The sequence below is a fragment of the Pseudoalteromonas distincta genome (genome assembly GCF_000814675.1).
GTDB classification, from domain to species: Bacteria; Pseudomonadota; Gammaproteobacteria; order Enterobacterales; family Alteromonadaceae; genus Pseudoalteromonas; species Pseudoalteromonas distincta.
The window spans coordinates 115,344-280,432 of record NZ_JWIG01000021.1 but is presented as its reverse complement, the minus strand read 5'-3'; the positions used below and the strand labels follow the sequence as shown (position 1 = coordinate 280,432).

Genomic DNA, 165,089 nt, shown 5'->3' with positions numbered 1-165,089 from the left:
TTAGAACGTCGTGAGACAGTTCGGTCCCTATCTGCCGTGGGCGTTTGAGAATTGAGAGGGGTTGCTCCTAGTACGAGAGGACCGGAGTGAACGAACCGCTGGTGTTCGGGTTGTCATGCCAATGGCATTGCCCGGTAGCTACGTTCGGAACTGATAAGCGCTGAAAGCATCTAAGCGCGAAGCAGGCCTCGAGATGAGTTCTCACTAGACTTTTAAAGTCTCTGAAGGGCCGTTGAAGACTACAACGTTGATAGGCAAGATGTGGAAGTGGTGTGAGCCATTAAGCTAACTTGTACTAATTACCCGTGAGGCTTAACCATACAACGCCAAACGCGTTTTATGCGACAGTTTAGACAGAAGTTAATATAACTAAAGTAGACATTACTTAGAAAGACTTAAAAAATATTATCAGATATTTTCCAAATTCAGTTAGTGCGTAGAAATACGGATTAACGCCCAAATTTGCTTGGTGACAATAGCGTTTTGGACCCACCTGACTCCATGCCGAACTCAGTAGTGAAACGAAACAGCGCCGATGATAGTGTAGCATTTGCTATGTGAAAGTAGGACATTACCAGGCTTCAAATAAGAGAAACCCGTTACAGCAATGTGACGGGTTTTTTGCTGTCTGGGATTTAGTAAATAGCCCATGCCGAACTCAGTAGTGAAACAAAACAGCTCGAAGGCGAGCCCCGGCCGATGATAGTGTAGCATTTGCTATGTGAAAGTAGGACATTACCAGGCTTCAAATTGTAGAAAGCCCGACTAGAAATAGTCGGGCTTTTTTACGTCTGAAGAAAAGTAAAATGTGCGCAATTAACATACACTCATATCGCGACACAAAGAGAGTGTAGCATTTCACTGTGGCTCTCCACCGCTGTGGGCACTACGACACTACCAGGCTTCAAATTGTAGAGAGCCCGACTAGAAATAGTCGGGCTTTTTTACGTCTTCAGAAAAGTAAAATGTGGTGAGTTACTCACATATCGCATTATAATTTAGCTAATTTACACCCTACCAAACACTTATATTAAGCACTCAATCTCGGTGGACGAGATAAATTAAGAATCAGTTTGATCCCCTACTTAGTTGATAAGTATCTATATAAATATATTTAAGCTCTATCTCAATAATACTGAATGGGATTGAGGTGAAAACAGTGTTAACTAGGTACTTAATACTCTTATAGAACACATATATTGTGCCAACATGTAATTCATTGACTATAATCATTAATCCTAGGTCGCGGTAAAGAGCGCTACTTAAAATAATTAAATAATTGATTATCCGAACTGGTGAATTATTTCCTTGTTAGCATAATTAATCTTCATTGTACTTTGCATAATTCAACAAAGGATTTAATTTTCTCTGATGCGATATAAAATATCTTGGTGCTTACTTTTTACCACTATGCTTACTCATTTTTCAGCTTTTTCTGATGAGTTAGAATTTTCTGGTTATGCTCGAGTTATTGGTGGTTACTTAGACGAAAAAAGTGTCGAATTTAAGGGATATGAAGACAGTATTAAATTTTCTCCATCTAGTTTAATTGGATTCCAAGGCGAGTATCAATTTGATGATAAGTGGTCTGCAACAGCCCAAGTTTTGCTAAGAAGCAATAACACAACAGCTTCTGATAACTCAGGGTTAGAGTGGTTATATTTAACATATAGGCCAAATGATAATATTCAGATAAAACTCGGAAAATTACGCACACCTTTTTTTACTATGAGTGACTTTTCGGATGTTGGTTTTGCGTACCCATGGATCAATCCACCTCAACAAGTCTACGATACTTATTTATTTAAAACATTTAATGGCATAGATGCTGTTTATAAATTTGGTGCAGAAAACTTTGATTTGAGCTTTGAAGGTTACTATGGTGAAGAGTCGGGTGATATAGGGATTGGCGCCTTAAGAACGGGCTTTGAAGTTGATAACCTTTTAGGATTCATTGGTAAGATTAATATTGAAAACTTAGAATTTAGAGTGTCCCGTTATAATGGGAATATCAAGCTTGATATTGATGAGATAAGACAGCTAGAAAATGTGCTTAATAGCCTTAATTTTACAAAAAGCGCCAGCTCGGTAAAAACAAAAGGTAGAGCACATGCAGACCAATTTGGCGTAATTTACGACAATTTAGATTATTTTTTTAGAGGTGAATGGGTCCGCATTAAAACTGATTTAGGGATAGTGCCTATAATTCAAAGCTATTATTTAACTGCCGGTGTTAATCATGCTCCTTTTACTTACCACTTAACATTTGCAGATAGCGACGTAGAAACTCGTTCTGCTGAAAATGAAATTCCGTTAGGTATTAATAGCGACTTAGATCAACTTGCATATGGGTACAATCGTATCTTTGATGAATCTACGCCTGATTCAATTAAGAGTTGGACGGTTGGTGTACGCTGGGATGTGTTGCCAAACCTTGCCTTAAAAGCTGAGTTTTCAACCCTAGAAGGCGACGATGTAAAAGACTCGTTTTTCGTTACTCCTGATGACTCTGATTTTGATAAAAAAACTAATCTTTATCTTATTGGTTTGGATTGGGTGTTTTAATGATATTTTTTAAACCTATTAATAACATTAAAAAAATAATGATGCTCTTTGTAGTCGCTAGTAGCCTATTTGGTTTTAGCATTTCAGTTTATGCAGAAAATACAAACCCCTCGAACGTCATTATTGTAGTAAATACCACAGATCAAAACTTATCTTTTAGTAAGCAACAAATTCGCCATATTTATATGGGTGGAGCTATGAGCAGACAATTTAAAGCTGTTAACCTATTTGTCGGCAATCCGCTTAGAATAAACTTTAATACTAGAATGGTAGGTCTTACTGAATCTAGAATACAAGCTTATTGGGCCCAAATGCGATTCACGGGGCGCAGCAAGCCCCCTGTTGAATTTGAGTCTACAGAAGAGGTTATAGAGTACTTACTAACCGTCGAAGACTCAGTAGCTTACCTTCCTGCAGGGATCACTATACCTAAAGAGCTCACCATAATTTCACTAAATTAAAAGTAAGCCGTTTAGTTAGAAAAACATCAATTGCACTGAGTTATTTTGAAGTTATTGTTAGTTCTTTAAATAATATTTTCGCTTGTTCAATTGCGTGTGGTAGTTGGGCAATGCACACTGGTTTTGCAAAGTAATAGCCCTGCATTTCATCACTACCATTTGATACTAGGTAGTTAGCTTGATCGGTTGTTTCAATTCCTTCGCTACATATTTTTAAACCAAGGCGTTGGCCTAAATCGAGTATTGCTTGTAATACTGCAGTGTCTTTTGCTGAGCTTGCATATTGATTTACAAACATTCGATCTATTTTTAATGTATCAATTTCAATTTTAGTAAGGTAACTCAATGAAGAGTAACCTGTGCCAAAGTCATCTAATGCAATTGAGCCTCCCATAACTTTAACTTGATTAAAAAATTGATTGGCGTTTTCAAAATTTTCTAAATAGCTTGATTCTGTTATTTCAAACTGAATATTTGAAATATCGACGCTATGTTCAAGTAGTTTACTTTTTACAGTATGAATGAAGTTATGATCTTTTAAGTCATGGCTTGAAAGATTCATGGAGACGAGTACATTATTCCCCATAAGTTGTTTCAGCATTTGCATATCTTTAAATACTTGTGTGATCACCCATTGAGTAATAGCTTTTATTTTACCAGCTTGTTCCGCTATAGGTATAAACTCACCAGGAGAAACAAAGCCTAGCTCTTTGCTTTGCCATCTTATTAAGGCTTCTAAGCCTTGAGCTTCGCCTGTATTCGACATTTTAAGCTGATAAAATAACTCAAATTCATTTTGCGCTATTGCGTGAGATATTAAGTTAGCGACTTGCGCTTTTCGTTTGTTATCTTCAAGCATTTTATGGTGGAATATTGTATATGCGCCTTTGCCTTTTTCTTTTGATGTGTACATTGCAATATCGGCATTACTGATAAATGTATTTATATCAAATTCAGCTTCTTTGGCACTCGCAATACCAATACTAATACCCGCTGGTACGTCCCACTCATTTATAGTGAATGGCTCTTTCATACCCTCAATGATACTTTCGGCAATATCTATAACAATAGATTGCTCAGTGATATTAGGTAGCATAATTAAAAACTCATCACCGCCTAAGCGTGCAATTATGTCGTTACTACGCAGATAACTTTTCACTTTTTTAGCCACAGCTTGTAAAAGCATATCTCCGGTTTCATGGCCTAGGGTGTCGTTAACGCCTTTAAAACTATCAACATCAAAGAACATAATCGCAACGTCTCGGTCGTTACTTTTACTACTAGCTAGTTCGAGTTTGAGTAGGTCCATAAAAAACATGCGATTAGGTAAACCTGTTAATATATCGTAGTTGGCGAGGCGCTCCATTGAATGCGTTTGTACTAAAAGTTGTGCGGTGTGTTTATGATTGGTTTGAACTTGGGAGTCAATTGTTTGTAGTAATGCATTAATGTCGTTACCAAGTTGAGATACTTCATCATGGCCAGTGACTTGGTATTGAAGCTTATAATTTGTTGATTTTTCAACTTTCTGTGTGAACTTCGAGAGCGCTAAAAGTGGGCTTAATAAACGCTGATATATCCAAAATGAAATAATAATGGTGAGTGCAATAATTAAAACAACAAATGGAGCTGCACTATAAAAAAGGCTAATTTTACTTTCATTCAATGGCTTTTTAAAGTCTTGCACAATGAGCAAATATCCAATAGGAAACTGCTCCTCCCCAATTGCCTTTAAGGCCACTAGCCCTTCATTGGTTATTGTAACCGCATAAGGTAAATCTTTTGGTTGAATACTTATAAGTTCAGGCTTAAAGCTCTCAAGCTCTAAATAGTTGGGGTGGACATACGATTGGATTAATTGCCAGTCAGCGTCAAATACATTAACAAACTTAATGTGTTCGTACCGATCAAAACCGAGCAATTCGGTGGTTATAGAGAACAAATCAACTTGCTCAGACATAACACGTAATAAGCTATCTGAAATATTTGAAGACATTGCATCTAAGTTTTGCTTAACAGATTGGCGATATAAATCTTCGTGTTCATTAATTGCGAGGAAAAAAACTAAATTTGCGCTAAATATAATTAAAACCGTTGTTATTATAATAAATTTATATCGAATACTATGAAGCATCAAATCTAACCCTTAACCATCATTTAATTATGTTTTAGTTATTATTGTGTAATCAGGCAATCCATAATTACAAAAAAGTTACTTATTACGCCCTTTGTAGCACTAAAAGCCTAACATTGAGAATGCTTTTAAATTCATATACTAAATATAGCTGTTTATTTAATTTTGTACTGACTTACTTTGTTGCAATTTCATTCTTGGTTTAATAAGTGACCTGTGTAAAACTACCTAAGTTAATTTAGTAAATCAGGTGACATGAATGTCGAATATTAAAGCTTGGAAACTTATAAGCCTGTTTTGTTTGTTCGCAGTGCTTATGGGTTGTCAATCTAAAGAAGAGCAGCTGCAACAAACAATTCAAGAGTCTATTAAAAAAGCAGATACAGAGCTGTCACAGCTTGGTACTGCGCTTGATAATGGGAATGTGCGCAATGCTGTATTACTTAAAGAATATGGCGAGCTCCTTAAAAAACAACAACCAGAGCTTACAAAAGTTGTTGATGTAATTACCCTTGATGCAACACGCCGAGGCGCACTTTATAGTGGTTTAACACAGCGACTTAAAGATATTAAAGGAACTTACTTAATTCCTCCTTATGAAGATACGTTGCATAGCATTGATTTGTTGCGTGATGCGTCTAAACCTACGCTATTTTCTGATGCGTTAACCGATCCTATTAATATGCTAGCTGATATGTCCAAAGGCACTTTAGCGCGTGTAGGCGCAATTAGTAAGCAAGCTGAAGGTGAGGGTGTTGGTAACCAAATGGTAGGTAACCCTAACTATGGTAACTGGCAAACAAATAGTAATGGTATTAGCTTTTGGCAATGGTACGGCATGTACCGTATTTTAGGCGATGTATTTGACCGTGTTGAATATGGTAGTTGGAGCAAGCGCCGAAAGTATAGTTATTACAATGACTATGGCCGTTCGCGTTATTCAAGCCCTAAACAAATTAAAACCCAAAGCGCGCTAGAAACACGCACGCGCCAAACATACCAACGCCAAGGTAAGCAATTTACAAGCCCTTATGCGAGTAAAAAAACAGGTGCATCCGGTTTAAGCCGTAGTAGTTATACGCCACCAAAAAGCCGCAGTAGTTATTCTCGTTCGAGCAGTTATAGCAATAGCTCAGGATCGGTGCGTGATAGCGGTAGCAGAACCTCTCGTGGCGTGAGCCGTGGTAAGTAAAAGAATAAAGTTGGAGTTAGAATAATATGTATGAATTTAATGGAATAACTATGTGGTCGCTACAAGCATTGGCGATTGATTTTGCAATTATTGTTTTATTATTTGTAAGCCTTAAATATATAAAAGGCTGGGTTTCAAACTTACACGCAAATGATGAAATAACAGAGCGTGATAACTTTGCTTTTGGTATTAGCTTTGCCGCTGGTTTAGTGGCACTGGCGATTGTATTAACAGGTGTAAGTAGTGGTGCTTTTGCTGCAACACTGCAGCAAGAAGCACTGCAAATGTTAGCTTACGGCGCATTAGCAATTGTACTTATTAAGTTAGGTCACTTTTTTCAAGATAAAGTAGCGCTTCGTAAAGTAAGCCTGCACGACGAAATAGTTAAAGGTAACGTTACAGCTTCAATTATTGATTTTGGTCATGTTGTCAGTGTTGCAATAGTTATTCGCTCAGCACTTTTATGGGTGGCTACTGATGGCTGGCATGGTCTTCCAATTGTAATTGCTGCCTTTATTATAGGTAGTGTTGTATTACTACTTGTGAGCCAATACCGAGTTCAGTTATTTAAGCGTACAAACAAAAGTGGCGACTGCCTACAACAAGCAATTGTTGATGGTAACTTAGCTGTGGGTATTCGTTACGCTGGATTTTTAATAGGTAGTGCATTAGCTATTACAGCTGCAACGGGTGTTGCGCCATACGCTGCTGATAACATTAATGCGAGTTTACTATACTGGGCTATTAGCGCTGTTGTGAGCCTTGTCGCATTTATTATTTTGCACTTAGTGACAATTAAAATAATTTTATCTGGTTGCGATATTTCCGATGAAGTTAATCGTCAAAAAAATGTAGGTGTAGCAGCTATTTCTGCAGCAGTATCATTTGCTGTAGGTATCACTATGGCAACCTTACTAGGCGCATAATCAGTGTCATCAACCAACACTCCCCCAAGTAAGTCTCGCTTACTTGGGCACGATATATTACTAATTACTGTTATGGCCGTGCTTGCTGGGTGCGGCCTTATTTATGAATACTTACTGTCTCATTATGCGGGCCGTGTACTTGGCTCAGTAGAAAGCGCTATTTACGCCATGATCGGTACTATGATTGTAGCAATGGGCTTGGGCGCTTTTTTAGCGCGTTGGTTTAAAGATGCATTTACCGCTTTTGCTTGGCTAGAAAGCATTATTGCTTTGGTTGGCATGGGCTGCATTTTAGCGATAGCGGGTGTAATAGCTGTAAGTTATTCTCTTCCTCATTTATTTTCGAGCATTTTTAATTTACCCCCAGATGTTGTACTTAATGGTTACGTATTTCAAAAGCTACAAGAGTGGTCACGTTTTCTACCTTATGTTTTTGGTTTAATACTGGGCTTATTTATTGGGATGGAAATACCGCTTATAGCGCGTATTCGTCAGCATGTTTATGGTCGTTTTTTAGAAAACAACGCAGGGACTATTTATGGTGCCGATTATATTGGTGCTGGTATTGGTGCCGCCATTTGGGTAAGTATCATGCTCTCAATGCCTATAATGCAAGCTGCGGCGTGGACGGCGTTATTTAATATCATCGCAGGACTCGCTTTTTTATGGCGTTACCATGCCCATGTGCGCTTTGCTAAGGCACTTTTAGTTTGCCATATAGCACTGCTGGCATTGTTTGGCTTTATTTTAGTATTTGGCAGTAGCTGGATGAACAATCTAAGTAATGTTTTATACAAAGATAAAGTAATTTATTCGCAAGCAACCAAATACCAGCACGTAGTTTTAACCGAAAGATTAAGCAAAAACCAACCTCAGCCAATCACCGATTTGTATTTAAATGGGCGTTTGCAGTTCTCAAGTATTGATGAACAAATATATCATTCAATGTTGGTTTATCCTGCAATGCTTGCCTCTAACAGACACGACCGTGTATTAATAATTGGTGGTGGTGACGGGCTTGCACTTAGGGATGTTTTAAAATGGCCTGTGAGTGAAGTAACGCTAATAGATTTAGACGCGCAGCTTCTCAATTTATTTGGTCATAAAGACGGTGACTTTACCCCGCCAGAGCACATCAATAAGCGATTACTACAGCTAAACAATAAATCGATGCAAGACTCGCGAGCCAACATAATTGTGGGTGATGCATTTTTAGAAGTTGAAAAGCTGCTTGATCAATCTAAGCAGTTCGACACTATCTTAATTGATTTACCGGACCCAAATCACCCTGATCTAAATAAAATGTACAGTGACTACTTTTATAATCATGTACGTCAGTTATTAGCACCCGATGGCGCAATGGCGGTTCAATCAACTTCACCTTACCACGCTAAAAAAGCGTTTTTAAGCATTGCTAAAACAGTTAAAGCCGCAGGGTTTGAGTATGTTGAGCAGTATCAGCAAAACATACCTTCGTTTGGGCAGTGGGGCTGGACTATAGCCACTAAAATGGGTCAGTCGGCCAGTGGCCGTATTAATGATGCGACGGCTATGCCTGTGCCATCAAGGTGGATCAGTAAAGAATATTTATTGGCAAGTTTTGTATTTCCTAACCACTACTTTGAACAAGTTAAAAGTATTGAGGTCAATAGGTTAGGATCTGGTCAGTTGTATGATTACTACCGAACTGCATGGCAAATAGAAAGCGAATTGTATAAAAACTAATAAAACATGGTTGACATAATATGTCGGCCATGAGAATCTTAACTCAGACATAATATGTCAAACGACAAAAGGCAGAGACATGGAATTAAATGAACTTTCAATAAAATTAGCTTCTTTTGAAACTGAAGGCGCTAACTTTGAGTCTTTCTTGATTGCCAACCCAGGCGAGCAAGATGTTTTACAAGTCATTGTTGATGGAAATGATGAACTTCCAATTTTTGTTACACAAACGCAAGAGCAGTTGTTATGTATTAGCTACTTGTTTGACGAAGATGAAGTTAAGAGTGAATTACGCAACGAGTTAAACGAAACATTACTACGTTTAAACGTGCCAATTCCACTGAGTGCATTTGCTAAAATCGATAACAAATACGCGATTTTTGGTGCACTGTCGGTAAATTCATCATTAGATGACGTTACCCACGAACTAGTGACATTAGCCGATAACGCTATCGATGCACTAGAAGCCGTGACCTTGTATTTAAACGATTAATAGCCAGTTAGTGGAGTTAAGATTATGAGTATTTTAAAAAAATTATTTACAGCAGTACGTGGCGGCGCTCGTGAAGCAGGCGAAGCAATTGTAGACAAAAATGGCATCCGTATTTTTGAGCAAGAAATTGCAGACGCGCAAAATGCACTTCACCGTGCTAAAAAAAGCCTTACTGAAGTAATGGCCAAAGAAATGCAAACTAAGCGTAAAATTAGCGCTGTAGATGCATCAATCGCTGAACATGAAGCGTATGCAGGCCAAGCGCTTGAAAAGGGCAACGAAGCGTTAGCATTAGAGATTGCAGAAAAAATTGGTGACTTTGAAGCTGAAAAAGCCGAAAACGAGCAAGTATTATCTGGCTTTAGTAACCATATTGTTGCGCTTAAGCAGCAAGTTAAAGATGCTGAAAAATCAATTAAAGAGAATCAGCGCCAGCTTACAATGGTTAAAACCACTGAAAGCGTACAGCAAGCAACAATGGCTGTTAACAGCACGCTTAATACAAACAGCTCGTCTATGACATCGGCTCGTCAATCGCTTGAACGCATTAAACAGCGTCAACAAGATCGTAGCGACCAGCTAGGTGCTGCAAAGCAACTTGAGTCAGACGTAAATGGCGATGACTTAAAAGCAAAAATGGCTGAAGCAGGCATTGGCGACACAAGTCCAAAAAGTGCTGATATTTTAGCTCGCATCAAAGCGAAGCAAAATAGCTAACCATTACGTTTATACTTTAAAAAGGTAACCGAGTTTTGCTCAGTTACCTTTTTTGCTTAGAGGGCAGCCTTTCTATGTTTAATTTTTTCAAATCTAAAAAAGAGCCAGAGCGTCAGCTTAATCATCCGAGCGAGCTTAAAAAGGGCGACATGTTTAGTGTTATCGACTCATTTGCTTATCCGTCATGGTTAAAAGGTGAAACGCTACGTGTTACTGATATTCAGACTTACCAATATCAGCACAGTAGCGATACTGAATTTGTACTCGAAACAAATAGCGGGCAAGTTGTATTTTTACAAATTGAGCAAGATGACGGCGAAGAGTGGGCTAACTTCTCTATTAAAATTCAGCGCAACGAAGTTGAAGAGATATTTGGCCTTGATGAGTTTGCGCGTATTTTTGATGAAGAGTCGTTAACCCACATTACAGTGCAAAATACACCAGAGCGCTTTATGCAGTTTTTAGCTAAAAGTTATCAACAAAGCGAGTCGCCTTATGTGTGTTATTTCCATAATAAAGATTACCGCAACCAAACATTGCCTCGCTATGAGCAAGAAGGTGGTGAACCATGCGAAATGATTTGTTTAGCATCAGATAATGAAGGCTTTGGTTTAAATATCGAAATTTGGGATGGCGGCGAAACCGAAGTATCGCTAACGCTCATGCGTCCAATGTCAGACATTATAGACTTGTTTCCTGGAGATGCTAAGTGAGTGATGCTAAAGACAAGTGGTTGCGTCAGGAACAAGCTGTACGTGCCACACAAATGGCATTTGATCTAAGCAGCGAAGTTCAAAAGCTGATAAAAAAGCAGGCAATTGATCAAGAGTTAACGCCGTCAGATATGATCCGTAAAATACTTGGCTTAGATGTAAAATCTAAAAAAACACGTCAACGTTTATCGTTTAATTTAAATGATGATGAGATTGCGCAACTAGCCAGTCGCTTTGATGTCCCAAGTGATGATAAGCGAGCCGTAAAACAACAAGTAGCTGACTTACTAATTGCTCACACTAAAAAAACTAAGTAGTTGCACTAGATTATTATGAATATTACTCTAATTGCTTATCTACTTATTTTTGCGTTGTTTGGTACTGCGGCGAGTTATTTTGTACGCTTTATTTATGCATATTGGGTGCTTAAAGCAATGCCCATGAAGTACATTATAAAAGCGGGTATTTGCGTAGTGCTGGTTGTTGTAATTTCAGCGTTAATTCCGTATTTAGGTTAACGCTGAAATTAGCTTATACGCGACCGTTTTTATTTTATATCAAACGACTGGCATTGGTGATTAATACACAGCGATTGCACTTCAAGTACAGGAGAACAATCGGTTAAGCCTTGTGCTTTATTTTGTATTTTTTCTTGTTTTGTTATTTGTTGAGCAAGCTGTTCTGCTTCTTCTTGAGATGTGTTCAGCGTTGAATAAACAGCATACTTACTCGGTCCGCCACATGCGCGGGCGCCCACTTCAAGTACTTTGCACTGAAAGCTTGCAGTGCAGCTGTTATTACTCACCATGTTATTCAGATCATAGTTTAAGTCAGATAAGTTTTTACTTTGCTCATTTGACGTCACAGTACTAGCACAACCACTTAGTAGTAAAATGCTGCTAGCAATGCTTAAAATTGATAGTTTAATTGCCGATGGTAAACAACTCATAACGTTATCCTTAAAATGCACTTACCGCTGAGCCTTCAAGTTTAACACATTTATTTTCAACACACTGCGTGCTTGGCGTTGTTAAATGCTGACAAATGCTCATCATCCCTTTTTGTGAATTATAACTACTTTCAAGCTTAGTAATTTTATCGCTAAGGGCTGCTACTTGTTTTTCAGACGCTGATTTTGTTGAGTACACAATAAAGCTGCTTGGCCCGCCACACGCGCGACTGCCTACGGCACTTATTCTGCATTGAGTGCTGGTATCACATTGCTTATCTGTAATTAGCGTATTTAATTCGGCTTTAGCTGTTTTTATATCGTCTATTGAAACGTTTTTTAAATCAGCTTTTGGTATTTTTTCAGCAACTACGTTCTTTTTAGTATTTTCTTGTAATTGAGTGTTTTCTTTTAGCTTTTGCAGCTCTTGCTTTGGCGCTTCAGTTTCTGAGGTTATTGTTACTTGCTGCGTTTCAGTTGGCGTTTTATCTAAGCATGCAGTTAAACACAGTGGTAAAAGTATGGCCAATAATGGGGTACGCATAAAAAACCTTGATAGTGATGAAATATTCATCACTATCATACACGGTGCATTTTTTACGGCAATAAAAACTATATTATCAAGTAATTAAAGCCGTGAAAAATATCGTTTATTAAAGTCCACCCTGCGTTAGTTTGGTGGGATTAAGTAGCTTTTCGAGTTCACTGCGTGGTAAATCGGTTTCTTGTTCGGCTACATCAATAATAGGGCGGGCTTCCTTATAAGCCTGCTTTGCTATTTTTGCTGCTTTTTCATAACCGATCACCGGATTGAGCGCAGTCACTAAAATTGGATTTTTAGCGAGTGCTTTATCTATATTAGGCTGATTTACTTTAAAGCTGGCAATGGCTTTATCGCCCAATGCTTGTGCGCTATTGGCAAGTAATTCTATGCTTTGCAAAATATTATAAGCAATGACTGGCAGCATAACGTTTAGCTCAAAATTACCCGCTTGGCCTGCTACTGTAATGGTCGCGTCGTTACCGATTACTTGTGCGCTTACCATGGCCGCGGCTTCTGGTATTACTGGGTTTACTTTACCTGGCATAATAGACGAGCCCGGTTGAAGTGCTTCTAGCTCTATTTCGCCTAAGCCCGCAAGTGGCCCTGAGTTCATCCAACGTAGGTCGTTCGCTATTTTCATTTGTGCTACAGCGAGTACTTTTAATTGCCCCGAAAGCGCTACTATGGCGTCTTGTGAGCCGATGTTATAAAAAAAGTTACTACTAGGCGTAAATCTAATGCCTACATTGGCACTCAGGTTTTCTGCAAATTTGGCTGCAAACTTAGGGTCTGCATTTATTCCTGTTCCAACAGCTGTACCGCCTTGTGCCAGTTCGCATACACGCTCTAGGCTATGTCTAATTCCTACTGCGGCATGATTAACTTGTGACTGCCATGCACTTAGTGTTTGATCAAATGTAACAGGCATTGCATCCATTAAATGCGTACGGCCCGTTTTAACTATATGGCCTACTTCAGCTTTTTTCTTTTCTAGGCTTTGAGATAAGTTTTCAAGCGAAGGAAGTAATTCATACACTACATTTATTGCGCTACTGAGTGCGATAGCAGTAGGGACTACATCGTTAGAGCTTTGCCCCATGTTTACATCATCATTAGGGTGAATGCTTTCACTGCCTAATCGGCTAGCAAGCGTTGCAATAACTTCGTTGGCATTCATATTTGAGCTTGTGCCCGAACCTGTTTGAAAAATATCAACGGGGAAATGCTCAACATGCTCGCCATCAATAATACTTTGACAAGCTTGCTCAATAGCATTTGCTTTGTCTTTACTTAAATGGCCAAGCTCGCAGTTACTTTGCGCAGCAGCTTGTTTTATATAAGCCAGTGCAGTGATAAATTGCTTTGGCATAGATAAGCCACTAATGGCAAAGTTATTAACTGCTCGTTGTGTTTGCGCCTGATAGAGCGCATCAGTAGGTACTTGTAGCTCGCCCATGCTGTCTGATTCTGTTCTAAAGTTGCTCATAAGTGTGCTCCTTAAAAAGGGTTGAATTCGTGACTAAGAATACGAGCTTCACGCTCAAGTATTAAAAATTGTGCAGTATTGTTATGCACCTTATAAAACCGTTTTAATGCTAATAATGGTTTGTATAGCTGCTCTAAACATTGTTTACGAATAGCATTATGTATAAGAGGGTCGCACATTTTGTTCATAATTTCATGGTGTGTGCGCCTAAGATAAAACTCTTGAAGCAAGGGATTACGTTGTTGCTCAAATTTTTTGGCGACGTTAAGGGCGGTTTCTATGTAGTCGGCAACGAGCATGGGTGCATGCATGCCAGGTCTTAAGCAATGACAAGAGAGTTCTTGATGGTAACGATGCTGGGCATAATTTGAAGACATAAAAAAACCGACTCAAGTTAACGATAATAGTTATCATTACATTTAATCGGTTTCAGTGTAAACAGTTATTATAAAAATTATTTGCGATACTAATTTGAGTATTAATTGTAGCCAAGAATAAATATCTGATCTGTTTCATGTTTGCTCATCGCCTGTTGATTATGTTTAGGGTGCGAAAGTAAATCGATTACTGTAGCTCTCATATCAACGGCGTAACTATGATCGTCGGTGGTTTTTTCGGTTATAGCAATGGCCGCGTCTACAGCGGTATAAGGGGGTATATGCATAATTTTATCCTTTGAAATTTAATATAAGTTAAACCCTTTAGTGGGTTAACAATATAAAAGCATATTACGTACCAACCATAATGAGCCAGCTCAACCATATGATAGTTATAGTATTTAAAAATTACCTTTTTTTTCATCACGACAAAATAAGCTAAATTTGCTTTACTGTTGTGCATTAATCTACAATTTTGGTGCACAGTAATGACAAAGCCATTTTCACAAGCCTGTGAAAACAATAAAACCCCTATTTTAGAGCAATTAAAGGACGTATTAAAAAATACTAAAACAGTACTCGAAGTCGGATCAGGAACCGGCCAGCATAGTGTGTTTTTTGCAGAGCAATTACCACATTTACAATGGCATACAAGTGATCGCGCTATAAACCACGAAGGGATTAATTTATGGCACCGCGAAGCTAATTTAACTAATTTACATGCACCACTTGAGCTTGATTTAAATAATGAATGGCCTGTAGATAAGGTTGACGCTATTTATACTGCAAACACATTTCATATTGTAAGTTGGCAATTAGTTGAACGTTTTTTTGACGGTGTTAAGCGTCACTTAAATAGCGACGGTATGTTGTGTATTTACGGACCATTTAAGTACCAAGGTGAATTTACCAGCCCAAGTAATGATGACTTTAGTGCCTTTTTAACAGAGCGCGATCCGTTAAGTGGAATAAGAGATTTTGAAGCAGTTGAACAACTAGCTAAGCAAGCAGGGCTTACGCTTATTAGCGATACTGCCATGCCTGCAAATAATCAGTTACTCGTTTTTAAACGGCAGTAATGAGCTACATTGCTCTTTATATATATCAATATGGCCGCGTTCACGCTTTAAGTAGTCGCTTATTGCATTACTGAAATCGCCATCAACAATATGGTGAGCAGAGTAGGTAAGTACGGGTTCAAATCCGCGTGCTATTTTGTGCTCACCTTGTGCACCCGAATGAAAACAGTTGAGTTTATGCTTTATTGCAAACTCAATACCTTGGTAATAACATAATTCAAAGTGAAGCGAATCTACTTCCTCACTTGCTCCCCAGTAGCGCCCATAAAGCGTATTCTCACCTACTAAACTAAGTGTTGCAGCAATCACGTTGTCGTCTTTTTTGGCCAGCATAATAACGAGGTTATTAGCCATTAATGCATGTAAAAGCGTAAAAAACTCCATATTTAAATAGCCCAAATGGCCAGATCGCTTTAAGTAGGTACGCTGATAAAACTCACAAAACAATTGCATTATCTCGGGCGTAATTTGCGTTCCTTGCAGCCATTCAATATCAATATTTTGTTGCGCTATTTTAGCTCGCTCTTTTTTAAGTGACTTACGTTTTCGTGAGTTAAGTATTTGCAAAAAATCGTCAAAGGTTTCAAAACCTTTATTAAACCACTGAAATTGCACACCCACTCTTAGCATGGCATGTTGCTCAGTTAATAATGTTGCTTGGGCTTGGTCGCAAAAATTAACATGCCAACCCGACCATCCTTGCTCAGCACTGTGTAAGCTAAGTTGCTCTGTAATGTACTGATACACCGCATTTGGGTTAGCGTGCTCGATAGCAATACGCTTGCCTTCAATAGGGCTAAAGGGAATGCCAGATAGCCACTTGGGATAATATTCTAAACCGTGTTTTTCGTATGCCTCAGCCCATGCCCAGTCAAATACGTACTCGCCGTATGAATGACTTTTTAAATACCCAGGTGCAAGCGCAATGAGCGTATCATCTTCAAAAATAGCGAGGTGATGGGGCTGCCAACCGCTTTTTTGTGTTACGCATTGGCTTTGCTCAAGGGCATATAAAAAAGCATGTTGAGTAAATGGTTCATCACCAAATAAACGTTGCCACTGCGCCTGATCAATCTCATTAATACTGCTAAACCATTGGTGCGAAAACGTTCCCATGACTACTTACCTTGTAGTTGTTCTAAGCTGTTCTACGTTTTTAATAAACGTACTAATTTGCTTTTTAAGCTCGGTAAAATGAGGATTATAAGTTAAGCGTTGTAAAGCCGGATAGTGTTTTAAGTTGGCGCTTGTACGCTCTCCTAGTTGTGGATTTTTTGTTGTTTTACATGTTTTATACAGGGGCTCGTCGTTAATAAAGCTGCCACAATTACGATAGGTTGCGTTAATTCCATAATGTGGATTTTGCGGTGAGTTAATAATAGCAATATGCGACATACCATGAATTTTTTTACACTGAGGCGATGTGCATTGCGGGTTATTTACTGTGTAGTCACTAGCAAAGTCTGGCGGTAAAATATCAGTGCTTCCATAAAGTACTAAAGTATCGAGCGGCTTATATTTTACTGAATTATCTTTGTGTAATGCACTTAATAATTTTAGCGTGGCACGCGTATCTATCGTGGTATCAATATCGCTAAGTACACTAAAAATAGGTAATTTAAGTGCAGAGCGTTTGTTTAAGCTACTTACGCTTGCAAGTGACATAGCATAGTACGACGCGGCAGCTGCATTTAAAGGAAATGATTCATACTTAGCAAAGTCTACATCGGCGTCTTTATCTATCCAATTAACAAAGGGTATGGCATCAATCCACTTTGCTATCCAGCCGTACTTATTATGTGGCTCGGAGCCTGGCGAATAAAGCATAAGCGCTTTAATTTTGGGTGAAACAGTGTGCTTGGTTGCGTAATCAATAAGTAACGCTGCACCGGTAGAGTAACCTGCGAGTATCACCTCATCAAAGTCTTGCACCGAGCGTTTAATACCGTATTTTATTGCCTGTTGCCATTGGCTAACCTCTACATTGAGTAATGCACTTGCGGCGCTTCCATGTCCTGGTAATAAAATAGTACGCACAGTATAGCCTTGTTGATAATACACTTGTGCTAAATCGTGATACGTAAAGGGTGAGTCAGTTAGCCCGTGAATTAGTAGTGCAACTTTATTGCTGTTTGGATGCGTAAGCTCAAAAGGGGCAATAATATCTGCAATAGTAGGGTCAGGTTTTCGCGTACCTTGTGTTACTAATTGCTGATACGTTTGTGTAATAACAGGGCATGGCATATCTGCACGTGGATTGGTTTTATTTATATGTTTATATGCAAAATCTAAGTAATCGTTAAATGGTAAAAGGGCGTGGTAATTAAAGTGCTGGTGGTCGTGCTCTTTTTCAAAGCGTAATAAGCCTTGTTGCTTACTTTTTGTTATAAATTTAAGGTCGCTCGCCTGCGATATACAGTTTTGAGCGACAGCAATATGCGAAAAAACACTTAAAACAAAACCAAAAGCGACTCTTAAAACTATTCTTAAAATTAAACCACTATTGTTCATTAACTTCTGCATATTGGACAAGACACTCGGTTAGCTTAATGAGTTCAAGCGGTTTTGCAAGATGCTGGTTAAATCCAACTGCTTGTGCATGTGCTTTATCTTCTGGCATAACGTCGGCAGTTAAAGCAATAATCGGGAGCTCTTGTTCAGTTTTAAACTGGCGGATCAGTGCCGTTGCCCTATAGCCATCCATTACAGGCATTTGGCAATCCATAAGCACTAAGTCAAAGTGCTGCTTTTTAACTATATCAACGGCCAGTTCGCCATTTTCTACTATATACGGCACAATTCCTAACGAGCCAAGCATCGCTTTAATAACCATTTGATTTACCGGGTTGTCTTCTGCGACCAAAATATCTAGCGAAGTAATATTAGTATTATCAAATGTAATAACATGTTCTTTTTTAGGTTCTGTTGTTTCTAATCGCATTGAAAATGTAAAAGTAGAGCCTTTATTTACTTCACTTTTAAGTGTTATGTCAGCCCCCATTAATTGGCTTAACTCTTTCGCTATGGTTAAGCCAAGGCCTGTACCACCAAACTGCCTTGAGGTAGAACTATCCGCTTGGGTAAATGCGTTAAATAATTTTTTATGTTGGCTCGGTTTTATACCTATGCCGGTATCACTAACGGTTATAACTAGCTGTACTTTATTGGCGGCAGTAAACTCTGTTTCTATGTTTAAAGTAACGCTGCCTTGACTTGTAAATTTAATCGCGTTACTACATAAATTAAGTAATATCTGCTCAATTCGCATAGGATCACCAATAAACCAAGTATCTAAAGGTAGCTTTGAGTTAACTTGCCATTTAATACCTTTGTTAACGGCGCTTTGCTCAAACATATTGTTTATGCGTGTTATTAAAGCACCTAAGTCGAATGCAATAGATTCAATAACTAACTTTTGGGATTCTATTTTTGATATATCAAGAATGTCATTAATTAAGTTTAATAAGCTTTTAGATGCTGAGTTTATTTTATCTAAATAGCCAATGAGTGTACTTGCATTGTCTGTTTCTCTAGCAAGTGAAGAAAAACCAATAACGGCGTTTAATGGTGTGCGTATTTCGTGGCTCATATTCGCTAAAAATTGGCTTTTAGCCTGATTAGCTAAATCGGATTGCTTCTTTGCTTGTGCGAGTGAGTGTGTACGCTCTGCAACTTGACGTGTAAGCGCTATTTGTTGCTGATTAAACAGCAGTAAAACCATTAAAATTAAAGAACATACGGCAACTTGAAGTATGAGTAATAATAAAGTTAGTTGACTATTATGTTGTGTTAAAAAGCTTTCTTTAAGGGCTAGTTTTACAATCCATTTTTGCCCTGCAAAGTCCACATCAAACGACATTAAGCGGCTGCCTTTCGCTTGCTGAACATTTTGAGAGTAATTACTATAAAACGGCGGAGTGTTTGTATCTTCGTATATACCAATCGAAAACATATCAGACTGTTCTTTAGAAATTGCCTGCTCAATAATACTACGCACTAAAAACACACCAGTGGCATAGCCTTTAATTGTTTTATCATCACTATGCTGGGAGTACACAGGGGCAAATAATAAATAGGCTGGTTTAGGTTGTTTGGTTTGCACCAACTGAATTATTTTAGTTCCTACTGGCATGTACTTTATAGCGGGGTTAAGCAGAGAGTTTTTTCGATCAGGGTTTGAAAATACATTAAAGCCAATAGCTTTTTGATTACCATTAAAAGGAGCTATGTATTTTACTATCACAAGGGGATCGCTACTTTCAAGAGGTTCGCCAACTACATCAATATCTAAATGATAAATGTTTGATATTTCTTGGGCAAAGACGTCGCGTTGATCTTGAGGTATTTTTGCGTTCCACGATAAGGCGTTAATAAATGCGTGCTGAGTTAGTAACTGGCTAGCATAAGAATAAAAATCTTGCTGGCTTAGCATGGGAGATGACTGTACCTGACTTGCTAGGCTCTGCACTGCAATAATACTACGATTTGTATATCTATAAAGGCTGTTTTCTATAACGTGGACTTCACGTTCAGCAATTTTAATAGTGTTTATACGATTTTCTTGATCGTATAACTGCGTTGTTACCGCGACTGATAAAAATAAAATAGAGCATACTGCAATTGTTGGAAACGCCGATATATTATGTTGATTAGACTTTTGTGGTAATAAAGAAAGTAAAAGCGGAGTCGCAATTAATACTCCTAATGTATCACCAAGCCACCAGTAAGTAACATTCTTCCAATGATTATCAACACTGTAAACCGAGTTGAATTGGCTTAGGGCAAATACGCCAAAGTTAGCCGAAATTAAGCTGACCAATATTGCTATAACAAGGATAAAATAAATTATATTCTTGCGCTTTTTAAAGCGCAGCGGGTGCCCAAGCCAATACTTTAAAAGAGCTGCGCCGACCATTGCCTGTATAACAACACCAAAGGCGATATACATAGCCTCGTTAAATGAGTTACCGACCAAGACTAGTTCATGAGCTGAACTGTCAAAAATATTAAGGTTAAAGGCAATTGCAGCTACAAATAAAGGCGGGATAAAGCGCCACCACCAAATATAACAACCGACTAGAGCTATGCCGGCAGGTAACCAAATTGGAATGATTTGCGAGTTAAAAGCAAGTTTAGTGAGTGCTATGCCGACTAAAAAATATGCTAAAGCAAATATGATGTAAAAAATAATGGAATGATTTTTAGAGTTAAAATTTTTCACATAAGGTCCAAGCAATTATTATTGTCGTTTTGAAATATCAGTATAGCTAACAGTAAGTTATTTTGGTTATTTTTATAATGGTAACTGTTTTTTGCTAAATGACTGCTTTAACACGACTGTTGACTCTATATTTGCAATACAACTTAAGCCACCTAGTTGATGTTTCACAAACGTTTCGTAGCTCTCAAGATCATGTGCAATGATTTTTAGTAAATAATCATAGCTTCCTGATATTACACAACACTCTAATACATGTGGTAATTTTTCTACATGTTGCTCAAATTGCTCTGCAGCACTGACCGAGTTTTGGCTTAATCGTACAAACGCATATACCAATACATTAAGATTAAGTGCTTTGGGATTTATGGCGGCGTGGTAGCCGGTAATAATGTTTTCTTGCTCTAACTTTTTTATACGCCTTAAACAAGGCGTATCCGATAGGTTAATACTGCTGGCCAAATCTGAAACCGACATACGAGCTTGGCTTTGCAGTGCAATGAGTAATTGCTGATCTTTTTTATCTAACATAGTTGTCGGCTTTTATTAATTATTTTTATATTTGTAGTGATTATTGCTAAGTATTGCAGTTTTTACTAATTTTTTTGGCGCTTTACTCTAATTGAACTCTGTTAGCATTTAACTATAAAAATAATAGAGCGCAGCAATGAACACACATACCGCTATTTTCGATCACTGGATACGAACAGAGTTTGTCACTTTAAATAGTGAATTAGAGCAGCTTTATTGGCAGCAAACCGATAAAGCAAATGTAGAAGGAATAGGTGAGGCCTTAAAGCAACAATTAGAAAAGGAAGGCAACGTATTAATTAGCAATTTATTAGCCGAGGGAAACACAGATCAAGGCTTTGATAGCGCTTTTGACTTACTCGGTAACGTAGGATTATTTATGGCAGCGTGCAGGCGCCATGAAATTACTGAGCCAAGCAGAGAAACCACTTCACCGCTAATAGAAGCCTCAGCGCTTGCTATGCATATAGGCGCATCCATTGGCGTAACCCCTCGTTTTGCTACCGCCCACTTAACTACTCATAACAAAGCACTTAACGGTATTTATAAACGATTTACTAATTTACCTGATGAAAAGCTGTTTCTTGATTATAACACTCAAGGCATTTTGGCCTATAAACGTGCAAGTGATGCTTTATTAAAAATATTGCCGTTAGGTATTTCACATCCCTTGTGTGGTGAGTTATTAAAAGTAGCTAAACAAGCGCTTATAGATGTAATTGAGTCAAACAATGCACTTTATTCTGAGCTCGATACAGATCGCTTTTTTAACTGCGTTCGCCCTTATTATAAACCGTACCGTGTAGGTAAAGAGGTTTACAGAGGGGCAAATGCTGGTGACTTTGCAGGTATTAACGTGATTGATATGCTGTTAGGGCTGTGTAGTGCAAATGAGCCTAGTTACTCGCAAATGCTGGTGGATAAATTTTTATATATGATGCCGGAGGATCAACAAATCCTGCGAGAAGCCATGCGTATGCAAAGCTTTATGGATGACTTTTTACAAGCAGAGCAATATAAAAATACAGATTGGTTTAAAAGCCACGCAACGTTATTTATTCAAGTGTGTAAATTACATGGCGACACCGCAGTCGGTCATCATAATCAACTGGTTGAAAAGTTTATTGTTCAACCCTCAAAAAATATGCAACAGCAGCATATGAGCAAGGTAACAGCAAGTGGTCCGCCGCTTAATGTGTTACTTGATTCGCTCGAAAAATTAAGAGATAGGCGAGCCAGTGCCAAACGCGACGATATAAAAACACGTTTTGACGATCTAAACACACTTAAAGAATGGGTTAAATAGCATGCTTAAAAATGATTTTTGTATGGCTGATGGCTGTTATTTACTAAACCACTCGGTAGGGCGTCCTCTTAAAAATACGCAGCAATATTTAGCACAGCACTACTTTTTACCGTGGGAGAGCTCAAATAAAGAACCTTGGCAACAATGGCTGCCCGCAGTTGAGCAATTTACTACCGCGCTTAGTAAGTTATTTAATGCGCCTAGTTCGCAGTTTTGTCCTCAGGTTAATTTATCAAGCGGCTTAACAAAGTTGCTTATGTCGCACCCTCGATTACAGCAAAAAAATTGTAAAGTGCTTATGGCGCAAAGTGATTTTCCGAGCATGGGTTTTGTAATGCAAAAAGCGTTGCCAAAGTGCGCGCAAATCATATTTATACCTGAGCACGAAAACCTAACTGATATTAGTGTTTGGCAGCGTTATATAACTTGTGATATCGATTTAGTTTTTATAAGTCATGTGTATTCAAATACAGGTGTACAGGCGCCTGTGTACGATATTGTAGCTATAAGTAAATTAACCAATAGTTTATCAGTAGTTGATGTTGCTCAGTCAGCGGGTGTTATACCGCTTGATTTAAGCGTGCTCGATGCGGACTTTATGATTGGCTCGAGCGTTAAATGGTTATGTGGTGGCCCAGGTGCAGCTTATTTATGGGTTAACAAAAATCAAATAGAGTATTGTGAGCCTAAAGATGTGGGTTGGTTTTCGCATCAAAATCCATTTGAGTTCGATATTAACCACTTTGAATATAACGCCAGTGCGCTCAAGTTTTGGGGTGGCACCCCTTCTGTAGCGCCTTATATTATTGCCGCAAATAGTATTACCTACTTTGCAGAGCTAACAGCTCACAAGGTAAGGGTGCATAACTTAGCGATGCTTACGCTTATTCATGAGCAACTAGCTGAATATGTTGCATCATCTATGAGTGGTGATAAATGTAGCGGGACTGTTATTTTGTTTTTTAACAAGCAGCAAGACCATGTACTTACAGAGCTTAATAAAGCGAAAGTCAGTGTAGATGCTCGCAAATTTGGAATACGAGTATCGCCACATGTTTATAATACTCAAGAAGACGTTGCGCAGTTTATTTCTATAGTAAAACGAGCGCTTAAGGGTTTTGGCTAAGCTGCTGCTTTCTTTGCTTTAATGACTCTATTTTTTGCTGCGTTTGACTAATTGATGCGTCGTAGGCTTGTTTTAATGAATTTGTTTTAGTTGCGATAGCATCAGCAATAGACGAAGCGCCTAAACGATTGGCCTTATCTTGGGTCATATAATCTATTTGTTGTTTTTTAGCTGCGTATTCTTTTTGGCTTTGTTCAATAGATAGCTCAAGGCGCTTTATTTCACGCTCTATTTGTTGAACCTCTAAGTAGTCATCAACAGAGGTATCGGTTATACCTTTACCGGGCGTAGAGCTTTTATATGCTTCAATTACATTTATATCTTTTAGAGTAATAACTTGTGCATCTTTAGCGCAAGGCGTTTGGCTAAAAGTAGGAACGCCCTTAATTACACACTTATACACTGTTGTATTTTGTGCCAAGGTAAAAAATGGTGCTGCCGCGCAAAATGATAGCAATATGAACCGGATCATAGCTAAACCTAAAAGTGGCTAAAGTTGTGTTAATAATGCCCTAAGTTATTACTAGGCACAATTTGTTTAATTTTTATAAATTTTAGGCACAAAAAAACCACAATTAAGTGGTTTAAATTAAGTATGGTCCAGAGGGAGGGATAGACTTGCTTACATCCATGTAATCAATCGCTACGCGACGCTTGCAGCGGCCTAAAATGTTCCAGACATTTTGTCGAACCCTGTCGAGGGTTCTCACTCTCCCAATTTAGTATCGGTGTTAAATTTTAGGCACAAAAAAACCACAATTAAGTGGTTTAAATTAAGTATGGTGGAGAGGGAGGGATTCGAACCCTCGATAGAGCTACAAACTCTATACTCCCTTAGCAGGGGAGCTCCTTCGGCCACTCGGACACCTCTCCAACGCATAACCGGTTGTATTGATGGAGTAAAAAAAGCCACCAATTAAAATATGGTGGAGAGATAGGGATTTGAACCCTAGATGGGCTATAAACCCATGCCGGTTTTCAAGACCGGTGCATTCGACCACTCTGCCATCTCTCCGTGACGCAGAATAATACTTAGGTGATACCGCTGTGTAAATAGCAAAATGACTGTTTGCCTAAAAAACATACGTAAATGAGGTTTTTTTTGTAAATAAGGGGAAATTAAGGCAATTTTTAATAAAATAAATAGGTTGCAGCAAACAATGGGAGCTAAATAAGTGACTTCATTTAGTGGTTGAGTGTTCGCTGCACCGAAAAATAATCATGGTTGGGTGATTATTTATATTGAGCTGCACCGCTAAGTGCTAGTCTTTTACCAATCGTGTTAAGTTTAGCTAACATTCTTGCTTTACGGTTAGTTGGTTTAACGGCTACTTGCGCTACTGCTGTTTGATTTAATGTATTAATTGGTTTCATTATTTTGCTCCGGTTGTATCTGTTGAAATCGCGTGCATTTTGCACGTTGTTTGATTAAAAATACAACGATAAAAATTGAGCCTGAGGGATTAGTTAAACTAATCTGAATTGATTTTATTAATATGCGATTCAGTAAGTTGCATTACTGTTTTTGCATAGCTATTTATATGACGGTTGGTTTTAACCCCTTTGATGTTGGGGTTTTTGGTTTTTTAATTTATTTTTATGCATTTTATACAATGTTTTTTGATTATTTATTCAGATTAAAAAAATTTAATTAAACGTTTGTTATCTCACTCTAAAATACATTGCTGGAAACAAAAGCTTGTCACTACTTATAATTATTAAACCAAGTATCAAAAAGCAGAGCCAAAAATCATTGGCATGGCTTAAAAATATCTGTAAAAAACGCAGCTTTTCTTATTGTATATTTACTACAACGGGAAGCTTTGACGATGACTGCGCTCAAATAAGGTTGTTGCTGAGTAAATTTACCAAAGTAGTTGCACTAGGTGGTGATGGGACATTGAACTTGGCGGTTAATGCGCTAATAGGGAGCAGTTGTTCGTTAGCATTATTACCTTGCGGTACAGGTAACGATTTCTCCAGAGGGTTTAATTGCAAAGAAGATGATTGGCGAAAGGCATTATTTAATACACCGACAGCCATTGATATAGGGAAAATTAATAGCCGCTATTTTATTAATATTGCAGGGGTAGGATTTGATGCTCATGTGATTAAAACTATTAACGATAAAGCTAATTTTTCATCTTTTGATTACAGTTGGACGAGTATCAAAGAGCTATTTTATTATCAAGCTCAGCAGTTACAAGGTACGTTTAATAACGATGCTCGGCAGTATCAAAATTTAATTACTGTATTTGCTAATCATAAGTACTTTGGTGGCGGGCTAAAAATAGCGCCAAAAGCGGATTTAATTGATGGTCAGCTTGAGTGTTATCAAATGCGATCGGGTGGGCTTTTTTATAATGTAATAAGCTTTATTAAGTTATTTTTTAAGCGCCATGAGTATATAAAAAACCTTAACTACAGTCGCTTAAATACAGCTTCCATAAAAACTGAAGGGTTATTGATTGAAGCAGATGGTGAACTGGTAGGTAAAACTCCTGCAGTTGTTAGTGTGCATGGACAAGCCTTACTTTTTCATATGCCAATAAAAAAGCGCCTACAGTAAAGTAGGCGCTTTTGCGTTAGTTGCGTTAATAACGCGTCTAACTGGGGACGGAGCCACTTTTAGCTATTGCTCTATTAGCTAAAAAGGCGTTAATTCGTTTTGTTGGGGTAAGCACAATGGCGTTACCTAATAGCACTAAGCTAAACCCTGCAAAGGTATTTGCGTGCCATTCAAAGCCTTCAAAAAAGCTACTCAGTGTTACTGCCACTAATGGGAATAAAACAATAACGTAGCTGGCTTTTTCAGGGCCTATATTTTTTAGTAGTGCAAAGTAACAACCAAAAGCGATTACTGTGCCAAATATTGATAAATAAAGTAATGATAACCAGTAGCTAGTTGGGGCGTTTAAACTAAATTGCACATCGTTCATTAATACATATAAAGCTAAGCCTATAGCACTATATAACATGCCCCATGCATTGCCCTGCAATACGCCAATTTGCTTACGAGAATTACGAACGCTTACCATGTTGCCCAATGAAGCCACAAAGGTGCCACCAAGGGCAAGTAGTAACCCGACCAATGCACCGTTACTTAAGTCGAACTGCTGTAACTGTGGCCAAAACAGACACGTAATACCTAATACAGCGAGTGCGGCACCGGTATAAATTCGTTTTGAGATAGGCTTACCAAAAAATAGTCGAGTGTTAACTATGTTCATAACCAGCAACAGTGAAAAGGCGATAGAGGTCATAGCGGAGGTTAAGTAATTTTGTGCCCAGTAAAGCATCAAGTAATTTAAGGCAAAATTACAAATAGCCAACAAAGCAAAAAAGCCATGATCGATTAATGAAAAGCGCATATCCGGTTTTTTGTACGCTACATATAACCACATTAAAAGTGCTGCAATAGCAAAGCGATAAAATAACGATAGCTCTACCGCAATATCACCTAGCTGAAATTCGATGGCTAACCAAGTAGAACCCCAAATTAAAACGGTTGTAATGTATAGCGCTGCACTTTTCATGGTTACTCTCCAAAGCCCGATTGAATGGCTATTTTAAGACCTATCTGTATACTTACCATATACAGAAAAGTAAAAATGTAACCTATACAGATTTGGGTGCGTGATGATAAGACAAAAAAATAGCCAGGGGCATGAGTTTCTATATCAGCAAGTTATTCAGTTGATCAGAGATATGAGCGCCCAGCAGGTTTTACTCCCTGGCGAAAAACTTCCATCACTGCGTAAAATGGCAGATAACTTAAACATTAGTATTCCGACAGTGAAGCAAGCTTATCAAACACTTGAAGATCAGGGGTTAGTAGAGGCACGTGAAAAATCAGGGTATTTTTTAAAAGTCGTTAGCATGGCGCATAATTTACCTAAGCGAGTTAAATTAAGTCGCGAACCTGTTGTGGTAAATAAACAAGCCTTAATAGAGCAGGTATACAGTGCGATTCATCAAGCTAATGTAGTTCCTTTTGGTATCGCTAACCCAATTGCTGCTGCACCTACCGATAAAGCACTGGCCAGAAATATGCGCCGAGTAATGACTACAGCTGGCAGTAAAGCTATTAACTATGGACCAACAGATGGGTTTGTGCCGCTGAAAAAGCAATTGGTGCATCGCTATTTAGATTTTGGCATTGGTATAAATATGGACGAGCTTGTGATCACCAATGGTGCACAAGAAGCCATGGCTATTGCACTTAAGTGTGTAACAAAGCCAGGCGATGTAGTTGCCATTGAGACGCCTTGCTATCACGGGATTATCGAGTTAATAGAAAGCCTAGGGCTTAAAGCGCTCGAAATACCACTGTGCCCAGATAATGGTATTTGGTTAAGCGATTTGGAACGCGCTTTAAATGAGCATGACATAAAAGCGTGTTTATTCTCGACTGCAATTAGTAACCCTGTGGGCAGCTTTATGCCTGATACAAACAGACAGCAGCTGGTGGAGCTACTTGAAAGTCATGACGTAGTGCTTATTGAAGATGACGTATACGGCGATTTATATTTTACGGCAAAACGAGGCACACCTGCTTTAGCGTACTCTAAAAAAGGATTAGTGATTAGTTGCTCATCTTTTTCTAAAACGGCAGCGCCGAGCTATCGTGTAGGTTGGTTAGTTGCGGGTAAATTTGCAACGCAAGCAAGGCGATATAAAAGAGCACTAAGTTGCTCTGCTTCGTTAATAAACCAATGGACGTTATCTGAGTTTATTGCCAGCGGCGAGTACGACCGAAATTTAAAAGTACTTAGGCAACGCCTGCGCGATAACAAAGAGCGTATGCGATGGTGCTTACAACAAGCTATGCCAAAAAATACACGTATAAGCGATCCAAAAGGAGGCTGCGTTATGTGGCTAGATTTAGGTGGCGAGTACGATAGCCAAACATTGTTTTTACTTGCGCTTGAGGTTGGTATTAGTATTACCCCTGGGCTTGTTTTTTCGGCCTCTAATAAATATAAAAGCTGCGTAAGATTAAGTTATGGTGTGCAATGGAACGCGCAAATTGAGCAAGCAATAGTTACATTGGGTAAGCTTACTTTATTAGCTAAAAAGTAATACCAATCTGCTTATATATGGGGTCTATTTAACGTTAAGAAAATTACGCTAGAACTAGGCAAAAGTTTTTGTATCTAGTTGTTCTAAATAAAAATTTTTAACGACGTTATAGTGCAATTTAATTCGTTAAATTGATCAAAGATTTATGCAGGTTGGTATAAGTTTGCGAAACACAAAAAAGCAGCATTTAAGTAAACTTAAGTGCTGCCAAAGGGATGTTAAATAACGTTTGCTGTACTAATTTTGTTTAAAGCTAAATAACTGGTAACCTTCAAGCTCAGGCACTTGCATTACTAATTGCTCTTCTTGTTTTGCAATATCAGCAAAGTTTCCACATAAAGAGTTGGCACGTTCTTCAAGTGCGCTTGCATGTAGCTCTACTTTTTCTTCTATTTGTGCACCCATATTTTCCATGCGTTGTTCAAAGGCATCCATATCGCCGCCTGAACCAAGTAACTCAGAACCTAAAGCCACTAAAATACTGCCCATTGATTGCATTACTGCTGATTCAACCGCTGTTTCTATCTGCTGCTCAAATTGTTGTTCAAAGCTTTCGCCAAATTGATTAAAACTTTGTTGGCCCATCACAAATGTACCTTGCTGGTAAAATGTGTTTTCTACTTCGATTTTAATGTCATCCATAAGCTCAGACATATTATCAAGACCGTCAATATTAAATGCATTGCCTACTTCTTCTAATGCTACTCCGGCAATTTTAACACCCTCAAGCGCTATATTAGCTACTTCAGGTAATTGAGTGCGTAAGCTATCAGAGTACTTGGTTAGCGCGTCGCGCTGCGAATTATTCAGCGCTACAAGTTCGCCATTTACGGTTAAGTCACCATAGGTATTAAACTGCATGGTTTTATTGTTGGCGGTAAAAATTTCCAATTCGTTTGGCTTAATGCGCACATCATTTTTAAATTCGACGTTACATTCATCATTACTAAATGAAATTGCAGAATCGTTATCGTTATGAGCCATAGCGGCTGGTGAACAAATTAATGCGCTAACTAATAGTAATTTTTTCATGTTTTTTCTCTACTTTTTGTTGATGACGATTAATTAATAACAAGTTTGATGCCATTTTTATTTTTTAATATAAAACATATGCTTAACTGTTTTTGTTTGTTTTTTAGTAAATGAAATTAATTAATAAATAACTATTTTTTAGTCAAATTGGCTAACTAATAAAAATTAATAAATTTTATTTATCGATACGATAAAAAACTCTCACTTTCCTCAATTCAAATTTAGCGCTATTTATTCACATTACTGACATGAAGACTATTTACAGTAGTCACGTGGCTTTATTTTGATGTTAATTTGCACAGCATTTTGACGTTAAACATTTTAATTTTACCGACTATTGCGATAATAAAATCCTTGGTTGGTCTCAAACACTTTATGGAGTGGGTTGTGGGTAAGACATTTAGTTACGATGCGCTAGATGACGATTTTGTTGAAGACGAGTACGAAATGCTCGGCCGTAATCAACACGATAAGAACAAGCAAAAGGTTAAAAAGAAGTTGGAAGACTACCTTGAGCAAAAACGCTTGCGTAAAAATCTAGGCGAAGACGATTTAAGCGATTACACCGATTAAATTTCACTAGTATAAATAAAATACCAATTAATATTGAGAGTTTAAATGTGCAGTTATGTGTATGTTTAAGTTTCAATAGTATTGGCAATAAAGAGGCCTTGCGCCTCTTTATTACTTTTTAAAGCGTGCTTTTAGCCTGTGCTAAAGCTTTTTGAATTGTAAGTTCTAGCTTTTCGGGTTTAGTAAAAGGTGCATAACGTTTAATTGGCGTGCCATCTGCGGCAATTAAAAATTTAGTAAAATTCCACTTTATTTTACGTGTTAAAAAACCAGGTAAAGCCGATTTTAAATAACGAAAGACTGGGTGAGCATGCTTACCGTTTACATCTACTTTGGCCGCCATTAAAAAACTCACACCAAAATTAATTAAACATCCTTGCTCTATTTGTGTAGCGTCGCCGGGTTCTTGCTGACCAAATTGATTACACGGAAACCCTAAAATAACTAAACCTTGGCTGGCATATTTATTATGCAAAGCTTGAAGCGACTCGTATTGGTAGGTAAATCCACATTTACTTGCGGTATTAACAATAAGCACAACCTTACCTTCAAAATCACTAAAGTTAATAGGTTGACCCTGCAAGCTTGTTGCGCTTAATTGATGGAATTTGTGCATATTGGCGTCTTTTTTATTATTGTTATCGGTATTTTAACCTGAGTACAGTATTTCATAAAGTATAAAGAGCGCTCTAATTTAAAATCAGAAATAGCCCCATACCGGCAAGCGTTGTGTAATAAATATTATGTGTTTTATAGGCAACAATGATGGCGACTATCGCTGCGCTTAAATAAGGGTTTTGCCAGTTTAAGTTAATGCCATCTTCATTCAAAAACACGATAGGCACCCAAATTGCTGTAAGCACCGCAGGTGCGCTAAAGCTTAAAAATTGCTGCATTTTAGGACCTACTTTAAACGGTAAAGCGCGGTGTAAAAATAAATAACGCGTAAAAAATGTAATGCACGCCATGAGTAAAATAGTTGTCATCATGGCGTTGCTTCCTTTTTAGCGGTTAGCCTTGCTGTGCTATAACCTGCGGCCATTGCCAGCAGCGCTGAGCAAACAAGCCATAACTCAAATCCGGTACTTTTTAAAAGCGTTGCGCTAACGCCTGCTACAATTACCGTAACGAGTGAGGCCAAATTTTTGATTCCCGGAATAACCAATGCGATAAACGTGGCAGCAATCGCAAAGTCGAGCCCTAAATTAGTTAAGTCGGGCAGCATTGTGCCCGCTACAATGCCAATTAACGTCCAAATATTCCATGCAATATAAAAGCTAAAACCAGCGCTCAATGCGTATATTAAGCGTGTTTTTGTTCTGTATGCTTTTCGATGATGAGAAAACGCAAACAGCTCGTCGGTTAAAACAAAGCTCACCGGTAAGCGCCAACGCATAGGTTGATCAATCACCTTATGACGCACAGCTAAACCGTATAAAAAGTGCCGAGAGCTAATAATAAATGTTGTGAATAAAATTGTGAGCAATGGTGTGTTGCCCGCCATAAGTTCAATCGCAACAAGCTGTGCAGAGCCTGCAAAGACTAATAACGACATTGCTTGGGTTTCAAAGGCGCTAAAACCATTTTGAATCGCTAAAGAGCCGCATAAAATACCCCAAGGAACAACGGCTAAACACAGTGGTAGCATATCTAAAAAGCCTTTTAAAATAGCTTTTTTAACTGGTTGCATGATATTTACTCTCACGGCTTGTAGAATGGCTCATAAGGATACCTTAATATTATGATGTTAAAGTAGTTAACAAATTAAATAATACTGTTTTTTTAAGGATAGGCACAATGACGACGTTAAAAGTGTGGGATGGGTTTATTAGATGCTTTCATTGGTTTTTGGTTGTAAGTATTGCAGTGCTTTATTTTAGTATTGAAGAGGGCATGATTGAGCTTCACTTTGTCGCTGGTTTTTTTACTTTAGCACTTATAGTAACACGTTTAATATGGGGTGTTATTGGTAGCAAAACCGCGAGATTAAGTGGGTTACTGCACTCTCCTAGTGCTATTTTAAAGGCGCTAAAAACACCAAGCGACTCGTTAGGCCATTCAGCACCCGGTAGCTGTATGGTGATAGTGTTTTTTATATTAATCATAACGCAACTTGCAAGTGGCTTAATGAGCAGTGATGGTATTTTAACTGACGGGCCGCTTGCTCAATATGTGTCTAGCGATACGATTGATTTTGCCAATTGGCTACATGAGCTGAATTTTGACATTTTACTTTATGCTATTGGCTTGCATGTATTAGCTATTATTGTTTATAGAATAAAAGGCAAACCGCTAGTTAAGGCGATGATCACAGGCTCAAAAGAGTTAAAAGCGGATGACTCTGAGGCTAAAGTAACAAAAGCGTCTTGGCCTGCGTGGTTAATATTTATATCTTTATTGGTGTTGCTGGTATTTACGTGGGCGAAAGAGCCTTTAACTTATTTATTTAGTTAAAAACACATTAAACCAATCTTAAAGGGTTGGTTTTTGTTTTTGGTTACATTCTTTTGTTTGATTGTTATGCGGGGTCGAATTATAATCGCCGCATTGCTGGCAAACTAGCCGAAAGGTTAGGACGCAAAGTTTCCGGTCTAAGGCTTTTTAAAAGCTATGGTAGCGGGACTACTGCATAACGTGTTGTTATGTATCACTTGCCCTCAGTGTATTTTTTGTGTATCCATAGTGTATGGATAAGATTTTGTAACTCTTAAGGTGTTGCCGTGTTTATGCATACGTCGTTGGCCTGTGGAAAGTGGTCAACAATAGGTTGCTTAAATCATCATACCCAATTATTTATTGGTGATGTGGTGAGTGTAACCTTTTACGACATGCAAGGAGAGCTGGTTAGTTTATCATTTGATTACAAGATCACCTCGCTTGAGCAAGGTGAGCCTCACGCATGGCCACGTTTAGTTGCCGAGCATATTAATGTACATGTTCCTCTGGTTAGCGCAGGTAAAATGACCGAACAGGGTTTAATTGTAGCCTATAGAAATAATGAAATTTTTGCTTTGCAAAGCAGTGGTATATGTAAAGCACACGTCGACTTTCATTGTATTGCAAAATGCGATGAGCGTGTTGTTAATAACCTTGATACTTATGATTACGTGTACCCTGAAAATTGTGAAAACTATAATGCGGGTACAAAGGTATTGCAGCCAAAAACTGGGCATGTATATCAATGCAGGCCTTGGCCATTTAATGAGTTTTGCCGCACGAATGACGATAATAATTCTATGTTCGAACCCGGTGTAGGGCAAAGCTGGGCTATGGCTTGGCAGCAAATATAAAGCTTAAATTATCTTCCCAAAGGTATAGCGGTTTTAGTAATGAAGCGTTTACCGTTTTAGCCCATCCAACTATTGGATGGGCTTTTTTATTTTTATGATAAACTGCAAATCACATTATTTTTTTAATTGGTTTTGTTGTGTCTCGTCCTGACTTCTCTTTAAGTTTATTACCTAATTTCCCGATTGCTAAACAGCAAGCCCATACATTAAGTACTCATAATAAGATACGTACCGATAATTACTATTGGATGCGCGATGACGATCGCCAGGATGAGCAAGTACTTGCGCATTTACATGCTGAAAATGCGTACTGCGATGAACAGTTAGCTGCTATGAAGCCACTACAAAATACACTTTTTGAAGAGTTAAAAGCACGCATTGTAAAAGATGATAATTCGGTACCCGTTAAAGACGGGAAATACTGGTATCACTCAGAAGTTCGTGGTGATGATGAATACTCGCGTCATTATAGAAGTACGAGCATAAAGGCCGATAATAAAGAGCTTTTACTCGATGTGAATGTATTAGCTGAAGGATTTGAGTTTTTTGAGCTAGGAGAGGTCGCACTAAGCCCATGCGAGCAGCTTATGGCTTACTCTGAAGATACTGAAGGTCGTCGTATTTATAATGTTCGCTTTAAAAGCTTAGCGACCGGTGAAATGCTACCTGATGTACTTGAAAATACAGAAGGACAAGTTGTTTGGGCTAACGACAATAAAACCGTTTTTTATGTAAAAAAAGATTTAAAAACGCTATTAGGATACCAAGTATTTAGGCATGAGCTTGGCAGCGAGCAAAGCCAAGACGTAATGGTCTACGAAGAGCAAGACAGCAGCTTTTTTATGGGACTTGGTAAAAGCCGCGATGAAAGCTTAATTATTATTGATTTGGCATCGACAGAGACCAACGATACATGGGTGCTTGATGCTAATAAGCCCACTGGCGAATTTAAAGCATTAATGCCGCGTGAAGATGGCCACGAGTTTGACGTAGATAAGCTAGGTGATACATTTTATATTGTGACTAACTGGCAAGCTAAAAACTTTAGATTAATGACGGCAACAAACGAAACAATTGCTGATAAAACACAATGGTTTGAGCATACAGCTCACAGAGAAAATGTACTGCTTGAAGGTGTCGAGTTATTTAATGACTTTTTAGTATTGAGTGAACGCGAGCAAGGGCAAGCTCGATTTGTAGTTGTTAATAGGCAAGGGGATCGTATGGCACTTGAGTTTGCCGATCCTTGTTATTATGCTGCAATAGCAATGAACCCAGAGCCAGACACACGCACTGCGCGTATTTATTACTCAAGTTTAACAACACCAGGCTCTTTATATGATGTTGATTTAGCAACTGGCGAAAAAACACTACTTAAACAGCAAAAAGTACTCGGTAGTTTTAATGCCGATGACTATCAGTCTGAGCGATTAATGGTAACTGCTCGCGACGGAGTTAAAGTACCCGTATCAGTTGTGTATCGAAAAGACAGCTTTAAAAAAGATGGCTCAAATCCGTTATTTCAATACGGCTATGGTGCGTATGGCTATACGATTGATCCAAGTTTTTCAAGTTCATCGCTGAGCTTGCTCGATCGTGGTTTTGTTTATGTAATAGCACATGTTCGAGGCTCTGAAATGCTAGGTCGCGAGTGGTACGAACAAGGTAAAAAAGAGCATAAACAAAATAGCTTTAGTGACTTTATTGATGTGACAAAAGCGCTTGTTGCACAAGGCTATTGTGATAGCAGCAAGGTGTTTGCCTCAGGCGGCAGTGCAGGTGGTTTATTAATGGGGGCGGTTGTAAACCAAGCGCCAGAGTTATATTGCGGTGTTGGCTGTCATGTACCATTTTTAGACGTATTAACCACTATGCTTGATGAAAGTATTCCGCTCACAACAAATGAATATGATGAATGGGGTAATCCAAATGAGCCTCAGTTTTATGATGTAATTGAAGCTTACTCGCCGTATGACAATATTCGCGCCCAAAACTATCCGAACATACTCGTTACTACCGGTCTTCATGACTCACAAGTGCAGTATTGGGAGCCTATGAAGTGGGTTGCAAAAATGCGTGAACTTAAGACTGATAGTAATATTTTAGTATTTAAAACCGATATGGATGCAGGGCACGGCGGTGCATCAGGTCGCTTTAAAAGTTTAGAGGAAAAAGCACTCGAAATGGCCTTTTTTATTGCTTTATTAAATTAACTGCAAAATCGGAAAATTGTATTATCCTATATATAGAAGTTGATATATGTAAGGCGATTTATGTTTGGAGCACATGGTGAATTTCAAATTTGTTCACAGCCCCCTCAGATGTATTTAAAATTGAAAGGGAGCTTTAACAATGAAGGCATTATGCTGTTGACTAATGGCGTTGTTCAGGAGTTGAGCACTCATCCTGAAAATACGATTAAGTTTGTGGTTGTTAATTTAAAAGAATTTGAGCTGTTAACTTTGGATGGCCTTGATTCATTAGAGGCCTATTTTGCCGGTGTAAAAGAACGAGGCTATCAACGAGTTGATTATATAAACATTAATATCATAGCTAAAAATATGTTTGAAAAAGTATGGAAAAATAGCGATGTAGAAGTTAATTTTTATAAAGATACCGAAAGCTATTTATTAGTGCACCCAAATGACAGTTATATAAAACAGAACTGGTAACTAACATGAGTATTATAAACCGCTATTGAAGAGGGCTTATAATACTCTCTAAACACCCTTTATACCGCCGTGAAAGGTTTAAACACATATCGTTTTTCAGCCTTACTCTATAATCGCCACTGTCAGTAGGCATCAGTTCGCAAATAGCTTGTTTTCTTACCAGCGTTGAGCGATGAATACGAACAAACCCTTCTGGTTCTAGTTGTTGTTCAATATTTTTCATGGTTTCGCGATGTAGTACCGGCGTATTACCTTGGGTAAAATGCAGCTCTACATAGTTGCCCGCGCCATTAATCCAAATAATATCATTTATATCAATTAGCCTTACCTTACCTACATCTTTAACCACAATGTGTGATGATGGCTTTTCAGCTTGTGTGCTTTGCTGGTATTGGCGTTCGGCCGCACTTGCAATCGGGCAAAGGTGAATCAGCTTATCAAAGCATTTATCAATACGTGATGCAGTTGAATCTAATATTAAAAAATCTACAGCGCCAACTTCAAAGGCAAAACTCGCAAAATGTCCCGATTGAGCAATAATGACTAACTTCAGCTTTTTAGCAAGCTCAGTTAAATGCACTATTTGCATAGGGTCAGCTAGGTTGGTTAGTTCGTAAAACAGTACGTTGTATTGATCTGTGTCTATTTGATCTAATCTATTTGTTTGAAGAAAAGATTGAGATTCAAAGTGCCGGTGATCTTGCACACGCTTTGTTAAAAATGTTGCAAACTTAGTGTTACTAACAAAAGTTAATGCATGAAAAGAAGCGATCATTATTTTATATCTCTTGCTGTATATAATAATAAAGACCGTGCTTAGCGGAAAAACTGTTATGAAAAGTACAATATATTTATAAAATAATTGTGACGTACTGATTCATCCCATAAAAGCTGCTATTCGTACCAAAGACTACGCCTCATAAATAATGCCCGTAGAGTGTTTAAATAAATCCCCTTACTGTAATCCGCGAAGTAACCATTTAGTTACAAAAATAACAATTCAGGGGAATTATATGACATTAACTAACAAAGGTAGCGCGCGATTATTTAAAAAATCGTCGTTAACAGTTGCGCTAAGCAGCGCGATACTTGCAAGCTTTTCATTTCAAGGTGTTGCAGCAGAAGATGACGAAATAACTAAAATAGAACGCGTACAAGTTACAGGTTCTCGAATTAGCAAAGCGAAGCTTTCTCAACCAGCACCTATTGTAACAATTACAGCTGAAGATATCGCAAAAGGCGGCACCCCTGATTTGGGCAGTATTTTGGCTGAGTTGCCGTCGATAGGCGCAACAGACACATTAGTCGGTAATAATGATAGTAATGCAGCAGCAGGCGTTAGTTCTGCTGATTTAAGGCGTTTAGGTGCTGCAAGAACATTAGTATTAGTAAATGGTAAGCGCCATGTAGCAGGTGCACCCGGCTCATCACAAGTTGATTTAAATACTATACCTTCAGCACTAATAGAAAGAATTGAAATTATCACTGGTGGCGCATCTGCTATTTATGGCTCTGATGCGGTATCTGGGGTAGTTAATGTTATTTTAAAAGATAATTTTGATGGTTTGCAATTTAATGCCTCTGTTGGTAACTCAACGGAAGGGGTTGGTACTGAAAACCATAGCTTTAGTATTGTTGCAGGTACTGATATTGCTGGTGGTAAAGGTAATATAACATTCTTCGCTGGCCAAGATAGAGTACGCCAAGTTTTAGCCAATGATTTACGCCAAACAAATGCTTATGGCACAGTAGATAACCCATTAAATACTGGTGAAAATGATGGTATTCCAGATCGTTTAACAGTGCCTAATGTGCTTTCTGAAAGAATAAGTGAAAATGGCGTAATTAATCCATTTGGCGATAGTGGAAGTATTTATACTTTTAATAATGGTGGTAGAGCTGAGTTAATGCCAGCACGGGAAGCAAGCGGTAGCTTTGCCTTTGGTAATTTCCCTGATGGATGTGAGTTTTGTGCTAATACACAAGATTATGAAAACGTATTACCTGAGCTAGAAAAATTAACTCTTGGTTCTACATTAAATTATAACCTTACAGACAATCATACATTTTATAGTGACTTTAAATTTGTGCGTTCAGAAGTTGAGCAGCAATTTCAACCATCTTTTGAATTTGGCGGTATTTTCATTAACGTTGAAGATAATCCATACTTAGATAGTAATCTACGCCAACAGTTGCTTAGTGAAGGTACTACTAGCGTTGAAATGTCTAAATTTTTTGGTGAATTAGGAAACCGTAGCGCAGATAATAAACGTGAACTATTTCGCGTTGTAACTGGGCTTAAAGGGATCTTTACTTTAAGTGAGACGGACGTTGATTATGATTTTTATTATGTTTACGGCCAAACAGATAATCGCCGAAAAACGCTGAACGATTTAATTCCAGATAATTTGGTTGCTGCACTTGATGCAGTAATTGACCCAGCTACAGGTGAAGCTGCATGTCGTAGTCAAGTACCTAGCTTACAAGGTGAAGGATATACCGATCCTGCTAGTGTAAATGGTGATGCTTGTACACCATATAATGCTTTTGGTTTTGATCAGGCTTCAGCTGCGGCTAAAGATTATGTATCAGCAGATGTAACACGCACAGATACGATCACCCAGGAATTTATTGGAGGCAGCGTAACATTTGATACGGGTGAGTTTTTTGAGCTTCAGGGTGGCGCAATTGGTTTGGCTACCGGTTTTGAATACAGAGAAGAAACTTCAGAAAGCATTACTGATGAATTTACAAAAGCTGGGTTCTTATCAAACGCGGCTACACCTGATGCATACGGTGAATTTGATGTAACAGAAGCATTTATTGAAATCAACTTACCTCTATTAACTGATGTAGCATTTGCAAAAGAGTTAACTATTGATGCCGCTTACAGAACAGCTGATTATTCTCATGCAGGTAACGCTGATGCGTGGAAAGTTGGTTTATTGTATCGTCCTATTGATGATGTTCGTATACGTGGTACCTATGGCCAAGCTGTTCGTGCACCGAATATTACAGAGGCATTTGATCCACAATCACCAGGCTTTGCTAATATAGCAGACCCTTGTGATGCTGATCGCATTAACGATAATCCAAATCGTGTAGCTAACTGTGCAGCACTAAATATAGATTCAGGTTTTCAAGCTAACGACAACGTAAGTGTAGATCTTATTAGTGGTGGTAATCCTAATTTAGAATCTGAAACGTCAACGTCATTAACAGCAGGAATTGTTTGGACACCAAGCTTTTTTGAAAACTTTTCATTAACAGTTGATTACTATGATATTGAAATTGAAGACGCAATTTCTTTTATCGCAGCGCAAAGCGTGATTGATAACTGTGTTGATGCTGCAGGTGGGCCAGATGCTGCATTCTGTTCGCAAGTAGATCGTGATTCAGGTACTAATGATATTGCTCTAGTTCGTTCAGGGTATTTAAATGCAGCATCAATAACAACAAGAGGCATTGAAGCAGATTTTGATTACGATATGAGCCTTAGTGATTATTCATTAGAAGGTGATTTAAAGTTTAACTTATTTGTAAATCACCTGCTTGAGCTTGATGTTTTTGAATTCCAAAATCTTCCAGATACAGTAAATGTTGAAGACGGAGAAGTCGGAGACCCAGAATGGCAGGCTCGTTTTTCGGCTGTGTACAAGTATAACGACCTTACACTTAACTGGACTACTCGCTATACAGACCGCTCTGCGCGCTTTGATTTATCACCAGATGGAGATATCGAAGAGGATTTACAGCCTGGTTACGTCGGCTCTATTATAACGCATGACATTTCAGCAAGTTATAACGTACTTGATAATGCACGTGTAGATTTTGGCCTTCGCAATGTTACTGATAAGTTACCTCCAGCATATATTTCTGCTAGTGGTGGTAATGAAGCTATTTATGATGCTGTCGGTCGACGTTTTTTTGCTAATTTTAGTATTAACTTTTAATTTTAGTGAGCATAGCTCACTAAAATAATTAGCTAGATTTACGTTGTGCATCTTAAGCAAGGAAAGGTGCATAACGTCAAATCTCCCCTGCTTTTGATTATTTTGCCAGGGGCGGTTAATTCGCCCCTATCTATACAAGCTGTCATTCAAAAATGATTATTTTAGTAAGTCAGACTACTAATTGATTGCACCAAAAAAATTACCCATCTAAATAACCGCATGCTACGACCCTACCTTTTAATTAAATTCCTTTATTTAGGCCATAACAGAATATCTAATAGTGTAGCCAAAATTAATTTTTACTCTAAATTTAGAAGAAAAGAAGCCATAAATTAGTATTTATTATGGCTTCTTCTATTCAGAGTAAATAGACTTTCTTGGATAAAAATATGTGGCGAAAATCCTGATAAGATTCTTACTCACGAAGCTACTAGGCTGGAAAGGCTAAAATTGAATAAGAGTATTGCCGTAGTCTATATTACGTTTATTCAATGATATGAAACTAATGTGCTACTTATAGCGGTATATGAGCATTACACCCACTTAAACCCAAAACAACGCCACTGGTAACAGGGGCGTTGTTTAGTATTGGGAGGAGGCTAATATAGTAACCGAATCGCTTGATTATTTAACGATTTATCCCTATTTGTGGCCCTCTTCATTGAGGGCTTTTTTTTGCTGGTTTAGTCTAAGTAAGCCTTTAGCATCCAAACCAGTTTTTCTTGCTCTGAGATGTAATCGCTCATTAGTGAGGCTGTACCTTCATCGTCTGCATCACCAGCTTGGCTTAAAATATCACGCTGCATGTGAATTAATGTGCTGTAACCAGCAAGTAGGTTTTCTACGGCTGTAACACCATCACTAATACCTTTAGCTTCTTTAATTTTACTTACTTCAAGGTAATCAGAAAATGCATGTAGTGGTGCGCCATCTAACGTTAAAATACGTTCTGCAACTTCATCTACTTTGAGAAGTAGTAAGTTATAAATTTCTTCAAACTTAACGTGTAGTTCAAAAAAGTTACGGCCTTTAATATTCCAGTGAAAGCCACGCGCGTTCATGTATTGAATCTGGTAGCTACTCAATAATGTATTGAGTGACTTTATGATGTCTTCGCTTTTTGCGCTGTTTAGACCAATTGCGTTTACATGTGACATAACTTGCTCCTGAATAACCGTTTGTTTGTGAACTTGTGATAAGTATTACTAATTTCGATAAATTAGTAAAATCGTTTAAATGTATCTAGTTAATAGTTTTAACCTATTAGCTGTTTTTGATACCTGTATTCACTTTAGACTATTAATAGAAATGGGACTGATTAATAAAAATACTACCCCTCAAAAATAAATAAAACCCAGAAGTATATAAATCATGATCTAAAACAAACTTTATTTAAGGTAATAACTTAGCTATTTTTTTATTGATGTAGGTCAAAAATCATCCACCCTAACGGCGCATAATAATGTTGTCGAAATAATTAGGAGAGATAACATGCATGCAAAAACAGCGAAACAAAATAAAGCAGAGTTAATCGTGGTAGGAATTGCAGTCATCGCATTTGTGCTTGGGCTAGTAGCGCACTTAGCAGGAGCAAGCTTTGCAAACTCAGATTTTTTTGGTTACATTGCGGCGCCCATTCCGCTGATACTGGCTGTGATATTTTTAATTAGTTATAAAATAGCAGCCAATGCTGAGGATTAATCTTTCTCGTTTAAGCACTTTAAAATGTAATCGAGTACTTGGCGCGAGTAAATCATACTGGTATGGCTTAAATGAAACACTTTGTGTTCGGCCATACCTTTAAGTTTGGTTTCATCTAGTAATACGGTGCCATCTGACTGGCTACCTTTGACTATTAAAGGCATAAGCCCAATAGGTAAATCGCCTGCGATACTATAAAGCTTAGCTTTAAAAGGCCAATTACCATTTTTAGTAAGCAAAAATTCAACACTATTTTTTAAAAATGATTCAAACCCTTTTTGCTTCATTTTTTGCGCTATATGGCTGCCTTTATGTGGAGTACCCAGTGTAATTACCTTCGTAATATTCTGGCTAGCAGGAGAGTTTGCCTCTAGATAAGCACGTGCAATCAGCCCTCCCATTGAGTGGCATACAAGCGCTGCAGGTTCGTTAGAAATACACTCATCAATTTGTGCAAATATGGTATCGCGGTGAGGGTCGAGCGTATTGTAGGTAATGTTTAATACCGTCATACCCGACTCTTCAAGTCGTGAACAAAGTGGGCGCATAACAAAGCCAGACATATACAAGCCATGTAAAACAATAACGTGTTTAACTTTCATATGCTCCCTAATACCAATTTTATTAAAAACATGATCATTCTAGCGTATTAAATAATCCGCTACCTGCGTTAAAAATTATTTATATAGAACAACTATATGTCATAATTTTCGCCTTGTTATCGACTTATTTATTTGTCGCTATAATAGATAACTAATTTAATGCAATTGGTATAACTACCGTAATTACATTAACTGTAGCGGTTTTATTTCAATATTGGTTGTATCGGTATTTACCCATACTTCACCATCTTGAATGGTAATGGCGAGCTTAATTCCACGATCAACCAAAGCAGCAAGTGCTTGTGTTGCTGCGTAATCAAGGCTAAAAATACTTAGATTTTTAAATTCATACAATTTAGGTTGATGTTTTTGCCACCAAATTGCTTGATTGTTTTCACCATAAGTATACAGCACCACTTTTTTAGATTTATTACAGGCTTTTTTAAGGCGTTTTTCATCTGGTAAGCCAAGTTCAACCCATAGTTCTATTTCTTCACTATAGCTTACATGCCAAAGTTCAGGCTCATCATCAGCACTTAATCCTTTAGTAAATTCTAAACCATCACAGCTATTTAGCGCAAAAGCGAGTAAGCGAATCATCAACCGTTGGTCGGTTTCTGATGGGTGTTGAGCCAAGGTTAAATTAAAATCTTGATAAACGTGGCGGTCCATATCGCTAAGCGATAACTGCACTTTCATAATGGTGGATTTAAGAGCCATAACAACTAATCTGAAAAAATTTGCGCCAGTATAGCGCAATTAAATGAATTGCCAGTTAAAATAGCGGTTAATTATACGTTAGGAGTTAAAAATGGCTATCCAGTGGTTCCCTGGACGCTTGAATTAACTTCCGCAGCACTCCGCAGTTATATTAAAAGCCTAATAAAAACATGGTTGCAACCTGTTTTTATTCCGGGTTTGTCCAGTCTTATCTTGTTACTTCTACTATTTTTAGTACCCACGTTAGTACCCATGAGGTTGTATTTTATATATACTAGCCTTAATCATCACTGTGGAGCTTATTATGGCCAGGCCTGTAGTTCGTCTAACGGATAAAAAAATAAAATCAATTACTAGTACAGGCAAAGAGCAAACGCTTTCTGATGGTGGCGGTCTTCAACTGCGGGTTTTACCTAGTGGGACTAAATCTTGGCAGTTTAAGTTTAAAAACCCAGTTAGCGGAAAGTTTAATAGGATGCCTTTAGGTTTATACCCTGCTTTATCACTTGCTAATGCCCGTATTAGAGCACTTGAATGCCAAGAGCAACTGGTGCAAGGCATTAATCCAAAAGCTCAAGAACAGAATAAAAAACAAGCTGAAAAACAAAAGGCTGAAAATACATTAATTGTTGCTGCGCAGCATTGGTTTGAAATCAAGAAAACTAAAGTTACGTCAGCTCATGCACAAAGGGTATGGCGAACTTTGGAGATTTATATATTTCCAAAGATGGGAGATTTACCTTTAGAAGCTATAAATAGACGTAATACATACGATTTGATAAGACCTATAGAGATAGATGGAAAGCTCTCGACTGTAAAGCGTATTTGCGAAAGTTTGGGTCAAATTATGGATCACTATGTAAATATTGTTGTTCTTGATGTCAATCGATTAGCAAAAATCGGAAATATGTTTGCTAAAAAGAAAGAGCAACATATGGCGACGATTAAACCTGAAGAGCTTCCTGATTTTTTAATAGCTTTAAATAGCTCTAAAACCATACAAAACCAAACTAAGTTATTAATTTTGTGGCAACTACACACTATAGCTCGCTCAAAAGAAGCAGCTAGAACCAGGTGGGCTGATATTAATATCGAAGAAGCCGTTTGGGTTATTCCGGCAAAAGAGATGAAACGCAGGAGAATTCACCGAGTCCCCTTAACCCCAAGCACTTTAGCAATACTAGAGCAAATGAAGCCTCTAAGCGGTCACCATGAATATGTATTTCCAAATAAACGTAACATACAAAGCCATGCAAGCACCTATACGGTCAATAATGCTATAAAGAAAAGCTTGGGTTATAAAGATAAGCTGATGGCTCATGGTATGCGCTCCATAGCCTCTACTGCACTACATGAACACGGATATGATTCATTACTTATTGAGGCCTGCTTAGCTCATAATGATGAAAATAAAACAAGAGCTGCATACATGCGCTCAGACTTTTTAGAGCAACGCAGACCAATAATGAATTGGTGGAGTGAGTTGATAGAAAGCTTTAGTTAGTGGGGCAATCAAAGCTTGACTTAAATTGCATCTGCAAATACATTTGATGCGTGATTAGCTTTGCTACCACTTGAGGTAACTCGGTGTGATGTTTCGTCCACTTATTAAGGTAGTTTGAGTAAATGAATACACAGGCCTTCGGCCGAAAAAACGTAATCACAAAGTGAGGGGCTATACAATATAGCCCCCTCTGCTTTTAATTAAGATTTGTGTTGTGAAACCCAAGCCATTAATCCCAAAGAGCTGCCTACATTTGATTGGTGAATAGCTGCACGTAACTTACGTTTAACTTTTCTTGAGACTTGAATATTTTTCTTTCCAAGTGATACACCTGTTATAATTCTATTTCCTTGATAAGCAAAATCGTACTTAGTTTTTTTTGGGTGCAGAGCTAGATTGCTCTGGATAAGTATTTCTTCTACATTTAGTTTTATTCTTTCTAAAATACTCAAATATATTTCTTTTAATTCATAACGTTCTTTTCTGTATAATACAGAACTGGAAAGTCCAGGACGAAAACCATTTACATTCAACCTGTCTTTAGATAAGGAAATACTGATAGTAATATCATCAGCATAGCGAGTATGTGAGTAGCTTTCAATCTCACCTTTAGCTACTAAATTATAAAGCATCCCATTTATTTTTGCGTCAACATAGATCATTGCGATATTTGAAATTATTGGGCTGGTAGGGAGTCCTTGGGGTAAGCGATCTTCAATAAAGCATACATCTAGTATCCTTTCAGGTAAGAAGTTTCTAAGGTGATTTACAGTTATATTAGGAAAAAAATCTTGTATATCTAATTGAATACCTACATTGAATCCTAGATGGCATTTTGAATTTGAAACAGCTCCACGACCTTTCACAAAGCCATGACTTATATCAACAATTTTGGATGATTCGAAAATAGAGTCTAAAGCTGGGATTAATTTCTTAAAATACTTTTTCCCCTCTTCGTTTGGAACAAATATATCCCTTGATTTTACTCCTTTTTTTAAAATAACTTTCTTGGCTTCAAGTCTTGATTTGTTACCATTAAGGTAGTAGCAAAATTTATTGCTACCTTCGCTCACCCATTCTCCCATTAAATTTGCTCCAAATTGATCGCTTGACTAATATGAGTGTAAAAGGAGTAGTTATGAATGGTGCAAAAAGTAGTTGTGGCTGATGAGTAAATTGTTTTCATTCCATCGATAAAGTTTAAACTCACACCCTTTTTAATAAACATACTTAATAAAAGTAAATTTCTCACTATGTTCGAATTTATGTCGTAGGTAAAGATATAGTAGCGTAAGGTTCCATTTCTTAAACGTTGATGGACGATAATCTCACATGTAGCTAAAGGTTTTGTAGCCCCAAATTTGACAACTACCTTATTCCTTAAGTCTTTAGCTCTTACTATTTTTTCGCAATCGCGTTTAATACTGTTCCAATAAGATAAAAATTTGGCATGCGTATTCTGTTTTGGCTTTTGTTTCTCATCATCATAAAGCCAAGAAGCTCCTTCACCACCAAATGTTGTGGTAATGCCAGCCTGCCATGCGTCCCATGCCATTGAACTCATTTATTTGCACCTTTTATATTTAAAGCTTACCAAGTTGAGCCCTAGCTCGAAGGACCCTCTAGCGTATAATCTTAGTAATTCTTTCTATGTTATTGATGCGAAATAAATTTGTAAAGAACAAAGGTTTAAAAGTTTTAACTTGCACATGCTATACACTGAGGTCTTTTTAATATTAGATTACCAGATATGTTAAGTACTTTAATATAAAGGTTTATAATCGCTAATGATTTTATTCAGTGCTTTTTTTTCTGTAGTATTTAGTTTTTTAGCGTAGCTTGCTAGTTTCTTCTGGTTGGCTTTGGTTAAACCAAAGGAGCTATTATTCTTTTGGCGAAGTATTTTTTGTTTGTGTGCGTTGTATAATGAGGTAGTTAATTCATCTGTTGTTGAAAGTTTATCTCTTTTTAAACTAACAAAAACTCTATTTATTTTCAATGTGTTAGAGTGGAGTGGCACGTCCGGGTAAATATTTATACTGCCTATTGTAAATCTTATACCGTTATATTTTCTTTCTACATATCCCATGATTGCGCTATTAGGGTAAGGATTAACTTTGTAATGTGCATATTGATCGTAGTTCAATGATTCTAATGAGGCTTTTTTAAGAGTAGCTTTGCCTTCGTTTTTTAATTCTAGATAATGCGAATATAACTCTAAAAAAGGTGCTTTATTTGTGACCTCAGAGTTGTTTTCTGTGTTCAGGTCGAGGAAGGGCACATTTCTCGTTGTAATATTTACGGTATTATTGTGATTAGGAACTTTCTTTTTAGAAAAGAATTTACTAACTAGAGTAATACTTGTTAGTGGTGCAACGAAACGCTCTAAATAGTGACCGTTTAAAAACTTCCAATTACTTATCAACGCAATAACAGACCAATAAATTGTCTCATTATCAATAGGTTTTATGAAGTTTATAGTATCCTTTTGTTCTATAGCCGTATCTATTTTTTCTGTTAGATAACGCCAAACCCAGCTACATGTTTCTTCATCTTTTATATCTAACCAAGGAAGTCGGCTTTTACCTGTTACAAACTGTGAATAGCTTTGCTTCATAGTCAGTAAGTAGTCTTGTTTAACTCCTTCGCTGCAAAGTGTAGCATCAAAAATTCTAATGATTAGAGGGTAAATCTCTTTAACGTTACAAGCAAAATCTCGAAAGTACTTATTTGGGAGGGCGTAGTAATAGCGTTTAGGAGGGTTAAATTTCAAGTAAAAAAATACCCAGCATAACTGTTTTGGCTCACTATCTGACAGCCAATTGAAACTCTCAATAGGTAGCATATTTGCAAAGTAACTCTTCATTAACTTTCTCAATTCATACTTGAGACGCCACCCTGTTTCATTAATGGATTCATTTTCCCAACACTGAATAATATAGCGAGCTTCTTTAATGTTTTTAGGGGGTTGACTTACCTGAAACAACTCAGTGTGATGAATATATTCAACTAACCAATACAGTGATCTTTCATCATTTTTGAATGTGTCTAGCCATGACATTTTTTGTAATTCCTTATCAAGTGAAGTTCATTTATAGCATAACTAAAGCGTAATTTATAAGTGATTTATTCATAAAGAATAAAGCTATATATAGTAAAAAAAACGTAACTAAAATGCTTTGTATGATCTTATTTTTACTGGGGTAAGAGATGTTTTGGTGTTTATTTTCTTAGTTTTTATTTTATGATCTATCGCATGCTAGTTTTGAAAAAGCAAATATTAAGCTTTGTAGGCAGATGAATTGATCCCACATCGGTACTACTTTTCTCTTTTTTCTTTCTGTTAAATTCAACTCAACAGCCTATGGTTTTTTGATTCATACCACACAAATCTGATGGGTTGTTTTTCTGTATAGGTAATATATACACAGCACTACCTTGTCAAACATATAAAGCAATAATGGATAAATAATTACTAAGGAGACACCTCTTATGTGACTAACTAAAATCAAGAGGAAAATAATGAATATACGTCATCCAGTTAATAGGAACTTAGTGATAAATAAACGGGGTTTCTACAAAAATATTCCTGTATGGAATAAGGGCGATTTGATACAAAATTATTTAATATCTATTGAGCAGGTTCTAACTCAAAGCCTGAATGAGCACCCTAGGACTTTAGCTATTAGGTTCGATTTAAGATTTCCAGTTAGCTTTGGGATTATTGATCAAGTTGCAAGCTTAAAAACATCACATATATCAAGCTTTTTTAAGAATTTTGATCTAGAAATAAAGCGTGACATTAAAGATAAAATTAAAAGAAACGGTAATGCTCACCATAGTAGTTTGAGATACATATGGGTTAAAGAGCAAGATAGCTCTTGCATGCCCCATTATCATGTTGCGATTTTTCTGAATAAAGACACTTATTATGGTTTAGGTAATTATCAAGGTAATGGTGATAATATGGCTTCTCGTATAATAAGGGCCTGGGCCAAGTCTATAGGGATTGAAACCTATGATGCGGGTAAGTGTTTAGAATTTCCTGATAATCATACATACAGGCTTAATAGGAACAGTGAAAACTTTGCAGAGGATTTTGAACAGCTATTCTTTAGAGTTAGTTATTTTGCAAAAGTTGATACAAAAGCTTTTGGTAGTAAAGATAATTACTTTGGTTGCAGCAGAAGGTAATCAACTTCCCATTAAGCTACTTAACAGTGTTTTGAGACCTTCAACTAGCTAAATATGCTTAAACCCTTAGTATATAAGGGGTGGCAAGTTCTCATAATACCATTATGAGAACCTAAAAAATAAATGGTGTTATCACACTTTAAAAGAGTGCTCATATTGAGCACTCGTATTTAACTAATCAAACAAACTAGCAATGCCAGCAACTAATCCACCAGCTACCGCCAAAGGGATTGTAACAGGCGCAGAGGCAACGCCTGCACCAATTACTATTGCGCCAGATGTAAGCGCTCCAGCGGCTGCACCGGAGCCTATAGCCACAGCTGTTCTGCTTACGCTAGCATCAATACTGCCAGTTATCTGTTTAGATAGCTCATTACCAACCAAGCCGCACGAAACAGCTTTATCTAAAGACATAATACCTTCCTTTTAGTTAAGTAAAACAAGCGCCAGAATGACGCTAATAAGGGTTATAGCTCTAGTTCTTCAAAGTCTTTGTCTATTTCCTCCTGTGTTATGCCTATATAACGAAGTGTTGTTGCTTCGGAGCTATGGCGAAGCATTTTCATTACTCGGGCGATGTCGTGGGTTTTCTGATACAAGTGATAACCGCGTGTTTTACGCATTGAGTGAGTACCTAAATGAATATTTAGTTCTTCACCAACTAGCGCAAATGCTTTAGTAACCGCTCTACGCGATAGTGGTTTAGGCTTTGAGTTAATTGCTTGTTGATTTCGGTATGATTGAAATAAGTAGATGTGGTGTGGATGAGTAAGCTTAATTTCGTTGATTAAGGTAAGCGCCTTATCATTTAGCTTTATTTCAGCTAATTTCGAGGTCTTTGACTCGTAAATAATTAACCTATCGTTGTTTATGTCAGTGAACTTCACTGCAAGTAAGTCAGATATTCTAAGCGCGAGATTTAAGCCAATATTCCATATTTGACTCATTTGCCTTGAGCAGCGCTTTTCTAGTAAATAGCTAACGAGCCTTACTGTATCAAGATTTTTAACTGCTTGTACTTCAGCCATAAAAACCTCCCTTTATTCAGTTGTAACCATAACCTGATAACAACCTGTGTTGTAGTACTCAACAAAGTTTGAAATAAACAAGGCTAACAACTCTTCACCTTCCCTAGCATTCAACCAACCAGCTAAAAAGTGATAAACCTGCTTAATGCTAAAGCACACATCAATTTCTTTTATCAGTTCAGGGGTATAACGGCCCTGATACGAAAAGTCAGTAATATAAACAAGCTGCCAGCTGGTGGCCTGCTTTTCTAACTTAACCTCTACAGAGTGAAAGCCTCCAGCTTCAGGGCTGTAATCTGGATCTCTAAAGTTAAGCGTCACCGCCTTGGCTTCCCCTACAAAATCACTTCGATTAGTAATTGCACTTACAATCACACTAATAAAAGAGTCAGGCACTTTTAAGCCTGATACTTGCTCTATTTTTAACGCCATATCTAATCCCTTTTAAATTAATCCATGTTCAGCAAATGAATACGTGCTTTCGCCAATGATGATGTGATCAAGCACAGATACATCAATTAGGTTTAAAGCTTGCTGTAATTTGGTAGTAATCAGCTTGTCCGCTTGAGATGGGGTAGTAATGCCTGAAGGGTGGTTATGCGCCAATATAACGGATGCAGCATTAAGCTCCAGCACCTCTTTAACAACTTCTCTAGGATAAACGCTAGCAGCGTTAATAGTGCCTCTAAATAGCTCTTTAAACTCCAGTATGCGGTTCTGGCTATCTAAAAACAGGACGGCAAATACTTCATGTTCATGTATTGCGAGTTTATGTTTTAAGTACTCTTCGCAATCATTAGGGCTATTTAAAACGCCATCTCTAAACTGCTTCTTAGCGATTATGTATGCAGCAGCTTCAAGTATTTGCTCATCATTTACGGGGTGTTTAAATTCATATAACGACTGTTGACCTTGCATTGTAAATTCCTCTTAAGTGGTTCATGCAAGTTAGTGATGTATATGTGTAAGTTTTTTGTTTGAGGGCATAAAAAAATACTAACCCCGGAAAGGTTATGAACTAATAACCAACCGGAGAAATTTCATGCGTTTAATCAAATTAAAAGAAGTAATCGAAAAAACATCACTTGGCCGCTCAACAATTTATGAGTTTATGACTAAAGGCACATTTCCTAAGCAAGTATCGTTAGGTGCAAAATCTGTAGCCTGGCTTGAATCAGAAGTAGATGATTGGATAATGGACAGAATTGGTGAAAGGGAAGCGTAAGGATAGTAAAACTATTTATAAAGTGAAGCAGCAGATTGATAATATAGAATTTGTGGTAGTATTATTTGGATGATAAGTAAGTGAGATAAAGCCAATACGAGCTTTATCTCACTTACTAGAATATGCGGCTTAATATTAAATAACGTACTTTACGGGAATAAAGAAATGACAAGTAACCAACAACGTGCTGAGCTTCAACGACAAATATGGGCTATTGCTAACGATGTGCGAGGTTCAGTAGATGGTTGGGATTTCAAGCAGTACGTTTTGGGTACTTTATTCTATCGTTTTATCAGTGAAAACTTTGTTAGTTACATCACAGGCGGTGATGAAAGTGTTAATTATGCGGCGATGTCTGATGATGATGAAAACATCAAGTTTGCAAAAGAAGATGCCATTAAAACCAAAGGCTATTTTCTTTACCCTAGCCAGCTGTTTAGCAATGTGGCGGCCAACGCACACAAGAACGAAAATTTAAATACTGATTTGGCCGCTATTTTTGCTGCAATCGAAAACTCAGCCAACGGCTATGATTCAGAAAAAGACATCAAAGGCTTGTTTGCGGATTTTGATACCACCAGTAATCGTCTGGGTAATACGGTAGAGGCAAAAAACAAACGCCTTGCTGCGGTATTAAAAGGCGTAGCTGGACTTAACATCACTCAATTTGAAGACAACGAAAACGATCTGTTTGGTGATGCTTACGAGTTCCTTATTTCAAACTATGCTGCCAATGCGGGTAAATCAGGTGGCGAATTTTTTACGCCTCAGCACGTTTCAAAACTGATCGCGCAGCTCGCCATGCATGGCCAAACCAGTGTGAATAAAATCTATGATCCTGCGGCGGGTTCTGGTTCGTTGCTGCTACAAGCCAAAAAGCATTTTGATGCGCATATCATTGAAGATGGTTTTTTTGGTCAAGAGCTCAACCACACCACCTACAACTTGGCGCGTATGAACATGTTTTTACATAACATTAACTACGACAAGTTTAATATTCAGTTGGGTGACACTTTAACCGAACCGCACTTTTTGGATGACAAACCGTTTGATGCGATTGTCTCTAACCCGCCTTATTCGGTGAAATGGATTGGTAGCGACGACCCAACCTTAATCAACGATGACCGCTTTGCGCCCGCTGGCGTATTAGCGCCTAAATCAAAAGCCGACTTTGCCTTTGTGCTGCATGCGCTCAGTTACCTGTCAAGCAAAGGCCGTGCGGCGATTGTTTGCTTTCCCGGTATTTTTTACCGCGGCGGTGCTGAGCAAAAAATTCGCCAATACTTGGTTGATAACAACTATGTTGAAACCGTTATTTCACTGGCACCTAACCTGTTCTTTGGCACCACCATTGCCGTGAATATTTTGGTGCTGTCTAAGCACAAAACCGACACCACCACCCAGTTCATTGACGCCAGTGGCGAGGCTTACTTTAAAAAAGAAACCAATACCAACGTTATCACTAATCAGCACATTGAAGACATCATGAAAGTGTTTGCCAGCAAAGAGAATGTGGATCACTTTGCTAAATCGGTTGATTTGGATGTTATCGCAGGCAATACCTACAATCTCTCGGTAAGCAGTTATGTGGAAGCGAAAGACAACCGCGAGCTAGTGGACATTACAGAGCTCAATGCCGAACTTAAAACCACCGTCGCTAAAATCGACGCGCTTCGCAGTGATATTGACGCCATTGTTGCAGAGATTGAAGGTGAGGAGCTTGAAGCATGAGTCATTTGAACTATTTAGAAAAGCTACTGGATGGAGAAATCTTAGAGTGGATTGCACTTGGCGACGTGACGTTAATCAAAACAGGGCAAGCAGTAAGCAAACAAGCCATATCAACTAATCCAGGCAAATATCCTGTGATAAATAGTGGCAAGGAGCCTTTAGGATTTATCGATAAATGGAATACTGACAATGACCCTATTGGAATAACTACCCGAGGGGCCGGTGTTGGTTCAATTACATGGCAAGAAGGAAAGTATTTTAGAGGGAATCTAAATTATTCTGTAACTATCAAAGATAGTGCGAACCTTGAAGTAAGATATCTTTATCACCTCTTACATCAAATGCAATCTGCTATTCAATCGCTGTGCACATTTGATGGCATACCCGCACTGAATGCTGGTAGTTTAAAAGGGCTGGAAATACCCATCCCATGCCCAAATAACCAAGAAAAATCGCTGGCAATACAAGCTGAAATAGTGCGCATTCTGGACGCATTTACCGCCATGACCGCCGAGCTGACCGCCGAGCTGACCGCCGAGCTTAACATGCGGAAAAAACAATACAACTACTACCGCGACCAGTTGTTGAGTTTTGAAGAGGGTGAAGTTGAGTGGAAGACGTTAGGTGAAGTCGCTTTAGATTTTGGTCGAGGAAAATCTAAACATCGACCTAGAAATGATCCTAGTTTGTATGGAGGTGATATACCCTTTATTCAAACGGGTGATATCAGAAATGCAACTCATACTATTCAAGAGTACAGCCAAACTTATAATGAACTCGGTTTAAAGCAGAGTAAATTGTGGCCTAAAGGCACACTATGTATCACTATCGCCGCGAATATTGCAGAAACATCTATTTTGGGCTTTGATGCATGTTTTCCTGATAGTGTTATTGGTTTCGTTGCAAATCCTGAGGAAACGAGCTCAAGTTACGTTGAATATTTACTATCCTCAATCAAAACGCAGCTAGAAGAAAAAGGTCAAGGGAGCGCACAAAGCAATATAAACTTGGGTACATTTCAGAACTTAAAGCTTCCGTTCCCTCCAATTACGGAGCAAGAGCGCATTGTCGCTATCCTCGATAAATTCGACGCTCTAACTAACTCAATCACCGAAGGTCTCCCCCGCGAAATCGAGCTACGTCAAAAGCAATACGAGTATTATCGTGACCTGTTGTTGAGCTTCCCGAAATCTTATTCAGATGAGGCCGCTTAATGAGTAAAACGCTAACGGAAATAGCAGAGTTGTTGCAAGCGTCCGACAAAAAGGTGCAGTTGATCTATGCCTTTAACGGCACAGGTAAAACGCGTTTGTCGCGTGAATTTAAAGAGATCATTGCGCCGAAAGACGATGGGCAAGATGCGCTTATTGATGCAGAGCAAGCGCCTCTGTCGCGCCACAAGATTTTATATTACAACGCGTTTACAGAAGACTTGTTTTACTGGGATAACGACTTAGATGCAGATGCAGAACCTAAGTTAAAAATCCAACCCAATACGTTTATCGATTGGATATTAAAAGTACAAGGTCAAGAGGCTAACATCACCAGGTTGTTTCAGCGTTATAGCAACGATAAGTTGACGCCTCACTTTAATGAAGACTTTACTCAAGTAACGTTTTCATTTGAGCGAGGAAATGCTGAAAGGGCACAGAATGTAAAAATATCTAAGGGCGAAGAAAGTAACTTTGTCTGGAGTATTTTTCATGGGCTTCTAGAGCAAGTTGTTAGGGTCATGAATAACCCTGATGAAGAGGATGATGAGAGCTTCAATCAGCTAGAATATGTGTTCATTGATGACCCCGTCAGCTCATTAGATGAAAACCATTTAATTGAACTTGCAGTTAATTTGGCGGAACTAATCAAGTTAAGCAAATCTGAGAAGCTTAAATTTATCATATCGACACATAATCCACTATTTTACAATGTGTTACACAATGAGCTTAATGCGAAAATTTGTTACTTATTGCAACGATTTGAAGATGGGACCTTTGATCTAAAAGAAAAAAAAGGTGGCGCGAATACCAGTTTTTCATATCACTTGTATATCAAGCAATTGATTGAACAAGCTATTACGAACAATGAAATACAGCGTTTCCACTTCAATTTGCTGCGCAACCTTTATGAGAAAGTCGCAGCATTTTTGGGGTACGCAGATTGGACAGCGTTATTACCCGAAAGCCGCGAGCTATACGCCAAACGAGTGATGCACTTTTATAGTCATCGTTCATTATCAAACGAAGAAGTTGCAGAACCTACCGAACCTGAGAAGCAGATTGTTAAGTTTCTACTTGAACATTTATTAAATAACTATGGTTTCAAACTGCAAGGAGAAGCCAATGCCTAACATCAGCCTACAAGATCAAACTTCTGAATTTTTACTTTACACCGCGCCTAACGGTGATGTGAAAGTAGAAGTATTACTCAGTGGCGAAACCATTTGGCTGACCCAAAAGCGTATTGCTGAATTATTTGGTGTGGGTGTGCCTGCTATTTCTAAGCATTTGAAAAATATTTTTGAAAGTGGCGAATTACAAGAAGAACTGGTTATTTCCATTTTGGAAAATACCACTGCACATGGTGCTATTGCTGATAAGACTCAAACAAAGCCAGTGAAGTACTACAACCTAGATGCCGTTATTTCGGTTGGTTATCGGGTTAATTCAGCGCAAGCCACACAGTTTAGAATTTGGGCAACACAGTTGATTAAAGACTACATCATCAAAGGCTTTGCCATGGATGATGAGCGCCTCAAGAATGGCCGTTTATTTGGTAAAGATTATTTTAAAGAACTGCTAGAGCGTGTTCGCTCTATTCGTGCCAGTGAACGACGCATTTATCAGCAGATCACCGATATTTTTGCTGAATGCAGTATTGATTACGATGCAAAATCAGAAACTACGCGTTTATTTTACGCCCACGTGCAAGACAAGTTTCACTTTGCGATTACCGGCCATACTGCGGCTGAAATTATTGCACTTAAAGCCGATGCCAGTCAGCCATTAATGGGTATGACAACTTATAAAAATGCACCTGAGGGGCGGATACTTAAATCAGACACTACGGTTGCGAAAAACTATCTGGCAGAAGATGAAATTAAAAAGCTCGAACGCGCTGTGTCAGCATTTTTTGATTACATAGAAGGTATTATTGAACGCCGTAATACTTTTACCATGGAAGCCTTCGCTGAAAGTGTGAATAAGTTTTTAGCCTTTAATGAGTACCAAGTGTTAGAAGGCTATGGCAATGTAACCCGCAAGGCGGCTGAGCAAAAAGCCCATGAAGCTTATGAGCAATTTAACAAACAACAAAAAATAGAATCTGACTTTGACCGCGAGGTTAAAAAGCTACTTGGGCATGGAAGTAAGAAAAAGGATGTAAACGAATGACGACTTATAAAACAGTGGCAGAATCCAATAATTTTATTGTTTTAGATAAATACACTAAAGACAGGAAAGTAGCAGAAAACTTTCAGAGCGAAGGTGATTTAGAGCGAGAGCTGATTCAGGACCTAAAAAATCAGGGCTATGAGTATTTACCTGCGCTAACCACGCCTGATGCCATGATGGTGAATGTGCGCAAACAGCTACAAGCGCTCAATAAAGTTGAGTTTACTGATGCCGAATGGGTTCGCTTTTGCGATCAGTACCTGAACACACCAAGCGACAATATTCTCGACAAAACCCGCAAGGTACACAGTGACTATATCTTCGATTTTGTCTTTGATGATGGCCATATAGAAAACATCTACTTGTTCGATAAGAAGACGATTGCTCGCAACAGAGTGCAGGTGATTAAGCAGTTTGAACAAACGGGAAGCCATGCCAACCGCTACGATGTGACGATTTTGGTCAATGGTTTGCCTTTGGTGCAAATTGAACTGAAAAAACGGGGTGTGGCGATCCGCGAGGCGTTTAACCAAATACATCGCTACAGTAAAGAAAGTTTTAATGCGGAGAACTCACTGTACAAGTTCTTGCAGCTGTTTGTGATCTCTAATGGCACCGACACGCGCTATTTTGCCAATACCACCAAGCGTGACAAAAACAGCTTCGACTTTACGATGAACTGGGCAAAATCTGACAATACGCTTATTAAGGATTTAAAAGATTTCACGGCTACTTTTTTCCAGAAAGAGACGTTGCTTGAAGTGATCTTGCGTTACTCGGTGTTTGACGTTAGCAATACTTTGTTGGTCATGCGCCCCTACCAGATTGCTGCCACAGAGCGTATTTTATGGAAGATAAAGAGCGCGTTTAACGCTAAAGATTGGGCTAAGCCTGAAAGCGGCGGGTATATTTGGCACACCACGGGTTCAGGCAAAACACTCACCAGTTTTAAAGCGGCACGTTTGGCAACCGATTTAGACTGTATTGATAAAGTCTTTTTTGTGGTAGACAGAAAAGATCTCGATTTTCAAACTATGAAAGAATATCAGCGATTTTCGCCTGATAGTGTGAATGGTTCAGACAGTACCGCAGGGCTAAAAAGCAACCTGGATAAAGACGATAACAAGATTGTTGTTACCACTATTCAAAAGCTCAACAATTTAATAAAGAATGAGAGCGATTTAGCGATATACAACAAGCAAGTGGTGTTTATTTTTGATGAGTGTCATCGAAGCCAGTTCGGTGAGGCGCAAAAAAACCTCAAGAAGAAATTCAAAAAGTACTACCAGTTTGGCTTTACCGGTACGCCAATTTTCCCTGAAAACGCCTTGGGTGCAGAAACCACGGGCGACGTGTTTGGCCAGCAGTTGCATACATATGTTATCACGGATGCCATTCGTGATGAAAAAGTACTTAAATTCAAAGTGGACTATAACGATGTTCGTCCGCAATTTAAGAGCATTGAGACTGAACAAGACGATAAAAAACTCAGTGCCGCCGAGAATAAGAAAGCGTTTTTACATCCCATGCGAATTAGTGAAATCTCGCGGTATATTCTGAGCCATTTTAACCAGAAAACTCATCGAGCCTATTCTGGTGCAAAAGGGTTTAACGCCATGTTTGCGGTCAGTAGTGTTGATGCAGCGAAAGCGTACTATGAAACCTTCAAAACATTGCAGGCCGAGGCAGAAAATAGCCCCACAAGTAAACCTCTGCGCATTGCGACTATCTTCTCATTTGCTGCTAATGAAGAGCAGGACGCCATTGGTGATATTTTAGATGAGAGCTTTGAAGTCAATGCCATGAATAGTAGCGCAAAAGAGTTTTTGAGCGCCGCGATTAACGATTACAACGCCATATTTAAATCTAACTACGGCGTAGACAGTAATGGCTTTCAGAACTACTACCGTGACCTTGCCCAACGAGTTAAGAACCAAGAAATAGACTTGCTCATCGTGGTGGGTATGTTTTTAACGGGCTTTGATGCACCGACGCTCAACACCTTGTTTGTTGATAAAAATTTGCGTTATCACGGTTTGATGCAGGCGTTTTCTCGCACTAACCGCATTTATGATGCGACTAAGACCTTTGGCAATATTGTTACCTTTCGTGACTTGGAACAGGCGACCATTGATGCCATAACCCTGTTTGGTGACAAAAACACCAAAAACGTGGTGCTGGAGAAGAGCTACAAAGAATACATGGAAGGCTTTAACGATATTGCTACTGGCCAAGCGCATCGAGGTTTTGTTGATATTGTAAAAGAGCTGCAAGAACGTTTTCCAAACCCAGAAAATATTGAAAAAGAACAAGATAAAAAAGAGTTTGCCAAGCTGTTTGGTGAATACCTCAAAGCAGAAAATATTTTACAAAACTACGATGAGTTTGCTGGATTAAAAGCACTGCAAAGCTTAGATATCAGTGATGAACAAGCTGTTAAAGAGTTCAAGTCAAAGTACTATCTGGACGATGCTGACATCGAGGCAATGCAAACCATCGATATGCCGAGCGAACGTGCTATTCAAGATTATCGCTCTACTTACAATGATACCCGTGACTGGTTGCGACGCGATAAAGAAGGTCAGGACAAAGATAAATCAACGGTAGACTGGGACGATGTGGTCTTTGAAGTTGATTTGCTTAAATCTCAAGAAATTAACCTTGATTACATTCTTGAACTGATTTTTGATCACAATAAGAAGAACAAGAGCAAAGAAGGCTTGATAGAAGAAGTTCGTCGTATGATTCGCGGTAGCCTTGGTAATAGAGCTAAAGAGAGCTTAGTAGTTGATTTTATTAACCAGACAAACCTAGATGAGATCAATGACAAAGCCAGCATTATCGACGCCTTTTTCAAGTTCGCTCAAGCAGAACAAAAACGCGAAGCCGATGCTATTATTGCCTCTGAAAAGCTCAATATCGATGCTGCCAAACGCTATATTGCGTCATCACTTAAACGTGAGTACGCCTCTGAAAATGGTACTGCGCTGAATGAGGCGCTGCCCAAACTTAGCCCATTAAACCCACAGTACCGAACCCAGAAGCAAACGGTTTTTCAGAAAATTGCCGCTTTTGTTGAAAAATTCAAAGGTGTGGGTGGGCAGGTTTAGGGGCGTAAATATATACAAACCGTACAGCATAAACCTGAGGTCGTAGTTAGACCGCAGTGGTACTACTGAGGTTAAGATGATTACTTATCAAACAGGCAATATTTTACATGATCAAGCTGATGCTATTATCAACACAGTTAATACTGTAGGGGTAATGGGTAAAGGGCTTGCTTTGCAGTTTAAAAAGGCCTTTCCTGATAACTTTAAAGTATACAAAAAGGCCTGTGATGATAAAAAGCTGGTAACAGGTGAAGTGTTAACTGTTGAGCTTAACTCTATTAATGCACCATTTTATATTATTAACTTTCCTACTAAAGCGCACTGGAAAGGTAGTTCTAAGCTTGAATATATAGAGCAAGGGTTGAACAGCCTAAAAGCTGAAGTAAAGCGATTAGGGCTTAAATCTGTCGCTTTACCAGCACTGGGAAGTGGTTTAGGGGGCCTAGATTGGCATGCTGTTGATTCACTTATACACAACTCTTTAAGTGAATTGCCAGATGTTGAATGGCGTGTATACCCGCCACAAAATGCTCCAACGGCCCAGGCGATGCCTAATAAAACTAAAAGACCTGAAATGACACTCGGTAGAGCCGCAGTGCTAGGTTTGATAGAACGTTATACCTCTACAGGGTTTGGTTATCGCTTATCGCTATTAGAAGTACAAAAGCTTGTTTATTTTTTAACAGCGGCAGGTGAGCCTTTAAACAAGGTGATATTTCAAAAACATCATTATGGCCCTTATGCCGATGTACTTCGCCATGTGTTAGATAAAATGGAAGGCCACTTTATTACTGGTTATGCAGATGGTATAAATAAGCCTGATACGCCTATAGAGTTAAAAGATGATGCGGCTATCGAAGCAATTAACTATTTGCAAGAATGCCCAAACACAAAACAACGATTTGATAAAGTAGCCAGGCTAATAGAAGGCTTTGAGTCGCAAAACGGTATGGAGCTGCTTTCAACTGTGCACTGGGTTGCAACGAATGAGCTAGAAGGCAATAGTATTACTGATGAAGAGCTTATAAATACAGTACATAGCTGGAATGCTCGAAAGTCACAAATGAAGCCCGCCCATATTCTTGCTGCTTGGAACAAACTAAAACAAGAGGACTGGTTGAATTTAAAAGCACAAACAGCTTAAAGCTATTTTAAAGGGAAGCGTGATGCTTCCCTTTTATGCAGTATTGCTGAACGATAAGGCCCAATCGGCTCAATATTCCCCAGCTTTATAGCTCTGACCTCTAGAGTTATACAAAAGCAGCTAACTTCACATTGTTACCTTTATAAAATACAATATAATAACGCTAATTATAAAGGACTGCATTGTGCGCATTCAGCATCTAATCATTTTTACTTTTCTTATCTTCATTGCATCTTGTAAATCTACTATGCAAGCGAGTTACTCTTCTCAAGTTGATCCTAACTTTAAGTTTTATACAGATACTTATATCGCTGTTTTTGCAGCACAAGGTGAGAATTTTAACACTCTTGAATCTAAATATTATATCGATCACGTTATTTACTCACTGAAGCAGAGAGGGTTTAAAAATGTATATTCCTATAAAGACCTTCCAGTACCTGGAGTTAACTTTGATGCTGTTGTTTATATTAACGTTAGTAAAAGTAATGGCTCATATCAGTATGAAACATCAAATTATGGTTTAATTGATAGTGGTTACTCTACTATCAATTGTACAGGTACTTTTTGTACTCAAAATAAACAAAAAACATTAGGTATAACAGGTAGTTCAACTAATACGGGATACTTCACTAATTACTACTTTTCTACAAATTGGTTTTCTGTAAATTCAGATGAAAAAATATTATTTAGTTTTTCCTCTTCAAGCCAAGAGGGTTGTTCAGATCGTGGCATGTATGAGTTTTTGATAGCACAGACAATAGATCGTTTAAATTTTAAAGAGCCGAAGGAATATAAATACTCGGTTGATATGCCATCTGAATATAGCTGCAATTACTAAGGAAGGTTGTTTTAATGGACAAGTTATTAGAAAAAATACCTTTTATTATAATGTTTGGTTTTGCCGCTACATTTGCTGTAATAGGCTTTATGGGTGATGGCTTTATAGGAGGTTTCAAAGGATGGTTTGGTGGTGTACTACTTAGTCTACCTATTATGATATTCATTATGATTTTAAGCAGCGATGTTAAATGGTACCTAAAATTTCCAAGTGCAATCATTGGAGCATTGTTATATCTAAACTATATTCTTGGTACGTTTAAAGGAATTTTTTAGCTAAGACTGTGGTTGGTATAGTGCTTTACTAATTTTTTATAGTTGGTATCTAAAGTTTATAAACCACTTTAAGTTTATCGTTTTTATTTTCTATGGGAGTTCAAGGCCGATTTTGTAGTAAACTATTTGCAGAAACGAAAGTACAAAAGCATAGTTTTACTTTTAGTACCCACATTAGTACCCATGGCCTACGGCCTGAAATTAAAGGTCATATAAATCAAATGAGTAGAGCAGGAATACAGTGGTTCCCTGGGCACATGAATAAAGCCCGCAATGAAATTAAAGAAATAATGCCACAAATGGATGTGATCATTGAAGTGCTTGATGCGCGCATTCCCTACAGTAGTGAAAACCCGATGGTGGCAACCTTGCGTGAAGGTAAGCCGGTCATCAAAATTTTGAACAAAGCTGATTTAGCTGATCCTAAAATGACTCAAATCTGGAAAGATTATTTTGAGCAAGAAAACGGTGTTAAAGCGATTTCTTTTGGGCATGATAAAGCAGCTGAAGTACACCGTATTAATGAGCTTTGTAAAAAGCTAGTGCCGCATAAAGTGGGTGCAGATAAGCAAATTAAAGCCATGATCATGGGTATTCCTAACGTGGGTAAATCTACGTTAATTAATGTATTGGCTGGGCGTATAGTTGCAAAAACAGGTAATGAGCCTGCTGTTACTAAAGCACAACAACGCATTAAGCTTGAAGACGGTATTATGCTTTACGATACGCCAGGTATGCTGTGGCCAAAAGTAGAAAACGAAAACTCAGGTTACCGCTTAGGCGCTACCGGTGCCATTCGTGATACAGCACTTGAGTATGAAGAAGTAGCAAGTTACACAGCTGAGTACCTATTGCGTGCATACCCTGAGTTATTAAAAGCGCGTTATAAAATAGATGAATTACCACAAAGTGATTGGGAATTTGTTGAAATGGCGGGTAAAAAACGTGGCTGTATTCGTGGTGGCAATCAAATAGACACATACAAAATGTCTGAAATACTAATCAACGAATTACGCGACGGTATCATTGGCCGTATTACTATGGAAACTCCGCAAATGCGTGAGGAAGAAGAAGTAATGGTTGCTGGTTTACGCGCTGCAGCAGAAGCTAAAAAAGCAGCTAAAGAAGAAGAGAAAAAACAACGCCGAGCACGCGCACGTAAAAACCGTCGTTAATTGATTTAGTTTAATTTAACCAACTAAATTACAGACATAAAAAAAGCCCGTAAGGGCTTTTTTAGTTTCATATCTACCGTCACCGATATGAGCAATGTAGCAAGTAAAATAGTAGGGCGGTTACTCATCATCAACATCAAGGGGCGTTGCGGTTCATAACAAGTAACCATAGCTGTTTACGTGCGCCACACGTTGTTTCAGGGTCGAGAAACAAATCAATTCATTCCTTAACAAGTGGTATGCAATCCGTCTTGTTGATATTGATTATCAGTTAGATCTAACTATCTGTCAATATCTAAATGCAAATAATTCTTATTATTGGTGAGTTTGTTTTTTATTCATATATAAATCGGCTAGTTAGCACTGACATTTAATAAAAATACTTACTTTGGTTGAACAATTAAGAATAAAAAATAGATGCTTAATACTTATTAAATAATTTGATATGGATTTTTATTATAAAAGCATTGCTTGTAAAACCTTAGCCCCTAAAGATCAACAGCCTTTAATTTATGGCTAAAAATATTCGTACTTAACTGGATATTTTAAGCCACTAACGCACTTTATTTGCTGTTATACGTAAATTAATCTGCTCCACTAGTACTTTATCCTGCTTGTTTAGACGCCCTACAATGAGCAAGAAATCACTACCGTCAGTTTTTATTACTTTAATGCTTGTGTTATCAAGTTTGGTTTTACCGTATGTGGTTTCTATTTTTTCTATGTCTTTAAAGTGACTAAGATCTGATTCAAGCTTACCGTCATCGTTTTTGTAGTAACTAAAAATATAGTTCTCGGTTATTCCGTTACCGTCTTCTCGGTAATCAAATACTGCATCGCTATAAAAATAAAGTATTTCTTCGTTTTCAGGTGTTAGGCGATTACGTTTTAAAAAGTGTACTTGGTAAGGCCATAAACTATCGCCTTTTATAATTGCAGCATTGGGTAAAATATTTACTTCTTGAAGTACGCCTAAAAATAATAGAGGTGCAAACGCAAGCGAGATTAAATACTGTCTAATTCGCCAGTATGAGTTGTAATGTAGGGCTTCTTTACTTATATCGGTTTGCTCAATGTAACTAACTAGGGGCAACCATAAAAATGGCATTATACAAATCACTATGGTTGCGTATTCGTCCATACGATAAGCAAAGGCGCTGGCAAGTACCATTAGCCAGAGTGTTAAGGCAGTCCAGTTAGGCATTACTCTATTTTTGTTTAACTGTTGTTGGCTGTGCTGTGCAAGTGCGCGATACAAAGGGTAGTACCATAAAAATGCAAATATACCTCGAGCAATAGGCATAATACTTGAGTTATCGCGCTCTTTAATGGCCTTAAAGTTACGATAACTCCAGTAGTTAACAAATATGCCTAAACTTAAAATACTGTAAATAATAAACTTACTTACAGATACAGCATAAAATGGACTATCTTCAAATTTAACTTTTTTTGCTGACTCTAATCGCCAATCGGCGAAAAAGAATATGAGCACTAAAATATAGCCAGCCAACAGATATTTAAGCCAGCTATAACCAAAGCTATCTAGCACATCAGCTGTTGTTTGAGGCGTTTCGCTCGCCTTTGCATATTTTAGAATAGGGTAATGAGTTGCTGATATTAACTTTTTACGCTGTGCTAAATAATCATCTATTTGATCCGCTTTAATATGATCTTGTTTTGCGTAATAGTTATAGCTCAGTGTTAAAACATTATCATTAAATTCAGTAGTTGTTTTTAGATTGAAGTAGTCGTTGTCAATTTCTTCTTGATCGCTATCAAATCCCCAACCTTTTTCTGCAAAATGTAGTTTTATTGTGGTGTTAATTATATTGGGGTAGTCAAAGTAAAGTGGGTCGGTACGATTTACCTGCTTTGGTTCGTAAACGCTATTTTGTATTTCACTCGCATAAAAACTAGCTTCGTAGCCTTCGTCTGTTTTTTCCCAAAATTCACTAATTAAATACGATTCTTTGGTTATTAGTTTGCCCGTTTTTTCTTGCTCACTAATTGCCATTGCTTCATTGATTGATAAGCCATTTAAAAAGCCTTGGTAATACTCGAAATAAGATTTAGCAACGCTATTTAGACCACTGCTGGCTATATTGTTTCTTCGGTTAATTGCTTCAAATTCAGCATAAGTGTACTGGGTTTCAAAACGTGATGGCTCAGATACTTTTTCAGCAATAAAAAAGTTATCCTCTACCGATACATTTGTATGTACAGGTTTTTGCGCCATTGAAGTTAAAGCGCTTTCACCTTTATCAATAATTAGGGCATAGCCATAATCAGGCTGTGCTAAATATTCGAGAGTACCTCGTTGGTAGCTAACCGTAGGGTCGAGCCAGTAGCGTCTTCCGTTTTGCTTAAGCGTAACAATAACGTGATTAAATACACTTGCTGAAGGTGGAAGTTCTTTTAAACGTTTGGTTTCCTCTGTATCAACTAGCGCAGGGAAGGCTTCTATATCCATCGCTTTTAATAACGAGATAAGCAGTACTGTTTTATCTTTGCAATCGCCGTATCGTAGCGAAAGCGTTTCTGAAGCTGACGTTGGTTGATGCGAGTTAGTGCCCATTTCAAGCCCTAAATATCGAACTTCGTCTTGGCTAAAGCGCAGTGCTGCGGCAATTTTGTCTGATGTTTTTGTGTGTTTTGCTTTTATTTCTTCAGCTACATCCAAAATGCTGTTTGGGGTTTCTATGGCTGATTGATAAAGCGGATATGCCCAGTTAACTACCTGACCCCAATCGTCAAACTCAGAAAAGTAAACTTGTGTATATGGGTCGTACCACGTTGGGGTTTGAGAATTCTGCTCCAGTAAAGGTTCTTCAAAAAGAGTTATAGAATAATCTTTGCCATATTTATTAAGCGTTTCTTGAATATCAGCTGCGCCGTTTATTGTATTTATATGTAGAGGTGTTTGTTTACCCCAAAGTACACGCATATTCTGTTGCACTACGGGTACCGACCAGTTCAGCGTGCGTCTTGTACTGAACTTATTAGCATATATAGGGTTGCTGCCTGTCACTGTGTAGCTGTAATCGAGTATGTCGCCACTGCGCATATCATCAATAATAATATTGAGTGATAAGCTACCATTATAAATACGCTCAGCTAACTCAGATTCACCCTGTATAACCGTCATTCTCGCGCTATCAAGCTTATCAATGTGCTCATTATTTCTGATAATCGTTAAGCTATTTAGCGTTAGCGACTCGTAACTTGGATCAAAATCGAGACTAAGCTGGCTTATATAATCAACACCACTTTGATTTAAAGCTTTCATAACCAAACGTGTATAGCGTTGCTGTTTTTGCCTGCTCGGTATATAGGATTGGTTATCGAGTAACAAATAAAGTGTGCCGTCACGTACCTTGGTTATGTCGGAATGCTTGGGTTGCTCAATAATATGTGTATTAACCCAATTAGCTGGTTTATCTATTTTATATTGCTGCGCAAAAATATTATGAGAGAAAAGTAATAAGGTAAGTGCAATTAGCCAAGAGCTGAGTCGAAGGAAGTTCCATTTCATTGTAGGGTCTTATAGTTGTTTTTATAAATACTATTGAGGGAATAATGTACCAAATTTAGGCTTTTTTGACAATGAGATGTTAACAACTTAAACGGTGAGCAGTTAATTACTGGTATATAAATAAACAGCTATGTAAGTGCAAAACGCTTAACCCGCCCCTCAAGTTTTCCTGAAATGACTTTTTAGTTGTATTGCTAAATCATAATTAGCCAAGTCTACTTTATTGTGGGCTTTGTAGAGCTGCAAAAATCCTATCTATTTATTCGTACGGTAATCATTCAAACCTTTAAAATTGTTTATAAATCAAAATATAACAGTAACTGTTTTTGCTCATTTTGTTCATGAATTTTATGAATAAAAAGCACACAACGATCATCAATGCACCTTACCTTCTAAATATTTAGTTAATTTCACGTTAACAATAAGCTGCGAGTTAGATAGCAGTTTGTCGTCGCTTATCTACCTGACAATAAATACATACACAAGCGTGGAGAAAATAATGAAAGCAAGTAACACACAACTCGCTTTGGCAGTTGCTGCCGCATTAGCAAGTACATCCGTTTTAGCCGATAACGATACGCAAAAACTACAAGAGCAATTAGATGCGCTGCAAAAAGAAGTAAGTGCATTAAAAACAACCAGTGGTTTTAATTTAGAGTTTGGTGGACGAGTTCAGCTCGACTACAACTATTTTGATGGTGCTTACAATGCCGAGAACGAGGGCTCTGGCGGGAGCGACTTTTTCCCTCGCCGTATTCGTACCTATGTAGAGAGTGAACATGGTAACTGGGATCACAAATTACTTTTAGAATTTGGCGAAGGTGACGCTGAAATAGTGATGGCGCGAGTACGTTATGCGTTCGATAACGGACTTAAAGTTAAAGTAGGTAAAATTCGCGAAGATATCTCGCTAAATGCATTAACCAGTTCAAAACATATTAATACTATTGAGCGTAGTTCGCTTGCTAATACCTTCTCGCCCTTTTTTCGTTGGGGCGCTTCTGCCTATCAATATTTTAAAGACTCTGGCTTTCGTTACGCGATAGGCGTTTACAAAAATGATGCATTTGGTGCAACAGGTAGTGATGAAAACGACAAGCTTACTCTTGCTATTACAGGGCGTGCGACGTGGTCGAGTGCAGCCCCTGGTGATGTAATTCATTTAGGTGCATGGCATTCATATCGCGATATGGGCGGCAATGAACTAGGAGATCGTTTTGCGCGTGGTGAAATACGTGAAACCAATGTACGCCTAGTTAATTATGCTGCAGGCGGTACAACAGTATCATTGGATAGCTTATCGCAGTCGGGACTTGAATTTGCTTTTCAGGCTGACTCTTTAACACTAGAGGCTGAGTACGCAAGCCGTGCATTAGATGCGCTTAATAGTAGTGATGATTTAGATGGAGAACGTTTTGACGGTTTTCATATTTCAGCAAGTTACTTTTTAGGGGGGGAGCAACGACAGTACAAAGCCAGCTCAGCTCTATTTGTTCAACCTAAAAATATTAAAAATGCATGGGAGCTTGTTGCGCGTGTTTCACAAATGGATGCAACGAGTAAAACCCAAGGCAGCGAAGTAACCACCTTTACATTAGGAACAAGCTATTACGTTAGTAGTGACATTAAATTTATGGGCAACCTTATCTACAGCGATGTAGAGGGCCCAGGCACCGCTGCGCTTGTAGGTGATGAAGACTCTGGTATGGGCTTTAGTGCACGTATGCAGTATTTATTTTAAGGAGACACACAATGAAATTATTTAAGTCAGTAAAAACAACATTATTAGCGGCATCATTAGTACTAAGTAGCCCCATGGCAATGGCCGATATTCACTTTTTAGTACCAGCAGGCCCTGGTGGCGGATGGGATACAACAGCTCGCGGTGTAGGTGAAGGTTTAGTAAAGGCAGGCATTGATGATAATGCATCTTTTCAAAATATGTCAGGTGGTGGCGGTGGCCGTGCAATTGCCTACTTAATAGAGTCAGGTACTAAAAAAGGCGATATTTTAATGGTTAATTCAACGCCTATAGTATTGCGAGCCTTAACCGGAAAGATTCCTTACAGTTACCGAGATTTAACACCAGTAGCAAGTATGATTGCTGATTTTGGTGCCTTTGTTGTTCGTAACGATTCGCCCTATAAAACCTGGCAGGATGTTATTAAAGCGCTTAAAGAAGACCCAAGCTCAATTAAAGTAGCTGGTGGTTCAGCCCGTGGCAGTATGGACCACTTAGTTGCTGCACAAGCAGCTAAAGCTGGCGGCATTGATGGCCGTAGAATTCGTTATATTCCATATGATGGCGGTGGCAAAGCAAAAGCAGGCCTACTCTCTGGTGAGGTTAACTTACTTTCGACTGGCTTAAGCGAAGCATTAGAAGTTGCAAATGGCGGACAGGCGCGGGTGTTAGCCGTTACATCGCCAGAGGCTTTAACTGATTATCCACAAATACCTACATTAAAGTCGATGGGCTACGATATGGAGTTTGTTAATTGGCGTGGTTTTTTTGCAGCCCCTAATTTGCCTGCCGATAAATTAGCTCAATACACCGAAAAACTTCGAAAATTACAATCAACTCCTGAGTGGGAAACTGTTCGTGCACGAAATGGCTGGTTAAATCTCTTTCAAGAAAAAGATGAATTTATTGAGTCACTCGAAAAACAAGAAGCGCAGCTTAAAGTGGTAATGCAAGAGCTTGGCTTTATTCGTAAAGCGGATTAATCGAGGTTTTTATGATGAATCGCGAACTACTAGGGCCAAGTTTATTCTTGGCGCTATTTACTCTGTACGCTGTAGTGGCGTGGCAAATTCCACTATTACCGTTTGAAGAATACGAAACCGTTACTTCTGCTACGTTACCAAAAGTTTACGCTGTTTTTGGTATTGTGGTGTGCTTGCTCTCAATTGGTTCTACTTTACTTAAGCCAAACGAAAAAGCAGCAGAAAACCAGCCATTAGAAAAGTCACACATTGTGCGTACTTTAGGCTTATTAGTTTTAATGGTTATCTATAGTGCCATGTTGGAACCTGTTGGCTTTTTAATATCAACGAGCGCTTTTTTATTAGTGGGATTTTTTGTAATGGGTGAAAAGCGCAAGAAGATTTTATTATTTGCCTCTATTCCTGTTGCCGTGGTGTTTTGGTTTTTGATGACTCAAGTATTAGGTATTTACTTGGTTCCGGGCGATTTGTGGAGTTAAGTTATGTTTGATGGAATTATGCTTGGTTTGTCGACCGTGCTCGACTTTAATAATTTAATGTACGTGATAGCAGGGTGTTTGGTGGGTACTTTTATTGGTATGCTACCAGGGCTTGGACCTATAACTGCGATTGCTCTGATGATCCCTATTACTTATAGCATAGGTGCTGATTCGGGTATGATTTTAATGGCCGGTGTTTATTACGGCGCTATTTTTGGCGGCTCTACGTCATCTATTTTAATAAATGCGCCAGGGGTGGCGGGTACGGTGGCTTCATCTTTTGACGGCTACCCGTTAGCAAAGCAAGGCCATGCTGGTAAAGCCTTGGCTATTGCTGCTTATTCCTCGTTTATTGGCGGAACAATCGGCGCCATACTACTTATGGTTGCTGCGCCTCTACTAGCAAAGGTGTCGTTGAGCTTTCAATCCCCCGATTATGTAGTACTGATGTTTTTAGGCTTAACAGCTATTGCTGCATTTTCAAATAAAGGCCAATTTTTAAAAGCAATGATGATGACAGTATTTGGTTTAATGCTGGCAACGGTAGGTATAGATCCATCCTCGGGCACCGAGCGATTTACCTTTGGACAAGCCGACTTACTCGATGGTATTAGCTTTTTATTAATTGCAATGGCAACGTTTGCACTTGCTGAGGCATTAATTAATGTTGTTAAGCCAGAGAAGAAAGACGCTAAAAGTCTTAATGATTCAGATACACCACAAATAGGTTCAACTAAATTAACAAAAGACGAAGTTAAAGATATGGCGCCGGTTGTTGGCCGTTCGTCATTTTTAGGATTTATTGTTGGCGTTTTACCTGGAGCTGGAGCTACTATCGCTAGTTTTATGGCTTATGCAACAGAGCGAAATTTAGCACCTAAAGGCCTAAAGGAAAAATTTGGCAAAGGCTCTTTACGTGGTTTAGCTGCTCCTGAGTCTGCAAATAATGCTGCGTGCACAGGCTCGTTTGTTCCTTTACTAACATTGGGTATTCCTGGTTCTGGTACTACGGCAATTATGCTTGGAGCATTAATCGCTTATGGCATTCAGCCTGGCCCGATGCTTATGCAAGAAAACCCTAGCGTGTTTTGGTCTGTAATTGTAAGTATGTATTTTGGCAACATTGTTTTATTAATTTTAAACCTGCCACTCATCCCTTATTTTGCAAAAGTATTGGCAATGCCAAAGTCGGTACTCACCGTGATGATATTGTTCTTTAGCTTAATTGGTGTTTACTTGGTGTCGTTTAACACATTCGACTTATTTATGATGGTTGGCGTTGCTTTGGTTGCGTTAGTATTACGTCTACTGGCCTTTCCAATGGCACCGTTGTTACTTGGCTTTATTTTAGGAGACATGATCGAGCGAAACTTCCGTCGCTCAATGATGATTTCAGATGGTTCTTTAAGCTTTTTATGGGACAGACCACTCACGTTAAGTATTTTTATACTTTCTATTTTAGTGCTGTTGTTTCCTTTAAAGGATTATTTAAAGCAGCGTCGAGCGGATAAAACAGCGTCTAAGTTACAGCAAGAACAAGTTCAATAGAGAGATAAATGATCAACACCAACAAGCTAAACCCATTGCAAAGCATGGTTAAAAAACCTAAACGATTAGAAACACGTTTAATTATTTGGGTAACAGGGCTATGTGTTTTACAAGCAATATTGTTTGGGGCGTTGGTGTATCAGCTTACAGCGCAAAGTTTACACAACCACATAGGTGATAAAGCACTCGCTGTAGCCAATAGTATTGCGACACGTACAGATGTAATAAATGCGTTAGAGATTAAAGTCGACTTAGCAGCGTTGAACTCGCAGATAGAGACTCTCACAGAGCTCACTGGTGCTGACTTTATTGTGGTTGGCGATATTAATGCGCTGCGTATTATTCACCCTGATGAGCATAAAATTGGCAAGCCTATGGTTGGAGGCGATAGCCAAAACGCCCTCAAAGGCGAGCGCTACATATCGGTTGCGCATGGCAGTATGGGGGAGTCTATTCGCGGAAAAGTACCTGTATATAATGTTAATAATGAAATTATAGGCTTAGTGTCTGTTGGCTTTTTGGTACAATCTATTAACCCTCTGATTTTATCACGCAGTGCTGAGATACTTATCTGGGGGCTGCTGCTTGTTGGCTTAAGTATTGTAGCGGCTGTCTATATTGGGCAGCGAGTACGTAATGCGATATTTGGCTTGCAACCTGATGAAATAGCAAGGTTATTTTCAGAGCAAGATGCTATTTTAAATACTGTTCGTAGTGGCATTATTGCCCTGGACCCTGATGGTAAAGTCCGAAAGCTAAATCAGCGTGCATGCGAAATCCTCGATAAACCGACATCTATAGTCCATAACAATCTTTCCTTGGAAGATTTATTACCCAAGCACGCTAAGTTTTTATTGCGTAATCAGCGACGTAAAATAGTAGGATTTGAATTATTTGCCGCTGATAAACGCCTTATTTTATCGAGATTTTCTTTGCAGGTGCAAGGGCAGGCTGATGGCATTTTACTGAGTATGCGCCCCTCTGATGAACTTGAGTATTTAAGCCAACAACTAACTAAAGTTCAGGCTTTTGCAGAGCTTTTAAGAGTACAAACTCATGACTACTCTAATAAGCTCAATCTAATTGGGGCGTTAGTGCAAATGGGGAAAAATGAACAAGCTATAGAAATAATAGGACAAGAAAGCCAAGGCTCTCAGGCACAAATTCATAACTTGTTAGATCGCATACAAGACCCAGTGCTTGCTGGTTTGTTGGTAGGTAAATACCATAAAGCACGAGAATTAAATGTTGCGCTTGAGCTAAACCCTGACAGCTTGCTTGGTGTTATTGCACGTAAAGAAATGCTAGAACGGGTTATATCTATTTTAGGAAATCTTATTGATAATGCGATTGAGGCTGCTGTGAGGGCATCAGGCTCTCGCTCTGCAAAAGTACGCGTAACCGTTGATGAAACCAGTAAAACTCTCTTATTTGATGTAGAAGACACAGGCTTTGGGTTAGGTTCTGACCATGATGTTATTTTTACACCTCAGTACAGTTCTAAATCAGGGGCAGAGCATGGTATTGGTTTGTATTTGGTAAAAACAAATTTAGACTCATGCGGCGGTACGTTGGAAATTGGTGAGTCAGACCTACTTGGTGCAAGACTAAGTGTTTATATTCCAAAATAATAAGAGCATTAAACATGACGTATTCAGTAGTAATAATTGAAGACGAAGTAGAGGTAGCACAGCTATTAGCGCAGTACTTGTTATTACCAAATGGTATTGCAGGCAATCAAACGCCAAAGCAAAGTTTAAGGCAAGCACAGTATCAGGTAGTGGGCATTGCAGGTAATTTAAGCACGGCAACAGCTTTGCTGCATGCAATTGAACCTGATTTAATTTTACTCGATATACACCTGCCTGATGGTAATGGCTTAGATTTGTTAACTGATTTACGACGACGAACAATTAAAAGTGAAGTGATGCTGCTCACGGCTGCAAAAGAGGTTGAAACCCTTGAAAAAGCAATGCAGTTAGGCGCATGCGACTTTTTAGTTAAGCCATTAATGTTAAACCGACTAGATCAAGCACTTGCACGTTTTGAATCACGTCAGCAATGTTTTTCTGATGCAAGTGAAGTAACGCAGTCAATGGTTGATACGTTATTTGGCTCAAAGCAGCAAACCAATATTTCTAATCGTTTACCAAAAGGGGTCGACCAACTTACCCTGCAAAAAATACATGATGCTTTTGTAGAGCACGCAACCACTGCATTTACTGCTCAGCAAATGGGCGATTTGGTCGGTGTTAGTCGCTCTACAGCACGCCGTTACTTAGAGTATTTGCTTGAATCAGGTAAGTTAACAGCGGATCAAAGTTACGGCAGTATTGGCCGCCCTGAACGTTGCTATAAAATAGCGAAGTAACTTGGTGTATCTGAAACTTAAGTATTAAACGCTATTAATTTCAATGTCTTGCGATTTTTTTGTTATGTTTGATATTTAATAGATTCTGACGATAAAAAAAATATGTTGAATTGATTGCATTTTAAGCGGCTTGTATGGTGATGTTCGCATTAAGTGATGTTATACTCCTGCCGAATAATTTATCGACTTTATTAAGAGTAAAATTAATGGCAGATTTATCGAAGTACAGAAACATTGGTATTTTCGCGCACGTTGATGCGGGTAAAACCACGACTACTGAGCGTATCCTAAAGCTTACTGGTCAAATCCATAAAACAGGTGAGGTTCATGATGGTGAATCTACTACTGACTTCATGGAACAAGAAGCTGAGCGCGGTATTACTATCCAGTCTGCGGCTGTAAGCTGTTTCTGGAAAGATCACCGTTTTAACGTTATCGATACTCCTGGACACGTTGACTTCACAGTTGAAGTATACCGTTCACTTAAAGTATTAGATGGCGGTGTTGGTGTATTCTGTGGTTCTGGTGGTGTTGAACCACAATCAGAAACTAACTGGCGCTATGCTAACGAATCAGAAGTTGCACGTATTATCTTTGTAAATAAATTAGACCGTATGGGTGCTGATTTTTACCGTGTAACTGAGCAAGTACGTAAAGTACTTGGCGCAACTCCACTAATCATGACTTTACCAATCGGTATCGAAGATGAGTTTGTTGGTGTTGTAGATGTTTTAACTAAAAAAGCGTACGTATGGGATGACACTGGTCTTCCAGAAAACTACGAAATCACTGACGTTCCTGCAGACATGGTAGAAAAAACTGATGAATACCATGAAATGCTTATCGAAACTGCTGTAGAGCAAGACGATGACCTTATGGAAGCGTACATGGAAGGTGAAGTACCTTCTATCGAAGATATCAAGCGTTGTATCCGTAAAGGTACTCGTGACCTTGCTTTCTTCCCTACGTTCTGTGGTTCTGCTTTCAAAAACAAAGGCATGCAACTAATCCTTGATGCTGTTGTTGACTACTTACCTGCTCCAACAGAAGTTGATCCTCAACCTCTTATGGATGAAGAAGGTAACGAAAATGGCGAATTCGCAATCGTATCTGCTGACGAACCTTTCAAGGCGCTAGCATTTAAGATAATGGATGACCGTTTTGGTGCATTAACTTTCGTACGTATCTACTCAGGTAAGCTTAATAAGGGTGACACTATCCTTAATGCGTTTACTGGTAAAACTGAGCGTGTTGGCCGTATGGTTGAGATGCAAGCAGATGACCGTAACGAATTAACTAGCGCACAAGCTGGTGACATCATTGCTATCGTAGGCATGAAAAATGTGCAAACTGGTCACACTCTATGTGATCCTAAGCACCCAGTAACACTTGAGCCAATGGTATTCCCAACTCCAGTAATCTCGATTGCTGTACAGCCTAAAGATAAAGGCGGTAATGAGAAAATGGGTGTTGCTATCGGTAAAATGGTTGCAGAAGATCCATCTTTCCAAGTTGAGACTGATGAAGATTCAGGCGAAACTATCCTTAAAGGTATGGGTGAGCTTCACTTAGATATCAAAGTTGACATCCTTAAGCGTACTTACGGTGTAGACCTTATCGTTGGTCAACCACAGGTTGCTTACCGTGAAACTATCACTCGTGAAATCGAAGATAGCTACACGCATAAGAAACAATCTGGTGGTTCTGGTCAGTTCGGTAAAATCGACTACCGCATCAAGCCAGGCGAAGTTGCTTCAGGCTTCACGTTTAAATCATCAGTTGTTGGTGGTAACGTACCTAAAGAATTCTGGCCTGCAGTTGAGAAAGGCTTTAAGTCAATGATGGGCGAAGGTGTTCTAGCTGGCTTCCCAGTATTAGACGTTGAAGTTGAACTTTTTGACGGTGGTTTCCATGCCGTGGATTCATCAGCAATCGCGTTCGAAATCGCTGCTAAAGGTGCTTTCCGCCAATCGATCCCTAAAGCGGGCGCACAACTTCTTGAGCCAATCATGAAAGTTGACGTGTTCACTCCAGAAGATCACGTTGGTGATGTAATCGGTGACCTTAACCGTCGTCGTGGTATGCTAAGCGACCAAGAAGCTGGTTTAACTGGCGTTCGCATTAAAGCTGACGTTCCGTTATCAGAAATGTTCGGTTACATTGGTTCACTACGTACAATGACATCTGGTCGTGGTCAGTTCTCTATGGAGTTCTCACACTACGCACCATGTCCACAAAACGTAGCTGACACAGTAATCGCTGCAGAAAAAGAGAAAAAAGCTGCTAAGTAATTAGCTCTTTAACTCTTTAAAAAAACCCGCACATGATGCGGGTTTTTTATTGCCTATAATTTGGTTTTATTTTTTTATAGTTTTTTATAACTGCTCTTTATTATTAATTAGTCCTATATTTTTAATTAATAAAAAGGTACTAGAGAGCAATTTATTTATATTGTTACAAAGCAGGGATTTGCTATACACGTATATGCACAGAGCGTTATATCAATAGTGAGGAAATTACTGTTGTATCATTTAGCTCGTTTTTTCTTTTCACTATTTTAAAGTAGAACTGGAGAATGGTAAGGTTTTTCATTTTTATAACTGGCAACTCGGTGATGAAACGCAATCAGCTATTTCTAAAATGTACTGTAATAAGTTAGCTAGAAAAATAGAAAAAATTAGCGGTAAATGCAGCGCGTGATTTTTAATTTAGATAAAAAAAGGAGCAATTAATTGCTCCTTTTTTGTTTTTATTTTATAACGCGCTAATTAAACTTTTTTATAGCCTTAGCTTTTAGCGCTTTCATCTTTAGCCTGCGTGGCTTTTTAAAAGATTGTATAGGCATTGATACCATATGCTCTTGTGGCAGTGCCGGAATTGTTTGTGGGTAAGTTCCTTCCTCTGGCACGGAAATCTCTTTTAGATGTACTTTAAGCGCCTCTAGAGTTGAGTCGTTATCAACTTCACTAGGGCAAATAAATATACCTAACTTTCTTAGCTGTACGCCGAGTTTGATACTACTGGTATAACGGATAATTGGAGCACCTAATACTAAGCCTAATAATATAGGTGATAGCCACCAAAAGAATACAGGTGTGAAGTAGTAGGCTGTGCTACCCCATGCTATAGCCACAATAGTAGAGAATAACGTATAACCAAACGCTTCTTTCCACGGAACCATACGACCTTCGCGCGGTTGTGCATCCCACTTCACTTTTTTACCTAAAAATACGCAAAGTACAAAGTAAGCATGAAATACCATCATTAATGGCGCAACAATAATAGCAAATACGGTTTCAATGATTGAACCTAGTATGAGCTTAATTGAACCACCAAAGCGTTTGTTTCTATGTATTAGGGTGACTATTACGCCCATTAATTTAGGCATTAATAAAATAACAATAGTTAAATACAAGAGTGAATCAATAAGATCGGTTTTAGCTATTTGCCATGTAGGAAATAATTGATAAACACGATTAAAGTACACATCACTATTTAATGCGCGCGTTACTGCATCAATAGTACTTAGCGCTAGCATTGAGAGCCAAATTAGTGATGAAATATAGGCTGTTGCACCTAATAGAAAGTGCAGCTTACTCATTAATTTTAATTTAGATGACGATAGTAAACCTAAGTGCTGAATATTACCCTGTACCCAGCGTCTATCGCGTACAGCATAATCGAGAATATTACTTGGTACTTCTTCGTAGCTGCCTTCAATATCTGATAGTAATAGTACATCCCAACCTGCACTATGAAGTAGTGATGCTTCTACAAAGTCATGACTTAAAATCTCACCGCCAAAGGGTGCGTTACCTTTGAGTGTTGGCAAGCCACAGCACGTTATAAATGCTTCAACTCTAATGATTGCATTATGACCCCAGTAGTTGGCTTTATCTGTTTGCCAAAATGCTGAGCCAGTAGCGAGCATTGGGCTATATAGCACTGATGCAAACTGTAAAAAACGACCAAAAAAGGTATCTTGACGAACAGGGATTGGAATCGTTTGGATCAGGCCTGCTTGTGGGTTGTTTAGCATGCTTGTAGTAAGTTCTAACATACATTTACCGGTCATTACGCTATCTGCATCAAGCACAATCATATGGTCATAATTACTTCCCCAGCGCTCACAAAAGTCGGTTAGGTTACCTACTTTGCGGTGTTTGTTATCTTCGCGACGACGATAAAAAACATGCTTTGCTGTATCCCCTAAACGTTCGCACAATGCATGCCATGCACTTAGCTCGTTTTTAACTATTTGAGGGTCTTGTGTATCGCTTAATAAATAAAAATCAAAATTATCAAGCTGACCAGTTTCTTTTAACGATTGTAGACTTACTTCAAAGCCCGCGATAACACGGTGGGTATCTTCGTTATAAATAGGCATTACAACGGCGGTTTTCTGAGCGTTAATTGCCTCGTTATTGAACTTAATTGGTTTAATACGTTTTAACGTAAGCGGGTCAATTCGAAACAACTGTAGTACAAAGCCGATTGTGCCACTACAAAAAGCCGTTACAATCCAAGCAAATGTGATTGAGAATAATACTAAAAGGGCATACTCAAGTAATGTCATACCGTTTGAGCTTAAAATCTCAAACATAATAGATATGCCGTAGCCAGATGTGCCAAGTGCCGCAATGGCAAATAGCCATACTCTTAGTGTTTTGAATGGCATTGGAGTGCCCCTACCTTTATTACTTGATGTCATTTGGGTACCAAACATAGCTCCATACCTCGCTAATTTCTTTGTCACGTAGTTTTAACGATAAACGCATATCAACGGGTTGATCGTCCTGTGGTGCAATTTTAAAGGCTACACGCCATCCACGTGAATCCGGAAGTTTTTGTACATTCACGTCGGTTACTTCGCCTGTTGTAAGTTGAATGTCGGCATCTAGTTTTAACTGTTTAGACAGTTGATTTATTTCTGATCCAGTAAAATCAACAGTAAATTGGCGGTGGCTTTTTGGTGGTGGGTTGTCCTCACCTGGTAAAGCGGCGCTACCAATTCTTGTACGTAGTACACGTGCTTTCTCGTGCTGAGTTAAAACTGAATTAAAGGTGGTCATTTTGTAGCTTAATTTTAATGAATCTCCGGCCTTCATTGGTTTTTCTGGTACCCAGTAACTTACGATATTGTCGTTAGTTTCTGTATCAGTCGGTATTTCTACAAGCTCTACACGACCATTCCCCCACTCACCTTGTGGTTCAATCCATAGGCTAGGGCGGTCGTGGTAATGTGCTTCTGTGTCTAGATAGTTATTAAAGTCTCGGTCTCGTTGAGCTAACCCAAAACCTTTTGGGTTATTGTACGAAAATGAAGTAACGCTGAGTTGTGATGGGTTGTTAAGAGGACGCCATACCCACTTGTCATCAGCAGATTGAGTTAATAGGCCATCCGAGTCATGAACTTCAGGGCGATAGTCATCAAAAAATTTGGTGCTGTTTTCGCCGTGATAAAACATACTCGTTAATGGTGCTACACCTAGTTTTTTAATATCTTTACGCGCAAAAATCTGCATATCAACATCAACTAGCATATTAGTTGTAGGGTCGACGCTAAATTTGTACGCACCAGAAATAGATGGACTATCCAACATTGCAAAAATGGTGATTTGTGTTTGCTCTGGCTTTGGTTTAACTAACCAAAACTCTTTGAACATTGGAAATTCTTCACCCGAATTCTCAGCAGTATCAATGGCAAGGCCTCTTGCTGATAAGCCATAAACTTGTTGAGGGCCAACGACTCTAAAATACGATGCTCCCTGAAATACCATTACTTCGTCTTTATACTCGTTAGTATTTAATGGGTAATGTAAGCGAAATCCAGCATGGCCTAGTTGAGTGCCCGCCACACTTTTAGCTATTTCTTCTTGTAGTGGTGCAGCAGTGCCATCGTATTGGTAAAATTCGGTGCTGAAAGGTAAGCGGCTACGTTTAGAGTCGCTATCAACAGTATTTATTGTTACGGGTGTTTTATATAAAAAACCAGGGTGGAATAATTGCAGCTCGTACAGGCCTTCATCTTTCCACACCGCTTTGTCTTTTTTAAATCGAATTGAACGGTAGTCTTGATAATCAATATTATTTAGCGCTTCAAGCTCGATGTTTTTAGGTGCCACATATTCTTCGCTTGCTAACTTTTTAGCGCGAGCGCTAATTACATCAAATAAGCTACTTTGTGGAATTGCTACATCAACAGTTGCAGCAATCGCTTGGTTGCTATTGCCCCAAGTCGAAAAAATAATAAGTAGACCCAGTAGTGGTGCTGACTTTTTTTGCCATTTAGGCAAGTTTTGGGTTAGTTGTTTCATTCTCATTCCTTTATAAAAACACGACTTATTTTTACGTTTAGGGTAAATATTGATTTGTTTTGTAAGTATCTTCTAATTTACTTAAAGCAAAATGTGAACCTTTATAAAAGTTCATATTTTTCAATAGGAAAAACCAATATACGTAACTCACTGAGGTTTTTGCTGTGTAAAATTCACTCAATCTTATGTAGTTGTTACTGATTAATTACTAGAAGACTCACTAATCGTATGAACATATTACGGGGAGTTTAATGAAGCTTGTCTGAATTACATTTGTATAAAATAAAAAAAGCCGCAAAAGCGGCTTTTTATATGTTTAGATTTTACTTAATTATTTCTTTTTAAATCGACGCACTATTGATAGTGGTGCTAAAAGAAGTGATAACCATAGTAATGAACCTGCATCATTGTCATCATCTGAGCGTAAGTTATTTACCTTAACGGCTACTTTTTCAATGTTTGATAAGTTACCAGCACTATCTTGAGCTTGTACTGTTAAAGTAATACGATTTTCGAATTCGTAATCAATCTCTCCAGCAACAATTAACTGCCCCTCATTGTTAATAGAAACGCTGTCATTATCAGATGTAATAAATTTAACAACAGGTGATTCATCGGCATTTGGATCACTAAAATCGAGCGTGCCGATAATTGTACCAATTGGGCTGTTTTCATCAATTGCAAAAACTTGATCAGCTGCAATTACAGGCGTCTGCTCTTCAGGCGTTAAAGTAATTTCAGATTTAATATCAATGATCACAGGGTCATGGTCTGATGCACGGTATGCACTTTCAGAGTACAAGCTAGATTGTTGACCTTCGCTTTTAAACTCTACATTGTAATCAAGTGAAATAGGTTCATCTGCGTTGATATGCCAATCTGTTGCAGCGACAACTTTGCTAAGTAATGATTGTGTGGCTACTGCATGGTCTAAACTTCCTGCACGACCAGAAAAGCTATAAGAATAACCAAGTGTATCACCATCAATTTCAGCAACTACATTTTTGTAGCCTTTATCAGCAAATGCACGTATTGGATCTTCCATTGCGTAAGCATTCATATCGCCGACTAAAATAGTATCTTCGTCATCAACACCTGTTGGTTTGCTATCAAGCCAATCTGCGAATGCATTAGCACCTTGCGTGCGTATTTCATTCCAACAGCCTTGGCCATCACCTAAATCTGCATTATTTCCAGAAGCACTACCACAGCTTTTAGATTTAAGATGTGACACAGCAACAGTAAATACTTCATCAGTTTCTATTGATTTAAAGCTTTGTGCAATTGGAGCACGGTTACTAAAATCAAATGGAGCCTCAGTTGTAATGGCAGCAGTGCCTACTTCTTCGACTTTGTTAGCACGATAGATAAGTGCGGTAGTAATTGCATCGGTACCAATTTGATCTACGTTAAAATCAACAAATGCATAGTTGTTAGCACTATCTGCATCATTTAATGCATCTACTAAGCTAGCAATTGCACTAAATTCGCCAAAGCCATCATTCTCAATTTCCATTAAACCAACAACATCGGCCTCAATAGCGCTAATAGCACTTACAATTTTAGCTTCTTGACGAATAAATTCAGCTTCAGTATCTGCACCTCGAGATGTAGGGAACCCTCCGCCTTGGCCATCACCATTGAAGTAATTAAGTACGTTAAAGCTAGCTACACGTAAATCTGCTTCAGCATTAAGTTCAGGCGCATCTTCACGTGCATTTGTTGCAATAAACGAAGGCGCTAAAGTTGGGTGAATTCGGTAAAGACCGAAGCTATAAGCAAGTGCCCCTGTAACAGTATTAACAGTATCGCCAGTTCGTAAAGTATTTTCTGCCGATAAGCCTGGAGTTGGATAAGCTGTAGGGTCTAAGTTTTGTACTGTAGAGCCATCATCTATTAAAATCTTTTTAAGTAGATTTTCAGTTTCAACTGCATTAGCAGCATCGCCAGGTAACGCAACCTGGGTACCTTGGTACAAGCGCTCTGTTGCTAATTCAACTTCACCATATCGACCAAGACCAAAGTTATTAGTCACTACTAATGGTTGCTCTAATGTGACTAACATACCTTCAAAAGCTTCTAAATCAGTTGTATTAGCTAAAGGTAAAGTGATTTTTGTAGCTGCTGCAGCTAAACCAGTGCCACACACCGCAACTTGGCTAACACTGCCAATTTGTGTTGCATCAAAATATTCTTCAACAGTACCTTGTACACGTACATGGTCGCCTACATTCACGTCAGTATCTGCAAAATATACAAATACACCTTCAGAGGTAAGTGGGTCTGCATCTATATCAGCAGCCAGTGAGTTAACAAAAAAGCCTTTTAATTGTTCATCACCTTGAAAATCGGCGCTTACAACACCTTCAAGTTCTACTAATGTACCTACAAGTGGGCTAGCAGAGCCATCACCTTGAATAGCATTTATTAGTGTTTTTTCTGCACCACAAACAAGTGGTTCAAGTGGCTCTGGTTCTGGAATTGGTTCAGGTGTTGTTCCACCATTACCTGCATGTGAACCTAATCCATCGAATGCATCAATTTCAAAGCTATCCCACTCTACACTTGGATCAAAAGTTGTGGTTGCATCTGTACGACCACTGGTAATAGCATCTTTACGGCGAAGAGTTTGGTTTTTTGCGGAAACACCGTTTCCTTCCCATGTTGCTTGTACTTCGTATTGACCAAAGCTATCTACGATATTACCGTTTTTAGTTAGTATTAGAGTATCGTCACCATTAAACCCAGTAACGCTGTTTTCCAAATCGGCTTTGGCTTTTAAATCATCAGATGAGCTCGGATTGACAATTACAATAGTAGAATTAGCAGCAAGTGTTCCTGTAAGGTCTACAGAATTACCTACTTCACTTTTACCATTTGAATACAAGCTAAGTGTATACCCTTCAAGAGAAAGCTCCGTATCAGCATTATTATAAAGCTCGATTGCTTTATTATTACTGCTTCCCTCTATATATTCTGAAATGATTAGATCAGCGGATGCTGGTGCACTGAGACTTGCTATAACAAGTGCGAGTGGTGTTATTTTTGTTTTAAACATTTTTTTATTATTCCCGTGTATTAATCCCAAAATGGGACACCAGTTTAGAGAATAAATATGACGGAAATAATACAAAGATGTAAACGAATGTAAATAAAAGGCGGTTTGACCGCCTTTTAATAGAAAATTACTTTTTAGCTAGATATTTTGCGGCTTGCTTAGCAAAGTAGGTTAATATTCCATCGGCTCCTGCACGCTTAAATGCAAGTAAAGATTCCATTATTGTTGCTTCTTCACTTAACCAACCGTTATCAATTGCTGCTTTGTGCATTGCATACTCGCCACTTACCTGATATGCGAAAGTAGGTACACCAAATTCGTCTTTAACACGCCGTACAATATCTAAATAAGGCATACCGGGCTTTACCATAACCATATCAGCGCCTTCTTGTAAGTCTAATGCGACTTCACGTATTGCTTCATCAGAGTTTGCTGGATCCATTTGGTAAGTTTTTTTATCAGCACCTTTTAAGTTACCAGCAGAGCCTACAGCATCTCTAAATGGGCCATAGTAGCTAGATGCGTATTTAGCAGAGTAGGCCATAATTCGAGTATGAATAAACCCATCAGCTTCAAGTGCTTCGCGAATAGCACCAATACGACCATCCATCATATCAGAAGGGGCAACAACATCAGCACCAGCTTCTGCATGGGAAAGTGCTTGTTTAACTAAAATTTCAGTAGTGACATCATTAATAACATAACCTGAATCATCAATAATACCGTCTTGGCCATGCGTAGTGAAAGGGTCAAGTGCTACATCAGTAATCACACCCAACTCAGGAAAAGCTTCTTTTAACGCTCTTACGGTACGTTGCGCTAAGCCATCATCGTTATATGCTTCTTCGGCAAATAATGATTTTTTATCCGCAGGCGTTACCGGAAAAATAGCAACGGCAGGTACGCCAAGTTCAACGAGTTCTTTTGCTTCAACAAGCAGTAAATCAATTGATAGGCGCTCAATACCAGGCATTGATTCAATTACCTCGCGGCGATTTTTACCATCAAGTACAAATACAGGGTAAATTAAATCATTTACGCTAAGCTGGTTTTCAGCCATTAAGCGGCGAGAAAAGTCGCTGCGGCGCATTCTGCGCATGCGAGTATATGGGAAAAGGTCTAATCCTGATTGGGCCATATTAATATGCTCCTACTGTGGTAATGGAAAAGTGATTACTTGATTACGGCCATGCTGCTTTGCGTAATAAAGTGCTTTGTCGGCGCACTCAGTAAAAATTTGAGGGTTGCTAACATCATCAGCAATGCTGGTGTATACACCAGCGCTAATAGTAAATTGAATATCATTATTGGCAACCGTTACTGTACTTACTGAGATATCAGCTCGTATTTTTTCAGCTATGTCTTGTGCGCCTTCACTAGGGGTATTAGGTAATAGCACAACAAATTCTTCACCGCCATAACGGGCAACTTCATCGAGTGGTCGTTTTAAATGGTCTTTTATAAGGTCAGACACTGCTTTAATAACTTGATCGCCAATGATATGGCCGTACGTGTCGTTGATATTTTTAAATCGATCTATATCAAGCATAACAATGCTAAGCGGCGTTTGTTCTCGACGAGAGCGACGAAGCTCCATTACCAGTTTTTTATCAAAAAAGCGTCTGTTTTTTATTCCAGTCAATGCGTCTTCAGTATTTAGTAACTCAAGTGAGCGGTTTTTTTCTTCAAGCTCTCTAAGCGTCACTTGTAATTCAAAGGTGCGCTCGTCCACCTGAGATTCAAGTTCTTGGCGAGTTTTTTCTTGTAATTTTAAGCGCTCTTTAAGTAGTGTATCTTGTGCTGTGTTTTCAGCAATCAAGGTTTGTTGGGCAATCACTTCTTCATCGCGTTGTAAAATAAATAACTTCATTACGCTGTAGCATAAGCAAAAAGTGCAACCAAAAAAGCATGCAAATACAAATGCGAGCGTACTTCTGTCAAAGGCGTATAGGCCCATTACTGCAACAGTAAAATAAAGCATTACCACCAAGAAAAAAACCAATACAAGTAATAGTGCTTTGTTTGGTTTAGAAGGCGCTAAACGCACGCACATAAACGTAGTTACAATATAAAAGCCTAAAACGATTGGAGTAGTGATTAAACAAAATAATGAAACTATGTTGTTTGGAAGTAGCCAAATAAATAATAACGAAATGGCTAAAGCGTTAACTACAACTTTTTGAATAGTTAGCAGAAGTGAGGGCCTTGGATGGCAAACTTGCTTCTGCAAAGGCAAAAACATTAAAGTGATAAGCATAAGTAATATAGGGATCATAACTTGCTGTAATGCAGGCAAATTAGGATGAACGTACCTTAAGCCAAAACCACAAAGGTAGGCTAATACACTGCCTAATGTGAGAGATATAACTCCAGCATAAACAAAATAACCTTTACGTGAAAAACCATATAAAACTATGCAACTCACACCCAAAGAAAATATAAAACCAATCAATAAGCCATAGAGTAAATTGAGTTTTCCTTTGTGTGCCAAATAAGCTTCTGGTTGCCACAATGTTAAAGGGACTCGCAAGCCTGAGCTATTCGCCACTTTCATTATAATAAGCGTTTCGCTATTTGCAGGGCTGAGCAGTTTAACTAATAAAGATTCACTTTTAATTGTGCGCTTATATAAGGGGTAGGCATCACCAATTTGAGTATAAGAAAGTAATTGCGAGTTATGTAATTGATATACTTGAACGTCGTTTAGCAAAGGATTGTTTAGTGACAATATTTGCTCAGTATTATAACTAAGTGTGTTTTTTATTTTAAATTTTATCCATACAGGGCGCTGCTCTAGTCCTAAATTAAGGGGTTTTCCTGTGTTTTTTTGCCACTGTATATGGCTGCTTTGTTGTGCACTTAATAGCGACGTTGGTTCAAAAGAGTAATACAGGTTATTAATGTTTTGAGAGTTAAAATCGTGTTTTATTATTACTGGGTTTGCGAAACAGCAAAAAGTGCAAAGGAATGCTAATAGGCTTAAAAGTGCCTTTGCATAGGCCATTAACGATCTTCTAAACCAAAAACACGGTGAAAGTTTTCTGTAGTTTTACGGGCCACAACTTCTTCATCTATTTGATAAAGTTGTGCAACCGTTTGACAGATATAAGGAAGCAGGGCAGGTTCATTTTTACGTGATTTAGGTTTTGGTTTAACTGTTCGTGGAATTAAAAATGGTGCATCAGTTTCTATTAATAATCGATCTAGAGGAATGCTAGGCACTAGCTGTTGTAACTCTTTTCCACGCCTTTCATCACATACCCAACCCGTTATACCAATATATAGACCTAAATCTAAATATTGCTTTAGAGCTGCTGAGTTACCCGTAAAGCAGTGGAGTACACCGCGAATATTAAACTCTTTTAATATACCTAACATGTCGTCACTTGCATCACGTTCATGCAAGTAAACAGGTAAATCTAATTTTTCAGCAAGTGCTAATTGGCGCCTAAAAACACTGCGCTGTACATCGCGAGGCGAAAAGTCGCGGTTATAATCAAGGCCACATTCACCAATAGCGATAACATGCTTACTATTTGCAAGTACAGTTAGTTGTGCTTCTAGTTCATTAGTGGCTGATTTTGCATCATGCGGGTGGATACCCGCCGTAGAATATTGAAGATGCTTTGTTGCAAGTTCAAGTGATTGCTGACTGCTTGCAATATCACAACCAATAATAAGCATATTTGTAACACCCGCTTCATTGGCACGGGTAATTACATCGTGATGCTGCTCATCAAATTGATGATTAGTTAAGTTAACTCCAGCATCAATTAACGTATATGACATTATTTAGTACGTTTAACGCGAATAGAGCGGTTTTCACCGTCAATTTTAAGTAAAAATGAGTTAAAAACACCACGGCTAATTACAATCGTATCGTTCTTTTTCAAACGCATGCTGTCAGAGCCAATTTGACGCCATTGTTGACCGTTATCTAACGAAATAATTAACTCGCCGTAAGCAGCTTCTTCAACTGAAGCAACCATCGCTTTAATTTCAGCGTCTTTTTCTGTCTGTGATTTTTTGTACTCTAACCCAAATTCATCAGCTGTTGTTTTTACTTCTGTTGGTGTTGTGGCTACTGCCTGAGGTACATTATTAGCTGTTGGTGGTGTGAGCGTTTTTGTTACTGATGGCTTAACCAGTGACTTACCCGCGATGGTATTATCGTAACAAAGTAAGCGGTTAAAATCGTTTTCAATAAAGCTACATGCTTGTAACGCTTGAGTATTAAACTCTGTTTGCGCAGCAAAAGTTGGTGCGCTTAATAAAACCAATAGTGAGAGTAGTTGTTTTTTCATTTTATTCCTCAGATTCTTTTTGTGGTTTAGCGGTATAAAACTTTGCTAAAATTAGACCTAGTTCAAACAGAAGAAGCATCGGAAATGCTAGCAATGTTTGTGATAATACATCAGGCGGTGTTAAAAACATCGCGACTACAAAAACACCCACGACGATATAAGGGCGCTTTTCTTTTAAGCTTTTTGTTGTTGTTGCGCCACTCCAGCATAGCAACATAATAGCCACTGGAATTTCGAAAGCGACGCCAAATGCAAAAAACAACTTTAATACAAATCCTAGATAACTACTTATGTCAGGTGCAAGGGTCATCATTTCGGGACCGGTACTTGTAAAAAATCCTAAAATAATTGGCAGGACTACAAAGTAGCAAAAGGCTATACCGCCATAAAATAATATTATACTTGAGGCGAGAATAGGCATGAGCATTTTCTTTTCGTGCTGATATAAACCAGGCGCTATAAACCCCCAAACTTGATGCAATATCCATGGAATCGACGCAAATAAAGCGACAAATAAAGTAAGTTTGAAAGGTGCAAAAAAGGGAGCTGTTACATCGGTTGCAATCATGGTTGCCGTACTTGGCAAATGCGAGACTAACGGCTGTGCAACAAAAGCATAAATATCATTTGCAAAATATACTATGGCAATAAAAATAACAAAAATGCTTAGTAGTGCTTTTATTAGCCGATCACGCAACTCAATTAAATGAGCTACAAACCCTGATTTTACTTCCTCAGCCATTATTTTTTATACCATGTAGTAAGTTGACCACAAAGTGAGAAATAAATTTCACTTTTTCTCATCAAGTTGTTGGTTATTTGATGTATCAGATTGTTGTTTCTTGTAGCTGTGAGTAACTGATTCAGCCGCTTTTTGTAGCTCTGTTAGTGAGCTTTGTAACTCAGGGCTTAAATCTTTTAATTCTTGCTGTTCTGCTTTTTTAAGGTTTTCGTGCAGCTCATGAATGCGAAGCTCTTCACTTACTTCGGCTTTTACTGAGTTGGCAAGTGATTTAGCGGTTTTAACCCATTTACTCACTGTTCTAATCGCAACAGGTAAGCGCTCAGGGCCGAGCACCACTAAACCAACAATAAAAATAACAACAAGTTCCCACATGCCCATACTAATTAAACCTTATTGTTATCTTTGTTTTTTTCAGTATCGGTTGAGTTGTCAGCAGTGTTTTTTTCTGATTGTTGAATTTGCTCGGATTTCTCTTTCTCGCTCATTTGATCATCCGACATTGCTTTTTTGAAGCCCTTTACAGCGCCCCCAATATCGCCACCCATACCGCGTAGTTTTTTTGTGCCAAAAAGTAAAACTATGATCGCTAAAACAATTAATAATTGCCAAATACTAATACCACCAAAACCCATGGTTTTCTCCAATATATAAAACGGTTAAATGTTTATTTTAAATACTAATTATACGCTCACTAGCGCAAATAGCACCCAGTTTATGCGCTGCGCCATGCCGCTATAAAGCTAATAGCCGATAAGCTTATTGCAAGACTTGCAGCTATTAAATCGTGCTGTAAATAACAAAGTGTTGCCATAATCATTGTAGCACTACCAAATAAACTCAATATTAAAGGTTTGTGAGAGACCTTTTGTTCTTGAGGTTGAATGTGTGGTGCACGCTTTAAATTTTGATAAATTAGATCCGGTAACTCAGGCATTTTTTCAGCCCAAAATGGCAAGTTAGCATACATTTGCTTCAGTACTGATAGCGGTCCAACTTGTTGCTTTACCCAGTCTTCTAAAAAGGGCTTAGCTGTTTTCCATAAGTCGAGTTGCGGGTAAAGCTGACGCCCTAATCCTTCAACGTATAATAAAGTTTTTTGTAGTAGTACTAATTGCGGCTGTACCTGCATGTTAAAACGACGTGCAGTATTAAATAGATTTACGAGTACGTGTCCAAATGAAATTTCGGCCAAAGGTTTATTAAATATAGGCTCGCAAACTGTGCGAATCGCAAATTCAAATTCTTCAATGCTAGTATCTGGTGGTACCCAACCAGAATCAACGTGTAGCTGTGCAACTTGGCGATAATCACGATTAAAAAAGGCGATAAAGTTTTCAGCTAAATAGCGTTTATCTTCTTTGCTTAACGTACCAACAATACCGCAATCAATACCAATATACATTGGGTTTTCAGGGTGCTCTCGAGAGACGAAAATATTACCCGGATGCATGTCGGCATGAAAAAAACTGTCTCTAAACACCTGCGTAAAAAATACTTCTACGCCACGCTCAGCAAGTAATTTCATATTAGTGTTTTGCGCCATAAGTGCATCGGTATCAGAGACGGGTATGCCGTAAATACGCTCCATCACCAGCACATTGCTACGGCTGTAATCACTGTAAACTGCAGGGATATATAATGAATCAGAGCCTTCAAAATTGCGTTTTAGTTGAATGCCGTTGGCACCTTCTCGCATTAAGTCGAGCTCGTCTAGGAGTGTTTTTTTATATTCTTTAACTACTTCAACCGGGCGCAGGCGTTTTGATTCGTTATGTACTTTTGCAAGTACCTTTGCGAGCTTTTCCATTAGCGCTAAATCGGCATTAATTTGCTCATAAATATTGGGTCTAATAACCTTAATTACGACATCTTGCTCAATACTCTGCTCATCAATAAGTTTTGCTGTATGTACTTGCGCTATAGATGCAGAGGCCAGTGGAGTTTGTGAAAACTTACTAAATAATTCACTTATATCGTTAATTTCGAGCGCTTTTTCTATTATTTTTTGTGCAAGTTCGCCTTCAAATGGTTGAACTTGATCTTGTAAAAACGCAAGCTCTAAAGCGATATCATGAGGGAGTAAATCACGACGAGTAGAGAGCATTTGACCAAATTTGATCCAAACAGGACCAAGCTCTTGCAATGCTAAACGTAAACGTAGCCCTGCCGGTTTTTCTTTGTGCTGATTACGCAGCCAAAATAAACTGCCACGGGCTACTTTACCAAACCAAGGTACTTTATGCTTTGGAATTAGCTCGTCTAGTCCATAGCTAAGTAATGTTTTGGTGATGTTATACAAACGTGCAGTCGACACAAAAAATCCTTAGCGGGTGTTTGAAGGTAAAAAAGAATTTAAGAGGGCGTTAATGCGTTGCTCAACGGCAGCGACTTGTCCTTTGAGTTCTCTATTTTTTTGTTTAAATTGCTCAAGTTCTAATGGATGAATAGTAATTGCGAGCTCATCTTGGCATAAACTTGTAAGCATGGTACTTATTTTAGTATCGGTTTTGCTGCTCTTTTGTTTTAGTTCTTTTAAGTGCAGGTATAACTGCTGAGCGGGGGCATCGCCAATGTATTTAGAAAGTTGTTCAGGCCAATCAATATCAATACCTGAAAATGCATTGCTATAAGTTTGCGCAATATTTAAATCGCCTTGTAAGTCGAGCTTATCTTGGCGAATTAATTGGGTAAGCATTGCAGGGTTTTTGAGCGCTAAAAGTGTCTCTATATCTGCGCTGATCATACAATCTGCATTTTCATTGCTTTGAGCGCTGTATAAGTGTAATTGATCAGCACTATAAACGAGTTGGATGCTTTGTTGCCAATCTCTTATTTCAACTACTAAGCGCTTATGTTTAACGGCGTTTAGCTTTTGAGATAATTGTGGGTCAAGGCTAAGCGCTTGATTTAGTACACGCTCAATAAGCGAAAGTACAAAATTAGGTAACATAAAAAACTCAGATGACATTGCACCATTATTGTTTTTTGTTATTTTTTCAAGCGCCATAACTGCTAGCCTTAATATTTAAAACCACGATGCAGTGCAACAATTCCGCCTGTGAGGTTTTGGTATGTTGTTTGTTCAAAGCCCGCATCTTCCATCATCGCTTTTAATGTGTCTTGATCTGGATGCATACGAATAGACTCAGCTAAATACTTGTACGATTCACTGTCGTTAGCAACTAGCTTACCCATTGTTGGCAATAAATTAAATGAGTAAAAATCGTAAGCTTTACTAAGTACGTCATGCTCTGGTTTTGAAAACTCTAAAACAAGTAATCTGCCACCTGGCTTTAAAATACGGTACATAGAGCGTAATGCTTTGTCTTTATCGGTAACGTTACGTAAGCCAAAGGCAATAGTGATCACATCAAAGCTATTATCTGGAAATGGCAGCATTTCTGCATTCATTTGTACGTAGTCAATATTGCCTACTAAGCCAAGATTATGTAGTTTTTCACGACCAACCTTAAGCATAGATGAATTTATATCGCCCAAAACAACTTGACCTGTTTCACCGACTAGTTGACTAAATTTTGCCGTTAAGTCGCCAGTGCCACCGGCTAAATCGAGTACATGATGGCCTTTACGAACACCTGAGCTTGCAATAGTTTGACGTTTCCATAAACGATGCACACCAAAAGACATTAAATCATTCATTACATCGTATTTTGCAGCTACTGAGTGAAATACATCAGCAACCATAGAAGCTTTGTCGCCCTCGGCTACTGTTTTATAACCAAAATGCGTGGTCTTTTGTTCGGTTTCGTTCATGACTAATCTCTATCGTGACAATAGAGGTTAGTGTACTTTATTGTACGCAGTAGGTGCAATTTGAATATGATTTATCAGGTAATTTATTGCCCTGCAGTGTAGCTACTTTGCCCTAATGACCGCGCTTTAAAAGCCGCATGAGACGCTTTTTTAGCTAACTGATTAAAATCATCTTCTTGTAGATGTTGAGCAATTCCTAGAGATAAGCCAATACTAGGTAACTTAATCCCTGTTTTTGAACTAACAAAGCGAAGCTTTTCGACTCCATTTCGGACTTTTTCAGCTATAACATTGGCTGTTTCTGGGTCTATATCGGCGAGTAAAACAGTAAATTGATCTTTAGCTGTGCGGCCAGGCAAGCCACTTTGAAAAACATATTTTTGCACTTGTTTAGCTACTTTATTCAAAATAACTTCACCAATTATATCACCGTAATTTTCAGTAAAGTGATCAAGGTTATCTATTTGAATCGCAATGGCGCAAATAGACTTTTTTTGATTAGTCCATACTTGAGTTTGTTGCGTTAAATAATGGCGTTTATAAAGCCCTGTTTGGCTATCAATAATATGTTGTTTACGAAGTTGATTTAGCTGCTTTTTTGTTTTTTCGTGTAGTTGTTTGGCTTTACTTAGTTCTTGCTTAAATTGCTTGTGTTGATTTAGTAATTCGGCGGTTTGATTATGAAGTACTTCAAGCGCTTGACGGCTTTGTTCTATGTTGTTCTCATCTAGTGAATGTACGCATTCGCTCACCTGACCCGCAAAGCGAATTATCTGTTTTTCAGTAGCTTGAGAGTTTTGAGAAAGTGAACTTATAACACCATCAACATTTTGAATCATGTTGACTTGCTCTGTGTGACCGGTATTTAAAAATTCAGCATGGAGCTGTTCAATTAAAACACTGTCTATATTATCTTCAACCGCAATAGCGCGGTCTAAGGCTTTATTCAGCTCAAGGTTAGTTTGGCTAGTATAGGTATAAACAACTTGATAATTGAGCGGCGTAGGAGAAAGTGCATAGCGCTCTAAAAACACACACACTTTAGTCATCTTCTCTTGTGCAATAGCCATGGAATCATGGAACATCATTTTAAATACCAACTAAGTACGCATAAGTACAAATTTTAAAATATCTCATTCCATGAGGCGGTTATGCGTCCGAGCTTTTTATTATTTTTTTATACAGTAATCATTATCCGCGCTATTTAAAAGCAAAAACGATAGTTAGGGAACTTAAATTTTACTTTAGCAGCCCAATCGCTGTTTTTCTCATCAATTCGGCTGGTTTTTACTTCTGTTAACGTATGTAGCATTATTTCAATATGCTAGTTTGTCTCATTTACTTGCTATTTCTTTAGCCTACGATAGTTTTATGCAATCTATTGCATCATCAAGTTAAATAATAATGAATCTTTTTTTACCAAAAACGCTTCGCCAAACGCTTCTTGGCATAACTGCTTTATGTTCGTTAAGTGCATGTCAAATAACCACACCCAACGCGAATGAGCAGTTTACTCAAGTGGCACAATCTATTGTTCAATATAGAGAAAGTATAAACCCTTATAGCAGTTCAAAAGGGGTTGATGGTTATTTACTTGCCAATTTATCGCCAGAATTTCTAGCAGAGCAGTACAAAAGTAATACTCAATTATTAGCAGACTTAGATGCCGTAGATGCAACTAAGCTTAGTGACGAAAATCAAATTAACTTAAGTATTATTCGTGCCCAAGTGCAAAATAGCGTAGACGAATATGTGTTTAATGCGCATTACATGCCGCTTACATCTGAGTATGGTTTTCACTCCGGTCTGTCGTACATCGTTAACAGTTCTCAATATAAAAAAGAGCAAGATTTAGAGACATACCTTGCACGTTTAGCACAAATCCCCCGCTTTTTTGAGCAAAATATATATTGGATGAAAAAAGGGCTCGAAACAGGTCTCACCCAACCAAAAGCAGTTTTAGAAGGATACGAAGACTCCATAAGTACTTATATAGTTGATGATGTAACTCAATCAGAATTTTATAAACCGTTTTTAGCTAACACTGCCAGTTTAAGTGAGAGTGACTTTTATGCACTTCAACAGCGAGCTAAAGTTGTTTTAAAAAATAAAGTAATACCAGCATATAAAAGCTACTTAACGTTTTTTACTGAGCAATACCAACCGGGCGCCCGCACAAGTATTGGTATTTCAGAAACCCCTAATGGCAAAGCTTTTTATAAAAACCGTGCTAAGCATTACACCACTACCGACATGACACCAAAAGAGATCCACGAGCTAGGCTTAAAAGAAGTTGCTCGCATTCGAGGTGAAATGGAAGCTGTAATAAAGGAAGTTGGTTTTAAAGGCTCATTTGCTGAGTTTATTCACTTTTTACGTACCGACCCACAGTTTTACGCAACAACACCTGAGCAACTTTTGAAAGAAGCATCTTACATTGCTAAAAAAATGGATGCACAGCTGCCTAAGTTATTTCATACCTTACCGCGCAAACCTTATGGCGTGGCACCGGTGCCCGCAAGTATTGCCCCTAAATACACAACAGGTCGGTATTCTGGCTCTAATCGAGATGATGAAGCTGGATACTACTGGGTAAATACTTACGCTTTAGATAAGCGCCCTTTGTATGTTTTAGAAGCATTAACGTTGCACGAAGCAGTGCCAGGTCATCATTTACAAATATCACTTAATGCAGAGCTTGAAAATTTGCCGAGATATCGTCGTGATGCTTACCTTTCGGCATTTGGCGAAGGTTGGGGGCTTTACTCTGAATATTTAGGTTTAGAGGCAGGCTTTTATCAAGACCCATATAGCCGTTTTGGTCGCTTAACTTATGAAATGTGGCGAGCAGCACGCTTGGTTGTTGATACAGGGATGCACATGTATGGCTGGAGCCACGAGCGAGCTATGAACTTTATGAGCGAGAACACCGCGCTTTCGCTGCATAATGTTAAAACAGAAACTGACCGTTATATATCTTGGCCAGCTCAGGCACTGTCATACAAAATAGGTGAGCTTACTATTAAGCGTTTACGCATTGAAGCAGAGCAAGCGCTAGGAAAAAGCTTTGATATTCGTGAATTCCATCATCAAATATTACGCCATGGTTCAGTGCCTTTATCGGTACTTGAAACACAAGTGCGTTTATATATAAAAGCAGAGTTAGCTAAACAACAGAATTAGATATAAGGCAGTTAAAGCCTTGAACAAATAAAAGTGTTATGTCACTTTGGTGGTATAGCACTTTTTTATTTTAAAAACAGTCATCAAGGGGCCTTGGGTGAGTAATTTTATAATGTTTAGTATTGATGTATTTGCAAGTATGTTTATTGTTGTTTTAGGGTTGTTGGTTTTAATCGTTGTCGTTTTTTATATTCGAGATGTAACACAAACCAAGCATGCTATTAGGCGTAACTACCCAGTAATTGGCCGCTTTCGATATTTTTTTGAACGCCAAGGTGAATTTTTCAGACAATACTTTTTTGCCCTCGATCGAGAAGAAATGCCATTTAACCGCGCTGAGCGCAGTTGGGTTTACCGCGCAGCAAAAGATGTCGATCGCACCGCTGCATTTGGTTCAACACAAAGCTTAGAAGTGACGGGTACGGTTATGTTTATGAACTGTGCTTTTCCTACTTTAGATGAAGAAGCACTCGACCCGAGTAATGTTACTTTAGGTCCGTATTGTAAAACACCTTACACCACTAATTCGTTATTTAATGTGTCGGGCATGAGCTTTGGTGCGCTTTCAAAGCCTGCTGTGCGCGCTTTATCAAAAGGTGCTAAATTAGCGGGTTGCTGGATGAACACAGGTGAAGGGGGCTTAAGCCCTTACCACCTTGAAGGTGGCGCCGATTTGGTATTTCAAATTGGTACAGCTAAATATGGTGCCCGAGACGAGCATGGAAACTTAAGCACCGAAAAACTTAAAGAAATAGCAGCTCACGAACAAGTCAAAATGTTCGAGCTAAAAATGAGCCAAGGTGCAAAACCAGGTAAAGGCGGTATGTTACCAGGGCGCAAAGTTAACGCCGAAATAGCTAAAATTAGGGGTATTCCAGAAGGGCAAGATTCGATTAGCCCAAATGGACACCCTGAAATTAAAAACCCAGCTGATATTCTCGATATGATTGCCACTGTACGTAATGCCACAGGAAAACCAACAGGCTTTAAAGCCGTTATTGGTGATTACACCTGGTTAGAAACGTTATTTGCAGAAATAAATCATCGTGGCATTGAGTCGGCACCCGATTTTATAACAATTGATAGTGCTGATGGTGGTACGGGGGCTGCACCGCAGCCGCTTATGGATTCGGTGGGTTTACCTCTTCGCGAAAGCTTGCCACTTGTAGTTAATATGCTTGAAAAGCACGGGCTTAGAGATCGCGTGAAAATTATTGCTTCGGGTAAATTAATCGTTCCTTCAAAGGTTGCATGGGCATTAGCGCTCGGTGCTGATTTTGTTGTATCGGCTCGTGGTCATATGTTTGCACTGGGCTGTATTCAGGCAATGCAATGTAATAAAGATACCTGTCCAACCGGGATCACTACACATAACGAGCGTTTGCAACGCGGCTTAAATGTAGCTGATAAAGCGCAACGAGTAGCTAACTATAATAAATATATTCATTACGGAGCCGGTTTAATTGCTCACTCATGCGGTGTAACAAGTGCACGTGAGTTGGCTCGTAAGCATGTACGTATAGTGCAAGAAAGTGGGCTTTCAGAGCCGCTTGATAAAATTTATGAAAACTACAAGTAAGTTTTAACTAACTAGAAGGCGCTTATAGCGCCTTTTTTAATGCTTGTTAGTTTAATTGGCTTATTAATAAACTAAAAAATGCTTCTTTGTTGTTGCATGTTTGTGCATTTAAAATAAGTTGCTCGCCTAGTGCTAATGTTTGTTTTTGCACTGTAAGGCGCGCATTGTCATCACTAATACTATCTATATCGCTTACGTGCGCAAGCCCTATAGTACGCCTAATTAACTCAGCACCACAGTAACCAACAGCATCTTGCAATACGTTTTTCATAAAGTATTGCGCATAGCCTACTGGCGCTAATGATTCATCTAATGTTTTAGTGCGTATTAATTCAAGCCATTGCTGCTCAAATAAACTATAGGTGTCTACGATACAGCTAAGTAAATGTGTTTGGTAATTGCGACGTGCTACAAAGTCTTCAATATGACCTGCTTGCGCGCAGTAATTCAATAGTAAATTACCAATAAAAGAGCCAATATCGAACCCAATAGGCCCAAAAAAGCCAAACTCCGGGTCAATCATCTTTGTATGATTACAATCAACAAAAATGCTACCGCTGTGCATATCACCATGAAGTAATGTTTGCGGGTTAGATAAAAAATTAGCTTTTAGTTTTGCTATTTCTAACTTCAATGCGTTGTTTTTTTGTATTGCGTCAACTTCGTTTTGTAGTTGCTTTGGGTAGTTATTGCGTTCGTGCTCAATGTACGGATCGCTAAAAAATAAGTCTTCAGTGATTTGGCAAAGCTCAGGATTAGTAAATTGGCTAACGAGTGCTTTTTTAGTTTGCGCGGTTAAGTAAAAATCTGAATTATAAAAGCCGGTGTGGCTTAAGTAGGTCGCTACGTGCTGCGCTAATTTAGGGAATTGCTCTGCATTATTTTGTGCAGTACGCAATATTTGTAAATTACCTAAATCTTCTAAAATAGTCAGCGCTTGCATTTCACTATAATGTAAAACATTAGCAGTATAAGTAGGGCAAATAGCACCATGGTTAAGTAAAACTTGTGCTTCTATACGGGCTCTATCAAGCGTTAATGGCCACGACTCACCCACGCAACGCGCGTAAGGCAGAGCTTGCTTTAAAATAACACTATTGTTTTGCTCATCAGTAATTCTAAATATTAAATTAAGATTGCCATCACCAAACTCATATGCCGATAAGGTTTGTCCGGAATCAAAAAAATTACATTGTTTAGATTCAATTAATGTCGATACATAATCGATAGCGCGCTGTGCATTAAAAGCAACATAGTTAGTCATGGTTTAAATCTCAAAAATCAGCTTTTAAGCATTCTATACTTTTAAATGTTTAGATGTCTACAAGTCTAGCTTGAGAGTTATTCAAAGTGGTGTAAAATAACGTTACGCATTTTTAATACCTTAAGCATTATGCAAAATTTAATCGCAAGCAGTGTAAAATACGAAAACGGGTCGCTTAGTGTGCTCGACCAATATTTACTACCTCACCAGCAGGTATGGCATCAATGCCATGATGTAGAAACCATGAAAGAGCTGATCATTAACTTAAAAGTGCGTGGAGCTCCACTTATTGGTTTAGGCGCGAGCTTGTTAGTGGCGTATTTAGCTGAGCAAGGGGTAGTGAAAAGTGAGCTTGAAAAAGCAATCAATGAACTAGAAGCCACTCGTCCAACGGCGGTTAATTTAATGCATTGTATGGCGGCATTGCGAAAAGCTTTAACGCAAAGCGATTATGTTGCCGGTATTGTTAGTACTGCTGAGCGGTTGTTTATTGAAGATATTGAGCTGTGTGAACGAATGGCAAATCGCGGTGCCAAGCTTATAAATAGTGGCGACAACATATTAACTCATTGTAATACAGGGGCGCTTGCAACCGCTGGTATTGGTACTGCACTGGGTGTTATTTACAAAGCGCAGCAAAAACATGGCAACGTACATGTGTGGGTTGATGAAACACGACCATTATTACAAGGCGGTCGCTTAACTGCCTTTGAGCTTGAGCGCTGGGAAATACCTTACACATTAATTTGCGATAATATGGCAGCAAGTTTAATGGCTGCAGGTAAGGTAGATAAAATAGTAGTGGGGGCTGATCGTATTGCCGCCAATGGTGATTTTGCTAATAAAGTGGGTACTTATAATTTAGCCGTACTAGCGCATTTTCATAACATTCCATTTTATGTAGTTGCGCCTATTACCACGCTTGATACCAACACCGCGTGTGGTGATGATATAGAAATAGAGCAACGAAATCCTCAAGAAGTGCGCGGAGTTAGCGGTAGCTTTGGCGAGGCTTTATGGGCGCCCACTAATGCTAATGTATATAACCCTGCATTTGATATAACGCCGGCAAAGCTGGTTACAGGGTGGGTGTTAGATACTGGTGTGTATAACCAGCAACAAGTATTAATGGGTAAACTTAAAGAGCTAACTTAATAATATGCGACTGAATTCTGAAAGAAACTCAGAGGTACTATTTAGGTAGTTGGGGTAGGCTTTTTCTATAGATTTCAAGTCGCTCCCTGCTACCAGAAGCACGTTATTGTGAGTTTGTTTTTCTTGTTCGGCGTAATGTGTTAGAGCTTCTTGCTTTTTATTCTCTGCATATAAAAAGACTCGACCCATTTGTGTTTCTGTGTTGTGAACGAGTAAAGCAAAGCCTGTATCTTTCGATTTATTTTTAATTTCGTCAACTTGGAATGCGCGATTAAATGCATCAAGCTTATGAAATGCGGCTAGCTTTTTATTTAGTGCCGAAAGCTCATCAACAAAGGCCTGCGATTGTTGTGAACTTAATTGATTTGAACCATCTTTGACTGCAAGAAACTCACCCATGATAAAAAATAATCGCTTCCAATCTGTGTCGGCTGCTTGGGGATTAGTTTTTAGTGTTTCTTTTTCAATAATATCTACAATTTCAACAGTAGTAGCCCAAAGGTGCTGAAGCCTAGTGCGCAACTGAACTTCAATTTGAAAGCCTTTATAATCGTGAGATTCTAAATTGTTATAACTTTTATAAACACGATGAATACCTCTGTAGCCCGTCGCTTTTGGGTTTTCAATATAATCATATGACTTAACGCTATGAACAGCTCTACTCGAGTCTAAACTGGCGTTGAGTTGATATAGATGCTCTAGATTATCTAAGATTACTCGGCAGCCACCTATATCGTGCATTCGCTTTAGATTTATTGCGTTTTCACTTTTACCATCCAACGAGGCTCTTTGTAACTTATCTATAATAGTTGGCAAGCGCTTTAAGCGTCTAACTATGGTCGCCGATTCTAGCAAATGAAGTTTTTTTACATGTTTCCATACGAGGTTTTTAATAATAGTCAGCGGATATAAATGTGCTGCACGATAGTTCTGTACAACCTCTATTGCAAAGTCAAAATCACCTTCATTTTTACGAAAAATACGACCAGCCTTTTCAACTTGCTTACGTGAGTAGGCTAGTTGTTGTTTAGACTTTTGATATTGTTCGTTCACCATTAGAAAGTTACTCTTTATCAGCTGCATTGCTAAAATAATATTACAGAGTTAAGTGATTGAAGTCATCCTGCAAATAGCATAAATACGCTTATAGAAAATATAGTTTAGGCATGCGTGCACTGAGCTTTATTAATCGAGCAAGGGAAATTGCTCTGCAATAGACGAGTCAGTGCTTTTTGCTACCCAGCCCTCTGTATTGTTAAATAAGCGAATGGCAGTAAACTCAGGGTCACTTCCCATATCAAACCAATGCGGGGTAAGTTCAGGCACTGAAATTAAATCGCCTTGTTGGCAAAGTACCTGGTAAACCTTATTGCCTAAATGCAGGCAAAATAGCCCTTGGCCTTTTACAAAAAAACGCACTTCGTCTTCACTATGAGTATGTTCAAATAAAAACTTTTTGCGCAGCTCTGATGCGCCAAGATTACCTTTAGCTAGAGATATAACGTCTACTGTTTGATAGCCATTTTCGGTTTTTAACCGATCTATATCGTTTTTGTACGCACTAATAATTTGCTCGTGGGTGGTGTGCTCATTAATATCTGCATTTGCTTGCCACTGTTCAAAACGTACGTTTACTTTAGCTAGTTGTTTTGCAATATCATCAGCATTTGATGTGCTTACAAGTGCTTTGCTTGCATCGTTGTCAGCATATATTGTTAATTGGCTCATACTAATTGCTCCAATTTAAATTGGCTAAAGTCATTAATATAAGGGTGAGCTTTAGTGCTTGCTTGCCCATCACGAATTAAATGTAGTGTTTTTAAGCCTGCAGCTTGCGCGGCATCAAGCTCGCCGGCTACATCACTTAAAAAGAGTATTTCTGCTGCTTTAAACGGTAACAGCTCCACAATGGTGTTATAGGCCATTTGCTCTTGTTTTGCGCCAACTTTGGTGTCAAAAAAGTCAGTAAACAAGCTGCGAATGTCACCATAATCACTGTATTTAAAAAGTAGCTGCTGCGCTTTTACTGACCCTGACGAGTACACATATAAAGCTATATCGTTGTTGTACTGAGCTTGTAAAAAATCAAATGCATCTGGGTATAAATGACCTTTAAAATCACCGTGTTCATACCCTGTTTGCCAAATTAAGCCTTGTAATTGCTTAAGTGGAGTGATTTTTTTATCTTCATCAATCCAGGTAAGTAAAGTGCTAATGACTTCTTCAATATCGGCGTTTGGCTTTTCGATAAGCGCTTTTACGGCACTAATTTGCTCAGCTACATCTGGCTTATTAGCATTGGCACGTACAAAGGTAGGTAACTGTTTTGCTGCGTAAGGAAACAACACCTCTTTAACAAACGAGATACGGGTTATTGTGCCTTCGATGTCGGTTAAAATGGCTTTAATCATTTAGTTACTCCCGCTTGAATACCTATTATTTTTAAGCGCTCTAGTTCGCAGCTAAATAAAAACTCTAAGGCTTCTAGGTGGCGACGAACTTCATCAATATTACGTCCTACTGCATATAAACCATGGCCACGTATCAGTACGCCATGCTCTATCGGCGTATGTAAGTGATGGTCACTGACCAGCAGGCTTAATCGGTCAATATCTTGATCGTTATCGAAAATAGGAATGCTCAGCGTTTCTAAATGCGAAGTAAAGCCGCTCAGTGCCTTTTGCATTTCATAGCCTGTTAAATCAAGCTGATGCCCTTGGGTAATTTGCGACAGTACGGTAGCGGCTACAGAGTGAGTATGCAAAACACAATGTGCATCAGGTATAAGCTGATACAAACTTAGGTGTAATTGTGTTTCTGCCGATGGTTTTACAGCTCCTGCTAGGCGCTCGCCTTGGTGATCTAATTGCAAAAAATGCTCTTGCGTCAGTGAGCCTTTATCGTGCCCACTTGCTGTAACAACAAAGCCAGTGCTAGTACGAGCTGAAAAGTTTCCGCCTGTTGCGGGTACCCAGCCTTTTTGGCTAACCCATTTTCCGGCTTCAATAAGTTGTGAAATAGCGGTATTGTTTTGCATACATTCCTCACTAATGAGCGTAAAGTTAATTATTTTTAGACGGCTATACTTCTGTTTTAAGCAATGATAGCATCGCTTTAAGCGCAAAACCATCATTAAGGGCATCACGTGTTTGAAAGTAAATTACCAAATTTAGGCGTTAGTATATTTAGCCAAATGAGCGGGTTGGCTAATGAGTTTTCGGCAATTAATCTCTCTCAAGGCTTTCCTGAGTTTGATGCTCCTGATCTTTTAAAAACGCAGTTAAATTATTATGTGCAGCAGGGCGTTAATCAATATTCACCTTCAAGTGGTGTACCACGATTACAGCAACAAATTGCTGATTTAGCAAAGCGCAAATATGCAGCTGATATAAACGCAGCTGATCAAGTGACTGTTACTTCGGGTGCAACAGAGGCATTGTTTGTGGCTATTCAAACAATTGTGCGCCCAAGTGATGAAGTGATTGTATTTGACCCTGCATATGACTCTTACCAACCGGCAATTGAACTCGCTGGTGGAAAGTCGGTACACATTGCTTTAAGTGCGCCAAATTACACTATTGATTGGCAAGTAGTAAGCCAAGCAATTACTAAAAATACCCGTGCAATTATTATAAATACGCCTCATAACCCAAGCGGTAAAATATTACAGCCACAAGATATAAAAGCGCTTAAAGAGTTAGTTGGTACTCACAATTTATATGTAATAAGCGATGAGGTATATGAGCACATTACGTTTGATGAACAACCGCATTTAAGTGTATTACGCGATGATGAATTATTTACCCAAAGCTTTGTTGTATCGAGTTTTGGTAAAACGTTTCACAGCACGGGCTGGAAAATGGGTTACTGTATTGCACCTGCAGATTTAGCTGTCGAATTTAGAAAAATTCATCAATACGTTACGTTTTCTAGTTTTACCCCCGCACAGCATGCGCTTGCCGATATGCTCGAGCGGCAAGGCGAGCATATAGATGAGCTAAGCGGGTTTTATCAGCAAAAACGCGACTTATTAGCGAGTCATTTAAGTAACAGCCGTTTTAAAATTTTACCTAGCCAAGGCACTTACTTTTTATTGTTAGATTACAGCGATGTATCGGATTTAAACGATGTTGAATTTTGCCATTGGTTAGTTGAGCAAGCCGGTGTTGCGGCTATTCCGTTAAGTGTTTTTTATCAAAATCCACCAACCGACAAAGTAATTCGTTTATGCTTTGCTAAAAACGACAACACTCTCATAGAGGCTGCGCAAATATTATGTCAACTTTAACCATTACAGCATTGCAAAGCTCGCTTTATTGGCTTGATAAAGATGCTAATTTAGCCATGTTTAATAAGCAGCTTGAAGCAATTACGCATCAGCCCGATCTTATTTTACTGCCCGAAACATTCTCGACTGGCTTTGCTATTAATTTAGATTGTGCAGAGCCTGAAAACGGTAAAGTACTGACGTGGTTAAAGGCGCAGGCTCATAAACATAATGCGGTTATTGCAGGTTCGGTACTTGTTGCACAAGGCGATAAAAAAGCGAATCGGTTTTATTGGGTAAAGCCCGATGGTGAGGTGAGTTATTACGATAAACGCCATTTATTTCGCTTAGGCAGCGAGGGCGATTACGTTGTAGCAGGGCAAGCGCGCAAAGTTTTTGAAATCAATGGTTTTAAACTATTACCGCAAGTATGCTATGACCTGCGCTTTCCGGTATTTCAACGTAATAATAACGACTACGATGTAATGATAAACGTAGCAAACTGGCCTGCTGTGCGCCGCCATATTTGGGATACGTTACTTATGGCGCGTGCAATGGAAAACCTATGTTACGTAGTAGGTGTTAATCGCGTGGGGGAAGACGGTAATGGTGTGGCGCACAATGGCGGTACAGCGGTATACGACTTCAAAGGTGATGCGTTAACTAAAGCGCAAGATGACGCAGAGCAACTAGTTACTATCACGCTTGAAAAAGCGCCACTGGATGAGTTTAAAGCAGCGTTTCCTGCCTATTTAGATGCAGACTCTTTTACATTAATATAAACACGTTAATTTAGCGCAGAGCCAATAAAGTGTTAAAATAGTCGCTGATATTTTTGTTGGCGGCTAATGTACATTATGAACACTTTAATCACTCCTGTAATTTTAGCTGGTGGCATAGGCTCTCGCTTGTGGCCGCTTTCTCGCCAAGCAATGCCTAAACAATTTTTACCACTACTTAGTGAAAACACGTCATTACTGCAAAGTACATTGGCGCGTGTTTCTAATGAGTTGTTTGATAATGCTATCTTAGTGTGTAATGAGCAGCACCGATTTATTGCCGCCGAGCAAGCTGAAAGCTCAATTCCTACTGCATTATTACTCGAACCCAAAGGTAAAAACACCGCGCCTGCTATCGCATTAGCCGCCCATTATGCACTACAAAATGGGATTACCGGCCCGCTATTAGTGATGCCTGCCGATCATCATATTGAAAACTTTGATGTATTAACAGCTAAGCTCCCTGAAGCTGTAAAACTTGCTGAGCAAGGTAAGTTAGTGACGTTTTCGATTACTCCTACAGAGCCGCATACCGGTTATGGTTATATAAAACAAGGCGCGGCTATTGCCGGTACGGGTTGTTACGATGTTGCTCAATTTAAAGAAAAGCCTGACTTAGATACAGCGAACCGTTATTTAGCTCAAGGTGGTTATAGCTGGAATAGCGGCATGTTTTTATTTACCCCCACAGCCTATTTAAAAGAGCTCGAGCGGTTTGCGCCAAAAATAGCAACGAGTGTCGCTGCAGCAGCACAATTTACTAAAGATTTAGGGTTTACCCGCCCAAGCAACAGTGCGCTTGAACACTGCCCAAGCGATTCAATTGATTACGCCATTTTAGAGCGCAGTAATAACGTAGTTGTTATGCCTGTTGATTTAAAATGGAGTGATGTAGGTAGTTTTTCATCCCTTGATGCGCTTACAAAAAAAGATAAAAACGGTAATAGCTTAAATGCTAATTATATGGCTCAAAAAAGCACTAATAACTTAGTTATTAACGAGGCTGAACACACTATTGCCACGCTTGGAGTAAGCAGTTTAGCAATTATTCATACTCATGATGCCACGTTAATTGCAAACCAAAATGAGCTAGATTCTCTGCCTTTGTTGCTTAAGCAAATTGCTACAACACAGGCTGATAAACTTAAGCATCATCAAGTGGTTTTTCGCCCGTGGGGGAATTACCGTACTTTGGTTGAAGGCACTGGCTTTAAAGTTAAAAAAATTACTGTTAACAGCGGTGCTAAGCTTTCGACGCAGCGCCATCAGCATCGCGCTGAGCATTGGGTTGTGGTTTCGGGTATTGCAGATGTGTGTATTAATGAGCAAGTGTATACGCTAACGCACGACCAATCGTGTTATATCGCGGCTAAGCAAATTCATAGTTTGGCTAATAATCAAAAAGAGCCGTTAATTGTCATTGAAGTGCAAACCGGTACTGTACTTGATGAAAGCGATATAGAGCGATTTGATGATAAATATGGAAGAGGCTAATCATTAGCTTTTTTAAAGCTAATTCACTATTACTCTAACTGCCCACGCACAAACTTTAAATATTGCTCTAAGCTGCGTTGCCACAGATCTAACGCTTCATCAAGCATGTCGTTATGTGGCTTTTTATCGAGTAAACGGCGCTCTATTTTTTTAAGCTCAATACCATAGCGATTAAAACCAAGTTGCAGAGCGGTACTTGCTTGGCGATGTAAAAGTTTAATGCATTGCTCTGGATGTTGATCAATAAGCTTTTGACAGCGAATTAGCTTGTTGCGCGCCGAGAGCACAAACTCATTATAAATCGACGATACTTCATCTTCACTAAATGAGCTGGTGAGTGTTTCGGCCGCTGTTTTGTCATACAAGGTATCAATAAGCTCTACTGCAATGCTCGCAGTTTGATTAGATTGAGAGTCGCTAAGTGCTTGGCGAAGCTTTTCATGCTTAATAGGCTTGCCTACAATGTCTTTTATTCCTAATTCTAAATACTCTTTTACCTCGTCAGGACTAAGGCTTGCAGTAAACGCGAGTACTGGCGTTCGTTGATTTTTATGATCAATGCGTTTTAGACGTTTAAGTACTTCTTGGCCTGTTAAATCAGGTAGGTTCATATCAAGCAAAACAACATCGAAGTGGTGGGCTTGCATGAGCTCTATGGCGCTTTTTCCATCTTTTGCGAGCTTAATTTTGTGTTCATCGTCGGCCATAAATTCTATAGCAATTTTTTGATTTAAATCTAAATCTTCAACCAGTAGTACATCAAGACCTGTTAAGTAATCTTTAGTTTGATGGCGCTGCTCTACAAGGCTTAATTCACCTAAAGTAAAAGTAACGGTAAAGCTAAATACACTACCAGTACCAAGCTGGCTGGCTATTTCGAGTCGGCTACTGAGTTTTTCAAGCAGGCGACTGGTAATAGCTAAACCAAGGCCGGTTCCGCCTTTTTCTTTGCCTGCGCTACTTTGTACATAAGGTTCTGTTAAGTAGGCTATCTCATCATTTTCAATACCTGGCCCTGAATCTTTTACACTAATTTTTATCGTGTGCTCAAGTTGTTTTTCTAATACTAAATCAACCTGAATTTTAACGGTTCCGTGATCTGTAAATTTAATAGCGTTACCGACTAAATTAATAATTATTTGTCTAAGTTTTTGTTGGTCGCAGTAATAACAGGCTTGCTCAGGGATATTATAGATAAGCTCAAATTTTAGCTGCTTTTGCTCGGCCATAGGGCTTAGTAATAAACATAAATTATTAAGCCATGTTTTAAACTCTACATCTTCTTCGTAAAGCGCTTCGTCACTTTGATCTAGGCTCGCGTAATCAAGGACCTTATCTACCAATAAATTAAGTGATTCGGCAGAATTTATAATCGCCTCGCAATAGGCTTTATTGCGGGTATCACTTGTTTGGTTCATAACAAGTTGGGCGCTGCCTAAAATACCGTTTAGCGGGGTGCGAATTTCGTGGCTTATAGTTGATAAAAAGAGCCCGCGTATTTCTAAATCTTTTTGTGCTTTATCGGCGAGTTTATTAAGGTGCTGCTCTCTGCGCTCATTACATAATAAGGCCATACCTGCAGCATAAAACATGGGCGCAATTACGCCATTTAAAAATAATAAAGAGCTAAACCAGCCGTTTACTAAAAGGTTTTTTTGTTCAATGTTATCCATAAATAACGAGCGGCCGATAAAGCTCAAAGCAACAAGCGTTAAAATGGTTATGTATACAATGCTGCCATTAGGGTAGGGTTTGCGCGCGTACTTAATAAATATAAAGAGTAAAAAGCCGGCTTCTGCTATGTGCTGTATATCGGATGCAATCACTCTTTCGTGTAAAGATGGGTCAAAAAAGGTGTAATAGCCAAGCATTACAGTGCAAAAAGCGGTCACTGAGCAAAGTAATTTAAAACCAATGCCGTGATAATTTAAAAACTGACTGAGCGATAAACAATGCACTATTGATGCGGCAAACATCATGCTACTGGCAGCGCTAATAATTACTAAGTTATGTGTATCACCAACAAGCGTAAAACCAATAACAGAGCCTAATAGCAATATGGGATAGAAAATGTATAGCAGCGTGCCCGATATTTGTTTGTTTGTTCGCCATGTCAAAAAGTTAAGTAAGGTCATTACAACCATAATGGCGATGCTGGCAAAATAAAGAGTGAAAGAGTCGAGCATTAATATTCCAGCAAAGTAGTTTTAAACTAAGATTATCAAAAGTATACACTTATACCAATTATCAAAACAGATCACTTAGGCAAGCAAATTGGTATTCAATAAGTGTGTAACACATACAAAAACAGACACCTAAGTGTCTGTTTTTAATTTTAAACTAAATATATGATTAACGAATTTCATCAGGGATATTTTGTTGTGCCCAAGATAGGAGCTCAATACGGTTACGACATTTAGTTTTTCTAAATGCGCTATATAAATGTGTTTTAACTGTGTGTGGACTGATACTTAAATCTTCTGCGATTTCTTTATTCTTCGAACCTTTACTCATTAGTGAGATTATTGCTTTTTCTCGCTTAGTAAGTTTAACAGGCTCAATATCGCCTTCGGTTAGTTTATGCAGCGCATCTTTATTAAATTGCAGCATACGATTTAATGCATTACACATAATATCGCGTCGGTACCAAAGCTGATCTTCAAGTAGTAAGCGAATACCTTTCATTAATACATCGGCGTTATCTGTTGTGTAAAATACGCCACGAATACCGCTCAACAATGCACGATTAGCAAGCTCAGGGTTTTCGTCTAGATTAAATAATATGATATCGCATTTAATACGTAGGTTTACTAGTTGTTCTTTTAGTTTTCCCCATGCATCCTTGCTAGATGTTTCGATAAACAAAAGTCGAGTCCCTTCAGGTATATCTAAAATATTAGTACCCGTGGTTACGTCAAGGCCTTGCGTTTTTAACAAAGGTTCTAAAACGTTAATACCAATAGTGTTAATTGGCTCTTGATCTAATAACAAAAAGGCTGAACTGCTCATGTTTTTATACTCTTTTATAAAGCTGACTGTTTAAGTTTATCACGACTTCCGCACCTTTTGTATTAGAAAGTCGCTGAAGCACTCAATAACAAATACGATTTTACGATTATTTAAACATAAAATGTTGCAAATAAGTAACTATTTATTCTTTATAACCATGAAAAATCATAACATTTGTAACTAATTGGTTGAGCAGAATAGTTAGATAAAAATTTTTAATTAATTTACTTTTTTTACATTTTGGTAAGGTGGCCATCCCATTTCTTTACCGCCAAGCATATGTAAATGTATGTGATAAACGGTTTGTCCACCATGTTCGTTACAGTTCATGACCACGCGGTATCCGTCCTCAGCAAAATTGTGTTGCTTAGCTAATTTTGCCGCAACAACGTATAAATTGCCTACTAAATGTGAGTTTTCAGGATTTATATCATTTATAGTAGCAATTGCTTTTTTGGGGATAATTAGCACATGAAATGGCGCTTGTGGATTTATATCTTTAAATGCGAGGGTGTCTTCATCTTCGTAGACAATGTCAGCCGGAATTTCACGATTAATTATTTTGGTAAAAATAGTCTCTTGGCTCATAGTGTGTTCCTAATTAAGTGTTATGAATTTTAAGCTCACTAATGACAAACTTTCAAAGCAGTGTCAAACTGAAATCAAATAAAGGAGTTAATATGCTTAAACCAATTTTAATCAGTAGCGCAGTTGCATTACTACTTAGTTTTTCGGCTAATGCTGAAAATATTCACTTTCCAGAAGAAATTGTACCACTACAAGTGGGCGATAAAATGCTAGAAAGCTCTTTGTTTAGCCGTATTGATGATGTAGAGCTTGCGCCAGGAACTTACCAACTTAGGCTAAAATATACCGATTTATATGAAGATGATTATGACACGCATGAAGTTGTGGAGTCGGAACCATTTTGGGTAAGTGTAACTGTTGAAGCAGGTAAAGATTATACCTTAGTGTTTAATCGTGCTGAAAATGCAGTATCTGCAAAAGTATTTGCAGAAGCACCACAAGTTAGTTTAAAAGCAAAAAGTAGCGCTGTTGCTAAGCCTTTAAGTGTTATTTCTAACACGCAGCTAGCAAGCAATAAACCGGTAATGCAAAATACAATGCCTGCAGGACCTTCTCGTCCTAGTCAGCCAATAAAGCCGATAGCACCCATTACAGGTAAAGGCATGCCAAGTGCGCCGCAAATGCTTGATTTTTGGTGGCAACAAGCCACAACTGCAGAGCGTAAGGCTTTTTTAGAAAAAGTGACAAAGTAGAAAAATAGCAAAACAAAAGGGCCAAATTTGGCCCTTTTTAGTTTCTAGTTAACGCTATTTATTCAAATAATGCGTCAATAGTACCTTGTGCAAGTGGGTGATACCCAGGGCGTGCTTTTAAGTACACGCTTTGTGCCCACTCTTTTTTACCGTTAGTGATAAGGGATTTATATAACGGTACAATTAACTTACGACGGCCAATGCCTGATAAGTGCTTATCAAGTGCAGGGTAAATTGGTTGATAACCATTTCCTACTGCTAGCATAAACCAAGCAAATGCACGTTCGGCATTAGTTGACTGTGTTAGGTTAAATTCTGAGTCAAGCTCTACCATGTGCTCTTGGCTTAAATCACGTGGTAAGTTATTTAAAAAGTGTAGCCACTCATGCACAGACCAATCAGCTGTTGGCAGTTGAGCTGCAGTTGTGTCGCCTTTTAACCATGCTGCTGTTGCAGTATCTACTTTATCAAATGCATCAGAAGTAGGGTTTGGCGCATCACTTGGTAATCCAGGTTCAAAAATCCATTCGTTTACTTTATCCATGCTTACAACACCAGGATACTTTTCAATTAAGTTAGCTTTTAAGTAAGTAACAAATTGCGCGGTAGTAAGAGATTTAAACGAAAACTCTTTAAAGTACGCTTTTACAAACGGGTCAAATTTATCGCGACCATATTTGTTTTCTAGGTAAATTAAAAATAATTGACCTTTAGTATAAGGCACTGAGCTAAACGCATCGTCTGGGTCGCGGCCGTTAAGTTTTAAATTAAGGCGTGTATCTGGTGCATCAATTGTTTTAAGTTGTGCGCGTAAAGACGCTGAATCAAGTGCTTGTTCCATAACCGCACGGTCACGGCCAAATACTTCTTCCATAATGCGGTTTTCAACGTACGAGGTAAAACCTTCGTTTAACCATAAATCTTCCCACGTTGCGTTAGTTACTAAGTTACCTGACCAAGAATGAGCAAGCTCATGGGCAATAAGGTTAACTAAGCTTTTATCACCAGCAACAACCGTTGGAGTAATAAATGATAAGCGTGGATTTTCCATGCCACCAAACGGAAAACTTGGTGGTAGCATTAATAAGTCGTAGCGACCCCATGCATATTCGCCGTACATCGCGTTTGTTTTATCGATCATGGCTTGGGTGTCGTCAAATTCAGCAACTGAGGCATCTAAAATTGTCGGTTCAGCAAATATGCCTGTTTGATGCGACATTGCTTTAAATTCTAAGTTACCTGCGCCAATAGCAATTAGGTAAGGTGAAATTGCTTGTGGCATATCAAAAATGTAGTCGCCATCTTTATAAAGCGCATCTTTGTTATCGGCACTCATTACAGCACGTATATCTTTTGGTGTATGAATTCGTGCAGAGTAAGTTACACGCATTGCGGGTGTATCTTGCACTGGGATCCAACTACGTGCATGAATTGCTTGCGATTGGCTGTACATAAATGGATGCGTTTTACTTGCCGTTTGCTCTGGTGTTAACCATTGCAGGCCTGAAGCTTCTGGACGACTGTTGTAATAAATACGAACTACTTCAGCTTGGTTTTTAAACACAATAGTAAGCTTTGAACCTTTAACGTCATCTCGCTTAGCTAAATCAAAAGTCGCTTTTTTCCAGTTACCGCTTTGATCTTTGTACATTACTTTATCAATGTCTAAGTCGCGGGTATCAAGTACGAGAGTTCTACTTTTGCTGTTGTTCCACTGAAGAGTATGCTCTACAAAACCTTCTAACTGCTTGTCGGCAAAATCGACATCTAAATCAAGGTTTAAGTGAGTAGTAACAACATCATCAAGGTTAGCATACGAGTTTTGGTCAATCGCATTAGCCATTGCTTGCGAACACATACCCGCCATAGCGAGGCTTAAAAAAAGAGGTTTAATTTTCATCATTACTCTGAACACAAATAAAAAAGTGCTGGTTTTATATCACGATTGACACGGTGGGTTGAGTGATTTTTACAATCTAGTGCCACATTTGCGACGATGAGGTAAACTATTGCGATTAGTTACCGGTATTTTTAGAGAGCTTTGTGGCGCATTCATTACACTCCTTACATACATTCGCATTAAACAGCCAATGCCAAAATTTTGTTGAAATTACTCAGCTTGAGCAACTTAAAACGCAAAGTTTTAGTGCACCGTTTTGTTTGCTGGGCGAGGGCAGTAATACCGTATTTTTAAATGACTACATGGGTACGGTTATAAAAATAGCTTTAAAAGGTATTAAAATTACCGAGCGCGAGAGCGACACACTAATAAGTATTGCCGCAGGCGAAAACTGGCATCAACTAGTTAGCTATTTATTAGAGAAAAATATACCAGGGCTTGAAAATCTAGCACTTATACCGGGCACTGTTGGCGCATCGCCGGTACAAAATATTGGTGCTTATGGCGTTGAGATAGCTAAATTTGTTGAGTTGGTAGAGTACTTTGATATAACCACTAACACTATGCATTCATTAAATAACGAGCAATGTGAATTTGCTTACAGAGACTCAATATTTAAACATGCCCTTAAAAATAAAGCGGTGATCACGCAAGTACACTTAGCACTCCCAAAAAAATGGCAACCAGTATTAAGTTATGGCCCTTTGCAGCAGCTCTCAAGCATCACCCCGCAAGCTGTATTCGAACAGGTTATAAAAACGCGTAATAGCAAATTACCTAACCCATATACACTTGCCAATGCGGGCAGCTTTTTTAAAAATCCAATAATAACCAACCAGCAGTTAGCTGAACTATTAAAGCAATTTGCCGATTTACCTCATTACGAATATGGGCAAAATTATCACAAGGTCGCGGCAGGTTGGTTAATCGATCAAAGTGGTTTAAAAGGGCACCGCGAGGCTGGTATAGAAGTGCATCAACAACAAGCTCTAGTACTTGTTAATCACGGAAATAGTGAAGGCAGCGACCTAATAAAAATGATTAAACACATTCAGCAAGTTGTTTATACGCGTTACAACATTATGTTAGAGCACGAAGTACGTTTAATGGATGCACGCAGCGAATGCCATATTAACGCGGAGCCTAAGTAATGAAAGCACCTGATGGAAACAAACTCGCTATTTTAAATGCACTCAACCAAGGAGGGTTTGTATCTGGTCAAGTCTTGGGTGAAAAGCTAGGTATTAGCCGAGCTGCGGTAAGTAAACATATTAAAACGTTACAAGAAATGGGCTTGGATATTTTTAAAGTGACTGGCAAAGGCTATTGTTTGAATAGTCAGGTGGGCCTTTTAAATAAAACGCAAATTGATCAGCACTACAAAGCGCTAGGTGCAAATACTGCCGATGTAGAAGTACACCCTATTATTGATTCGACCAACAGCGAGCTTATGCGCCGTATACAGGCCAAAACAACGCTTGAGTCTGGCACTGTTATTGTTGCTGAAATGCAGCAAGCAGGACGTGGTAGACGCGGCCGTGTTTGGCAATCCCCATTTGGCGCTAATTTGTATTACAGTTACTTTTGGCGTTTAGATGACGGCTTACAAGCTGCAATGGGCGTATCAATTGCGGTAGGCCTAGCTGTTTATGATGCTATTAAAACGTTATACCAAGTTGACGTAGAACTTAAGTGGCCTAACGATATTTATATAAATAAGCAAAAACTTGCAGGTGTATTGGTTGAATTAGATGGACAACCGCAAGGACCTTGTCAGTTAGTGATTGGTATCGGTATTAATTTACAAATGCCTGAGAGCTTTAGTCAGCATATAGACCAAGCGTGGACCGACTTAAATCAACATACTCAAAAGCTTGATAAAAACCAACTTGTGGCTTCTCTTACTCATCATTTGGAGCAGCGTTTAGCGCAGTATCGTCAAACGGGTTTGCAAGCTATGTATAAGCAATGGAATTCGCTCAATGCGTTTGCTGGTGAATATGTTGAACTAAACACAGGGCACAGAAGCTGGCGTGGAATATGTGAAGGTATTGACGCACAAGGTGGAATACGAATTCGCCAAGACGGGGAAGTAAAAAGTTATTACGGCGGGGAAGTCTCCCTTAGAAAGGCGCAATTATGAGATTATTGATCGACGTAGGAAATACATCATTAAAAGCTGTGTTGTGGCATAACGAGCAAGCACAACCGGCAGATATAAATAACCTGCCTTGGTTACAAATAACCGAAGTGATTTATGCATGTGTAGGGCGCAGTGATTTACTAAACGATATTCTCGCGCAAGCGGTTAGCAATAATATTATTTGTTTTGAAGCCAAGGTAACCAAAACGCTTGGAAATCTTGTATGCGCTTACGAGCATGTAGCTAACTTAGGCATAGACAGGTGGCTTGCGCTTATTGCTGGATTTACGTTATATCCAAACACAGCATGCATTGTTGTTGATGCGGGTACTGCGACAACAATTGATGTGCTTAGTAGTGAAGGGTTGCATTTAGGTGGCTGGATTTTACCTGGGCTTGATTTAATGACCTCATCACTTACACAAAATACTCAACGTGTTTTTGATGATGGTAAAACTCCATTTACCAATGAACTGGGTAAAAACACGCCTAATGGTTTAAAAAATGGTGCTTTAGTGGCAACCATTGGAGCAATTGAGCAAGCTAAGTTGCACTTAACGGATAAAAAAACAGAGCAAAAAGTACAAATAATTTTTGCTGGTGGCTATGGCTTGCTTTTACAACAGCAATTTGAGGGAAGTATTTTTGATTCATTACTCGTAATGAAGGGGTTAAATTACTGGCACCAGCTAAGCAAAACAACATAAAAAAGTGCAAAAAACGTGTTTTCGCGTGAATATTGAGCATTTAAACTAAAAATTTACACTTTTTTTAATTTTATAGTTGCATCCCAATAAACCTTACTCTAATATCTCGCCCCGTACTAAAGCAGTGCCGACTTAGCTCAGCTGGTAGAGCAACTGACTTGTAATCAGTAGGTCAACCGTTCGACTCGGTTAGTCGGCACCACTTTCCTTTTACCGGAAGTGAATTAGTAGAGAATTATCGTGGAGGGGTTCCCGAGCGGCCAAAGGGATCAGACTGTAAATCTGACGGCTCAGCCTTCGCTGGTTCGAATCCAGCTCCCTCCACCACTTTATTCTTGACGGTTAGAGGTAGTTTAAGAACAGATTTTTATGCGGGCATCGTATAATGGCTATTACCTCAGCCTTCCAAGCTGATGATGCGGGTTCGATTCCCGCTGCCCGCTCCAGTTCTTGTGTTGCTGATATAGCTCAGTTGGTAGAGCGCACCCTTGGTAAGGGTGAGGTCGGCAGTTCGACTCTGCCTATCAGCACCAGTCCTAAGAATCTCCTTGATTACTTCCTTTATCTGTCAGAAAATACTATTTGAAAAAGATTAACTTAATCTACCTTTGGTGGATTATTTTCATATGTAATTTAGATACACAAAACTGATAGGTTCCGTCATGGCAAAAGAAAAGTTTGAACGCGTAAAACCGCACGTAAACGTTGGTACAATCGGCCACGTTGACCACGGTAAAACTACACTAACTGCAGCAATCACTAACGTACTTGCAAAAGTATACGGCGGTGTTGCTAAAGATTTCGCATCAATCGACAACGCTCCAGAAGAGCGCGAACGTGGTATCACTATTTCAACGTCTCACGTTGAATACGATACTCCTACACGTCACTACGCACACGTAGATTGTCCTGGTCACGCCGATTATGTTAAAAACATGATCACTGGTGCTGCTCAAATGGATGGCGCGATCTTAGTAGTTGCTGCGACAGATGGCCCTATGCCACAAACACGTGAGCACATCCTTCTTTCTCGTCAAGTTGGCGTTCCTTACATCGTTGTGTTCATGAACAAATGTGACATGGTTGATGACGAAGAGCTACTTGAACTAGTAGAAATGGAAGTTCGTGAACTTCTTTCTGAATACGATTTCCCAGGTGATGACTTACCTCTAATCGCTGGTTCTGCGCTTAAAGCGTTAGAAGGCGAGAAAGAGTGGGAAGATAAGATTGTTGAGCTTGCAAATGCACTTGATTCTTACATCCCAGAGCCAGAGCGTGACATCGATAAGCCATTCATCATGCCTATCGAAGACGTTTTCTCAATCCAAGGCCGTGGTACTGTTGTAACTGGTCGTGTTGAAGCTGGTATCATCAACGTAAATGACGAAGTTGAAATCGTTGGTATCAGAGAGACTACTAAGTCTACTTGTACTGGTGTTGAAATGTTCCGTAAGCTTCTTGACGAAGGTCGTGCTGGTGAGAACATTGGTGCACTTCTACGTGGTACTAAGCGTGAAGACGTTGAACGTGGTCAAGTACTAGCTAAGCCTGGTTCAATCAACCCACATACTACATTCACTTCAGAAGTATACGTACTTTCTAAAGATGAAGGTGGTCGTCATACTCCATTCTTCAAAGGTTACCGTCCACAGTTCTACTTCCGTACAACTGACGTAACTGGTGACGTACAGTTACCAGAAGGCGTAGAAATGGTAATGCCTGGTGATAACATCAAGATGACAGTAACTCTAATCGCACCAATCGCGATGGATGAAGGTCTTCGTTTTGCTATCCGTGAAGGTGGTCGTACTGTAGGTGCTGGTGTTGTAGCAACTATCGTAGAGTAATAATTAACTTTTAAGTTAATTGTTAGAAAAAGGTCACCCAGGTGGCCTTTTTTAATGCCTGAAGAAAAGTGATTTGCTCCTAGGTATAGAATTATTGCCGTAGCTTGGGTTGAGTTTTACGAAACCCGAGGGAATGTTCTTTGTGGTATTATTTGCCAAATAAGGCGGCTTTGGGCATCCTAAAAAAGCTTTTAGAGTAAAGCTGTGTCAATAAAATAAAAAGGAATTAATTTGGACCCTTTTTTTAACTATTTTGAAAAAATAGATAAGAGATATCCTGTCTGGGACTTATCACTGTTTTTTATATTAATTTATTTACCGATTTTACAGAGGGTTTATATGGAATTAAGTATTGCTGATCTTCTTACGTTAATTATAGCTGGAATTACTGCAGTTATTGCTTTTATTACTTATCTGATAGCAAAAGAATCCAATAACTTTGCCAAATTTCAATTAACAGGAAATCTTTCTTTAAGGTTATATGAATTGAAAGATCTTATGCAAAATGGCAAAGATAATGATGGCAGCGGTAATCTTTGGTGTAACTTTTTATTCTCTAAAATAATATCCAAAGAGCATGATTATTTACTTTTATTTATTATAGATAGCGCTAGATGTAATAACTTTTTAAATGAAGAGGAGTCAGAAAAGTTAGTCAATATTTGCAAATATTTGCGTTGTGGGCCAAATTCTCATTCGAAAATTGATGGATTTAAATATAATCCGAAAGAGTTGCGTAAACATTATGAAAACGCACGAACTTTAGAAGAAAGCTCAAAAGAAGAAGAAGAAATAAATAGATATATAAATACAATCATTGATTGTGTTCTAGCAAAGCTTAAATCTCACCATTATTAATATAAGCGCAGGGTTTTCTACGCTTATATACCAGTAAATTACACCGCTGACAGTTTAATGCTTTTTAGCATACTCTTCAGCTTGTTTTAAAACTCTTAATAAATTACCGCTAAGAATCTTTTTAATATCTTTGTCGCTGTAATCTCTATCCATTAAACCTTGGACAAGATTTGGGTAGCTAGATACATCTTTCAAGCCGATAGGTAATGAATCGCCAACTCCATCATAATCAGAGCCAATACCTACATAATCAATACCAATTAGCTCAACTACGTGATCAATATGGTCAAGTACTTGCTCAAGACTTGCAAATGGATACGGATTTTTAGCACGGTACGCAGCATCAAAATCTTTACTTAACTTAGTGCCTTCTTTTTTAGCTGACTCTTTTGTACTTTTTAATTGCTTGCCCCAACTACCTGCTTTAGCGGTAACAAAGCTTGATCCAAAGTTGATTTGAATAACGCCGCCATTTTCTTTAAGTGCTAATAACATATCGTCATTCATATTACGCTCAAAGCCAGGCGTGTATTTACGAAGTGATGAATGAGAGGCAATTACTGGTGTTTTAGAAAGCTCCATAACCTGATAAAACGCATCATCAGAAATATGCGATACGTCAATTAGCATGCCTATATTATTCATTTCAGTGACAAGCTTTTTACCAAATGGGCTTAAGCCTTTCCATTTACGGCGTATATCGTAAGACGAATCCGAAATATGGTTGCTTTGAGAGTGCGCTAGCGTGATGTAACGAATGCCGCGGTCGTAAAAGTGCTGAAGGTTTTTCATATCACCTTCGATTGGAGAGCCATTTTCCATACCCATGGCTATAGACAGCTTACCTTGTTTAAATTGCTCTTTAATATCAGTGCTTGAGCTAGCAATAGCAAACTTATCGGGTGCGCGCTGGACTATGGCTTCCATACTATCAATCATTTGATTGGCTAGCTGGTAGCTTTTTCCTTTACCTTCAAACTCTAAATGCGCAGGAATATAAATCGACATAAATGGGGCGTTTAAACCGCCTTTTACAGCGCGAGGATAGTCAAAATCGCCATCACTAGTTGCTTGGGTTACATCAACCCAGCTTTCGTGAATTCGATAAGGTACGTCAATATGGGTATCAATTATGATGGTATCTTTAGCGAGTTTAATTGCCTTGTCAGATGCTGTTATTGTTTGTTCTGCTTGGGCTTGGCTAGTTAAAGCTAGTGATATGGCTACCACTAGAGTGCTGAGTTTTATCATGTTTTGGCTCTTTGGGTAAAAAGCCATTGTGTACGTTCAATTCAAAAGTTACAAGTACTACGCCTTAATCAAACGACTGTGCTTGATGCTCTTCACTTTGCAGGGCTTTAAATTCGCCTTTTGAAATTATAGTTACAGACTCGTGTAATTCTGAGAAAAACACCATCGCTTCGCCATTTTTAAGCTGCAGCTTTACTTGGCTTACTTTAGATTCGATGCTTGCCTCTACTTCACCATAATCGGTACCTTCGCGTAATACGTAGCTTTCGATTAAGTTATAAAGAGTGTCTTGATCGAGTTGTTCAAAAGGGATAATCATTACTACTTGTTACTCGCTTTATTTGATACGTGCTGGCTAAAATAATGAGGGACGACTTTTTCTAACCAAAATATAGGTTTAAACGGATTTTTACCGCTAATAAAACCAACATGCCCGCCCTTGTCAGAGATGCGCAGCGTAACATGCTCACTTACGTCTTGCCTACTCGGTACGGCTTTAATTGAGAGCATAGGGTCGTCTTTGGAATGAATAATAAGTGTGGGCACAGCGATATCTTTCAAGTACGGCATAGCACTGGCTTTACGGTAGTAATCGTGTGCGTTTTCAAAACCATGTAGAGGGGCTGTTAACTGATTATCAAACTCTAATAAATCGTCAATTTTCATTAACTGTTTTGGCGTTAATGAAATTTGCTGCTTAATTTGTGGCAGCTTTCGCTGCATAGATTTTTTCATCCGATCGAGCAGATATTTTTGGTAAATTTTACCTAAGCTTTTACGAATAACATCGCTCGATGACGACAAATCATAAGGAGCAGATACCACCGCAGCTGCACTTAATGGGCATTTTTCGCGTTCTTCACCTAAGTATTTGGCAAGTACGTTACCGCCCAATGAAAAACCAACAGCTACCATAGTGCGCTTAGGAAATTGTAGCTTTAAGTGATTTATAAAAAAAGCTAAATCGGCGGTGTCACCGCTGTGATAAGCACGTGGTAGGCGATTTACTTCGGTTGAGCAATTTCTAAAGTGCATAAGCACAACTGCATAACCTTGTTTTTTTAACGCCTTCATCATGCCTTTGGCATAAAAGCTATTTATATTGCCTTCGAGTCCGTGCAAAACAACAGCAAGTGGTGCGGTTTCATTATGTGGAAGTGACCATGCAAGCTCAATAAAGTCACCATCAGGTGTATCAAGTTGCTCAAGTTCGTAGGACGTATTGTGAAATGGGCGGAAAAAACGCGGCATTATGGTCTGAACGTGACGATTGGTCATCCACCATGCTGGTTTGAACTGAGAGATCATGTTTGTACTACGCACTTTGTATTAAACGAAAAGCTAGTGTATCAAATTTTTCGCTTCAGAAAATAAAAAGCGCCTAACTAGTAAACTAATAAGGCGCTTTAGTGCGTCGTGCTTAATTTTGTTCGGGAATTTCTGCGTCATGTATTTTTTTCAAAAAGAAAAAAGCAAAAAAGATACACAAAGAAACAACTATGGTTAAAAACCCAAAAGACATAAATAAAACTGGATCTGTAAAAAAGTCTCTAAAGAATACGTTCATGAGTTGCTCCCCTCGTTGTTGATGGGTTAATCATAGGCTGTGTTTGCAGGTCGCAACGTGATCGAGATCAAGTTATTTTTCTAAGCAGCTATAGGAGTGACGCTAAGTTGATTTAGATCATGTTTTAAGGGTTGGTAAGTTATTACCACTGAGAGCTAAGAGAGTTTTTCACTTTACCTAAAAGCGTAGCGCTTTAAACTTTTTTGAGTAAACCACTTAAAGATTTTTTGCACAAAGAGAAAAGAATGAGAAGTAAATGAGGGTAGAGCAACAAACTGCTCAATATTTATATCTAAGTTATTTTGTTTTCCTCTAAAAGCGAAGCGCCTCTTAACCTCTTTGTGAGTAAATTACTTGAAGGTTTTGTGCACAAAGAAAATAAGAAGTGGAGGAGGGTATAAAAACTAATACCCTAAGTGGCTTTCACATATAGCTCAATGTTGTTTGGCTCTGAAAGTTTGACTAATTCAAGCTCATTTACTGTTTCAATCAACATATGTTGCTGTTGTTTTTCAAGCTTCAGCTCAGCGCTTAGCAACTCTGCACGTATTGTGGCGTAATTACTTATCGCATTCTGGTTAGCTTTTAAATAGCTACGAGCGGCGCGTAGGGGTCGTAATGTATGAGTATCAAAGTCACTAGTTACGTTTATTAACTCGTTTAGCTGTTGGGTATTAACACTTAAATTTAATGAGTCTAAATAAAGCAGTAATAAGCATAAATTAACGTTTTTTCCTTGCTGGTTTTGTAGTGCCAGCAAGGTTGTTTGTTGCTCAGGCTTTGCGTACAAAGTGCACGCAAATTGCCAAAAATGGTCGCTATTGAGCAAGTTCATCGGCGAATGCCTGCTCTTTTTCTTCCATTTCTTCAAGTGCCATAAGTAACTCTTCTTCAACGTCGTTAAGTTTAGGCGTAAGGGTTGCTTGCTTGGCTAATAACTCTTTAAGCTTGGCTTTGTTGTCGTCGTTGTAGAGTTCGTTATCACCTAAGGTCACTTCCACTTCACTTAATTCCGCGGTGAATTTATCGAGTTGCTTTTCAAGCTTTTCAATTTGCTTTTTAAGTGGCTGAGTGGCCTTTCTAAACTCAGCCTCTAAGCGTTTTTGCTCTTTGCGGTTAACACCCGGGTTTGCTTTAGGCTCGTCGCTTTGCTGCGCTTTAACCGCTTCTTTATTCGCGTTAAGTAACCATTGATAATACGCGTCTAAGTCGTAACCAAACTGGGTTACTTTGCCGTCATCGACTAAGTAAAACTCATCGGCAGTGTTTTTAAGCATATGGCGATCATGCGATACGGTAACCATGGCGCCTTCAAAGCCTTGTAGTGCCATAACAAGTGCATGACGCATTTCTAAATCAAGGTGGTTAGTTGGCTCATCGAGTAGTAATAAGTTTGGCTTTTGATATACCAACATGGCAAGCACTAATCGTGCTTTTTCGCCGCCCGAAAACGGGGCTACAGGCTCAAGTGCTTTATCGCCAATAAAGGCAAAACCACCTAAAAAGTCACGTAGTGATTGCTCAGTGGCTTTTGGGTCGAGGCGTTGTAAATGCATTATTGCACTGGCTTTTAAATCAAGAGATTCAAGTTGATGCTGCGCAAAGTAACCAATATTTAATCCGTGATGCTGAACAACTTCGCCCGCTTGCGGCTCTAAATCACCAGAAAGCAGTTTAATTAACGTTGATTTACCTGCGCCATTTCGACCAAGTAAAGCAATTCGGCTGCCTGGTACAAGGTTTAGCTCTATATTATTTAAAATAGTGACGTCACCATAACCCGCTTTGGCTTTATCTATCGTCATTAGTGGGTTTGGCAATGCTTTTGGCTCTGCAAACTCAAAGTTAAACGGCGAGTCGGCATGTGCTGGCGCTAGTTTTTCCATGCGTTCAAGCGCTTTCACACGGCTTTGTGCTTGTTTAGCTTTACTGGCTTTTGCTTTAAAGCGCGTTATAAACTGCTCAAGGTGAGCAATTTGATCTTGTTGCTTATCAAACATTGCTTGTTGTTGTAGTAAGCGCTCAGCTTTTTGGCGCTCAAACTGCGAGTAGTTACCTTTGTACACGTTAATAAGTTGCTTATCTACATGCCAAATTTGATCAACCACCGCATCTAAAAACTCACGGTCATGCGATATAAGTACAAGGGTGCCGGTATAAGCACGCAAAAAGCGTTCAAGCCAATAAACGGCATCTAAATCAAGGTGGTTTGTTGGCTCATCGAGTAATAGTAAATCGGCGTCGCGTATTAATGCTTGGGCAAGGTTTAAACGCATACGCCAACCACCAGAGAACGAGCTTACTGGATTTTCTATAAGGTTATTGGCAAAGCCTAAGCCGTGTAATAGCTCACCTGCGGTTGATTCAATGCTATAGCCTTTAATGTTTTCAAGCTGAATATGTACTTTTGCTTGTGTGTCGCCATCGTTGTTTTTCTCGGCCTCACGCAGTGCTATACGCATTGCGTAGTATTCTGGGTGGCCTTGAAGTACGTAATCAATCGCGCTTATTTCAAGGGCAGGTGTCTCTTGCTTAACAGAGGCGATAGACCAATCTTTTGGAATGCTGCAGTTACCGGCATCTAGTTGTAGTTCTGATTTTAGTAAACCAAATAACGTTGATTTTCCACAGCCATTAGCGCCAACAAGGCCTACTTTGTGTTCTGGAAATAACGTAGCTGATGCGTTTTTTAATAAGGCTTTACCGCCACGAAGTAGTTCTATTTCTGAGATTTGGATCATGAATGCGTTACTTTGCTGTGCCCTTGTTAAGTTGGCGCTATCATAACATAGAACTTAATGCTCTTATCAAGCGTATCAACAAGTGAAGTTATACGATAAAATGACAGCAGTTCAAACCACAGGAAAAATGTTGTGAGACAAAAGAAGCGATTTATTGCTGGTGCATCGTGCCCTGACTGCAAAGCCATGGATACTATGATGCTATACAGAGAACATGATGTTGAAAAAGTAGAGTGTGTTGAGTGTGGTCATAAAATGGCGCAACCCGATAACGCTGTTCAGGCGTCTACTCGCCAATTTGAACAAGTAATTGGTGTGTTTAAACCGGGCGACTAACCCGGTTTTTTATTGCCTAATTTTTACCGGTTTTAGTAATGCGGTGGAGGTGGCTCAGGTACTTCAGACATCATAGACGATGATGACTGCGACTCTTTAATTTTCTCTGCTAGCAGCTCGGTTTGGCGTTTCATTTTTGCTAACAGCTGTTGGTGCACTTTTATTTCATCATTTAAGACTTCAATCGTTTCGTCTTGAAAAGCCACTTTGGCTTCAAGTTCCATTAAGCGATGTTCAATTGTGTTCATTATTCTCTCGTATAATAAATCGCTCTGCGATCCCGCTGGAGCTTTCGGTTAACAACGACTTACCGTTATCTGTAAATGTCACATCTAGCACCACCGCCGATTTAGGCTTACTGCCTTCGCGCGGGGTAACCTGCCAAGTTTGAATTTTTTCACCGCTTGGTATTTGCCACAAATCTACGCGCTTATTTGGCGAGCCGGTTGCAAGCAAAGTGCCTTGTTCGTTAAAACGCACAGCAGTAAAAATTTTCTGACGCGCAATATACTTCAGTTTACTCACAAGATCACCTGTAGTCAGCTTCCATACATTTGCTTGTGCCATACTATCGGCCGTAAACGCATAGCGACCTTGTGGATCGAGCGTTACTTGGGTAACACGCGTTGGGTGATTAAAACGATGAATTACTTGGCCTGTACGTGTATCCCAAAAGTAAGCAACATAATCGTTAGAGCCACTTAAGGCAAAGCGTCCGTTAGGTGAAAGGTCAACGGTGTTAACTTTATCTTGATGACCTAAAAACTCAATACGACGTCCGGTTTCTAGGTTTACAAATACGACAACGCCGTCGCTACGGCCGTATAAAACACTACGGCCTTGATTGCTAATGGCAATATCGCGAATACTGGCTTTTTGTATTTTGTAATAACCTTTATTTTTGCCTGTGGTTATATCCCACACAGCAAATGTGGTTTTTTCGGCGGTAACTGCCACGCTGTTATCAAAAGCAATGGCAACAGCGTACACTAGGCTGTCTTGTGACTGCTGCTGAAACCATTGGTATTTTAGCACCTGCTGTTGATTATCCCACAGAGCGGCCCCATGGTTGATAGAGGAGATCAAACTGTATTTACCATCGTTTGAAACTGTTGATGAAAACGCACCTTGTGCAGCATGTTCGTAACTTGCTACAGCGTGTTGTTTTTTATCGGTACAGGCGATGGCTAAAAAACAGCTAAATACGATTAAAAAAGTACGAAATATCGACATATTACAGGTATTTCCCCTTAACTCTTAGTGACTGAGAGGTTAGACTAGGACGCGTTAAATGCCTAGGTTGTTTGTCTAATCACTGGATATGTTTTTAGTTTAGCTAACAATATGGAATTTAGTCATTAAACAAGCAGCCTATCATGTGGGCCGTTAATCTTTCACTAGTAATAATACATTAAAATGACAACTGCAAAGTGTGTCGGAGATTTAAAATGAAAAAGACGATTAGATTGTCATTGATTGCAGCGTCAGTTTTAGCGCTTACAGCTTGTAATCAAGAAGCAAAAAAAGAACAAGCTGAAGTTAAATTAGACACTGTAGAACAGCAACAAGCATACGGTATTGGTGCATCTGTAGGTAACTTTTTAAATAAAGACCTAGCAGACAAAACAGAAATTGGTATTGAACTAGACCAAGCACTTTTAATTCGTGGTTTTGAAGATGCGCTTGCTGGCAATGCAAAAATTGACGAAGAAAAAATTCGCGAAGTATTAACTGCACTAGATACATCAGTACGTACTAAGCAAGAAGAAAAAGCTAAAGTAGAGTCTGAAAAAAGTAAAGAAGCAGGCGCTAAATACCTAGCTGACAACGCTAAAAAAGAAGGCGTTACAGTAACTGAGTCTGGTCTACAGTACGAAGTACTTAGCGAAGGCGATGGCGAAAAGCCAGTGGCAACTGATGTAGTTAAAGTACACTACAAAGGGACTTTATTAGACGGTACTGAGTTTGATAGCTCATATGCACGTAACGAACCGACAACTTTCCCTCTTAACCGCGTAATTGCGGGTTGGACTGAAGGTTTACAACTTATGTCAGTGGGTTCTAAGTACAAGTTCACTATACCTTCAGAACTTGCTTACGGTGACCGTGACTTAGGTAAGATTCCAGCTAATTCAACACTTGTATTTGAAGTTGAATTACTTGAAATTCAAAATGAAGAAGCACCAGCACAATAATAAGCTTATTGTGTAAATGCAAAAAGGGACCTTAGGTCCCTTTTTTAATACGTGTAAGTAACGTATTAATTTGCATGATTAGAAAACAAGTTATCAATAAGCTCATCTTCAAGTGCAAAACGTGCTTCTAATGCCTCACCAATAACAGATAAGTCATTATCAAAGTCTTTCAATAAGTCTTCTTTGTCTACTTCTGCGTACTTATCATTAAAATCTAACGCCACATCGGTTGTGCTAGAAATACGCGGGTAAATAGAGTTTGCAAGCTCTTGGCTTTGTAAGCCCTTTTTTTCGCATGCTTTTGCTATATCGTCATATACTTCAAAATGGCCTGCAGATAGGTAATCCATTAAAAGCTGGCAAAATGATTCAATTAGTTTTGGCTCTGGCAATGCTTGATCTTGCTTTTCGTACGGCGTAAAGCCTGCAATTTTGCAGTAAAGTACAATAAGTTCTTGGCGTTCGTTTAGCCATTTATCAATTACTGTGTGGCTACCACCCCATTTCTGTTGAGCTTTTTCTACACGCGTCAGCATAACTGTTCTCCTAGCTGGGTTGGTTTTTAATTTAAATATAATAAGTTTATGTACATCAAGATATATTTAATTTGCGCGTATATCAACAAGTAAAGTTGAGCTACTTTGAGGGTTGTACCTTTTTATATAAACCGAGGTGAGGGATTTTATTTTAGGCAAGAAAAAACCACCAGTTACGGTGGTCTAATTTCTTTCAGTGACTTGTTATAACAAGCTTTCTTATTTTTATGAGATGATTTTTATTGTTATTATTTTAAAACATTTATTTTTATTGTTTTAAGATTTTTATTATTGTTTTTGTTAACGCGGGACAAACAATAACAAGGATTTTGCGATGTTGCAAACATATTAATAAAAAGTTTTAAATGTTATTTATTTTTGTTTATTTTATAGTCAAAAGGGATTAAAAAACTCTATTCTATTGATCTACCTCTAGGTAAAGCTGTTTTCGTCCCTAAGCAATAGAGGGTCGGAGAATATGGTGGTACAATCTTGCACAATTTATACAAGTCTTAGGATCATTTACGCCATGAGCGAATTAAAAAACGACCGTTATTTACGTGCACTTGCAAAACAACCTGTTGATGTAACTCCGGTATGGATGATGCGCCAAGCAGGACGCTATTTACCAGAGTATCGCGCTACACGTGCACAAGCGGGCGATTTTATGAGCCTGTGCCGTAATGCTGAGCTTGCATGTGAAGTTACACTGCAGCCACTACGTCGCTACCCGTTAGATGCCGCTATATTATTTAGTGATATTTTAACGATTCCAGATGCGATGGGTTTAGGTCTTTACTTTGAAACTGGCGAAGGCCCTAAGTTCGAACGTCCTATTTCATCTCTTGCTGATGTTAAAAAAATTCCAAAGTTAGACCCTACAGACGAGCTTGGCTACGTAATGAACGCAGTAAGTACTATTCGTCGTGAGCTTAAAGGCGAAGTACCACTCATTGGTTTTTCTGGTTCACCTTGGACGCTAGCAACGTATATGGTTGAAGGCGGTAGCAGCAAAGTATTTGGTAAAATTAAAAAAATGGCGTTTGCAGAACCGCAAACACTTCATTTATTACTCGATAAGTTAGCTGATTCAGTTATTGATTACTTAAATGCTCAAATTAAAGCTGGCGCGCAATCGCTAATGGTATTTGACTCATGGGGCGGTGTATTAAGCCCGCGCGATTACAACGAATTTTCACTACAATACATGCATAAAATTGTAGATGGCTTAATTCGTGAGTACGACGGTCGTAAAGTACCGGTTACTTTGTTCACTAAAAATGGTGGTCAATGGATTGAAGCTATTGCAGCAACAGGCTGTGATGCAATCGGTCTTGATTGGACTATTAATATCAGCGACGCTAAGCGCCGCGTGGGTGATAAAGTAGCTCTACAAGGTAATATGGACCCATCTATGTTACACGGTACACCAGAGCGTATTCGCCAAGAAGTAGGCACTATTTTAGAAGACTTTGGTACAGGCAATGGCCACGTGTTTAACTTAGGCCACGGTATTACACCAGATGTAGACCCTGAAAATGCTGGCGTATTCATTAATGCAGTACATGAGCTAAGTGCTAAGTACCATAAGTAATAGTCACTTAAACAAGCTTTAAAACTGTTTAAAAGTAAAAAACCCGCTAAGTTGCGGGTTTTTTGTTACCTATTTATAAAGGCTTTTAAAACTACTTATTTAAGCGGTTATTTAAATAAGCGATTTAAGCCATTTAATGCCGCAACACGGTAGGCTTCAGCCATGGTTGGGTAGTTAAATGTGGTATTTACAAAGTAGTCGATATTATTGCCACCATTTTTTTGTTCCATAATAGCTTGGCCAATGTGAACAATTTCAGAGGCACGTTCGCCAAAACAATGTACGCCAAGTACTTCTTTGGTTTCAGTGTGGAATAATATTTTTAAACTACCTACTTCAGTACCAGCAATTTGCGCGCGAGCCAAATGCTTAAACTGAGCACGGCCAACTTCATACGGTACTTTAGCGGCTGTAAGCTCTTGCTCTGTTTTACCTACTGAGCTCATTTCTGGGATGGTATAAATACCGGCCGGAATATCAACAATCAGCCTGTCATCGCAGTTACCACATGCAATTGCATCAGCAGCTATACGACCTTGGTCAAACGCAGCACTTGCAAGGCTTGGATAGCCTATTACATCACCTACAGCGTAAACGTTATCAATTTCTGTTTGGTATGTTTCGTTAACTTTTAATTGGCCACGGCTATCGGCTTTTAAGCCAATGGCTTCAAGATTTAGTGTATCAGTGTTACCAGTACGACCATTAGCAAATAAAATACAGTCAGCTTTTACGCGTTTACCTGATTTTAAATGCATTATAACGCAGTCGTCACGGGTCTCTATTCGGTCAAACTCTTCGTTATGGCGAATAACAATGCCGCTGTTCCAAAAGTGGTAGCTAAGCGCGTCAGATATTTCAGCATCCATAAAAGCAAGTAGTCGGTCACGTGTATTAACTAAATCAACTTTAGCGCCTAAACCTTTAAATATTGACGCGTACTCACAACCAATTACACCTGCACCATAAATCAGTACACGATGAGGGTCATGCTCAAGGCCAAGTATTGTGTCACTTTCGTAAATACGAGAATGCGTAAAATCTACCTCTGGTGGGCGATAAGGGCGTGAACCCGTTGCTATAACAATCGTTTTAGCAGTCAGTCGCTCAGTTGAACCATCATTTCGTTTTACTTCAATTGTGTGCTTATCTACAAAGCTCGCATCACCTTGAAACATATGAATGCGGTTACGATCGTAAAAGCTACTACGTAAATTAGATTGCTTAGAAATAACAGAACTTGCGTGACGTAAAATATCAGGAAATGTTAAGCGGCTAGGGCGCTCACCAACATTAAATAACGGATTTGCTTTGTATTCAATATAGCGGCTAACAGAGTGGCGAAGCGCTTTTGAAGGAATTGTTCCCCAATGTACACAACCGCCACCAACTGATTCTTGGCGTTCAATAACCGCTACTTTTTTATCGTTTTTTGAAAGGTTCATGGCGGTACCTTCACCGCCAGGACCCGTGCCAATAATTATTGCATCATATTGGTATGTCACGGGTACTTTTTTTTGTTCTGGTTGTTTGGCCACAGCCACTCCTAAATTAATTAAAAGAGGCTTTTAATAACCTCGCATTAAGTGCTAGCCATGCCTGTTTTTGATTTTCCCAGGCGGCTTCCAACTCATGGTATTGTGCCATTAATGCTGAGCGTTCACACTGCTTTGCCATGTTATTTTTTTTAACTTCTAACACTTGTTTTTGTAGTGAACAATAATTTTGCAGTTTTTTCAGCAGTAAATCGTACTCTTGTTGTAATAATGTAATCTTATCTTGTGCTAAAGGCAATTTTGCAAGACGCGTTTGCGTTTTGCTCATTAGCGTTTCGGCCTTTGCTTTTTCGATACGTTCAACAGGTGTACGCTTCAATTTATTAGCTAAACCAACAGCTGCTAAAGAGCGGATCATCCATTTTGTTGGATCGTAATGAAACCATTTAATACCGTTACGGTAGTCGCTTGCAAATATATGGTGGAAGTTGTGATACCCCTCACCGTATGTAAATAACGCTAAAAAGCCGTTATCGCGTGCCGTATTTTTTTCGGTGTATGGGCGAGAGCCCCAAATATGTGCAACCGAATTTATAAAAAAGGTAAAGTGTTGACTCAGTACTAAGCGTAGTAAACCTGCAAGAATTAACATACCCCACACATCACCAACTAATAAACCAAGTGCAAGAGGCAAACCTACGTTCATAGCAATAGCTAGTTTTAAGTAGTGCTTATGTTGCCACATAACGACTTTATTTCGTTGTAAATCACGACAATTACTATAGTCGTTGTAGCTATCGCCTTGGTAGTCACGTAACATCCAGCCGATATGGCTATACCAAAAACCATTGGTAGCCGCGTAAGGGTCTTTTATAGGGTCGTCAACTTGACCGTGATGTATACGGTGATCGCTACTCCAATGCAAAGCACTGTTTTGTAGTGCAAAAGCACCGCCAAGCGCAAAAATAAATTCAACAGCAGGGTGTGCGTTATAGGTTTTATGTGCCCATAATCGATGGTAGCCAGCAGTAATTGATAAGCCTGCATAAAACATGCAGCCAACAAAAGCAATCCAATGCGCGCTGGTAAATCCGTAGCTAATGGCGTACCAAGGTACAAGTGTGGCAGCCGCCAAAAAGGTTAGGCTAAAAAATAGGACGTTTGTCCAAATAATCGGTGGTTTATTCATAATTCTCAATCTCAGCGTACAACTGTAAGCTAAAATAGTATTTCAAACTCTCGTCGTCAAGTATTAGACTGGACAATTGAGCTAATATCACTAAATATTCATATAAAATAATTCAGGGAGCTGTTGATGTCGGGTGTTAGAGCGCAACAGAAACAAAAAACACGACAGGCGTTAATTCAAGCGGCATTTAATCAGCTGAGTGCTGATCATAGTTTTTCGAATTTAAGTTTACGCGAAGTTGCACGAGAAGCTGGTATTGCCCCAACTTCTTTTTATCGTCATTTTAAAGACATGGATGAGCTAGGTTTAACCATGGTAGACGAAGCCGGTTTAACCCTTCGTCAACTAATGCGTCAAGCACGCAGACGAATAGCAAACGATGGCGGCAGTGTTATAAATACCTCAGTGGTTACTTTTATGGAGTTTATTGATAACTCAAGCAATCAATTTAGGTTATTACTACGTGAACGCTCTGGGACTTCTAAAGCATTTAGAGCCGCTGTAGCCCGCGAGGTAAAACATTTTATTTTAGAGCTGGCTCATTATTTAGAAAGTGAAACTAAATGTAATGCTATGCATGCCTATATTCAGGCTGAATCTATGGTAACGCTCGTATTTAATGCGGGTGCAGAGGCGCTCGATATAGAAGGGTTGCAACGCGACGAATTGATTGAGCGCGTTATTTGGCAGCTGCGTTATATTACTCGTGGAGCCGGGCATTACGTAAGAGAAACGAATAAAGAAGCATAGCTTAAAAAAATTGCAAAAAGTTAATATAAGCACGGTATATTACAGTGCTTATTAATTTAAGCGTCGCTGGTTACGTATTTGTTATTTTAATTCTTTATATGGACCTGTGTTGAATTAAAAAACCCAATTGAATCGTTTTTAAATCTATTATGTGGAATATTTATGCTTGCTTGGTGCGGCTATGAATGTTAAAAATAGGCTTCACTGAACACACACACAAGAAAACAAGATGCATATTATTCGTTTAATTACACTAAAACTTAACCTCTTACTGCTATGGCAAGTAAGCGGGGATTAGTGTGTTTGCATCGAGTTGAACACTAAAAACCCCGCAATTGCGGGGTTTTTTTTATCTCGCGGCTGGGATTAATTGAAATTTGGGTAACATAGGAATGAGGGGCAGTTATGCAAGAGCAAGATAAAGTATGGATTTTTGATACCACCTTACGTGATGGCGAACAGGCGCTTAAAGCAAGCCTTACTGAAGATGATAAAATTCAATTAGCACATACAATTAGCCGCTTGAATGTGGATGTGATGGAAGTGGGTTTTCCGGTTTCGAGCCCTGCTGATTTTCGCTCGGTGCAACGTATTGCAACCGAGGTAAAAGGTCCGATTATTTGTGGTTTAGCACGCTCTGTTGCCAAAGACATTGAAGCCTGTGGCGAAGCACTTCGCACAGCACAACAAAGCCGTATTCATACTTTTATTGCTACAAGCCCTTTGCACCTTGAACATAAATTACGTATGAGCCTAGATGATGCAACGGCAATGGCTGTTAAATCAATTAAATTGGCGCGTAACTATACTGATGATGTTGAGTTTTCGTGTGAAGATGCCGGTCGTACGCCGCATTGGGATTTATGTAAAATTGTTGAGCAGGCTATTAACGCCGGAGCTTCAACTATTAACTTGCCAGATACCGTAGGTTTTGTAACGCCAGACGAATACGCCGCGATGATCCGCCATTTAATGAATAACGTGCCAAATATTGATAAAGCGCGTTTAAGTGTGCATTGCCACAACGATTTAGGTTTAGCAGTAGCAAACTCGGTGGCTGCAGTGCAAGCCGGCGCACGCCAAATTGAGTGTACTATTAATGGCATTGGTGAGCGGGCTGGTAACTGCTCGCTTGAAGAAGTGGCGATGATCATGAAAATGCGCAAAGACCATTTAAAAGTATACACAGATATTAAAAGTGAAGAAATTTACCGCGCATCTCGTCAAGTGGCTAAAATTTGTAATATGCCAGTACAACCAAATAAAGCGATTGTTGGCGAAAACGCCTTTGCGCATAGTTCTGGCATTCACCAAGACGGTGTATTAAAAGCGCAAAATACTTATGAGATTATGTCGCCAGAAAGCGTTGGTGTGCCAAGTAACCAATTAAATATGACTTCGCGTTCGGGTCGTCATGTTATTGAGCACCGTTTAGAAGAGTTAGGCTATCAAAAATCTGATTACGATATGGATGGCTTATACAAAAGCTTTATCGAATTGGCTGACCAAAAAGGCACCGTATACGATTACGACCTTGAGGCAATGATTTACTTTAATCAAATTAACGACAAAGACGAAAAATACCAATTAGAGTTTGTTAACTCAGCCTCTAACTCACAATCGGTAGCAAGCTCTACGATTGGAATGCGCATTGATGGCGAAGCTAAACAAGAAGCCGCGACAGGTAATGGTCCAGTAGAAGCCTCGTTTGCAGCTATTGAGCGCTTAACCGGTATGAGCGTTGAAATGATTGAATATAACTTAGAAGCGACAGGTCAAGGTGCAAGCTCATTAGGCCAAGTAAATATTATAGCTAAATACGATGGCCGACCTTACCACGGTGCGGGCATTGCAGCGGATGTGGTTGAAGCGTCGGTACGCGCCATGATCCGTGTTTATAACTTAATTTATCGTGCACAAAAAGTGTCTGATTTAAAACAACAAAGGAAAGCAGGATGAGTAAAACAAACTACAGCGTTGCCGTATTAGCTGGCGACGGTATTGGTCCAGAAGTGATGGCAGCAGCAGAACAAGTACTTGATGCTGTGAGCAATAAGTTTGGTTTTACCCTGAACCGTGAGCATTATGCAATTGGTGGCGCAGCCATTGATGAATTTGGTAAAGCATTACCAGAGAGCACACTTGCAGCGTGTGAAAACGCTGACGCTATTTTATTTGGTTCGGTAGGCGGTCCTAAATGGGAAAACTTACCACCAAACGAGCAGCCTGAGCGCGCATCGTTATTGCCGCTTCGTAAGCACTTTGGTTTGTTTTGTAATTTGCGCCCTGCACAGTTATTACCAGCATTAAGTGCAGCGTCACCACTTCGCGCTGATATTAGCGAAAAAGGGTTTGATATTTTATGTGTGCGCGAGCTAACCGGCGGCATTTATTTTGGCGAAAAAGGCCGTAGCGGCGAAGGCGCTGAAGAAGCTGCTTTTGATACGCAAACATACTCACGAAAAGAAATCGAACGTATTGCAAGCTTTGCTTTTGAAGCTGCAAAATTACGTAGTAACCATGTTACCTCTGTTGATAAAGCAAACGTACTTGCATCAAGCGTATTATGGCGCGAAGTAGTCACCGAAGTAAGCAAAGACTACCCAGAAGTCAGCCTAGATTACATTTACGTAGATAACGCCGCTATGCAGTTAGTTAAGCAGCCTAGCCAGTTTGACGTACTACTTTGCGATAACTTATTTGGCGATATTTTGTCAGATGAGTGCGCCATGATCACAGGCTCAATGGGCTTATTACCTTCGGCAAGCTTGAATCAATCGGGTTTTGGATTGTATGAGCCAGCAGGCGGTTCAGCACCAGATATTGCAGGTAAAGGCGTTGCAAACCCAATAGCACAAATTTTAAGTGCCGCATTAATGCTACGTTACTCGCTAGGGCAAGACGAAGCTGCGCGCACCATTGAAAAAGCAGTGGCAGAAGCTGTAGAAGCAGGTGTAGGCACGCCAGATATATATCCAAATGCAGGTTACAGCACAAGCGATGTGGCAGCAGCCATCGTTTCACGTATTTAATAACATATTAAAGTTGCAGCACCGTTATGCTGCAACTCAAACAGATTAGGGAATTAGCAAGTGGCCCAAACGTTATACGACAAAATTTGGCAAGCACATACCGTTGCCAGCATAAATGAGCAAACCGACTTACTTTATATTGACCGCCATTTAGTGCATGAAGTTACTTCTCCGCAGGCTTTTGCAGGTCTACGTGAAAAAAACCGTACTGTACGTTGCCCAGAAAAAACCTTTGCAACGATGGATCATAACGTATCGACTAAAAGCCGATCACTTGATGCCGCAAGCGAAGTATCTAAAAACCAATTAATGGCGCTTGATAAAAACTGTAAAGAGTTTGGTATTGTACTTTACGATTTAAACTCAATTAACCAAGGCATTGTCCATGTAATGGGCCCAGAGCAAGGTATTACTTTGCCAGGCACAACCATTGTATGTGGCGATAGCCATACTTCTACGCATGGTGCGTTTGGCGCATTAGCGCATGGTATTGGTACGTCTGAGGTTGAGCACGTATTAGCAACTCAAACGCTACAGCAAAAAAAGGCGAAATCGTTAAAAATTCAAATTAACGGTGTATTGCGCCCAACGGTTACTGCTAAAGATTTAATTATGGCGGTAATTGGCAAGTTAGGTACTGCTGGTGGCACAGGCTATGTAGCAGAGTTTTGTGGTGCAGGCATTGAAGCGCTTTCAATGGAAGCCCGTATGACGCTATGTAATATGAGCATAGAAATGGGTGCAAAAGCGGGTTTAATTGCATCTGACCAAATTACTTATGATTATTTAAAAGGTCGTCCGTTTGCACCTAAAGGCGCAGATTTTGATGCAGCCGTTGAATATTGGGAAACCTTAAAAACAGACGAAGGCGCACACTTTGATTTAGTTGTTGAGCTAAATGCTGACGACATTCAACCGCAAATTACCTGGGGCACAAGCCCAGAGCAAGTAATTGGTGTTGATGAGTGCATACCCGATCCAGATAAAGAGCCAGATTTAATTAAAGCCGATGCCATTCGCAGCGCACTTAAATACATGGACTTAAAAGCGGGCGATAAATTATCAAGCGCAAAAGTAGACACGGTATTTATTGGCTCATGTACAAATAGCCGCATTGAAGATTTACGTGCTGCGGCAAAAATTGTTGAAGGCAAGCAAGTTGTAGCCGGCATAGAGGCGTTAATTGTACCGGGCTCTGGCTTAGTTAAAAAACAAGCTGAAGACGAAGGCTTAGCCGATATTTTTAAAGCCGCAGGCTTTGAATGGCGCGAACCAGGTTGTTCTATGTGTTTAGCGATGAACGATGACCGCCTAGAAGCAGGCAAGCGTTGTGCATCTACTTCTAACCGTAACTTTGAAGGTCGCCAAGGTCGTGGCGGGCGTACACATTTAGTTAGCCCTGCAATGGCGGCAGCCGCTGCAATACATGGTCACTTTGTTGATATTAGAGGAGAAGCATAATGAGCGTATTTTTTAGTGGCTTAATGGCTCCACTTGATAAAAACAATGTAGATACTGACCAAATTATTCCTAAGCAGTTTTTAACATCAACTAGCCGCGAAGGTTTTGATGCAGCCTTGTTTTATGATTGGCGTTACCTAGATAACGGTGAGCCAAACCCTGACTTTATTTTAAATCGCCCATGCTACCAAGGCGCGCAAATATTATTAACGCGCGACAACTTTGGTTGTGGCTCATCTCGCGAGCACGCGCCATGGGCACTTAAGCAATATGGTTTTGAAGTTATTTTAGCTGAAAGCTTTGCAGATATTTTCTTTAATAACTGTGGTAACAACCAAATGTTAGCCATAGCGTTACCTGCCGACACGCTTGAGCAATTGTTTGTACTTAGCGAGCAGCACGACGATATTAACATTGAAATCGACCTTGAAAATCAAACACTAACAAGTAGTAAGTTTGCGCCAATTAGTTTTGATATTCGTAAAGACGTAAAAGAGCGCTTATTAAGTGGCTTAGATTTTATTGGTGTAACCGAAACACTAAACCCACAGATTGATGCGTTTGAAAAACAACTAGCAGCTGAGCGCCCTTGGCAGTAATTGTTTAACTTGTATATAGTAAATTCACGTATTGAAAAGCACGGCAATTGCCGTGCTTTTTTGTGGGTAAATATTAGGTTCAGTACCTAAGGCTTAATGTCTAAAGTCAGCCATTAACGCAGGTATACCAGGTAACATGCCTACAATTGCCATTACAGTGGTAAGTAGCACAAACATAATAAGTGGAATCACCCAGCGGCTCATTTTAGTTAGCTCAGCGCTACGTTCTTTACAGCCAATAAGCCCTAAGTTATCAAGTAACATAGTAAGCGACCAACCAAAAGCCGGATTAACCAAGGTTGAGGCAAACACCACAATAGCGGCTGATTGCGTTGTTTTGCCTTCGCGCGTCATTTCCATGCCAGCTTCAAGTAGCGGGATAAACACTCCTACAATAAGCGCAACACAAAGCACAGGTTGCCAAATGGCTAAATCCATAGGGTAACCCCATAAACCTGCAATAATACAAAATACGGCTGTTAAAATAGCGCCAGCCGGAATAGGGCGTTTAGCAATAGCAGCAGGTACAATGTAAGTTCCCCACGATGAGGTAAAGTTAGCACCACCGGCAAGTGAGCCAAATGTTTGCCTAACCGATGCGCTTAGCATGGTGTCGTCTATATTCATTTGTACTTTTTCAGTACGTTGTGGGTAACTAATTTTTTGAAAAACTTGATGCCCTAAAAAATCAGGAGACCACATAGCAACGGCGAGCACTGCAAATGGGAGTACAACAACAAAGCTTTCAAGCGTTGGTAAACCTAGCATCCAACCTGTGTTTTCGCCCCACCAGTAAGCTGGGTTCATATTTGGTAAACCCGGAGCAGTATGAAACTCAAACGGTGCACCTAAAGCAAAGGCAACCACGCCACCAATAAGGCAGCTTAACGGCACAGCTAACCAGCGCTTTTTAAAGTGCTCTAATAGCGCATACAATAAAATGGTGGCTAAAATAACAATAAACGCAATATGCGCCATATCAATGGCCTCAGCCCAGGCAAACAGCTTTTTAACCTGCGAAATAGTACCAATAAAGCCTAAATAAATGAGTAGCCCGCCACATACACCTTTACTGGTTAGGCGCGCGAGCATACTTCCTCCCTTGGTTATGGCCAAAATAAAACCAAAGGCACCAATGAGTAAGCCAAACGCCATAGGGTGGCCGCCAGCTGCAACTACAATAGGAATTAACGGTATAAGAGGGCCATGAGTACCAGCCAAGTTAGCTGTTGGTAAAATAAAGCCTGAGAATAAGATGATAAAAATAGAAACAATGAGTAATTCGTAGCGCACGTTTTCTAAAACAAACGCATCGCTTAAACCAAGAGGTGCTGCAAATGTTGCCGCAATAGCCCCCACCATAACGACTTTACCAATAGTGCCCGCCATTGCTGGAATGGTGTCTTCAAATTCAAATCGGTAATCTCTAAACGGTAAATTAGGACGCCAGCGCTTAGGCTGCATAATTTGTAATTCATGTTCGAGATACTCGTCGCGAGTATTAAACTCTGAACTCGGCTTGTGAAGTTGCTCGTAACTTTGAGCATTCTTGTGCGTGTTTGATGGTGCATCACCGGGTGGTGTAGTTTGCATGCGTTCTCCTGCAACATTGTTGCTTAATCAAATAAATACGGCTTTTGTTAAAGCAAATGAATATTGAATATGCAGGGTAGATCAGCTTTTAGGCTGCTATGTATAGGCAAAAGGTCGTGCATGGTTGTTTTTAATACAGTTAATCTGACAATCAGCTTTACGTTAAAAATTATAAAACTACACAAACTGATTTAAAGTTATTATAAATCAATGGCTTGATTTTATTTTTAAAGAGTTTGATCTCTGTTTATAGCGGGAAATAGTGTTAATGGCAGGTTATTATCCTTTAGTCTTAGTGGTTGTAAAAGCCGCTTTGTTTGAAAAGCTTATTGGTAGCAGCCGTTAATTTCGTTTTATTTGTGGTGAAATAATACTTCTGTTACTTTCGGATTGTTAATAACAACAATAAAGAATAGAGATGCAACTCAACTCCCCTAAATCAATTGGTATTTTACTTGGTACGCTTTACGGCATATTTATGCGACTGTTTGTAGAGCTAGTCAATGCTTACAATTTAGGTAGCTTAGTCTCTATATCATTTATGTTTTTAGTGCCCGTTGCAATTGGCTATATTCGTATTCACTTTGAGTACAATGAATCAAAAACATTAACTAAAAGGCAAATGGTCACGATTGCTTGGCAGCCTATTTTTGTTTTTTTATTTGTAAGTGTAATTACTTTGCTTGAAGGCAGTATTTGTGTGGCTATGGCTTTGCCTGCTTTTATGTTTTTTGCCAGTATTGGTGGATTACTTGCGGGTTTTGTTAGAAAGCGTGAAATAAAAAAAGCGAATAGTTCTTTATTATCAATCGCGTTGTTACCTATATTGCTCTCACCTATTGAAGTTAATTTTTTAAATTTATCAAAAACATACGAAGTAACAAATTCAATAACTATTAACGCGCCCATCAATGTTGTGTGGCAACAGTTAGCTAATGTGAGTGATATAAAACCACAGGAAGTGCCTTTTTCACTCACTCAATTAATTGGTGTACCAAAGCCATTAAAGGCAAGTATGAATGCTAGCGGTATAGGCGCTGTTCGCACAAGTACTTGGCAAAAAGGCGTTGTGTTTAAAGAAGTAATAACCGACTGGCAACCAAATAAACAGATGCATTATAGATTTGATATAGACCCAGATGCTATTCCCGATGATGCACTCGATAAACACGTAAAATTAGGCGGTGAATACTTTTCTCCACTTTACGGTGGTTATCAGCTAAGTGAAGAAAAAAGCGGCAATACAATTTTAACGTTAAAAACGACCGTGCAAGACAATACAAATTTTGGTATTTATTCACGAATATGGGGAGAGATGATATTTCAAGATTTCCATCATTCACTTTTAACGTTGATGAAACACAGAGCTGAAAAGTCACTTATCGCAACTGTTTCTTATAATTAGCTTAAATCATCATATTTTAAAAAATATCACACACTAAAAGATAAAGCCTTTGCATTTGCAAAGGCTTTTGTTTTAACTGCTAACTTTTACCAAATCATTTCTACAAATTCAGGGTGGTCGATATACGGGTTACGATTACCTTGAAATTCAAAGGCTGCTTGGTTACGGTCAAGTTCCATTTGGCTTACAGGATCGCTGTTATGCCAGTCAAGCAGCATGGCTACAACCCAGCTTTCAAACACTTGGTTGCTTGAACCATTAAGCACTGCATTACTTGAGGTCGTTTTGGTTTGCCAAGTGCCTATTACATTTTCGTAGCGCGTTGCCATGTAAAAATAAGCACGTGCAAAGTCACCTTTAAATTCGTCAATTGGCTCAAATACAGTACCTGAGTAATTTAATGAACTTGCGGCAGAACCTAATTTACTTCCGTTGGTTGATGTAAATGAAGCGCTTGCTACTTCACCAAATGGGAAGTTACTACGTTTTGAGTTTACATAACCGTCGGTTGCGTAAATATGATGCACATCTGAGTTCATTGGCTCAATAGTGCCGCCAAACCAGCTTTTAGGAAATGAATGCTCACGGTTGTAACAGCCGCCTTCTCCACTATAGTTACCACATTGGTCACTCACCGCAGTATAATTGTAGCTATCTGAGCCGTTTGGTTTCTCGCTATACATATCTAAAATGCTGTTATCGTTTTCAAAGTATTTATCACGTGCAGATGAGTCGTAAAAATTCCAAATAGCCGAGTAACCCTGTGCATTATGATCTTTAATAATATTATAAAGCTCAGTTTTTAGTGCATAACCTGATAACCCTTGAGCAGTAACATAGTAGCCAGTGGGTGTCGGGTTGGTCCCGCTGCCATCACCAGAGCCACTACCTAAAGTAAATGCCGTGCTGTCTGTATTATTAAAACTTGCACCGCTAGCAAGTGTGGTAGAGCCTTGCTTAAGCGCATAGTTGCCATTACCTGTTGAACAACACATGCCATCGCCGTAGCTGTCGCTAATAACAAGTGTGTAAGTACCATCAGTTAGGCATATTTGCTCATCATACTGAGTGTTTGATGCGTAACCACTGCCGTTAGCAACAGCGCTACCTTGATTGTTATTAACGGCCCAGCTAGTTTCGCTACCGTAATTATCGGTGTTAAGCGTTAAGGTAAGGCTATTGTCGGTGCAACTTGTTGATGCGTTGCCATCAGTATTTGGTAAAAAGTTATCTACGTATACGGTTTCGCTGCCATCAAATCCACTTACATCGTAAAACCTAAGCCCAATACTAATTGTTTTATCACTGCTTGCTGTATAGCTATGGCTAATTGTTTGCCATTGGTTAGTTTGTGCTTGATTCGAATAGCCTTGATAGCCATCTACATATAAGCGCGCTTTAATTTTACCTTCGGTGTGGTAAACATCAGCCGAAAAGTTATAGGTTTTACCAGCTTCTACAGCAACCTGTTGTAGTAAATCAGTGTTACTTTGCGATCCTGTTGTTACATTGACAGCAGCAGAGCTACTACCGCTTTTAACTGTACTAGTTGAGCGCGTTAAGCTGATTCCGCTATCAATAGTGCTCCAAGAGCTAGGTGAATTACCTGACCATTGTTCAAATCCGCCATTAGCTACATTGGCCATTACAGGTAATGAGCCAAGTAACAAAGCGGTACTAAGTAGTTTATTTTTATATTTCCCGTGTAACATAGTTGTTCCTATTTTTATTTTGAATGAAGAATATACCCTACATTAGTTAGGTTACAAAATTGTTAATTTAAAGTGCAGTAAAAGGCAATAATAAGTCTTTAATCTGTTTTTGAAGGTATTTTTATAAATTAATAACTAAATGGAATATCAAAGCAGATTCTATTCTTTTTTTATCTATGCTGAGCCCGTTATCCTACTAACTTAGAAAACCTCAACAGATACGCTCTGGATGAGGTAAAACTCATTTTTAACAATACACAAAGTGTGTTGTGTTTAATTTTCAGGGTTATGGGGAATCGATTCATGTTGTTAGGTCAACTAAATGCTGCGGCAAGCCCGCTATCGCAAGATCAAATACAAAAGCTGCAAGGTTTAGTGGCTGAACTTAATCCAATTCAACAAGCGTGGGTAAGTGGTTACTTAGCTGCAAATGCTAATTCGGCTGCGTTAGGTGCTCCTACGGCAGGCGTACCGGCTGCGGGTGATGCAGCAGCGCTAACTATTTTATATGGTTCGCAAACAGGTAACGCAAAAGGTGTAGCTACCAAAATGAAAGAGCAGGCTGAGTCGCGAGGCTTAGCAGTTAAGCTTGTTAGCATGTCAGATTACAAACCAACAGCCCTGAAAAAAGAAAAGTTTTTAACTATCGTTGTATCTACTTACGGCGAAGGTGAGCCACCAGAAGACGCAGAAACACTCCACGAATTTTTAGCCACTAAAAAAGCGCCAAAACTAGACGATGTGAAAATAGCGGTTATTGGCTTAGGTGATTCTAGCTATGAGTTTTTCTGCCAGACAGCAAAAGATTTTGAAGAGCGTTTAAATAAACTCGGTGCACAAACTATCTATCAACGTGCTGATTTAGATGTAGATTACGAAGATGAAGCCGCTACGTGGATCGCCGGTGCAGTTGATGCATTTGAACCTGATTTAAAAGCGCAGCAAGAAGCCGCTGGTGGTCAAGTTGTATCAATGCCATTTGGCGCTCCTACCTCTGCAGCAAGCCAATATACAAAACAAAATCCATTTGAAGCAGAGCTATTAACTGTTCAAAAAATTACCGGTCGCGACTCGACTAAAGATGTACGTCACGTTGAAATTTCGCTTGAAGGTTCTGACATTACTTACACGCCAGGTGATTCATTAGGTGTGTACTTTTTAAATGACGATGTATTAGTTGATGAAGTACTTACACTTACTCAAATAGATGCAACAAGCATTGTAAAAGTAGGTGATGAAGAGCTAAGCGTACGCGATGCACTTATTGAAAAGCTAGAGCTGACTCAGTCGTACCCAGGTTTTGTAGAAAAATACGCAACAGCAACAGGTACGCCTGAATTATTAAAGCTTGTAGAAGATAAAGCGGCAATGCGTGCGTATATTGAACCTCGCCAAATATTTGATGTGATTCGCCAAAATCCAGCAAAAATTGATGCGCAAACATTAGTAGATTGCCTACGTAAACTACAAGCTCGTTTGTATTCAATTGCATCTAGCCAAGCTGAGGTTGAAGACGAAGTACATTTAACACTAGGTCTAGTGCAGTTTGATGCATTTGATAGTGAGCATTTAGGTGGCTGTACTGGTTACTTAACTCGCCGTGCAGAAGAAGGTTGTAAAGTTAAAGTATTTAGCGAACACAACGACAATTTCCGCCTACCAACTAACGATGATACACCGGTGATTATGGTTGGTCCTGGTACGGGTATTGCGCCGTTCCGTGCATTTTTACAAGAGCGTGATTCGCGTGAAGCGCAAGGCAAAAACTGGTTGTTCTTTGGTAACCCACATTTCACTCAAGACTTTTTATACCAAGTAGAAATACAGGGGTATTTAAAATCGGGTTTACTTAACAAAGTAGATGTTGCATTTAGCCGTGACCAAGCAGAAAAGGTATACGTACAAGACAAATTACGCAGTAACAGTAAAGACGTGTTTGAGTGGTTAGAAGCCGGCGCTCACTTTTATATTTGTGGCGATGCAAATCGCATGGCAAAAGATGTACACAACGCCTTGCTTGATATTGTTAAAGAAAACACAGGCAAGAGCAATGAAGACGCAGAGCAATATTTAAAAGATTTGCGTAGCGCAAACCGCTATCAGAAAGACGTGTATTAATCACGTTTCTTATTTTATTAACAGCTAGCAGCCGTCACTGTAACAAATTTAGGATTTAAAATGAGCGAACAAGATAAAAACGTAAAACTTTCTGATAACGAACGTTTGAAAAGAGAAAGTAACTTTTTACGTGGCACCATAGAGCAAGACTTAAAAGACGAAATTACCGGTGGTTTTACTGCCGATAACTTTCAGTTAATACGTTTTCATGGCATGTACCAACAAGATGACCGCGATATACGTGGTGAGCGCGCTAAGCAAAAGCTAGAGCCGCTACATAATGTAATGTTACGTGCACGTATGCCTGGCGGTATTATTAAGCCAGAGCAGTGGTTAGCAATCGACAAGTTTGCTGATGAAAAAACAAGCTACGGCAGCATTCGTTTAACTACGCGTCAAACGTTTCAGTTTCATGGTGTACTAAAGCCGAATATTAAAGGCATGCACCAAATGCTTAACAGCGTAGGTATAGACTCTATTGCAACTGCGGGCGATGTTAACCGTAACGTGCTTTGTACTACTAACCCTGTTGAGTCTGAGTTACACCAAGAAGCTTACGACTGGGCTGCAAAAATTTCTGAACATTTATTACCAAAAACGAAAGCGTATGCCGAAATTTGGTTAAATGGCGAAAAAGCAGAAACCACAGAAGAGCCAATTTTAGGATCTAACTACTTACCGCGTAAATTTAAAACAACGGTAACCATTCCGCCTAATAACGAAGTTGATGTGCATGCGAATGACTTAAACTTTGTGGCAATTGCTGATAACGGAAAGCTTGTTGGCTTTAACGTACTTGTTGGTGGTGGCCTTGCCATGACTCACGGTGATACGGCTACGTATCCGCGTAAGGCTGATGACTTTGGCTTTATTACGCTCGAAGATACCTTAAAAATTGCAGAGCATGTTGTATCTGTGCAGCGCGATTGGGGTAATCGTTCAAACCGTAAAAATGCAAAAACTAAATACACATTAGACCGTGTTGGCGTTGATGTATTTAAAGCAGAAGTAGAAAAACGCTCAGGCGTTACATTTGCACCAAGCCGCCCGTTTGAGTTTACTCACCGTGGCGATCGTATTGGTTGGGTTGAAGGCATTGATGGTAAGCACCACTTAACACTATTTATTCAAAGTGGTCGTATTTTAGACTATCCAGGCAAGCCGCTTAAAACAGGTTGTCGTAAAATCGCAGAAGTTCACCAAGGTGACATGCGTATGACGGCAAACCAAAACTTAATTATTGCTGGCGTACCTGCAGATCAAAAAGCCGTGATTGAAGAGATTGCACGTAGCCATGGCCTGATTGACGACAAAGATTCGCAGCAGCGTAAAAATTCTATGGCGTGTGTTTCACTGCCAACGTGCCCACTTGCAATGGCCGAAGCAGAGCGTTACTTACCAAGCCTAGTAGAAAAAACTGAAGCATTACTTGCTAAGCACGGTATACCAGATGACAGCATTATTATGCGCGTTGTAGGTTGCCCTAACGGTTGTGGCCGCGCAATGCTTGCAGAAGCTGGTTTAGTGGGTAAAGGGCCAGGTAAGTACAACGTTTACCTAGGTGGTAATTTAGAAGGTACACGTATTCCTAAATTGTACCTTGAGAACGTAGGCGAAGACGTTTACCTAGAAGCATTCGATAAGCTCATTGGGCAATGGGCAAAAGAGCGCAATGACGGTGAGTGTTTTGGTGACTTTGTTATACGCAAAGGCATAGTTGCTGAAGTAAAAGTATCAGTAACCGATTTTCACGCTTAATTAAATACCAGCGCCAAAGCGCTGGTGAGGTTTGGAATTTACCATGAGTGAATTTAAAAACATTTTACAGCTAGATAAACAAAGCCAGGCGGCTATGTTAGCTGATGCTAATGGTTTGCTAGCGAATATGAGCGCAGAACAGCGTGTTGCATGGGCGCTTGATAACTTGCCTAATACGGCTTTTTTATCATCTAGCTTTGGTATTCAAGCGGCAGTAATGCTGCATTTAATGACCTCACAACGTCCAGATATTCCCGTTGTATTAACAGATACAGGCTATTTATTTCCTGAAACGTATCAGTTTATTGAGCAAATGAGTGAGCGTTTATCACTTAACTTAAAGGTGTATAGAGCGCAGCTAAGCCCAGCATGGCAAGAAGCTAAGTTTGGCAAGTTGTGGGAGCAAGGTGAGGACGGTATTAAGCAATATAACCAGCTTAATAAAGTTGAGCCGATGACCCGCGCACTTAAAGAGATAGAAGCGGGCACGTGGTTTAGTGGTTTGCGTCGCGATCAATCATCTACACGTGCTGATAAACAGTTTGTAGAAATAAGCCGTGGTACCGTTAAAGTGTACCCGATTATTGAATGGTCTAACCGCGACGTGTATCAGTACCTGACTAAGCATGATTTACCTTACCACCCATTATGGGAACAAGGTTATGTGTCGATGGGTGACGTACATACAACACGTAAGTTAGAACCAGGAATGACAGAGGAAGAAACTCGCTTTTTTGGTTTAAATCGAGAGTGTGGACTACACATGGATGGTGACGGTATTTAACGTCACTACGGTGTAGTTAAATCGCAAATAAAAACGCAGCTTCGGCTGCGTTTTTATTTTATTAGGGTACAAAAAATTGCCTAATTAAGTATTTTTTATTAGACTCAAGACATTAAAGGATTAATTAAAGCAGGAACGCTATGAAATACTTTACCTACTTAGCTATATCAATCATGGCTATTGCAGTCATCTCTTTGTTTTATTTAAAAAAGCCCGATGGTCAAACATGGCTTTCTGCATCATCAATTAGCAGTGAATCTCAGCAAATTAAAGAAAGAATGGTCGCGCTATCTAGCAATACTTTGGACCAAGCAGTGCTGGGTGTTAAGCAAGCTGGCGATAAAATTGCGAGCAGTATTTCTGATGAACCAATTGCTGCAAATGCTACCTCAAGTGGTAAAATTTATAAGTGGCAAGACGAAACAGGCCAATGGCACTTTTCTGATACACCTAACCCACATGCAAAAAGTATTGAAGTAAAACTCGATCCTAAAGATATTACTGTTATTGCTGCAGAAGACACGTCTATTTTAAATACCTCTTCAACTCCAAACACAATGTCGGCTGCACCAGAGGGGATCAGTATTTTGAACCCAGATTCGGTTAAAAAGCTATTTAATGACGCCGAAAATGTAAAAGACAAACTAGAAAAACGTAATAAAGAAATTAATAATTTAAGTGCTCTTTAATTATTTAGAGTGAGTGCTTTTATGGTTTTTTAAATAACGTTTTTCGGCTTCCATCAATAATACTGTTAAATATATTTTAGTGGGAAGCGACAGCAGCACGCCTACAGCAATGCATGCCGCCGCTATAATTATTCCTTTAATACCATGCTCGACAGTAAAGTAGTTCGATACAAGTAACGTATGGCCAGTCACGATAAGGCACAACCCAAGCACTATTGATGTTTTAAGCAGCCTAATTATCATTGTTTGCGACATAGTTACCTCACTAAGAGTAGCCCTAGGGCCTGTTTATCTTTCGAGGTTAAATTTGCAGCAGTGTGTTTGGTATTTAGGCAAGGCAGAGCCTATGTAGTGTGGTTATTCCCCATGAATAGGCGTTAACGTGGAATAAATGCCAAACATGCGCTGCTCGAAGGGTTCTGCCTAGGGGCTATTTACTCTTTGTTGCCTACATGGATGTAGGTAAGGGGCGTGAGCAGGACGCGGAAGCTTTGCTCGGTTTTTACTTAGCCCACTAGGTTACAAACCTCACGCCGCGATTAAATAGCCCTAGGTTGAACAAATTTTAATCCTGAAAGGTCAACAGGCCCTAGTGTAGGCACGCTTTAAATGCTTAGCATTGATTTAAGACAACAAACAGCACATATAAAAAAGCCCAGCTTATTACTAAGCTGGGCTTTTAGATGTATTAACTACTGTCTTTGTTAGTCGAGCATATTACGCAGTACATATTGTAAAATGCCGCCGTGTTTGTAGTAATCCCACTCTTTAGGGGTATCAATACGTACGTCTGCACTCAAGGTTACTTTTTTACCTTCGGCATTTGTAGCAATAACGGTAACTTCATCGGTTTTATCGTACAGGCCATCAATATCAAATTGTTCTTGCCCTGTTAACCCGTGTGACTCGTAGCTTTCACCTTCTTTAAATTGCAGCGGTAATACACCCATACCAATTAAGTTAGAGCGATGAATACGTTCATAGCTTTGTGCTACAACGGCTTTAACGCCTAATAAAAGTGAGCCTTTAGCAGCCCAGTCACGAGATGAACCCGTGCCATATTCTTTGCCCGCTAAAATAATGAGTGGCGTATTATTTTTTTGATACTCCATTGCTGCATCATAAATGCTCTCTAGCGTATCGCCAGGCTGAGTACGTGTTACGCCGCCTTCAGTACCAGGAGCTAGTAAGTTTTTAAGGCGCACATTAGCGAACGTTCCACGCATCATTACTTCGTGATTACCACGGCGTGAGCCGTACGAGTTAAATTGCGCTTTATCTACACCTTTCTCTTGCAAGTATAAACCTGCTGGCGCTTCTGCTTTAATAGCACCCGCTGGAGAAATATGGTCAGTGGTTACTGAATTTCCAAGTTTAGCTAAACAACGTGCACCTTCAATAGAAGGAATGCCCGGTGGTTCTATTTTCATACCATCAAAAAAGGGTGCTTTTTTAATATAGGTAGATGCATCATCCCAATCGTAAAGTTTGCCATCCGGTATTTTAATTTGCTGCCAACGGCTATCGCCTTCGTAAACGTTAGCGTAGCTTTTTTCAAACATTTCCTTAGTTACGGTTTCTTTAACTAAGTCACTTACTTCTTTAACGCTTGGCCAAATGTTTTTAAGGTAAATATCGTTACCGTTAGCATCTTGAGCAAGGGGTTCGTTGTATACGTCAATATCGGTTCTACCTGCAATGGCATAAGCTACAACAAGCGGAGGAGAGGCTAAAAAGTTCATTTTAACATCTTGGTGAATACGCCCTTCAAAGTTACGGTTACCCGATAAAATAGAGCTCACTACTAATTTATGTTTTTGAATCGCGTCTGATATTTCAGTTGCAAGTGGCCCTGAGTTACCAATACACGTAGTACAGCCGTAGCCAACTAAGTTAAAGCCTAGGCTTTCTAGGTCACCCATCAGGCCAGCTTTTTCTAGGTAGTCGGTAACTACTTTTGAGCCTGGAGCAAGTGATGTTTTAACCCAAGGTTTTACATTAATGCCTAACTGTTTTGCTTTTTTAGCAACCAAACCAGCAGCTAAAATAACACTTGGATTAGAGGTGTTGGTACAGCTGGTAATCGCGGCAATAACACAAGCGCCATCGTTTAGCTCAAACTCTTGGCCTTTAAATTTAACCTTAGCGGCACCCATAAACTGCGCTTCGTTAACTGGCTCATCTGGATTTGTTGTCGGCCCTTCACTCTCAATACGAGCTTGTTCTTCATCGCTTTTATCACGACGAGCCATACGTTCGTCTTGGAAGCCTTTTAAATGATCGCCAATAACTTTGCCAGCTTCGTTTAAGGCAATTCTATCTTGTGGGCGTTTAGGGCCTGCAAGGCTTGGTACAACGTCATCTAATTTAAGCTCAAGTGTATCGGTATAATTAGCTTCGTCGCCATCGTTACGCCATAAGCCTTGATGCTTAGCGTAATCTTCAATTACTTTTAAGTGTTTTTCGTCGCGGTTTGTTAAACGAAGGTAGTTAATGGTCTCATCATCAATTGGGAAAATACCACACGTAGCGCCGTATTCTGGTGCCATATTGGCTATGGTTGCTCTATCGGCAAGTGGTAGGTCGGCAAGGCCGTCACCATAAAATTCTACAAATTTACCCACTACGCCATGATTACGCAGTATTTCGGTTACTGTTAACACTAAATCGGTTGCGGTAGTACCTTCAGGTAAACGTCCGCTTAGCTTCATACCTACTACTTGTGGAATGAGTAAGCTAATTGGCTGACCAAGCATGGCTGCTTCAGCTTCAATGCCGCCTACACCCCAACCAAGCACGCCTAAGCCATTAATCATGGTGGTGTGAGAGTCAGTCCCTACAAGCGTATCTGGGTAAGCGAATTTTTTTCCGTCGCGCTCTTCATTAAAAACAACGCGCGCTAAGTATTCTAGGTTTACTTGGTGAACAATGCCGGTTGCTGGTGGCACTACTTTTAAATTATCAAAAGCGGTTTGTCCCCAACGTAAAAATTCATAACGTTCTTTATTTCGGTCGTACTCAAGTTTTGCATTTAAATCAAATGCACCATCATTTCCGTAGCCATCTACTTGTACCGAATGGTCAATCACAAGTTCAGCAGGCGATAACGGGTTTATTTTTGCAGGATCTCCACCTAGCTTTTCCATTGCGTCACGCATCGCGGCTAAATCTACAATAGCGGGTACGCCGGTAAAATCTTGCATAACAACACGGGCGGGAGTAAAGGCAACTTCAGATGAAGGCTTTGCTTGAGGATCCCAATTAAGAAGGGCTTGAATGTCTTGTTCTTTTATATTTACGCCATCTTCGTTACGAAGAAGGTTTTCAAGTAGTACTTTTAAGGAAAAGGGCAATCGTTTCGCTTTGTCGCCAAGTCCTTTTAGAGAATGAATATGATATTGCTCACCATTTATTGTGAGCTGATGTTGGGTATCGAAACTATTATTCATTATTTGCCCCTTTATGAATTATAAAAATGTTTTGAAGAGTGACCTCTGTAGTGTTCGAGTTGCAAAGTACATACCAGTGTAAAAAATCGCGTTTAGAGAACGAATTTTATACAGTTATTATAGTAGAGATGATGCTGAAAAATTTAATTTCAAGAGATGATTTAAAAGAAGAGATAGGGTCAAAAGTTATTTCGACCCTTATTAATTACTGTAACCAACCTTGTTGCTTACCTTTAATACTCAAGCAAAGTAAAGCGATGGCAATAATGATTACAAAAATAGGCATAAATACCGCACTTGCGCCAAGTAGCTCAATACTATTTATGACCACAAAATTATAATATTGCTGAATTAAAATAGCGCCGAGCGATAGCGCAAAAGTAGGTGTTGCCAGCGCGTTTTTAGCAAGTAAAAACAGACAACCCAAAGTGCTTCCAAATACAGCTACAGCAAATGCAATGGTTGACCAAAGAGGGATGTCAGAGTAGGCAGCTTGTTGATCTAACGGAAGTTTACCTATCATTTCGGGTGTCATCATCATGTGCATAGCAAATGCAATAACGCCAAGTAAGTTCCATACGAGTGCCGCCCATACAACGGGTTTAAACCAATTTTTAGGTGTGTTTACAGACATTTTATAACCTTGTTTTTATTATTATTAACGAGGTTATTAAAGAGTAAAAAGGCCAACTATACAAGTTGGCCTTTTTATATAAAAAGAGTGCTTTTAAATGCTTAACCAAATGAAATAGGACGACGACCTGTTTTATCATCTACTTTTGGTTTTTTAGTTCGCTTACGCTTACTTTTAGCTGGTTGATTTGTTGGTTGTGGTGCAGCTTGCTTTGACTCTGCTTGAGTTTGTACCGCAGGTTTTTCTGCAGGGATTGCATCTTCACTTAGTGAGAGTTTAAAAAACTCACCATCAAACTCTAGTACATCACCACTGTATAATTTTTTCCGTTTAATTGTACAAATTTCATGGTTAACACCCACATAGCCTTCAGTAATTAGGTTTTTAGCTTGGCCGCCACCTTCAACTAAGTTTAGTACTTTTAATAATTTACAGAGCTCAATCGGCTCTTCTTCTAATTCTATTTCTATGTATTCTTCGTTCATATTTGCTCTCGGTGGGGTAACGCACAAGCTGTAGTATAAAGGCTTGCAGCTATTTTTGCACCAAAGCAAGTAACTTTAGCTAATTGTAATAGGGAAATAACGACGAAAGTTTTTATGTATTTTATCTGTCTTTAAAAAAACTGAAGCAATTGAAGAGTAATCTTTGCAGCAGTTAATTTTACGTATGGCCTGCTAATTGCTAAAACTTTGGCGGAATAAATATTTTTCATTAAATGGAGTAGGAAATGGGCGTAAGATTAGCAATGAAAAAAGAGCTAATGGGATTAGATAATTCAGGTATGTTAACTGCTGACGATGTTAGAGAGCACCTTGCTAATTCTGTAAAAAAGCAAGCTGATCAAGATGAGCGCGGTTTTTCTGTAATTTCAAAATTCAATGATACCCATAGCCGTTTAGTTAGTGGTGATGCCACGAGAAAAACAAAACTTGAATTTGAACGTCATCGTTTGTTTAAAGAAGTTTTATATACTCGCAAAAGTGTTGATGCTTGGTTAGATAGCCAAATTAGCTGATTTGCTATTTATCAAAAATATAGTTTTAGTGTGCTTAGCCATTTTATTAAGTACGTGTCAGTAACCGACTGCGTATATTTATACATAAACGTTGAGTGCAACTCAAAGGTAGCAGCTAGAATCAACTTGGGGATATAAACAGTCTCTAACCGTGAGTTTCTATATGCTCGCTTAATTTGGCAATGCGCAGGCTCATACCTTCAATAATTCGGTCTTTAATTTTTTCGCGGATAACATTAGGTAAGCGGGTGAGTGCTTCAGGGGTAATGGCAAGTACTATGGTGTCGGTTTTAGCGCGAGCGCTAGTACTGCGCTCTCGGTTATTTATAAAGGCACCTTCACCTATAAATTCACCGGGCTCAATAGTGCCAAGTTCTAGTAAATGGTTATGCTTAAATACTAATAATGCGCCGCTAAGTACAATGTACAAGCGCTTGTCGTTATCGTATTGCTTAAATAAAAATTGATGCTGACTTACTAAATATAACAGGCCGAACGACTCCAATAAGACTTGGCGCTCGCTGAGCGTAAATTCTTTAAAAAAGTGCAGCCTGTTTATAATTTCCATTTGTTTGAATAATGGAATATGTTCGATTAGCTTCATCAATAACCAAATGTGTTAAAAGCGTTTAATCAGCTAATATTGCGCTCTTTTAATTTTCGGGTCAACGTGTTGCGCCCCCAACCAATTTTTATAGCAGCATCTTGCTTATGACCAGAGCAATTAGCGAGGGCTGTTTTTATTAAGCGAGTTTCTAGTTGAGCTTGAATGTCAGGCCAAATATTTTCTTTGCCTTTTTTTAGCTCTTGATTAAGCCATTGCTGGAATGCATCGAGCCAATCACCTTCTTCTTGGGTTGGTGAAGCATCCAGAATCTCCGGCGGTAAGTCTTGCTCGCTTACAAGCTCACCCGGTGCCATTACAGTAAGCCAGCGACACGTGTTTTCTAATTGGCGTACATTACCTGGCCAATTAAATAAACGTAATTGCTCAGTCGCTTTAGGGCTCAGTACTTTACTTTCTACTTGTAGCTCTTTAGCGCTTTTATGTAAAAAGTGTTGCGATAAGCTTTCTATATCTTCAGTACGCTCTCGAAGTGCAGGTAAACGTAGGCGCACAACATTAAGACGATGAAATAAATCATCCCTAAACTTGCCTTGTTTAACTAAATCTTCAAGGTTTTGGTGCGTAGCTGCAATAATGCGTACGTCCACTTTTATACTTTGATGGCCACCAACGCGATAAAACTCACCATCGGCAAGAACGCGTAATAAACGTGTTTGCACATCAAGTGGCATATCACCAATTTCATCTAAAAATAGTGTACCGCCATTGGCTTGCTCAAAGCGGCCTTTACGTACGCTATCGGCGCCCGTAAACGCGCCTTTTTCGTGGCCAAATAACTCTGACTCAACAAGCTCTTTTGGAATGGCCGCCATGTTAAGTGCAATAAATTGATTTTCTTTACGTGGACTATGATTGTGCAGGGCGCTGGCGACAAGTTCTTTACCTGTGCCAGATTCACCATTTATTAATACGCTCATGCTTGAGGCCGATAGTTTACCTATCGCTCTAAACACTTCTTGCATAGCGGGTGCTTCACCAATAATGTGGGCACTTTTTGGTGGAGCTTGCTTTCGCTTAGTTTTTTTAGTGGAGTTTGCTCTGCATGCGCTCTCGACTAGCGCCACTGCTTCGTTTAAATCAAACGGCTTAGCTAGGTATTCAAAAGCACCTTTTTGGAATGCATTAACTGCAGAGTCCAAATCAGAGTGGGCTGTCATTATAATAACCGGCAGCCCAGGGTTTTGCTCTGCTATAAGCTCAAGCAACGCCATGCCATCCATACCAGGCATTCGTACGTCCGAAACTAAAACAGTAGGTTGACTAAACTTTAATGCGCTTAATACATCTTGCGCATTAGCAAAGCTTTCTGCGTTAAACCCTGCACGGGTTAGTGCTTTTTCAAGTACAAATCGAATAGAAGCATCATCATCTACAAGCCAAACTGTTTTCATGCAAACTCCAAACATTAATCTGCAAAGGGCAGATAGATATTAAATTCAGTATGTCCAGGCCAGCTATCACATTCTATATAGCCATCATGTTGATCTATCAGCGTTTGCGCTATTGAGAGTCCTAACCCTGAGCCATCTTCTTTATTGGTGATCATAGGGTAGAACAGTGTTTCACGTACACTGGGATCAATACCTGGTCCGTTATCAGATATTTGGATCAACAAGGCTTTTTTAGGTGCTTTACCTGGGCGACGATGTTGATGATTAATGCGGGTTTTTATTGTTATTTCACCGCCATCTACAAGCGCCTGCTGAGCATTTCGAACAATGTTTAATACTACTTGCTGAATTTTGCCTTGATCAATGTATACATCAGGAATGCTTGGGTCGTAATCTTTAACCAAGCTAATGTTAGAACAATTATCTAACGTACTTAGTCGTGCAACTGATTCAAGTGATTGATGTATATTGCCATACGATTTTTGCGGAAGCTGATTTGGCCCTAAAAGCCTATCTACTAATTCGCGTAATCGGTCAGCTTGCTCAATGATAAGTTCAGCACATTGGTCTCTTTCTTGTTGATCAACCTCATACTGCAATAACTGCGCCGCTCCGCGAATTCCACCTAAAGGATTTTTAATTTCGTGAGCTAAGCCTCTAATTAGATTTCGGGCTGCTTGGTATTGATGCATTTGATTAGACGCTTGGTCGTGCTTAATTTCGTCATCAGTTTGGCGCCACTCAAATAAAATATAAAGTGAGCCATCAAACTTAATTTGTCGTGTACTTACGGCTACTTTTGCATGGCGAGAATCGCTAAAAACCACGTCAGCTCTGTGCTGCTGGCAATCTACACCTTCAACTAATGAGTATTGTTCTATACGCTGCAAATCGATTGAATGGTAATTAAAAAGACTGTCGAAAGGCTGATCTAATAGGCGCTTGTTACCAAGGCCAAGCAGTTCGCTAGTACTGGTATTGGCATAGACAACGGTGAAGTTTTTATCTAGCAACATGATAGCGGTTGTTTGATTTTGCCAAATAGCATCGAGTAGCTCAGGGCTAAAGTTTTTATTATTAATCATAGCTGCACCATTTTAGTGCGTGAATATTTACAAGCAAGTTATATAGTAAAATACACTGCTGCACGTTTAGTAATGCCCCAATTTAGTTACTTAGGTTTAGCCCTTTTCGGTGCATAAAAAATATGCAGGGCTCACTTATAGCAATAACTTGGTTTTTACTATTAAAAAGCTTTAATTGTAGTGTGTGCTCACCACGTTCTACATCTCTTATTGCAAAGGTTGAACTGTCACTGGCTGGGCCATGTGCTTTGCCATCAATAAAAAGTTGTATAGTAAAACCAGTTTCAAAGCGCGGTTTTATTCGGCTAGTAACATAAACAGTGCCGGTATTTTCACGAATAGTCTGGTTATGATCAGGTGAGGAAATGGCAATACTAAAGCCCGCTTGTTGAGGCTGGGGTTGCTCGTCAAAAATGTCAGTATTTGTTGCAGGTATATTAAGATCTTGGCTGGTAAGCTTTACCTCTTTAGCACCTTTATGAGGGGTGTCAGAGAATACTAATACGCCATTTTTATCTTTCCAAGCGTATATCTTTGTTTCACCAGCGTAACCATAATTGCTTAATCCTAAAGCAATTAATAGTAATAAAATCTTGTTGTTCACTCTGCAGCCCTGCATTTTTGTCGGTAACTTAACTTTAGTGGAGATTGATTAATTTTACCATTAAAAAAGCCCGCAAAGCGGGCTTGAGAACACACATATTTTATACAGCTAAATTAACAGCTGTAGTACATTTCAAACTCAACTGGGTGAGTTGTCATGTTAAGCTTTTCAACTTCTTTAGATTTAAGTTCGATGTAAGCATCGATTAAGTCATCAGTGAATACACCACCTTGAGTTAAGAATTCACGGTCTGCGCTAAGTGCAGATAGTGCTTCGTCAAGTGATGCTGCAACAGTTGGGATTTCTGCTGCTTCTTCAGCTGGTAAGTCGTATAAATCTTTATCCATAGCATCGCCAGGGTGGATCTTGTTTTTGATACCATCAAGGCCAGCCATAAGCATTGCTGAGAAAGCAAGGTATGGGTTAGCTGTTGGATCTGGGAAGCGTACTTCAATACGACGACCTTTTTCAGATGGAACCACTGGGATACGGATTGATGCAGAACGGTTACGTGCAGAGTATGCAAGCATAACTGGTGCTTCAAAACCTGGTACTAAACGTTTGTACGAGTTAGTAGAGGCATTTGCAAAAGCGTTAATTGCTTTAGCATGCTTGATGATACCGCCAATGTAGTAAAGCGCATCTTCAGAAAGGCCGCCGTACTTATCACCAGCAAAAAGGTTTACACCATCTTTAGCAAGTGACTGGTGACAATGCATACCAGAACCGTTATCACCAACAACAGGCTTAGGCATAAACGTTGCTGTTTTACCGTATAAGTGAGCCATGTTATGGATAACATATTTCATTTCTTGGATTTCATCCGCTTTTAATACCATTGTATTAAAGCGAGTAGCAATCTCGTTTTGACCTGCTGTTGCAACTTCGTGGTGATGTGCTTCTACTACTTGGCCCATTTCTTCTAGAACTAGACACGTAGCTGAACGCCAATCTTGGAAGTCATCAACAGGAGCAACTGGGAAGTAACCGCCTTTAATACCTGGACGGTGACCTGTGTTGCCATCTGCATATTCTTTATCTGAGTTCCAAGCAGCTTGCTTAGAATCAATTTTGTACATAGAACCAGACATATCTGATTTGTATTTAACGTCGTCAAATACGAAAAACTCTGGCTCAGGGCCAAATAAAACTGTATCTGCAATACCTGTAGAGCGCATGTAATCTTCAGCACGCTTAGCAACAGAACGCGGGTCGCGCTCATAACCTTGAAGCGTTGAAGGCTCTACTACGTCACAACGTACGATTAATGTTGATTCTTCAGTGAAAGGGTCTAGTTTGATTGATTCAGCAACTGGCATTAATACCATGTCTGATTCGTTTATGCCTTTCCAGCCTGCAATTGAAGAACCGTCAAACATTTTACCGTCTTCAAAAAAGTCTTCATCAACTTGGTGATGAGGAATAGATACATGTTGTTCTTTACCCTTAGTGTCAGTAAAGCGTAAATCAATGAACTTAACGTCATTTTCTTTAATAAAATCTAAAACCGATTGTGACATGTGTCCTCCAACTATTGGGTTTTGTTATTGCTGCATAATTGCTTTGGGATTTACTAAGCTGATTTTGTGCCATTTTTATAACTAGCTGTTTATAAATTAAAAAAATATCGTTGCATCAAAATGGAATGTACAAACGCACTATATTGGTGCGTAAATTTTCCTTTTTGGTGCAAAATTTACAGGGCACAATTTGCTGCTAATTTAATCGCTCGGAAATAGCATAACCTAAATGCAAAAGAGTACCAAAAAGATCAGCAAAATAGCCAAAAAGGCTGTTTTTCAAAAAAAAATTGAAATTTAATTCATATAATTGTCATATATAAAACAGATACTTAGTAAAAGTATTGAGAAAGTTTTGAAATTTATATTGGATAAACTTTCATCCATGTCATTAATGAGGGATAATATGCGCCCTTTTAAATCCTATGCTGGGACATCTCGCGAAAGCGTGGATGAGTGCGTAGATCTTGCAGGATCAATGAGAATTTAATTTCTCTGAGTAAATATATGAGCATCGAACAGTTAAGAAATATAGCGATTATCGCGCACGTTGACCATGGTAAAACAACACTGGTTGACAAACTACTTGAGCAATCAGGTACATTAGAAACACGCGGCGGTAACGAAGAGCGCGTGATGGACTCAAACGACATTGAGAAAGAACGTGGTATTACCATTTTGGCTAAAAACACAGCCATTTCTTGGAATGACTACCATATCAATATCGTAGATACCCCGGGACACGCCGATTTCGGTGGTGAAGTTGAACGCGTACTTTCGATGGCTGACTCAGTATTATTACTTGTTGATGCTCAAGAAGGTCCAATGCCGCAAACGCGTTTCGTTACGCAAAAAGCATTCGCGCAAGGCTTAAAGCCAATCGTCGTTATCAATAAAATTGATAAGCCAGGCGCTCGTCCAGATTGGGTTATGGATCAAATCTTTGATTTATTCGACAACCTTGGCGCGACTGACGAACAGTTAGACTTTAAAGTAATCTACGCTTCAGCAATCAACGGTTGGGCAACACTAGATTTAGACGAACCATCAGACAACATGGAACCTATGTTCAAGATGATCGTTGAAGAAGTATCACCACCGGATGCAGATCCTGAAGGTGACTTCCAAATGCAAATTTCTCAACTAGATTACAACTCTTATGTTGGTGTAGTTGGTATTGGTCGTATTAAACGTGGTTCTGTTGCTCCTAACCAACAAGTTACTATTATCAGTGCTGATGGCACTACACGTAATGGTAAAATTGGTGCAGTACAAAGCTACCTAGGTCTTGAGCGTATCGAAACTGATAGAGCTTACGCTGGTAACATCGTAACTGTAACAGGTATTGGTGAGCTTAAGATTTCTGACACAGTTTGTTTCCCAGGAAACGTTGAAGCATTACCACCACTAAGTGTTGATGAGCCAACTGTAACAATGACATTCTCTGTAAATAACTCACCTTTCTGTGGTAAAGAAGGTAAGTTTGTAACGTCACGTAATATCCGTGAGCGTTTAGACAAAGAATTAGTACACAACGTAGCACTTCGCGTTGAAGATACTGCTAGCCCAGATAGCTTCCGTGTTTCTGGTCGTGGTGAATTACACCTAGGTATCTTAATCGAAAACATGCGTCGTGAAGGTTACGAGCTTTCAGTTTCTCGTCCAGAAGTTATCTTACGTACTGTAGATGGCGTTCTAGAAGAACCGTTTGAAACAGTGACTATTGACTGTCAAGAAGAGCATCAAGGTTCTGTTATGGAACAAGTTGGCCTACGTAAAGGTGAACTTACTAACATGACTCCAGATGGCAAAGGCCGTATGCGTTTAGACTTCATGATCCCAAGCCGTGGTTTAATTGGTTTCCAAACTGATTTCATGACGCTTACTTCGGGTTCTGGTCTTATGTACCATACGTTCGATCATTATGGTCCTCATAAAGGTGGCGCTATCGGTGTTCGTAAGAACGGCGTAATGATTGCAAACGCAACTGGTAAAGCACTTACTAACGCATTATTCAACTTACAAGAGCGCGGCCGTTTATTCATCGGTCACGGTGTTGAAGTATACGAAGGTATGGTTATCGGTATTCATAACCGTGATAACGACCTTACAGTTAACGCCCTTAAAGGTAAGCAGTTAACTAACGTACGTGCATCTGGTACTGATGAAGCGCAAACGCTTTCTCCGCACCTTAACTACTCACTTGAGCAAGCGCTTGAGTTCATCGATGATGACGAGCTAGTTGAAGTTACTCCACTAAACATTCGTATCCGTAAGAAACACCTTACAGAAAACGAACGTAAACGTGCGGGTCGTGCACCTAAGTCATAATCTATTAATTTAGAATAATGATTTTAAAAGCCGCTGTATTGCAAAATACAGCGGCTTTTTTGTGGATGAAAATAAGAGCTGTTAGCTATAGTTGTTAGTTGAAAGTATTTAGTTCAAAATTATATGACTACTGTTTTGAGATGAAATTTCCATAAATATATTTACCTCTAAAAGCGCAGCGCCTCTTAACCTCTTTGTGAATAATTTACTTAAAGATCTTTTGCACAAGGAGAAGGGAATGAGAAGAGAAAGAGAGAGCTGAAACAGCTGATAATGCGAAGTATCAGTGTTTTTTGGTGGGCTTTTTTCGTTGGGTTTAGCTTCGCTCAACCCAACATACGTGTTCAATTATTTTATTGGTAGCTACTTACTTTTTAGGGAGTAGGGTTATTTTGCCAAATACGTCGGCATCTATAAAACCACGATTTCTGTCGCCATTTACCGGCTGTACTTCATGTGAGCCCATAAAGTGCTCGCGCACGTCACTGCCATCGTTATCGCAATACGCTAACATAAAGCCGATCACTTGCTTTTCGCTAAGTGTAAGTGGGGTGTTTTTAGCACCTTCTTTATAATCATTAGGGTAGAGTTTTATTGCTACTTCCCACGTAATGTTAAAAGGTGCGGTGGTGTTGCGCTTCCAGTTACTGACTAGGTGGTCGGTGTACAAATGGGCTTTTTTATCAGGTCCGTAATCGGCAGCTTGGTTATCAAGGCCAATATGGTACGCCAATGCGGTGTGATTAAATTGATGATTACCGCCCGATGCATCGCTATCAATAAATACTTCAAGCGCATCGTCATCCCAATATTTATAGGTTGGATCTGCGTGTGTATCTATTAGAACATCATCCACAATATCGGCTTGTAGGTATAAATAGTTTTGATCCCACAATAAACGATAACGCCCTTTAAAGTCGGCATCGTTTGATGGCGGTGTGCCATCCATTAGATAAGGCATGTCGTGCCAAGCGGCTTTATCCCATGCGCTTTCTGATACGCCATCAATAGTAATTGGAGTTGATGTATGTTCAACATCAATAGCCATTGCTGGCGTGCTTAATAAAAAGCTTAAGGCGAGTGCTAATTTCTTCATTAATCTCTCAATTTTATTGTCGATTTGTCTTAATGTAATAACAATCTTAAAACAGCTAAGTGAATAGTTACAGTGAAATACTTTCGCCTTCGTTTAAAATATACAACGGCACTTTTGAATCCATTTTATTGTACATATGCAATAAGCGAAGTAAGGCTGAATGACTGCTGTGGTCGCCCATTTTCCAACTTGAGTTACCGTATCCCCACGGTATCATTACTTTACAATTAAGCTCTTGTGCTGCGTTGAGCGCGTCTTCTGGTGTGGTGTGAACGTAACAATAAAATTTACCACTTTCTTTACTGTAGTAAGAAGCGATTGGGATTAAGCATACATCTATATCGCCATATTTTTGCTGTATGTCTTTAAAGTGTTTTGAGTAGCCTGTATCGCCTGCAAAAAATAAGGTGCTACCGTTTTGTTCAAGCAGCCAGCCATTCCATAAGTCTTTATTGTTATCTTCGTAAATAAAGGGCACCAATACACGAGCGCTAAAATGATGAGCTGGCACGGCGTTAATAGCTAAGTCGTCAATGTTGGTTGTTGAGTACCATGGCATTTCGGTAATGTTAAAACCGCCGGTAGGGAAGTTGTCGGCCATACCGAGTGGTGTTAAATAGCGAGGTTTATTGCCAATGCTTTGTATGTCGGCTTTATTAAAATGATCGTAATGAATATGCGAATACATTACCGCATCAATATTTTCGAGTTCTTGCTCACTAGGCCAAGCGCCTGCTTTACGATAAATGCCACCGCCGAGTTTAAAGCCAAGTGCGACTGGAGAATCAAACTGATTTTTTACCGGATCAAACAGCACACTTTGACCATTTGGAGTGTTAATAACAAAACTAGCGTGACCAAGCCAGCGTACGGTATAGCCAGTGCTAAGTTGTGGTTTAGTTTGCTGGCCTTGGTACTGGCAGTTTTCGCTGCCGGTTTTGCATAGTAAGTCTGGGTGAGCTGGGTAGCAGTTTTCAGTACAGGTAGTGGGATATGTTTTTTCACCTGTGTATAAATTTTTATAACGGTCGTTCTTATCATTAATCACAACAACTGAGTCAGAGCTGGTAATACGATTAATATTATTAGGTGCACCGCAGGCCGTTAACATACATAAGAGCATTGCTGCGATTAAAAAGCGTATCATTGTAAATCCCTTTTAGTATTCCCTTTAACATAAAAAAGCCTGCAATTAAGCAGGCTTGTTAAAGTAACAAATGATTAGCCAGCGCTATTCATTTGTTCAATAAATTTATTTGAATCGGCAATCGATTTGTTCATGTCGTTCATCAACAATTGAATATCGCGTTTAAGGTTAGTGAATTCACCTTTAATAGCCGATACCGCTTGTGCATTTAAGTTATGCTTTAAGTATAAAACGTTATCATGAAGCGAGGTTAATACTGGCTCCATTTTACTCTCTGCGCTGCGCATTGAGCGTAATAGCTGATCAAATTGACGCTTAGTCGCGGTTAGCTTTTTGCTGCTTTCACGCTTAAGTGATGCGCTCTTGTATTGCTCTAGCTCATCGCTCCACTCATCAAATAGCGCTTCTGCCACGTCTTCTACTTTATTGATGTTAGTTGACACTTCGTTAGCGGCTTTTAAGCTCGACTCGTAATCGTCGTTTAACTGATTATAAGTGTCTTGTAGTTCGCCACCATTAAAATCAATTAGAGTAGTTAAGCGCTCTAGTGCCGATTTAAATTCTTCTTGTGACTCTTGCTGCGAGTCTTTGGTTTCTTCTACGCGGTCAATTAGAATATCGCGTTTGTGAACACCCACTTTTTCCATCGCAGAATAATAAGCTGATTGGCAGCCAGTTAAAGTAAGTGTTACTACAAGCATTGAAACACTGAGTAATGTTTGTTTTTTCATTTGAATTCCTGTTTACGAGCGTTAGTGCTGTAAATTATGGCGCTGATTGTTATTATAATCAAAACTATATAAGCACAAGTCAATTGTATGAATGATAAGCTCTCACATTACAAACAGCAAGTTAACTCCTTTATACGCCAGCAGCCTGGTTGGTGGATGCAGTATTTTAATCGTTGTATAGACGATCAAATAACGGTTAATGCAGGTTACCTTGCTTACGTAACCCTTCTTTCTTTAGTGCCATTAATTGCGGTGGGTGTTGCTATATTTTCAGCTTTTCCGGGCTTTGAATCTACTCGCATGGAAATTGAGAGCTTTTTGTTTACCAACTTTGTCCCTACCTCTACCGATGTTATTAGAGAGCACATTAGCTCCTTTGCCGGTAACGCTAATCAAATGACGGCGGTAGGTATTGGCTTTTTAGCTGCAATAGCCTTGCTGTTAATACGTAATGTAGATGCCACACTAAATCGAATTTGGCGAATTAAGAAAAAACGCCCAATGATGATCTCATTTGCTGTGTACTGGATGGTTTTGAGCTTAGGGCCTGTATTACTCGGCGCGAGTATTGGTGTTACCTCTTATATTGTATCTTTGGTGTCGTTTGCTGATCAGGGTATTCCTGGGTTTAGCGGGTTTTTGTTAAAGTTATTGCCGTATGGAATTTCGATGGTGGGCTTTATTATGCTCTACACCTTAGTGCCTAATACGCGTGTATCGTTCAGAGCGGCAATACCTGGCGCTTTTTTTGCGGCACTTTTATTTGAGCTGACTAAAAAAGGGTTTGCACTTTATATTAGCCATTTTCCTTCGTACGAAGTTATTTACGGCGCAGTAGCAACCATTCCTATTTTGTTTGTATGGGTGTATTTGTCGTGGGTCGTTGTTTTGCTTGGCGCTGAATTTACTGCGTGTATTAGCCCAAATGATATTCCAGAAACACCAGAACTTGAACTAGAAGATGATGAACCAGCAGTAAAGGACACAGTTTAAATGCAAGGTTTAATACAACGCGTAAAGCATGCCAAAGTAGAAATTAACAACCAAGTAGTAGGTGAAATTAGCCAAGGTATATTGTTGTTGCTGGGCGTTGAAAAGTACGACGATACGCAAACGGCCGATAAGCTTTTACACAAGGTAAGTAATTATCGTATTTTTACTGACGAAAACGACAAAATGAACTTAAGCCTTAAAGATATTAAAGGTGAGTTACTGGTGGTTTCGCAATTTACGCTAGCGGCTGATACTAAAAAGGGTATGCGCCCTAGCTTTTCATCTGCGGCAACGCCAAGCCAAGCTAATGAGCTTTACGAGTACTTTGTTGCTCAAGCTAAAGAGTTGGGGCTTACAATAGCCACCGGTGAGTTTGGTGCCGATATGCAAGTAAGCTTGTGTAACGATGGGCCCGTGACGTTTAACTTATCTGTTTAAACTTTTTTAGTAACCACGACAATATGATTTACATAGCCCGTAATTTTTTGCGGGCTAATGTTACAACCAAATACATCGAGTAATAGCTGTTGAAGTTGCTTTAATTGCGACTCATGCTGCGATAAAAAGTTAATAAATAGCACACCATTGTTATTTAAAGCCGAGTAAATTTTTTTATAAAATGCCTCTTCAAATAAAAATCGAGGTGCATCTATCTGGCTAAACAAATCTAAAATAATCCAATCAATATTTTGCGCACTTTTTAAAATCTGTTGCGCATCGGCGCAAAGCAGTTGCTCATTTTTATTTGACGAAAAAAATTGGGTATAGCAATCAATAATATCGGCGTTTTTTTCAACCGATGTTATTTGTGCTTTAGGGTATTTGTGTTGTAAATAATTACGAATAGCACCGCCGCCAAGGCCAAGTTCTAACACTTTTTGTGGCGGCTTAAGAGCCTGCCAATGCTTACCTAGGCATAATAAATGCGGAAAAAGTAATAAATCCGGGTTATTTAAATCAATAACAGACTGAAGAGTGTCGTTAATAAGTAACCAGCGTAACTGCTCGTGCTCACGTACTTGAATGTGATCGCCACTGTATTTATGCCAATAGATTAACTGACCAACGCTGTGGCTATTTTCAATAAATTGATCGCCCAGCAAACCCGTCAGTGAATTTATATAATTGATTTTTTCAGTCATATTCTCAGCATAAACTAGCAACGTTAAAGCGCAATGGCCTTTGCCATTATTTTTTACGTTATTTTACAGCCATCACCAAAGTCGTATTTGCAGTTTTTTTAAGATGGAGTATGGTATTTGCCATAAATAATACCAACGGACTTAATTATTTAAGCTTTTTAGTTTGGTAGATAATCAATACTATTAGTATAGCGCCGTAGCCTTTTTTGACTTTTATTTACGGCTTATATAACAACAGGAGTATGTATGTTTCAGGTAAGCACCCCACAAAGTAGCGAAGATTGGCAAGCGTATTACCAATTGCGTTGGCAGGTATTACGCGCGCCTTGGGGCGAGCCACGTGGCTCTGAACAAGACGATATGGAACAAGACTCTGAGCACCGCTTTATAAAAAATAAAGAAGGCGAAGTACTAGGTGTAGCACGTTTGCACTTTAACAATCATGAGCAAGCACAAGTGCGCTATATGGCGGTTGCAGAGGGTAATCGTAACCAGCATATTGGTAGTCGCTTACTGCACGAGCTTGAAAAAATTGCATGGGTTCAAAACGCAGGTGAGCTTGTATTGTTTGCACGCGAACGAGCGCTTGAATTTTATAAACGCCACGGTTACGAATTAAAAGAAAAAGCGCACTTAGCGTATGGCGATGTTCAACACTTTAAAATGGTAAAGCAAAAACCGTCTGAGCCAGGTTGGTTTCGTCACCCTAATTGGACGCAAGTACTACAAAATACGTGGCGTGAGTCTATTCCAATTAGTGACGCGATGGGTATTAAGGTAGAAAGCTATACCGATTGGCAATTTACAACCAGCGCCGACCTAGACGCTAATTTAAACCTACATAACACTATGTTTGCAGGTTCTATTTATAGCTTGGCCACGCTAACAGGTTGGGGCGCTACGTACTTAGCACTTAAAGAAGCTGGGCTTGAAGGTAATATTGTATTAGCCGATGCTAACATTAAGTACTTAAAACCGCTTACTACCGACCCACGTGGTTGTGTTGATATACAAACCTGTAAGGGCAAGTTAAGCGATTTAGAAACCGACGGTAAAGCAAGTTACGTAGTGCCTGTAACTATTTACGATGGTGATAACGTGGTTGCAGAATTTGAAGGGCAGTTTGTAGTAAAAAAATAACTGTTTAGCTGTTCTAAACACAAAAAAGCCAAGCAATGCTTGGCTTTTTTGTGCGTAAAACTTAGAAAAGTATCACAGCAGATCGGTTAATAATATACCGACACCAATACGTTCTACATCCGCATTGTAATCAATTAAGCTTTCGCCATAACCGTTAAAGTATTGTGCATAACCACGAACGCGACCCCATAAAGGAAACGACCAGTCGAGTTGAATTGCACCACGATTATCTGAATTTAAATTGTTACGTGTCATAAAGCTAAATTCATGGTCATGAAAA

Annotated in this window: 149 protein-coding genes, 6 tRNA genes, 2 rRNA genes and 1 riboswitch (1 of these 158 only partly in view); of the genes, 77 read left to right on the top strand and 80 right to left on the bottom strand. The window is 39.2% G+C overall.

Annotated elements, in window-relative coordinates; translation table 11 throughout:
* The 4 genes from QT16_RS13665 to QT16_RS13650 form a co-directional block, all read left to right on the top strand.
* Nucleotides 1–320: ribosomal RNA gene (locus QT16_RS13665) — 23S ribosomal RNA — on the top strand; the annotation flags it as partial.
* A gap of 145 nt (nucleotides 321–465) precedes the next feature.
* A 5S ribosomal RNA gene (gene rrf, locus QT16_RS13660) occupies nucleotides 466–580 on the top strand.
* 791 nt (nucleotides 581–1,371) lie between these two features.
* Entirely contained in the window at nucleotides 1,372–2,565 is a 1,194-nt protein-coding gene (locus QT16_RS13655; RefSeq protein WP_039488729.1) for an outer membrane beta-barrel protein, read from the top strand.
* Nucleotides 2,565–3,026, top strand: coding sequence for a hypothetical protein (locus QT16_RS13650; RefSeq protein WP_052201243.1), 462 nt, complete (start codon nucleotides 2,565–2,567; stop codon nucleotides 3,024–3,026). Before QT16_RS13655 ends, QT16_RS13650 begins: the two co-directional genes overlap by 1 nt.
* Before the next feature lie 40 nt (nucleotides 3,027–3,066).
* On the opposite strand, the gene QT16_RS13645 is transcribed toward QT16_RS13650, so the two are convergent.
* A complete protein-coding gene (locus QT16_RS13645; RefSeq protein ID WP_039488728.1) occupies nucleotides 3,067–5,160 on the bottom strand; it encodes a putative bifunctional diguanylate cyclase/phosphodiesterase in 2,094 nt (697 codons plus the stop codon).
* Between the two features lie 259 nt (nucleotides 5,161–5,419).
* On the opposite strand from QT16_RS13645, the gene QT16_RS13640 reads away from it, so the two are divergent.
* The 8 genes from QT16_RS13640 to QT16_RS13605 all read left to right on the top strand — a co-directional run bounded on the left by QT16_RS13640 (nucleotide 5,420) and on the right by QT16_RS13605 (nucleotide 11,444).
* Nucleotides 5,420–6,352 (top strand): hypothetical protein, encoded by a 933-nt coding sequence (locus QT16_RS13640; RefSeq protein ID WP_033020991.1) that lies wholly within the window; start codon nucleotides 5,420–5,422, stop codon nucleotides 6,350–6,352.
* Nucleotides 6,353–6,378: 26 nt separating this feature from the next.
* Nucleotides 6,379–7,278, top strand: a complete 900-nt coding sequence (locus tag QT16_RS13635; protein ID WP_024597420.1) for a DUF350 domain-containing protein — start codon at nucleotides 6,379–6,381, stop codon at nucleotides 7,276–7,278.
* A gap of 3 nt (nucleotides 7,279–7,281) precedes the next feature.
* Nucleotides 7,282–9,003 (top strand): polyamine aminopropyltransferase, encoded by a 1,722-nt coding sequence (locus tag QT16_RS13630; protein WP_039488727.1) that lies wholly within the window; start codon nucleotides 7,282–7,284, stop codon nucleotides 9,001–9,003.
* A 79-nt stretch (nucleotides 9,004–9,082) separates the two neighbouring features.
* Nucleotides 9,083–9,496, top strand: a complete 414-nt coding sequence (locus QT16_RS13625) for a YjfI family protein (protein WP_004335098.1) — start codon at nucleotides 9,083–9,085, stop codon at nucleotides 9,494–9,496.
* 24 nt (nucleotides 9,497–9,520) lie between these two features.
* The gene (locus QT16_RS13620) at nucleotides 9,521–10,213 is read left to right on the top strand and encodes a PspA/IM30 family protein (protein ID WP_004335088.1); all 693 of its coding nucleotides are present in this window, start codon (nucleotides 9,521–9,523) and stop codon (nucleotides 10,211–10,213) included.
* Between the two features lie 74 nt (nucleotides 10,214–10,287).
* The gene (locus QT16_RS13615; RefSeq protein WP_039488726.1) at nucleotides 10,288–10,926 is read left to right on the top strand and encodes a DUF4178 domain-containing protein; all 639 of its coding nucleotides are present in this window, start codon (nucleotides 10,288–10,290) and stop codon (nucleotides 10,924–10,926) included.
* Nucleotides 10,923–11,243 (top strand): hypothetical protein, encoded by a 321-nt coding sequence (locus QT16_RS13610; protein WP_024597423.1) that lies wholly within the window; start codon nucleotides 10,923–10,925, stop codon nucleotides 11,241–11,243. Before QT16_RS13615 ends, QT16_RS13610 begins: the two co-directional genes overlap by 4 nt.
* A 15-nt stretch (nucleotides 11,244–11,258) precedes the next feature.
* Nucleotides 11,259–11,444, top strand: coding sequence for a hypothetical protein (locus QT16_RS13605; RefSeq protein ID WP_039488725.1), 186 nt, complete (start codon nucleotides 11,259–11,261; stop codon nucleotides 11,442–11,444).
* 29 nt (nucleotides 11,445–11,473) lie between these two features.
* On the opposite strand, the gene QT16_RS13600 is transcribed toward QT16_RS13605, so the two are convergent.
* The 5 genes from QT16_RS13600 to QT16_RS13580 form a co-directional block, all read right to left on the bottom strand.
* A complete protein-coding gene (locus QT16_RS13600; protein ID WP_024597425.1) occupies nucleotides 11,474–11,875 on the bottom strand; it encodes a hypothetical protein in 402 nt (133 codons plus the stop codon).
* A gap of 10 nt (nucleotides 11,876–11,885) precedes the next feature.
* Nucleotides 11,886–12,419, bottom strand: coding sequence for a hypothetical protein (locus QT16_RS13595; protein ID WP_039488724.1), 534 nt, complete (start codon nucleotides 12,417–12,419; stop codon nucleotides 11,886–11,888).
* A 109-nt stretch (nucleotides 12,420–12,528) separates the two neighbouring features.
* A complete protein-coding gene (locus QT16_RS13590; RefSeq protein WP_039488723.1) occupies nucleotides 12,529–13,905 on the bottom strand; it encodes a class II fumarate hydratase in 1,377 nt (458 codons plus the stop codon).
* Between the two features lie 11 nt (nucleotides 13,906–13,916).
* Nucleotides 13,917–14,282, bottom strand: coding sequence for a hypothetical protein (locus QT16_RS13585; RefSeq protein WP_238719444.1), 366 nt, complete (start codon nucleotides 14,280–14,282; stop codon nucleotides 13,917–13,919).
* Nucleotides 14,283–14,383: 101 nt separating this feature from the next.
* The gene (locus QT16_RS13580; protein WP_024596419.1) at nucleotides 14,384–14,569 is read right to left on the bottom strand and encodes a hypothetical protein; all 186 of its coding nucleotides are present in this window, start codon (nucleotides 14,567–14,569) and stop codon (nucleotides 14,384–14,386) included.
* Nucleotides 14,570–14,770: 201 nt separating this feature from the next.
* On the opposite strand from QT16_RS13580, the gene QT16_RS13575 reads away from it, so the two are divergent.
* Nucleotides 14,771–15,361: a DUF938 domain-containing protein gene (locus QT16_RS13575; RefSeq protein WP_039488722.1), complete on the top strand. Its 591-nt coding sequence runs from the start codon at nucleotides 14,771–14,773 to the stop codon at nucleotides 15,359–15,361.
* On the opposite strand, the gene QT16_RS13570 is transcribed toward QT16_RS13575, so the two are convergent.
* The 4 genes from QT16_RS13570 to QT16_RS13555 all read right to left on the bottom strand — a co-directional run bounded on the left by QT16_RS13570 (nucleotide 15,338) and on the right by QT16_RS13555 (nucleotide 21,110).
* On the bottom strand, nucleotides 15,338–16,477 hold the full coding sequence (locus QT16_RS13570; RefSeq protein WP_039488721.1) for a GNAT family N-acetyltransferase: 1,140 nt from the start codon (nucleotides 16,475–16,477) through the stop codon (nucleotides 15,338–15,340). The genes QT16_RS13575 and QT16_RS13570 overlap by 24 nt on opposite strands.
* Before the next feature lie 6 nt (nucleotides 16,478–16,483).
* Complete coding sequence (locus QT16_RS13565; protein ID WP_039488720.1) at nucleotides 16,484–17,872, bottom strand: alpha/beta hydrolase; 1,389 nt, start codon at nucleotides 17,870–17,872, stop codon at nucleotides 16,484–16,486.
* Nucleotides 17,862–20,582, bottom strand: a complete 2,721-nt coding sequence (locus QT16_RS13560) for an ATP-binding protein (protein ID WP_039488719.1) — start codon at nucleotides 20,580–20,582, stop codon at nucleotides 17,862–17,864. Before QT16_RS13560 ends, QT16_RS13565 begins: the two co-directional genes overlap by 11 nt.
* Nucleotides 20,583–20,654: 72 nt before the next feature.
* A complete protein-coding gene (locus QT16_RS13555; RefSeq protein ID WP_039488718.1) occupies nucleotides 20,655–21,110 on the bottom strand; it encodes an Lrp/AsnC family transcriptional regulator in 456 nt (151 codons plus the stop codon).
* Nucleotides 21,111–21,246: 136 nt separating this feature from the next.
* On the opposite strand from QT16_RS13555, the gene QT16_RS13550 reads away from it, so the two are divergent.
* Together QT16_RS13550 and QT16_RS13545 are read left to right on the top strand one after the other, a co-directional pair.
* Nucleotides 21,247–22,416, top strand: a complete 1,170-nt coding sequence (locus tag QT16_RS13550) for a PrnB family protein (RefSeq protein WP_039488717.1) — start codon at nucleotides 21,247–21,249, stop codon at nucleotides 22,414–22,416.
* A gap of 1 nt (nucleotide 22,417) precedes the next feature.
* Complete coding sequence (locus QT16_RS13545; RefSeq protein WP_039488716.1) at nucleotides 22,418–23,542, top strand: aminotransferase class V-fold PLP-dependent enzyme; 1,125 nt, start codon at nucleotides 22,418–22,420, stop codon at nucleotides 23,540–23,542.
* Here QT16_RS13545 and QT16_RS13540 read toward each other — a convergent pair.
* The 4 genes from QT16_RS13540 to QT16_RS20890 form a co-directional block, all read right to left on the bottom strand.
* A complete protein-coding gene (locus tag QT16_RS13540; protein WP_024604723.1) occupies nucleotides 23,526–24,014 on the bottom strand; it encodes an RNA-binding protein in 489 nt (162 codons plus the stop codon). The genes QT16_RS13545 and QT16_RS13540 overlap by 17 nt on opposite strands.
* 308 nt (nucleotides 24,015–24,322) lie before the next feature.
* Nucleotides 24,323–24,415: transfer RNA gene (locus QT16_RS13535), tRNA-Ser, on the bottom strand.
* A gap of 51 nt (nucleotides 24,416–24,466) precedes the next feature.
* Nucleotides 24,467–24,557: transfer RNA gene (locus QT16_RS13530), tRNA-Ser, on the bottom strand.
* Between the two features lie 218 nt (nucleotides 24,558–24,775).
* Entirely contained in the window at nucleotides 24,776–24,916 is a 141-nt protein-coding gene (locus QT16_RS20890) for a hypothetical protein (RefSeq protein WP_164487637.1), read from the bottom strand.
* Nucleotides 24,917–25,241: 325 nt separating this feature from the next.
* Here QT16_RS20890 and QT16_RS13525 point away from each other — a divergent pair, with 325 nt between their 5' ends.
* The gene (locus QT16_RS13525) at nucleotides 25,242–26,111 is read left to right on the top strand and encodes a diacylglycerol/lipid kinase family protein (protein ID WP_039488715.1); all 870 of its coding nucleotides are present in this window, start codon (nucleotides 25,242–25,244) and stop codon (nucleotides 26,109–26,111) included.
* 37 nt (nucleotides 26,112–26,148) lie between these two features.
* Here QT16_RS13525 and QT16_RS13520 read toward each other — a convergent pair whose 3' ends face one another.
* A complete protein-coding gene (locus QT16_RS13520; protein ID WP_039488714.1) occupies nucleotides 26,149–27,078 on the bottom strand; it encodes a DMT family transporter in 930 nt (309 codons plus the stop codon).
* A gap of 103 nt (nucleotides 27,079–27,181) precedes the next feature.
* On the opposite strand from QT16_RS13520, the gene QT16_RS13515 reads away from it, so the two are divergent.
* Nucleotides 27,182–28,624 carry an aminotransferase-like domain-containing protein gene (locus QT16_RS13515; protein WP_039488713.1) on the top strand — a complete coding sequence of 481 codons (1,443 nt, stop codon included), beginning with the start codon at nucleotides 27,182–27,184 and terminating at the stop codon, nucleotides 28,622–28,624.
* 237 nt (nucleotides 28,625–28,861) lie between these two features.
* Here the strand turns inward: QT16_RS13515 and QT16_RS13510 are convergent, their stop codons facing one another.
* Nucleotides 28,862–29,656 (bottom strand): YggN family protein, encoded by a 795-nt coding sequence (locus tag QT16_RS13510; RefSeq protein WP_039488712.1) that lies wholly within the window; start codon nucleotides 29,654–29,656, stop codon nucleotides 28,862–28,864.
* A gap of 387 nt (nucleotides 29,657–30,043) precedes the next feature.
* On the opposite strand from QT16_RS13510, the gene QT16_RS13505 reads away from it, so the two are divergent.
* On the top strand, nucleotides 30,044–30,229 hold the full coding sequence (locus QT16_RS13505; protein WP_007579801.1) for a PA3496 family putative envelope integrity protein: 186 nt from the start codon (nucleotides 30,044–30,046) through the stop codon (nucleotides 30,227–30,229).
* Between the two features lie 118 nt (nucleotides 30,230–30,347).
* Here QT16_RS13505 and QT16_RS13500 read toward each other — a convergent pair whose 3' ends face one another.
* The 3 genes from QT16_RS13500 to QT16_RS13490 all read right to left on the bottom strand — a co-directional run bounded on the left by QT16_RS13500 (nucleotide 30,348) and on the right by QT16_RS13490 (nucleotide 31,919).
* Nucleotides 30,348–30,845, bottom strand: coding sequence for a glutathione peroxidase (locus QT16_RS13500; RefSeq protein WP_033030969.1), 498 nt, complete (start codon nucleotides 30,843–30,845; stop codon nucleotides 30,348–30,350).
* Nucleotides 30,846–30,918: 73 nt separating this feature from the next.
* Nucleotides 30,919–31,218, bottom strand: a complete 300-nt coding sequence (locus QT16_RS13495; protein WP_004335020.1) for an AzlD domain-containing protein — start codon at nucleotides 31,216–31,218, stop codon at nucleotides 30,919–30,921.
* The gene (locus QT16_RS13490) at nucleotides 31,215–31,919 is read right to left on the bottom strand and encodes an AzlC family ABC transporter permease (RefSeq protein ID WP_033030968.1); all 705 of its coding nucleotides are present in this window, start codon (nucleotides 31,917–31,919) and stop codon (nucleotides 31,215–31,217) included. Before QT16_RS13490 ends, QT16_RS13495 begins: the two co-directional genes overlap by 4 nt.
* 107 nt (nucleotides 31,920–32,026) lie before the next feature.
* Here QT16_RS13490 and QT16_RS13485 point away from each other — a divergent pair, with 107 nt between their 5' ends.
* The 4 genes from QT16_RS13485 to QT16_RS13470 all read left to right on the top strand — a co-directional run bounded on the left by QT16_RS13485 (nucleotide 32,027) and on the right by QT16_RS13470 (nucleotide 36,191).
* Nucleotides 32,027–32,683 (top strand): cytochrome b/b6 domain-containing protein, encoded by a 657-nt coding sequence (locus tag QT16_RS13485; RefSeq protein WP_004335011.1) that lies wholly within the window; start codon nucleotides 32,027–32,029, stop codon nucleotides 32,681–32,683.
* 88 nt (nucleotides 32,684–32,771) lie between these two features.
* Nucleotides 32,772–32,859, top strand: a riboswitch (cyclic di-GMP riboswitch).
* A 96-nt stretch (nucleotides 32,860–32,955) separates the two neighbouring features.
* Nucleotides 32,956–33,519, top strand: a complete 564-nt coding sequence (locus QT16_RS13480) for a hypothetical protein (RefSeq protein ID WP_004335009.1) — start codon at nucleotides 32,956–32,958, stop codon at nucleotides 33,517–33,519.
* A gap of 137 nt (nucleotides 33,520–33,656) precedes the next feature.
* On the top strand, nucleotides 33,657–35,732 hold the full coding sequence (locus QT16_RS13475; RefSeq protein WP_004335005.1) for a S9 family peptidase: 2,076 nt from the start codon (nucleotides 33,657–33,659) through the stop codon (nucleotides 35,730–35,732).
* Between the two features lie 60 nt (nucleotides 35,733–35,792).
* Entirely contained in the window at nucleotides 35,793–36,191 is a 399-nt protein-coding gene (locus QT16_RS13470; RefSeq protein ID WP_033020977.1) for a hypothetical protein, read from the top strand.
* 22 nt (nucleotides 36,192–36,213) lie between these two features.
* Here the strand turns inward: QT16_RS13470 and QT16_RS13465 are convergent, their stop codons facing one another.
* Nucleotides 36,214–36,966 carry a LytR/AlgR family response regulator transcription factor gene (locus tag QT16_RS13465; protein WP_024597141.1) on the bottom strand — a complete coding sequence of 251 codons (753 nt, stop codon included), beginning with the start codon at nucleotides 36,964–36,966 and terminating at the stop codon, nucleotides 36,214–36,216.
* 238 nt (nucleotides 36,967–37,204) lie between these two features.
* Between QT16_RS13465 and QT16_RS13460 the strand changes: the two genes are divergently transcribed.
* Nucleotides 37,205–40,144 (top strand): TonB-dependent receptor domain-containing protein, encoded by a 2,940-nt coding sequence (locus QT16_RS13460; RefSeq protein ID WP_039488711.1) that lies wholly within the window; start codon nucleotides 37,205–37,207, stop codon nucleotides 40,142–40,144.
* A 683-nt stretch (nucleotides 40,145–40,827) separates the two neighbouring features.
* On the opposite strand, the gene QT16_RS13455 is transcribed toward QT16_RS13460, so the two are convergent.
* Complete coding sequence (locus tag QT16_RS13455) at nucleotides 40,828–41,301, bottom strand: Dps family protein (RefSeq protein ID WP_004334993.1); 474 nt, start codon at nucleotides 41,299–41,301, stop codon at nucleotides 40,828–40,830.
* Nucleotides 41,302–41,635: 334 nt separating this feature from the next.
* Here QT16_RS13455 and QT16_RS13450 point away from each other — a divergent pair, with 334 nt between their 5' ends.
* Nucleotides 41,636–41,845, top strand: a complete 210-nt coding sequence (locus tag QT16_RS13450; RefSeq protein ID WP_024597139.1) for a hypothetical protein — start codon at nucleotides 41,636–41,638, stop codon at nucleotides 41,843–41,845.
* Here the strand turns inward: QT16_RS13450 and QT16_RS13445 are convergent.
* Both QT16_RS13445 and QT16_RS13440 read right to left on the bottom strand, forming a co-directional pair.
* The gene (locus tag QT16_RS13445) at nucleotides 41,842–42,447 is read right to left on the bottom strand and encodes an alpha/beta fold hydrolase (protein WP_004334986.1); all 606 of its coding nucleotides are present in this window, start codon (nucleotides 42,445–42,447) and stop codon (nucleotides 41,842–41,844) included. The genes QT16_RS13450 and QT16_RS13445 overlap by 4 nt on opposite strands.
* A gap of 183 nt (nucleotides 42,448–42,630) precedes the next feature.
* Entirely contained in the window at nucleotides 42,631–43,167 is a 537-nt protein-coding gene (locus QT16_RS13440; protein WP_024593828.1) for a YaeQ family protein, read from the bottom strand.
* Between the two features lie 304 nt (nucleotides 43,168–43,471).
* Here QT16_RS13440 and QT16_RS13435 point away from each other — a divergent pair, with 304 nt between their 5' ends.
* Complete coding sequence (locus QT16_RS13435; protein WP_039488710.1) at nucleotides 43,472–44,671, top strand: tyrosine-type recombinase/integrase; 1,200 nt, start codon at nucleotides 43,472–43,474, stop codon at nucleotides 44,669–44,671.
* Nucleotides 44,672–44,871: 200 nt separating this feature from the next.
* On the opposite strand, the gene QT16_RS13430 is transcribed toward QT16_RS13435, so the two are convergent.
* The 3 genes from QT16_RS13430 to QT16_RS13420 form a co-directional block, all read right to left on the bottom strand.
* Nucleotides 44,872–45,756, bottom strand: a complete 885-nt coding sequence (locus QT16_RS13430; RefSeq protein ID WP_039488709.1) for a reverse transcriptase family protein — start codon at nucleotides 45,754–45,756, stop codon at nucleotides 44,872–44,874.
* Nucleotides 45,756–46,235, bottom strand: a complete 480-nt coding sequence (locus QT16_RS13425) for a hypothetical protein (RefSeq protein WP_039488708.1) — start codon at nucleotides 46,233–46,235, stop codon at nucleotides 45,756–45,758. The genes QT16_RS13430 and QT16_RS13425 overlap by 1 nt, the downstream gene beginning before the upstream one ends.
* Before the next feature lie 198 nt (nucleotides 46,236–46,433).
* Nucleotides 46,434–47,732, bottom strand: a complete 1,299-nt coding sequence (locus QT16_RS13420; RefSeq protein WP_039488707.1) for a hypothetical protein — start codon at nucleotides 47,730–47,732, stop codon at nucleotides 46,434–46,436.
* 461 nt (nucleotides 47,733–48,193) lie between these two features.
* Between QT16_RS13420 and QT16_RS13415 the strand changes: the two genes are divergently transcribed.
* Nucleotides 48,194–48,865: an inovirus Gp2 family protein gene (locus tag QT16_RS13415; protein WP_039488706.1), complete on the top strand. Its 672-nt coding sequence runs from the start codon at nucleotides 48,194–48,196 to the stop codon at nucleotides 48,863–48,865.
* A 174-nt stretch (nucleotides 48,866–49,039) separates the two neighbouring features.
* On the opposite strand, the gene QT16_RS13410 is transcribed toward QT16_RS13415, so the two are convergent.
* Genes QT16_RS13410 through radC form a run of 4 tightly spaced genes read right to left on the bottom strand, consistent with a single transcriptional unit; the run spans nucleotide 49,040 to nucleotide 50,811 of the window.
* Nucleotides 49,040–49,279, bottom strand: a complete 240-nt coding sequence (locus QT16_RS13410; RefSeq protein ID WP_039488705.1) for a hypothetical protein — start codon at nucleotides 49,277–49,279, stop codon at nucleotides 49,040–49,042.
* Nucleotides 49,280–49,332: 53 nt separating this feature from the next.
* Complete coding sequence (locus QT16_RS13405) at nucleotides 49,333–49,893, bottom strand: tyrosine-type recombinase/integrase (RefSeq protein WP_039488704.1); 561 nt, start codon at nucleotides 49,891–49,893, stop codon at nucleotides 49,333–49,335.
* Nucleotides 49,894–49,905: 12 nt separating this feature from the next.
* The gene (locus QT16_RS13400; protein WP_039488703.1) at nucleotides 49,906–50,325 is read right to left on the bottom strand and encodes a DUF2787 family protein; all 420 of its coding nucleotides are present in this window, start codon (nucleotides 50,323–50,325) and stop codon (nucleotides 49,906–49,908) included.
* 12 nt (nucleotides 50,326–50,337) lie between these two features.
* A complete protein-coding gene (radC, locus tag QT16_RS13395; protein WP_039488702.1) occupies nucleotides 50,338–50,811 on the bottom strand; it encodes a RadC family protein in 474 nt (157 codons plus the stop codon).
* 124 nt (nucleotides 50,812–50,935) lie between these two features.
* Here radC and QT16_RS13390 point away from each other — a divergent pair, with 124 nt between their 5' ends.
* From QT16_RS13390 to ylqF, 10 genes are all read left to right on the top strand, one after another.
* Nucleotides 50,936–51,118 carry an AlpA family transcriptional regulator gene (locus QT16_RS13390; RefSeq protein WP_039488701.1) on the top strand — a complete coding sequence of 61 codons (183 nt, stop codon included), beginning with the start codon at nucleotides 50,936–50,938 and terminating at the stop codon, nucleotides 51,116–51,118.
* 165 nt (nucleotides 51,119–51,283) lie between these two features.
* Nucleotides 51,284–52,849 (top strand): type I restriction-modification system subunit M, encoded by a 1,566-nt coding sequence (locus tag QT16_RS13385; protein WP_039488700.1) that lies wholly within the window; start codon nucleotides 51,284–51,286, stop codon nucleotides 52,847–52,849.
* Entirely contained in the window at nucleotides 52,846–54,063 is a 1,218-nt protein-coding gene (locus QT16_RS13380) for a restriction endonuclease subunit S (protein WP_039488699.1), read from the top strand. Before QT16_RS13385 ends, QT16_RS13380 begins: the two co-directional genes overlap by 4 nt.
* Nucleotides 54,063–55,193: an AAA family ATPase gene (locus QT16_RS13375; RefSeq protein WP_039488698.1), complete on the top strand. Its 1,131-nt coding sequence runs from the start codon at nucleotides 54,063–54,065 to the stop codon at nucleotides 55,191–55,193. Before QT16_RS13380 ends, QT16_RS13375 begins: the two co-directional genes overlap by 1 nt.
* Complete coding sequence (locus QT16_RS13370) at nucleotides 55,186–56,235, top strand: virulence RhuM family protein (RefSeq protein WP_039488696.1); 1,050 nt, start codon at nucleotides 55,186–55,188, stop codon at nucleotides 56,233–56,235. Before QT16_RS13375 ends, QT16_RS13370 begins: the two co-directional genes overlap by 8 nt.
* Nucleotides 56,232–59,345 (top strand): HsdR family type I site-specific deoxyribonuclease, encoded by a 3,114-nt coding sequence (locus QT16_RS13365; protein ID WP_039488695.1) that lies wholly within the window; start codon nucleotides 56,232–56,234, stop codon nucleotides 59,343–59,345. The genes QT16_RS13370 and QT16_RS13365 overlap by 4 nt, the downstream gene beginning before the upstream one ends.
* A gap of 76 nt (nucleotides 59,346–59,421) precedes the next feature.
* Nucleotides 59,422–60,489: a type II toxin-antitoxin system antitoxin DNA ADP-ribosyl glycohydrolase DarG gene (darG, locus tag QT16_RS13360; protein WP_039488693.1), complete on the top strand. Its 1,068-nt coding sequence runs from the start codon at nucleotides 59,422–59,424 to the stop codon at nucleotides 60,487–60,489.
* A gap of 184 nt (nucleotides 60,490–60,673) precedes the next feature.
* Nucleotides 60,674–61,327, top strand: coding sequence for a hypothetical protein (locus QT16_RS13355; RefSeq protein ID WP_152609344.1), 654 nt, complete (start codon nucleotides 60,674–60,676; stop codon nucleotides 61,325–61,327).
* 14 nt (nucleotides 61,328–61,341) lie between these two features.
* Nucleotides 61,342–61,602, top strand: a complete 261-nt coding sequence (locus QT16_RS13350; protein WP_039488691.1) for a hypothetical protein — start codon at nucleotides 61,342–61,344, stop codon at nucleotides 61,600–61,602.
* Nucleotides 61,603–61,823: 221 nt separating this feature from the next.
* Complete coding sequence (ylqF, locus tag QT16_RS13345; RefSeq protein ID WP_024595146.1) at nucleotides 61,824–62,777, top strand: ribosome biogenesis GTPase YlqF; 954 nt, start codon at nucleotides 61,824–61,826, stop codon at nucleotides 62,775–62,777.
* 553 nt (nucleotides 62,778–63,330) lie between these two features.
* Here ylqF and QT16_RS13340 read toward each other — a convergent pair.
* Complete coding sequence (locus tag QT16_RS13340; protein WP_039488690.1) at nucleotides 63,331–66,309, bottom strand: DUF3857 domain-containing transglutaminase family protein; 2,979 nt, start codon at nucleotides 66,307–66,309, stop codon at nucleotides 63,331–63,333.
* A gap of 499 nt (nucleotides 66,310–66,808) precedes the next feature.
* On the opposite strand from QT16_RS13340, the gene QT16_RS13335 reads away from it, so the two are divergent.
* The 7 genes from QT16_RS13335 to fusA all read left to right on the top strand — a co-directional run bounded on the left by QT16_RS13335 (nucleotide 66,809) and on the right by fusA (nucleotide 75,722).
* The gene (locus tag QT16_RS13335; protein ID WP_052201244.1) at nucleotides 66,809–68,050 is read left to right on the top strand and encodes an OprO/OprP family phosphate-selective porin; all 1,242 of its coding nucleotides are present in this window, start codon (nucleotides 66,809–66,811) and stop codon (nucleotides 68,048–68,050) included.
* An 11-nt stretch (nucleotides 68,051–68,061) separates the two neighbouring features.
* Nucleotides 68,062–69,033 (top strand): Bug family tripartite tricarboxylate transporter substrate binding protein, encoded by a 972-nt coding sequence (locus QT16_RS13330; RefSeq protein ID WP_039488688.1) that lies wholly within the window; start codon nucleotides 68,062–68,064, stop codon nucleotides 69,031–69,033.
* Nucleotides 69,034–69,044: 11 nt separating this feature from the next.
* A complete protein-coding gene (locus QT16_RS13325) occupies nucleotides 69,045–69,512 on the top strand; it encodes a tripartite tricarboxylate transporter TctB family protein (RefSeq protein WP_039488687.1) in 468 nt (155 codons plus the stop codon).
* 3 nt (nucleotides 69,513–69,515) lie between these two features.
* On the top strand, nucleotides 69,516–71,060 hold the full coding sequence (locus QT16_RS13320; RefSeq protein ID WP_039488686.1) for a tripartite tricarboxylate transporter permease: 1,545 nt from the start codon (nucleotides 69,516–69,518) through the stop codon (nucleotides 71,058–71,060).
* Nucleotides 71,061–71,068: 8 nt separating this feature from the next.
* On the top strand, nucleotides 71,069–72,691 hold the full coding sequence (locus tag QT16_RS13315) for an ATP-binding protein (protein ID WP_052201245.1): 1,623 nt from the start codon (nucleotides 71,069–71,071) through the stop codon (nucleotides 72,689–72,691).
* A 14-nt stretch (nucleotides 72,692–72,705) separates the two neighbouring features.
* The gene (locus tag QT16_RS13310; RefSeq protein WP_039488685.1) at nucleotides 72,706–73,431 is read left to right on the top strand and encodes a response regulator; all 726 of its coding nucleotides are present in this window, start codon (nucleotides 72,706–72,708) and stop codon (nucleotides 73,429–73,431) included.
* A gap of 206 nt (nucleotides 73,432–73,637) precedes the next feature.
* Nucleotides 73,638–75,722, top strand: a complete 2,085-nt coding sequence (gene fusA / locus QT16_RS13305; RefSeq protein ID WP_004334977.1) for an elongation factor G — start codon at nucleotides 73,638–73,640, stop codon at nucleotides 75,720–75,722.
* Nucleotides 75,723–76,195: 473 nt separating this feature from the next.
* Here fusA and mdoH read toward each other — a convergent pair whose 3' ends face one another.
* The 14 genes from mdoH to QT16_RS13235 form a co-directional block, all read right to left on the bottom strand.
* On the bottom strand, nucleotides 76,196–78,157 hold the full coding sequence (gene mdoH, locus QT16_RS13300) for a glucans biosynthesis glucosyltransferase MdoH (RefSeq protein WP_039488684.1): 1,962 nt from the start codon (nucleotides 78,155–78,157) through the stop codon (nucleotides 76,196–76,198).
* Nucleotides 78,129–79,748 carry an OpgD/OpgG family glucan biosynthesis protein gene (locus QT16_RS13295; protein WP_039488682.1) on the bottom strand — a complete coding sequence of 540 codons (1,620 nt, stop codon included), beginning with the start codon at nucleotides 79,746–79,748 and terminating at the stop codon, nucleotides 78,129–78,131. The genes mdoH and QT16_RS13295 overlap by 29 nt, the downstream gene beginning before the upstream one ends.
* Before the next feature lie 331 nt (nucleotides 79,749–80,079).
* Nucleotides 80,080–82,806 (bottom strand): ExeM/NucH family extracellular endonuclease, encoded by a 2,727-nt coding sequence (locus tag QT16_RS13290; RefSeq protein WP_039488681.1) that lies wholly within the window; start codon nucleotides 82,804–82,806, stop codon nucleotides 80,080–80,082.
* A gap of 127 nt (nucleotides 82,807–82,933) precedes the next feature.
* Nucleotides 82,934–83,944, bottom strand: a complete 1,011-nt coding sequence (gene hemB / locus QT16_RS13285) for a porphobilinogen synthase (RefSeq protein WP_024597079.1) — start codon at nucleotides 83,942–83,944, stop codon at nucleotides 82,934–82,936.
* Between the two features lie 12 nt (nucleotides 83,945–83,956).
* A complete protein-coding gene (locus tag QT16_RS13280; protein WP_039488680.1) occupies nucleotides 83,957–85,810 on the bottom strand; it encodes a sensor domain-containing diguanylate cyclase in 1,854 nt (617 codons plus the stop codon).
* The gene (locus QT16_RS13275; protein ID WP_039488679.1) at nucleotides 85,810–86,595 is read right to left on the bottom strand and encodes a TatD family hydrolase; all 786 of its coding nucleotides are present in this window, start codon (nucleotides 86,593–86,595) and stop codon (nucleotides 85,810–85,812) included. The genes QT16_RS13280 and QT16_RS13275 overlap by 1 nt, the downstream gene beginning before the upstream one ends.
* Complete coding sequence (locus QT16_RS13270) at nucleotides 86,595–87,110, bottom strand: hypothetical protein (RefSeq protein WP_004334960.1); 516 nt, start codon at nucleotides 87,108–87,110, stop codon at nucleotides 86,595–86,597. The genes QT16_RS13275 and QT16_RS13270 overlap by 1 nt, the downstream gene beginning before the upstream one ends.
* 1 nt (nucleotide 87,111) lies before the next feature.
* A complete protein-coding gene (gene tatC / locus QT16_RS13265) occupies nucleotides 87,112–87,852 on the bottom strand; it encodes a twin-arginine translocase subunit TatC (protein ID WP_004334958.1) in 741 nt (246 codons plus the stop codon).
* 48 nt (nucleotides 87,853–87,900) lie between these two features.
* Nucleotides 87,901–88,233 carry a Sec-independent protein translocase protein TatB gene (tatB, locus tag QT16_RS13260; protein ID WP_024597077.1) on the bottom strand — a complete coding sequence of 111 codons (333 nt, stop codon included), beginning with the start codon at nucleotides 88,231–88,233 and terminating at the stop codon, nucleotides 87,901–87,903.
* A gap of 5 nt (nucleotides 88,234–88,238) precedes the next feature.
* Nucleotides 88,239–88,487, bottom strand: a complete 249-nt coding sequence (gene tatA, locus QT16_RS13255; protein WP_004334954.1) for a Sec-independent protein translocase subunit TatA — start codon at nucleotides 88,485–88,487, stop codon at nucleotides 88,239–88,241.
* 80 nt (nucleotides 88,488–88,567) lie between these two features.
* Complete coding sequence (ubiB, locus tag QT16_RS13250; RefSeq protein WP_039488677.1) at nucleotides 88,568–90,169, bottom strand: ubiquinone biosynthesis regulatory protein kinase UbiB; 1,602 nt, start codon at nucleotides 90,167–90,169, stop codon at nucleotides 88,568–88,570.
* Between the two features lie 9 nt (nucleotides 90,170–90,178).
* Entirely contained in the window at nucleotides 90,179–90,862 is a 684-nt protein-coding gene (locus tag QT16_RS13245; RefSeq protein WP_039488676.1) for a ubiquinone biosynthesis accessory factor UbiJ, read from the bottom strand.
* An 11-nt stretch (nucleotides 90,863–90,873) separates the two neighbouring features.
* Nucleotides 90,874–91,629: a bifunctional demethylmenaquinone methyltransferase/2-methoxy-6-polyprenyl-1,4-benzoquinol methylase UbiE gene (ubiE, locus tag QT16_RS13240; protein ID WP_024597074.1), complete on the bottom strand. Its 756-nt coding sequence runs from the start codon at nucleotides 91,627–91,629 to the stop codon at nucleotides 90,874–90,876.
* 83 nt (nucleotides 91,630–91,712) lie between these two features.
* The gene (locus QT16_RS13235; protein ID WP_004334947.1) at nucleotides 91,713–92,699 is read right to left on the bottom strand and encodes a GGDEF domain-containing protein; all 987 of its coding nucleotides are present in this window, start codon (nucleotides 92,697–92,699) and stop codon (nucleotides 91,713–91,715) included.
* 334 nt (nucleotides 92,700–93,033) lie between these two features.
* Here QT16_RS13235 and QT16_RS13230 point away from each other — a divergent pair, with 334 nt between their 5' ends.
* Both QT16_RS13230 and QT16_RS13225 read left to right on the top strand, forming a co-directional pair.
* The gene (locus QT16_RS13230; protein ID WP_039488674.1) at nucleotides 93,034–94,812 is read left to right on the top strand and encodes a DUF885 domain-containing protein; all 1,779 of its coding nucleotides are present in this window, start codon (nucleotides 93,034–93,036) and stop codon (nucleotides 94,810–94,812) included.
* A gap of 112 nt (nucleotides 94,813–94,924) precedes the next feature.
* Complete coding sequence (locus QT16_RS13225) at nucleotides 94,925–96,391, top strand: FMN-binding glutamate synthase family protein (RefSeq protein WP_200886972.1); 1,467 nt, start codon at nucleotides 94,925–94,927, stop codon at nucleotides 96,389–96,391.
* Between the two features lie 46 nt (nucleotides 96,392–96,437).
* Here the strand turns inward: QT16_RS13225 and mtnK are convergent, their stop codons facing one another.
* The gene (gene mtnK / locus QT16_RS13220) at nucleotides 96,438–97,655 is read right to left on the bottom strand and encodes an S-methyl-5-thioribose kinase (RefSeq protein ID WP_039488672.1); all 1,218 of its coding nucleotides are present in this window, start codon (nucleotides 97,653–97,655) and stop codon (nucleotides 96,438–96,440) included.
* A gap of 129 nt (nucleotides 97,656–97,784) precedes the next feature.
* Between mtnK and mtnA the strand changes: the two genes are divergently transcribed.
* On the top strand, nucleotides 97,785–98,810 hold the full coding sequence (gene mtnA / locus QT16_RS13215) for an S-methyl-5-thioribose-1-phosphate isomerase (RefSeq protein WP_039488670.1): 1,026 nt from the start codon (nucleotides 97,785–97,787) through the stop codon (nucleotides 98,808–98,810).
* Here mtnA and QT16_RS13210 read toward each other — a convergent pair.
* From QT16_RS13210 to QT16_RS13195, 4 genes are all read right to left on the bottom strand, one after another.
* Nucleotides 98,802–99,866: a RelA/SpoT domain-containing protein gene (locus tag QT16_RS13210; protein ID WP_007579871.1), complete on the bottom strand. Its 1,065-nt coding sequence runs from the start codon at nucleotides 99,864–99,866 to the stop codon at nucleotides 98,802–98,804. The genes mtnA and QT16_RS13210 overlap by 9 nt on opposite strands.
* 129 nt (nucleotides 99,867–99,995) lie before the next feature.
* A complete protein-coding gene (locus QT16_RS13205; protein WP_039488669.1) occupies nucleotides 99,996–100,538 on the bottom strand; it encodes a 1,2-dihydroxy-3-keto-5-methylthiopentene dioxygenase in 543 nt (180 codons plus the stop codon).
* The gene (gene mtnC, locus QT16_RS13200; RefSeq protein WP_004334938.1) at nucleotides 100,535–101,221 is read right to left on the bottom strand and encodes an acireductone synthase; all 687 of its coding nucleotides are present in this window, start codon (nucleotides 101,219–101,221) and stop codon (nucleotides 100,535–100,537) included. The genes QT16_RS13205 and mtnC overlap by 4 nt, the downstream gene beginning before the upstream one ends.
* Nucleotides 101,218–101,847 (bottom strand): methylthioribulose 1-phosphate dehydratase, encoded by a 630-nt coding sequence (locus QT16_RS13195; RefSeq protein WP_039488667.1) that lies wholly within the window; start codon nucleotides 101,845–101,847, stop codon nucleotides 101,218–101,220. Before QT16_RS13195 ends, mtnC begins: the two co-directional genes overlap by 4 nt.
* 108 nt (nucleotides 101,848–101,955) lie before the next feature.
* On the opposite strand from QT16_RS13195, the gene QT16_RS13190 reads away from it, so the two are divergent.
* From QT16_RS13190 to QT16_RS13180, 3 genes are all read left to right on the top strand, one after another.
* Nucleotides 101,956–103,098 (top strand): methionine aminotransferase, encoded by a 1,143-nt coding sequence (locus QT16_RS13190; RefSeq protein WP_039488666.1) that lies wholly within the window; start codon nucleotides 101,956–101,958, stop codon nucleotides 103,096–103,098.
* A complete protein-coding gene (locus QT16_RS13185) occupies nucleotides 103,086–103,859 on the top strand; it encodes an amidohydrolase (RefSeq protein ID WP_024606305.1) in 774 nt (257 codons plus the stop codon). The genes QT16_RS13190 and QT16_RS13185 overlap by 13 nt, the downstream gene beginning before the upstream one ends.
* Before the next feature lie 75 nt (nucleotides 103,860–103,934).
* Entirely contained in the window at nucleotides 103,935–105,350 is a 1,416-nt protein-coding gene (locus QT16_RS13180; RefSeq protein ID WP_039488734.1) for a mannose-1-phosphate guanylyltransferase/mannose-6-phosphate isomerase, read from the top strand.
* A gap of 29 nt (nucleotides 105,351–105,379) precedes the next feature.
* Here the strand turns inward: QT16_RS13180 and QT16_RS13175 are convergent, their stop codons facing one another.
* The 3 genes from QT16_RS13175 to QT16_RS13165 all read right to left on the bottom strand — a co-directional run bounded on the left by QT16_RS13175 (nucleotide 105,380) and on the right by QT16_RS13165 (nucleotide 108,947).
* Complete coding sequence (locus QT16_RS13175) at nucleotides 105,380–107,536, bottom strand: response regulator (protein WP_039488664.1); 2,157 nt, start codon at nucleotides 107,534–107,536, stop codon at nucleotides 105,380–105,382.
* A 166-nt stretch (nucleotides 107,537–107,702) separates the two neighbouring features.
* Nucleotides 107,703–108,359 (bottom strand): helix-turn-helix transcriptional regulator, encoded by a 657-nt coding sequence (locus QT16_RS13170; protein WP_004334929.1) that lies wholly within the window; start codon nucleotides 108,357–108,359, stop codon nucleotides 107,703–107,705.
* A gap of 219 nt (nucleotides 108,360–108,578) precedes the next feature.
* Nucleotides 108,579–108,947: a histidine triad nucleotide-binding protein gene (locus tag QT16_RS13165; protein ID WP_004334923.1), complete on the bottom strand. Its 369-nt coding sequence runs from the start codon at nucleotides 108,945–108,947 to the stop codon at nucleotides 108,579–108,581.
* A gap of 92 nt (nucleotides 108,948–109,039) precedes the next feature.
* On the opposite strand from QT16_RS13165, the gene QT16_RS13160 reads away from it, so the two are divergent.
* On the top strand, nucleotides 109,040–109,639 hold the full coding sequence (locus QT16_RS13160) for a DUF2057 domain-containing protein (RefSeq protein WP_004334921.1): 600 nt from the start codon (nucleotides 109,040–109,042) through the stop codon (nucleotides 109,637–109,639).
* A gap of 58 nt (nucleotides 109,640–109,697) precedes the next feature.
* Here the strand turns inward: QT16_RS13160 and QT16_RS13155 are convergent, their stop codons facing one another.
* The gene (locus QT16_RS13155) at nucleotides 109,698–111,539 is read right to left on the bottom strand and encodes a M1 family metallopeptidase (protein ID WP_039488662.1); all 1,842 of its coding nucleotides are present in this window, start codon (nucleotides 111,537–111,539) and stop codon (nucleotides 109,698–109,700) included.
* A 143-nt stretch (nucleotides 111,540–111,682) separates the two neighbouring features.
* Between QT16_RS13155 and murB the strand changes: the two genes are divergently transcribed.
* The 9 genes from murB to QT16_RS13110 all read left to right on the top strand — a co-directional run bounded on the left by murB (nucleotide 111,683) and on the right by QT16_RS13110 (nucleotide 117,094).
* The gene (gene murB / locus QT16_RS13150) at nucleotides 111,683–112,690 is read left to right on the top strand and encodes a UDP-N-acetylmuramate dehydrogenase (RefSeq protein WP_039488661.1); all 1,008 of its coding nucleotides are present in this window, start codon (nucleotides 111,683–111,685) and stop codon (nucleotides 112,688–112,690) included.
* The gene (birA, locus tag QT16_RS13145; protein ID WP_039488660.1) at nucleotides 112,690–113,682 is read left to right on the top strand and encodes a bifunctional biotin--[acetyl-CoA-carboxylase] ligase/biotin operon repressor BirA; all 993 of its coding nucleotides are present in this window, start codon (nucleotides 112,690–112,692) and stop codon (nucleotides 113,680–113,682) included. Before murB ends, birA begins: the two co-directional genes overlap by 1 nt.
* Nucleotides 113,679–114,389, top strand: coding sequence for a type III pantothenate kinase (locus QT16_RS13140; protein ID WP_039488659.1), 711 nt, complete (start codon nucleotides 113,679–113,681; stop codon nucleotides 114,387–114,389). Before birA ends, QT16_RS13140 begins: the two co-directional genes overlap by 4 nt.
* A gap of 126 nt (nucleotides 114,390–114,515) precedes the next feature.
* Nucleotides 114,516–114,591 (top strand) — tRNA-Thr (locus QT16_RS13135).
* A 40-nt stretch (nucleotides 114,592–114,631) separates the two neighbouring features.
* Nucleotides 114,632–114,716 (top strand) — tRNA-Tyr (locus QT16_RS13130).
* 44 nt (nucleotides 114,717–114,760) lie between these two features.
* Nucleotides 114,761–114,835: transfer RNA gene (locus QT16_RS13125), tRNA-Gly, on the top strand.
* Between the two features lie 11 nt (nucleotides 114,836–114,846).
* A tRNA-Thr gene (locus QT16_RS13120) sits at nucleotides 114,847–114,922 on the top strand.
* A 129-nt stretch (nucleotides 114,923–115,051) separates the two neighbouring features.
* A complete protein-coding gene (tuf, locus tag QT16_RS13115) occupies nucleotides 115,052–116,236 on the top strand; it encodes an elongation factor Tu (RefSeq protein ID WP_039488657.1) in 1,185 nt (394 codons plus the stop codon).
* Between the two features lie 231 nt (nucleotides 116,237–116,467).
* Nucleotides 116,468–117,094 carry a hypothetical protein gene (locus QT16_RS13110; RefSeq protein WP_039488655.1) on the top strand — a complete coding sequence of 209 codons (627 nt, stop codon included), beginning with the start codon at nucleotides 116,468–116,470 and terminating at the stop codon, nucleotides 117,092–117,094.
* 54 nt (nucleotides 117,095–117,148) lie between these two features.
* On the opposite strand, the gene QT16_RS13105 is transcribed toward QT16_RS13110, so the two are convergent.
* From QT16_RS13105 to QT16_RS13085, 5 genes are all read right to left on the bottom strand, one after another.
* A complete protein-coding gene (locus QT16_RS13105; RefSeq protein ID WP_039488733.1) occupies nucleotides 117,149–118,345 on the bottom strand; it encodes a dipeptidase in 1,197 nt (398 codons plus the stop codon).
* Between the two features lie 64 nt (nucleotides 118,346–118,409).
* Nucleotides 118,410–118,664: a YheU family protein gene (locus QT16_RS13100; RefSeq protein ID WP_004335925.1), complete on the bottom strand. Its 255-nt coding sequence runs from the start codon at nucleotides 118,662–118,664 to the stop codon at nucleotides 118,410–118,412.
* A 2-nt stretch (nucleotides 118,665–118,666) separates the two neighbouring features.
* Nucleotides 118,667–119,653 carry a hydrolase gene (locus QT16_RS13095; protein ID WP_039488654.1) on the bottom strand — a complete coding sequence of 329 codons (987 nt, stop codon included), beginning with the start codon at nucleotides 119,651–119,653 and terminating at the stop codon, nucleotides 118,667–118,669.
* A 671-nt stretch (nucleotides 119,654–120,324) separates the two neighbouring features.
* Nucleotides 120,325–120,747 (bottom strand): TIGR02444 family protein, encoded by a 423-nt coding sequence (locus tag QT16_RS13090; RefSeq protein WP_039488652.1) that lies wholly within the window; start codon nucleotides 120,745–120,747, stop codon nucleotides 120,325–120,327.
* Complete coding sequence (locus tag QT16_RS13085) at nucleotides 120,731–122,653, bottom strand: ATP-binding cassette domain-containing protein (RefSeq protein ID WP_008165349.1); 1,923 nt, start codon at nucleotides 122,651–122,653, stop codon at nucleotides 120,731–120,733. Before QT16_RS13085 ends, QT16_RS13090 begins: the two co-directional genes overlap by 17 nt.
* A gap of 132 nt (nucleotides 122,654–122,785) precedes the next feature.
* Here QT16_RS13085 and QT16_RS13080 point away from each other — a divergent pair, with 132 nt between their 5' ends.
* Nucleotides 122,786–122,989 carry a YheV family putative zinc ribbon protein gene (locus QT16_RS13080; protein WP_007378899.1) on the top strand — a complete coding sequence of 68 codons (204 nt, stop codon included), beginning with the start codon at nucleotides 122,786–122,788 and terminating at the stop codon, nucleotides 122,987–122,989.
* 32 nt (nucleotides 122,990–123,021) lie between these two features.
* On the opposite strand, the gene QT16_RS13075 is transcribed toward QT16_RS13080, so the two are convergent.
* On the bottom strand, nucleotides 123,022–123,237 hold the full coding sequence (locus tag QT16_RS13075) for a SlyX family protein (protein ID WP_004335946.1): 216 nt from the start codon (nucleotides 123,235–123,237) through the stop codon (nucleotides 123,022–123,024).
* The gene (locus tag QT16_RS13070; RefSeq protein ID WP_039488651.1) at nucleotides 123,224–124,222 is read right to left on the bottom strand and encodes a WD40 repeat domain-containing protein; all 999 of its coding nucleotides are present in this window, start codon (nucleotides 124,220–124,222) and stop codon (nucleotides 123,224–123,226) included. Before QT16_RS13070 ends, QT16_RS13075 begins: the two co-directional genes overlap by 14 nt.
* A gap of 215 nt (nucleotides 124,223–124,437) precedes the next feature.
* On the opposite strand from QT16_RS13070, the gene fkpA reads away from it, so the two are divergent.
* Nucleotides 124,438–125,184: an FKBP-type peptidyl-prolyl cis-trans isomerase gene (gene fkpA / locus QT16_RS13065; protein WP_004335950.1), complete on the top strand. Its 747-nt coding sequence runs from the start codon at nucleotides 124,438–124,440 to the stop codon at nucleotides 125,182–125,184.
* A 65-nt stretch (nucleotides 125,185–125,249) separates the two neighbouring features.
* On the opposite strand, the gene QT16_RS13060 is transcribed toward fkpA, so the two are convergent.
* The gene (locus QT16_RS13060; RefSeq protein ID WP_002961083.1) at nucleotides 125,250–125,720 is read right to left on the bottom strand and encodes an Rsd/AlgQ family anti-sigma factor; all 471 of its coding nucleotides are present in this window, start codon (nucleotides 125,718–125,720) and stop codon (nucleotides 125,250–125,252) included.
* Between the two features lie 529 nt (nucleotides 125,721–126,249).
* On the opposite strand from QT16_RS13060, the gene hemE reads away from it, so the two are divergent.
* Nucleotides 126,250–127,314, top strand: a complete 1,065-nt coding sequence (gene hemE, locus QT16_RS13055; RefSeq protein WP_002961084.1) for a uroporphyrinogen decarboxylase — start codon at nucleotides 126,250–126,252, stop codon at nucleotides 127,312–127,314.
* Nucleotides 127,315–127,421: 107 nt separating this feature from the next.
* On the opposite strand, the gene sthA is transcribed toward hemE, so the two are convergent.
* Both sthA and QT16_RS13045 read right to left on the bottom strand, forming a co-directional pair.
* Complete coding sequence (sthA, locus tag QT16_RS13050; protein ID WP_007378904.1) at nucleotides 127,422–128,852, bottom strand: Si-specific NAD(P)(+) transhydrogenase; 1,431 nt, start codon at nucleotides 128,850–128,852, stop codon at nucleotides 127,422–127,424.
* 13 nt (nucleotides 128,853–128,865) lie between these two features.
* Complete coding sequence (locus tag QT16_RS13045) at nucleotides 128,866–129,999, bottom strand: acyl-CoA desaturase (RefSeq protein ID WP_024589509.1); 1,134 nt, start codon at nucleotides 129,997–129,999, stop codon at nucleotides 128,866–128,868.
* A 126-nt stretch (nucleotides 130,000–130,125) separates the two neighbouring features.
* On the opposite strand from QT16_RS13045, the gene fabR reads away from it, so the two are divergent.
* From fabR to leuD, 5 genes are all read left to right on the top strand, one after another.
* The gene (gene fabR, locus QT16_RS13040; RefSeq protein WP_010555448.1) at nucleotides 130,126–130,749 is read left to right on the top strand and encodes an HTH-type transcriptional repressor FabR; all 624 of its coding nucleotides are present in this window, start codon (nucleotides 130,126–130,128) and stop codon (nucleotides 130,747–130,749) included.
* 405 nt (nucleotides 130,750–131,154) lie between these two features.
* Nucleotides 131,155–132,708, top strand: coding sequence for a 2-isopropylmalate synthase (gene leuA / locus QT16_RS13035; protein ID WP_002961090.1), 1,554 nt, complete (start codon nucleotides 131,155–131,157; stop codon nucleotides 132,706–132,708).
* Nucleotides 132,705–133,781, top strand: a complete 1,077-nt coding sequence (gene leuB, locus QT16_RS13030) for a 3-isopropylmalate dehydrogenase (protein WP_039488649.1) — start codon at nucleotides 132,705–132,707, stop codon at nucleotides 133,779–133,781. Before leuA ends, leuB begins: the two co-directional genes overlap by 4 nt.
* 60 nt (nucleotides 133,782–133,841) lie before the next feature.
* Nucleotides 133,842–135,242 (top strand): 3-isopropylmalate dehydratase large subunit, encoded by a 1,401-nt coding sequence (leuC, locus tag QT16_RS13025; protein ID WP_039488648.1) that lies wholly within the window; start codon nucleotides 133,842–133,844, stop codon nucleotides 135,240–135,242.
* Entirely contained in the window at nucleotides 135,242–135,841 is a 600-nt protein-coding gene (leuD, locus tag QT16_RS13020) for a 3-isopropylmalate dehydratase small subunit (RefSeq protein ID WP_002961095.1), read from the top strand. Before leuC ends, leuD begins: the two co-directional genes overlap by 1 nt.
* Nucleotides 135,842–135,934: 93 nt before the next feature.
* Here leuD and QT16_RS13015 read toward each other — a convergent pair whose 3' ends face one another.
* Nucleotides 135,935–137,434, bottom strand: coding sequence for a DUF3360 family protein (locus QT16_RS13015; protein WP_039488646.1), 1,500 nt, complete (start codon nucleotides 137,432–137,434; stop codon nucleotides 135,935–135,937).
* A 418-nt stretch (nucleotides 137,435–137,852) separates the two neighbouring features.
* On the opposite strand from QT16_RS13015, the gene QT16_RS13010 reads away from it, so the two are divergent.
* Entirely contained in the window at nucleotides 137,853–138,839 is a 987-nt protein-coding gene (locus tag QT16_RS13010; RefSeq protein WP_039488645.1) for an SRPBCC family protein, read from the top strand.
* A gap of 86 nt (nucleotides 138,840–138,925) precedes the next feature.
* Here QT16_RS13010 and QT16_RS13005 read toward each other — a convergent pair whose 3' ends face one another.
* Entirely contained in the window at nucleotides 138,926–140,551 is a 1,626-nt protein-coding gene (locus QT16_RS13005; protein ID WP_039488643.1) for an endonuclease, read from the bottom strand.
* Between the two features lie 303 nt (nucleotides 140,552–140,854).
* Between QT16_RS13005 and QT16_RS13000 the strand changes: the two genes are divergently transcribed.
* From QT16_RS13000 to QT16_RS12985, 4 genes are all read left to right on the top strand, one after another.
* Entirely contained in the window at nucleotides 140,855–142,669 is a 1,815-nt protein-coding gene (locus QT16_RS13000) for an assimilatory sulfite reductase (NADPH) flavoprotein subunit (RefSeq protein ID WP_039488642.1), read from the top strand.
* A 60-nt stretch (nucleotides 142,670–142,729) separates the two neighbouring features.
* Complete coding sequence (cysI, locus tag QT16_RS12995; protein WP_002961104.1) at nucleotides 142,730–144,427, top strand: assimilatory sulfite reductase (NADPH) hemoprotein subunit; 1,698 nt, start codon at nucleotides 142,730–142,732, stop codon at nucleotides 144,425–144,427.
* Nucleotides 144,428–144,470: 43 nt separating this feature from the next.
* Entirely contained in the window at nucleotides 144,471–145,211 is a 741-nt protein-coding gene (locus QT16_RS12990; protein ID WP_002961106.1) for a phosphoadenylyl-sulfate reductase, read from the top strand.
* Between the two features lie 140 nt (nucleotides 145,212–145,351).
* Complete coding sequence (locus QT16_RS12985; RefSeq protein ID WP_039488640.1) at nucleotides 145,352–145,900, top strand: DUF4124 domain-containing protein; 549 nt, start codon at nucleotides 145,352–145,354, stop codon at nucleotides 145,898–145,900.
* Here the strand turns inward: QT16_RS12985 and QT16_RS12980 are convergent, their stop codons facing one another.
* From QT16_RS12980 to QT16_RS12965, 4 genes are all read right to left on the bottom strand, one after another.
* Complete coding sequence (locus tag QT16_RS12980) at nucleotides 145,901–146,155, bottom strand: hypothetical protein (protein ID WP_039488639.1); 255 nt, start codon at nucleotides 146,153–146,155, stop codon at nucleotides 145,901–145,903. It lies immediately after the preceding gene.
* Between the two features lie 449 nt (nucleotides 146,156–146,604).
* Complete coding sequence (acnA, locus tag QT16_RS12975) at nucleotides 146,605–149,349, bottom strand: aconitate hydratase AcnA (RefSeq protein ID WP_039488638.1); 2,745 nt, start codon at nucleotides 149,347–149,349, stop codon at nucleotides 146,605–146,607.
* A gap of 205 nt (nucleotides 149,350–149,554) precedes the next feature.
* A complete protein-coding gene (locus QT16_RS12970) occupies nucleotides 149,555–149,983 on the bottom strand; it encodes a hypothetical protein (RefSeq protein ID WP_039488637.1) in 429 nt (142 codons plus the stop codon).
* Nucleotides 149,984–150,084: 101 nt separating this feature from the next.
* Complete coding sequence (locus QT16_RS12965) at nucleotides 150,085–150,468, bottom strand: RNA-binding S4 domain-containing protein (protein ID WP_002961114.1); 384 nt, start codon at nucleotides 150,466–150,468, stop codon at nucleotides 150,085–150,087.
* A 245-nt stretch (nucleotides 150,469–150,713) separates the two neighbouring features.
* On the opposite strand from QT16_RS12965, the gene QT16_RS12960 reads away from it, so the two are divergent.
* Nucleotides 150,714–151,001, top strand: coding sequence for a hypothetical protein (locus QT16_RS12960; RefSeq protein ID WP_033021452.1), 288 nt, complete (start codon nucleotides 150,714–150,716; stop codon nucleotides 150,999–151,001).
* A 145-nt stretch (nucleotides 151,002–151,146) separates the two neighbouring features.
* Here the strand turns inward: QT16_RS12960 and QT16_RS12955 are convergent, their stop codons facing one another.
* The 5 genes from QT16_RS12955 to glnA form a co-directional block, all read right to left on the bottom strand.
* Complete coding sequence (locus QT16_RS12955) at nucleotides 151,147–151,605, bottom strand: cyclic nucleotide-binding domain-containing protein (protein ID WP_002961116.1); 459 nt, start codon at nucleotides 151,603–151,605, stop codon at nucleotides 151,147–151,149.
* 29 nt (nucleotides 151,606–151,634) lie between these two features.
* Nucleotides 151,635–153,020, bottom strand: coding sequence for a nitrogen regulation protein NR(I) (ntrC, locus tag QT16_RS12950; RefSeq protein ID WP_002961117.1), 1,386 nt, complete (start codon nucleotides 153,018–153,020; stop codon nucleotides 151,635–151,637).
* A 14-nt stretch (nucleotides 153,021–153,034) separates the two neighbouring features.
* The gene (gene glnL / locus QT16_RS12945; protein ID WP_002961118.1) at nucleotides 153,035–154,105 is read right to left on the bottom strand and encodes a nitrogen regulation protein NR(II); all 1,071 of its coding nucleotides are present in this window, start codon (nucleotides 154,103–154,105) and stop codon (nucleotides 153,035–153,037) included.
* Between the two features lie 82 nt (nucleotides 154,106–154,187).
* Complete coding sequence (locus QT16_RS12940; RefSeq protein WP_152609343.1) at nucleotides 154,188–154,709, bottom strand: DUF4124 domain-containing protein; 522 nt, start codon at nucleotides 154,707–154,709, stop codon at nucleotides 154,188–154,190.
* 113 nt (nucleotides 154,710–154,822) lie between these two features.
* Entirely contained in the window at nucleotides 154,823–156,229 is a 1,407-nt protein-coding gene (glnA, locus tag QT16_RS12935) for a glutamate--ammonia ligase (RefSeq protein WP_002961121.1), read from the bottom strand.
* Between the two features lie 507 nt (nucleotides 156,230–156,736).
* On the opposite strand from glnA, the gene typA reads away from it, so the two are divergent.
* Nucleotides 156,737–158,560 (top strand): translational GTPase TypA, encoded by a 1,824-nt coding sequence (gene typA, locus QT16_RS12930; RefSeq protein ID WP_002961123.1) that lies wholly within the window; start codon nucleotides 156,737–156,739, stop codon nucleotides 158,558–158,560.
* A 367-nt stretch (nucleotides 158,561–158,927) separates the two neighbouring features.
* On the opposite strand, the gene QT16_RS12925 is transcribed toward typA, so the two are convergent.
* The 3 genes from QT16_RS12925 to QT16_RS12915 all read right to left on the bottom strand — a co-directional run bounded on the left by QT16_RS12925 (nucleotide 158,928) and on the right by QT16_RS12915 (nucleotide 161,534).
* Nucleotides 158,928–159,656, bottom strand: coding sequence for a CBM9 family sugar-binding protein (locus QT16_RS12925; RefSeq protein ID WP_039488633.1), 729 nt, complete (start codon nucleotides 159,654–159,656; stop codon nucleotides 158,928–158,930).
* A 67-nt stretch (nucleotides 159,657–159,723) separates the two neighbouring features.
* Entirely contained in the window at nucleotides 159,724–160,803 is a 1,080-nt protein-coding gene (locus QT16_RS12920) for an MBL fold metallo-hydrolase (protein ID WP_052201184.1), read from the bottom strand.
* Between the two features lie 74 nt (nucleotides 160,804–160,877).
* Nucleotides 160,878–161,534, bottom strand: coding sequence for a DUF2959 domain-containing protein (locus QT16_RS12915; RefSeq protein ID WP_039488632.1), 657 nt, complete (start codon nucleotides 161,532–161,534; stop codon nucleotides 160,878–160,880).
* A gap of 87 nt (nucleotides 161,535–161,621) precedes the next feature.
* Here QT16_RS12915 and QT16_RS12910 point away from each other — a divergent pair, with 87 nt between their 5' ends.
* Together QT16_RS12910 and dtd are read left to right on the top strand one after the other, a co-directional pair.
* Nucleotides 161,622–162,527: a virulence factor BrkB family protein gene (locus QT16_RS12910; RefSeq protein ID WP_039488631.1), complete on the top strand. Its 906-nt coding sequence runs from the start codon at nucleotides 161,622–161,624 to the stop codon at nucleotides 162,525–162,527.
* Nucleotides 162,528–162,965, top strand: a complete 438-nt coding sequence (gene dtd / locus QT16_RS12905; protein ID WP_039488630.1) for a D-aminoacyl-tRNA deacylase — start codon at nucleotides 162,528–162,530, stop codon at nucleotides 162,963–162,965. It begins immediately after the preceding gene.
* On the opposite strand, the gene QT16_RS12900 is transcribed toward dtd, so the two are convergent.
* On the bottom strand, nucleotides 162,962–163,669 hold the full coding sequence (locus QT16_RS12900; RefSeq protein ID WP_039488629.1) for a spermidine synthase: 708 nt from the start codon (nucleotides 163,667–163,669) through the stop codon (nucleotides 162,962–162,964). The genes dtd and QT16_RS12900 overlap by 4 nt on opposite strands.
* A gap of 246 nt (nucleotides 163,670–163,915) precedes the next feature.
* On the opposite strand from QT16_RS12900, the gene QT16_RS12895 reads away from it, so the two are divergent.
* Complete coding sequence (locus QT16_RS12895; protein ID WP_002961136.1) at nucleotides 163,916–164,809, top strand: bifunctional GNAT family N-acetyltransferase/hotdog fold thioesterase; 894 nt, start codon at nucleotides 163,916–163,918, stop codon at nucleotides 164,807–164,809.
* Nucleotides 164,810–164,881: 72 nt separating this feature from the next.
* Here the strand turns inward: QT16_RS12895 and QT16_RS12890 are convergent, their stop codons facing one another.
* Nucleotides 164,882–165,089, bottom strand: the end of a protein-coding gene (locus QT16_RS12890; RefSeq protein WP_002958796.1) for a phospholipase A. The gene runs 827 nt beyond the window's last position; 208 of the gene's 1,035 nt are visible here — the last part of the coding sequence; the start codon falls outside the window, past its right edge; the stop codon is at nucleotides 164,882–164,884.

Excerpts from the sequence above, each read along its gene's own strand:
- QT16_RS12955 (WP_002961116.1), bottom strand. The coding sequence starts at position 151,605 with ATGAAGCTAATCGAACATATTCCATTATTCAAACAAATGGAAATTATA.
- QT16_RS13460 (WP_039488711.1), top strand. The coding sequence starts at position 37,205 with ATGACATTAACTAACAAAGGTAGCGCGCGATTATTTAAAAAATCGTCG.
- QT16_RS13170 (WP_004334929.1), bottom strand. The coding sequence starts at position 108,359 with ATGAGCAGTTCAGCCTTTTTGTTATTAGATCAAGAGCCAATTAACACT.
- glnA (WP_002961121.1), bottom strand. The coding sequence starts at position 156,229 with ATGTCACAATCGGTTTTAGATTTTATTAAAGAAAATGACGTTAAGTTC.
- QT16_RS13595 (WP_039488724.1), bottom strand. The coding sequence starts at position 12,419 with ATGCGTACCCCATTATTGGCCATACTTTTACCACTGTGTTTAACTGCA.
- tatB (WP_024597077.1), bottom strand. The coding sequence starts at position 88,233 with ATGGGCATGTGGGAACTTGTTGTTATTTTTATTGTTGGTTTAGTGGTG.
- QT16_RS13350 (WP_039488691.1), top strand. The coding sequence starts at position 61,342 with ATGGACAAGTTATTAGAAAAAATACCTTTTATTATAATGTTTGGTTTT.
- tuf (WP_039488657.1), top strand. The coding sequence starts at position 115,052 with ATGGCAAAAGAAAAGTTTGAACGCGTAAAACCGCACGTAAACGTTGGT.
- QT16_RS13600 (WP_024597425.1), bottom strand. The coding sequence starts at position 11,875 with ATGAGTTGTTTACCATCGGCAATTAAACTATCAATTTTAAGCATTGCT.
- QT16_RS13235 (WP_004334947.1), bottom strand. The coding sequence starts at position 92,699 with ATGGCTATTGCACAAGAGAAGATGACTAAAGTGTGTGTGTTTTTAGAG.
- QT16_RS13070 (WP_039488651.1), bottom strand. The coding sequence starts at position 124,222 with ATGTCGATATTTCGTACTTTTTTAATCGTATTTAGCTGTTTTTTAGCC.
- dtd (WP_039488630.1), top strand. The coding sequence starts at position 162,528 with ATGCAAGGTTTAATACAACGCGTAAAGCATGCCAAAGTAGAAATTAAC.
- QT16_RS13420 (WP_039488707.1), bottom strand. The coding sequence starts at position 47,732 with ATGTCATGGCTAGACACATTCAAAAATGATGAAAGATCACTGTATTGG.
- QT16_RS13045 (WP_024589509.1), bottom strand. The coding sequence starts at position 129,999 with ATGAATAAACCACCGATTATTTGGACAAACGTCCTATTTTTTAGCCTA.
- QT16_RS13515 (WP_039488713.1), top strand. The coding sequence starts at position 27,182 with ATGATAAGACAAAAAAATAGCCAGGGGCATGAGTTTCTATATCAGCAA.
- QT16_RS12925 (WP_039488633.1), bottom strand. The coding sequence starts at position 159,656 with ATGAAGAAATTAGCACTCGCCTTAAGCTTTTTATTAAGCACGCCAGCA.
- QT16_RS13495 (WP_004335020.1), bottom strand. The coding sequence starts at position 31,218 with ATGATGACAACTATTTTACTCATGGCGTGCATTACATTTTTTACGCGT.
- QT16_RS13270 (WP_004334960.1), bottom strand. The coding sequence starts at position 87,110 with ATGAAAAAACAACTACTCTCACTATTGGTTTTATTAAGCGCACCAACT.
- QT16_RS13370 (WP_039488696.1), top strand. The coding sequence starts at position 55,186 with ATGCCTAACATCAGCCTACAAGATCAAACTTCTGAATTTTTACTTTAC.
- QT16_RS13655 (WP_039488729.1), top strand. The coding sequence starts at position 1,372 with ATGCGATATAAAATATCTTGGTGCTTACTTTTTACCACTATGCTTACT.
- QT16_RS13245 (WP_039488676.1), bottom strand. The coding sequence starts at position 90,862 with ATGGCGCTTGAAAAAATAACAAAAAACAATAATGGTGCAATGTCATCT.
- QT16_RS13290 (WP_039488681.1), bottom strand. The coding sequence starts at position 82,806 with ATGTTTAAAACAAAAATAACACCACTCGCACTTGTTATAGCAAGTCTC.
- QT16_RS13165 (WP_004334923.1), bottom strand. The coding sequence starts at position 108,947 with ATGAGCCAAGAGACTATTTTTACCAAAATAATTAATCGTGAAATTCCG.
- typA (WP_002961123.1), top strand. The coding sequence starts at position 156,737 with ATGAGCATCGAACAGTTAAGAAATATAGCGATTATCGCGCACGTTGAC.
- QT16_RS13540 (WP_024604723.1), bottom strand. The coding sequence starts at position 24,014 with ATGATCCGGTTCATATTGCTATCATTTTGCGCGGCAGCACCATTTTTT.
- QT16_RS13085 (WP_008165349.1), bottom strand. The coding sequence starts at position 122,653 with ATGATCCAAATCTCAGAAATAGAACTACTTCGTGGCGGTAAAGCCTTA.
- QT16_RS13510 (WP_039488712.1), bottom strand. The coding sequence starts at position 29,656 with ATGAAAAAATTACTATTAGTTAGCGCATTAATTTGTTCACCAGCCGCT.
- QT16_RS13205 (WP_039488669.1), bottom strand. The coding sequence starts at position 100,538 with ATGAGCCAATTAACAATATATGCTGACAACGATGCAAGCAAAGCACTT.
- tatC (WP_004334958.1), bottom strand. The coding sequence starts at position 87,852 with ATGGCTGAGGAAGTAAAATCAGGGTTTGTAGCTCATTTAATTGAGTTG.
- QT16_RS12960 (WP_033021452.1), top strand. The coding sequence starts at position 150,714 with ATGGGCGTAAGATTAGCAATGAAAAAAGAGCTAATGGGATTAGATAAT.
- QT16_RS13585 (WP_238719444.1), bottom strand. The coding sequence starts at position 14,282 with ATGTCTTCAAATTATGCCCAGCATCGTTACCATCAAGAACTCTCTTGT.
- QT16_RS13140 (WP_039488659.1), top strand. The coding sequence starts at position 113,679 with ATGAGATTATTGATCGACGTAGGAAATACATCATTAAAAGCTGTGTTG.
- QT16_RS13555 (WP_039488718.1), bottom strand. The coding sequence starts at position 21,110 with ATGTTAGATAAAAAAGATCAGCAATTACTCATTGCACTGCAAAGCCAA.
- QT16_RS12920 (WP_052201184.1), bottom strand. The coding sequence starts at position 160,803 with ATGATACGCTTTTTAATCGCAGCAATGCTCTTATGTATGTTAACGGCC.
- QT16_RS13605 (WP_039488725.1), top strand. The coding sequence starts at position 11,259 with ATGAATATTACTCTAATTGCTTATCTACTTATTTTTGCGTTGTTTGGT.
- QT16_RS20890 (WP_164487637.1), bottom strand. The coding sequence starts at position 24,916 with ATGAAACCAATTAATACATTAAATCAAACAGCAGTAGCGCAAGTAGCC.
- QT16_RS13225 (WP_200886972.1), top strand. The coding sequence starts at position 94,925 with ATGTTTAGTATTGATGTATTTGCAAGTATGTTTATTGTTGTTTTAGGG.
- QT16_RS12910 (WP_039488631.1), top strand. The coding sequence starts at position 161,622 with ATGAATGATAAGCTCTCACATTACAAACAGCAAGTTAACTCCTTTATA.
- QT16_RS13175 (WP_039488664.1), bottom strand. The coding sequence starts at position 107,536 with ATGCTCGACTCTTTCACTCTTTATTTTGCCAGCATCGCCATTATGGTT.
- QT16_RS13005 (WP_039488643.1), bottom strand. The coding sequence starts at position 140,551 with ATGTTACACGGGAAATATAAAAATAAACTACTTAGTACCGCTTTGTTA.
- QT16_RS12985 (WP_039488640.1), top strand. The coding sequence starts at position 145,352 with ATGAAATACTTTACCTACTTAGCTATATCAATCATGGCTATTGCAGTC.
- QT16_RS13210 (WP_007579871.1), bottom strand. The coding sequence starts at position 99,866 with ATGGTGAACGAACAATATCAAAAGTCTAAACAACAACTAGCCTACTCA.
- QT16_RS13325 (WP_039488687.1), top strand. The coding sequence starts at position 69,045 with ATGATGAATCGCGAACTACTAGGGCCAAGTTTATTCTTGGCGCTATTT.
- QT16_RS13490 (WP_033030968.1), bottom strand. The coding sequence starts at position 31,919 with ATGCAACCAGTTAAAAAAGCTATTTTAAAAGGCTTTTTAGATATGCTA.
- QT16_RS13340 (WP_039488690.1), bottom strand. The coding sequence starts at position 66,309 with ATGAAATGGAACTTCCTTCGACTCAGCTCTTGGCTAATTGCACTTACC.
- QT16_RS13090 (WP_039488652.1), bottom strand. The coding sequence starts at position 120,747 with ATGAACTTGCTCAATAGCGACCATTTTTGGCAATTTGCGTGCACTTTG.
- ntrC (WP_002961117.1), bottom strand. The coding sequence starts at position 153,020 with ATGAAAACAGTTTGGCTTGTAGATGATGATGCTTCTATTCGATTTGTA.
- QT16_RS13010 (WP_039488645.1), top strand. The coding sequence starts at position 137,853 with ATGCAACTCAACTCCCCTAAATCAATTGGTATTTTACTTGGTACGCTT.
- QT16_RS13400 (WP_039488703.1), bottom strand. The coding sequence starts at position 50,325 with ATGGCGTTAAAAATAGAGCAAGTATCAGGCTTAAAAGTGCCTGACTCT.
- QT16_RS13575 (WP_039488722.1), top strand. The coding sequence starts at position 14,771 with ATGACAAAGCCATTTTCACAAGCCTGTGAAAACAATAAAACCCCTATT.
- QT16_RS13485 (WP_004335011.1), top strand. The coding sequence starts at position 32,027 with ATGACGACGTTAAAAGTGTGGGATGGGTTTATTAGATGCTTTCATTGG.
- radC (WP_039488702.1), bottom strand. The coding sequence starts at position 50,811 with ATGCAAGGTCAACAGTCGTTATATGAATTTAAACACCCCGTAAATGAT.
- QT16_RS13450 (WP_024597139.1), top strand. The coding sequence starts at position 41,636 with ATGCATGCAAAAACAGCGAAACAAAATAAAGCAGAGTTAATCGTGGTA.
- QT16_RS13230 (WP_039488674.1), top strand. The coding sequence starts at position 93,034 with ATGAATCTTTTTTTACCAAAAACGCTTCGCCAAACGCTTCTTGGCATA.
- QT16_RS13380 (WP_039488699.1), top strand. The coding sequence starts at position 52,846 with ATGAGTCATTTGAACTATTTAGAAAAGCTACTGGATGGAGAAATCTTA.
- QT16_RS13155 (WP_039488662.1), bottom strand. The coding sequence starts at position 111,539 with ATGAAAATTAAACCTCTTTTTTTAAGCCTCGCTATGGCGGGTATGTGT.
- QT16_RS13570 (WP_039488721.1), bottom strand. The coding sequence starts at position 16,477 with ATGGGAACGTTTTCGCACCAATGGTTTAGCAGTATTAATGAGATTGAT.
- darG (WP_039488693.1), top strand. The coding sequence starts at position 59,422 with ATGATTACTTATCAAACAGGCAATATTTTACATGATCAAGCTGATGCT.
- QT16_RS13500 (WP_033030969.1), bottom strand. The coding sequence starts at position 30,845 with ATGCACAAATTCCATCAATTAAGCGCAACAAGCTTGCAGGGTCAACCT.
- mtnC (WP_004334938.1), bottom strand. The coding sequence starts at position 101,221 with ATGATTAAAGCCATTTTAACCGACATCGAAGGCACAATAACCCGTATC.
- QT16_RS13335 (WP_052201244.1), top strand. The coding sequence starts at position 66,809 with ATGAAAGCAAGTAACACACAACTCGCTTTGGCAGTTGCTGCCGCATTA.
- QT16_RS13160 (WP_004334921.1), top strand. The coding sequence starts at position 109,040 with ATGCTTAAACCAATTTTAATCAGTAGCGCAGTTGCATTACTACTTAGT.
- QT16_RS13000 (WP_039488642.1), top strand. The coding sequence starts at position 140,855 with ATGTTGTTAGGTCAACTAAATGCTGCGGCAAGCCCGCTATCGCAAGAT.
- mtnA (WP_039488670.1), top strand. The coding sequence starts at position 97,785 with ATGCAAAATTTAATCGCAAGCAGTGTAAAATACGAAAACGGGTCGCTT.
- QT16_RS13100 (WP_004335925.1), bottom strand. The coding sequence starts at position 118,664 with ATGATTATCCCTTTTGAACAACTCGATCAAGACACTCTTTATAACTTA.
- QT16_RS13390 (WP_039488701.1), top strand. The coding sequence starts at position 50,936 with ATGCGTTTAATCAAATTAAAAGAAGTAATCGAAAAAACATCACTTGGC.
- QT16_RS13185 (WP_024606305.1), top strand. The coding sequence starts at position 103,086 with ATGTCAACTTTAACCATTACAGCATTGCAAAGCTCGCTTTATTGGCTT.
- QT16_RS13455 (WP_004334993.1), bottom strand. The coding sequence starts at position 41,301 with ATGTCACATGTAAACGCAATTGGTCTAAACAGCGCAAAAAGCGAAGAC.
- QT16_RS13650 (WP_052201243.1), top strand. The coding sequence starts at position 2,565 with ATGATATTTTTTAAACCTATTAATAACATTAAAAAAATAATGATGCTC.
- QT16_RS13315 (WP_052201245.1), top strand. The coding sequence starts at position 71,069 with ATGATCAACACCAACAAGCTAAACCCATTGCAAAGCATGGTTAAAAAA.
- QT16_RS13435 (WP_039488710.1), top strand. The coding sequence starts at position 43,472 with ATGGCCAGGCCTGTAGTTCGTCTAACGGATAAAAAAATAAAATCAATT.
- QT16_RS13590 (WP_039488723.1), bottom strand. The coding sequence starts at position 13,905 with ATGAGCAACTTTAGAACAGAATCAGACAGCATGGGCGAGCTACAAGTA.
- QT16_RS13445 (WP_004334986.1), bottom strand. The coding sequence starts at position 42,447 with ATGAAAGTTAAACACGTTATTGTTTTACATGGCTTGTATATGTCTGGC.
- fkpA (WP_004335950.1), top strand. The coding sequence starts at position 124,438 with ATGAAAAAGACGATTAGATTGTCATTGATTGCAGCGTCAGTTTTAGCG.
- QT16_RS13105 (WP_039488733.1), bottom strand. The coding sequence starts at position 118,345 with ATGATAAAACTCAGCACTCTAGTGGTAGCCATATCACTAGCTTTAACT.
- QT16_RS13295 (WP_039488682.1), bottom strand. The coding sequence starts at position 79,748 with ATGAAACAACTAACCCAAAACTTGCCTAAATGGCAAAAAAAGTCAGCA.
- QT16_RS13320 (WP_039488686.1), top strand. The coding sequence starts at position 69,516 with ATGTTTGATGGAATTATGCTTGGTTTGTCGACCGTGCTCGACTTTAAT.
- QT16_RS13385 (WP_039488700.1), top strand. The coding sequence starts at position 51,284 with ATGACAAGTAACCAACAACGTGCTGAGCTTCAACGACAAATATGGGCT.
- birA (WP_039488660.1), top strand. The coding sequence starts at position 112,690 with ATGAAAGCACCTGATGGAAACAAACTCGCTATTTTAAATGCACTCAAC.
- QT16_RS12970 (WP_039488637.1), bottom strand. The coding sequence starts at position 149,983 with ATGTCTGTAAACACACCTAAAAATTGGTTTAAACCCGTTGTATGGGCG.
- QT16_RS13580 (WP_024596419.1), bottom strand. The coding sequence starts at position 14,569 with ATGCATATACCCCCTTATACCGCTGTAGACGCGGCCATTGCTATAACC.
- cysI (WP_002961104.1), top strand. The coding sequence starts at position 142,730 with ATGAGCGAACAAGATAAAAACGTAAAACTTTCTGATAACGAACGTTTG.
- tatA (WP_004334954.1), bottom strand. The coding sequence starts at position 88,487 with ATGGGTTTTGGTGGTATTAGTATTTGGCAATTATTAATTGTTTTAGCG.
- fabR (WP_010555448.1), top strand. The coding sequence starts at position 130,126 with ATGTCGGGTGTTAGAGCGCAACAGAAACAAAAAACACGACAGGCGTTA.
- QT16_RS13620 (WP_004335088.1), top strand. The coding sequence starts at position 9,521 with ATGAGTATTTTAAAAAAATTATTTACAGCAGTACGTGGCGGCGCTCGT.
- QT16_RS13635 (WP_024597420.1), top strand. The coding sequence starts at position 6,379 with ATGTATGAATTTAATGGAATAACTATGTGGTCGCTACAAGCATTGGCG.
- QT16_RS13545 (WP_039488716.1), top strand. The coding sequence starts at position 22,418 with ATGCTTAAAAATGATTTTTGTATGGCTGATGGCTGTTATTTACTAAAC.
- QT16_RS13095 (WP_039488654.1), bottom strand. The coding sequence starts at position 119,653 with ATGATCTCTCAGTTCAAACCAGCATGGTGGATGACCAATCGTCACGTT.
- QT16_RS13060 (WP_002961083.1), bottom strand. The coding sequence starts at position 125,720 with ATGCTGACGCGTGTAGAAAAAGCTCAACAGAAATGGGGTGGTAGCCAC.
- QT16_RS13415 (WP_039488706.1), top strand. The coding sequence starts at position 48,194 with ATGAATATACGTCATCCAGTTAATAGGAACTTAGTGATAAATAAACGG.
- QT16_RS13015 (WP_039488646.1), bottom strand. The coding sequence starts at position 137,434 with ATGCAAACTACACCACCCGGTGATGCACCATCAAACACGCACAAGAAT.
- QT16_RS13565 (WP_039488720.1), bottom strand. The coding sequence starts at position 17,872 with ATGAACAATAGTGGTTTAATTTTAAGAATAGTTTTAAGAGTCGCTTTT.
- mtnK (WP_039488672.1), bottom strand. The coding sequence starts at position 97,655 with ATGACTAACTATGTTGCTTTTAATGCACAGCGCGCTATCGATTATGTA.
- QT16_RS13075 (WP_004335946.1), bottom strand. The coding sequence starts at position 123,237 with ATGAACACAATTGAACATCGCTTAATGGAACTTGAAGCCAAAGTGGCT.
- QT16_RS12900 (WP_039488629.1), bottom strand. The coding sequence starts at position 163,669 with ATGACTGAAAAAATCAATTATATAAATTCACTGACGGGTTTGCTGGGC.
- QT16_RS13550 (WP_039488717.1), top strand. The coding sequence starts at position 21,247 with ATGAACACACATACCGCTATTTTCGATCACTGGATACGAACAGAGTTT.
- QT16_RS13465 (WP_024597141.1), bottom strand. The coding sequence starts at position 36,966 with ATGATCGCTTCTTTTCATGCATTAACTTTTGTTAGTAACACTAAGTTT.
- QT16_RS12895 (WP_002961136.1), top strand. The coding sequence starts at position 163,916 with ATGTTTCAGGTAAGCACCCCACAAAGTAGCGAAGATTGGCAAGCGTAT.
- QT16_RS13405 (WP_039488704.1), bottom strand. The coding sequence starts at position 49,893 with ATGGCTGAAGTACAAGCAGTTAAAAATCTTGATACAGTAAGGCTCGTT.
- QT16_RS13280 (WP_039488680.1), bottom strand. The coding sequence starts at position 85,810 with ATGGCCTATGCAAAGGCACTTTTAAGCCTATTAGCATTCCTTTGCACT.
- QT16_RS13480 (WP_004335009.1), top strand. The coding sequence starts at position 32,956 with ATGCATACGTCGTTGGCCTGTGGAAAGTGGTCAACAATAGGTTGCTTA.
- leuD (WP_002961095.1), top strand. The coding sequence starts at position 135,242 with ATGAGCGTATTTTTTAGTGGCTTAATGGCTCCACTTGATAAAAACAAT.
- QT16_RS13440 (WP_024593828.1), bottom strand. The coding sequence starts at position 43,167 with ATGGCTCTTAAATCCACCATTATGAAAGTGCAGTTATCGCTTAGCGAT.
- leuB (WP_039488649.1), top strand. The coding sequence starts at position 132,705 with ATGAGTAAAACAAACTACAGCGTTGCCGTATTAGCTGGCGACGGTATT.
- QT16_RS13180 (WP_039488734.1), top strand. The coding sequence starts at position 103,935 with ATGAACACTTTAATCACTCCTGTAATTTTAGCTGGTGGCATAGGCTCT.
- QT16_RS13375 (WP_039488698.1), top strand. The coding sequence starts at position 54,063 with ATGAGTAAAACGCTAACGGAAATAGCAGAGTTGTTGCAAGCGTCCGAC.
- mdoH (WP_039488684.1), bottom strand. The coding sequence starts at position 78,157 with ATGTTTGGTACCCAAATGACATCAAGTAATAAAGGTAGGGGCACTCCA.
- QT16_RS13520 (WP_039488714.1), bottom strand. The coding sequence starts at position 27,078 with ATGAAAAGTGCAGCGCTATACATTACAACCGTTTTAATTTGGGGTTCT.
- hemB (WP_024597079.1), bottom strand. The coding sequence starts at position 83,944 with ATGGCCCAATCAGGATTAGACCTTTTCCCATATACTCGCATGCGCAGA.
- QT16_RS13430 (WP_039488709.1), bottom strand. The coding sequence starts at position 45,756 with ATGGGAGAATGGGTGAGCGAAGGTAGCAATAAATTTTGCTACTACCTT.
- QT16_RS13310 (WP_039488685.1), top strand. The coding sequence starts at position 72,706 with ATGACGTATTCAGTAGTAATAATTGAAGACGAAGTAGAGGTAGCACAG.
- QT16_RS12915 (WP_039488632.1), bottom strand. The coding sequence starts at position 161,534 with ATGAAAAAACAAACATTACTCAGTGTTTCAATGCTTGTAGTAACACTT.
- ubiE (WP_024597074.1), bottom strand. The coding sequence starts at position 91,629 with ATGAACGAAACCGAACAAAAGACCACGCATTTTGGTTATAAAACAGTA.
- QT16_RS13195 (WP_039488667.1), bottom strand. The coding sequence starts at position 101,847 with ATGCAAAACAATACCGCTATTTCACAACTTATTGAAGCCGGAAAATGG.
- glnL (WP_002961118.1), bottom strand. The coding sequence starts at position 154,105 with ATGATTAATAATAAAAACTTTAGCCCTGAGCTACTCGATGCTATTTGG.
- QT16_RS13365 (WP_039488695.1), top strand. The coding sequence starts at position 56,232 with ATGACGACTTATAAAACAGTGGCAGAATCCAATAATTTTATTGTTTTA.
- QT16_RS13330 (WP_039488688.1), top strand. The coding sequence starts at position 68,062 with ATGAAATTATTTAAGTCAGTAAAAACAACATTATTAGCGGCATCATTA.
- QT16_RS13425 (WP_039488708.1), bottom strand. The coding sequence starts at position 46,235 with ATGAGTTCAATGGCATGGGACGCATGGCAGGCTGGCATTACCACAACA.
- QT16_RS13645 (WP_039488728.1), bottom strand. The coding sequence starts at position 5,160 with ATGCTTCATAGTATTCGATATAAATTTATTATAATAACAACGGTTTTA.
- QT16_RS12990 (WP_002961106.1), top strand. The coding sequence starts at position 144,471 with ATGAGTGAATTTAAAAACATTTTACAGCTAGATAAACAAAGCCAGGCG.
- QT16_RS12965 (WP_002961114.1), bottom strand. The coding sequence starts at position 150,468 with ATGAACGAAGAATACATAGAAATAGAATTAGAAGAAGAGCCGATTGAG.
- QT16_RS13615 (WP_039488726.1), top strand. The coding sequence starts at position 10,288 with ATGTTTAATTTTTTCAAATCTAAAAAAGAGCCAGAGCGTCAGCTTAAT.
- QT16_RS13625 (WP_004335098.1), top strand. The coding sequence starts at position 9,083 with ATGGAATTAAATGAACTTTCAATAAAATTAGCTTCTTTTGAAACTGAA.
- QT16_RS13640 (WP_033020991.1), top strand. The coding sequence starts at position 5,420 with ATGTCGAATATTAAAGCTTGGAAACTTATAAGCCTGTTTTGTTTGTTC.
- QT16_RS13410 (WP_039488705.1), bottom strand. The coding sequence starts at position 49,279 with ATGTCTTTAGATAAAGCTGTTTCGTGCGGCTTGGTTGGTAATGAGCTA.
- QT16_RS13275 (WP_039488679.1), bottom strand. The coding sequence starts at position 86,595 with ATGTCATATACGTTAATTGATGCTGGAGTTAACTTAACTAATCATCAA.
- QT16_RS12980 (WP_039488639.1), bottom strand. The coding sequence starts at position 146,155 with ATGTCGCAAACAATGATAATTAGGCTGCTTAAAACATCAATAGTGCTT.
- leuA (WP_002961090.1), top strand. The coding sequence starts at position 131,155 with ATGCAAGAGCAAGATAAAGTATGGATTTTTGATACCACCTTACGTGAT.
- ylqF (WP_024595146.1), top strand. The coding sequence starts at position 61,824 with ATGAGTAGAGCAGGAATACAGTGGTTCCCTGGGCACATGAATAAAGCC.
- hemE (WP_002961084.1), top strand. The coding sequence starts at position 126,250 with ATGAGCGAATTAAAAAACGACCGTTATTTACGTGCACTTGCAAAACAA.
- QT16_RS13470 (WP_033020977.1), top strand. The coding sequence starts at position 35,793 with ATGTTTGGAGCACATGGTGAATTTCAAATTTGTTCACAGCCCCCTCAG.
- fusA (WP_004334977.1), top strand. The coding sequence starts at position 73,638 with ATGGCAGATTTATCGAAGTACAGAAACATTGGTATTTTCGCGCACGTT.
- acnA (WP_039488638.1), bottom strand. The coding sequence starts at position 149,349 with ATGAATAATAGTTTCGATACCCAACATCAGCTCACAATAAATGGTGAG.